This window comes from Janibacter alkaliphilus (assembly GCF_013408565.1).
Lineage (GTDB): Bacteria > Actinomycetota > Actinomycetes > Actinomycetales > Dermatophilaceae > Janibacter > Janibacter alkaliphilus.
The window spans coordinates 2867956-3097547 of sequence record NZ_JACBZX010000001.1; the positions used below are offsets into that span (position 1 = coordinate 2867956).

Here is a 229592-nt window from a genome sequence, read left to right on the forward strand (position 1 = left end):
TCGGTGAGGATGCTCGGCCGACCGGTGTAGGTGCGGTGCAGCCGGGCGAGCTCGTCGGTGAAGTCGGGGTCGAGCTGGGCCTTCTGCCGGGCCTCGTCGAGCTCCTCCAGGGCCGGCACGAGGGCCTCGGGCACGTACCGGCCGCCGTAGGCGCCGAAGCGTCCCGGGACCGGCGGGGCGGGGACGGGCTGCTCGGGAGTCGGCTGCTCGGAGGTGGGCCGCTCGGCGGTCATCGGGCCACCCCCGCGCTGCGCATCGCGTCCACCGCGGCGCTCGGGTCGCCGCCGGTGACCAGGGCCTCGCCGACGAGCACGGCATCGGCACCCGCCCGGGCCAGCATGGCGGCGTCCTCGTGGTCGCGGATGCCGGACTCGGCCACCCGCACGCAGGTCTCCGGGACCAGCGGTGCCAGCCGGGAGAAGGTCTCCGGGTCGACGTCCAGGGTCTTGAGGTTGCGGTTGTTCACGCCGATGACCGAGGCGCCCAGGTCGACCGCCCGGGTGGTCTCGACCTCGTCGTGCACCTCGACGAGCGCGGTCATGCCGAGCTGGCGGGTCAGCGCCATGAGCTCGCGGAGCGCGACGTCGTCGAGCGCGGCGACGATGAGCAGGATGATGTCGGCGCCGTGCGCCCGGGCCTCCCACACCTGGTAGGGGGTGACGACGAAGTCCTTGCGCAGCACCGGCAGGTCGATGGCGGCCCGGACCGCGTCGAGGTCGGCCAGGCTGCCGCCGAAGCGCCGGGCCTCGGTGAGCACCGAGACGGCGCTGGCGCCGCCGGCGGCGTAGCGGGTGGCCAGCTCGGCCGGGTCGGGGATGTCGGCGAGCGCGCCCTTGCTCGGGCTGGAGCGCTTCACCTCGGCGATGACGGACAGGCCGGGGGCACGCAGCGCCCCTTCGCCGTCACGGGCCGCGGGCTGGGCCTCGGCGAGCCGCTGCAGCTGCTCGAGGGGGGTGTCCTGCTGCCGCGTGGACAGGTCGTCCCGGACACCGTCGATGATCTGGTCGAGGACGCTCGGCATGCGCCCCAGGTTACTCGTCGCGGACGGGTGCCCCGCCCTCGCCCGCCGGCTCCTCGCCCCGCCCGACCCGGTCCCAGTCGGAGTCCACCCGCTCGCCCCGGGCGCCGCCGACCTGGTCCGGGTCGGCGCCGGCCTCGTACCGGCCGCCGAGGCGCTGCCAGCGCCGTCCGCCGACGGCCCCGGCCGCCGCGGCGAGCAGCTGCAGCGCGCCGCCGGCGACCGCTACCCACGGCCAGGGCGAGAGCTCTGCGGTGGCCTCGAAGGCGCCGGTGCCACCGGAGCCGCGGGCGGCCACCTGGCCGAGGACGAGGTCGGGCTCGAGGATGACCCGCAGGCTCACCCCGATGGTGCTGATCGCGCCGATCGCCATGACGGCCAGGGCGATCCACCGGGCGATCCGGCCGGCGGTGACCGCGGCCACCGCCGCCGCCGGGCCGACCAGCGCGATCGCCGCCAGCCCGGTCACCGCCTCGGTGCCGGGGGCCTCGGCGGCCACCGGGCCGGCCACCCCGTTCGCACTGCCGGTCAGCCAGGTCGCCCGGGTGGCCAGCAGCACGACCACGAGTGCGGCGGCGCTGAGCAGCACCACCCCGACCTTGCTGGTGAGGATCCGCAGCCGGCTCATCCGACGGTCCGCATCGCCCGCGCGGTGGCGACGGCGCCGAGGGCGGCGCCGGCCTTGCTCACGCACTCCTGCTGCTCGCTGGCCGGGACGGAGTCGGCGACGATCCCCGCACCGGCCTGGACGTGCGCCTGGCCGTCCTTGAGCAGCGCGGTGCGGATCGCGATGGCCATGTCCAGGTCGCCGTGGAAGTCGAGGTAGCCGACGACCCCGCCGTAGATGCCGCGCCGGCTGCGCTCGTAGCGCTCGATGAGCGCCAGCGCCCGCGGCTTGGGGGCGCCGGAGAGGGTGCCGGCCGGGAAGGTCGCGACGAGCACGTCGAAGGCGCTGCGGCCGGGGTCCATCTCGCCGATCACCGTGGACTCGAGGTGGATGACGTGGCTGTAGCGGCGGGTCTCCATGAACTCGACGCAGTCCACGGTGCCGGCCAGGCACACCCGCTGCAGGTCGTTGCGGCCGAGGTCGACGAGCATGAGGTGCTCGGCCCGCTCCTTGGGGTCGGCGAGCAGGTCCTCCTCGAGCAGCATGTCCTTCTCCGGGGAGTCCCCGCGCGGCCTCGTGCCGGCGATCGGGTGGGTGATGGCCTGCCGCCCGGTCACCTTCACCAGCGCCTCCGGGGAGGAGCCGACCACCTCGTAGCTGCTGCCGTCCGGGTGCGGCAGCCGGACGAGGTACATGTAGGGGCTGGGGTTGCTGGCGCGCAGCGCCCGGTAGACCTCGAGGGCGTCGACGTCGCAGGTCGTGCTGAAGCGCTGGGAGAGGACCACCTGGAAGACCGCGCCGGAACGGATGTCCTCCTTCGCCTCCTCGACGATCTCCTCGTAGCGCTCGGCGGTGACGTCGCTGCGCACCTCGCCGCGGGCCGCCGCCAGCGCGTCGGTGTCGATGGTCGCCACCGTGCTGGCGGCGGGCGCCGCCAGCCGCTCGACCATGGCGTCGAGCCGGTCGACCGCGTCCTGCCATGCCTGCTCGACCCGCTCGTCGGTGCCGTCGTGGTTGATCGCGTTGGCGATGAGCAGCAGCGAGCCGTCGCTGTGGTCGACGACGGCGAGGTCGGTGGCCAGCACCAGCCCCATCTCGGGGACGTCGAGGACATCCGGCAGCTCGCTCGGCACCCGCTCCCAGCGCCGCACCGCGTCGTAGCTGATGGCGCCGACCATCCCGCTGGTCAGCGGCGGCAGGCCGGCGATCGGCTCCGTGCGCAGCGTGTCCAGGGTGGCCCGCAGCACCTCGCCGGGGTCGCCCTCGGTGGGGATACCGGCCGGCGGCTCACCGATCCAGCGGGCCCGGCCGTCCTGCTCGGTGAGGGTGGCGGCGCTGTCCGCGCCGATGATCGACCAGCGCGACCACACCCCGCCGTGCTCGGCCGACTCCAGCAGGAAGGTGCTCGGCCGGTCGCCGGCCAGCTTGCGGTAGACCCCCACCGGGGTCTCGCCGTCGGCCAGCACCCGGCGCACCACCGGGACGACCCGGCGGTCGGCAGCCAGCACCCCGAAGGTGTCCAGGTCGGGCCAGGTCCGCCCGGGTGAGAGATCGGGAAGGAAGATCTGCGGCGTCGGATCCGTCGGCTCGCCCGCATGCGGCGCGGCGGCGCTCACCGGGCGCCCTCGCCGACGACGGCACCGAGGTCGCGGCCGTCGAAGCAGGTCCTCGTGCCGGTGTGGCAGGCGGCCCCCACCTGGTCCACCCGGACGAGCAGCGCGTCACCGTCGCAGTCCATGGCCACCGAGCGCACGTGCTGCAGGTGCCCGGAGGTGTCGCCCTTGCGCCAGTACTCCGCCCGGCTGCGGGACCAGTAGGTGACCCGGCCCTCGGTCAGGGTGCGGCGCAGCGCCTCGTCGTCCATCCAGCCCAGCATGAGCACCTCGCCGGTGTCGTGCTGCTGGACGATCGCAGCGACGAGGCCGTCGGCGGTGCGCCGCAGCCGATCGGCGATCTCGGCGGGCAGGGTCGCCTCCTGCGCGGGCGCGCTCTCGGAGGGGATGTCGGAAGCCACCCGCTCATTGTGCCGTGGCGGTGGGTGGCGCCCGACGGGCGGGGCGCGACGCCCGACGGGCGGGGCGCACGGCAAGACGGGCAGGGCCCGACGCCCGACGGGCGGGCGGCCGGCCGTGGGTCCGGGCGAGCCGGCCGGGGCCGCTGCTGCTCGTCGTCACCCTGCCCCGGGGACCACGGTGCTTCGCCCCTGGGCCGGGCCCGCCCTACCCTGGAGGCGATGTCACGTCCGGACCGTCCCCCTTCGTCCTCCGGCACCGGCCCGACCTCGGAGCCCGGGACGGCCGCCTCCACCACCGGACCGGCGCGGACGATCAGCCACCGGTGGCGCTGGCGGCCGCGCTGGATGTGGATGCTCACCCTCGCTGTCGCGGTGATCCAGCTGGCGAACGCGGCGCTGCGTCTCGCTGCCGGCGAGATCGGGTGGGGCGTCGCCACGCTGCTGCTGGCCGGGCTCTTCGGCTGGATCAGCTGGGAGCACTGGTCGAGCGGCGTGGTCGCCGATGCCCGTGGGGTGCACGACCGGGGCAGCCCGCCCTACAAGCCGAAGGGCCGGCTGCCGGCGATCGACGTGCCGTGGGACGAGGTCGCCCAGATCCACGTCCCGGAAGGTCGCCGCGACGTGCGCCTGGTCACCCACGACGGCACCGAGCACCACCTGCAGGGGCTGCGCGGCCCGGACCTGACCCGCCTGCGGGCGATCTGGCGCGCATACGCGGACTGAGCACGTCGACCCCTTCGCGCGTAGGACCGCGTGTGTCCGCCAGGACCGCATGCGCGGGCGGGCGAGCCCGACAGTCCTAGGACTGTCGGGTTCCTCGGTACGGTGATCGCATGACCTCGGACGCGCGGGTGTGGCCTCGCCAGCACGCCTGGGTCGGGCCCTGCGCGCTGGTCGCCGGGATCCTGATGCTGGTCGTCGGTCTTCTGGTGGTCGTGCAGGGGGGTGAGCTATGGATCGTGGTCTACCTTCTGGGCGGGCTGGCGAACATTGCCAACGGAATGATCCTCACCGGCGTCCGGACCGTGGCCACCGAGCGCGGCATCCACTGGCAGAACCTGGCCACCGAGACCCGCTGGCTCCCCATGAGGCGTCCCCTGGATCTGGGCTGGGACGAGGTGACCGATATCCGCGTGCGTGGCCAGCGCTTCGGCGGCCGGCTCAGCCTGGTCACCGCCGACGATCCCGACGTCGAGGTACCCCTGGTCCCCGCGGAGGACCTGGACGAGCTGCGCAGTCTCTGGCTGGACGCCTGTGGCAGTGACACCGCCCCGGGCAGCGCAGGCTCGGCACCTCCCATGTCGCCGGCTCATCCCGACGCCGCGCGGCCGCCCCGGGGAGTCGACCTAGGAGCGCTGCTGCGCCGCCCACGAGGCGTGCAGCCGGGCGTAGCGCCCGCCCGCGCCGACGAGCTCGCGGTGCGGCCCGCGCTCGACGATCCGGCCGGCGTCGACCACGACGACCTCGTCCGCCGCCTCGGCCGTGGAGAGCCGGTGGGCGATGGCGATCGAGGTCCGGCCGGCCATGAGCCGCTCCAGCGCGTCCTGGATCGCCACCTCGCTGGCCGGGTCCACCGCGGAGGTCGCCTCGTCCAGGACGAGCAGGTCCGGGTCGGCCAGGTAGGCGCGCACGATGGCGACCAGCTGGCGCTCCCCCGCGGAGAGGTTCTCCCCGCCGGGTCCGACCCCGGTGGCCAGCCCGGCCGGCAGCCCGTCCAGCCACCAGCCCAGCCCGAGGTCGCGCACCGCCGCGGCGATGACATCGTCGTCGGCGTCGGGCGCTCCGACCCGGACGTTCTCGGCGAGCGAGGCGTCGAAGAGGAAGCCCTCCTGCGGCACGAGCACCACCCGATCCCGGAGCGAGGAGAAGCGCACCGTGCGCAGGTCGTGCCCGTCCAGCAGCACGACGCCGTCGTCCGGGTCCATCAGCCGGGTGAGCAGCTTGACCAGGGTGGACTTGCCCGACCCGGTCTCCCCGACGACCGCGACCCGGCTGCCCGGCGCCACCCGCCACGAGATGTCCCGCAGCACCGGCTCCGCCCCCGGGTAGGCGTAGGTCACCTCGCGCATCTCCACCTCGACCGGCCCCCGGGGCAGCTCCACCCCGGACTCCCCCGGGTCGGCGACGTCCGCCGGGGTGTCGACGACGGCGATCACCCGACGCCAGCCGGCCACCGCGTTCTGCAGCTCGTTGAGGGTCTCGGTGGCCTGCTGCACCGGCTGGGTGAAGAGGTTGACGAGGAAGAGGAAGGCGAGCAGCCCGCCGAGGGTGACGTCGCCGCGGACGGCCAGCCAGGTGCCCACGGCCAGCACCACGGCGACGGTGAAGCCGGAGAGGAACTGGCCCGAGCTGAAGGCCATCGTGGAGCGGATGTGCGCGCCGACCCCGGCCCGCCGGTGCGCCTCGACGGCCGCGTCGATGCGCTCCCCGGTGCGCTGCTGCAGGTGGTGAGCCCGGATGGTGGCCGCCCCGCCGATCGACTCGCTCACCGCGGCGAGGACGTCGCCGACCCGCTCGCGCACCCGCAGGTAGGCCCGCCCGAGCACCGGCTGGAAGCGCGCGATGACGAGCATCAGCGGCACGAAGCAGCACCACACGACGAGGGTGAGCACCGGGCTGTAGGTCAGCATGAGCACGGTCGAGACGACGATCTGCCCGAGGCTGATGACCAGCATCACCCCGCCGAACTGGACGAACTGGCTGATCGTGTCCACGTCCGAGGTCACCCGGGAGGTCATCGACCCCCGCCGTTCCGTGCTCTGGGTGAGCACCGAGAGGTCGTGCACCTGCCGGAAGGCGGTGCGCCGCAGCGTGGCCAGACCCCCTTCGGCGGCCCGGTAGAGCCGGGAGATGACGAGGTAGCCGGCGGCCGCGGTGATCGCCACCACCAGCGCCGACCACGCCACGGTCTGCCAGACCACCGCGGTGTCCACGCCGCCGGGGGCGAGCAACCCGTCGTCGGTGGTGCGCTGCACGGCGATCGGGACGACCACCCGGCCCCCGGTCATCACCGCGGCCAGCAGCAGCGTGACGGCGAGCCCGCGGGTCAGCTCCGGCGAGATCTGCAGCCCGCGCCGCAGCATGTGACCGGTGGAGCCGGTGGCGCTGGCCACCGTGGAGCTGCGCGACGACGGGTGCTGCTCGGGCGGGGTCCGGGTGCTCGTGCTGCTCATGGCGTCCCCTGCGTCGAGCGCTGGGCCGCCTGCTCGGAGTAGGCGGTGACCAGACGGCGGTACCCCGGGTCCCGCGCCAGCAGCTCCTCGTGGCTCCCGACGTCGACCACCCGGCCCTGCTCGAGGTGGACCACCTCGTCGGCCAGGGCGATGGTGGAGAGGCGGTAGGCGACGAGCAGCACCGTGGTCCCGGCGCTCTCGTGCCTGGCGCCCGCACCCGGGGACGGGCGCTCCCCCAGCCCGCGGAGGATGGCCAGCTCGACCTCGGGGTCGACCGCCGAGGTGGCGTCGTCCAGGACGAGCAGCCGCGGGTCGCGGACCAGCGCACGGGCCAGCGCGACCCGCTGCCGCTGCCCGCCGGACAGCGTCGTGCCACGCTCGCCCACCGGGGTGTCCAGGCCGCTCGGCAGGGCGTCGACGAAGCCGTCGGCGCGGGCCACCCGCAGCGCCTCGCGGACCGCGGCCTCGTCGATCGGCTCGCCCAGGGTGATGTTGCCCCGGACGGTGTCGTCGAAGAGGAAGGTCTGCTGCGGCACCAGGGCCACCGCACCAGGCACCTGGCCGTCGGCGAGCTCGCGGGCGTCGACGCCGTCCAGGCGCACCGTGCCGGCGGTGGGGTCGACGAGCCGGGCGACCAGCTCGACGAGGGTCGACTTGCCGGAGCCGGTGGCGCCGACCACCGCGACCGTGCGACCGGGAGCGATCCGCAGGCTGACGTCGCGCAACGCGTCGCGACGTCGCCGGTCGACAGGGTGGTCCGGACCGGCGTCCATGTCGCCGACCTGGCCGGACCCGCCCTCCGCGGGACGGGCGTCACCCGTGCTCCCGTCCGCCAGGTCGGCCCGCGGCGAGCTCTCGTAGCGGTAGCTCACCCGGTCCAGCTCGACCGCCAGGCCGCCACCGTCCGGCAGCCGCCGCTCCCCGAAGGTCATCTCGCCCTCGGCGGCCAGCACGGCAGCCACCCGGTCCCAGGCCACCACCGAGCGCGGCACCTCCCCCAGCACCCACCCGATCGAGCGCACCGGGAAGGCCAGCAGGGCGATGAGGAAGGCCACCTGGACCACCTCACCGGCGGTCATCGCGCCGCTGCCGACGCGCTGGGTGCCGACGGCGAGCACCAGCAGGGTGCCGATCTGCGGGATCGCCTCGACCACCGGCTCGAAGACGCCGCGCACCCGACCGACGTCGACGTTGGCGCCGCGCAGCCGGTCGACGACGGCGCCGAAGCGGGCGCTCTCCCGCCCTTCGGCACCCATCGCCTTGACCACGAGCGCCGCGTCGAAGGACTCGTGGGCCACCTCGCTCACCTCGGCCCGCAGGCGCTGGCTGCGGGCGGCGAGCGGGGCCATGTAGCGCTGGTAGACGGCGTTCACCACCAGCAGCAGCGGGAAGACCAGGCCACCGACCAGGGCCATCACCGGGTCGACGAGCAGCATCTGGACGATGCCGAAGGCGAGCATGGTGAGCACCCCGAGCGCCATCGGCAGCGGCATGAAGATGAACCAGGTGGACTCCACGTCGGTGTGCGCGTTGGAGAGCAGCTGGCCCGACGGGTGCCGGTGGTGCCAGGAGAGCGGCAGCCGCAGGTACTGCCGGGTCACCCGGCGGCGGTCGTGCGCGGCCGCGGCGAACATCGTCATCGCTCCACCGATCCGACGCATCACCACGCCCACCGTCGCCGCCAGCACCACCCCGCCGACGATGCCGAGGATGGCCAGCAGGGTGCTCGGGTCAGCCTCCCCCGCGGTCACCGCGGGGGTGACCTGGTGCTCGGTGACGTGGCCGACCGCCCAGGCGATGAGCGAGGTCGCGGCACCGTAGAGGGCGCTGCCGACGACGGCCACCGCGAAGGGGGCCGGCGCCTGACGCACACCACGGGCGATGATGCCGCCGGCCCGTCGCAGCGACACCTGACGGCGCAGCGACGCGTCCCGACCCTGCGACGCCCGACCCTGGCCACCGCCCTCCGCCACGTGGCCTCCTCCTGGTTCGCCGTGCTGCCGTCGCCGTGCTGCGGGCCCGGATCACCTGCAGGTCCGGGATGCAGCGGCTACCCTGCCATGTCAGACCGACAGCCCCGGTCCCGATGGAGGCATGCCGTGGCGCACCTCGCCCGTACCGAGCGCGACGCGCTCTGCGACACCCTCGTGCAGGCCGGCCCTGAGGCCCCCACCCTCAGCGGTCGCTGGCTGGCGGCCGACCTCGCCGCGCACCTCATCGTGCGGGAGGGACGCCCGGACCTGGCCGCCGGGGTGGCGCTGCCGCCGCTGTCCGGTCGTACCGATCGGGCCATGGAGCGGCTGGTGCGCGAGACCCCCTTCGCCGACCTCGTGGAGCGGGTCCGCTCCGGTCCTCCGGCCTGGCACCCCACCCGGCTGACGCCGGTCGACGAGATGGTCAACCTCGTCGAGATGTTCGTCCACCACGAGGACGTCCGCCGTGGCGGTGACGACGCCTCCCCGCGTCGATTGGCTCCGGCGATGACGCACGCGCTGGGGGCCCGGCTGCGGCTCATGGGTCCGCTGCTGGCCCGGGGTGTCACCGGCGTCTCGATCCACCTCGTCACGCCGACCCGGCGCACCCGGCTGGGTCGCGGCCAGGACCCCGTCGTGGAGATCCACGGGCAGCCCGGCGAGCTGCTGCTCTTCCTCTTCGGGCGGCGCGAGGTCGCCGAGGTGGAGCTGGTCGGCGACCCGGTCTCCGTGCAGACGCTGTGGGATGCCCCGCTGGGGATGTGAGCGACCGCTGCGGCGCGGGTGGGGTCAGTCGGCGCGGCCGTGGCGCACCGGGTACCCCGCCTCGCCGAGGGCGTCCTTGACCTCGCCGATGCCGACCTCGCCGAAGTGGAAGATGCTGGCCGCGAGCACCGCGTCGGCCCCCGCGGCCACCGCGGGCGGGAAGTGCTCCGCCGCACCGGCGCCGCCGCTGGCGATCACCGGGACGGCGACCTGCGGGCGCACCTGGGCGATGAGGTCGAGGTCGAAGCCCGCCTTGGTGCCGTCGGCGTCCATCGAGTTGAGCAGGATCTCGCCGGCCCCGAGCTCGGCCGCGCGGGCGCACCACTCCAGGGCGTCGATACCCGTCCCGCGCCGACCGCCGTGGGTGGTGACCTCGAAGTCGGCGGTGGGCCGCCCGTCGTCGCCGCGCCGCCGCCGCACGTCGGCGGAGAGCACGAGCACCTGGGCACCGAAGCGGTCGGCGACCTCGGCCACCAGCTCGGGCCGGGCGATGGCAGCGGTGTTGACCCCGACCTTGTCGGCGCCGCAGCGCAGCAGCCGGTCGACGTCGTCGACGGTGCGCACCCCACCACCGACGGTGAGCGGGATGAAGACCTGCTCGGCGGTGCGGCCGACGACGTCGTAGGTGGTCGCCCGGTCGCCGCTGCTGGCGGTCACGTCGAGGAAGGTCAGCTCGTCGGCACCGGCCGCGCCGTAGGCCCGGGCCAGCTCGACCGGATCACCGGCGTCACGGAGGTTCTCGAAGTTGACGCCCTTGACGACACGCCCGGCGTCGACGTCGAGACAGGGGATGACACGGACGGCGAGCGGCACCCGGCCAATCTACCCGGCACCCTCCGAGCCGCTCTCGTCCTCCCCAGCCCCGCCGCGGTCACCGCGTCGCCGCATCCGGGGGCGGCCCTACCCCCGCCTCGGTGTCGGCACCCGCCGCTAGCCTCACCCCCTGTGGGAGCCGAGACCGAGCAGGCCGCCGACCCGGCGCACGTGGACGCCGTCCTGGCCCGGGCGCGCACGTCGGTCCCGGCGTGCGGTCCGGTGACCGTCGTCGCGCTCGACGGACGCAGCGGGTCGGGCAAGACCACGCTCGGGTCGGCCGTGGCCGATGCGTGGGGCGCTCCCCTGCTGCACATGGACGAGATCTATCCCGGCTGGGACGGGCTGGCGGCCTCGGTCGGGGTGCTCGAGGAGCAGGTGCTGGCGCCCCTGGCACGGGGCGAACGGCCCGAGTACCGGCGCTGGGACTGGACGCACGACCGCTGGGGACCGCTGCGCCGGCTCCCGGCCGAGGACCGGCTGGTCGTCGAGGGCTGCGGCGTCGCCGTCCGACCGGCCGGAGACCGGGCGGCCGTGCGGGTGTGGCTGGAGGCGCCCCGCGTCCTTCGTCAGCGGCGGGGTCTCTCCCGGGACGGCGAGGCCTACCGGCCGCACTGGCAGCGCTGGGCCGCCCAGGAGGACGCCCTCTTCGCCGCGGACGGGACCCGCGAGCGTGCCCACCTCGTGCTGCGCACCGGGGCCGACGCCCCAGGTGGCACCCAGCCGGAGCAGGGATGATGGACCGGTGAGCATCCGCGCCGAGGTGAGAGCCCTGACCCCCCGGTCGAGCTGGCGCACCCGGGTGGCCCGGGTGCGGGACCGCTCGGCCCGGCTGGCCACCTCCGCGGTGGGGGCGGCCCTGGCCTGGTGGTTCGCCCGGGACGTGCTGGACCACCCGCAGCCCTTCTTCGCGCCGGTGACCGTGCTGGTCACGCTCGGCCTGAGCTACGGGCAGCGGCTGCGCCGGGTCCTCGAGCTGGTCGTCGGGGTGGCCGTCGGGGTCGGCATCGGGGACCTCTTCGTGGCCATCTTCGGCACCGGCGTGTGGCAGATCAGCCTGGTCGCCTTCGTCGCCATGTCGATCACCACCTTCCTCGGGGCCGGTCCGCTGCTCTCGGTGCAGGCCGGCGTGCAGGGGGTGATCGTGACGACCCTGGTCGCCGCGCCGGACCAGGCCTTCAGCCGGTGGGTCGACGCGCTCGTCGGTGGGGTCATCGCCATCGTGCTGGCCACGCTCGCGCCGGCCGCGCCGGTGCGCCGGCCGCGGCGGGCGGCCGCGGAGTTCGTCGACGAGATCGGCGAGATCATGCGGGAGATCGGCGAGGCGCTGCGCTCGCGCGACGAGGTCGCGGCGACCCGGGCGCTGCGCCGGGCCCGGGACACCGAGGAGCGGCTGAGCACCCTGCGCACCACCGCCGACGAAGGGCTGGAGGTAGCCGCGATCTCGCCGCTGCACCACCGCCGCCGCCAGGAGGTGCGGGCGATCGCCGACCTCATCACCCCGCTGGACCGCTGCGTGCGCAACCTGAGGGTGGTCGCGCGGCGGGCCGGGGTCGCCATCCGGGCGGACGAGACCGTGCCGGACTCCTACATCGACCTGCTCAGTCGGCTGGCGGACGTGGTCACCGCGATGAGCGAACGGATCGACGAGCAGCAGGTCCCCGACTTCGCCCGGGAGGGGCTGACCGAGATCGCCGACGACAGCCGCGCGGGCGAACCGGGGGCCAGCCTGTCCGCCGAGCTCATGCGGGCCCAGATCCGGTCGATGTGCGTGGACCTGCTCATGCTCACCGGGCGCACCCACGACGAGGCCAGCACCGACCTCATCCCGAAGGTGGATCCGGCTCCCCGCAGCCCGGACCAGCCGTAGCCCCACCCCCGTAATAGCCCGGGCAGCTGCGCACCCACCCCGCAATTACCCGGGCAGTTGCGCAGAGGGCGGAATCTGCCCGGGCAGTTGCGCAGCTTCCCCCACAAAAGCCCGGGCAGCTGCGCACCCACCCCCGCAAAAGCCCGGGCAGTTGCGCACCCACCCCCGCAAGTACCCGGGCAGTTGCGCACGGGGGTCGTCAACTGCCCGGGCAGTTGCGCACCCACCTCGCAATTTGCCCGGGCAGTTGCGAAGGGGACGCGGGGTCAGGGTCGTCAGGCGGGGGGCTGGGCGATGAGGTCGGCGAGCCGCTCGGCCTCCAGGACGGCGTCGGTTCCGTCGGCCCGCTGGATCGCCATCACGGCCAGGTCGTCGCCGTCGGCGAGGTCGAGCCGGGGCCAGGGCATCCCCCCGGAGAAGCGCACCGCCTCGATCTCGGGCCACGGCACGAGCCGACCCGGCCCGATGTTGCGCACCCACAGGCCCTCGCCGCGGGGTTCGGCGCGGATCGTGGCGTAGCGGGACATCAGGCCGGCGATCGCGGCGCCCATCGCGGTGATCATCACCCGGTCGACGAGCTGGTACTTCTCCGGCAGCAGCACCGCCAGCACGATCGCCGCGACCAGCACGACGACGCCGACGATCACCGGCACCACCCGGCCCCGGCGCGGGCGGAAGACGTGCGTGGGCACGTCCGCGGCGGTCACAGCCGGCACGCGGTGATCTCGGTGACGAGGATCGCCCGGGCGCCCAGGTCGTAGAGCTCGTCCATGATCTGGTTGGTCCGCCCGCGCGGCACCATCGCCCGCACCGCGGTCCACTCGGTGTCGTGCAGCGCGGCCACGGTCGGCGACTCCAGGCCGGGGGTGAGCTCGACCGCCTGGTCCACCAGCGTGACCGGGCAGTCGTAGTCGAGCATGACGTACTCGCGGGCGCGCACCACCCCGGTCAGCCGGCGGTGCAGCACGTCCAGTCCCCGGGCATCGGCGTCCGGGGCGCTGATGAGCACCGCCTCGCTGCGCAGGATCGGGTCGCCGAAGACGGTCAGCCCCTGGTTGCGCAGCGTCGTGCCGGTCTCGACGACGTCGGCGATGGCGTCGGCGACTCCGAGCATGATCGCGGTCTCGACGGCCCCGTCGAGCCGGACCACCTCGGCGTCGACCCCGGCACCCCTCAGGTGGTCGGCGACCAGCGTCGCGTAGGAGGTGGCCACCCGGCGGCCCTGCAGGTCGCCGACCTGCGAGACCTCGCCGGCGCGGGCCGCGAAGCGGAAGGTGGAGCCGCCGAAGCCCAGCCCCATCACCTCGCCGGCGGTCGAGCCGGAGTCCAGCAGCAGGTCACGGCCGGTGACCCCGGCGTCGACCTGACCGCGGCCGACGTAGAGCGCCACGTCGCGGGGGCGCAGGTAGAAGAACTCGACCCCGTTGTCGGGGTCGGCCACGACCAGCTCCTTGCTGTCGCGGCGCACGCGGTAGCCCGACTCGCGGAGCATCTCCACGGTGGGCTCGGACAGGGACCCCTTGTTGGGGACGGCGATGCGCATGGTCGACCTCAGAGGTGGGCGTAGACGTCGTCGAGGCTCAGGTCGGCGTCGAGCATGAGCACCTGCAGGTGGTAGAGCAGCTGGCTGATCTCCTCGGCCAGCTCCTCCCGGCTCTGGTACTCCGCGGCCATCCACACCTCGGCGGCCTCCTCGACCACCTTCTTGCCGATGGCGTGCGTCCCGGCGTCCAGCGCGGCGACCGTGCCGGAGCCCTCAGGGCGGCTCGCCGCCTTCTCCCGGAGCTCCTCGAAGAGGGCGTCGAAGGTCTTCACGGCCCCAGGGTACGGGGCGCGGCTCACGCCTTCGCCATCCGGTCGCCTCCCCCGGATCCCGGCGCATCCGGGTCCTCGCCGCGCTCGGCGGCGCCACGGGTGGCGGCCACCCAGCGGGTGAAGCCGTAGAGGACGAAGGCGCCGTAGAAGATGTACATCACCGCGGTCGGCACGTAGCCGGTGGCGAAGCCCAGCGGCACCCCGACGAGGTCGACGGCGATCCAGGCGAGCCAGAACTCGTTCCACCCGCGGGCCATCATGTACGTCGCCAGCATCGAGCCCACGAAGATCCAGGCGTCGCACCAGAAGTACCACCACTCCGGCTGCCAGTACGGGTTCGGCGAGGCCTCCCAGAGGCGGACGAAGACCTCGTGGGCGAGCACAGTGCCCCCGGCCCAGACGGCGATCACCGCCACCCGCTCGCCGGGGCGGGCCCAGCGGGGCACGATCGCCGCGCCGTCGTCGCCGGTGCCGGCCTGCTGGCGGGCCCGGCGGTGCTGGGTCCAGCGCCACCAGCCGTAGATGCTCGTGATGATGAAGAAGACCTGCCGCCCGGCCTGGCCGAAGAGCGGGATGCGCTCGTCGGCGCCGAAGAGCGCCCCGAGGTAGACCGCGAAGAGGATGATGTTGGCGCTGATCCCGACCGGCCAGGCCCACACCCACCGCTTCATCCCGAGGTAGGCGCTGGCGATGCCGATGAGGATGCCGAGGGTCTCCAGGTAGGAGACGTCGTAGCCGCCGACCGTGGCGTGCGCGGCGATGAGCTGCTGGAAGAGGTTCTGCTCGGGGTCGGCCGCGAGCACGAGCGAGGGCATGGCAGGTCCTTGTCCGCACGCCCTCTCCCGTCCGGACTGTCACCGTCGGCCCTGGTGTCGCACCAGAGTTCACCGGCTGCGTCGGGCAGCCGGGTCGCGGGCTCATCACCGCCGGTTCGGAATCTCACCGAGTCACGAGGTCGTGCCGGGCCATCCTCCCCGGCGGCCGCGTCCCTCGGCAAACCGGTGGCGCGCCGGTGGCCCGCTGGCCAAGGATGGGGCGATGGAGCTGACCGAGCGCACCTTCCGGGGCCTGGCGAGATCGTCGCCGTGGCGCTGGCAGAGCGTGCACCTCGTCCGGCACGCCCACGGCGGCGCTCCCGAGGAGGCGGTCATCGGGGCGCGTGTCGAGGCGTGGATCCGGCGCCCCGGCCTCATGCGGGTCGTCGCCGACGGCCGGACCGAGGTGTTCCGGGAGCGGGCTCGAGCGGCGGCGCGGTACTCGACCCGGACGTGGGGCAGGGGCGGACGCCGCAGGACGCTCGCCCGTCCGGGGACGGTGATCCCGGCCGTCGACGCCGACGGACTGGTCACCGTGCGCCCGCCGGACACCGTCGTCGATCTCGACGACCCGATGTGGCAGTCCTACGCCTGGATCGCCATGCTCGACCCGGCCGAGCTCGCCGACGGCGACCCTGACCGGGACCCCGCGCTGCCGGCCGGCGCCGAGCCGCCGCCGCTCGATCCCGATCCCTACCCGTGGGCCGGGTGGCCGTCCTACGCGGCGCCCGTCGGGGTCGAGGTGTCCGACCTTCGCGAGACGGAGCGGGCCGGGCGGCGGACCTGGTGGGCCCGCGCTGTCCCGACCTCGGCCTACCAGCCGCGGTGCAGCTGCTGTCCGCTGCTGCCCAGCGAGGTGGCCGACCGGATCGAGGCCGAGGACGGCGGTCCCCCGCTGGATCCTGGGGTGAGCTATCCCGCGTCCTTCGAGGTCGCGCTCGACGTCGGTACCGGCATCTGCGTGGCCGTGCACCCGCAGCTGCCCTCGACCCGGAGCCTGGACGCCGAGGACAGCGGGTTCGACGTGGAGATCCGCGCCGTCGACCTCGACCTGCCCAAGGGGTTCTTCCGCTGAACGGTCGCGGACCGTGCACTGCGACCAGTCAGTGAGCGTGCCGCCCGGCCAGCTCGCGCAGCTCGCCGATCGCGGCCGCCGCGTCCTCGGCCCCGTAGACCGCCGAGCCGGCGACGAAGACGTCGGCGCCGGCCTCGGCGCACTGCTCGATGGTGCGGGCCGAGACGCCGCCGTCGACCTGGATCCACACCTCGCCGCCGTGCCGGCGGACCGCCTCGCGGACCTGGGCCACCTTCGGCATCTGGTCGGCCATGAAGGCCTGTCCGCCGAAGCCCGGCTCGACGGTCATCACCAGCACCATGTCCAGCTCGGGGAGCAGCTCCTCGTAGGGGGCGAAGGGGGTGCCCGGCTTGAGCGCCATGCTCGCTCGGGCCCCCTGGGCCCGGATCTCGCGGGCGAGACGGGCCGGGTCCGCCGCGGCCTCGACGTGGAAGGTGACGCTCTGCGCGCCGGCCTCGGCATAGGGCGGCGCCCACCGGTCCGGGTCCTCGATCATCAGGTGGCAGTCGATCGGCACCGGGCTGACCCGCAGCAGCGACTCGACCACGGGCAGGCCCAGGGTGAGGTTGGGCACGAAGTGGGCGTCCATGACGTCGACGTGGGCCCAGTCGGCGGTGGCGATGGTGTCCAGCTCGGTCTGCAGGTTGGCGAAGTCGGCGGAGAGGATGCTCGGGGAGATCTGCACGGGTGCTCCGGTTCAGGGTCGGGTCGGCGGGTGGATCGTCCGGTCGGTGGTTCGGCGGGGTCGGTCGGCGGGGTCAGTCGGTGTGGATGGACAGGATGTTGCCGACCCCGTCCTCGACCTGGAAGTGCAGGCCGATCTCGGAGCGGGTCAGCTCCTCGCGGAAGGTGAGCCCGGCCCGCTTGAGCCGCCAGTACTCCAGCTCGGCGTCGGCGACGGCGAGCATGAGCACCGGCAGACCCTCGCGCAGGCAGTGCTCCTGGTAGCGGCGCACCGCCTCGTCGCGGATCGGCTCAAGGTTGATCTGGCAGCCACGCTCCCACCCGGTCCCGGGGCCGAGGATGTAGAGGTCGTGCTGGGGGACGACGAGCACGTCCCGGAAGCCGAGCACCTCGGTGTAGAAGCTGTAGGCGGCGGCCGGGTCGGTGACGTGGATGCCGGCGACCATGACCCGCATCAGGACTGCTCCGTCTTGCGCAGCAGGGCGAGATACATCCCGTCGGTGCCGTGGGTGTGCGGCCACAGCTGGGCGGCCGGGCCCTGCCCGAGCGAGTCGACGGCGAGGCTGCCGGGCCGCGCCACGCCGACGAGCGCCTCACGGGCGTCGACCTGCTCGACGTCGCCGCGGCGGCGCACCAGGTCACCGACGACGAAGGTGGTCTCGGACAGGTGCGGCGAGCAGGTCGCGTAGCCGATGACCCCGCCGGGCCGGGTGGCGTCGATGGCGCTGCCGAGCAGCTCGCGCTGCAGGGGGCCCAGCTGGGCCAGGTCGTCGGTGCTGCGCCGCCAGCGGGCGTCCGGGCGGCGGCGCAGCGCCCCCAGGCCGGTGCACGGCGCGTCGACGAGCACCCGGTCGTAGCCGCCGGGCTCCTCCTGGCCGACGAGGCGCCCGTCGCCGGTGCGCACCTGGACCGGCGGGCCTGGTGGTCCGCCGTCACCCGCGCCGCCGCCACCCGCGCCGCCGTCACCCAGCAGCGGACGGAGGGTCTGGCGGACCAGGTCCGCGCGGTGCTCGCTGATCTCGTTGGCGACCAGGGTGGCTCCCTGCTGGCCGGCCAGCGCAGCGAGCAGCCCGGCCTTGCCCCCGGGGCCGGCGCACAGGTCGAGCCACCGCTCGGGCCCGCCGTCGGGGCGCGGGGCGATCTCGGCGGCGGCCAGCGCCAGGGCGAGCAGCTGGCTCCCTTCGTCCTGCACGGCGGCCCGCCCCTCGCGCACGGCGACCAGGTCGCCGGGGTCGCCGGAACCCAGCAGCGCCGCCACCGGTGACAGCCGTCCCGGTTCGGTCCCGGCGAGCTCGTCCGGCGTGGACAGGCCGGGCCGGGCCGCGAGCGCGACCGGGGCGGGGGTGTTGTGCGCCTCGAGCAGCTCGTCCAGCACGCCGTCGATGTCGCCGGCGTCCGCCGCGCCGTGGCCGACGAGGGCCTGGCGCAGCGCCTTGACGATCCACACCGGGTGCGAGCGGCGCACGGCGAGCCGCTCGGCCGGTGGCTCGGCGGGCACCACCGCGGTCAGCCAGTCCTCGCGGCTGCGCTCGCTGATCCGGCGCATCACGGCGTTGACCAGGCCGGCGGCCCCCTGGCCGGCGACGTCCCGGGTCAGGGCGACGGACTGGTCGGCGGCCGCGTGCTCCGGCACCCGCATGCCGAGCAGCTGGTGGGCGCCGAGCCGGAGCACGGCGAGCACGTCGGGGTGCAGGCGCTCCACCGGACGATCGGCGGCCTGGGCGATCACCGGGTCGTAGAGACCACGCATCCGCAGCGTCCCGTAGGTGAGCTCGGTGGCGAAGGCAGCGTCCCGGCCGGACAGCCGGGCGCGGCGCAGCGCCTGCGGCAGCTCGAGGTTGGCGTAGGCGCCGCCGTCGACCGCGCGCAGCACCTGGTGCGCCGCGGTGCGGGACGGGTCGGCCCGACGGTGACGCTGAGAGGGGGCGGTGCGCGACCGCTGACCGCCCGGGGCTCCCCCACCGCGTCCGCTAGGCCGGTCTCCGCCGCGTTCGCGCTGTCCGCCGGTCCGGTCTCCACCGCGTCCGCGCTGCCCGCCGGGGGCTCCCCCGCCGCGCCCACTAGACCGGTCCCCGCCACGTCCGCCGGACGATCCCCGGCCACGCCCGCCCGAGGCTCCCCCGCCGCGCCCGGGGCGCGTGCCGCTCTCGTCACTCATCGCCGAGCACCTCGTCGTCTCCGATCCGCGCGCCGCGGGCCCAGTCGGCGGCGGGCATGGGCTTCTTGCCGAGCGGGGTGACCTCGCCGAGACGGACCGGTCCGTCGGCGGCACCGACGAGCACCTCGTGCTTGCGGACGGCCACCTGCCCGGGCGCGAGGTCGACCTGCTCCTCGGCGCGGGTCACCGGGCCCAGCCGCAGCCGGTCGCCGCGGACGGTGGTCCAGGCGCCCGGCGCCGGGGTGCAGCCGCGGACGATCCGGTCGATCGCCAGGCGCGGCAGCGTCCAGTCGACGCGGGCGTCGGCGGGGGTGAGCTTCGCGGCGTGGCTGATCCCGTCGGTCGGTTGCGGCTGCGGGACGAGCCGACCAGCCGCGATCCCGTCGAGGGTCGCGACCATGAGTCCCGCGCCCCCCTCGGCGAGCCGCCCGAGCAGCTCACCGCTGGTGTCGTCGGGCCGGATCCGTTCGGTCATGGTCCCGTAGACGGGGCCGGTGTCCAGCCCCTCCTCGATGGCGAAGGTGCTGGCCCCGGTGATCTCGTCGCCGGCGATGATCGCCCGCTGCACCGGCGCGGCCCCGCGCCAGGCCGGCAGCAGGGAGAGGTGCAGGTTGACCCAGCCGTGCGCGGGGATGCCGAGCACCGCACCGGGCAGGATCTCGCCGTAGGCCACCACCGGGCAGCACTCCACCGCGAGGTCACGCAGCCGCTCGGCGACGCCGGGGTCTCGCGGGCGCTCGGTGATCACCTCGACCCCGTGCTCCTGCGCCAGCGCCCGGACCGGCGAGGGCTGCAGGGTGCGGCCGCGACCGACGAGGGCGTCCGGGCGGGTGAGCACCGCGACCACCTCGTGGTCGGAGTCGAGCAGGGCGCGCAGGGTGGGCAGGGCCACCTCTGGGGTTCCGGCGAAGAGCAGTCGCACGCCGGCGAGTCTAGGTGGCGAGGTCGCTGGTCCGACCACGGCCGTGCTCAGCCGAGCGCGTCCCGGGCCCCGACCCGGACCGCGGTCAGGTCACGTTCCTTGCGGGCGCTCTCGCCGGCCCGCAGGTCGTGCAGCGCCCGCGCCAGGGCGGGGCCGCGGTCGAAGGCCGCTCGCACCACGAGGATCGCGTGCTCGTCGTCCCCGGGGACCGGCAGCGGACCGAGCGCCTCTCCCCCGGCGCGGTCCACGATCTCGACGATCTGGCGGCAGCGGCCTCGGGTGGTGCGCACCTGCGCCGACCAGGAGGTCGGCGGCAGCCCGAGCTCGGCCCGCTCGGCCAGCTCGCGGCCGACGAACCACTGCGGGTCCCAGCGCACCAGCGCCTCCACCGGGGGCAGGGTCACGTGACCGGGCGCGCCGGCCAGCACGACCACCCCGCCGTCGGTCCACGAGCGCGCCAGCGCGGCAGCGGCGAACCACCGCCGGACGGCTTCCTCGGCCGCCCGCAGGTCGGGTCGGTCCAGCAGCGCCCAGGCGTCCAGCAGCAGCACCGCCCGGTACCCCCCGTCGGCCACCGGCTCGGCGCCCGGGGTGGCCACGACGATCGCCGGGTCGGACCCCACCTGCTCGCGCACCCGGTCTCCCCCGGAGGTCAGCACCGGTACCCCGGGGAAGGCCCGCCCGATCTCCTCGGCGGTGCGCCGGGCGCCGACGACCCCGGCGCGCAGCCGGGTGCCCTCGCAGTGCGGGCAGACGAAGCCGGAGGGTGAGCGGGCGCACCAGCGGCACTCGGGTGCCCGGTCCGGGCCGGGCAGAGCCAGCGGGCCGTGGCAGTGCTGGCAGCGGGCCGGAGCCCGGCAGGAGGCGCAGGACATCGCCGGCAGGTAGCCGCGGCGCGGCACCTGCAGCAGCACCGGTCCGTGCTGCAGCGCCTCCCGCGCGGCGCGCCAGGCGCTGGAGGGGATGTGCGCCCGGGCCCCCGGGCCGTCGCGCTCCTCGTCGATCCCCTCCCCGGCCACGACCACTCGGGGCGCCTCGCGCCGGGGGGGCGTGCCGCCGATCACCGGCAGCCGGCCGGCGCCGACGAGGGCCGCGGTGTCGGTGGACATCGTCAGACCGCCGACGAGCAGGGCAGCTCCGGCCAGGTCGGCGCGGGCGGTGAGGACCTGACGCACGTGCGGGTAGGGCGAGCGAGGTTCCTGGTGCAGGTCGTCGCCGTCGTCCCACCACGCCACCAGCCCGAGGTCAGGGACGGGGGCGTAGGCGGCGGCCCGGGTCCCGACGACCACCCGGACGTGGCCGCGCAGCGCCTTGAGCCAGGCGGTGTAGCGGGCCTGGGGCCCCTGGTCCGCGGTGAGCCGCACGTGCCGGTCCGCGCCGAGCACCTCGGTGAGCGCGGCGTCCACCCGGGAGACGTCCCGCAGATCGGGGACGACGATGACCGCCCCGCGGCCGGACTCCTCGGCGGCCCGGGCGGCCTCGGCCAGCGCCCGAGGCCAGTCGCGCTCCGGCGGGCGGGAGGGCGCGGCCAGCCAGGCGGCGCGCGGCGACTCGCCCGCCCGGACCCTCCGCCACCAGGCGGCGCCCGCCCGGTAGTCCTGCCACACCGGCGGCACCGGGTCGTCACCGACCGTCGCCGATCGCTCCGCCGCCTCGGACTCCTTGGCCTGCGCGGCCGCAGCGGACTCCTCGGCCCCCCGGACCTCCGCCGTCTCGGCCTCCGTGGCCACAACGGACTCCTCGGTCTCTCCGACCTCGGTGGCCGGCTCCCGCGGCAGGGCCCGCTCGGCGCGGGCGTGCCGCGGGGGGATCGCCAGCCGCAGCACGTCCTGCACGGTCCCGGCCTGCTCGGCGGCGACCCGTCGGGCGGTCTGCAGCACGTGCGGGGTGAGCACCGGCTCGTCCGAGACGACCGTGCGCAGCGGCGCCAGCCGGCCCTCGTGCACGGCCTCGACGCGGCGCTCCACGAGGTAGCCCGGGCGGTCCTGCCCGGCGAAGCGCACCTTCACCCGCACCCCGGGCCGGGCCGCCTCGTCCAGGTCGTCCGGCACCGCGTACTCGAACTCGTGGTCCAGGTGCGCCAGCCCGCTGTCCACGAGCACCGCGGCCACCGGCCGGGTCTGCCGCGCCTCTCCCCGCCCTTCGGACGGCGCCGCGGCCTGCCCGCTGCCGTCGGCACGCCCAGCGCCGCCGGCGGGCGCGGGCACGTCGAGCAGCGCCTCGGGCTGGTCGGTGCGGGACATGCGGACAAACGTAGCCGGGCGGGGCGACAGCCCCGCCCGGCGACGTCAGGTGTCGGCCGTGGTGCGCCGGATCAGCCGGCCACCGCGCGCTGCAGGTCCTCGACCCGGTTGCGCTGCTCCCACGGGAAGGCGCCCTCGACGCCCGGCGCCGAGGTGCGGCCGAAGTGGCCGTAGGCCGCCGCGGGGGCGTAGATCGGACGGAGCAGGTCGAGCTCCTCGACGATGGCCAGCGGCCGCAGGTCGAAGACCTGCTCGACGGCCTTCTGGATCTTCTCCACCGGGGCGGTCTCGGTGCCGAAGGTCTCGATGTAGAGGCCGACCGGCTGCGCCTTGCCGATGGCGTAGGCGACCTGCACCTCGCAGCGCCGGGCCAGACCGGCGGCCACGACGTTCTTGGCGACCCAGCGGGTGGCGTAGGCGGCCGAGCGGTCCACCTTCGAGGGGTCCTTGCCGGAGAAGGCGCCGCCACCGTGCCGGGCCATGCCGCCGTAGGTGTCGACGATGATCTTGCGGCCGGTCAGGCCGGCGTCGCCCATCGGGCCGCCGATGACGAACTTGCCGGTCGGGTTGATGAGGTTGCGGTAGCCCTCGGTGTCCAGGCCGCCGGGGACCGCGTCCGCGATCCCGGCCACGACCGGCTTGATGACGTGGGTGTCGATGTCGACGCCCAGCTGCTCCTGGGTGATCTCCTCGGCGTGCTGCGTGGAGAGCACCACGGTGTCCAGCCGGACCGCGCGGTCGCCGTCGTAGTCGATGGTCACCTGGGTCTTGCCGTCCGGACGCAGGTAGTCCAGGGTCCCGTCCTTGCGGACCGTGGACAGCCGCTCGGAGAGGCGGTGCGCCAGGAAGATCGGCAGCGGCATCAGCTCGGGGGTGTCGTCGCAGGCGTAGCCGAACATCAGGCCCTGGTCACCGGCGCCCTGCTTGTCCTTGGGGTCGATGCCGCCGGTGCGGTTCTCGAAGGCGGTGTCCACGCCCTGGGCGATGTCCGGGCTCTGCTTGCCGATGGAGACCGAGACGCCGCAGGAACGGCCGTCGAAGCCCTTCACCGAGCTGTCGTAGCCGATCTTGTCGGCGACCAGGTCGCGGATCAGCGTCGGGATCTCGACGTAGGTCTGCGTGGTGACCTCCCCGGAGACGTGCACCAGCCCCGTGGTCACCATGCTCTCCACGGCGACCCGGCTGTAGGGGTCGTCGCGCAGCATGGCGTCGAGGATGGTGTCGGAGATCTGGTCGCAGATCTTGTCGGGGTGACCCTCGGTCACCGACTCGGAGGTGAAGAGTCGTCCGGACACGCAGTGCTCCTGTCGTCGTGCGTCTGTGTCGTGCGAGGTGAATGTCTCGTGCGGTCTCGGTGCTCGCCCCGGCGGTCACGCGCGCCAGCGGTGCCGCGCAGCCCGGACCGGACGCGGTCCGCGCGTCAGTCTAGGCAGAGACCAGCCGCGGACCCACGACGTCCCAGATCGTGTCGGCGATCTCCCGCTTCGAGGCGGGACCGGCCGGGACCGGTGCGGCACCGTCGCGGGAGAGCACGTGCACCATGTTCGTGTCCTGGCCGAAGGTCTTGCCGACGCCGACCTCGTTGACGACGAGCAGGTCGCAGCCCTTGCGCTCCAGCTTGGCGCGGCCGTGCTCGAGCACCGACCCGGACGCGTCACCGGTCTCGGCGGCGAAGCCGACGATCAACGGTGCCGTCGCCGCACCCCGACCGGCCACCAGGCCGGCGAGGATGTCCGGGTTGCGGACCAGGCGGATCGTCGGGGCGGCGTCGGGGTCGGCCGGGTCGTGGGTCTTCTTGATCTTGGCGTCCGCGTACTCCGCGGGACGGAAGTCGGCGACGGCGGCGGCCATCACCACGACGTCCGCCTGCGGCGCGCGCGCGGTCATCTCGGCCTGCAGCTCCAGGGCGGTCTCGACCCGCACCACCTCCACCCCGACGGGAGCGGGCACGTCGGTGCTGGCGGCCACCAGGGTGACCTCGGCGCCGCGGTCGGCGGCTGCGGCGGCCAGGGCGACGCCCTGCTTGCCGGAGCTGCGGTTGCCGAGGTAGCGCACCGGGTCCAGCGGCTCGCGGGTGCCGCCGGCCGAGACGAGCACGCGACGACCGGCGAGGTCAGCGGCGCGGCCCGCCGGCCCGTCCGCGGCACCGGCCGGGCTGGCCGAGGTGCCGCGTGCGGCCTCCGGGGTGCCTGCTGGCTCCCCGCCAGCGTCGGCCACCGCGGCCAGCGCCGCGTCTCTGATGACCTCCGGCTCGGGCAGCCGCCCGGGACCGGTGTCGGCGCCGGTGAGGCGACCGGCCGCGGGCTCGACGACGTGCACGCCGCGCTCGCGCAGCAGCGCCACGTTGGCGCGGGTGGCCGGGTGCTCCCACATCTCGGTGTGCATGGCCGGGGCCAGCACGACCGGGCAGCGGGCGGTGAGCAGCACGTTGGTCAGCAGGTCGCCGGCCAGCCCGTGGGCCGCCTTCGCCAGCAGGTCGGCGGTGGCCGGGGCGACGACGACCAGGTCGGCCTGCTGGCCGAGCCGGACGTGCGGCACCTCGGTGATGCCGGTCCACACGTCGGTCTGCACCGGGCGCGAGGACAGGGCCTCCCAGGTGGGTGCCCCGACGAAGCGCAGCGCGGCCTCGGTGGGCACCACGGTGACCTCGTGCCCGGCCTCGCTCAGCAGCCGCAGCAGCAGCGCCGCCTTGTAGGCGGCGATGCCGCCGGTGACACCGAGGACGATCCGCACGCTGCGTCGGCTCCGGGTCCGGCGCTCAGGCGGAGGCGTCGTCGCCGGCGGCGTCGACGTCCGGCTCGGCGGCCGGGACGGCCTCCGGCGCCGACGCGGCGACCGGAGCCGCCGCCGGGACGCCCTCGGGGCGCTCCTCCCGGGTGAGCAGGCCCTCGTTGATCTCGCGCAGCGAGATCGACAGCGGCTTCTCGTGGACCTGGGCGTCGACCAGCGGGCCGACGTGCTCGAGCAGGCCCTCCTGCAGCTGGGCGTAGTAGGCGTTGATCTGGCGGGCGCGCTTGGCGCTGTAGAGCACCAGGGCGTACTTGCTGTCCGCCTTGGTCAGGAGGTCGTCGATCGGCGGGTTGGTGATGCCGATGGGGTTGGCCTGGGTGCCGGACACAGAGGCGTCCTTCGCGTCGGGGTCAGTGGGAACCCATCAATGATACGAGCTCCTCGGCCGCACGGCGAATGTCGTCGTTGACGACCACCGCGTCGAACTCCTCCTGGGCCGCCATCTCGACCTTCGCGGTCTCCAGACGGACCGCTCTCTCCTCCGCGCTCTCGGTGCCCCGGCCCTCCAGCCGGTGCACCAGCTCGTCCCAGGACGGCGGCGCGAGGAAGACGAAGTAGGCCTCGGGCATGCTGGCCCGCACCTGCCGGGCGCCCTGCAGGTCGATCTCCAGCAGCGGCATCAGCCCCTGGTCCAGGGCCTGCTCGACCGCCGCCCGCGGGGTGCCGTAGCTGGCCCGCCCGTGCACCACGGCCCACTCCAGCATCTCGCCGCGGCGGACCATGTCGGCGAACTGGTCACCGCTGACGAAGTGGTAGTGCACCCCGTCCTGCTCCCCCGGCCGCGGCGGCCGGGTGGTCGCCGAGACGCTGAGCCAGACCTCGGGATGGTGCTCGCGCACCCAGGCAGCGACGGTCCCCTTGCCGACCGCGGTGGGTCCGGCGAGGACGGTCAGGCGCCGCGTCACGCCCGGTCGAACTTCGCGACCAGCGCCGCGATCTGGTGCTGGCCCAGCCCGCGCACCCGGCGCGAGCGGGCGATGCCGAGGTCGTCCATGACCTGGGCGGCCTTGACCCGGCCGATGCCGGGCATCGACTCGACCAGGGCGAGCACCTTCATCTTGGCGATCGCCTCGTTGGTCTCGCGGTCGGCGATCACCTCGGCGATCGAGCCCTGCGAGTGCTTCAGCCGCTGCTTGATCGCGGCCCGCTCGCGGCGGGCGGCGGCCGCCCTGAGCAGCGCGTCGGCGCGCTGGTCCGCTGTGAGTGGAGGTAGTGCCACGGTTCTCTCGCCTCCGGGGTCCCGGCCTGCCGGACGGCCTTCGCCCGGTATCTGATCAGTGTCCCAGCACCCTAGTCCAGCGCGCCAGGGGCGATCATCCGGTCCACCTCGGCGGCCACCTGCTCGGCCCGTGCGCCCAGCGCGGCCCGGTCCGGGCCGGCCCGCAGCACGTCCCGGCTGCTGGCGGCGAGCACCTGGCCCAGCGCATCACCGAAGACCCGCCGCACGTCGTCCGCGGTGGCCCCCTGGGCGCCCAGCCCCGGGGCCAGCAGCGGTCCGCCGGAGGCGGCCAGGTCGATCCCGAGCCGCTGCACGGCGTCGCCGACCGTGGCGCCGACGACCAGCCCGATGCTGCCCAGCTCCCCGCGGGCCCGCGCCGGCGCGTTGTCCTCCCCGGCCGCGTCGGCGACCGCCCCGGCCACGCTGCGGCCGTCCGGGAGCCGGGCGTGCTGCACCTGCGCGCCCTCCGGGTTGGAGGTGAGGGCGAGCACGAAGACCCCGCGCCCGGTCTCCTGGGCCAGGTCGATCGCCGGTCGCAGCGCCCCGTAGCCGAGGTAGGGGGACATCGTCACCGCGTCCGCGGCCCCGGGGGCGTCCGGGGCGAGCGAGGCGTGCGCGTAGGCCTCGACGGTGGTGCCGATGTCGCCGCGCTTGACGTCCAGGATGCTCAGCGTCCCGGCCGCCCGCAGCGCCGCCAGGGCCTCCTCGAGGACGGCGACGCCGGCCGCCCCGTGGACCTCGTAGAAGGCGGACTGCGGCTTGACCGCGGCCACCCGTCCGGCGAAGGCGGTGACGCAGGTCTCGGTGAAGGCCCGCAGCCCGTCCAGGCCGGGCGTCAGGCCCCAGCTCTGCAGCAGCGCGCGGTGCGGGTCGATGCCGACGCAGAGCGGGCCGTGGGCATCCATGGCGGCGCGCAGCCGACGGCCGAAGGGGACCGGTCCGGGGCCTGCGGCCGGGTCCGGGGCGGGGTCGGGTGCCGTCACGGTCAGCCTCTCGGGTAGCGGTCGTGGGCGATGCCGACGACGTCGGCGAGGCGCTCGAAGCCGTGCCCGGCGATCAGCCCGGCGAGCTCCTCACCCACCCGCTGCGGCGCGGTCGGGTCGTGGAAGGCGGCCGTGCCCACCTGGACCGCGCTGGCCCCGGCGGCGACGAGCTCGAGCGCGTCCCGCCCGGTGCGTACGCCGCCGACGCCGACGATCGGTGCGGTGCGCAGCCGGCCGGCCCGCATCGCCGCGGACACCTGCCAGATGGCGCGCACCGCGGTGGGCCGGATCGCCGGCCCGGACAGCCCGCCGGTGGCCGCGTAGAGGTGCGGTCGCAGCCGCTCGGTGTCGATGGCCACGCCGAGGGTGGTGTTGATCATGGTCAGCCCGTGCGCGCCCGCGGAGAGCACGACGTCGGCGATCTCGACGATGTCGGTGACGTCCGGGCTGAGCTTGGCCAGCATCGGGGTCCCCCGGGGCACCTCCTCGCGGACCAGGGTGATCACCTTGTGCGCACCGTCCGGGTCGCAGGCGAAGACGAGGCCGCGGTTGGCGACGTTGGGGCAGGAGATGTTCACCTCGATCGCGGCCACGCACGGGGCGTACCGGCTGCGCATCACCGCCCGGGCCACCGCCGCGAACTCGGAGGCGGTCGAGCCGGCGACCGAGACGACGACCCGGGCGCCGATCGAGTGCAGCCAGGCCAGGTCCTCCGCGACGAAGGCCTCCACCCCGGGGCCCTGCAGCCCGATGGCGTTGAGCATCCCGGACGGGGTCTCGGCCATCCGCGGGGTGCCCCGGCCCGAGGCGGGCTGCGCCTTGACCGACTTCGTCACGAAGGCGCCGAGCCCGGACACGTCGATGAGCCGGTGCATCTCCCGACCGTTGGCGGCGCAGCCGCTGGCGGTCATCATCGGGTTGCGCAGCCGCACCCCGGCCAGGTCGACCGACATGTCCACCGGCCGGTCCGTCACGGCCTGCGCGGGCCCGCTCATCGCCGGGCCGCCGCGGGAGCGCCGAGGGTGCCCTCGGGGACGTCGCAGTAGCCGTCGGCGAAGGCGTCCCAGCGCACCCGGTCGCCGCGGAAGACCGGCCCCTCCAGGCAGCTGCGGGTCATCCGGGTGACCCCGTCCCGGCCGATCACCGGCATGACGCAGGTCATGCAGATCCCGACGCCGCAGGCCATCGCCTCCTCGACGGCGACCTGGGCGACGATGCCGTGCGCGTCGGCGATCTCGGCCAGCGACCGCAGCATGCCCATCGGGCCGCAGCCGTAGAGCACCCCGGCCCCGGTGCGGGCGATGACCTCCGGCAGCACGTCGGAGACCCAGCCGCGGGTGCCGGCCGAGCCGTCGTCGGTGGTCACCGTCACCGCGTCCGCCACGCGACGGGCGCCGACCACCCCGAAGAGCCGGTCGGCGTCGGCGGCGCCGAGGACGATCTCCACCGGGCAGCCGCGCTCGCGCAGCCGCTCGGCGAGCCAGGCCAGCGGCGCGGCGCCGTAGCCGCCGCCGACGAGCACGCAGGGCACCGGCTCGGTGGGCATCGGGAAGCCGCGGCCGAGCGGACCGAGCACGTCCAGGGTGCTGCCCGGGCCGAGCGCGGTGATCGCCTGCGTCCCGGGTCCGTGGGCGGCGACGACCACCTCGGTGGTCGCCCCGTAGCTCCCGGCCGGGCTGACCCGGTGGATGGAGAAGCTGCGGCGCAGCAGCATCGAGCCGGTGGCCCCGTCCCCGACCGCGACGGCGACGAACTGCCCGGGCCGGGCGAGCTCGGCCAGCCCGGGGGTGGCCAGGGTCAGGTGCCGGTAGGCCCCGGCCGGCTCGTTGGCCACGACCTCGGCGACCACCTGCACCAGCCCGGCGCCCTCGCGGGCGGCCACGATGCGGGCGCCCCGCTCGCCAGCACCGTGCGCGCCGGCGAGAGGGCCGCCCGGTGCTCCGGGGTGGGGCTGGGTCATCGGCCCGTCCCGTAGAGGTCGAGGTCGGCGGCGTGCTCCTGCAGCGGCTTGACCGACAGCTCGCCGCGCAGCCGGGCCTCGACGGCCTGCACCGCGGCGCCGAGCTGCTGGACGGTGGTGACGATCGGCTTGTCCATGGCGGTGGTGGCCGCCCGGATGGCGTAGCCGTCGGCGCGGGCGTACTGCCCCGAGGGGGTGTTGAAGACCATGGCGATGTCGCCGGCGAGGATCCGGTCGACGATGGTCGTCTCGCCCTCGGCGTGCTCGTGCTGCTTGGCCACGAGCTCGCACTCGATCCCGTTGCGGCGCAGCACGTCGGCGGTGCCCTGGGTCGCGGCGATGTCGAAGCCGAGGTCGGCCAGCCGCTTGATCGGGAAGATCATCGCGCGCTTGTCCCGGTTGGCGACCGAGACGAAGACGGTGCCCGAGGACGGCAGCCCGCTGCTGAGGGTGCCCAGCTGGCTCTTGGCGAAGGCGGAGCCGAAGTCGGCGTCGATGCCCATCACCTCGCCGGTGCTGCGCATCTCCGGCCCGAGCAGGCTGTCGACGATCTCGCCCTCGGCGGTGCGGAAGCGGCGGAAGGGCAGCACCGCCTCCTTGACGGACATCGGCGCGTGCGCCGGCAGCATCGAGCCGTCGCCGTCGGCCGGCAGCAGGCCCTCGGCGCGCAGCTCGCCCACGCTCGCCCCGAGCATCACCCGGGCGGCCGCCTTCGCCAGCGGCACCCCGGTGGCCTTGGCCACGAAGGGCACGGTGCGGCTGGCCCGCGGGTTGGCCTCGAGGACGTAGAGGACGTCCTGGGCGAGCGCGTACTGGACGTTCATCAGGCCGCGCACCCCGATGCCCTCGGCCAGCGCCAGGGTGGCCTCGCGGACCCGGCGCAGCTCGGTCTCGCCGAGGGTGGCCGGGGGCAGGGTGCACGAGGAGTCGCCGGAGTGGATGCCGGCCTCCTCGATGTGCTCCATGATCCCGCCGAGGTACATCTCCCGCCCGTCGTAGAGCGCGTCGACGTCGATCTCGATGGCGTCGTCGAGGAAGCGGTCGATGAGGATCGGGTGCTCCGGGCTGGCGATCGCCGCCCGGGTGACGTAGTCGGAGAGGGTCTCGTCCTCGTAGACGATCTCCATGCCGCGGCCGCCGAGGACGTAGCTGGGGCGCACCAGGACCGGGTAGCCGATCTCGCCGGCGATGGCCACCGCCTCGTCGGCGCTGTAGGCGGTGCCGTGCTTGGGCGCGTTGAGCCCGGCCTGCTCCAGCACCCGGCCGAAGTGGCCGCGGTCCTCGGCGAGGTCGATCGCCTCCGGGGAGGTGCCGACGACCGGCACCCCTTCGTCCTTGAGCGCCTGGGCCAGGCCGAGCGGGGTCTGCCCGCCGAGCTGGACGATCACCCCGGCCACCGGGCCGGCCGCGGTCTCGGCGTGGATGACCTCGAGGACGTCCTCGAGGGTCAGCGGCTCGAAGTACAGCCGGCTGGAGGTGTCGTAGTCGGTGGAGACGGTCTCCGGGTTGCAGTTGACCATCACCGTGTCGTAGCCGGCGGCGCGCAGCGCGAAGCTGGCGTGCACGCAGGAGTAGTCGAACTCCACGCCCTGGCCGATCCGGTTCGGCCCGGAGCCGAGGATGATGACGGCCTCCCGCTCGCGCGGCTCGACCTCGCTCTCCTCGTCGTAGGCCGAGTAGTAGTAGGGCGTGCGGGCGGCGAACTCGGCGGCGCAGGTGTCCACGGTCTTGTAGACCGGGCGCACCCCGAGGGCGTGCCGCACCCCACGGACCACCGACTCCGGCATCCGGCGCAGCCGGGCCACCTGGGCGTCGGAGAAGCCGTGCCGCTTGGCCAGGGCGAGCAGGTCCGGGGAGAGCCGCTCGGCGTCGTGGATCTGCTGGGCGAGGTCGTTGATCAGCGCCATCTGGTCGAGGAACCAGGGGTCGATCTTCGTCGCCTCGTGCACCTCCTCGACGCTGCAGCCGCCGCGCATCGCCTGCTGCACCAGCACCAGGCGGCCGTCGGTGGGGGTGACCGCCCGCTGCAGCAGGCTGCGGGCGGTCTCCAGGGTGGGCTGGTCGCCGTCCCAGTGGAAGGGGGCGTCCGGCCGCTCCGCGGAGCGCAGCGCCTTCTGCAGGGCCTCGGTGAAGCTGCGGCCGATGGCCATCGCCTCGCCGACCGACTTCATCGTCGTGGTCAGCGTCGGATCGGCCGCCGGGAACTTCTCGAAGGCGAACCGGGGCACCTTGACGACGACGTAGTCCAGGGTCGGCTCGAAGGAGGCGGGGGTCTCGGCGGTGATGTCGTTGGGCACCTCGTCGAGGGTGTAGCCGATGGCCATCTTGGCGGCGATCTTGGCGATCGGGAAGCCGGTCGCCTTGCTGGCCAGCGCCGAGGAGCGGGAGACCCGCGGGTTCATCTCGATGACGATGATCCGGCCGTCCTCGGGGTTGACCGCGAACTGGATGTTGCAGCCGCCGGTGTCGACGCCGACCTCGCGGATGACCGCGATGCCGATGTCGCGCATCCGCTGGTACTCGCGGTCGGTGAGGGTCAGCGCCGGGGCGACGGTGATCGAGTCGCCGGTGTGCACCCCCATCGGGTCGAGGTTCTCGATGGAGCAGACCACGACGACGTTGTCGGCGTTGTCGCGCATCACCTCCAGCTCGTACTCCTTCCAGCCGAGGATGGACTCCTCGAGGAGCACCTCGGTGGTCGGGCTGTACTGCAGCCCGGCGCCGGCGATCCGGCGCAGGTCGGTCTCGTCGAAGGCGAAGCCGGAGCCGAGGCCGCCCATGGTGAAGGAGGGGCGCACGACCACCGGGTAGCCGAGGTCGTCGGCGGCGGAGAGCACCTCGTCCATGGAGTTGCAGATCCGGCTGCGCGCGGACTCGCCGCCAACCCGCTCGACGACCCCCTTGAAGCGCTCCCGGTCCTCGCCGAGCTCGATCGCCTCGACGTTGGCGCCGATGAGCGGGCAGTCGTACTTCTCCAGCACGCCGGCCTCGTGCAGGCTGATCGCGGTGTTCAGCGCGGTCTGCCCGCCGAGGGTGGCCAGCACCGCGTCGGGGCGCTCCCGCTCGATGATCTTCTCGACGACCTCGGGGGTGATCGGCTCGACGTAGGTGGCGTCGGCGAACTCGGGGTCGGTCATGATCGTCGCCGGGTTGGAGTTGACCAGGACGACGCGGATGCCCTCCTCGCGCAGCACCCGGCAGGCCTGGGTGCCGGAGTAGTCGAACTCGCAGGCCTGGCCGATGACGATCGGGCCGGAGCCGATGACGAGGACGCTGCTGATGTCGTCGCGCTTGGGCATGTCAGGCGTGGGCCTTCCGGTCGGAGGAGGAGAGGAGCTCGACGAAGCGATCGAAGAGGTAGGCGGCGTCGTGCGGGCCGGCCGCGGCCTCGGGGTGGTACTGCACGGAGAAGGCGCGCAGCGCCCCCGGCTGCCCGTCGGTCCCGCCGGCGGCGCGCAGCTCGAGACCCTCGACGACGTCGTCGTTGAGGCAGACGTGGCTGACCGTGGCGCTGCCGAAGGGGGTCTCGCTCGCCCGGTCCAGCGGGGCGTCCACGGCGAAGCCGTGGTTGTGCGCGGTGACCTCGACGGTGCCGGTGGAGCGGTCCATCACCGGCTGGTTGATCCCGCGGTGGCCGTAGCGCAGCTTGTACGTGCCGAAGCCCAGCGCTCGGCCCAGCAGCTGGTTGCCGAAGCAGATCCCGAAGTAGGGGATGCCGGCCTCGAGGGCGCCGCGCAGCAGCGCCACCGGCCCCTCGGCGGTCTCCGGGTCGCCGGGGCCGTTGGAGAAGAAGAGCCCGTCCGGGCCGTGCTCGCGGGTGCTGCCGGGGACGGCGAGCACGTCCTGCAGGGTGGCGGTGGCCGGGAGCACGTGCACCTCGATGCCGCGCTCGGCCATCATCACCGGGGTCATCGTCTTGATCCCGAGGTCGACCGCGGCGACGGTGAAGCGCTTCTCCCCCACCGCGGGCACCACGTAGCCCTCGTCGGTGCTGACCTCGGCGGCCAGCTCGGCGCCGACCATCGGCGGGGCGGCCCGCACGGTCTGCAGCAGGCGGGCGTGGTCGACCTCCGGGCCGTCGCCGAGGACGTCCCCGGAGAAGATGCCGACCCGCATCGCCCCGCGCTCGCGCAGGTGCCGGGTCAGCGCCCGGGTGTCGATGCCGCTGATCCCGACGACGCCCTGCTCGGTGAGGGCGTCCTCCAGCGAGCGGGTGGCCCGCCAGCTGCTGGGCCGCACCGCGGGGTCACGCACGACGTACCCGCTGACCCAGATGCGACCGGACTCGTCGTCCTCGTCGTTCCAGCCGGTGTTGCCGACGTGCGGGGCGGTCATGACGACCACCTGGCGGTGGTAGCTGGGGTCGGTGAGCGTCTCCTGGTAGCCGGTCATGCCGGTGGAGAAGACGGCCTCGCCGACGGTCTCGCCGACCGCGCCGTAGGCCTGCCCGCGGAAGCTGCGCCCGTCCTCGAGGACGAGGACGGCGGGCGGACGCTGGTTCAGCATGGGTGCACCTCGGGGGTCTCGCTGGTCTCGGGGGTGGTCGCGGTGAGCCGTCCGCGCAGCACGGTGCTGCGCACGGCCCCGGTGAGGGTACGGCCGTGGAAGGGGGTGTTCCGCGCCAGGCTGTGGCTGCGCTCGCGGTCCACCGTCGTACTCGCGGCCGGGTCGAGCAGCACGAGGTTGGCCGGTGCGCCGACCTCGACCCGGCCGTGGTCGGCCAGCCCGGCGATCGCCGCCGGGGTGGTGGACATGACCCGGGCGACGCCGGCCCAGTCGAGCAGGCCGGTGGTGACCATGGTCTCGGCGACCACCGCGAGGGCGGTCTCCAGCCCGGTCATGCCGAAGGCGGCGTCGACGAAGGCGTGCTCCTTGTCGTGCCGGGCGTGCGGGGCGTGGTCGGTGGCGACCGCGTCGATGGTCCCGTCGGCCAGCGCCTCGCGCAGCGCCCGCGCGTCGGCCTCGGGCCGCAGCGGCGGGTTGACCTTGTAGACCGGGTCGTAGCCGGTGAGCAGGTCGGTGGTGAGCATGAGGTGGTGCGGGGTGACCTCGCAGGTGAGGTCGGTGCCGCGGGCCTTGGCGGCGCGCACCGCGGCCAGCCCCTCGGCGGTGGTGACGTGGGCGACGTGCACCCGGCTGCCGGTGAGCCGGGCCAGCTCGGCGTCCCGGGCGATGATGCTCGCCTCGGCGGCGGCCGGCCAGCCGGGCAGCCCGAGCCGGCCGGAGAGCTCCCCCTCGTGGCAGCAGGCGCCGGGCCCGGCCAGGTCGGGGTCCTGGGCGTGCTGGCTGACCACCCCGCCGAAGGCGCGCACGTACTCCAGCGCCCGGCGCATCACCCGGCCGTCGGCGACGCAGCGCCCGTCGTCGGAGAAGACCCGCACCGCGGCCCGGGAGCGGCGCATCAGCCCGAGCTCGGCGAGCTCGGCGCCGTCCAGGCCCTTGGTGACCGCACCGATCGGCTGGACGTCGACCAGGCCGGCGGCGCGGCCGAGGTCGAGCACCCGCTCGGCCGCCTCGGCGGTGTCGGTGACCGGCGCTGTGTTGGCCATGGCGAGCACGGCGGTGTAGCCGCCGGCGGCGGCCGCGGCCGAGCCGGTGGCGATGGTCTCGGCGTCCTCGCGGCCGGGCTCGCGCAGGTGGGTGTGCAGGTCGACCAGGCCGGGCAGCAGCACCTGGCCCGCGGCGTCCAGGACGGTTGCCCCGGCGGGCGCGCTCAGGGTGCCGGCGTCCTGGAGGCGGGCGACGCGGCCGTCCTCGACGAGCAGGTCCACGGTGCGCTCGCCCAGCAGCGAGGCGCCGGTGACGAGCAGCGCCGGCGCCGGCCCGGCGGCACCGGCCTGTCCGGTGGTCGCGGCGGTGGCGCGCGGTGCGGTCGCGGGGGCGCCCTCCCAGGGGCTCGTCGGGGTCATGCCGCGCTCCCTTCGCCGGCCAGCAGGTGGTAGAGGACGGACATCCGCACCGCCACCCCCGCGCTCACCTGGTCCAGCACCAGGCTGCTGGCGGCGTCGGCCGCGTCGGCGGCGATCTCCAGGCCACGGTTCATCGGGCCGGGGTGGCAGATCACGCCGTCCGGGGCGGCAGCGGTGTAGGCGGCCAGCCGGTCCCGGGTCAGCCCGTAGCCGACGGTGTACTCGCGGGGCGTCGGGAAGTAGCCGCCGGACATCCGCTCGCGCTGCACCCGCAGCATCATCAGCGCGTCCGGGGTGCCGCCGACCTCGCCGGCGATGACCGCGTCCAGGTCGTGGCTGAGCGTGAAGCCGTCCGCCTCGGCCCAGGAGGTGGCCCCGCTGGGCATGAGGGTCGGCGGGGCGACCACGGTCACCCGGGCGCCCAGCCGCGGCAGGCTGAGCAGGTTGGAGCGGAAGACCCGGCTGTGCGTGACGTCGCCGACGATGGCCACGTGCCGCCCCTGCAGGCTGCCCAGCCGCTGCTCCAGCGTCCAGGCGTCCAGCAGCGCCTGGGTGGGGTGCTCGTGGGTGCCGTCCCCGGCGTTGACGACCACCGTCGGCGTCCCGGTCTCGTCGAACCAGCGGGCCACCTGGTGGGCCGCCCCGGACGCCTGGTGGCGCATGACGATCGCGTCCACCGACATCGCCGCGATGGTGCGGGCGGTGTCCCGCAGCGACTCGCCCTTGGAGGTGGAGGAGCCCTTGCCGGTGATGTTGATCGTGTCCGCGCTCATCCACTTGCCGGCGATCTCGAAGGAGGACCGAGTCCGGGTGGAGTCCTCGAAGAAGAGGTTGATGACGGTGCGGCCGCGCAGGGTGGGGATCTTCTTGACCTCGCGGCGCTGCACCTCGTGCATCTCGCCGGCGGTGTCCAGCACGCTGCGCAGGGTGGCGTCGTCGAGGTCGGCGACCGAGAGCAGGTGGCGGGTCATCGCGCTCCCCCGCTGATCGTCACCGAGTCGGTGGTCCGGTCGAAGCCGCTGAGCCGCACCCGCACCCGCTCGCTGTGCGCGGTGGGCAGGTTCTTGCCGACGTGGTCGGCGCGCACCGGCAGCTCGCGGTGCCCGCGGTCGACGAGGACGGCCAGGCGCACCGCCCGCGGGCGGCCGTAGTCGGCGAGCGCGTCCAGCGCCGCCCGCACGGTCCGGCCGGAGTAGAGCACGTCGTCGACGAGCACGACGACCCGGCCGTCGACGCCGGGCGCGGGGATCTGCGTCTGGGCCGGCGCCCGGGTGGGCTGGGCGCGCAGGTCGTCGCGGTACATGGTGACGTCGAGGGAGCCGGCGCGGACCTCGCGCTGCTCGATCTGCGAGACCAGCTCGGCGAGCCGACGGGCGAGCTCGACGCCGCGGCTGGGGATGCCCAGCAGCACGACGTCGGCGGCGCCCTTGTTGCGCTCGACGATCTCGTGGGCGATCCGGCGCAGGGCCCGGGCGATGTCGTCCTCGGTGAGCACCTCGCGACCGCTCTCGGGGTCGGGGGCGCCCGTCGCAGCGGGCGCGGGCTCGGGCGTGGGGGTGTCGGGGCACACGGTGCCGCAGACCTCCTTCTCTGCCTCACGGGACAGCGGTTAAAGGATGCCGGTCGGGGCTCACTCTAGGGGGTACCGGGCCCCCGTCGCTCACCGGTCCCGCTGGTGGCGCTCCCAGGTGTCCCGGGCGGCGCGCAGCGACGCCCCGACCCGGGTGGACAGGGAGGGATCCTCCTGCGCCCGGTGGTCCTCCTGCTCCTGGGCGTGGGTGGTCGCGTGGTGCCGGGCGGAGTAGCCGGCGCCGGCGAGCAGCCCCTGCTGGGCGGAGATCTCGCCCTCCTTCGTGGCCACCGCGACGTCCTCGGGCCGCAGGTCGCCGGTGCGCAGGTCGACCTGCTCGCTGAGGTAGCGCAGCACGACCGCGGCCACCGCGGCGAAGGGCACCGCGAGGAAGGCGCCGACCACCCCGAAGAGGGTGCTGCCGGCCGCCACCGAGAGCAGGATCACCCCGGCGTGCAGCTGCATCGAGCGTCCCTGCAGGAAGGGCTGCAGCAGGTTCCCCTCGACCTGCTGGACGACGATGATGATCGCCAGCACGATGAGCGCGCTGGTGACCCCCTGGGAGACCAGCGCCACGAGCACCGCCAGGGCACCGACGGCGAAGGCGCCGACGATCGGGATGAAGCCGCCGAAGAAGGTCAGCACGGCCAGCGCGAAGGCCAGCGGGATCTGCATGATGACCAGGCCGGAGCCGATGAGCACGGCGTCGACGGCGGAGACCACCGCCTGGGTCCGGATGAAGCCGCCGAGGGTGTTCCAGGCGCGCACCGAGACCTCGGTGAGGTGCCGCCCGGCGGTGCGGCCGGCCATCTTGCGGACGAAGGGCAGGAAGCGCGGCCCGTCCTTGAGGAAGAAGAAGGTGAGCACGAGCACCAGGGCGATGGTCACCAGCGCGTTGCTGAGGATGTTGACCCCGCTGAAGACGCCGGTGGCGATGTCGCCGCCGCGCTGGCCGATGAAGTCCTCGATCGAGGTCACCGCGTCGTCGATGGTCCGGCTGTCGATGTTGAAGGGGGGCCGGGCCAGCCGGTTCTGCAGGTCGTTCAGCCCGGAGGTGGCCGCCCGGGCCAGCGAGGTGGACTGCTCGACCAGCGACGGGGTGATCGCGCCGATGACCCCGAAGAAGACGGCGAAGGCGCCCAGGATGACCAGCAGCGAGGCCAGCCCGGCCGGGACCCCCTTCGAGCGCAGCCACCGGGTCGGCGGCCACAGCACGGTGGAGACGATCAGCGCGAGGATGATCGGCAGCACGCCGATCCACACCTGGCCCAGGAGCCAGAGCAGACCGGCGAGCGCGACCGCGATGATGATGCCGCGCAGCGACCACCGGGAGAGCGCCTCGACCCCGTCGCCGATGACCACGCTGCGATCCACCCCGCGGTTGGTGAGGTCCTCGTGACCGGCCAGCGGCGGCACCTGGGCCCCGGCCTCGTCGAGCTCGGCCTCATCCTCGGCGGAGGCACCGGGCGCTGCCGGCCCGTCGCGCAGCTCCGCCGGGTAGAGCTCCGCCGAGGCGTCTTCGTCGGCAGCCGCGTCGTGGGTCCCCGGCGAGGGGGGCCGCTGCGACCCGCCCTCCCCCGGGTCCGACCGGGGCCCACGCTCCGCGTCCGTGCCGTCCCCGGGACGGCGGGTCGACCCCGCCCCCGTGGCCTCACCGCGCCGCGGCGACCGCGGCGGCACGTCGACGTCCCCCGTCACGCGCGCCCCCGTCCGGGGGTCGGCCGGCTGCCCGGCTCCGGGCTGGTCCGGGGCCGGCGGGCCGTCCGGCGACCGCTCCTGGCTCATGCGTCCTCCCTGCTCATCCCTGGTGCTGGGGACATCATGACCGAGGTCCCGCGCCGGTGCGCGACCGGTTCCCGGATCGGTGCCGGTGTGCCAGCCTGGAGGGCATGAGCACGCTGAGCACCCAGGAGATCCTGCAGGCCGGGCTGGACGACTGGCGGCCGCTGGCCGGCACGCTGCGGGCCCGCTTCGCCACCGGCAGCTTCGTGGCCGGGCTGCGCCTCGTCGAGGCGGTCACGGAGGCGGCAGAGGCGGCCAACCATCACCCGGACGTGACCCTGACCTATCCGCACGTCGACCTGAGCCTGGTCTCGCACGACGTGGGTGCGCTCACCGAGCGCGACGTCGACCTGGCCCGCACGATCAGCGGCATCGCCGCCGACCAGGGGGTGAGCGCCGACCCGGCCGCTCCCACCGTGCTGGAGCTGGCCCTGGACACCGCGGACCGGGAGGCCGTGGCCCCCTTCTGGGCGGCCGTGCTCACCGGTGACGCGGGCAACGTCGACGGCGACGACGTCGTCGACCCCAGCGGTCGGGTGCCGCTGCTGTGGCTGCAGGGCACGCAGGCGCACGAGGAGCCGCGCCAGCGCTTCCACCTCGACGTGTGGGTGGCCCCGGACGTGGCCCCCGCCCGGATCACCGCGGCGACGAAGGCCGGTGGACAGGTGGTCGACGACAGCCACGCCCCCTCCTTCACGGTGCTCGCGGACGCCGAGGGCAACAAGGCGTGCGTCTGCACGGTGCTGGACCGCGCCTGAGCCAGGACACCGACCAGGACGGCAGCCTCTGCGTGTGCACCGGGCTGGACCGCGCCTGACGGCGGCTCGACGGCGAGGTCAGCGCCGGGCGCGCACCTCGCCGGGGGCACGCCGCTCGTCGGCGATGACCGGCCGGTGGGCCAGCACCGCGTCGACCGAGCCCAGGGCGGCCAGCTCGGTGAGGATGACCCGGGTCGGGGTCATCAGCCGCACCTGGCCGGACCCCGCGGACGAGAGCAGCCCGGCGACGCTCTCCCAGCCGGCGTGCGAGGCCTCGGTGGTGACGTTCTGCGGGGCCAGGCCGGCCGCCGGCAGCACGAAGAAGTACGTGTCGAAGCGCTTCGGCGAGCCCACCGGCGTCACCCACCAGTCCCACGGGACGAGGGCGCCGGGATCCACCTCGAGACCGGTCTCCTCGGCGAGCTCGCGGACACCGGCGGCTCGCAGCACCGCCTCCTCGACGGCCGGGTCCGAGGTCGCCGGCAGCGAGGTCAGCGCCCAGGCCGGGTCGGGCACCGCGGGGTCTGCTCCCAGCCCGTCCGCACCAGGCCGCCGCGCGTCGGCCACCGCCGCCCGGTCCTGCGGATCCACCCGTCCGCCGGGGAAGACCACCCGCCCCGCCGCGAAGTCCATCTGGGCGACCCGGTGCTGGACGTAGGCCTGCAGCTGCCCACCCTCGTCGCGCAGCGGGATGACGCTGACCGCCAGCCGCGGGGTGACCGCGCCGACGAGCGAGCGGACCATGGCCACCCGGCGCCCGCTGGCGGCGACGCCGGCGGCCTCCTCGTCCCGGACCACCGCGTGCATGAAGGAGGGCGGCGGCTCGACGGTCGTGTATCCCAGCCGGGCGTACCAGGGCGCGTTGAAGGGGACGTCGGCGAAGGTCATGAGGGTCATCGCGCCGACCCCGCCGGCGAGCACCGCCGCCTCGGCGGCGCGCAGCAGCTCGGTGCCGATCCCCTGGCGCTGCCGCTCCGGCCGCACGGCCAGCGCGTCGAGGTGCCAGGCCCCCTCGTCGAGGTCGACGAGGTGGGCGAAGCCGACGACCGTGCCCTCGTCCTCGGCGACGAGCAGCGCGCCGCCGTCACGGCCCAGCCGCTCCTCCCCCGCGGTCGGTGGGGCCCAGCCGGAGGTGTCCAGATGAGCGGCGAGCAGGGTGTCCGCGGCGGCCTCGATCTCGGCCAGCAGCGGGGCATCGGCGTGCGTGGCGGGGCGCACCCGCACCGTGCTCGTCATCCGTCCCGTCCCTCTGCGTCGCCGGTCAGACCAGGGTCGGCTTGACCTCGGCGATGCGGGCGAGCAGCCCGTTGACGAAGCGCGGGCTCTCGTCGGTGGACAGCTCGGTGGCCAGCGCCACCGCCTCGCTGATCGCCACCGAGTCCGGCACGTCCTCGGCGTGCAGGATCTCCCAGGCGCCGAGGCGCAGGATCGCCCGGTCGACGTCCGGCATCCGCTCCAGCGACCACCCCTGGCTGTAGGTGGTCAGCAGCTCGTCGATCTCGCCGGCGTGCGCCACCACGCCGGTGACCGCGGTGACCGTCCAGGGGTTGAGCGGGGCCGGGGTGACCGGGGTGGCCGCCCGCTCGCGGGCGAGGTCCCCGGCGTCGCTCCCCTTCTGCTCGGCCTCGAAGAGCAGGTCGACGGCCCGCTTGCGGGCCTTGGAGCGTGCCGCCACCTCAGCTCACGCGGCCGAGGTAGGAGCCGTCGCGGGTGTCCACCTTGATCTTCGTGCCCTGCTCGACGAAGAGCGGCACCGAGATCTCGGCGCCGGTCTCGACGGTGGCCGGCTTGGTGCCGCCGGTGGAGCGGTCACCCTGCAGACCCGGCTCGGTGTAGGTGATCTCCAGGACGACCGACGGCGGCAGCTCGACGAAGAGCACCTCGCCGTCGTGGCGGGCGACGACCGCGTCCTGGTTCTCCAGCAGGTACTTGCTGCCGTCGCCGAGCACCTCGGGGGTGACCATGATCTGGTCGTAGGTGTCCGGCTCCATGAAGACGTAGTCGGTGCCGTCGTTGTAGAGGTACTGCATGGTGCGGCGGTCGACGTTGGCGGTCTCCACCTTCGTCCCGGCGTTGAAGGTCTTGTCGATGGTCTTGCCGGTGTTGATCGACTTCAGCTTGGTCCGCACGAAGGCCGGCCCCTTGCCGGGCTTGACGTGCTGGAACTCGACGACCGACCAGAGCTGGTTGTCGAGGTTGAGGACCATGCCGTTCTTGAGGTCGTTCGTCGTTGCCACGTGCGTGCGCGCCTTACGTCTCGGGAGGGAAGGGATCGGCCCGGATCTTACCGTCCGGACCTGCCGGCAGCCGCATCCGCCGGCGCCACCTGCCGGACGACCGGGCCCGGCGGCGGATCGTCGGGCAGCGGGTCAGGGCAGCTCGGGCAGGGTCTCCTGCGCCCACTCGGTGGTGGGCTGCGCGGCCTCCAGGAGCACGCTGCCGTGGTCGGCGCCCTCGACGAGCTCGTAGGTGACGTCGACGTCCTCGTCCTCGTAGATCTCGACGAGCGAGTCGGTCAGCTCCGTCGGCACGGTGGTGTCCTGGTCGCCCTGGACGACGAGCACCGGCACCGACGGGACGATGCTGGCCGTGTCGTTCTCCTGCACCACCTCGGCGACGTCCTCGTAGGAGTCGCCCTCGCGGACCACCTCGGAGACCGACAGCCCGCCGAAGGAGTCCTCCTCGGAGAGCCCGTCCAGGCAGCGCTGCTCGAGCTGGGGCAGCAGCTCGACCGCCTCCGGGGTGAGCACCTCCTCCGGCTCGACCCCGGCGACCCGCGCGGCGCTGCTGACCAGCGGCCCGGCGAAGACCCCGGCGTCCATCTCGGCCGCCTGGCCGCTGTCGAAGGCCTCGGTCAGCTGGGAGGGCGGGGCGATCCCCACGACCCCCTGCAGATCGAGGTCCGGGGCGTGCTCCGGCCCGACGGCCCCGGCGAAGAGGGCCGCCTGGCCGCCCTGCGAGTGCCCGGCGGCGAGCCAGCGCTGCGAGACGCCGTCGTCGAGCTCGCCCGCGGCGGTGACGATGTCGGTCATCGCCCGCCCCGCGCTGGCCCCCATGAGGTAGGGGTGCGGTCCGGGGGTGCCCAGGCCCTCGTAGTCGGTGGCGACGACGACGTACCCGCGGCGCACGTACTCGCCGGTGACCTGGCTCATCAGCCGCGAGTAGAAGCTGCCGGTGCCCTGCATCGCGCCGCGCGAGGGGGCGCAGTCGTCGGCGGTGCCGGTGGTGCCGTGGCCCCAGGACAGCACCGGCCAGCCGCCCTGGGGGGGCTCGCCGTCGGGGATGGTCACCAGGCCGGAGACGGCCACCGGCTCCTCGTCGGCGCCCACCGAGCGGTAGAGCACCTGGTGGGTGGTCGCCCCCTCGGTCCCGGTGGCGCCGCTGGCCTCCCGGGACCACACCAGGCTGCCGGGCTCGCCGTCGGCGATCTGCGCGTCGCTGGCCTCGTAGAAGTCCAGCCCGAGCGGCGCCCGGGTGGTGCTGCTGGACGAGGCCGTGTCCCCGCCGCCGTCGTCGTCCCGGGTCACCTGGTAGCCCACGACGGCCGCGACCACCGCGAGCACCACCAGCGCCGCCACCACGATCACCCGTCGGCGCGGGATCGGGCTCTCATCGCTCACGTGCTGCTCCTCGTCGGTGACGCTCCGGCCCTGCATCCTCGCACGCGGCCATCGCTCGGGGCAGACTGCGCCCCATGACGAGGACGTCCTGGTGGGCAGGGGCCGCCGGAGCCGGTGCGCTGGCGGCGGTGGCCGTCCGCGACCTGGTGCAGCGCGAGCACACGCTCAAGCACAACTTCCCGGTGCTCGGCAACGCCCGGTACCTGCTGGAGCGGATCGGGCCCGAGCTGCGGCAGTACATCGTCACGAGCAACGACGAGGAGCGTCCCTTCAGCCGGGACCAGCGCGGCTGGGTCTCCGCCAGCAGCAAGCTGGAGAACAACTACACCGGCTTCGGCACCGACAACGACACCGAGCACGACGAGGGCTACGTCATCGTCAAGCACGTCACCTTCCCGACGGACCCGCCGTCGTCGTCCGCCGCGCACGGCATCAAGGACGGCGTGGACGACCACGTGCGCCTGCCCGCGGCCAAGGTCATGGGCGCCGCCCGCGAGCGCCGGCACGCCTTCCGCCCGGCCTCGGTGGTCAACGTCTCGGGGATGAGCTTCGGCTCGCTGTCCGGCCCGGCGGTGGAGGCCCTGAACCAGGGGGTCGCGCTGGCCGGCGCCTACCAGAACACCGGCGAGGGCGGGATCTCCCCGCACCACCGGCACGGCGGCGACCTCGTCTTCCAGATCGGCACCGGCTAGTTCGGCTGCCGCGACGAGCAGGGGGCGCTTCGACCTCGACCGGCTCGTGGACCTCGTCGCCTCGGCGCCGGTGCGGGCCGTCGAGATCAAGCTCTCCCAGGGCGCCAAGCCGGGCCTGGGCGGGATGCTGCCGGCCGCGAAGATCAGCGACGAGATCGCCGAGATCCGCGGGATCCCCCGGGACCGGGACTGCGCCAGCCCGTCCCGGCACACCGCCTTCCGCGACGTCGACTCGATGCTCGACCTCGTCGAGGAGATCGCCGCGGCGACCGGCCTGCCGGTCGGCATCAAGTCCGCGGTGGGGCACGACATGATCTGGCGCGACCTCGTGGCGGCGATGACCGCCGACCGTGGCCGCGGGGTGGACTTCATCACGATCGACGGGGGCGAAGGGGGCACCGGCGCCGCTCCCCTGGTCTTCACCGACTCGGTGGCCTTCCCCTTCCGGGTCGGCTTCTCCCGGGTGTATGCCCGCTTCGCCGAGGCCGGGCTGACCGACGACGTCGTCTTCGTCGGCTCCGGCAAACTGGGGCTGCCGGACAACGCGCTCGTGGCGCTGGCCCTGGGCGCCGACGTGCTGCACGTCGGTCGCGAGGCGATGCTGGCGATCGGCTGCATCCAGGCGCAGAAGTGCCACACCGACCGCTGCCCGACCGGGGTAGCCACCCAGAACCGGTGGCTCACCTCGGGGCTGGACCCGCAGCGCAAGGCGGTCCGGGTGGCCAACTACCTGGACACGCTGCGCCGGGACCTGGTCAAGGTCTCCGAGGCGGTCGGGGTGCGCCACCCCGGCCTCATCGGCGGGGACGACATCGAGCTGGTCGACGCCGACCGGCACGGCACCCCGCTGCGCGAGGTCTTCGGCTACCAGCCGGGGTGGGGCACCCCGGGGCCGCAGCTGCGCGGCGAGATCGACGCGCTGATGGCGCGGCTCGGCACCGACGAGGCGCCCCGGCCCTTATGGCGCTCAGCGTCCGGACGGACGCCGCTCAGGGCCGCCGGGCCGGGCGCCACTCCAGCCGACCCTTGGGGCCCGGCCGGACCACGAGTCCGTGCTCGCGCAGGTCCGGGTCCAGGGCCGCCTCGGTCTCCGGGTTCTCCGCCTCGGCACGGCGACGCAGCAGGGCGTGCTGCTCCGCGGAGAGCTCGGGGCTTCCGTCGAGCCAGCTGCGGTACTCCGCGGCGAAGGGGTCGCCGCCCTCGCGCCACGGGTAGCCCGCCGCGGTGAGCGCGGCGCTGAGGTCGTCGCCGGGCAGATCCTCGACCGAGACCCGGGCGAGCATCTCGCCGTGCCGACCGAGCAGCACGAGGTGCGTGCCGTCGCGGAAGGCGGCGCCGACGGCTCGCCGGGCCACCCACCGCTGCGGCTCGCCCTGCCCCACCTCGAGATGGTCGTCGTGGACGACGACCACACCGGCGTTCTTCGTCACGTCGTCGACCATGAGCAGCCCGACGACGAGCCCGGCGCCGCCGAGGACGAGGTAGCGCCACACCTTCGGCATCCGCTCCACGAGGCCGAACGGCCCGGAGATCCCGATCTGGTCGTCGAGCCACTCGTGGGCGAACGGGGAGACCGCCGCGAGGACGAGACCAAGGACCAGCGGCACGAGGGCCAGGCCGGTCTTGAAGGTCCTCGTCAGCTCGACCGTCACCGGGAGGCGCGGGGTGGGCACGGCCGGGGTCACGAGATCTCCCGGCGCAGCACCCGCCAGGTGCCCACCGCCAGCGGCAGCGCCACCCACAGGCCGGTGCTGGTCACGAGGTGGCCCCAGGCCTCGCCGTCGAGGGTGCCCTCGAGGAGCGGCACGGTGGCGGTGCTGAGGTCGAGCCAGGGCGCGACGTCGCTGAACCAGGAGAACAGGCCGCTGAGGATGCTCCACACGGTCGGCAGGACGAGGGTCGCGACGATGGCCAGCGGGGTGTTCAGCAGCGCCAGACCGAAGCCGACACCCTGGAGGGTGAAGAGGACGACGACCAGGACCACGCCGGCGACGGACAGCCCGTCGAGGGTCCAGGTCGCGCCGGCGAGGGCGGTGGCCACGGCGGCCCCGGCGAAGGCCGCGGCGAGCACGGCCAGACCGAGCGCGGCACCGGCGACCATCTTGGCGGCGACCACCCGTCCGCGCCGAGGTTCGAGGGCGAAGGTGGTCAGCCCGGTGCGCTGGCTCCACTCCTGGGTGGCGGACATGATGCCCAGCACCGGGACGAGGATCGTCAGCGGCAGGAAGGCCGCCTGCAGGAACGAGACGAAGGTCTGGTCGGCCTCGGGTCCCCAGATCGCCAGCGCCAGGCTGACCAGCGCGACGATCCCGGCGAGGGTGATGAGCAGCCAGCTTCCGGCGCGGGTGTCGACCGACTTGCGCAGCTCGATCCGGACGAGCCGCAGGAAGGGGAGACCGCGCTCGCCGTCGAGGTCCGGTGCCACGCCTCCCCCGGCGGTCTGCCCGGTGCTGCGCCTGCTGCTGGTGCTCGGCGTGCCGGGGCTCCGCGTGCTGCGGCTCCGCGTGCTGCTGGGGCTCGGCGTGGTGCTGCTGGAGGTCTCGCTCGTCATGGTGGCGCTCCCGGTCGGGTCGGTGCTGAGGCTGGTGTCGGTGGTGGTGCTGGAGGTGGTGCCGGCGCCGGAGGTGGCGCCGGTGCCGACGCTGGTTTCGGTGCTGCGGGTCGGCTCGGTGCTGCGGGTGGTGGGCTCGCCGGCCGGTCTCATGCCGCGTCCCGGGCGTCGGCGGCGGTCAGCTGCAGGAAGAGCTCCTCGAGACCGCCCTCGGCACCGGTCCGCAGCTCGAGCAGGACGACGCCCTGCTCCAGGGCGGCCCGGCCGACGTCCTCGGCGGAGGCCGACACGGTGAGTCCGCCGGCGGCCGGGGTGACGTCGACCCCCTTCGCCTGCAGCCCGCGGGCCAGCGCTCCGTCGTCCATGGACCGGACCGTGACGCCACCGGCCTGGATCAGCTCGTCGACCCGACCCTGCGCGACGATCCGACCGCGCCCGATCATGACGACCTCGTCGGCGACGGCCTGGACCTCGTGCAGCAGGTGGGAGGACAGCAGCACGGTGCCGCCGGCGGAGGCGAAGCCCCGCAGCAGGGTGCGCATCCAGTGGATGCCCTGCGGGTCGAGGCCGTTGGCCGGCTCGTCGAGGACCAGCACCTGCGGCTGGCCGATGAGGGCGACGGCGAGGCCGAGGCGCTGGCGCATGCCGAGGGAGTAGCCGCCGACCCGGCGGCCCGCCTCCTTGTCGGTGAGGCCGACCCGGTTCAGCGCGTGCGCCACGTCGTCGGCGCCCAGGCCGAGGTGCATCGCGGCCAGGGTGAGCACCTCGCGGCCGCTGCGGCCGGGGTGCTGGGCGGAGGCGTCGAGCATGACGCCGACGTGACGTCCGGGCATCGGCAGGTCCCGGTAGGGCCGGCCGAGCACGAGGGCGCGGCCGCTGGTCGGCGGGTTGAGCCCGGTCATCATCCGCATGGCGGTGGACTTGCCGGCCCCGTTCGGGCCGAGGAAGCCGACGACCGAGCCGGGACGCACCTCGAAGGAGATGTCGTCGACGGCGGTGAAGGCGCCGTAGCGCTTGGTGAGGTTCTCGACGGTGATCATGGGTCAACCCTCGCCCGCCGGGAGGCCCCGGCGCATCGGTCGTTCGGCCGATCTGGTCCCGACCTGGGTCTACCGCTGGAGCGACGACCCCCGACCCAGGTCGGTGTCCCGCGCACTACGCCCTGCCTAGAGTTGCCGGGTGCCCAGCCCGAACCCACCGACCCTGCCCCCGCCGCCGCTGCGGCTGGTCGACCACGCCTGGCGGATCGGGCTGATCCTCTTCATCTCGTTCTGGGTCTTCGTCGTCCAGATGGCCGACCTCGCCACGGAGCTGCCCGACGGCAGCATCACCTTCAGCGAGGAGGCCGGCACCCGGCTGCTCGTCGACCTCGCCGTCGGCGCGGTCACCTATCCCCTGGTCCTGCTCCGCCGGCGCTGGCCGGTGGTGATCGCGGTCCTCTTCGCCCTGGCCGGCGCGGTGTCCACCGTCGCCGCCGGCCCGGCGATGCTGGCCACCGTCTCGATGGCCACCCGTCGACGGTGGCGCGAGGTGGTGATCGTCGCCGTGCCGAACATCGCCGCGGCGCTGTTCTTCGACCGCTGGGCCTCGTCCGAGCCGCTGCCCTGGGCGTTCACCCTCGGCTTCGGGATCGTGCTCTACGCCGCTCTCGTCGGCATCGGCTTCTACATCGGGGCCCGCCGAGACCTCATCGCCTCGCTGCGGGCCCGGGCGGAGACCGCCGAGCGCGAGCAGACCGCCCGGGTGGAGCAGGCGCGCGCCGCCGAGCGGAACCGGATCGCCCGGGAGATGCACGACGTGCTGGCCCACCGGATGTCCGTCGTCGCGCTGTACGCGGGAGCGCTGCGGACCCGCGAGGACCTCACCAGCACCCAGGCGCGCGAGGCGGCGACGGTCGTCGAGGACGGCGCCCGGGAGGCGCTCACCGAGCTGCGCCAGGTGCTCGGGGTGCTGCGCGAGGGCGAGCCGGGACGCCCGGGCGAGCACGAGCCGCCGCAGCCGACGCTGGTCGCGCTCGACGCGCTCGTCTCCGAACGAGCCGACCTGGGCGCCGGCCAGGTGGTGCTGCGGCTGCCCGAGGGCGGTCTCGCCGCCGACGACACGGTGCTCGCCCAGGTGCCCGAGACCGTCTCGCGCACCGGCTACCGGGTCGTGCAGGAGGGACTGACCAACGTCCGCAAGCACGCCCGGGGCGCCGACGTCGAGGTCCGGGTCACCGTCCGTCCCGGCGCCGAGGTCCGGATCGACGTCGACAACGAGCCGCCACCGACGCACGAGCTCGGCCGGACCTTGCCAGGCTCGGGCCTGGGGCTCGTCGGCCTGCGCGAGCGGGCGAGCCTGGTGGGCGGACGGGTCGAGGCCGGGCCGCGTGGCGACGGCGGCTTCGTCCTGTCGGTGTGGCTACCGTGGCGCCCGTGAGCTCGCCTGGCCCCACCCCGCCCGGGTCGTCCGAACCCGCTGTCCGGGTGCTCGTCGTCGACGACGACCCGCTGGTGCGCACCGGTCTGGTCCTCATCCTCGGCGGCGGTCGGGGCATCGAGGTCGTCGGCGAGGCGGTCGACGGTCTCGACGGCGTCGCGGCGGCCGAGCGGCTCTCCCCCGACGTCGTCCTCATGGATGTGCGGATGCCCCGTCTCGACGGGATCGCCGCCACCGAGCGGCTCACCGAGCGGCCGGGGGGTCCGTCGGTGGTCGTGCTCACCACTTTCGACGCCGACGACATGGTGCTGCGGGCGCTGCGGGCCGGCGCCGCCGGCTTCCTGCTCAAGGACACCGCACCGGACCGGCTCGTCGACGCCGTCCGGGCGGTGGCCGCCGGCGACCCGATGCTCTCGCCGAGCGTCACCGCCCAGCTCATCGCTGCGGTGACCGGCGGCGGGGTGACCGGCGGCGCCGCGGAGAAGGAGCGCACGGACCGGCGGCAGGCGGCCCGGTCACGGCTCGACCGGCTCACCGAGCGTGAGCGCGAGGTGGCCGAGGCGATCGCCCAGGGCCTGGACAACACCGAGATCACCGAGCGGCTCTACATGTCGATCGGGACGGTCAAGGCGCACGTGGGACGCCTCTTCACCAAGCTCGAGGTGGACAACCGGGTGCAGGTGGCGATCCTCGTCCGCGACGCCGAGGACTAGCCGAGGGCTGGAGGACCAGCCGCGCCCACCGTGCGCTCAGCGGCTGATCGCGGCGTACGCCTCGCGCAGCACCTGCTCGTCCGGGCCCTCCAGCCGGACCGGGGAGGCGAGCCCGTCGAGGACGACGAAGCGCAGCGTGGAGCCCCGCGACTTCTTGTCCCGGCGCATCGCCGCGGACAGCTCGTCGAAGCTCGCGCCGCGGTAACCGGTCGGCAGCCCGAGCATGCCGAGCACCTGGCGGTGCCGGCGCACCAGGGCCTCGTCGATCTTCCCGGCACGCTGCGCCAGCTCGGCCACGAAGACCATGCCCAGCGCGACGGCCTCGCCGTGCCGCATCCGGTAGTGCTCGTGGTGCTCGACGGCGTGCCCCAGGGTGTGGCCGTAGTTGAGGATCTCCCGCAGGTGCGACTCGCGCAGGTCGGCGGCCACCACCCGGGCCTTGACCGCGATCTTGCGCTCGATCACCTCGCGCAGCGCGTCCGAGGACGGGTCCTGCACCGCGTTCGGGTCGGCCTCGATCACCTCGAGGATCCTCGGGTCGGCGATGAACCCGCCCTTGACCACCTCGGCCAGCCCCGCCGACAGGTCCGCCGGGGGCAACGACGCGAGCACGTCGAGGTCGCACAGCACCCCGACCGGCTCGTGGAAGGAGCCGACGAGGTTCTTGCCCTCGGCGGTGTTGATCCCGGTCTTGCCGCCGACCGCGGCGTCGACCATGCCGAGCACCGTGGTCGGCACGTGCAGCACGGGCACCCCGCGCAGCCAGGTGGCCGCGACCCAGCCGGCCATGTCGGTGACGCTGCCGCCGCCGACGGCGACCACGGCGTCGGTGCGGGTGAAGCCGGCCTGGCCCATGAGGGCCCACAGCCCCGCCGCGACGTCCACCGTCTTGGCCGCCTCGGCGTCGGGCACCGGTGCGACGTGCACCTCGAGCCCAGCCTCGCGAAGGGCGGTGACGACCGGCGCCGCCTGGCCGACGAGCGGCTCGCCGTGGACCACGAGGACCCGGGCGACGCTCTCCGGGAGCAGGTCGACGACCCGGTCCCGCACCCCGTGGCCGACGAGGACGTCGCAGACGTCGCCGACCGGGATGGTCGTGGCCCCGCTCATCGGCTGCCGTCCTGGTCGCCGGGCGCGTCCGGCCGGTCCGCGTCCGGCACGTCCGGTCGGCTCCCGCCGGGCTCGCCGTGCGGCTGCGTGCCGTCCTCGCCGAGCACGGCCAGCACCTCCGCGACGACCTCGTCCACGCCGCGCCCGGCGGTGTCCACCTGCCAGCGAGCCAGCCGCTCGTAGGTGGGTCGCCGCTCCTCCATCGTCGCCACCCAGGTCGCCCGCGGGTTGACCGCGAGCAGCGGGCGGGAGCGGTTGAGCCCGATCCGCTTCGCCGCGTCGGCGATCCCCACGTCGAGGAAGAGCACGTCGTGCCCCTGCAGCGCCTCGGCGACGGCGGCGGTCATCGGCGCGCCCCCGCCGAGCGCGACGACGCTGCCGGTGGTGGTCAGCGCCGCCCGCACCGCGTCCTGCTCCAGCTCGCGGAAGGCGGCCTCCCCGTCCTCGAGGAAGATGTCGCCGATGCTCCGCCCGGCCCGCTCCTCGACGATGGTGTCGCTGTCGTGCAGGGCCAGGTCCAGCCGCCGGGCGACCTCGCGGGCCACGGTCGACTTGCCCACCCCGGGCGGGCCGATGACCACGAGGCGGGGGCGACCTGGACCGTCCGGCGCGGTGGCCGAGACGTCCTCGGCGCGGCTCACGACTCCCACGTCCGCATCAGCTCGGGGATGCTGTCCAGGTAACCACGGCAGTTGCGGGCGGTCTCGGCGACGCTGTCCCCGCCGAACTTCTCCACGCAGGCCTCGGCGAGCACGAGCGCGACCATCGCCTCGGCGACCACCCCGGCGGCCGGGACCGCGCAGACGTCGGAGCGCTGGTGGATGGCCGTGGCCGCGTCCGGCGAGGTGATGTCGACGGTGTCCAGGGCGCGCGGGACCGTGCTGATCGGCTTCATCGCCGCGCGGACCCGCAGCGGGTCACCGGTGCTCATGCCCCCTTCGGTCCCGCCGGCCCGGCCGGAGCGTCGCCGGATGACGCCGTCCGCGCCCCGGTCCATCTCGTCGTGGGCCGCCGAGCCGCGGCGGCGGGCGGTGGCGAAGCCGTCGCCGACCTCGACCCCCTTGATCGCCTGCACCCCCATGAGCGCGCCGGCCAGCCGGGCGTCCAGCCGCCGGTCCCAGTGCACGTGGCTGCCCAGCCCCGGCGGCAGCCCGTAGGCGAGCACCTCGACGACCCCGCCGAGGGTGTCGCCGGCCTTCTTGGCCGCGTCGATCTGCTCGACCATGGCGTCGCTGCCGGCGCGGTCGAGGGTGCGGACCGGGTTGGCGTCGAGGGCCTCGACGTCGCCCGGGCCCGGGAGCACCGCATCGTCGGCCACCTCCCCCTCGCCGATCGCCACGGTGTGCGAGAGCACGCTGATCCCGTAGGCCTGGTGCAGCAGGCGAGCGGCGATCTCGCCGAGCGCCACCCGGGCGGCGGTCTCGCGGGCGCTGGCCCGCTCCAGCACCGGGCGGGCCTCGTCGAAGCCGTACTTCTGCATCCCGACGAGGTCGGCGTGGCCGGGCCGGGGGCGGGTCAGCGGCCGGTTGCGGGCCAGCTCCTTCTCCGCGCCGACGTCGTCGCTGGCGGCCATGGCGGCGTCGCTGACCGGGTCGGCGCTCATCACCGTCTGCCACTTGGGCCACTCGGTGTTGTCGATCATCACCGCCACCGGCGAGCCGAGGGTGATCCCGTGACGGACCCCGCCGAGGAAGGTGACCTGGTCCTGCTCGAACTTCATCCGGGCGCCGCGGCCGTAGCCGAGCCGGCGACGGGCCAGTGCGCCCGCGACGTCCGAGGTGGAGACCTCGACCCCTGCGGGCAGGCCCTCGAGGGTGGCGACCAGGGCCTGGCCGTGCGACTCTCCGGCGGTCAACCAACGCAGCATGGGGGCATCCTCGCACCCCGGCAGCACCCCGCCGACATCCGGCTCAGGAGGCGGTCGCTCCCCGCGCACGCCGGCCCGGGCCGCCAGAGCCGCGACCGAGCGGAGGCGCAGCCGCCCTCAGATCGCCCTCAGAGCGCCGGCAGCGCGGCCGCCATCGCGGCGACCACGTCCGGCCCGACGCTGCGACCGGTCATCAGCTGGACCTGACGGACCGCCTGGTGCAGCAGCATGGCGGTCCCGGGGACCACCGTCGCGCCGGCCCGCAGCGCGGCCGAGGCGAAGGGCGTGGGCCAGCCGGCATAGACGACGTCCAGCACGGTCACCTCGGACAGCGGCTGGTCCGCCGCGTCCACCGGCGCGTCCGGCCCGGGCAGCGGCGCCGCCGCCGCCAGGTTGCCGCCGCCGGCAGGAAGGGTGCTGATCACCACCGAGCCGGACGGGAAGGGGCGGTGCGGCCACCCCGGCAGATGCTCGACGGTCAGGTGCAGCCCGAGGCCGGTCATCTCGTCGGCCAGGGCGGCGCCCTTCTCCTCGTCCCGGGCGGCGACGACCACCTCGCCACGGACCCCGAGCTGCGCCAGCGCGACGAGCGCGGACCGGGCGGTGGCCCCGGCACCGATCACGGTCGCCGTGCTCGGTTCGCCGACCCCGGCGGCGTGCAGGGCCGCGACGATGCCGTGCACGTCGGTGTTGTCGCCGACCCAGCCGGCTGGCGTCGGCACGAGGGTGTTGATCGCCCGGCACCGCCGGGCGGTCTCGCTGACCTCGTCGGCGACCTCGAAGGCCGCCTCCTTCAGCGGCATGGTCAGGCTCAGCCCGCGCCAGCTGTCGTCCAGATCCTCGACGAAGGGGGCCAGCCCGACCGCGTCGACCTCGTGCCGCCCGTACTCCCAGCCGTCGAGGCCGAGCGCGTCGTAGGCGGCCCGGTGCAGCGCCGGGGAGAGCGAGTGCGCGACCGGAGAGCCGAGCACCGCTGCGCGCTGGGTGCCCGGCTGCCGGTCGCTCCGGTCGTCGCTCAGCAGTTGCCGTCCTCGTCCCGGTTGGCGTCGCACCACTCGGTGAACTCCTGGACGTTCTGGTCGTGCTCGGCCTGGGTAGTGGCGAACTTCGTCTCCCCGGTGTCCGGGTTGACGGTGACGAAGAAGAGCCAGTCGCCCTCGGCCGGCGAGGCCGCGGCCTCGATGGCGGCGGCACCGGGGTTGTTGATCGGCCCGGGCGGCAGCCCGGTGTGCTGGTAGGTGTTGTACGGGTCGTCCGAGGCGCGCATCTCGTCCGTGGTCCCGGCCCGGCCGCGCTCCTGGAAGATGTAGTGGACGGTGCTGTCCATGTTGAGCATGCCCACCGTGGGGCCGTCGGTGTCCTCGAGCCGGTTCTCGACGACCCGGGCCACCTTCTCCCGGTCGGCGGCGCCGGCCTCGCCCTCGACGATCGAGGCCACGGTCAGGGTGCGCTCCCACTCGGACCGCGGCACGTTCGCGCTCTCCAGCTCGGCGACGGTCTTCTCGATCATCGCGTTGAGCTGCTGCACCGGGGTGGCGCCCTCGTCGAACTCGTAGGTCGCCGGGAAGAGCCAGCCCTCGATGTCGCCCTCGGCCTCCTCGGGCAGCTGCAGGTCCGAGGACCGCTCTGCGGCCTCGTACTGCTCGACGGTGCGCCCGTTCGCCTCGGCGAGGATGACGTAGATCTCGCTGCGCCACAGACCTTCGCGGATGGTGATGCCCTGGGCCACCCGGTTGGCCGGGTCGGCGAGCCACTGCAGGGCGTCCTCGGCGGCCATCTCCTCCTTCATCTGGTACGTCCCCGGCTGGATCGCCGAGGCCAGGTCTGGCTGCGCGGTGGCCGCGTTGGAGAAGGCGCCGACCGAGGCGACGACGTTCTGCTCGTGCAGGGTGGTGCCGATGTCGGCACCCGACTCGCCCTCGGCGACGACGACCTCGACCTGGCCGCTGCCCGGACCGTCGTAGTCCTCGGTGTCGCTGCCGCCGCCGGGGATCAGGTCACCGAGGCTGGAGAAGGAGACGACGACCGCGCCGACGACGAGGACCGCGGCGAGCACCATGGCCAGGACGGCGCAGCCGCCGCGGCGGCGGCGCACCCGCTCCCGCTCGTCGTCGTGGCGCTCGTCGTGACGGTCGTCGTCGCGGCGACGGCCCGCGGGGTCCTCTGCGGACGGCTCCTGGGCGAAGATGTCGTCCTCGAAGCTCATGCGCCTCCCTTGGTCCGCGGCTTGCGCGCCTTGCGCCGGCCGATCTGCTCACCGGGAGGAGCCCCGGCGCTGCGCTCGGTGTCGAGCGCGGCCTGCAGGATGAGCACAGCGGCCGCCTGGTCGACGACAGCCCGCTGACGCCGTCCGGCGACCCCGCTCTCCCGCAGACCTCTGTGAGCATCCACGGTCGAGAGGCGTTCGTCCACGAGGCGGACCGGCGTGTCAGGCATCCGTCCGGCGAGCTCGCGCGCCCAGGCCCTCACCTTGGCCGCCGCCGGACCTTCGCCACCGTCCAGCGACAGCGGCAGACCGACGACGACCTCCAGCGCACGGTGCTCCTGGGCGAGGACCGCGACCTCGTCGAGGTCGCCGCCGTGCTCGACGTCGCGGGCGACCGTGCGGACCGGGGTGGCGAGCACGCCGTCCGGGTCGCAGGAGGCCAGGCCGACCCGGACGTCGCCGACGTCCACGCCGAGCCGCACCCCGCGGCGCAGGCCGCTCAGGAGCCGCTCCCGGTCGCACCGGTCACGGTGGAGGCGAGCTCGCGCTCGACGGCGCTGAGGGCCGCCTGCACCTGACCGGCGTCGCTGCCGCCGCCCTGGGCCAGGTCGTCCTTGCCGCCACCACCGCCACCGAGGGTCTGGGCGGCCACCCGGACCAGCGACCCGGCCTTGACGCCACGGGCACGGGCGCTCTCGTTGGTGGCCACGACGATCACCGGCTTGCCGCCGCCGTCACCGGTCAGGGCGACGACCACCGGCCGCTCCTCGCCGAGCCGGCCGCGGGTGTCGAGCACCATCTGCCGGACGTCGCCGCCAGCGCCGCCGGCGACGTGCTGGCCGACGAAGGTCACCCCGGAGACATCCGTCGCCTGGTCGGTGAGGCTGCCCGCGGAGGCGGCCACCTGCTCGCGGCGCAGCTTCTCCAGCTCCCGCTCGGCGTCGCGCAGCCGGGCGACCATCTCGCCGACCTTCTCCGGCAGCTCCGGGGCGGGCGCCTTGACGATCGAGCTCAGCTCGGCGACCAGGGCCCGCTCGGTAGCGAGGTAGCCCAGGGCGTTCATGCCGACGTAGGCCTCCAGGCGGCGGACCCCGGAGCCCACCGAGGACTCGCCGGTGAGGGTGAGCGCGCCGATCTGGCTGGAGTGGCGCACGTGGGTGCCGCCGCACAGCTCGCGGGACCACGGGCCACCGATCTCGACGACCCGGACCTCCTCGCCGTAGGTCTCGCCGAAGAGCGCCAGCGCGCCCTGCTCCCGGGCCTCGGGCAGGCTCATCCACGCGGCCGAGACCGGCAGGTCGTCGCGCACCGCGAGGTTGGCCACATGCTCGATCTCGGCGCGGGCGTCCGCGGACAGGCCCTGGTTCCAGGCGAAGTCGAGGCGCAGGTAGCCGGGCTTGTTGTACGAGCCGGACTGCAGCGCGGACGGGCCGAGCACCTGGCGCAGCGCCGCGTGCACGACGTGCGTGCCGGAGTGGGCCTGGCAGGCGTCCACCCGCCACTGCGGGTCGACCTCGGCGCTGGCCTCGGCGCCGAGACGGATCGGCCCTTCGGCGACGTCGACGGTGTGCACGACCAGGCCCTTGACCGGGCGCTGGACGTCGCGCACGTCGAGGCGGCTGCCGTCGGCGACGATGACGCCGCTGTCGGCGATCTGACCGCCGGACTCGGCGTAGAAGCTGGTCCGATCGAGGACCAGCTGGCCGGACTGGCCGGGCTCGAGCTCCTCGACCAGCTCACCGTCGCGGACCAGGCCGACGACCCGGCCGCTGGTGCTCAGCTCGGTGTACGCGCGCCAGTCGGTCTCGCCGAGGGCGCGCAGCTCCTTCCACACCTCGGAGCCGACGTGACCGCCCTTCTTGGCCCTGGCGTCCGCCTTCGCCCGCTGCCGCTGCTCGTCCATGAGGCGGACGAAGCCCTCGCGGTCCACGCTCAGCCCCTGCTCGGCGGCCATCTCCAGGGTGAGGTCGATGGGGAAGCCGTAGGTGTCGTGCAGCGCGAAGGCCTGGTCCCCGGCGAGAGTGTCCCCGCCCTGGCTCTTGGTGCGCTCCACCGCGGAGTCGAGGATGGTCGTGCCCTGGGCCAGGGTGCGCCGGAAGGCCTCCTCCTCGGCGTAGGCGATCTGGGCGATCCGCTCGAAGCCGGTGCCGAGCTCGGGGTAGGACTGGCGCATCCGCTCGACGGAGACCGGCAGCAGGTGCGGCAGGGCGGGCTCGTCGTAGCCGAGCAGGCGCATCGCCCGCACGGCCCGGCGCAGCATCCGGCGCAGCACGTAGCCGCGCCCCTCGTTGCCGGGCGTGACACCGTCGCCGATGAGCATCAGCGAGGAGCGGACGTGGTCGGCGACGACCCGCAGGTGCACGTCGTCGGGGTCGGAGTCCTCGGCGGTGTGCCCGGAGGTCGCACCGTAGCTCTTGCCGGTCATCTCGGCGGCCTTCTCCAGGACCGGGTAGACCTCGTCGATCTCGTACATGTTGTCGACGCCCTGCAGGATCGAGGCCAGGCGCTCCAGGCCGAGACCGGTGTCGACGCTCTGCGCCGGCAGCGGCCCGGCCACGTCGAAGTCGTCCTTGGCCCGGACCGCGGCGAGGTCGAACTGCATGAAGACGAGGTTCCACACCTCCATGTAGCGGTCCTCGTCGACTTCGGGCCCGCCCTCGCGGCCGTACTCCGGCCCTCGGTCGTAGAAGATCTCGCTGCACGGTCCGCCCGGGCCCGGCACCCCCATGTGCCAGTAGTTGTCCTTCTCGCCGCGGCGCACGATCCGCTCGGCGGGGATGTCGGTCAGCTCGAGCCACAACCGCTCGGCCTCGTCGTCGTCGCGGTAGACGGTCGCCCACAGCCGCTCCGGATCGAGGCCGTAGCCGCCGTGGTCCTGGGAGGTGGTGAGCAGCTCCCAGGCGAAGCGGATGGCGTCGGCCTTGAAGTAGTCGCCGAAGGAGAAGTTGCCGCACATCTGGAAGAAGGTGCCGTGCCGCGAGGTCTTGCCGACCTCGTCGATGTCCCCGGTGCGCACGCACTTCTGGACGCTGGTGGCCCGGTCCCAGGGGGCGCTCTCCTGCCCGGTGAAGTAGGGCTTGAAGGGGACCATCCCGGCGTTGACGAAGAGCAGGGTGGGGTCGTCGTGGATCAGCGGGGCGGAGGGGACGACGGTGTGGCCCTTGGCCTCGAAGAACGTCAGCCAGCGGCGCCGGATCTCGGCAGTTTCCATGATTCGTGTCAGTCCTTGTCAGGGGGCGAGGCGGCGGGCGCCTCGTGCGGGTGCGGGGTCGGGCGGACGTCGGGGACGGACGGCGCTCAGGCGCCGACCGACCCCTCGATAGCTCGCGCGGCGGCTGCCGCACCGGGGTGCACGGTCATCGGGGGTCAGCGTACTCGGGAGGTCCGGGGTGCTCCCACCGTGCTGACGAGGACCGGCCAGGCCAGCCACGCCGATCAGGCGAGCCCTACCCGAGACCACACCGACCAGACCCACCCCCACCCCACCCCACCCCAGTCTCGCCACCTGGCCCCAGGCACCCGGCGGCGTCCGTGAAGCCCTCCCCTACCTCGGCTGCGGCCAGGTGAGGCGGCGCTGACCGATCGGCGAACCCCACACCGCGGTCGCGTCCGGCGCCAGCGCGTACTGCCACCGGTGCTGCTGCTTGAGCCGGTGGTGGCGACGGCACAGGGCGGCGAGGTTCTCGGCGGACGTCGGGCCGGCCGGCCAGGGCACGGCGTGGTCCAGGTCGCAGGACGCGGCGGGCCGGGTGCAGCCCCACATCCGGCAGGTGCCGTCCCGGTCCCGCACCGCGCGTCGCAGCGCGGGTCGCGGGACGTAGCCGGACTGGGCCAGGTCGGCGCCACCGCTCGACCCCGCGGCGGCGCTCTCCTCCACCTCGACGCGACCGGAGTCCCCGGGGCCACCGTGGCCTGCCCGCGAGCACAGCCACTCCAGCCCCTCTCTGGGCATCCACCCGCTGCCGGGGAGCTCCACCCCGATGACAGGCCCTACGGATGCCGGCCGGTGGGCCGATCCGCCCTGACCAGCGCCCTTCGATCCGCTGGCGACGATCGACGCCTCGCCCCCAGCCACGGGGGCGAGCGCGTCGACACACGCCGCCGGCTCTCGCGGCGGGTGACGCACCGCACCCCGAGCCACGGGGACAGGCACCTCACGTTCGGCCGGCGGAACGGGCGGGTCCGACATCACGCCAGCGGCCGGTGAGCCCACCTGTGTGACGCCGCTGATCGTGGCAGCCGCCTCGCCCCCAGCCACGGGGGCGAGCGCCGGAGCACCGACCGGCGCGGGAACCGTCGCTGCCTCCCCCACCGGTGCCACCGCCCCGACACGACCGGCGACCGCCGCCTCCTGGAACGCCACGCCGGCGACCTGGCTCCCGCACTCGCCAGTCCGGCCGCTCCCGGTCTCGTCCACCCGGCCGCTCCCGGTCTCGTCAGTCCGGCCGCTCCCGCCGTCGCCGGCCCGTGTCACCGCCCGGCTCGTCGAGACACCCGACGTAGCGTGGATCGGCGGCTCCACGTCGACGTCACCCCCTTCGCACCAGCTCGCCGGGACAGCCACCTGCACCTGGACCGAGACCTCGACCCCGCGCAGGACGAGGTCGGCGAACGCCTGCGCCCGCGCGGCGCCCACCCGGGTCCCGGGAGCACCCCGGACGATCTGACGGGCCTGCTCCTCGACAGCAGCGTGCACGGTCATCCCCACCTCGCTGGGCAGCACCGCGGTCACCGTGCTCGTGCCGAGCGGCCCGGGGTCGAGATGGACGTCGATCACCTCCCGACGGTTCCGCTGCGCACGAGCGGCCAGGGCCTCGGCGTCGACGCGCGCCAGCACGCGACGGCACGATCGCGCCAGCTCGCGGTGCTCGAGCACCTCCAGCCGCTGCTCCTCGGTGCCGCGCTTGCACGACGTCACGTGCTCCACCACCGCCGCGACTCCTTCCGGAGTCGCGTCCCGGGTCTCGGTGGCCACGAGCTGGATGCTGCGCTCGGGGACGGCTCCGCTCACCATCCGGGGAAGCAGCGAGCCCAGGTCGTCGCCGAGCCGGGCCGCCAACCGGCACCGCCGGTCGGCCACCGTCAGCGAGCAGCCCATGAGGAAGGCCGCGGTGTCCCCCACGAAGGGGTCGCACTCCCCTGCCGGCAGGCGCACCTCGCGCACCCCGTCCGGGCCGGCCCGCTCGCTGCGGCGTCCCAGCTCGCCCAGCAGCACCAGCTGGGCCGCGTCGGCCGCGCGCCGCACGCGCTCCACCTCCTGCAGGACGCCACCGAGCTCGCCGGTGGACACCGACGGCCCCACGAGCTCGGCCGTCGCTGCGGTCGCGCCGAGCCCCAACCTGGCCTGCTCCAGGAACGTCATCACATCATCGAACATGCGTACGACTCTAGGGGTGGGCGCCGACAACGGGCCTGCGGACGGACCGGGCGGTGGACGGCGGTGGCGGCGCGATCGGGCCTGTGGACACCGAGCACGACGTGCGCCTCGCGGAGCGTCCCCTCGCCCCACCAGCCGGGACCAGCCGACCACCAGGCAGCCATCTCGCCCCCACCCACGGGGACCAGCCGACCACCAGGCCCGCGCCTCGCCCCCACCCACGGGGACCCGCCGACCACCAGGCCCGCACCTCGCCCCCACCCACGGGGGCGAGGAGTCTCCCCGGGGCCATGTCCGCGCCTCAGCGCTCCCGCAACCGCCCCCGCAGCCACGCCCACCGCTCCTGCAGCCGCGCCTCGAAGCCCCGGTCGCTGGGCCGGTAGTAGCTGCGCTCGGCGAGCTCGGCGTCCAGGTCGTCGGGCAGGTACTGCTGGGCCGCCACCGCCTCCGGCTGGTCATGGGCGTAGACGTAGCCCTCGACCTTCGCCCCGCCGGAGGCGCCGGCCGCCCGGTCCGAGGCCTGGGTGTAGCCGCTGCCGCGCAGGTGCGGCGGCACCGCCTGGACCTTGCCTGCGCGCACGTCGGCGACCGCCTCGTTGATCCCGGTGTAGGCGGCGTTCGACTTCGGCGCCAGGGTGTTGTGCACCACGGCCTGGGCGAGCACGATCCGCGCCTCGGGCATCCCGATCTGGGCCACCGCGTGCATCGCCGCGACCGCGGTCTGCAGCGCGGTCGGGTCCCCGAGACCCACGTCCTCGCTGGCCGAGATGACCACCCGGCGGGCGATGAAGCGCGGGTCCTCCCCCGCCTCCAGCTGCCGGGCGAGGTAGTGCAGCGCCGCATCGACGTCCGAGCCACGCATCGACTTGATGAAGGCCGAGGCGACGTCGTAGTGCTGGTCGCCGGTCCGGTCGTAGCGCACCGCGGCCCGGGCCACCGCCTGCTCGACGTGGTCCAGGGTGATGTCCACCGCACCCTCGCCGCCTGCCGCCGACGGCACCTGCCCGGACTCGGCCACCCCGGCCGCGGCCTCCAGCGAGGTCAGCGCCCGCCGGGCATCGCCGCCGGCGATCGCCACGAGGTGCTCGCGGGCCTCCTGGCTGAGGGTGTAGCCGCCGTCCAGGCCGCGCTCGTCGGCCACGGCGCCGTCGATGACGCCGCCGACCTCCTCGCGGGTCAGCGACTCCAGCGTGACGAGGATCGAGCGGGAGAGCAGCGGCGCGATCACCGAGAAGGACGGGTTCTCGGTGGTCGCCGCGACGAGCACCACCTCCCGGTTCTCCACGCCGGGCAGCAGGGCGTCCTGCTGCGCCTTGGTGAAGCGGTGGATCTCGTCGAGGAAGAGCACCGTCTGCCGGCCGTACATCGACCGGCTGCGGGCAGCCTGCTCCATCACCGCGCGCACGTCCTTGACCCCCGCGGTCACCGCGGACAGCTCGACGAAGTCGCGGTCCGCGGCCGCCGCCACGAGGTGCGCCAGGGTCGTCTTGCCGGTGCCCGGCGGGCCCCAGATGATCGCCGACAGCGGCCCGGCGGCTCCGGTACGGCCCTCGATGAGCCGCCGCAGCGGCGACCCGGGGCGCAGCACGTCGGCCTGCCCGGCCACCTCCTCGACCGTCCGTGGCCGCATCCGGACCGCCAGCGGGGGCAGCGCCGCACCGCTCGAGGTCGGCCCGTCGGCTGCCGAAAAGAGGTCGTCGTCACTCACGAACGCAGGGTATCGACCGCCACCGACTGGCACGCTCGGCGAGGTGACCACCCGACCGCGCCACGCCGCCTCGATGCTCGAGGGCTGGGGGCGCACCGTGGGCCGGCACCCCTGGCGGGTGGCGCTGACCTGGTTGGTGCTGGTGGTCGCCGCCTTCGCCACGACCCTCGGGGCGGTCGGCAACCAGGGCCTCTTCGACCGGCTCACCAGCGGCGAGATCTCGGCCCCCGGCCAGGCGAAGGAGGCCGCCGACCTGGCGACGGCGGCCGGCGGCGAGGGGTCCGAGGAGACCGACACCCTGATCGTCACCGGCACCGACGCCACCGACCCCTTCGTCCGCCGCAACGTCGGGGAGGCGGTGCGCCGGATCTCCGAGACCGAGGGCGTCAGCACCGTCCTCAACCCGCTCGTCGTCGAGGGCGGGGTGACCAACCCCGAGGTCGCCGACCTGGTGCGGGAGGAGCCGGGCCAGCGGTACGGCTTCGTCACCGTGGTCACCTACGAGGAGGACCTGGACGAGGCGACGCTGCAGGAGGCGAAGCGGGACGTCAACGACCAGCTGAGCTACATCGTCAGCGGCTCCGGCGCGGTGGACAGCAGCCGGGGCAGCGTCGCCGACCTCGTCGACGCGATCGTCGTGCAGGTCGGCGACGACCTCAAGACCGGCGAAGGGATCGCCCTGCCGATCTCCTTCGTCGTCATGGTCGTCGTCTTCGGCGGCTTCCTCGCGGCCGGGCTGCCGATCGCCGGGGCGATCGCCTCGATCGCCGGGGCCTTCGCCAGCCTGCTCGGCTTCTCCTACCTGCTCGACCTCGACGCCACCGTGGTCAACATCGTCACCGTCCTCGGGCTGGGCCTGTGCATCGACTACGGGCTGCTCGTCGTGAGCCGCTTCCGCGAGGAGCTGCGCGGCCTGCTCGACGGGGCACCGGTGGGATCGATGGACCAGGCCATGGTCGTCCAGGCCACCGGGCGCACCCTGGACCGGGCCGGGCGGACGGTGATCTTCTCGGCGATCACCGTCACCATCGCCCTCGTCGGGCTGATGTTCCTGCCGATCACCTTCCTGCGGGCCACCGGGGCCGCCGGGATGTCGGTGGTGCTCATGGCCCTGCTCGTGGCGACCTCGCTCATCCCGGCGCTGTGCGCACTGTCGGCGCGACGGCTGCTCGCGCGCGGCACCGAGACCTCCCCGGACGACGGTGTCTTCTCCCGGCTGGCGGCCGGGGTGCAGCGGGCCCCGTGGCTGGTCATCGCCATGGTGGTGGCGCTGCTCGTGGCGCTGGCGCTGCCGGCGACCCGGCTGCTGCCCACGTCCTCGGGTGCCGAGATGCTGCCGGTGGGCACCCCGGAGCGCGAGCACGTCGAGACCCTCGAGGAGGACTACCCGCAGCTCGGCGCCCCGGACGTCACCTTCGTCAGCGACGCCCCCGCGGAGCAGGTGCGCTCCTGGGCCCGCGGCGAGGCCCGCGACCTGCCGGGGCTGAGCACCGACCCGACGGTCACCGAGCTCGGCGAGGTGGACGGCCGCACGGTCACCAGCGTCGAGCTGCGGACCGACGACGACGCCGACGGTCCGGCCAGCCGGGCGCTGGTGGAGGAGCTGACGCAGCGACCACCACCGGTCGAGGGCTCCGTCGGCGGCATCGCCTCCGGCCTCGCCGACGTCTCTGCGGTGATCGCCGAGCGCGCGCCGTGGGCGGTGCTCACGGTCATCCTGGCCACCTTCGTGCTGCTCTTCCTCATGACCGGGTCGTTGGTGGTGCCGGTCAAGGCGCTGGTGATGAACGTGGTCTCCCTCGGCGCCTCGCTGGGGGCGCTGGTGTGGATCTTCCAGGACGGGAACCTCGAGCTGCTGCTCGGCTTCACCTCCACCGGCGGCGTCGACGTCACCGTGCCGATGCTCGTCATCGCCTTCGGCTTCGGCCTGTCCATGGACTACGAGGTCTTCCTGCTCGCCCGGATCGTCGAGCTGCACGAGCAGGGGCTGCCGACCGACCAGGCGGTGCGGCTGGGGCTGCAGCGCTCCGGGCGGATCATCACCAGCGCGGCGCTGCTCATGGTCATCGTCTTCTCGGGCTTCGTCATGGCCGACGTCCTCGTCATCCAGCAGACCGGGGTGGCGCTGGTGCTGACCATCGCCATCGACGCCACCCTGGTGCGGATGCTGCTGGTCCCGGCGACGATGTCCGTGCTCGGCGAGGCCAACTGGTGGGCGCCGCGCCGGCTGCGCCGGCTGCACGAGCGCTTCGGCATCTCCGAGTGACCGGACCCGCTCAGGCGGCATGAGCGGACCGCTCAGGCCGTCCCGGTGCGACGCGAGCGGGCGTAGCGCAGCGGCTCCCGGGGCGGCCGGCGCCCGAGGTCGCGCAGGAAGAGCGCCCGGGAGAGCATGATGAGCAGCGCCGCGACGACGAAGCAGCCGGCGGCCACCGCCCAGGTCACCGGGAAGCCGACCGCACCGCTGAGGCCTCCGAGGACCAGCGGGCCCAGCGCTCCCCCGGCGAAGGCCCCGGACTGCACCACCCCGGAGGCCCGCGCCGGGGCGTCCCGCCCTACCCGCGCCACCGCGAAGAGCAGCAGCCCCGGCCAGGCCCAGCCGATGCTCAGCGCGAGCAGGCCGAAGGCCACCACCGACCACGGCGCGGCGACCATGAGCCCCAGGCAGCCGAGGGCTCCGGCCAGCATCTGCGCGGCGACCACCGGCAGGTTGGCACCGTGCCGGTGGTCGGCCCGCCACCCTGAGAAGACCCGCACGAGGATCGAGCCCCCGGAGCCGGCGGCCATGAGCAGACCGGTCTGGGTCGGGGTCAGGCCGACCTCGAACCCCCAGGAGGCGACGAAGGAGCCGAGGAAGTTGGCGGCGGCGCTGGCGAAGGTGATGCCGAGACCGGCGAGCAGCAGCGCCGTCCCGGGAGGACGGTCCACGCCCTCGGCGCGGCGCCCGGCGTCCCGGGTGAGCGCGGTGAGGCGCCCGCCGCGCAGCAGCGCGTCACCAGCCACCAGCAGCCCGCACCCACCGAGGATGACGAAGGTGGTGCGCCATCCCCACGCGGCGCCGACCGTGGGCACGGCCAGGCCGCCGAGCATGATCGCCAGCGGCACCGCGGACTGCTTCACCCCGAAGCCGAGCCCCCGCCGGTCCGGCGGCAGCGCCCGGGACATGAGCAGGTTGGCGTTCGCCTGGCAGGCGGCGTTGCCCAGGCCGAGCAGCACCACCGCGACGAGCAGGCTCGGCCAGCCGCGGGCCAGGCCGGCCGTCGCCAGGGCACCGGCGGCCACCAGCAGACCCGCCGTGGCGAGGGTGGTCCGCCGGCTGAGACCGCCGAAGGCGTCGGCCAGCAGCACCGTGGCCAGGGCGGCGGTGGCGAAGAACAGGCTGATCGCCACGCCGAAGGCGCCGAGGCCCAGACCGAGCTCGTCGCGCACCGCGACCGCCTGGGCGCCGAGCAGGAAGGGGGTCAGCGCCCCCATGGTCGTCAGCCCGGAGGCGGTGGCCATGAGCCTCGCGGGGTGCGCCGTCACAACGCGATGCCCAGCGCCACCGGCCCGAGGATCACGGTGAAGAGGGTGATCAGCACGACCCCGACGACGTTGAGGACGGCGCCGCCGCGGGCCATCTCCTGGATGGTGACCGCTCCGGTACCGAAGACGATGGCGTTCGGCGGGGTGCCGACCGGCAGCATGAAGGCGCAGGTGGCCGCGAGCGCCGCCGGGAAGAGCAGGGTGACCGGCTCGACCCCGATGCCGACCGCGACGCCGCCGAGCACCGGGATGAAGGTGGCCGCGGTCGCGGTGTTGCTGGTGACCTCGGTGAGCAGCAGCACCAGCGCGCAGACGCACGCCAGGATGAGCACCGTCGGCAGCACCTCGAGCCCGGAGACCTGCTCGCCGAACCACTCGTCGAGCCCGGTGCCGGCCACCGCGGCGGCCAGGCTGAGGCCGCCGCCGAAGAGCAGCAGGACGCCCCAGGGCAGCCCCTTCTCGGCGTCCTCCCAGGTCAGCGCCATCCGGTGGTCGGCGTCGGCGGGCAGCAGGAAGAGCACCAGTCCGGCAGCGATGGCGACGACGGTGTCGTCGACCGCGTCCAGCCAGGGCGCCGTCTCGCCGAGCGTGCCGATGTTCGCCAGCAGACCGGGCACGATCCAGAAGAAGGCGGCGCCGACGAAGACCGCCAGCACCACCTTCTCGCCGCGGCTCATCGGGCCGAGGTCGGCGATCTGCCCGTCGATGAGCTCACGGCCGCCGGGGATCTCCTCGAGGCCGGAGCGGAAGAGCACCCGGGTGATGAGCAGCCAGGCGACGAGGATGAAGACGACGACCAGCGGCAGACCGAGGATCAGCCAGTCGACGAAGGCGATGTCCTGGCCGACCTCGTCGCTGAGGTAGCCGGCGACGATCGCGTTGGGCGGGCTGCCCAGCAGCGTCCCCAGCCCGCCGATCGAGGCGGACCAAGCGATCGCCAGCATGAGCGAGACCCCGAAGACGCGGACGTCGTCGTCGGCGACGATGTCGCTGACGCTGCGGCCCTGGGCCATCTGCTCCTGCAGCTCGTCCTCGGTGGCCCGGGCCCCGTCGCCGGTCTCGGCGACCGGCTCCCGCCCGGTGGTCGCGCTCTCGACGACCAGCGCGAGGACGGAGATGCCGATCGGCAGCATCATCAGGGTGGTCGCCGTGTTCGAGACCCACATCGACAGGAAGGCGGTGGCGATCATCATGCCGAGGACGATCCGCCGCGGGTGGGTGCCGACCTGGCGCAGGGTGAGCAGCGCGATCCGGCGGTGCAGGTTCCACTTCTGCATGGCGATGGCGATGAGGAAGCCGCCGAGGAAGAGGAAGACGATCGGGTCGGCGTAGGGCACCGCCGCCTCGTCGATGCTCAGCCCGGTCAGCGGCGGGACGAGCACCAGGGGCAGCAGCGCGGTGGCGGCCAGCGGGATCGCCTCGGTCATCCACCAGACGGCCATGAGCGTGACGATCGCGGCGACCACCCGGGCGTCCCCGCCGAGGGTGGAAGCGCCCAGCGCCAGGTAGACCACGCCCGCCAGGAGCAGGCCGCCGAGCCGCAGCGCCCAGGTGCGCCCGGCCGGACGGGTCGGCGGCGGGCCGGCGCCCTGGTCGGGTGAGGTCGCCTGATCGGCCGCCGCACGTCGGTCGGAGCTGCTGCCGGCCATGCCGTCTCCCTTCGCCGGGGTGCGTCACGCTACCGGCCAGGGCATCCGCGCAGGGGCCTGCGGGCGTCCCGGTCAGCGCTCCCGGGTGGCCCGGGTGAGCCGCTCCTCGGCCTCCGGGCCGGGTGCGATCCGCGGCACCGTGCGGACGAAGACCAGCCCGAGCAGCGCCCAGGCCCCGATGATCACCCACTCGTAGGGCCAGATCAGCGCGGCCGGCATCGCCGGGAGGAAGAGCACCGCCAGCCCGGCGGCCAGCACCGCGGCGACCACCCCGAGCGCCTGGCCGCCGGGGGCGCGGAAGGGGCGCGGCATCTCCGGCTCGCGGCGGCGCAGCACGAGGAAGCTCAGCGAGACCATGAGGAAGGCGACGACGATGGCCAGCCCGCCGGCGTCGACCAGCCAGACCAGCGTCTGCTCGCCGAAGAGCGGGGCCAGCACCGACAGGCCGCCGATGAAGAGGATGGCGTTGGTGGGGGTGCGGTAGCGCGGGTGCAGCCGGGCGAACCAGCGCGGCAGCATCCCGGAGCGGGCCATCGCGTAGACCAGCCGGGAGGCGCCGAGCAGGAAGCCGTTCCACGAGGTGAGGATGCCGGCGATGCCGCCGAGGACGAGGACCACGCCCATCGTCTCGCTCCCCCACAGCGCGCTCATCCCGTCGGCCGCGGCCAGGTCGCTGTCGGCGAGCTCGGCGGCCGGCATCGCCGAGCCGACGGTGAGCATGATCATGACGTACCAGCCGATCGCCAGCCAGACCGAGAGCAGCAGCACCTGGCCGATCCGGCGGAAGTCGAGGTCGATCTCCTCCGCCGACTGCGGGATGACGTCGAAGCCGACGAAGAGGAAGGGGGTGGCCACGAGCACAGCGATGATCCCGGCGGCACCACCGGTGAAGAGAGGCCGCATGTTCGTCGTGTCGCCGCCGACGAAGGCGCCGGTCACCAGGACCACCCCGACGACGAGCAGGAAGAGCACGGCCGCCGTCTGGAAGACCGCGGCCGGGCGCACCCCGACGTAGTTGATGACGGTCATCAGCACCGCGGCGCCGACCCCGACCGCCACCCAGGAGAGGTAGACGTCGTAGCCGGCCACGCTCCACAGCCGGCCGGCGAGCATGTCCGGGAAGAGGTAGAGCATCGTCTGCGGCAGCGCCACCGCCTCGAAGGCGACGACGCTGGTGTAGCCGAGCACGAGGGTCCACGAGGTGACGAAGGCGGGCCGCGAGCCCATCGCCCGCAGCACGTAGTTGTGCTCGCCGCCGACGTGCGGCATCGCCGCGACGAGCTCGGCGTAGGTCAGGGCCACCAGCAGCACCACGGCGCCGCCGATGACGAAGGCGAGCGCGGCCCCCAGGGTGCCGGCCTCCTCGAGGAAGCCGCCGGTGAGCACGATCCAGCCGAAGCCGATCATCGCGCCGAAGGCGACGGCGACGACGTTCAGGCGGCCCAGCACCCGGGTCATCTCGGACGTGTGGTCGTGCCGGCGTCCCTGCGTCTGCCCGGTCTGCTCGGTGCTGCTCATGCCCGCTCCTCCTGCTGCCTGTCCACGGTGACCGCCGTGGCGGCTCGGTCCCGGGCGCGATCACCCTCCGGGTGGCGCGAGGCTAGTGCGTGCGGGGTGCGGGCGCGCGCCGAGCGCACCTGCCCCGATCCTGCGTATCGCAGGCGCCTGCCGGACCCCGACCACCTCGTCCGGATCCTGGGACCACGACTGCTGCCCTGGCCCGGCGCGCGCGTCATGATGAGTCGATGACGACCTCTCCGCCGCCACCTCCGGACGACCCGGGTCACGACCCCGACACGCCCGACCCCGTCACGCCCGACCCCGACACGCCTGACCCGAGCACGCCTGACGTGAGCACGCCTGACCCCGGGCGGATCTTCGCCGACGCACCACCGGGGTCGGTGCGCGAGGCAGGCACCGTGACGGTGCGCCACGGTCGGCTGAGCGTCGCCGACCCGAACCTCCTGGAGGCGGCCGCACCGCTGACCCGGGCGGTGCCCGACGGTGAGCACCGGGTGCAGGTCCGGCTGCACGACGGGCTCGTCGCCGGAGTCCGGGTGGTCCTCGCCGACGGTGCGGTGGACCGCTGGGTCGAGGCGCTGACCTCTGCCGGACGCGGCCAGGTGGGGGTGGACGGTGGGGCGGTCCTGCTCATCGACCCGCAGACCCACGCCGACGCGACCACGCAGCAGGCCGAGGACCTGCTGGACCGGATCGCCCGCAGCCACGACGACACGCTGCCCGCCGACCTGGGCGGCCCGGTGGTCGGGGTCGTGGTGAGCTCCGGCGCAGGTGACGGTGCCTACCCGATGACCTGGGGGCTGGACGCGGACGACGGTGTCGTGGCGCTGGTGGTGGACTTCCTCGTGCTCGACGACCCGGCCCTCGCGGCACCGGACGACGGTCGGCTGCACGGCGAGATCACCGCGACGCTCCCCTGCACCCCGGGGGCGAGCGGCCACGACGTGCTGCGCGACCACGGCGTCCTCGTGCAGGTCACCGACGAGAGCCGCTGGCTGGGCCTGAGCCGGCGCCGTCAGGTGATCGTCGGCGACCGGCACGGCCGCGTCGCCGTGGTGTCGGTCGTCGACGACCAGGGTCGGGAGCTCACCCGCGCCGACCGCGCCGACCCGCTGGACGAGCTGCCGGTCGCCTACCAGCTCGACGGCCCGGCCCAGGAGGGCCTGCAGCTGCAGATCGTGCTGCGCCCCTGACCCACGCAGGTCGTGGCCGACCCGCCGTAGGCTGCCCGGCATGGACCTCGTGCAGGCCGTGACCACGAAGGCCGAGCTGCTCCGGGTCACCCGGGACCACCCGGCCGTCGAGTTCGACCAGGCCGCGCAGGTCCGGGCCCTCGTCCTCGACGACGGCCCGAGCTGGGCGGCCGTGGCGGTCAAGCTCACCCGCACCCACGGCTCGACCCTCGACGTCGTCGGCAGCGACACCGCGACTGCCGCCCGGCTGGTCAGCGACCCCGCGCTCGCGCGCCTCCTGGCCGAGGTGCGGCCGGACGGGGTGACCGTCGACCGTGCCCTGGCACCGGACCTGCTGCCCCGGCTCGGGCTCGAGGAGGGCCGAGCCGCGAGATGGGAGTGGATGATCACCCGCACCCCGCCGCCGCCGACCCGCCAGGATCACCGCGTCGTCGTCCTCGACGAGGACCGCGCCGACGAGCTCACCACCTTCATCGACGCGGTGAGCCCCCGCGCGGACGCGCGCCCCTTCGCCTGGCCCGGCCAGGAGTGGGTCGGGGTGCGCGCCGACGACGGGACCCTCGCCGCCGTCGGCTGCCGGATGCCGTCGGTCGGCGACTACCCGCTGCTCGCCGGGATCGCCACCCACCCGGCAAACCGGGGCCAGGGCCTGGGCGCGGCGGTCACCGCCGAGCTCACCCGGCGCGGCCTCGCCGAGGCCGGCGTCTGCACGCTGGAGATGTACTCGACGAACGCCACCGCGCGTCGGATCTACCGCCGTCTCGGGTACGGCGAGACGCGGGAGTGGACCAGCACGGCGTTCGCCTGAGCAGCGGCTCGAGGAGGTGGCGCCGCGGCGAGCGGACGTCCGCCCCGCTCAGCCCTGCCCGTCGCCCGCCGCGCCGGTGGCCCCGGAGCCACCCTGCTCGCCGTCCTCGCCCTTCGCCGCCGGCCGGGCGTCGATGCCGGCCTCCGTGCGCTGCTGCGGGGTGATCGGCGCCGGCGCGTCGGTGAGCGGGTCGTAGCCGCCGCCGGACTTGGGGAAGGCGATGACGTCGCGGATCGAGTCGGCGCCCAGCAGCAGCATGACGATCCGGTCCCAGCCGAAGGCGATGCCGCCGTGCGGCGGCGCACCGTACTTGAAGGCCTCGAGGAGGAAGCCGAACTTCTCCTGCGCCTCCTCGGGGGTCAGGCCCATCACCTGGAAGACCCGCTCCTGGACGTCCCGGCGGTGGATACGGATCGACCCGCCGCCGATCTCGTTGCCGTTGCAGACGAGGTCGTAGGCGTAGGCGAGCGCCTCGCCGGGCTCGCTGTCGAAGGTGTCGAGGTACTCCGGCTTGGGGCTGGTGAAGGCGTGGTGCACCGCGGTCCAGGCCCCGTCACCGACGGCCACGTCCCCGGCGGCCTCGGCGTCGCCGGCCGGCTCGAAGAGCGGGGCGTCGACCACCCACAGGAACGACCAGGTGGACTCGTCGATGAGCTCGCAACGGCGGCCGATCTCCAGCCGGGCCGCGCCGAGCAGCGCCCGGCTGCTCTTCGGGGCGCCGGCCCCGAAGAAGATGCAGTCGCCCGGGGCGGCACCGACGTGGGCCGCCAGGCCCGCCTTCTCCTCCTCGGAGATGTTCTTGGCCACCGGGCCGCCGAGCTCGCCGTCCTCGCCGACGGTGACGTAGGCCAGCCCCTTCGCCCCGCGCTGCTTGGCCCACTCCTGCCAGGCGTCGAAGGTGCGGCGCGGCTGGCTCGCCCCGCCGGGCATGACGACCGCGCCGACGTACTCGGCCTGGAAGACCCGGAAGGGGGTGCCGGCGAAGTAGTCGGTGCAGTCGGTCAGCTCGACGCCGAAGCGCAGGTCCGGCTTGTCCGTGCCGAAGCGCTCCATCGCCTCGGCGTAGGTCATCCGGGGGAAGGGGGTCGGCAGCTCGGCGCCGATGGTGGACCACACCGCCCGCGCCACCGCCTCGCCGAGCTCGATGACGTCGTCCTGCTCGACGAAGGACATCTCGATGTCGAGCTGGGTGAACTCCGGCTGCCGGTCGGCGCGGAAGTCCTCGTCCCGGTAGCAGCGGGCGATCTGGTAGTAGCGCTCCATCCCGGCGACCATGAGCAGCTGCTTGAAGAGCTGCGGGCTCTGCGGCAGGGCGTACCACTCGCCCGGGGCGAGCCGGGCCGGGACGAGGAAGTCGCGGGCGCCCTCGGGGGTGGAGCGGGTCAGCGTCGGGGTCTCGATCTCGACGAAGTCGCGCTCGGCGAGCACGCCGCGCGCCGCGGCGTTGACCTTGCTGCGCAGCCGCAGGCCGGCGCCGGCGCTGGTCGCGCCGGGGCGCCGCAGGTCGAGGTAGCGGTGCCGCAGCCGGGCCTCCTCGCCGACCGAGACCCGCTCGTCGATCTGGAAGGGCAGCGGGTCGCTGGGGCTGAGCACCTCGATCTCGCTGGCGACGACGTCGATCTCGCCGGTCGGCAGGGCCGGGTTGACGTCCTTCTCCTCGCGGGCGGTGACGGTGCCGGTGACCCGCACGACGTACTCGTTGCGCAGGTCGTGGGCGGCGCCGGTGAGCACCTCGTCGCGGGCCACCACCTGGGCGTGGCCGCTGGCGTCCCGGACGTCGAGGAAGGCCACCCCACCGTGATCCCGGCGCCGGGCCACCCATCCGGTGAGGGTGACGGTCTGTCCGGTGTGCTCGGCCCGCAGGGTGCCGGCCTCGTGGGTGCGCAGCATGACGTCCTGTTCGCTCGTGTCGTGGCTGGTGCCAGGTCTGCCCGGCGGGTGCGCCGGGCCGGGCCCATCCTACGAAGCGGGAACCGCCGGGGGCGAACGCGATCAGCCGGGCGAACCTGTGCCTCGCCTGGGCGTGGCGTCGTCGCGGCAGGTCAGCACGCTCCTACGCTGGCTCGTGATGAGCGAGAAGGGGACTCCGGAGGGCCACGAGACGCCCGACCGGGCACGACAGGAGACGCCAGAGACCGCGGACCGCGCGGGCCAGGAGGGCGCGGACCGGGAAGGCACCGACCGCTCCCGGCTCGGTCGACGGGCGGTGCTCGGCGCCGGCGGGCTGCTGGTCGTCGGCGGGGTGCTCTACGCCTGCACCCGCGACGACGGCGACGGCACCCCTCAGGTGGCCGACCTCGACGACGTCGCCGGCGACCAGGGCGAGGGCGACGACGGGTCCGGTGACGGCGGCACCGCCGAGGCCGGCTCCGGCCCGCTCTTCGCGCCGGGCGACCCGGCCGCCAGCGCCACCACCCTGGCCGGGCTGCTCTTCACCGCCTCCCCTGCGGCCGTGATCCTCGCGCCCGGGGTGACCGGCGACCAGGCCGAGCCGGCGGTGACCGCGGCCGTCGAGGCCGGGGTGCCCTGCCTCGTCGACGGCGACGGCATCGCCGAGGAGCTGGACCGGCTGGGCGTCGAGCGGGTGCGCCTCGTCGGCGGGTCCGGCGGCACGTCTGGCTCCGGCAGCGAGGGCAGCTCCGACCCGTCCGGCAGCGAGACGGGGTCCGACACCCAGACCAGCTCCGGCAGCGAGAGCAGCACCAACAGCGAGACCGGCTCCGGCAGCGAGACCAGCGCCGGCGGTGACGCGAGCGCGTCGGCCTCGCCGGCCTCCGACGGGGCCGAGCACCGCTGGAGCCAGGCGGTCCGCGACCGGGAGCAGGTGGAGAGCCTGCCGGCGGTGCAGCGCGACGACCCGCCACGGCTCATCGTCACCTGCGCGGACCCGGAGCAGCACGTCGCCGCGCTGGCCACCCTGCGGGCCGCGCTCGGCGAGCACGAGGACACCGAGGTGATCACCGCCGACGACCCGCGCGCCCAGCCGGTCGTGGAGGCGCTGCGCTCCGACGACCCGCCTCGCCTGGTCGTGGTCGGCGACAGCCGGGTCCCGGCCGAGCAGCTCGAGGGCGCGGTGACGATGGCGCGGGAGGCGCCGACCGTCCCGGGCGGCGGGGTGCTCCCCCTCGGCGGCGACCGCCGGATGATCGCCCTCTACGGCCACCCCGGCGTGGCCGGGCTGGGCCTGCTCGGCGAGCAGGACATCGAGCCGGCGATCGAGCGGGTCGAGGGCTACCTCGAGGAGTACCGCGAGGTCTCCGACCACACCTTCCTGCCGGCCTTCGAGATCATCGCGACGATCGCCGACTCCGGCCCCGGACCGGACGGCGACTACTCCAGCGAGTCCGACCTGCCCTTCCTCCGGCCGTGGATCGACGCGGCCGCCGAGGCGGGCGTCTACGTGCTGCTCGACCTGCAGCCGGGCCGCGCCGACTTCCTCTCCCAGGCCGAGCGCTACGCCGAGCTGCTCAAGGAGCCGCACGTCGGGCTGGCGCTCGACCCGGAGTGGCGCCTGGAGCCGGGGCAGCGCCCGCTGCAGCAGATCGGGCACGTCGAGGTCGACGAGGTCAACGAGGTGGCCACCTGGCTGGCCGAGCTGACCCGCGAGGCCGGGCTGCCGCAGAAGATCTTCATGCTGCACCAGTTCCAGCTCCAGATGCTGCGCGACCGCGACCAGCTGCGCACCGACCTGCCGGAGATCGTCACCGTGATCCACGCCGACGGGCACGGCACCCCGGACCTCAAGCAGGGCACCTGGGACGCGGTCAAGACCGACCTGCCCGAGGGCGTGCTGCTGGGCTGGAAGAACTTCATCGACGAGGACACCCCGACCTTCACCCCGGAGCAGACGATGACCGACGTGCAGCCGGCCCCCCGCTTCGTCTCCTACCAGTAGCCGCCGGGCACCGGCTCAGTCCGCGCGGCCCTCGAGGTAGACCCAGCGCCCCCCGCGGCGGACGAAGTCGGCCGTCTCGGCGAGCTCGCCGTGCTGCCGGGTCGCTCCCTCGCCGATCTCCCAGGCGGCGACGAAGCGCACCTGACCGGTGGCGTCGTCGTCGCCTCCGCTGCTGCCGCGCACCGTCAGGCCGGTCCACCGCAGCCCCGGGCTGGGCTCGACGGTGGCCGGGCGGGTCCGGGGGTGCCAGGTGCGCCACAGGTGGGCGGCCGCCCGCGAGTCACCCTGCTGCAGCAGGGCGTAGGCGGTGTAGCGCGAGCGCATGAGCGCCTCGGCGGTCGCCGCGGGCTCCCCGTCGAGCAGCGGCTCGCAGTGCGCGGCGAAGGGGGCGTCCGCCCCGCAGCGGCAGCCCTGCTCCGCGGTCATGGCGCCTCGGCCCGGCGACCGGGGTGCACCGGCCACGGGCTGTCCCCGGGGCGCAGGTCGCGCCATCCCTCGGCGCGCATCCGCTCGGCGGTCAGCACCGCGATGATCAGCGTGGCGTTGTGCACGTGGCCGGCGAGTACGGCGTCGCGGGCCTCGTCCAGCGGCACCCGCCGCTGCAGCAGGTGCGCCTCCTCCCCCTCGCGCTGGAAGCGCTCGGCGGCGGGCACCTCGCTCAGCCCGCGGGCCAGGTAGACGCGCAGGGCCTCGTCCATCCCGCCGGGCGAGGACCAGTAGTCGACGAGCACCGACCACTCCTCGGCCTGCAGGTCGGTCTCCTCGGCGAGCTCGCGCCGGGCGGCCACCAGCGGGTCCTCGCCGGGGATGTCGAGCAGCCCGGCGGGGATCTCCCACTCGTGCGCGGCGATCGGGTGGCGGTACTGGCGGATGAGCACCGCCCGGTCCTGGGCGTCCAGAGCCAGCACGGCGACCGCGCCGGGGTGGTCGACGACCTCCCGGGTGAGCCGCTGGCCGGCCAGGTCGAAGGTGTCCCGGCGCACGTCCCAGATCGCTCCGTGGAAGGCGACCTCGCTGGTGAGCACGTGCTGCTCGCCCAGCTCGTCGCGCAGCGGTGTGGTCTCGGCGTCGGTCGCCGCCGCGGTGCCCTCGGCCGCCACCGGGTCTGCGGAGATGTCGCCGGAGCCCGGGCTCATGCCTCGAGGCTCGCCCGGTCGGCGGCTCCGGACGTGCCCGGGTCGCCCTCGGCGGCGTCCTCCCGGGGGCGCTCCACCTCGACCAGCCGGGTGTCCCGCTGCGCCTGGACGGCGGCGCCGACGAGACCGGCGAAGAGCGGGTGCGCCCGGTCCGGGCGGCTCTTGAACTCCGGGTGCGCCTGGGTGGCCACGTAGTAGGGGTGCACCTCGCGGGGCAGCTCGACGAACTCGACGAGCCCCAGCTCGGGATGGGTGCCGCTGATCACCAGCCCGGTCTCCTCGAGCCGGGCCCGGTAGTCCTCGTTGACCTCGTAGCGGTGCCGGTGCCGCTCGGTGACCTCGGTGGTGCCGTAGGCCTCGGCGGTCACCGAGCCCTCTCGCAGCCGCGCCGGGTAGGAGCCCAGCCGCATGGTGCCGCCCAGGTCGCCGGCCCCGTCGACGACCGAGCGCTGCTCGGCCATGGTGGCCACCACCGGGGCGGGGGTGCCGGGGTCGAACTCGCTGGAGCTGGCACCCTCGATGCCGGCGACGTTGCGGGCGTGCTCGATGACCATGCACTGCAGCCCGAGGCAGATCCCCAGGGTGGGCACGCCGTGCTCGCGGGACCAGCGCAGCGCGCCGAGCTTGCCCTCGATGCCGCGGACCCCGAAGCCGCCGGGCACGAGCACGGCGTCCACCCCGCCGAGGGCGCGCTGGGCGCCGGCCGGGGTCTGGCACTCGTCGGAGGCCACCCAGCGGATCCGCACCTTCGCGTCGTGGTGGAAGCCGCCGGAACGCAGCGCCTCGGTCACCGACAGGTAGGCGTCGGGCAGGTCGATGTACTTGCCGACGAGCGCGATCTCGACCTCGTGCTCGGGCTGGTGGACCCGGCGCAGCAGGGTGTCCCAGGAGGTCCAGTTGACGTCGGTGAAGCTCACCCCGAGGCGGCGGATCACGTAGGTGTCCAGCCGCTCGCGGTGCAGCACCTTGGGGATGTCGTAGATGCTCGGCGCGTCGACGCAGGCGGCCACCGCCTCCTCGTCGACGTCGCAGCTGTGCGAGATCTTGCGCTTGATGTCCTCGGGGATCTCCCGGTCGGCGCGCAGCACGAGGGCGTCCGGCTGGATGCCGACCTGGCGCAGCGCGGCCACGGAGTGCTGGGTGGGCTTGGTCTTCAGCTCCCCGCTGGGGGCGAGGTAGGGCACCAGCGAGACGTGCAGGAAGAAGCAGCTGTCCCGCCCGACGTCGTGGCGCACCTGACGGGCGGCCTCGAGGAAGGGCAGGCTCTCGATGTCGCCGACGGTGCCGCCGATCTCGGTGATGATGAGGTCCGGGGCGTCGGCGTCGTCGATGCCGGGGCTGCCGGCGGCCGGCGCGCGCATCCGGTCCTTGATCTCGTTGGTGATGTGCGGGATGACCTGCACGGTGTCACCGAGGTACTCCCCGCGTCGCTCCCGGGCGATCACCCGGCTGTAGACCTGACCCGTGGTCACGTTGGCCGAGCCGTCGAGGTCGACGTCGAGGAAGCGCTCGTAGTGCCCGATGTCCAGGTCCGTCTCGGCGCCGTCCTCGGTGACGAAGACCTCGCCGTGCTGGAAGGGGTTCATCGTCCCGGGGTCGACGTTGAGGTAGGGGTCGAGCTTCTGCATCGTCACCCGCAGGCCCCTGGCCCGCAGCAGATGCCCCAGGCTCGAGGCCGTCAGACCCTTGCCGAGAGAGGAGGCGACGCCTCCGGTCACGAAGATGTGTTTCGTCGAAGCCACCACGGGCTTTCACTCTACGTCACGCGCGCAGCTGCGCGTAGCGGGCCAGCCACCGACGCGCCGTGGCGATCCCGTCGGCCCATCCGGCAGCCCGCTCGCGGCCTGCCGTGGCGCGGCGCCCGGCCTCCTCCGGGTCGTCCAGCACCCGGGCGACCTCGGCCGCCACCGCCGCCGGGTCCCCGGGCGGGACGAGGGCGCCGATCCCGGTCAGCAGGTCCGGCAGTCCCCCGACCTCAGTCGCGACGACCGGTGTCCCGGCCGCGAGCGCCTCCTGCACCACCAGGGCCCGGGCCTCCCACTCGCTGGTCAGCACGAGCACCGAGGCGGCGCGCAGCCAGGCCGAGACGTCCTCCTGGGCGCCGACCAGGTGCACCGGGGCGCGCAGCGCCTCCGCCCGGGTGCGCAGCTCCTCGCGCAGCTGCGGGTCTCCGGCGCCGACGACGACCCAGGACGCCGGCGCCTGTCCCGCCGGGGTGCGGTCGCGGGCCCGCGCGGCGGCGTCGACCAGGGTGGCGAGGTCCTTCTGCGGGGCGACCCGGGCGATGGTCAGCACCAGGGCCGGCGTCGGGAGGCCATCGCTCCCGGGGTCGGTGCTCTGCAGAGGCTCTGCTCCGCCCTTCTCGGCGTCGTCGCTCCCGACGACCCCTTCGCGCGCGAGCAGCCGGAGCGCTTGCCCCGCTCGCTCCCGGTGGCCGGGGACGGGAGCCGTGAGCAGGTCTGGCACCCGGGCCGAGGGCACCTCGGCGAGCTCGGCCCGCCGGGCACCCAGATCGCGGGCCAGCTCGACCAGGTCGGTGCTGGCACCGGTGACCAGCGCGGCCCGCCGCAGCACGACCCGGGCGACCAGCGCCCCGACCCGGTGGCGCGGACCGCGGCCGCGCATCTCGTTGTGCAGGCTGATGACGACCGGCACGCGTCTCGGGGTGAGCGCGGCGGCCAGCAGCCCGGCCCGGAACCCGTGGGCGTGCACCACGTCCGCGCCGGCCAGGGCTCGGCGCGCCGACGAGGGCCACCAGCGCGGGGCGCGCCTCGGCCGGGCGCCGGTCGGCGGTTCCCTCCGGCCCACCAGCACGGTGCTCCCTTCGGACCGCTCCTGGTCGCGAGCCCACCCCGGCTCCAGGCTGGTCCGGGTCACCGCGTCGGTCACGGTGATCACCGTCGCCCCGAGGGTGGCCAGGTCGGCGCGCAGCTGGCCGACGTGCGCGGCGATCCCCCCGGTGGCGGACAGCGCGACCAGCGCCACCCGCACCGGGATCTGCTCGTCGGCTGTCGGCTCCTGGGTCTGGCCGGCCTGGGGGTCGATCGTCGGCTCCCGGCTCATCGTGGCCCCCGGGTCCGGACCGGAACGACCCGGGTCAGGGCGGCCCGCACGGCCGGGTCGATGGCCGCGGCGACGAGGGCCACCGCGGCGGCGACCAGCACGGCCACCGCAGCACCGGCGACCAGCGCGGCTCCGGTGGTCTCCGGCCAGCGGTCGATCAGCGCGACGCGCAGCGCCTGGGCCAGCGCCACCGCGACCACGGCCAGCGCGGCCGCCGGGACGAGCCCGGCGAGCACGCCGGGGCCGCGGTGCTCGCGCGGTCCGTCGGCGGAGGCGGTCTCGGCGGTCGCGGGTGCACCCTGGCCCCGGCCCGGCCCCCAGCCGCGGCGGACCAGGACCGTGAGCAGGACCGCGGTGAGGGTCATCCCGAGCGTCGCCGACCAGCCGATGACCTGCAGGGTCGATCCGGGACCGTCCTGCGGGCCGAGCAGCAGCACCGGGCCGGTGGCCGCGACCAGCCACCCCAGGGCCACCGCGGCTCCGCCGGCGAGGGCGCTCCCCCGGGCGTAGAGGGTGCGTGTCGCCACGGCGGCCAGGGCGAAGCCGACGAGGCCGGGCGCCGTGGCGGCCAGCCCGGCGGGCATCGCCCGCAGCGCCACGTCCCCGTCTCCGCGGTCGATCGCCGCGAAGACCGTGCCGACCGGATCCGCCACGACGATCAGCGCGGCGGCCGCCGCCGCGCTGAGCAGCACCACGGTGCGCAACGACCCGGCCACCGCCCGCACCGCCGGCTCGGGGCGCTCGCGCACCCGGGCGATCACCGGGTAGGCGGCGGTCGCGACCGGGACCGCCAGCACGGCGTAGGGCAGCAGGTACAGGGCCTGGACGTACTGGTGCACGACGACGGTGCCGTCGCCGCCGGACCGGTTGGCCACCTTGAGGGTGACCAGCACGGCGATCTGCTGCCCGAGCAGGCCGACAATGCCGGCTCCGGCCAGCCGGGCGGCTCGGCTGGTCAGCTCGGCCGGCAGCCGCCAGCGGGGGCGCAGCCGGATCCCGGCGCGCCCGGCCGCGATCAGCAGCGGCAGGCTGAGGGCGACGACGCCCAGGGTGGTCCCGCCGCCGAGGATCATCCAGCCGCTGGTGCTCAGGTCGGCCGGCGGGGTGCTCGGCGGCACCAGCAGCCCGTAGAGCAGGTAGGTGGCGATGACGACCAGGCTGGACAGCAGCGGGGCGGCCGCGGCCGCGACGAACCGCTCGTGCGCCTGGAGCACACCGGTGACGACGATGCCGAGGCCGTAGAGCGGCACCTGGGGGCTGAAGAGGACCAGCAGCCGGGTGCCCAGCTCGACGGCCGGCGAGCCGAGGTCGCCGAGCAGCGCCTGGCTGATCCACGGCGCGGTCAGCGCCAGCAGCACGGCGAGCGGGAGCAGCAGCGTCAGGGTCCGGGTGAGCAGGGCGCCGGCCACGTCGTCGGCGTCCTCGCTGCCAGCGGCGGCGACGCCGCGCACGCGCCCGGCCAGCAGCGGGACGACGACCGCGGCGAGGACGCCCCCGGCGGCGATCTCGTAGACGACGTTGGGGACGGTGTTGACGCTCTGGTAGACCGTGCCCACCCCGGCGGCGCCGACCGTCGCGGCGAAGACGAGCCACCGGGCGAAGCCGACGATGCGGCCCAGCGCGGTGAGCACCGCCACCTGACCAGCCGCCCGGGCGATCCGCCCCCCGCCTCCGGGCCGCTGATCCCCCTGGGTCACCCGCGTCCCCACTCGTCCAGCCGCCGCAGCCAGGGTGTCTGCTCGATCACCCGGGTGAAGCTCACCCGCTCCGACACCAGGGTGAGCGCGACCAGCGCCGCCGCGGTCGCGGTCCGGGCCCGCGGTCCGCCGGCGCGCAGCAGGGCCAGCCCGACGAGGGCGCCCAGCGGGTTGGCGCCGCTGTCACCGAGCATGGACCGTCCGGCCAGGTCGTCGGGCAGCGCGCCGAGCGACGCGCCCAGGGCCACCTCGGCCGCCGCGCCCGCGCCTGCGGGACGGACCTCGCGGCCCGCACGGCCCGACGATGACGGCGCGAGCAGGGCGAGCGTCGCCAGGGCTCCGGCGACCTTGAGGGCGCGCCCGGGCCGCAGGTCGAAGAGGTTGACGAGGTTCGCGCTGCCGGCGACGACCAGCGCGTCCCGCAGCACCCCGATGCTCGCGACCGGCCCCCGCCTCAGCGCACCGGCGCCCGTACCCGCCTGGTGCTCCCGCGCGGCCACCACCAGGGCGACTCCGGCCAGGCCGGCCACCTTCGTGGCGCCGGTGCTGACCGTGCCGCGCCGCAGCGCACCCAGGTGGCCGCGCAACCCCTTCGTCGTGGTGTCGCCGGCCAGGTCGTCGAGCAGGCCCAGCGCCCCGGGGACGAGCACGACGAGCAGGTCACGGCCCGGTCCCCCGGCCGTGACGGTGCCGACGGACGCCCCGAGCACCCAGGCGGGACCCTCCAGCAGGGTGACCGGGTCACCGGCGTGGTTGCGTCGGACGAAGGGGTCGCCGGGCCCCGACGCGGAGCGTCCCGGACCGGCCCGGTCCGACCGCAGCGCCAGTCGCGTGGTCGCGGCCCGGGTGGCGGCGGCGGTGACCGACGCCGCGGCGACCGCGGCGAGCATCCGGCGGGCCGGTGCGGTCGCGGCCATCACAGGTCGGGCACGGAGGCGGTGGCGTCCGCCCCCAGGCCGTAGTGGCCCGACTCCCCCTCGAGCTGCTCCTGCAGCGCCAGCACCACGTCGGCGCGGCCCATCGGGATCTCGGGCACGTCGACGGTGGACAACCCGCGGGAGATGAGCGTGCTGTCCCGCGCCGTGGTCACGACGGAGACCTCCTCCTCGGAGTCCACGTCGCGCTGGCTGCCGGCGAGCACCGCTCCCGAGGTGCCCTCGTCCAGGGTGCGGCTGAGCCGCACCCACGACTCGGCGGCGGTGCTCGCCTCGGCGGCGGGGTCCTCGGCAGCGGACTCGGCGCTGACCGGGGCACCGACGACGACCACGAGCTCGCTGGTCGAGGGCAGGTCGGAGGGGCCGCCGACGAGGTCGGCGTCGGTGAGCCGGCTCCAGGCGCGGCTCCGGGCGTCCTCGTCGACCTCGGACCCGTCGGCACGGCCGGAGAGGATGGCGGTCAGCGCGTCGTCGACCGCCGGGGTGCCCTCCCGGGCGTCCAGGCCCATCTCCTGGAGCGCGCTGCCGCCGCTCTCGGCGCGGCTGGAGGCGGCGTCCGCGGAGACCCAGGACGGGTCGAGCTCGACCGGCTCGGTCACCGTCGCCCCGGACTGCTCGAGGGTCTCGGCGATGTCGGTGGCGACGTCGTCCTCGGCCTGGGGCAGCACCACCAGCGCGACGCTGCGACCGGACAGGCGCCCGTCGACCACCTGCGCCAGGGTCGCCTGGTCGAAGTCGTCCCGGCCCTCGGCGCCGCGCTCGGCGTCGCCGAGCTCGGCGCGCAGGTCGTCCTTCTCCTGCCGCAGCTCGGTCACCTCGCTGTTGAGGGTCTGACCGATCCCGTCGTTGAGCGGACCGGCGCCCAGCACGATGCCGACCGAGAGCGCGATGAGCACCGCCGCCAGGGAGACCAGGTGGTAGCGGAAGTCGATCACGTGACCATCCCCTCGACGAGCGCCCACAGATCGTCCCAGCGGGCGCCGACGAGCTGCAGCAGCGCCTGCCCGGTGGGGGTCGCCCACAGGGCCACCAGCAGCGCGCCGAGGCAGACCAGCAGCAGGCCGATGATCTCCAGGGGGGAGATACGGCTGCGGTAGAGGCGGCTGACCCCCTTCGCGTCGATGAGCTTGCTGCCGACTCGGAGCCGGGTGAGGAAGGTGCTCGACATGCCCGCCCGGCCCTTGTCGAGGAACTCCACCAACGTCGCGTGGGTGCCCACCGCGACGATGAGCGTCGCGCCCAGGTCGTCGGCGAGCAGCATGGCGATGTCCTCGCTGGTCCCGGCCGCCGAGAAGACCACCGGCTCGACGCCCAGCGCCTCGACCCTGGGCACCCCGGGAGCCCGCCCGTCGCGGTAGGCGTGCACGACCACCTCGGCCCCGCTGGTCAGGGCGGCGTCGCTGACCGAGTCCATGTCGCCGACGATCATGTCCGGCGACAGCCCGGCCTCCATGAGCGCGTCGGCCCCGCCGTCCACCCCGATGAGCACCGGCTTGTACTCGCGGATGTAGTGCCGCAGGGCGGCCAGGTCGTCCTTGTAGTGGTAGCCGCGCACGACCACCAGGGCGTGCCGGTCGGCCAGCTCGGTGCGCACGTCGGGGATGCCCACCCCGTCGAAGAGGAGCTCACGCTCCTTGGTCATGTACTCCATAGTGTTGGCCGCGAAGGCCTCGAGCTGCTCGCCCAGCCCCTCTCGGGCCGTGGACATGTCGGCGGCCAGCGACTCCTCGGTGTGCCGCACCCCGGTGATCTCGAGGTCACCCACGACGAAGGTGTCCTCGTCCAGCCGGCCGCGCACGCCGTCCTTGAGGGTGGCCACCAGCCCGTCGTGCTGCACGTCGAGCAGCGGGATGCCGGCCTCGACGATGGCCGTCGGTCCGGCGTTCGGGTAGCGGCGGCTGGTGGACTCGGCCGCGTTGACGACCGCGGCCGGGCCGCAGGCGACGAGCGCCTCGCCGCTGACCCGGTCGATGTCCTGGTGGTCGATGACGGCGATGTCGCCGGGCTGCAGCCGCTTGGTCAGGTCCTTGGTGCGGCGGTCGGCTCGCACCGGCCCGTGGATCCCGGGCAGGTCCGGGTCACGCGTCGGTTCGCGGGTCAGTCGCAGCGCCATCCGTGGCATCGTCCCACGAGGGCGGCGCCGGGACGGCAGGCTGCGGCCGGATCAGCCCGTGCGTGTCGTCCGGCCGGCACGCTCCTGGCTGGCCTCCAGCAGCTCCTGGGCGTGGTCCAGGGCGGCGCCCTGGTCGTCGCCGCCCATCATCCGGGCGAGCTCGCGCAGCCGCTCCTCCCCCTCGACGGGTGCGATGTCGCTGGAGGTGACGTGCCCGTCGTCGGTCTTGCGCACGACGAGGTGGCGGTCGGCGTGCGCGGCCACCTGCGCGAGGTGGGTGACCACGATCACCTGGCTGCTGCGGGCCAGCCGGGCCAGCCGGGCGCCCACGTCCAGGCCGGCGCGGCCGCCGACCCCGGCGTCGACCTCGTCGAAGACGAAGGTGGGTCGGGCCCCGGGTCCCGCTGCGCGGGCTGCTGCTGCGCGGGCGTCACCGGTGCTGGCGTCGTCTGTGCCGGCCGCCCCGGCCCCGGCGGCGGCCACCTCGATGGCCAGCATGATCCGACTGAGCTCCCCCCCGCTCGCGGCGCGGGCGACGGTGCGCGGCGTGCTGCCGGGGTTGGCGGCGATGCGGATCTCGACGTGGTCGGCGCCCTCGGCGCCCACCCGCAGGTGACGGCCGTCCGGGGTGGCCAGGGCGAGCGGGTCGCCGTCGTCCGCGGTGTCCGGGGTCACCTCGATCTCGACACGGGCCTTGGGCATCGCCAGGGCAGCCAGCTCGGTGCAGATGGCGTCGGCCAGGGCCGTGGCGACCTGGGCGCGTCCGGCGCTGAGCCGGTCGACCGCCGTCGTGAGCCGGGCGGTCAGGACCTCGACCTCCTCGCGCAGGGCGTCGATCCGGGCGTCCGCCCCGGTGAGCCGGGTCAGCTGCTCACGGGCCTGGTCACGGTGGGCGAGGACCGCGTCGACGTCGGGGCCGTAGCGACGCACCAGGTCGGTGATCGCGGCCCGTCGGGCCTGCACCTCGCCCAGCCGCGCCGGGTCGACGTCGACGTCCGCGGCGTAGCTGCTGAGATCCGCGGCGACGTCGGCCGCCAGCACCCCGATCTCGGCGAGACGGTCGTGCAGCTCCTGCAGCCGGGGGTCGGGCGCGCTCACCGCAGCCAGCTCGGCGGTGGCGGCGGCCAGCTGACCGACCACGTCGGCGCCGTCGAGGGCGTCCGGGTCGGAGAGTCGTCGGTGCGCGGTCCCGGTCGCGGCCTGCAGCTGCTCGGCGTGGGCAAGCCGGTCCTCGCTGGCGGCCAGCTCCTCGTCCTCGCCCGGGACGGGCTCGACGGCGTCGATCTGGGTCAGCTGGTGCTCCAGCCGGTCGATCTCCTGCATCCGGGAGCGCTCGTCGGCGACCAGTCCGGCGAGCTCGTCGGTGCTGGCTCGCCACCGCGCCACCAGGTCGGCCACCTTCGCCCGGGGCTCGTCGAGGTCGGCTGCGCCCACGGCGTCCACCACCGCGCGGTGCTGGGCGGGGCGGGTGAGCCGCCACTGGTCCGCCTGCCCGTGCACCGCGACCAGGTCCTGCCCGAGCTCGGCCAGCAGACCGGCCGGCACCCGTCGGCCACCGACGTGCGCGCGGCTGCGCGCCCCGGCGGCCAGGGTGCGGGCCAGCAGCAGCTCGCCGGCCTCGACGTCGGCGCCGGCCTCCTGCGCCCGGACCAGCGCGGGGTGCCCCTCGGGCAGGTCGAGGTCGGCCTCGACGAGGGCGCTCTCGCTGCCGGCGCGCACCAGCTCGGCGTCGGCCTTGCCGCCGAGGACCAGGCTGAGCCCGGAGACGACCATGGTCTTGCCCGCGCCCGTCTCGCCGGTGACGACCGTCAGCCCGGGGTGCGGTTCGATCCGCGCCTCGTCGATCACCCCGAGGTCACGGATGTGCAGCTCGCGCAGCACGCTAGCCCTCCCGCTCCCCGGACCGGCGACCTCGCCAGCCGTCCACCGGCAGGTCGAACTTGGCCACCAGCCGGTCCGCGAAGGGTGAGCGGGTGAGCCGGGCCAGGCGCACCGGCTCGGCGGCACGGTGCACCTCGATGCGGGCGCCCGGGGGGAGGTCGACCGCTCGGCGCCCGTCGCACCACAGCACGCCGTGCCCCTCCGTGCCGGGCACGAGCTCGGCCGCGACCGCAGAGCGCGGACCGAGCACGAGCGGGCGGGCGAAGAGGGAGTGGGCGCTGATCGGCACCACGAGCACCGCCTCGACGTCGGGCCAGATCACCGGGCCGCCGGCGGAGAAGGCGTAGGCGGTGGAGCCCGTCGGCGTGGCCATGACCACACCGTCGCAGCCCCACGTGGACAGCGGCCGACCGTCGATCTCGAGGGTCAGCATGAGCATCCGCTCGCGCGAGGCCTTCTCGACGGTGACCTCGTTCAGGGCCCACGACCGGGCGACCTCGCGGCCGTCGATGGTGCCCACCACCTCCAGCGCCATCCGCTCCTCGACGTGGTAGGCGCGGTCCCGGATGTGCTCGACGGTCGCGTCCAGGTGCTCGCGCTCGGCCTCGGCGAGGAAGCCGACGTGCCCCAGGTTCACCCCGAGGACCGGCACGCCGCTGCCACGGGCGAGCTCGGCGCCGCGAAGGATGGTGCCGTCGCCACCGAGCACGACGACGAGCTCGGCGCCGCGGGTGGCCTGCGCGTCGGTGGTGACGGCCGGGTGCTCGCCGAGGGCGGTGCCCTCGAGCTCGCCCGGCGGGATGACCACCTCGAGGCCGGCGCCGGAGAGCCGCTCGGCGACGTCGACGGCCACGTCGACGGCCTCCGGGCGACCAGGGTGCGCGACCAGCACGACGCGCCGTTGTCCCTCGGTCACTGCTCCTCCTCCAGGATGAGGTCGTCGACGGTCCTGACCAGAGCCTGCCACGAGAGGCCGACAGCCGATGCGCGGGTGGCGTGCACGAGGTACTCGCGGTTGCCCTCGCCACCGGTGACCCGGCTGGGCAGCACGGCCAGCACCGCCAGGCCGCGGTCGGTGATCTCCTGCAGCACGCCGATCAGCGCCCCGCGGCGGTGCGCGGCGGAGCGCACCACGCCGCGTCGCCCGAGACCGTGCCGGCCGACCTCGAACTGCGGCTTCACGAGCAGCACCGCCTCGCCACCGTCGCGGACGAGGTCGTGGATCTCGTCGAGCACCAGGCGCAACGAGATGAAGCTGAGGTCGGCGACCACGAGGTCGAAGGGCCCCCCGACCGCCTCGGGCCGCAGCCCGCGCAGGGTGGTCCCGCTGCGCTCCACGACCCTGGGGTCGTCTCGCAGGGCGGGCACCAGCTGGTCGTGGCCGACATCCAGGGCCACCACCTCGCGCGCGCCCCGCTGCAGCAGCACCTGGGTGAAGCCTCCGGTCGAGGCACCCAGATCGATGCAGCGCCGGTCGGTGACGTGCGGGCCGTTCGTCCCGAGCTCGGTGAGCGCCGCGTCGAGCTTCCCGGCGGCCCGGCCGACCCATCCGGGCCCGTCTGCGGTGACCGTCAGGCGCTCGTGCGGGGCGACCGGAGTGGCGGGCTTGCGCAGCACGGCGCCGTCCAGGGTGACCTGGCCGGCGCGGAGCAGCTCACCAGCGTGCCCCCGGCTGCGGGCCAGCCCGCGACGGACCAGGGCGCGGTCGACCCGCTCCGGCTCGCCTCCCTCCGGCTCGCTCCCCTCGGCCACGGGCTCGCCGGGCTGAGCCTCAGGCTCGCCCACCTCAGCTGCCGAGATCGTCCAGGCGTGCCTGGAGGGTGCGGTGCAGCTGTTCTCCGCTGCCGGCGACGCTCTCCAGGTCGTCGGCCTGAGCCAGCTCCCGGGTGGCGGCGTCGATAACCAGGTCTCCGGTCGCCGGTGCGGGCGGACGGTCCGCCGCGGCATCGTCGTGCTGAGCGGCCTGGTCATGGCTGGCGATCTGGTCGCGTTCGGGCTTCGACGGCGCGTCCGGGGCGACGTGACCTTCCGTGGCGCTGCCCGAGGGACGCGGAGTCTGGCTCATGCCTCGTTGCCCGACGGCGGCTCGACCGAGGTCATCTGCTCGGGTCCGCGCGTGCTCGCACCGGCCGGAGCGGTGGCAGCGCCGGCCGTGCGGGACCGGCCCGTCGTGGCGGTGGCCGTGCCGGTCGTCGCCGCGCCGGTCTGCTTCGCGGCACCGGCCTTCGTGGCGGTGCCCGTCTTCTTCGCCGTGCCCGTCTTCTTCGCCGTGCTCGCCTTCTTGGCAGTGCTCGCCTTCTTGGCGGTGCCCGTCTTCTTCGCGGTGCTCGCCTTCTTAGCCGTGCCCGTCTTCTTCGCGGTGCCCGTCTTCTTCGCGGTGCTCGCCTTCTTCGCCGTGCCCGTCTTCTTCGCGGTGCCGGCGTTCTTGGCGGTGCCGGCGTTCTTGGCGGTGCTCGCCTTCTTAGCCGTGCCGGCCTTCGTGGCGGTGCTCGCCTTCTTCGCCGTGCCGGCCTTCTTCGCCGTAGCCACCTTCTTCGTAGCGGCATGCGACGTCTTCGCCGCGGCCGTCGTCGCGGGGCTCGTCGGCGCTCCTGCCGGGGTCGCCCTCGCTGCCGACGACTCCCCGGTGGGCGCCGCCTCGTGGGCGCGCAGCGCCGCGCTCCCGGCGCCCAGGTCTCCCACCTCTTCGTCCGGCCACGCCCGACGGCCCTCGGGGCTCTCGGTATCCGCGCCGGCGACCACGAGGGTGTCGACGAGCTGGACGACCTCGAGCGTCCGGGTCAGGGTGGCCTGGGTCAGCGAGAGACCCAGGTGAAGCATGGTGCGCAGGGGGTCCACGATCGGTTCACCTTTCGTCGGTCGCGCCACGGTATCGCGCTCAGCGCGCGTCGCCGGGAGCCACCAGCCGTCCCGCCTGCTCCGGATCGATCGATCCGTCGTCGACGGCGCTCCAGACCGCGTCGAGGGCGGCACGCGCGCGGTCGATCCCCGACCCCTCGGACACCAGCTGCGGGCCGTCGATGATCCGTGCCCGGGCCTCGCCCCGGACGAACCAGTCCCCGTCCCGGCCGGCCTCGGGGTAGGGCTCCAGCAGACCGCGAAGGTCTCGCAGGACATGGCCCGGCCGCATCGCGGGATCGGCCGAGGCTGCGTCGGTGACCCCGTGGACGCCGGTGAGGACCAGCGCCGACGGAGTGCCCGCGGCGCTGCCCCCGGCGATGTCGGTCTCCAGCCGGTCCCCGATCGCGAGCACGTCGCCCGGATCAGCACCCAGCCGGTCGGCAGCCAGCAGGTACATCGGCGCGTGCGGCTTCCCGATGACCTCGGGCAGCACGTCGACGGCCGCCCCCACAGCCCGGACCAACGAGCCGTTGCCGGGCGTCTGGCCGCGGTCTGTCGGCAGGGTGAGGTCGTCGTTGGTGGCGACCCAGCGAGCCCCGCCCTGGATAGCGATGGCCGCCTCGGCCAGGTCACGGGCGGTGACATCCGGCCCGTAGCCCTGGACGACCGCCGCGCACCCGGGATCACCCGGCTCGCAGACGCGCACGCCGTGCTCCCGCAGCGCGGCAGCGACCCCGGGACCACCGACCGGCAGGACGGCGTCCTCCGGCGACAACCGCTCGGCGAGCCAGGCCGCAGCAGCGACCGAGGAGGTGACCACGTCCTCGTCACGCAGGCTCAGGCCGAGACGACGCAGGTGCTGCGCCACCTCCTGCGGAGGTCGAGAGGCGTTGTTCGTGGCGTAGACGACCGGCACACCCGCGGCCGACAGCGACTCCACGGCGTGCTCGACCGCCGGCTCGCCGGCGTAGACCACGCCGTCGAGGTCGCAGATGAGCCCGCGATAGCGTGCGACCAGGGCCTGGGTCACGCCGGCTCGTCCCGCCCGCCGACCGGCTCGTCGTCCCGACCGGGCATCGGCTCGTCGTCCCGACCGGGCATCGGCTCGCTCTCCTCGGACGGCGCCACGACGACGCCGTCGAGCTCGTCCAGGCGCTCCGCCGCATCGGTCTCGCCGTCGGCGTCCGCCGCGGCCGCCCGGCCGAACCACTCCCGGGCCTCGTCACGTCGGCCGGCGTCGAGCAGCGCGTCGGCGTAGGCGTACCAGAGCCGCCCTGCCCAGGGCTTGCCCGACGCCTTGCCCACACGTCCCTGCAGCGCCAGCGCGGCTGCCTCGGCCTGGCCCATGTCTCGTCGGATCCCGGAGCCGACGATGAGCAGCTCCATCTGCTCCTCGGCGCCGAGGTCCTGCGCCTCGCGTGAGCCGAGCAGCTCCAGGGCCCGCTCGGGACGCCCGAGCCCGCGCTCGCAGTCGACCATCAGCGGCAGCAGGTGGGAGGACCCGGTGAGCCGTCGCACCGTGCGGAACTCCGTGAGGGCCCGCGCGTAGTCCCCTGCCCGATAGGCCACGAAGCCGAGCGCCTCCCTGGCGGCAGGGACCCGCCCCGCCCGCCGGGCCGCCGTCTCGGCGTGCGCCATCGCTCCGTCGAGGTCGTCGACCTCGAGCAGCGCAGCGACCATCACCAGGTGCTTGGCCACGCCGTCAGCGTTCTCCTTGCTCAGCGTGCGCAGCTGCTGCCGCACCGACCGGTCGAGCTCGTCACCGGTGACGTCGTCGGCGATCGCCGGCTCGGGGCGACGGCCCTGCTTCGGCACCAGCCGGGGACCGCTGTCCTCGGCACGCTCACGGCCACCCCGCGACGGACGATCGCCCGAGCCCGCCGACCCTGGGCGCCGGTCCGACCCGTCGCGCCCACGCTCCGCGCCGCGACGGTCCTGCCCTGACCGGTGTCCCCCGGGGCGCCCCTGGCGATCACCACCGCGCCCCCCAGCACGTCCATCCGCGCGTCGATCACCCGCGGGTCGACCGCCACCCGGCCCAGAGCCCGGACCCCGGCCTCCGCGCGACGGTCCGCCACCGTCGCCACGACGACCGGGCGAACCCTCTCCGTCACCGCGGCGTCCCGTCTCGCCTGCATCGTTCACCGTCTGCTCCTCACGCATCGCACAGGTGGCCACCGCCGTCGCCAGCCTCCCACGAGAGGGCTCACGGTCCGGCTCTGGACCGCACCACTGCTCCCTGGGCGGCCGGCACGAACGACCCCAGAAACCAAGAAACGCCCTGCTCGATAACTCGAGAGGGCGAATCTTGAAAGTATGTCCGGCTGCGTCCTACTCTCCCACACCGTCACCAGTGCAGTACCATCGGCGCTGAAGGGCTTAGCTTCCGGGTTCGGAATGGAGCCGGGCGTTTCCCCTTCGCTATGACAGCCGAAACTCTATGGAGATATCAGTGCTCCCGACCGTATCTCGGGAACTGCACAGTGGACGCGAACATCAGAATCGAAAAGATTATGTGTGTATCAAGTTATCGGCTTATTAGTACCAGTCAGCTACATGCATTGCTGCACTTCCACATCTGGCCTATCAACCCAGTAGTCTACTGGGAGCCTCTCGGAGCAAGCTCCATGGAAACCTCATCTTGAGACGTGCTTCCCGCTTAGATGCTTTCAGCGGTTATCACTTCCGAACGTAGCTAATGAGCGGTGCCCTTGGCAGAACAACTCACACACCAGAGGTTCGTCCAACCCGGTCCTCTCGTACTAGGGTCAGCCTCTCTCAAGTTTCCTACGCGCACAGAGGATAGGGACCGAACTGTCTCACGACGTTCTAAACCCAGCTCGCGTGCCGCTTTAATGGGCGAACAGCCCAACCCTTGGGAGAGACTCCACCCCCAGGATGCGACGAGCCGACATCGAGGTGCCAAACCATCCCGTCGATATGGACTCTTGGGGAAGATCAGCCTGTTATCCCCGGGGTACCTTTTATCCGTTGAGCGACGGCGCTTCCACAAGCCACCGTCGGGTCACTAGTTCCGACTTTCGTCCCTGCTCGACATGTCTGTCTCGCAGTCAAGCTCCCTTGTGTACTTACACTCGCCACCTGATTGCCAACCAGGCTGAGGGAACCTTTGAGCGCCTCCGTTACATTTTAGGAGGCAACCGCCCCAGTTAAACTACCCACCAGTCACTGTCCCTGATCCGGATCACGGACCGAGGTTAGATGACCAAAACGACCAGAGTGGTATTTCAACGATGACTCCACGAACACTGGCGTGTCCGCTTCAACGTCTCCCACCTATCCTACACAAGCCGTCCCGATCACCAATAACAAGCTATAGTGAAGGTCCCGGGGTCTTTCCGTCCTTCTGCGCGTAACGAGCATCTTTACTCGTAGTGCAATTTCGCCGAGTTCGCGGTTGAGACAGTGGAGAAGTCGTTACGCCATTCGTGCAGGTCGGAACTTACCCGACAAGGAATTTCGCTACCTTAGGATGGTTATAGTTACCACCGCCGTTTACTGGGGCTTAAATTCTGAGCTTCGGCCCGAAGACCTAACCCTTCCTCTTAACCTTCCAGCACCGGGCAGGCGTCAGTCCGTATACATCGTCTTGCGACTTCGCACGGACCTGTGTTTTTAGTAAACAGTCGCTTCTCCCTGGTCTCTGCGGCCCATCATCCTAGTCCGTAAAAGACTTCAGAATCCGGGCCCCCCTTCTCCCGAAGTTACGGGGGCATTTTGCCGAATTCCTTAACCACGATTCACTCGATCGCCTTGGTATTCTCTACCTAACCACCTGAGTCGGTTTGGGGTACGGGCGGCTAGAACCTCGCTAGAGGATTTTCTCGGCAGCATAGGATCACCCTGCTTCCCGCTTGTGCGGTCACTATCAGGTCTCAGGAACATGTCAGGCGGATTTGCCTACCTGACTCCCTACACCTTTAGACGTGGACAACCATCGCCACGCGGAGGCTACCTTCCTGCGTCTCCCCATTGCTTGGCTACTACTAGATCGGGTCGCGCGTTCCACGCTCAATGGGACCGAAGTCCCTTGAGAGCGCTTCAGGCGCTTAGCATCACTAGATTCGCCATGGGCGGTTCTTCGCCGGTTCCGGAATATCAACCGGATGTCCATCGACTACGCCTGTCGGCCTCGCCTTAGGTCCCGACTTACCCAGGGCAGATTAGCTTGACCCTGGAACCCTTGGTTATTCGGCGGACGGGTTTCTCACCCGTCATTCGCTACTCATGCCTGCATTCTCACTCGTGTGGCATCCACGACTGGTTCACACCGTCGCTTCGCTCGCCACACGACGCTCCCCTACCCATCAACACGCTTGGACATAAATGCCAGGCAGTGTGTCAATGCCACAGCTTCGGTGGTGTGCTTGAGCCCCGCTACATTGTCGGCGCGGAATCACTTGACCAGTGGGCTATTACGCACTCTTTAAAGGGTGGCTGCTTCTAAGCCAACCTCCTGGTTGTCACTGCAACTCCACATCCTTTTCCACTTAGCACACGCTTAGGGACCTTAGCTGGTGATCTGGGCTGTTTCCCTCTCGACAATGGAGCTTATCCCCCATAGTCTCACTGCCACGTTCTCACTTACCGGCATTCGGAGTTTGGCTAACGTCAGTAACCTGGTGAGGCCCATCGGCTATCCAGTAGCTCTACCTCCGGTAAGAAACACGTGACGCTGCACCTAAATGCATTTCGGGGAGAACCAGCTATCACGGAGTTTGATTGGCCTTTCACCCCTACCCACAGCTCATCCCCTCAGTTTTCAACCTAAGTGGGTTCGGTCCTCCACGACGTCTTACCGTCGCTTCAACCTGGCCATGGGTAGATCACTCCGCTTCGGGTCTAGACCCAGCGACTCATTCGCCCTGTTCGGACTCGCTTTCGCTACGGCTTCCCCACACGGGTTAACCTTGCCACTGAGCACTAACTCGCAGGCTCATTCTTCAAAAGGCACGCCGTCACCCCACAAGGAGGCTCCGACGGATTGTAGGCACACGGTTTCAGGATCTATTTCACTCCCCTCCCGGGGTACTTTTCACCTTTCCCTCACGGTACTTGTCCGCTATCGGTCACCAGGGAATATTTAGGCTTAGCGGGTGGTCCCGCCAGATTCGCACAGGATTTCTCGGGCCCCGTGCTACTTGGGATGACCCTCAGGAGTGCGCGTCATTTCGTCTACGGGGGTGGCACCCTCTGTGCCGGACCATTCAATGTCCTTCGACTATGACGCGCGTTTCTGACTCCTTGCCGGCCTGTCAGAGCCGACCGAGAGGTCCCACAACACCGACCATGCAACGCCTGACAGCTATCACACATGATCGGTTTGGCCTCTTCCGCTTTCGCTCGCCACTACTCACGGAATCGCGGTTGCTTTCTCTTCCTGTGGGTACTGAGATGTTTCACTTCCCCACGTTCCCTCTACCCAGCCTATGTGTTCAGCTGGGAGTGACTGGACTTGCCTCCAGCCGGGTTTCCCCATTCGGAAATCCTCGGATCAAAGTCTGGTTATCGACTCCCCGAGGCTTATCGCAGATTCCTACGTCCTTCTTCGGTTCCTGGTGCCAAGGCATCCACCGTGTGCCCTTATAAACTTGAGCCACAAAGATGCTCGCGTCCACTGTGTAGTTCTCAACATACGGTCGGTACCTCGTCGTGCGTTGGCGCCTGCCGCGCGATGCGCGGTGGTTCGTCCAGCGACGAGGTCCTGCCGGTCAGCCGGCCATGAGGTTCAAGCTGTACGCCCGAGCCCTCAGGACCCAACAACGTGTCAGGCACGAGTGCGGCGTCCATGGCGTTCCGTGGTAGCGAGCTACCTGTACTTGCCGATGAGCGTCACGCTCGTGCCAAATAATCGATGTTCCACCCTTGAGCACCTGGTGCCGGACGTACGCCGGCACGATCAGGCTCTGGACCGCTTCCGCGGCCAGTGCTCCTTAGAAAGGAGGTGATCCAGCCGCACCTTCCGGTACGGCTACCTTGTTACGACTTAGTCCCAATCGCCAGTCCCACCTTCGACGGCTCCCCCCACAAGGGTTGGGCCACCGGCTTCGGGTGTTACCGACTTTCGTGACTTGACGGGCGGTGTGTACAAGGCCCGGGAACGTATTCACCGCAGCGTTGCTGATCTGCGATTACTAGCGACTCCGACTTCATGGGGTCGAGTTGCAGACCCCAATCCGAACTGAGACCGGTTTTTTGGGATTCGCTCTACCTTGCGGTTTCGCTGCCCTTTGTACCGGCCATTGTAGCATGCGTGAAGCCCAAGACATAAGGGGCATGATGATTTGACGTCATCCCCACCTTCCTCCGAGTTGACCCCGGCAGTCTTCCATGAGTCCCCACCATTACGTGCTGGCAACATAGAACGAGGGTTGCGCTCGTTGCGGGACTTAACCCAACATCTCACGACACGAGCTGACGACAACCATGCACCACCTGTATACCGACCAAAAGGGGCATCTATCTCTAGATGTTTCCGGTATATGTCAAGCCTTGGTAAGGTTCTTCGCGTTGCATCGAATTAATCCGCATGCTCCGCCGCTTGTGCGGGCCCCCGTCAATTCCTTTGAGTTTTAGCCTTGCGGCCGTACTCCCCAGGCGGGGCGCTTAATGCGTTAGCTGCGGCACGGAACTCGTGGAATGAGTCCCACACCTAGCGCCCAACGTTTACGGCATGGACTACCAGGGTATCTAATCCTGTTCGCTCCCCATGCTTTCGCTTCTCAGCGTCAGTAGTGGCCCAGAGACCTGCCTTCGCCATCGGTGTTCCTCCTGATATCTGCGCATTTCACCGCTACACCAGGAATTCCAGTCTCCCCTACCACACTCTAGTCTGCCCGTACCCACTGCAAGTCCGGGGTTGAGCCCCGGATTTTCACAGCAGACGCGACAGACCGCCTACAAGCTCTTTACGCCCAATAATTCCGGACAACGCTCGCACCCTACGTATTACCGCGGCTGCTGGCACGTAGTTAGCCGGTGCTTCTTCTGCAGGTACCGTCACTTTCGCTTCTTCCCTGCTGAAAGAGGTTTACAACCCGAAGGCCGTCATCCCTCACGCGGCGTCGCTGCATCAGGCTTTCGCCCATTGTGCAATATTCCCCACTGCTGCCTCCCGTAGGAGTCTGGGCCGTGTCTCAGTCCCAGTGTGGCCGGTCGCCCTCTCAGGCCGGCTACCCGTCGTTGCCTTGGTGAGCCATTACCTCACCAACAAGCTGATAGGCCGCGAGTCCATCCCAGACCGAAAAACTTTCCAGACGGTAGAGATGCCTCTCCGTCTCGTATCCGGTATTAGACGCCGTTTCCAGCGCTTATTCCAGAGTCTGGGGCAGGTTACTCACGTGTTACTCACCCGTTCGCCACTGATCCAGACAGAGCAAGCTCCGTCCTTCACCGTTCGACTTGCATGTGTTAAGCACGCCGCCAGCGTTCGTCCTGAGCCAGGATCAAACTCTCCGTTGATGTTCAGCTCCCACCAGCCGAGGCCAGCAGGAAACTTGTCACCCATAAGAGGGTTGATTCACTGGCTGAGCAAGAACAACTAGCTTTTGCTAGATGATCGTTGTCAACCAAAGGATTTTCGTGCGATGTCGACGTCGATCCCGGTCAGGTGACCGAGATGTCGTGCCGACCTCGCGACGAGGTTATTGGCATCGATTTTTGACACGCTGTTGAGTTCTCAAGGTTCGGACGCGCACCTCTGCTCAACCCTGCGGGCTGTGCTTCGGGGCAACTTCTCCAAGGTACCTTCACCATGCTTGGGCGTCAACTCCGTGATCCGCTTTCAGAGCGGCCGGACGATGATCGCGCTTGGATCGGTGTCGGTGTGGTTCCCACGGTAGCAGCGGGGCTGCTCCGGCTCCAAACCGTGTCTCGGTGGCTCGTGGCCGCCTCGACAGTGCCGCGATCCTGGGATCGTGGCGCACCATCCGGGCTGCTGCCCTTCGGTGCTCGGCCAACCGTAGCAGCAGCTGCGCTGTGCTCCGGACCGACCGGTCTGGGTGGGAGTCAGCTCGCGGGACCGGCCTACTTGGTGCAACCCGACAAGGGCTGCCACTTGGTGTCCGTTCCTCCCTCTCGGGCTGACGTCGTAGACATTAGATCACCGTCCCGCCCCGTGCCAAATCGGCTCCTGGGCAGGGGCCTCGAGCCCCCGCCCCTCGGCCGTGAAGGGCGAGGTCAGGCTCGTCCCGGGCGACGGGCGGCCGCCTGGTTCTTGCGCCCCCGCCGCAGGACGACGACCGCGTCGTGGAGGTAGTCCGCCGGCTCCAGCGCCCGGGTGTCGTCGTCCACCTTCACGCCGTTGATGGCGACCGAGCCCTCACCGATCGCGCGACGCGCGGCCTTCTTGGAGTCCACCAGGCCGACGGCCACGAGTGCGTCCACGATGCCCGTCCCGGCGTCGACCTCTCCCCCGGGCAGCTCGTCGGTGGCCTGCGCCAGGGTCTGCGGGGTGAGCTCGGACAGGTCGCCGCCGGCGAAGAGGGCGGCAGCGGCGGCACGGGCCTGCGCGGTCGCCTCCGCCCCGTGCACCAGCGTGGTGACGTCGTCGGCGAGGGCGCGTTGCGCGGCACGGGCCTGGGGCTCCTGCGCGAGCGAGCGCTCGAGCTCCTCGATCTGCGACGGCCCCCGGTCGGTGAAGATCCGCAGCAGCGTGATGACCGAGGCGTCCTCGACGCCGAGCCAGTACTGGTGGAAGGCGTAGGGCGAGGTCATCTCCGGGTCGAGCCAGACCGCGTTGCCCTCGGACTTGCCGAACTTGCGTCCCTGCGAGTCGGTGATCAAGGGGGTGGTCAGGGCGTGCACGCTGGCGCCCTCGACCCGGTGCACCAGGTCGGTGCCGGCGGTGATGTTGCCCCACTGGTCCTGGGCGCCGGTCTGCAGGGTGCACCCGTGCTCCCGGTAGAGGTGCAGGTAGTCGTAGGCCTGCAGGATCTGGTAGCTGAACTCGGTGTAGCTGATCCCCTGGTCGGACTCCAGACGGGCGGCGACGGCGTCCTTCTTGATCATCTGGTTCACCCGGAAGTGCTTGCCCAGGTCCCGCAGGAAGTCCAGCGCGCTCAGCGGCGCCGTCCAGTCGAGGTTGTTGACGAAGATGGGCGCCGGCCCCTCCTCGTCCGAGAGGATGCGCCGCACCTGCGCCGCGATGCGCTCGACGTCCTCGGCGGTCTGCTCCCGGGTCTTCAGCACCCGCTCGCTGGTCGGTCGCGGGTCGCCGATGAGACCGGTCGATCCCCCGACGAGCCCGATCACCTGGTGCCCGGCGCGCTGCAGGTGGCGCAGCAGGATGAGCTGGACGAGGTTGCCGAAGTGGAGCGAGGGCGCCGTCGGGTCGAAGCCGCAGTAGACGGTGACCGGACCGTCGGCGAGCTGGGCGCGCAGGTCCTCCTCGTCGGTGGTCTGGGCCACCAGGCCCCGCCAGCGCAGCTCGTCCAGGATGTCGGCCACGGTCTCCCTCTCGCTCGTGGCCGGGCGGTGGCCCGGCCGGTGGCTGCCCAGCCTGCCACCGCCGCCCGGACGCGCGTCGGCCGGCCCGAGGATCGGACCGGCCGACGTGCTGGAGCGGGTGCGTGCCCGCTCAGGGCTCGATGGTCACCTTGATGGCCTCGCCCCGGGCGACGATGTCGAAGGCGTCCAGCGCCTGCTCCAGCGGCAGCCGCCGGGTGATGAGGTCCTTGACCGGCACCTGACCGGTGGAGATGTACTCCAGCGCCCGCTTGTTGTGGTCCGGCGAGGAGCCGTTCGCGCCGTGCACGTGCAGCTGCCGGTAGTGGATGAGGTTGGAGTCGGCGGTGATCGTCGGGTCGGTCTTGGGCAGCCCCCCGAAGAAGGAGATCCGGCCCTGCCGGGCGGCCATCGAGATCGCCTGCTCCTGGGTCACGTTGGCCGGCGTCGCGGTGATGATGACGTCGGCGCCACGGCCGTCCGTGAGCTCCATGATCTTCTCGACGACGTCCACCTCGGCGGCGTTGACGACGTGGTCGGGCTGGACCGCGTCCGCGGACATCTGCAGCCGCTCGTCGTTGATGTCCACCAGGACCACGGTGCCCACCTTGTGCACCCCGCGGGCGATCCGGATGTGCATGCAGCCGATCGGTCCGGCGCCGAAGACGACGGTGAAGTCGCCCTCCTCGATACCGAGCTGCTCCTGGGCGTTGATGGCGCAGGCGAAGGGCTCGGCGGCCGAGGCCTCGTCGAAGTCGACGTTGTCCGGGATGCGGTTGAGGCCGTCGACCTTGAGCACCTGCTCCGGGACGGTCATGTACTCGGCGAAGCCGTCGTACTGGTAGCCGACCGAGGTCTGGTTCTGGCAGACCTCCATCCAGCCCTTGCGACTTCCCGTACGTGCTGGCCAAGCCGCGGCTCATCCTGGCGCTGATCCTCGGCGGCATGACCGGCGTCTTCACCAACGTCCTCTTCGACTCCGGGCTGCGTGCCCCGGCGGCGCCCGGCTCGATCATCGCGGTGCTGCTGCAGACGCCCGCGGACACCTTCGTCGGGGTCATCCTCTCGGTGATCCTCTCCTGCACCGTCACCTTCCTCGTGGCCGCCTTCCTGCTCAAGCTCGACCGCAGCGAGGACGAGGGCGACCTCTCCCAGGCGACCGCCAGCATGGAGGCGATGAAGGGGAAGAAGTCGGTGGCCAGCGGAGCGCTCGGCGGCGGTGCCGGCGCGGACCGGGAGCGCCCGATCCACAGCATCGTCTTCGCCTGCGACGCCGGCATGGGGTCGTCCGCGATGGGTGCCTCGGTGCTGCGCCGGAAGATCACCGAGGCCGGATTCGACGACGTCACCGTGGTCAACAAGGCCATCTCCAGCCTGGGCGACGACTACGACCTCGTGGTCACCCACCAGGACCTCACCGCCCGCGCCCAGCAGCGCACCGCCTCGGCCACGCACGTGTCGGTGGAGAACTTCATGGGCAGCCCGCGCTACGACGAGATCGTCGAGCTGCTGCACCGGACGAACGCCGGCGCGACCGTCGGTGCGGGCGCTGCTGGCGCAGGCGCTGCCGGTGCCGGCGCTGCCGGTGCCGGGGCGGGCGCCGCGCCCGCGAGCTCGCCCGACGACGACCGCGACGGTGGCGAGGGCACGGACGGCACCGACGGCACGAAGGGGACCAGCGACCCGGTGCTGTCCACCGGGTCCATCGTCCTCGGCGGCGGCGCCTCGTCGATGACCGAGGCCATCGAGGAGGCCGGTCAGCTGCTCGTGCGGACCGGGGCGGTCGAGCCCGCCTACGTCGAGGCGATGCACGAGCGGGAGACCTCGGTGTCCACCTTCATGGGCAACGGCCTGGCGATCCCGCACGGCACCAACGAGGCGAAGGGGGCCATCCGCCGCACCGCCGTCTCCTTCGTCCGCTACGACGAGCCGGTGGACTGGAAGGGCAAGCCGGCCACCTTCGTCGTCGGGGTCGCCGGCGCCGGTGACGAGCACCTGGCGATCCTCGCGAAGCTGGCCAAGATCTTCTCGGACAAGGCGCAGGTGGCCCGGCTCGAGGCGGCCACCTCGGCCGAGGAGGTGCAGGAGATCCTCTCCAGCGTGGCCTGACCCGGCCACCGCGAACCACCTCGGCCGCGCGCACCGGACCCCTGAACCGGTGCCCGCGGCCGAGGCACGTCCGGGGCAAGTCCGGCAGGCGGCCGCTCCGGGCGGTCGCTCAGGTGCGTCGTGGCCGACCGGGGCGATAGGGCGAGACGGTCGGCTCGTCGGCCAGCCAGTAGCGCCACGGGTGCCGCTGCCCGTCGCCGCCGGGCCCGGAGACGCCCACGCGGGGGCCGGTGCGCACCGCGCCCGGGTCGACCGCCACCTCGGGGTGCCGCAGCACCGGGTCGGCCCGATCGCCGACGAGGACGGCACCGTCGTGGCCGCCGTCCAGCCCCAGGGACCGGGTCAGCCGGCCGGGTCCGCGGGCGTGGTCCCGGGGGCGGATCCCCGCCCGCCGGGCAGCCACCTCCTCGTGCCCGGCGACCACCTCGCCGGCCCGCAGCAGCACGGCCGCGCAGGTGCCGTCCTCGCCGCAGACGACGTTGGCGCACCAGTGCACCCCGTAGGAGAGGTAGACGTAGAGGTGCCCGGCCGGCCCGAACATCACCGCGGTGCGCGGCGTCGGGCCGCGGTAGCCGTGGCTGCCCGGGTCGTCGGCGCCCCGGTAGGCCTCCACCTCGGTGAGCCGGAGCGTCACCGAGCCGTGGGTCAGCGTGCTGCCCAGCAGGGCAGGAGCCACCACCAGCGGGTCGGTGGCCAGCTCGGCACGGGTCCAGGCCCGTCCCGCCCCGGCGGTCGCGGGCACGCTCAGCGCGCCACGATCCGGGTGGCGGTCCACTCCCCCAGCTCGGCGGCGCGGGCCGCAGCCGCGTCCAGCTGCTCGGCGACCCGGGCCGGGGCGGTGCCGCCCTTGGCGTCGCGCGAGGCGAGCGAGCCCGCAACGGAGAGCACCTCGCGCACCCCCGGGTGCAGGTGCTCGGAGATCTCGGCCAGCTGGGCGTCGGTGAGGTCCCACAGCTCGATCCCGCGGGACTCGCAGGCCTGCACGCAGGCCCCGGCCACCTCGTGGGCGACCCGGAAGGGCACCCCCTCGCGGACCAGCCACTCGGCGACGTCGGTGGCCAGCGAGAAGCCCTGCGGGGCGAGCTCGGCCATCCGCTCGCCGTGGAAGGTCAGCGTGCCGACCATCCCGGCTACCGCGGGCAGCAGCAGCTCGAGGGTGTCGACGGCGTCGAAGACCGGCTCCTTGTCCTCCTGCAGGTCCCGGTTGTAGGCCAGCGGCAGCGCCTTGAGCGTGGTCAGCAGGCCGGCCAGGTCGCCGACCAGCCGGCCGGCCTTGCCGCGGGCCAGCTCGGCGACGTCCGGATTCTTCTTCTGCGGCATGATGCTCGAGCCGGTGGAGAAGGCGTCGTCGAGGGTGACGAAGCCGAACTCCTTCGTCGCCCACAGGATGACCTCCTCGGACAGCCGGGAGACGTCCACCGCGGTCATCGCGGCGACGAAGGCGAGCTCGGCGACGAAGTCGCGGGAGGCGGTGCCGTCGATGGAGTTCTGCACCGCACCGTCGAAGCCGAGGTCGGCGGCCACGGCCTCCGGGTCCAGGCCGAGCGAGCTGCCCGCCAGCGCCCCGGAGCCGTACGGGCTCAGGGCGGTTCGCCGGTCCCAGTCGAGCAGCCGCTCGACGTCGCGCAGCAGCGCCCAGGCGTGCGCGAGCAGGTGGTGGCTCAGCAGCACCGGCTGGGCGTGCTGCAGGTGGGTACGGCCCGGCATGGCCACGTCCAGGTGCTCCCGGGCCTGCTGCAGCAGCGCCGCGACGACGTCGAGCACGTGCCCGCCGACCACCCGGGCGTGGTCGCGCAGGTACATCCGGAAGAGGGTGGCCACCTGGTCGTTGCGGGAGCGCCCGGCGCGCAGCCGGCCACCCACCTCGGGCCCGGCGCGCTCGATCAGCCCGCGCTCCAGCGCGGTGTGCACGTCCTCGTCGTCCGGGTCCGGGGCGAAGACGCCGCTCGCGACGTCCGCGCGCAGCTGCTCCAGGGCCTGCAGCATGGCCGCCAGGGCAGTCTCGTCGAGCAGGCCAGCGGTGTGCAGCACCCGGGCGTGCGCGCGGGAGCCGGCGATGTCGTAGGGGGCCAGCCGCCAGTCGAAGTGGGTGGAGCGGGACAGCTCGGCGAGCGCCTCGCTCGGCCCGCCGGCGAAGCGGCCGCCCCAGAGGCTGACGCGCTCGGCGGGCTGGTCGGTCTGCGGCGTGCTCACGGGCTCTCCTGGGTGCTGTCGGTGCGGGTGCTGTCGGTGCGGGTGCGCTCGGTGGTGGTGCGCTCGGGCTTCAGGCTCTCGGTGCTGGCGCCGTCGGTCCCGGCGCTGCCGAGCGCCAGCAGCCGGTCGGCCAGCGGCCGCCCGGCGCTGGGGTTGGTGGTGATGATCATCAGGGTGTCATCCCCGGCGATGGTGCCGAGCACGTCCTGCAGCCGGGCGTGGTCGATCGCCGAGCCGAGATAGCTGGCCGCACCGGGAGGGGTGCGCACGACCACCAGCTGGGCGCTGACCTCGGCGGTGACCAGCAGCTCCTCGCACAGCCGACGGAGCCGGGCGTCGGTCTCGGCCGGGTCGACCGCGGCCCGCGGGGTGCGGTCGCCCCCTTCGCCGGGGACGGCGTAGACCAGGTCCCGGCCGACCCGGACCTTCTCCGCGCGCAGGTCCAGCAGGTCGCGGGAGAGCGTCGCCTGCGTGACGTCGATGCCGTCGGCGGCCAGCAGCGCCAGCAGCTCGGCCTGGCTGCGCACCGCGTGGTCGTGCAGCAGCTGGCTGATGCGGGCCTGGCGGCCGGGACGGGTGGCCACCGTCACCGCGACCCCTCGTCGCCCGCCTCGAGGAGGAAGGTCAGCAGCGCCTTCTGGGCGTGCAGCCGGTTCTCGGCCTCCTGCCAGACCACCGAACGCGGCCCGTCGATGACCTCGGCCTCGATCTCCGCCCCGCGGTAGGCCGGCAGGCAGTGCAGCACCACCGCGTCCGACGCGGCGTGCGCGAGCAGGTCCCGGGTGAGGGCGAAACGGGCGAAGGGGGTGCTCGCGCCGGTGCGTCCCTCCTGCTGCTCCTCCATGCCCATCGACACCCAGGTGTCGGTGGCCACCGCGTGCGCCCCGGCGACGGCCGTCACCGGGTCGTCGGTGACCGCCACCGAGCCGCCCTGGGCCGTGGCGTGCGCCGCGGCACGCTCCAGGATGTCCGGGCGCGGCTGGTGCGAGCCCGGCGTGCCGATCCGCACGTGCATCCCGGCCAGGGCCCCGGCCAGCAGGTAGGAGTGGGCCATGTTGTTGGCGCCGTCGCCGACGTAGGTCAGGGTGCGCCCGGCCAGCTCGCCGTGGTGCTCCCGGACCGTCATGAGGTCGGCGAGCAGCTGGCACGGGTGGTAGTCGTCGGTCAGGCCGTTGACCACCGGGACGCCGGCGTGCTCGGCCATCAGCGCGAGCCGGTCCTGGCCGAAGGTTCGCCACACGACGGCGCTCACCTGGCGCCCGATCACCCTGGCGACGTCCTCGACCGGCTCGCGGGTGCCGACCTGGGCCAGCCCGCCGTCGAGGATCATCGGGTGACCGCCGAGCTCGGCGATCCCGGTGCTGAAGGACAGCTGGGTGCGCAGCGTCGGCTTGTCGAAGATGATCGCCACCGCCTGCGGGCCCTCCAGGGGCCGGCGGGCGTAGCGGTCGGCCTTGAGCTCCAGCGCCAGGTCGAGCACCTGACGCTGCTCGGCCGCGGACAGGTCGTCGTCGGCGAGCAGGTGCCGGACGGTCATGGCGCAGCCTCCTGGTGGGCGGCCTGGGCGGCGTCGAGGATCGCCGGCAGCGCGTCGACGAAGGTGTCCAGCTGGTCGTCGGTGACCACCAGCGGCGGGGCCAGCCGGATGACGTCGGGCGCGACCGGGTTGATGATGAAGCCGCGCTCGCGAGCAGCGGCGACCGCGGCCGCGGCCAGCGGCTCGGTGAGCACGATGCCGCGCAGCAGGCCGGCGCCGCGCACCTGGGCCACCCGCGGGTCGCCCAGCGCCTCGACCCGCTCGGCCAGGCGCTGCCCGGCGGCGCGGGCGTGCTCGACCAGCCTCTTCTCATGGACGGTGCGCAGCACGGCGAGCACCGCGCTGCAGGCCAGCGGGTTGCCGCCGAAGGTGGTGCCGTGCTGACCGGCGGTGAGCATCCCGGTGACCTCGGGGCCGAAGGTGACCATGGCGCCGACGGGCACGCCGCCGCCCAACCCCTTCGCCAGGGTCATCGCGTCCGGCCTCACGCCCTCGTGCTGGTGGGCGAACCAGGCCCCGGTCCGACCGACCCCGGTCTGGATCTCGTCGACGACGAGCAGGGCGCCGGCCTCGGTGGTGATCCGGCGGGCGGCGGCCAGGTAGCCCTCGGGCAGCGGCACGACCCCGGCCTCGCCCTGCAGCGGCTCGAGGATGACCATGCCGGTGTCCGGGCCGACCGCCGCCTCCAGCGCGGCGACGTCGCCGGCCGGGACATGGGTCACCCCGGGCAGCAGCGGCTCGAAGGGCGCCCGGTGCGACTCCTTGTGGGTCAGCGCCAGCGCGCCGGTGGTGCGCCCGTGGAAGGCGCCGGAGACCGACACGATGCCGGGCCGGCCGGTCTTGCGGGCCAGCTTGATCGCCGCCTCGTTGGCCTCGGCGCCGCTGTTGGCGAAGAAGACCCCGCTGCCCTCGGGCGCCCCGGCCACCTCCAGCAGCGTCTCGGCCGCCTCGATCTGCGCGGTGGTGGTGAAGAAGTTGGAGACGTGCACGGCCTCACCGGCCTGCTTCGAGACCGCCGCGACGAGCTCGGGGTGGCCGTGGCCGAGGAGGTTGACCGCGATCCCGCCGAGCAGGTCGAGGTAGCGGTGGCCGTCGACGTCCCAGACCCAGGCGCCGTCGCCGTGGGTCAGCACCAGCCCGGGCTGGCCGAAGACCCCGACGTGGCTGCCGCGGTAGCGCTCCAGCAGCGCCTGCTGCTCCTGGGAGGGGTGGCGCAGCTCGGTCATGACGGGCTCCCTTCGCCGGTCTCGTCCTCGGTCTCGTCGTCGTCCGGGCGGATCATCGTGCCCACGCCCTCCTTGGTGAAGAGCTCGAGCAGCATGGAGTGCGGCTCGCGCCCGTCGACGACGTGCGCCTGCGGCACGCCGCGGGAGACCGCGTGGATGCAGGCCTCGAGCTTGGGGATCATCCCGGTGTCGACCCGCTCCAGCAGGTCGCGGGCCCCGGAGACGGTGAGCCCGCGCAGCAGCGAGCCCCGGTCGGGCCAGTCGGCGTAGATGCCCTCGACGTCGGTGAGCACGACGAGCTTCTTCGCCCGCAGCGCGGCGGCCAGGGCGGCCGCGGCGGTGTCGGCGTTGACGTTGAGCACCTGGCCGTCGTGGTCGAGGTCGGGGGCGATCGTCGAGACCACCGGGATCCGGCCGGCGTCGAGGATGTCCTGGACCGCCGAGGGGTCGACGGTCTCGACGTCGCCGACGAGCCCGAGGTCGACCTCCTCGCCGTCGACGACGGTGCCGCGTCGGCGGGCCCCGAAGAGCGCGGCGTCCTCGCCGGAGAGACCGACGGCCACCGGGCCGTGCTGGTTGAGCAGGCCGACGAGCTCGCGGCCGACCTGGCCGGTGAGCACCATCCGGACGACCTCCATGACCTCCGGGGTGGTCACCCGCAGCCCGCCGCGGAACTCGCTCTCCAGCCCGAGCCGGTCGAGCATCGCCTGGATCTGCGGACCGCCGCCGTGCACCACCACCGGGCGCAGCCCGGCGTAGCGCAGGAAGACGACGTCCTGGGCGAAGGCGGCCTTCAGCTCGGGGTTGGTCATGGCGTTGCCGCCGTACTTGATGACGACCAGCGCGTCGCGGAACTGCTCCAGCCACGGCAGCGCCTCGACGAGGGTGGTCGCCTTGGTGCGCGCCACCCGCAGCGCGGCCGCGTCGATGGCGCCGCGCAGGGTGGCGTCGGTGGGCGCCGGGGCGGGGCTGGTCGGGGCCGGCGCGGTCGCGCCGAGGCCGGTGCTGGGGGTGTCGTCGCTCATGGGCTGCTCGCTCAGGTGGATCGGTCGCTCAGGTGGTCGGTCGCTCGAGTGAGGTACGCGCTCAGGTGGAGTACGCGGAGTTCTCGTGGACGTAGTCGTGGGTGAGGTCGTTGGTCCACACCGTGACCTCCTCCTCGCCGGACTTCAGGTCGATGTCGATGCGGACCTCGCGCTCGGCGAGGCTGACCAGGTCGCGGTCCTCGCCGACGCCGCTCTCCCGGCAGACCATGACGTCGTTGATCGAGACGTCGAGGTCGCGGGGGTCGAAGGTGGCCGCGGTGGTGCCGACCGCGGAGAGCACCCGGCCCCAGTTGGGGTCCTGGCCGAAGATCGCGCACTTGAGCAGGTTGCTGCGGGTGACCGCGCGGGCCACCTCGAGCCCGTCCTCCTCGGTGGCCGCCCGGCGGACGGTCACGGCGATGTCGTGGGCGGCGCCCTCGGCGTCGCCGATGAGCGCCCGGGCCAGCTCGCCGCAGACCTCGCGCAGCGCCTCGGTCAGCTCGTCGGGGGCCGGCGTCACCCCGGAGGCCCCGGAGGAGAGCGCGACGACGGCGTCGTTGGTGGACATGCAGCCGTCGGAGTCGATCCGGTCGAAGGTGGTCCGGGTCGCCTCGCGCAGCGCGGCGTCCAGCTGCTCGGGGGTGGTGACCGCGTCGGTGGTCACCACGACGAGCATGGTGGCCAGCGCGGGGGCGAGCATGCCGGCCCCCTTCGCCATCCCGCCGACGCTCCAGCCGTCCCGCTGGGCGACGGCGGTCTTGGGGACCGAGTCGGTGGTCATGATCGCCCGGGCCGCGTCCGGGCCGCCGTCGCCGGTGAGCGCCGCGGCGGCGGCGTCGACGCCCGGGAGCAGCTTGTCCATCGGCAGCAGCTCACCGATGAGCCCGGTGCTGCAGACGACGACGTCACCGGCGGAGACCTCGAGGACCCCGGCGACGTGCTCGGCGGTGCGGTGGGTGTCGGTGAAGCCCTGGGCGCCGGTGCAGGCGTTGGCGCCGCCGGAGTTGAGCACGACCGCGTCGGCCCGGCCGTCGGCGACGACCTGACGGGACCAGGTGACCGGGGCGGCCTCGACACGGTTGCCGGTGAAGACCGCGGCCGCGTGGTGGTCCGGGCCGTCGTTGACCAGCAGCGCGACGTCGGAGGCGCCGGAGGCCTTCAGCCCGGCGGTGACGCCGCTGGCACGGAAGCCGGCGGGGTGGGTGGTGCTCATCGGCGGTGTCCTTCCGGAGGGTGGGTGCGGCTCGGTCCGGGACGGCTCACGGGGCGAGCCCGGCCAGCGGGAGGCCGGTGGTCTCGTCCTGCCCCAGGGCGATGTTCATGCACTGCACGGCGGCGCCGCCGGTCCCCTTCGTGAGGTTGTCGACGGCAGCCACGGCGATCACCCGGCCGACCCGCTCGTCCACGGTGACCTGGACCTCGACGACGTTGCTGCCGAGGACGTCGCTGGTCCGCGGCCAGCTGCCCTCGGGGAGCAGGCGCACGCAGGGCTCGGCCGCGTAGGTGTCCTCCCAGGCGGCGCGGACCGTGGCCGGATCGGCGCCGTCGGCCAGCCGCCCGGTCGCGGTGGCCAGGATGCCGCGGGGCATCGGGGCGAGCGTCGGGGTGAAGGAGACGGTGGTGGCGGAGCCGGCGGCGCGGCCGAGGTTCTGCTCGATCTCCGGGGTGTGCCGGTGCGCGCCACCGACCCCGTAGGGCGACATCGAGCCCATGACCTCGCTGCCGAGCAGGTGCGGCTTGACCGAGCGGCCGGCCCCGGAGGTGCCGGATGCGGCGACGATGACGAGGTCCTCGGGGGCGACCACGCCGACGGCCAGGCCGGGCGCCATGGCCAGGCTGACCGCGGTCGGGTAGCAGCCGGGGACGGCGATCCGGCGGGCGCCGCGCAGGGCGTCCCGGGCACGGCTGCCGTCGGAGCGGACGAGCTCGGGCATGCCGTAGGGCCACGCCCCGGCGTAGGGGGTGTCGTAGAAGGTGGTCCAGGCGCTCTCGTCCTCGAGCCGGTAGTCCGCGCCGCAGTCGACGACGAGGGTCTCCTCCGGCAGCTGCGCGGCGATCTCGGCGGAGTGCCCGTGCGGCAGCGCGAGGAAGACGACGTCGTGGCCGGAGAGCTCCTCGACGGTGGTCGGGGCGAGCACCCGGTCGGCCAGCGGCACGAGGTTCGGGGCGACCTCACGGACCGGGGACCCGGCGTTGCCGGAGGCGGTCAGCGCCCCGATCTCCACCTCGGGGTGACGCAGGAGCAGACGGGCGATCTCGGCGCCGGCGTAGCCGCTGGCTCCGGCGATGGCTGCGGTGAACACCTGCATGACTATACGCACCTAGCCAGAAGTATTCACACCGGCCACCCTCCACCCGCAACTGCCCGGGCAGTTGCGCAGGAGGCTGCGAATTGCCCGGGCAGTTGCCGGGGTGACTGTGAATTGCCCGGGCAGTTGCGCGGGTGACTGTGAATTGCCCGGGCAGTTGCGCAGGTGGCTGTGAATTGCCCGGGCAGTTGTGGATCAGGGGACGAGGGGATCGTCGTCGGCGTAGGGGACCACGGTGATCGTGCGCTCTCGCTCCCCCAGCCGGTCCGCGGCGGCGACGAGGGTGGCGACGTCGTCGACCCCGGCGCGCACCATCCGCCCCGAGTAGGCGTCCAGCCGGCCGTCGACCAGGGCCCGGACGAGCTCGAGCACCTGCTCCGGCGTGGTCCAGTCGGTGCGGTCGGCGTGCGCCCGCATCGCCGCGGTCATGTCCGTGCGCACCACGCCCGGCGCCAGGTCGAAGGCGCGGACCCCGACCTCGCGTCCGGCCAGGTCGGTGCTCCCGGTGATCCGGGCCAGCGCGGTCTTGCTGACGTTGTAGGCCGACGCCTGCAGACCCGGTCGCACCCCGGCGCCGCTGTTGAGGTTGATGACCCGCCCCCCGGCGGCCACGAGCAGCGGCCAGGCGGCTCGGGTGACGAGGTAGGGCCCGCGGACGTTGACCTCGACGGTGCGCCACCACTCGTCCGGGTCGGACTCCGGCAGCGTCACCTCCTGCTCCATCACCCCGGCGTTGTTCACGAGCAGGTCTAGCCGCCCGTGGCGCTCCCCGACCTCCCCGACCCAGGCCTCGACCGCGGCCCGGTCGGTGGTGTCGGCGACCGCCGACGAGCCCCGCTCGACGACCCAGCCATCGGCCTCCAGGGCGTCCGCGACGAAGGCGCCGATCCCCCGGTTCGCGCCGGTGACCAGGGCCACCCGAGGGCCGGTCACCGCTGCACCGCCCCGGTGGCGGCGGCCGCCTCGGCGACCGCCTGGTCGCGCAGGGCGCTGACCTCGTCGGTGGTCAGCGTGCGATCCTCCGCGCGGAAGCCCAGCCGGTAGGCCAGCGACCTGCTGCCCTGACCGGTCTGGTCGCCGCGGTAGACGTCGAAGAGCTCCAGCGACTCCAGCGAGCCCCCCGCCCCGCGGCGCAGGGCCGCGGTGACGTCGGCGGCCGGGACCCCGTCGTCGACCACGAGGGCCACGTCGCTGCGGGCCACCGGGTAGGTCGACAGGGTCTGCGCCTGCACCGGCTCGCCGGAGGCGACGACCAGCACGTCGAGATCGAGCTCGGCGGCGACGGTGCGCTCCGGCAGACCGAGCCGGGAGACGGCCTTCGGGTGCAGCTCGCCGACGTGCCCGACGAGGGTGCCGTCGGTCAGGCTCACCCGGGCGCACCGGCCGGGGTGGAAGGGAGGCTCCGCGTCGGCGGCCAGGACGAGCTCGACGGCGAGGCTCTCCCCCACCGCCCGGACGATCTCGATCGCGTCGCCGAGGTCGGCCGGTCGACCGGTGCCCCACCAGCCGGCCCGGTCCCGGTCGCCGGCCAGGACGAGACCGAGGTGGCGCGGCTGGTCCGGCACCGCGGCCCGGATCCGCTCCATCGTGCTGTCGTCCGGCTGGATGCCGACGTCCACCGTCGGTGCGCTGCGCTGCTCGCCCTCCCGCGCGACGACCAGCCCGATCTCGAAGAGCCCGAGATCGCGGCCGCCGCGGGAGACGTTGCGGCGCAGCGTCTCCACCAGGCTGGTCAGCAGCCGGGTGCGCAGCAGCGGCTGCTCCTCGGACAGCGGGTTGGCCACGGTGACGGTGCGGGACCGCTCGGCCGCGACGTCCAGCCCGAGGGCGGCGTGCTGCTCGTCCCCGACGAAGGGGGCGGCCCACACCTCGTGCAGCCCCTGGGCGGCGACCACCTCGGCGACGAGGCGACGGACCCGCTGCGCGTGGGTCAGCCCGCTGCCGCCGGTGGGCACCGGCAGCACCGACGGGATCTGGTCGTAGCCCACGAGCCGGGCGACCTCCTCGACGAGGTCCTCGCCGGTGCGCAGGTCGCCGCGCCAGGTCGGCGGGGTGACGGTCATCGGGTCGCTCCCGGAGACCTCGCAGCCGACCCGGACCAGCGCGTCGGTGACCTGCTCCGGGGTGTAGTCGACGCCGACGATCCGGCCGGGCATCCCGGCGGGCAGGGTGACCGGCTGCGGCAGCAGCGGCTCCCCGACATCGGTCACGCCTGCGTCGACGTGGCCACCACCGTGCTCGACGAGCAGGTCGACGGCCAGCTGGGCGGCGGCCGGCGCCAGTGCCGGGTCGACGCCGCGCTCGAAGCGGCGGGAGGCCTCCGACGGCAGCTTGTGCCGTCGCGCCGAGCGGGCCACGGTGACCGGGTCGAAGTGCGCCGCCTCGATGAGCACGTCGGTGGTGCTCTCGCCGACCTCGCTGTCCTCGCCGCCCATCACCCCGGCGATGGCCAGCGGCCGCTCGCCGTCCTCGGTGATGAGCAGGTCCTCCTCGGACAGCGCCCGGTCGACGTCGTCGAGGGTGGTCAGCCGCTCGCCGGGTCGTGCCCGGCGGACGACGATCGGGCCCTGCAGGGTGGCCGCGTCGAAGGCGTGCAGCGGCTGCCCGAGGTCGAGCATGACGTAGTTCGTGATGTCCACCGGCAGCGAGATCGGGCGCATCCCGGCCTCGGTGAGGCGGGTGGCCATCCAGCCCGGGGTGGGCGCGGCGACGTCGACGCCGCGCACGACCCGCGCCACGTAGCGGTCGCAGCCCTGGCGGCCACGGATCGGCGCGGCGTCCTCCAGGCGGACCGGGTGACCGCTCTCGTCCCCCTTCGGTGCCCGCTGGCCGAGCCCGGTGGCCGGGTCGGTGAAGGCGGCACCGGTGGAGGCGGCGTACTCACGGGCGACGCCACGGATCGCGAAGCAGTAGCCGCGGTCCGGGGTGACGTTGATCTCGACGGTCTCCCGGTCGAGGCCGAGGAGACCGATGGCGTCCTGGCCGGGCACCAGGCCGTCCGCGTCGGGGCGGTCGGTGATGACGAGGATGCCGTCGTGGTCCTCGCCGATACCGAGCTCGGCGACCGAGCAGATCATCCCGGCGCTGACGTGCCCGTAGGTCTTGCGGGCGGTGATCTCGAAGCCGCCCGGGAGCACGCCGCCGGGGAGGATGACGACGACGAGGTCGCCGGGCGCGAAGTTGTGCGCGCCGCAGACGATGCCCTGGGGCTCGCCGGTGCCGTTCGCGTCACCGACGTCGACGGTGCACCAGTTGATCGTCTTGCCGTTCTTCTGCTCCTCGGGCTGCATGGTGAGCACCCGGCCGACGACGAGCGGGCCGGTGACGTCGCCGGTGTGCAGCCCCTCCTCCTCGAGGCCGACCCGGACGAGGTCGGCGGCGACCTGGGCGCCGGTGACCCCGTCGGGGAGGCTGACGTGCTCGCCGAGCCAGTCGAGCGGTACCCGCATCAGATCTCCATCCCGAACTGCGCGTCGAAGCGCACGTCTCCCTCGATCATGTCGCGCATGTCGGACACCCCGGTCCGGAACATCAGCGCCCGGTCGATGCCCATCCCGAAGGCGAAGCCGGTGTAGCGCTCCGGGTCGACCCCGCAGGCGGTGAGCACGTTGCGGTTGACCATCCCGCAGCCGCCCCACTCGATCCAGCCGGTGCCCTTGCAGGTGCGGCAGTCAGGGTCCTGGCCGAGGCAGACGAAGCAGCGCAGGTCCATCTCGGCGCTGGGCTCGGTGAAGGGGAAGTAGGAGGGGCGCAGCCGGGTGGTGATGCCGTCGCCGAAGAGCTCGCCGGCGAGCCGGTCGAGGGTGCCCTTGAGGTGGGCCATGGTGATGCCCTCGTCGACGGCGATCCCCTCGACCTGGTGGAAGGCGGGCATGTGCGTGGCGTCGAGCTCGTCGGTGCGGAAGACCCGGCCGATGGCCGCGACGTAGAGCGGCACGCCGCGCTCGAGCAGCGCCCGGGCCTGCACCGGGGAGGTGTGGGTGCGCAGCACGAGGCCCCCCTCGGGCGGCTCGACGTAGAAGGTGTCCTGCATCTGCCGGGCGGGGTGGTCGGCGTCGAAGTTCAGCGCGTCGAAGTTGAACCACTCGGCCTCGACCTCGGGCCCCTCGGCGACCTCCCAGCCCATGCCGACGAAGAGGTCGGCGATCCGGTCGGACATCAGCGGGATCGGGTGCCGCCGGCCCATCGGTCGCCGGCCGGTGGGCTGGGTGACGTCGATGGTCTCCTCGCGCAGGATCTGCTCGTCCCGCTCCGCCTCCAGCGCGGCCTCACGCTCGGCGAAGGCCTGCTTGACCCGACCTCGGGCGGCGCCGACCCGCTTGCCGGCCTCGGCCTTCGCGCTCGGGGGCAGGGCGCCGATCTCGCGGTTGGCCAGGGCCAGCGGGCTCTTGTCGCCCTGGTGGGCCGGCCGGGCGGCCTTGAGCTCGGCGAGCGAGCCGGCCGCGGCAGCCGCGGCGAGCGCGGCCTCGACGGCGGCCTCGACCGCCTCCGGGTCCAGCGCCGCCACCTCGACGGGGTCGTAGTTCGTGTTCGGTCCAGACATCGCAGGTGAGTCTATGGCGCGCGGCCCTCACCGGTCGCACCGGTTTCGTCAGCGCCGGAGGTCGTGGACCGTCACCCGGTCCCGCGGGTCCAGCTCACCCGCGAACTCCTCGACGATGCCGTCCGGCCCTGTGTAGTCGTCGTACTTGTCTGCCCCCGACTCGTACAGCTGGTAGAGCTGCCCGTCGATGATGACGTTGCCCTCCGCCATGTTCGGGATGGTCTGGCTGGTGCCCGCGCCCTCGTGCCATCCACCATCCTGCAGCTCGGAGGGGCTGAGCTGGGTCAGGGTGGAGGTGTTGCCTCGGCCATAGCTCTGGGCGAAGTAGGCGTTGCCGGCCTCGTCGAAGCTGACGCCCTGGGTCTGCGGGGGCACCGCGTACTCGCCGACGGGGTCGCCGACCGGGGACCCGTCCGCGCCGATCTCGTACCGGTACATCGTCCCTGGGGTGTTCTCGTCCTCGGTGAACTGCGTGACGTACAGCTCGTCGTTGTGCACCGTGACCGTCGAGTGCGCCGCGGTGTCGACGGTGTCGATGGGCTCGGCAGGCACCGTCACCGGATAGCTGCCCAGACCAGGCAGCTCCACCGACGTCTGCTCCGGGTCGCGCAGGTCCTCCGTCCGGTAGACCTGCACGTCTCCCCCGCCCGAGACGTACGTGTACTCGCCGTGCACCGCGACGCCACCGTAGTGGTCCTGGCCCCGCAGCGGCACCCGTGAGGTCACCTCACCGGTCTCGCGGTCGACGAAGACGATCTCGCCGTCGGTGTCGTCGTCCTCGTCGTAGAAGGTGTAGACGAGCTCGTCGTTGACCGGGTCATAGCTCATCCCCTGGGGGACCTGCCCCTTGTCGCTGAACGGGATCTCCGGGCCGTCCTCGTAGTCCTCGGGGAGGCCGAAGTCCTCCGGGTCGGCTCCCAGAACACCACCGGTCGCCCCGGCGAGCGCACCGGTCGCTGCAGTTACGGCGCGTGCCCCGCCCCGCGGTGCTCCCGCACCTCCGGTGGCGGCGCCCTCGCTGGCCGAACGCTGATCGGCCGCCTGGGTCCGGGCGATCCTCCCCGTCTCCCGCAGCACCTGCGCCGCCGAGGCGAGCGCGCTCTCCGCGCCGCTCCACTCCCCCGCGAAGCGCTCCGCGTCCGGACCGCCCCACGCGTCGGCGAGCACCACCACACCGGCCCGACCGGTCTGACTCACCCCGTCCACCCGCTCCGCGAGCACACCAAGCGCCTCACCGACCGCATCGACCCGCTCCGGGTCCTGCCCATGACTGACCGTCGTCATCCTCGACCTCCCCTGCCTGGCCGGTCAGCGTAGGCGGCCCGGGCCTCGTTGGCCAGGATCGAGACGACGCTCACCTGCAACGACACCCCCTGCCCCCGAGCTCGGCGAGGGACCTCCCGGGAGGGTCAGCCGCGCTGCGCCCGGGCCGAGGCGTAGACGCACAGCGTCGTGGCCATGGCGAGGTTGAGCGACTCGGCCTGCCCGTGGATCGGCACACGGAGCACGTCGTCGCAGGCGTGCGCGACCTCCGGCGGCAGGCCGCGAGCCTCGTTGCCCATCACCCAGGCGTGCGCCGGGCCGAGGTCGGCCTCGTCGACCGTCCGCTCACCGGCGCCGTCGGCGGCGTGGCAGACGATCCCGGACGCCTGCAGGCGGGCGATCGTCTCGGTCACGTCGAGGCCGGTGACCACCGGCAGGTGGAAGAGCGAGCCCGCGGTGGAGCGGACCACCTTCGGGGAGGTGACGTCGACGGACGCGGCGCTGACCAGCACCGCGGCAGCGCCGGCGGCGTCGGCGCCACGGATCACCGTGCCCAGGTTGCCCGGGTCGCGCACCTCGGCGAGCAGCACCAGGCAGGCGGGGTCGCTGGCCAGCACGTCCGCCAGCTCGCCCGGCGACCACTCGCAGACCGCGACCATGCCCTGGGGGCTGTCGGCGTCGCACATCGCGGCGAGCACGTCCTCGCTGACCTCGTGCACCCAGCGGCCGGCCGCCCGAGCGGCGTCGGCGATCTCCGGGTAGCGCGCGGCCGTCTCCGCCGTGAGGTAGAGGTCGACGACCTGGTCGGGGGCGTGCCGCACCGCCTCGCGGACGCCCTGCGGGCCCTCGAGGAGGATCCGGCCGCTGCGCGCACGCACCGAGCGCCGGGAGAGCGCGCGCACCGACCGGACCCGATCAGACCTCGGGTTGGTCAGCACGCGGCTCTCCCGGCGCTCGGGGTGGGGCTGCTGGCTCAGGCCTTGGCCGGCTGGGCCGGCACGTTCGCCCGAGCGATCTCGACCAGGGCGGCGAAGGCGGCCTCGTCGTTGACCGCGAGCTCGGCGAGCATCCGACGGTCGACCTCGACGTCGGCGGCGCGAAGGCCCTGGATGAACCGGTTGTAGGTCATACCGTTGGCGCGGGCGCCGGCGTTGATCCGCTGGATCCACAGGCGACGGAAGTCGCCCTTCTTCTGCCGGCGGTCGCGGTAGCTGTAGCCGAGGCTGTGGGTGACCTGCTCCTTGGCCTTCCGGTACAGCCGCGAGCGCTGCCCGCGGTAGCCGGAGGCGCGCTCGAGGACGACCCGGCGCTTCTTCTGGGCGTTGACCGCCCGCTTCACGCGTGCCACGTGAGTACTCCTTCTTCTGGTGCGTCAGGGGGCGTCGGTCAGCGACCGAGCAGCTTCTTGATCTTCTTCTCGTCGGCCTTGGCGACGACGACGTCGTTCGCCAGGCGACGGGCGTGCTGCGGGGTCTTCTCGTGGAACTTGTGCACGTGGTTGGCCCGCTCGCGCATGATCTTCCCCGACCCGGTCACCCGGAAGCGCTTCTTGGCGCCGCTGTGCGTCTTGTTCTTCGGCATGGTGCCGATCTCCTTCGTCGTGCTGCGGTGGTCTTCTCCCGCCGGGCGAGCTCGCCCGGCGGCGCGGGGTCAGGCCTGGACGCCCTCGTCGGCGACGTCCTCGGTGGTGACGTCCTCACTCGGCTCCTGCCGGGCGGCCGCCTTGGCCTCGTCCCGCTTCCGGCGCTGCTGCGCCTTGGCCTCGGACTTCTTCTTGGTCGGCGCCAGGACCATGACCATGTTGCGGCCGTCCTGCTTCGGCGCCGACTCGACGGTGCCGAGCTCGACGACGTCCTCGGCGAGGCGCTGCAGCAGCCGGAAGCCCAGCTCGGGGCGGGACTGCTCGCGGCCGCGGAACATGATGGTCACCTTGACCTTGTCACCGCCGCCCAGGAAGCGCTCGACGTGGCCCTTCTTCGTGCCGTAGTCGTGGCCGTCGATCTTCGGTCGGAGCTTGATCTCCTTGATGACCGTGTTGACCTGGTTCTTGCGGGCCTCCCGGGCCTTCATGGCGGCTTCGTACTTGTACTTGCCGAAGTCCATGAGCTTGGCGACGGGCGGCTTGGCCTGAGGGGCGACCTCCACGAGGTCGAGGTCCGCCTCCGCGGCCAGGCGCAGGGCATCCTCCACGCGGACGATGCCGACCTGCTCGCCGTTCGGGCCGACCAACCGCACCTCGGGGACGCGGATCCGGTCGTTGATACGGGGCTCGCTGATGTGGTGCTCCTTCTATCGGGTCGTGCTGGTAGGCCGTGAGAACGACGAAGAGGCCCCTCGTCGTCCACGAGAAGCCTCACCTGAAGAGCACGTCACGCCGGTGCACCACGGCCGGGACGGCCGGGCGACGTCGTGTCGCAACCTGGGACCCGGCCGCGGTGGCGACCCGGGTGGAAGCGGTGGAGCCTCTCTTGCGCTGCCCCCGTGATCGTCGTCAGCCCGTGCCTGGAGGGCACCGGGACGACCTGGAGGTAGCCGGTCGGCCTCAAGGGTAGCAGCGCTGGTCGGCCCGCGGAAATTCCCGCAGACCGCCCGCCTCGGCGCCCCCGCACAGGTGCCCGCAGCGGCGCGCCTGCCTCAGCGCACCCGGAAGGCGAGGCCGTCCACCCGGGCCCGCAGCTCGCCGTCGGCGGCCAGCCGCTCCCCCAGCGCGGTGACCAGCTGCTGCACCTGCGGCCCGCTGAGCCCAGGTACCAGGGTGAGCTCGACCTGCAGCACGCCGGTGCCCGCGGGCTCGCCCTCGGCGAGCTCGTGGTCGCGGATCTCGGGCACCTCCGCGACCGCTCGCTCCAGCGACCCGGCGACGAAGGGGTCGGCGTGCGCCGGCAGCCAGCCTCGGCGCTGCGCCAGCGCCCAGACCATGCTCGCCCGGACCTCCCGGGCCTGCGCGTCGGCGCAGTCCAGCACGATGAGGTCGGCCCGCTCGCTGATCGCCGCCTCTGCCGCCCGCTCGGCGACGACCGGCACCGGCCGGGCCTGCGGGTCGAAGGCGGCCAGCGCCGCCTGGGAGGTGAAGGCCGGCAGCGCGGTCCGGCCGTCCGGGTGCTCCAGCAGCATGACCGCCATGTCGCTCTGCGCGTCGGCGGTCTGCCCGTGCGCACCCGTGGTGGTCTCGGCCGCCACCGCGGTCACCGGGACGAGCAGGCGGACCCCGGGCAGCCGGGCCATCACCGCGGCGTCGTCCCCGCTGGTCAGCGCGTCCAGCAGGGCCGGGTCGGCGTTGCCGTCGTCCCCGGCGAAGCCGGCGTCGGGGAGGTTGCGTCCCTTCCACGGGACCCCGCCGGAGTCCGCCCCGCCGATCGAGCCGGGGTAGCCGCCGTCGCCGGCGGAGGTCACGGCCGCCCCGCGGCGTCGAGCGCCTCGCCCAGGGTGACAGTGCCCTTGTAGAGCGCGGAGCCGATGATCGCGCCCTCGACCCCTTCGGGCACGAGGCCGCGCAGCGCGGTGACGTCGTCGACGGTGGTCACCCCGCCGGAGGCGACGACCGGTGCCGCGGTCGCCGCGCACACCTGGCTGAGCAGCTCGAGGTTGGGCCCGGCGAGCATGCCGTCCTTGGCGACGTCGGTGACGACGTAGCGGGCGCAGCCCTCGCGGTCGAGGCGGGCGAGGGTCTCCCAGAGGTCGCCCCCTTCGCTGGTCCAGCCGCGGGCGGCGAGGGTGGTGCCGCGCACGTCGAGGCCGATGGCCACCCGGTCGCCGTGCTCGGCGATGGCCCGGGCGGTCCACTCCGGGTCCTCCAGCGCGGCGGTGCCGATGTTCACCCGGCGGCAGCCGGTGGCCAGCGCCCGCTCCAGACTCTCCTGGTCGCGGATGCCGCCGCTCATCTCGACCTTCAGGTCGAGGCGTCCGACGATCTCGGCGAGCAGCTCGGCGTTCGAGCCGCGCCCGAAGGCGGCGTCCAGGTCCACCAGGTGCAACCACTCGGCGCCCTGGTCCTGCCACTCCTGGGCCGCCCGCAGCGGGTCGCCGAACTGGCCGCCGCTGCCGGCGACGCCCTGGACCAGCTGGACGGCCTGGCCCTCGGTGACGTCGACGGCGGGCAGCAGCTCCAGCCGCGGCGCGGCCGGCTCGGTCGTGGTCGGACGGGTCACAGCGACATCACCCAGTTCTTCAGCAGGTGCAGCCCGGCGTCCCCGGACTTCTCCGGGTGGAACTGCGTGGCGGACAACGGGCCGTCCTCGACGGCCGCGACGAAGGGGGAGCCGTGCTGGCCCCACGAGGGCCGGGCGCTGCCGCCCGCGGCGGCGTCGTCCGGCCAGGAGGCGGCGGCGTAGGAGTGCACGAAGTAGAACCGCTCCCCCGCCAGGCCGGCGAAGAGCGTGCTGCCCTCGGCCGGGGTGACCGGTGACCAGCCCATGTGCGGGACGACCTCGGCCTCCAGCCGGACCACCTGGCCGGGCCACCGGGCCAGGCCAGGCTGCGGGTCGCCGCTGGGCTCGGTGGAGCCCTCGAAGAGCACCTGCATGCCGACGCAGACGCCGAGCACGGGACGCTCGTCGGCCAGGCGCTGATCGATGATCTCGCCACCGCCGACGCCGCGCAGCCCGGCGATGCAGGCGTGGAAGTTGCCGACGCCGGGGACGAGCAGACCGTCGGCGGCCAGTGCCGCCTCCCGGTCGGCGGTGAGCGTCACCGCGGCCCCCACGTGCTCCAGCGCCCGGACCGCGGAGCGGACGTTGCCACTGCCGTGGTCGAGGACGACGACCTGCTGCTGACTCATGGCTGCACATCCTTCACCACGGTCTCGAAGGCCCCGACGGCGCGGGGGTCCGGGTCGATCCGCGGGCCTGGTGCGGGGTCCTGGCCGGAGAGCACCCGGGCCCCGGGCAGACCGAGCACCTGGGCGGCCTCGACCAGCCACTCGCGCTGGGTGAGGTCGGTGCGTCGCCACAGGTCGGTGATCTCGGCCAGCCGGATCCGGCGCTGCGGCGCCGCCGAGGCGAGCACCCGGTGCAGGTCCTGCGGGCGCAGCGCCGGCAGCTCGGGCCCGGGCCGGACCTCGCGCTCGACGCCGCGCAGCGCCCAGCGCCGGACGGTCCGCCAGCCGGCGGCCTGCGCGGTGATCACCGCGGCATCGTCGATGACGAAGAGCCCGATCGTCGGCGACTGCCGCGGGCCGACGTGCCGGGACGCCAGCAGGGTGAGCGCGTCGTCGTAGGGCGCCGCGGCGGCGGTGACCGCGCTCGCCGGGGTGACCATCGTCCAGGCCGGGTGCTCCCCGACGTGGCAGGGGACGACCCCGCGGCGGACCCACTCCGCCGCGCGGGCGGCCCCGCCGGAGAGCAGCACGAGACCGACTCCGCGGGCGGCGGGGTCGGCCACGCTCAGAGCGCGCCCTTGGCGCTGGGGATGCCGCTGACCCGGGGGTCGAGCGCGACCGCGGTGCGCAGCGCCCGGGCCAGCGCCTTGAACTGGGCCTCGACGATGTGGTGCGGGTCGCGGCCGCCGAGGACCCGGACGTGCAGCGCGATCTGCGCGTTCATCGCGAAGGACTCCAGCACGTGCCGGGTCAGCGAGCCGACGTAGTGCCCGCCGATGAGCACGTACTGCTGCCCCTCGGGCTCGCCGGTGTGCACCACGTAGGGGCGCCCGGCGACGTCCACGACCGCCTGGACCAGGGCCTCGTCCAGCGGCACGGTGGCGTCGCCGAAGCGGGCGATGCCGCGCTTGTCGCCGAGGGCCTCGCGCACAGCCTGCCCGAGCACGATCGCCACGTCCTCGACGGTGTGGTGGGCGTCCACCTCGATGTCGCCGTCGGCGACGACGGTGAGGTCGATGAGGCTGTGCTTGGCCAGCGAGAGGAGCATGTGGTCGTAGAAGGGGACGCCGGTGCGCACCTCGCCACGGCCGGAGCCGTCGAGGTCGACGCTCACCTCGACCCGGCTCTCCGAGGTGCCTCGGCTGACGGTGGCGGTGCGGGCGGCGCTGCTCACGGCTGCTCCTGGGTGGTCGGTGCGTGCGGGCTCGGGGGTGCGGCGGCCGCGGGCACGGCCTCCGGCGAGGCGGGCGGGTCCGCGACCTCGCGGTGGGTCGGCGCCAGTGCGGCGACCGCCTCGAGGAAGCGGTCGGTCTCCTCGGGGGTGCCGGCGGTGACCCGCAGGTGGTGCGGGATGCCGACGTCGCGGACCAGCACCCCGTCGTCCAGCAGCGCCTGCCAGGTCGCCGGGGCGTCGGCCAGCCCGCCGAAGAGGACGAAGTTGGCGTCGCTGGGCACGGGCGGCAGCCCGAGGGCCGCCAGCTCGGCGACCAGCCGGTCGCGCTGCTCCTTGATCGCCTCGACCGTGCCGAGCAGCGCCGGGGCGTGCTCGAGCGCGACCCGGGCGATCGTCTGGGTGGGCGTGGACAGGTGGTAGGGCAGCCGCACCAGCCGCAGCGCGTCGACGAGGTCGGGGTGGCCGACCAGGTAGCCGAGCCGGCCACCGGCGAGGGTGAAGGCCTTGCTCATCGTGCGGGTGACGACGAGCCGCTCGTGCTCCTCGACGAGCTCGAGGGCGCTGCGGGTGCCCGGCCGGGCGAACTCGGCGTAGGCCTCGTCGACGATGACCACCGCCCGGGGGGCGGCCTGCAGCATCGCCTCGATGACCTCGAAGGGCAGCGCGCTGCCGGTGGGGTTGTTCGGCGAGCAGAGGAAGACCAGGTCCGGGTCGACCTCGGCCGCCTGGGCCACCGCCGACTCCGGGGTCAGGTCGAAGCTGCCCGGCTCGCGGCGCCCGTCCACCCAGGTCGTGCCGAGGGTCTCGGTGATGATCGGGTGCATCGAGTAGGCGGGGGTGAAGCCGAGCGCGGTGCGACCGGGCCCGCCGAAGGCCAGGACGAGGTGCTGCAGCACCTCGTTGCTGCCGTTGCCGGCCCACAGCCGCTCGGGCGTCAGGCGCACCCCGGCCTGCAGCTGCAGGTAGTCGATGAGCGCGGCGCGCAGCGCGGTGAACTCCCGGTCGGGGTAGCGGTTCAGCCCGCGCAGCTCGCCCTCCAGCGCGGCCAGCACGGCGGCGACGACCGGCTCCGGCACCGGGTAGGAGCTCTCGTTGGTGTTCAGCTGCACCGGCACGTCGAGCTGGGGGGCGCCGTAGGCGGTGCGCCCGCGCAGCTCCTCGCGCAGCAGCCCGGTGATCGCGCTCATCGGCCCGACCCCGGGTCGGTGCGGGCGGTGACGGCCTCGCCGTGCGCCGGCAGGTCCTCGGCCTGGGCCAGGGTGACCACCGCGGGCCCGACCTCGGTCAGAGCCGCCTCGTCGTAGGTGACGACGTGGATCCCGCGCAGGAAGGACTGCACCGACAGGCCGCTGGAGTGGCAGGCGCAGCCGCCGGTGGGCAGCACGTGGTTGGACCCGGCGGCGTAGTCGCCGAGGCTGACCGGGCTGTACGGGCCGACGAAGACAGCCCCGGCGTTGCGGACCCGTGCGGCGACCGCGGGCGCGTCCTCGGTGAGGATCTCCAGGTGCTCGGCGCCGTAGGCGTTGACCACGTCCAGGCCGGCGTCGAGGTCGTCGACGAGGACGACCGCGGACTGGCGGCCGGTGAGGGCGGTGCTCACCCGCTCGCTGTGCTTGGTGGCCGCGGCGCGCCGGGCCACCGCGGCGTCGACCGCCTCGGCCAGGGCCGGGTCGTCGGTCACCAGGACCGACGCGGCCAGCGGGTCGTGCTCGGCCTGGCTGACCAGGTCGGCGGCCACCAGCTCGGGGTCGGCCGAGGCGTCGGCGAGCACGGCGATCTCGGTGGGACCGGCCTCCGAGTCGATGCCGATGAGCCCCTTGAGCAGCCGCTTGGCCGCGGCGACGTAGATGTTGCCCGGGCCGGTGACCAGGCTGACCGGCTCGCAGGTGGCCCCGTCGGTGCCGACGACGCCGTGGGCGAAGGCGGCGACCGCCTGGGCGCCACCCATCGTCCAGACCTCCTCGACCCCGAGCAGCGCGCAGGCGGCGAGGATCGTCGGGTGCGGGTAGCCGGCCAGCTCGCCGACGTTGTCCCGCTGCGGCGGGCTGGCCACGGCGAGCGAACCGACCTCGGCGATCTGCGCGGGCACGACGTTCATGACGACCGAGGAGGGGTAGACCGCCCGGCCGCCGGGCACGTAGAGCCCGACCCGGTCGACCGGCACCCAGCGCTCGGTGACGGTGCCGCCCGGGGCGACCTCGGTGGTGGTGTCGGTGCGCACCTGGTCGGCGTGCACGCGCCGGGCCCGCTCGATGGAGACCTCGAGGGCGGCCCGCACGTCCGGGTCCAGCCGCTCCAGGGCGAGGGCCAGGATCTCGGCGGGCACCCGCAGGTGGGTCGGGCGCACCCCGTCGAACCGCTCGGCGAGGTCGTAGAGGGCCTCGGCGCCGCGGTCCCGGACGTCGTCGCAGATCGGCCGCACGGTCTCCAGCGCGGCCTCGACGTCGTACTCGGCCCGGGGCATGACCTCGCGCAGCCGGCGGGGTCCGAGCGTGGCGGACCGCAGGTCGATCGTTGCGAGCATGGGCACAGTCTAGGTCGCCCGCGCCGACGCCCTTCCGGTCACCTCGCCGCGGTCACTGCTCACCGTAGAAGAGCCGGTCGGTGACGCTGCGCGCCTGCCGCGCGGTGCGCCGGTAGGCGTCGGCCAGGTCGGAGCCGGAGAGCGGGGCCAGGCCGACGATCCGGCCCATCCCGTCGGCGTCGCGCAGGTCGGAGGGCACCGAGTCGACCGGTCGTCCGCGGAAGAGCATGCCGGCGTTGCGCAGCCGGCTGGCCGTGGACCAGGCGGCGCGCAGCACGGCCGCGTCCTCGGTGCTCATCAGCCCCTCCTCGGCGGCCGCGGCGATCGCCGGCAGGGTCTGCGTGGTCCGCAGGCTCGGCAGGGCGTGCGCGTGCTGCAGCTGCAGCAGCTGCACGCTCCACTCGACGTCGCTGATCCCGCCCATGCCGAGCTTGAAGTGGGTGCGCCGGTCAGCCCCCCGCGGCAGCCGCTCCCCCTCCATCCGGGCCTTGAGCCGGCGCACCTGGCGGACCTGCTCGCCGGTGAGCCCGTCGGCGGGCCACCGGATCGGGTCGACCAGCTCGAGGTAGCGCCGGGCCAGGTCGTCGTCGCCGGCGACCGGGCGGGCGCGCAGCAGCGCCTGCGCCTCCCAGGTCTCCGACCAGCGCTCGTAGTAGGTGGCGTAGGAGGCGAGGCTGCGGATCATCGGCCCGGCCTTGCCCTCCGGGCGCAGGTCCGCGTCCAGCCCGAGCGGCGGGTCCGAGCCGGGCGCGCCCATCAGCTGGCGCAGCTCGGTGACCACCTCGGCGGCCATCTCCTGGGCGAGCTGCTCGTCGGCGCCCTCGTGCGGGTCGTGCACGTAGAGCACGTCGGCGTCCGAGGAGTAGCCCATCTCGCGGCCGCCGAGACGGCCCATCCCGACGATGAGCAGGTCGGTGGGCAGCGGCTGGCCGCGGCGCCGCTCCACCGCCCGGGTGACCGCCTCGAGGCTGGCGACGATGGTGGCGTCGGCCAGGTCGGCGAGCGCCTCGCCGACCTGCTCCAGGTCGAGCTCGTCCGCCAGGTCGGCGACCGCGATCCGGAAGATCTCCGCCCGCCGGATGGCCCGGATCGAGGCCACGGCCGCCTCGGGGTCCTCGCGACGCCCGGCCGCGGCGCGCATCCGGCGCCGCAGGTCCTCCTGGCCGCGCGGACGTCGTCCGTCGGCGTCGCCGAGCATCTGCACCGCCTCCGGGCTGACCAGCAGCAGCTGGCCGGCGAAGCGGCTGGCGCCGAGGGTGTGCGCCAGGGTCTCCGCGGCGCTGCCCTCGTCGCGCAGCAGCCGCAGGTACCACTGCGAGTCGCTCAGCTCCTCGCTGACCTTGCGGAAGGCGAGCAGCCCGCTGTCCGGGTCGGCCTCCTCGGCGAACCAGGAGAGCATCACCGGCAGCAGCTGCTTCTGGATCGAGGCGCTGCGGCTCACCCCGCCGGTGAGCGCCTCGATGTGCCGCAGCGCGCCGGAGGGGTCGCGGTAGCCGAGCGCGGCCAGCCGCTCGCGGGCCGCCTCGGGGGTCAGCCGGGCCTCGTCCGGGCTGAGCCGGGCCACCGCGCTCAGCAGCGGCCGGTAGAAGATCCGTTCGTGCAGCCGGCGCACCTCGCGGGAGCGCTCGGCGCGCAGCGCGACCACCTCCTCGGCGGGGCGCTCCCACAGGTGCAGCGCCCGGCCCAGCCGCCGCAGGTCGCTCTCGCCGGTGGGCATGAGGTGGGTGCGCCGCATCCGGTAGAGCTGCACCCGGTGCTCCAGGGTGCGCAGCACCCGGTAGGACTCGCCGAGCACCTGCTGGTCGCCGCGGCCGATGTAGCCGCCGTCGCCGAGCGCGGCCAGCGCCCGCAGGGTGTTGCGCGAGCGCAGGGTCTCGTCGGTGCGCCCGTGCACCAGCTGCAGCAGCTGCACCGAGAACTCGACGTCGCGCAGCCCGCCCGGTCCGAGCTTGAGCTGGCGATCCACCTCGGCGTTGGGGATGTGCTGCTCGACCCGGCGGCGCATCGACTGGACGTCGTCGACGAAGTCGTCCCGGGAGGCGGCCTCCCAGACCATCGGCTGCACCACGTCGAGGTAGGCCTGGCCGACCTCGCGGTCCCCGGCCATGGTGCGGGCCTTGAGCAGCGCCTGGAACTCCCACGTCTTGGCCCACCGCTGGTAGTAGCTGCGGTGGCTGGCCACGGTGCGCACCAGCTGTCCGTTCTTGCCCTCCGGCCGCAGCGCCGCGTCCACCTGCCACAGCGAGCCGTGCGCGGTGGAGGCGCTGCAGGCGCTCATCAGCCGGGTCGCCATGCGGGTGGCCACGTCCACCGCGGCCGCCTCGTCGGCGCCGTCAGCGGGCTCGGCGACGAAGATGACGTCGACGTCGGAGATGTAGTTCAGCTCGCGGCCACCGGCCTTGCCCATGCCGATCACCGACAGCCGGCACCGCGCCGCGTCCTCGCCCTGCTCGTCGGCGGCGATCACCAGCGCCGCCTCCAGCGCGGCGGAGGCCAGGTCGGCCAGCGCGGCCGACACCTCGGGCAGCACCTCGGTGGGGTCGTCGGCGACGACGTCCAGAGCGGCGATGCCCAGCAGCTGGCGGCGGTAGCCGACCCGCAGCGCGTCCTGCGGCTCCAGCTCGCCGGGGTCGCGCACCTCGGCGACGAGCGCCGCGACCCGCTCGTCGAGCTCCAGCCAGCGGGCGTCGATCACCTCGTCCCAGTGCTCGGGGTGGGCGACCAGGTGGTCGACGAGGGCCGCCGAGGAGCCGAGCACGCCGAGCACCCGCCGGCGCGACGCGTCCTGCGTGAGGGTGCCGCGCAGCCGCTCGGCGTCCCCGCCGGCCGACTCCAGCACCCGGACGAGGCCGAGCAGCGCGGCGTCCGGGTCGGGCACCCGGCCCAGCGTGGCGAGCAGCTCGTCGAGATGCTCCCCCAGCGGCGCCAGGGTGGCGTCCTGCAGCAGCCCCTCGGCCTTGGTGGGCTCGGCGAAGCCGCGCCGGGCGAGGGTCCGCGCCGGCCGGCCGGTCTCCGCGCTGCCCGGGTTCACAACCGCGGCAGCAGGCGCTCGAGCTCGAAGGGGGTGACCTGGTGCCGGTAGTCCACCCACTCCTGCTGCTTGTTGCGCAGGAAGAAGTCGAAGACGTGCTCGCCGAGGGTCTCGGCGACGAGCTCGCTGCTCTCCATCGCGTCGATCGCCTCGGACAGCGACGCCGGCAGCGGGCGGATGCCCATCGCCCGGCGCTCCCGGTCGGTCAGGCCCCAGACGTCGTCCTCGGTCTCGACGGGCAGCTCGTAGCCCTCCTCGATCCCCTTCAGCCCCGCCGCCAGCATCACCGCGAAGGCGAGGTAGGGGTTGCAGGCTGCGTCCACGCTGCGCAGCTCGACCCGCGAGGAGTTGCTCTTGTTGGGCTTGTACATCGGCACCCGGACCATGGCCGAGCGGTTGTTGTGCCCCCAGGTGAGGTGGGCCGGGGCCTCGCCGCCTCCCCAGAGCCGCTTGTAGCTGTTGACCCACTGGTTGGTCACCGCGGTGAACTCGCCGCCGTGGCGCAGCAGCCCGGCGATGAACTGCCGCCCGACGGTGGAGAGCCGGTAGGGCGCGCCCGCCTCGTAGAAGGCGTTGGTGTCACCCTCGAAGAGCGACATGTGGGTGTGCATCCCGCTGCCGGGGTGCTCGGCGAAGACCTTCGGCATGAAGGTCGCGTAGATGCCCTGCTCCATGGCGACCTCCTTCACCACGGTGCGGAAGGTCATGATGTTGTCCGCGGTGGTCAGCGCGTCGGCGTAGCGCAGGTCGATCTCGTTCTGCCCCGGGGCCCCCTCGTGGTGGCTGAACTCCACCGAGATGCCCACCGACTCGAGCATGGTGATGGCCGCCCGGCGGAAGTCGTGGGCGGTCCCCTTCGGCACATGGTCGAAGTAGCCGCCGGAGTCCACCGGGACCGGGGTCTGGCCCGGCGGGGTGCCGGTCTCCAGCAGGAAGAACTCGATCTCCGGGTGGGTGTAGAAGGAGAAGCCCATGTCCGCGGCCTTGTCCAGAGTGCGGCGCAGCACGTAGCGGGCGTCGGCCCGGGCCGGCGAGCCGTCCGGGAGGGAGATGTCGCAGAACATCCGGGCGGTGCCCGGGTTCTCCCCGCGCCAGGGCAGCACCTGGAAGGTGGCCGGGTCGGGGTGGGCCAGCATGTCGGCCTCGTACACCCGGGTGAAGCCCTCGATGGCCGAGCCGTCGAAGCCGATGCCCTCGGCGAAGGCCCCCTCGAGCTCGGCAGGAGCGATGGCCACCGACTTCAGCGTGCCCAGCACGTCGGTGAACCACAGCCGGACGAAGCGGATGTCCCGCTCCTCGATGGTGCGGAGGACGAACTCCTGCTGGCGATCCATGCGCCCATCCTGCCTCAGCCGCCGGCACCACGGACGGACGGGCACGCGCACGGGTGCGCGTGCCCGTCCGGGCGTGGGCTGTCGGCTACCGCTTGTCGATGTCCACGACCATCGCGTCCTCGACGGTGGCGACCACCTTGATCCGGGTGCCGGTGCCGGCCACCTTCGTCGAGCCCCACGGGTTGTCGGCGTCCCAGTAGCCGTTGACGTCCTTGTCGTCGAACATCGGGATGCCGCGCGAGGAGCGCACCCGCTCGGGCTGGCCGTTGCGGTGGAAGGTCACCGCGTCGGTGCGCTGCCGGCCGAAGGTGGCGTCGAAGGGCTGGCGCCGGTTGCCCAGCAGGCTGCCGTCACGGAAGGTGATCGGCTCCGGTCGCGCGTCCACCGGCAGCGCCAGGCCGTGCCCGGGGTGCTGCGAGGTGTTGTTGTTGTCCCACTGGTTGTCGACGTACCAGACGAGCATCCCCTCCTGGTAGGGGAAGCGCTCGACCCAGTCCGGCCGGGTGCTGGACCAGCCGAAGTTGTACGGGCCGGTCTCCAGGTAGCGGTCGTAGCCGTCGTAGGTCCGGTTCTCGGCGAGGTAGTAGTGCGTCTTGACCTCGGTGGTGGTCCCGCTGGTGCGGGTGAAGCCGTCCGCGCTCCAGCCGTTGTCGCCGCTCTCGACGTCGTCGGACAGGACGGTGGACCCGTCGACCGTGACGGCGATGTCGTCGATGAAGGCGCCGTTCTCGGTGACCGCCCCGTCGGTCTGGTAGCGGAAGCGCACCTGCACCTCGCCGCCGACGTGCTCGGAGAGGTCGAAGCTGTGCTCGCGCCAGCTCATGTCGCCGCCGTCGACGAGCTCGCCGACCTGCTCCCAGGTCTGCCCGTCGGTGCTGACCTCGGCGACGAGGAAGTCGTAGCCCGCCTCGATCTCGTGGCTGATCCAGGCCGAGAGCTCGGCGTCCTGCGCGCCGGTGAGGTCCACCGTGCGGGTCAGGGTCGTGCTGAGGTTGTCCCCGGACCCGCTCCACCACTCGCTCTCCCCGGAGTGCGGGGTGTTGTAGTCGGTGGTGATCGTCTTGTCCGGCAGGGTCACCGCGACCGCCTGCGGCAGATCCCGGTGGTCCTTGGCCGCCGGGCCGAGGTCGACCCGCTGCTTGCGGCGCTGCGCCTGGACGGTCTCGAAGTCCAGCCAGCCGAGCTGCAGCTTGCTCCAGGCGCCCATGTAGCCGGGGCTGGAGCCGATGTCGACGGTGCCCCGGTTGAGCCAGCTGCCGCCGGACATCAGCGCCCAGAAGCCGGTGCCGTTGTCGCCGCCCTGGGTGTCGTAGAGGTCCGGCAGGCCGAGGTCGTGACCGAACTCGTGGGCGAAGACGCCGAGGCCGCCGTTCTCCGGCTCGGTGGTGTAGTCGCCGACCCAGATGCCGGAGCGGCCGATCTGCACGCCGCCGTTGAGGTTGCCCTGCGGCCCGGTGCGGCCGATGTCGTTGTCGAAGGCGTAGTAGCGGTGCGACCAGATGGCGTCCTCGCCCTGGGCGCCGCCACCGGCCTCCTCGCCCTCGCCGGCGTGGATCGCCTGGAAGTGGTCGATGTAGCCGTCCGGCTCGTCGAAGTCGCCGTCGTCGTCGTGGTCGTAGCGGTCCCACACGTCGAACTGCGCGAGGTACTGCTTGATCTGCCGGTTGGTCCTGCCCTGGGCGCGCTGGTCGGCGTACCAGGCCTCGACCGTGTCCTGGACGTAGGCCCAGTAGCCCTCGGCCTCGCTGGTGCCGTCGCCCTCCACCGGGTTGTGACCGTAGCGGGCCTCGTTGTACGGCACGGTGACCCAGTCGGAGACGTCGCCGGTGGCCTCGAAGCGGCCGTTGGACTGCTTGTCGTAGAAGTGCTTCAGCGACTGCTTGTCGTCGGCGAACATCAGGTCCAGGTAGTGCTGCCGGTCGAAGGTGCGCCGCCAGATCGTCGAGTTGTCGTCGGTCTCGCCGCCGTCCCAGATCCGGTCCGGCTTCTCGATCTGGTCGTGCACCGGGCCGGCCTCGCCGCCCTGGGGCTGCATCGTCCGGTCGCCGAAGTCGGTGAGGATCGTGAAGATGTTCGCCGTGCGCTCGACGTCGTACTGCACGTAGCGCGGTCCGCGCTGGCGGGCGGCGGCGCCGCGTACGTCGTCGGGCGCGTCCGCCGCCTCGACCTCGATGACCTTCTTGCCCGCCTTCGTCTCGACCTCGGCCTCGCCGGTGACCAGCTGCTCCACCGCGGCCTCGCGCAGCGCCCGCTGACGCTCGCCGAGCGGGTGCGGGATGTCGTCGACCTGCTCGGGCTCGGTGCTCGGGTCCGGCGGCGAGGGGGTGGGAGCGGTGACGCGCTGGTCGGCGGCCTGGGCGGTGGTGGCCGCCATGGACAGGGGTGCCGCGCTCAGGGCGAGCGCCGCGACGGCGCCCGTCAGCAGGGTGCTGCGTGATCTCTTCACGGGGGACTCTCTCTCGTGCGTGTGGCGTGGCCCACAAGGGGTAAGCGCATGCAACCAAGAGTCACCGGCGTGATGGGCCGTCGGCCGGACGTCTTTAAGAAGTTCTGACGATTCGCAGGAAGAATCCTGACGCCTAGGCTGGGGCCATGAGCGAGCAGACGCCCCCGCAGACCTCCGCCGAGACGGCCGCTCCGTACGGCAGCGGCGCCACCCCGGCCGCCGCGCCCAACGCCCTGCGCCGGGTCCGCATCCCGCACCTGCACGAGATGAAGCAGCGCGGCGAGCGCTGGGCCATGCTCACCGCCTACGACATGTACTCCGCCCAGGTCTTCGACGAGGCCGGGATCCCGGCGCTGCTCGTCGGTGACTCCGCCGGCAACAACGTCCTGGGATACGCCACCACGCTCCCGGTGACCGTCGAGGAGATGCTGCCGCTGACCCGTGCGGTGGCCACCGCGGCCCGGCGGGCGCTGGTCGTCGCCGACCTCCCCTTCGGCAGCTATCAGGGCTCCCCCGAGCAGGCCTACGCCACCGGGGTGCGCTTCATGAAGGAGGGCCTGGCGCACGCGGTCAAGCTCGAGGGCGGCGCCGAGATGGCCCCGCAGATCGAGCGGCTGGTCACCGGCGGGGTGCCCGTCTGCGCGCACATCGGTTTCACCCCGCAGAGCGAGCACGCCCTCGGCGGCTACAAGGTCCAGGGACGCGGCGAGCAGGCCGACGCGCTCGTCGCCGACGCCCTCGCGGTGCAGCAGGCCGGGGCCTTCGCCGTGGTCATGGAGATGGTCCCGGCGCCGATCGCGGCCCGGATCACCCAGGAGCTGAGCATCCCGACGATCGGCATCGGCGCCGGACCGGACTGCGACGCGCAGGTGCTGGTGTGGCAGGACATGGCCGGGCTGCGCGGCGGCAAGGGTGCCCGCTTCGTCAAGCAGTACGCCGACCTGCGCTCCACCCTCGCCCAGGCGGCCCGGACCTACGCCGAGGACGTCTCGGCCGGCACCTTCCCCGGGCCCGAGCACTCCTTCGACTCCTGAGGACGGCCCCACCGTGCCCGAGCAGCCCAGCGGCGACGACCTGCCCGAGATCCGCACCCGCTGGTCGGAGGTCAGCGGCGGCATCGAGGCCGCCTACGCCTACCGGCAGCGCTTCGACGACCTCGTCGAGCAGGGCGTCGACGTGCACGGCGAGGCCCGCCTGGTCACCGCCCTGCGCCCACCGCCGTCACGGGTGCTGGACGCCGGCTGCGGCGAGGGGCGGATCGCCTCCCGGCTGACCTGGCTGGGTCACGACGTCGTCGGTGTCGACGCCGACCGGCACCTGCTCGAGCTCGCCGAGGAGCGGGACACCCAGACCCGCTTCGTCGTCGCCGACCTGGCGACGCTGTCGCTGCGCTCGCAGTCCTTCGACCTCATCCTGCTGGCCGGCAACGTCGTGCCCTACCTCGCCGACGGCACCCTGGTGGACGTGCTGCGTCGGCTGCGCCAGCACCTCGACGCCGGCGGTCTGCTGGTCACCGGATACTCGCTGCCGGGATCGCAGCCGCGCGGCGCCGCCGAGGTGAGCGTGCGCGACTTCGAGCGGGCCGCCTTCGCCGCCGGGCTGGCCCTGGTGCAGCAGTACGCCTCGTGGGACCGGGCGCCCTGGCCCGGCGACGGGACCTACCGGCTGAGCCTGCACCGCCCGGCCTGAGCCGGTCGCGCGGGGTGGCCCGGGGCGGCCGAGCGGGGGTGGCCCCGGGGGGACCAGCGCTCAGGCCTCGCCCTCCTCCCAGCGGCGGTCCTCCTCGTCCCAGGCCTCGGTGCGCGCGGCGGCCGTCTCCAGGGCGCGGCCGGCCTCCTCGCGGGTGGCGTAGGGGCCCATGACCTCGGCGCCGGGCGACTTCTCGTCGTCGCTCTCCACCTGGCGGGTCTGGATGTTGAACCAGTACTGCACGGGCTGCTCCTCGCTCGTCGGCTGCGATGACGGTACCCGCGCCGCGGCGCACCGTCGTTGCCTAGACTCCACCTCATGTCCGCCTCGCTCGCAAGCGTCCACCCCGGCACCGTGTCCGGGCGTCGGCCGGTGCCCGCCGGCATCGTCCGACCCGAGTACGTCGACAAGCCCGCGCCGGCCCCCTTCACCGGCAGCGAGGTCAAGGACGAGGAGACCATCGCCAGGATGCGCGTGGCCGGACGGGTCGCCGCCCAGGCGATGGCCACCGCCGCCGAGGCGATCGCGCCGGGGGTGACCACCGACGAGATCGACGCGATCGCCCACGAGTTCCTCCTCGACCACCACGCCTACCCCTCGACGCTGGGCTACCGGGGCTTCCCGAAGTCGGTGTGCACCTCGGTCAACGAGGTGGTCTGCCACGGCATCCCGGACGACCGCCGGCTCGAGGACGGCGACATCGTCAACATCGACATCACCGCCTACCTCGACGGGGTGCACGGAGACACCGACGCCACCTACCTCTGCGGCGACGTCGACGAGGAGTCCCGGCTGCTCGTCGAGCGCACCCACGAGGCGATGATGCGCGGGATCAAGGCGGCCGTCCCGGGCCGCCAGCTGAACATCGTCGGCCGGGTCATCGAGAAGTACGCCGCCCGCTTCGGCTACGGCGTGGTCCGCGACTTCACCGGCCACGGGATCGGCAGCGCCTTCCACTCCGGCCTGATCGTGCCGCACTACGACGCCGCTCCCGGCTACGACACCGTCATCGAGCCGGGCATGACCTTCACCGTCGAGCCGATGCTCAACCTGGGCACGCACGAGTGGACGATGTGGGACGACGGGTGGACCGTGGTCACCAAGGACCTGCGCCGCTCGGCGCAGTTCGAGCACACCATCCTCATCACCGACAGCGGCAACGAGATCCTCACCCTCGGGTGAGCCGGGCAGGAGCGATCATGGCCAAGAAGGCGCACGCGCTGGGTATCGACATCGGCGGCTCGGGGATCAAGGGTGCCCCCGTCGACCTGGACAAGGGGGCCTTCGCCGACGACCGGCTGCGGATCGCCACCCCGGACGGCGCCGGGCCGGACGACGTCGCCGACGTCGTCGCCCAGATCGTCGAGCACTTCGACCTCGGCACGGTGCCGGTCGGGATCACCGTGCCGGCCGTGGTCACCCACGGGGTGGTGCGCAGCGCCGCCAACATCGACCGGTCCTGGATCGACCTCGATGCCGAGAAGCTCTTCAGCAAGCGCCTGGGGCTGGAGGTGCACGTGGTCAACGACGCCGACGCCGCCGGTGTCGCGGAGCGCCACTTCGGGGCGGCCCAGGGGCACGACGGGCTGGTCGTGCTCACCACCCTCGGCACCGGGATCGGCACCGCGGTCATCAACGACGGCGACCTCGTGCCCAACGCCGAGCTCGGGCACCTGGAGATCGACGGTCACGACGCCGAGACCCGGGCCGCGGAGAGCGTGCGCGACCGGGAGGACCTCAGCATGCCGGAGTGGGCCGAGCGGCTGCAGCGCTACTACCGCCACCTCGAGGACCTCATCTGGCCCGACCTCTTCGTCGTCGGTGGCGGGATCAGCAAGAAGGCCGACGAGTTCCTGCCGCTGCTGGACATCCGCACCGAGATCGTGCCGGCCCAGCTGAAGAACAAGGCCGGCATCATCGGCGCCGCCCGGCTGGCGAAGAAGGCCGCCAAGCACTCCTGACGCTGCGGCTCCCGGCAGGGGGTCAGCGGGTGAAGGACACCGGCCCGGCGTCGCGCAGGTCCCGCACGTCGGTCTCCGGGTGACCCAGGTCTCGGGCCTGGCCGAGGTAGAGGGCCCGCCCGGTCTCGTTGAGCAGGCCGTCGTGCACCGGCACGGCGACCGGTGCCGCGATCCGCCGCAGGAAGGCGGTCATCTCCCGGCTGCGCTGCCACGGTGCGTTCAGCGGGAAGGCGAGCACGTCCACCTCGCCCGGCTCGCCGTCCAGGGCGTCACCGGGATGGAAGACCGTCGGCTCGCCTTCGGCGCTGATCCGCACCCCGCGGTTGCCGATCCGGGGCAGGTCGTCGTGGATCAGCGCGTGCTGCCGACCCACCGCCTCCAGCCGGGCCCCGGCCACGTCGGTGGTCCCGTCGAGGTCGGCGCAGCTCAGGCCGAGCCCGCGGGCGATCTCGGCGGCCTGCGGCTCGGCCAGCAGCCGGGCCTGCGGGTTGGCCGCCATCAGGCCGGGGACGTGCTCGCAGTCGAGATGGTCCGGGTGCTGGTGGGTGACCACCACCGCGGAGAGGTCCCGCAGCCCGTGCCAGCCGTCGCTGAAGGCGCCGGGGTCGATGAGCACCCGCGCCTCGGCGGTCTCGACGAGGAGGCAGGCGTGTCCGAGGTGGGTCAGGCGCATGCTCCCACCGTAGGGGTCGGTCCGCCGGGACGGGTTCTCACCACCTGTCCCACCCGCACCGCGCCATGCGGCATGGTGGAGTCATGCACGCCACCGACGACCCCGTGGGGAGCGCTCTGCCGCGCCGCCTCGGGCTCGGTGGTGCCACCGTCGTCGGGCTGGCCGCGATGCTCGGCGCCGGGGTCTTCGTCGCCTTCGCGCCGGCGGCCGCGGTGGCCGGCGAGCTGCTCCTGCTGAGCCTGCTCGTGGCAGCCCTCCTGGCCGCGGCGAACGCTCACTCCTCGGCGCGGCTGGCGGTGCGCTACCCGACCTCCGGCGGCACCTACGTCTACGCCCGGGAGCGGCTCGGCCTGCCGTGGGGGCACCTGGCGGGCTGGGCCTTCATGGTCGGCAAGACCGCCTCCTGCGCCGTGATGGCGCTGACCGTCGGCGCCTACCTGTGGCCGGAGAACGAGACCATCCTGGGGCTGCTCGTGGTCCTCGGGGCGCTCGTGCTCAACCTGCAGGGGATCACCCGGTCGGCGCAGGCCGCCGCCGTCATCGTCGGCCTGGTGCTGCTCGTGCTCGGCTGCTTCGTCGTGGCGATGTTCCTGGCTCCCCCGGACGTGGTCGCCGAGGCCGAGCCGGAGACCGCGCGGTCGAGCGTGTGGGGCGTGCTGCAGGGCGCCGGCTTCCTCTTCTTCGCCTTCGCCGGCTTCGCCCGGGTCGCCACGCTCGGTGAGGAGGTGCGCTCCCCCGGCCGGACCATCCCCCGGGCGATCGGCCTGTCGCTGGCCGTCGTGCTGGCCGTCTACGCCACGGTGGCGCTGGCCTTCACCACCAGCGTCGGGGTGGGCTGGCTGGCGGCGCGGGTGGCCCCGCTGGCCGAGGCCGCCGAGATCTCCGGCTGGAGCTGGCTGGGATCGGTGCTGCGCTTCACGGCCGGGGTCGCGGCGGCCGGCGCGCTGCTGGCCCTGACGCTCGGGGTGACCCGGACGGTCGTCGCGATGGCCCGGGACCACCACCTGCCCCGGCAGCTGGCCCGGGTCGAGGGCACCCACGCCGTCCCCCGTGCGGCGGTGCTCGCGGTGTGCATCGCGGTGGCGGTGCTGGTGCTGCTGGCCGACGTGCGGGCCTCGATCGGGGTCTCCTCCTTCTGCGTGCTCGTCTACTACGCCCTCGCCAACGCCAGCGCCTGGACGCTGGCGCCCGGTGCCACGCGCGTGGTGCCCGCCGTGGGGCTTCTCGGCTGCCTGGCCGTCGCCGTCGTGCTGCCCTGGGAGTCGGTGCTCTTCGGGGTGCTCGTGCTCGGGATCGGCGCCTTCGTCGGCTGGTTCCGGCACACCACCCGGGACGCCTCCCCGGCCGAGCTGGGCGATCCCGCCACGGACGACGGGGAGCTGAGCAGCACCCCGGCCAGCACCCCGCCGCCGCTGGCCCCGGCGGACGCCGACGAGGTCGACCCCGACCTGCTCGACGCCAGCGGGACCACCCCGCTGCGCGAGACCGGCGCGGGTGGTGTCCGGGGAGACGACGTGAGCGGTGCCCACGGAGACGACGCGGGCGGCGCCCCCGGAGACGACGCGGGCGGCACCGGGGGCGACGGCACCGGCCCGGAGGCCCTCGACCGCTGAGCCGGTGGGTGGGCGGCCGTCGGCACCGGTAGGGTGATCCGTGGATGAGTCGGTCGGACGGTCGCGTCGGTGCTCCGGCACCGCCGAGGAAAGTCCGGGCTCCGCAGGGCAGGGTGGTGGCTAACAGCCACCCGGGGTGACCCGCGGGACAGTGCCACAGAGAACAGACCGCCACGACCCCACGGTGTGGGGCGCGGCAAGGGTGAAACGGTGGTGCAAGAGACCACCAGCGGCCCGGGTGACCGGGCCGGCTCGGTAAACCCCACCCGGAGCAAGTCCAGACAGTGCGTGATCGAGGGCGGCCCGCCCGAGCGCACGGGTAGGACGCTGGAGGCCGTCGGCGACGGCGGCCCGAGATGGATGACCGTCACCCGGTCGCCGGCGACGGCGGCCGGGGACAGGACCCGGCTTACAGACCGACTCATCCCCACCCCCTTCGGCGGGGCGCGGTGCGGTCTTCGCGCGCGGCGCCCGGTCGCCCGCGGTGCGGTCGTCGCTCGCGGCGCCCGGTCGCGGTCAGAGCACCCGCAGCTCGAGCTCGCCCGCGGCGACGTCGGCGCGCTCGACACGCACCCGCACCCGCTGCCCGAGCTCCCCGCTCCCCTCGGCGCGGGCGATCACCGGCTTGTCGGTCAGGGCCACCTCGAGCCGGCCGCGGCCACCTTCGGGCACGTCGACGACCACCGCGTCGTGCTCGCTGCCGACCTCGTCGGCCAGGGCCGCGCACTCCACCGCCTCGGTGCAGCCGCGCTCGACGGCGCCGGCCCGGCGGTCGCTGGCCGACATCGCCTCGGCCAGCCGCGGCAGCGCCTCCCGCACCCAGGCGGGGATCTCCTCGCCGGCGGAGACGGCCGCGCACAGCGCCAGGCCGTAGCGGTCCACCAGCCGGCGCAGCGGCGCCGTGACGTGGGCGTAGGGCGCCGCGATCGCGGACTGCTCGACGAGCTCGGGCAGCTCCCCGTCGAAGGCGGTGTACCCGGCTCCGCGGAAGAGCCCGGTGGCCTCGTGGATGATCGCCAGGTGCACCGGGTCCTCGCGGTCCAGGCCGCGCAGGAAGTCGCCGTAGGTCTGCTCGGCGGGCCAGTCCACGTCGAGGCCGCGCACCACCCGGCGCAGCCGCCGCAGCACCTCCTCCTCGGGCTCCGGCATCGTCCGCAGCACCCCGACCCGGGCGTGCAGCATGAGCTCGGCGGCGGCCATCCCGGTCATCAGGGAGATCTGCGCGTTCCAGTCCTCGGCGGCCAGCAGCGGGCGCAGCCGCAGCTCGTAGTGGCCGTCCTCGCGGACGATCACCTCCTGCTCCGGCATCGGCAGGGTGGCTCCGCCCCGGGCCAGCTCGAGCCGGATCCGGGCCTCACCGATCTCGCGCAGCAGCGTCAGCCGCTCGTCGGCGGTGGCCTCGTCGATCGCCCGCTGCACCTGCGCGTAGTCCAGCCGGTCCTGGCTGCGCACCATCGCCGGGGCAAGGGCGATGTCGACGACCTCGCCCTCGGCGTCCAGGCGCAGGTCCCAGACGTAGGCGGGGGTGGGCTGCCCCGGCAGCAGGCTGGCCGGTCCCTCGCTGACCTGCGGCGGGTGCAGCGGCGTCCGCTGGTCGGGAGCGTAGATGGTCTGCCCGCGCTCCCAGGACTCGGTGTCGATCGCCCCGCCCGGGGCCACGAAGGCCGGCAGGTAGGCGATGGCATAGCGCACCCGGAAGCCGGTGCCGTCACGCTCCAGCAGCATGGCCTGGTCCAGGTCCATCGCGCCGGGCGGGTCGATGGTGAGGAAGGGGAGGTCGGTCAGGTCGGTCTCCGGCAGATGCCGCGGGTCGGCGGCGACCGCCTCCGCCTCGGCGAGGACCGCGTCCGAGAAACGCTTCGGCACATCCTGCTCGGCGCGGACGGCGTCGAAGCGCTCGGCGAGACCGGTGGCGCGCACGATCTCGCCGTCGGCGGACTCGGGTGGGCTGAAGCGGGTCGCTCGCTGGGCGGACATGCGGCTCACCCTAGCCACGCGGCAGGCCCGTCCGGTCCCCGACAGCGAGGCCGTGCGTGGTGCTCGCCCGCCCGGTGGCTACCCTGAGCCGGTGCTCGTGCTGCTACCCCCGTCGGAGTCCAAGGCGGAGCGGCGGCGTGGACGTCCGCTCGACCTCGACCGGCTCTCCTTCGCCGACCTGACCCCCACCCGACGACGGGTCGCCGAGGCGCTGGCGGAGGTGTCGGCGCGGCCGGACGCCGCCGAGGTGCTCGGGGTCTCCCCCACGCTGGACGAGGAGATCGCCCGCAACACCCGGCTGGGCAGCGCACCGTCGCTGCCGGCTGGCGAATGCTACACCGGGGTGCTCTACGACGCGCTCGACCTGGCCAGCCTGGATACCGCCTCCCGGCGCCGGGCGCAGCGTCGGCTGGTCGTCGTCTCGGCGCTGTACGGCGCGGTGCGGCTGGGCGACCGGATCGCCCCCTACCGCCTGTCGATGGCGGTCTCCCTGCCCGGCGTGGGTCCGGTGGCCGGGGCCTGGCGGGAGGTGCTCGACCCCGAGCTGAGCGCCGCCGCCGGGCGCGGTCTGGTGCTCGACTGCCGGTCCTCGACCTATGTCGCCGCGTGGCGTCCGAGCGGTGAGCTGGCCCGGCGGTGGGTGGCCGTGCGGGTGCCCGGGGCGACCCACATGGCCAAGCACACCCGGGGGCTCGTGGCCCGCGCGGTGAGCCAGAGCTCGGCCGACCCGCGCTCCCCCGAGGCGCTGGCGGCGCTGCTGCGCGAGGACCACGGCTTCACGGTGGCGCTGCACCCGCCGAGCAGCGCCCGGGCCCCGCACGTCCTGGACGTCACCGCCCCGACGGGCTGAACCACCGGCCCCACGGGCTGAACCACCGGCCGCGACCCTCACCCGGCCGACCTCCCCTTCCGCGCGCTGGGTCTCCCGTCCCCCATCCGCAACTGCCCGGGCAATTCGCATCTAGACCGTGAACTGCCCGGGCAGTTGCGTGGGAGGCGTGATTTGCCCGGGCAGTTGCGCATAAGGGTTGTGAATTGCCCGGGCAGTTGCGCACCAGGGATGTGATTTGCCCGGGCAGTTGCGCATGAGGGTTGTGATTTACCCGGGCAGTTGCGAGAAGGGGGGTCGGGTCAGCCCAGGGCCTGGCGGATGTCGGCGACGAGGTCGTCGGGCGACTCCAGGCCGACGGAGATCCGCACGGTGGCGTCGGTGATCCCGATCGCCGCACGAGCCTCCTCCCCCATCCGACGGTGCGTGGTCGTCGCCGGGTGGGTCACCAGCGACTTGCTGTCGCCGAGGTTGTTGGAGATGTCCACCAGGCGCAGCCGGTTCATCAGCGCGAAGGCCTCGGCCTTGCCACCGACGATGTCGAAGGTGACCACGGTGCCTCCCCCGGTCATCTGCCTCCGCGCCAGCTCGTGCTGCGGGTGCTCGGGCAGCCACGGGTGGATCACCCGACCGACCCGGTCGTCGGCCTGCAGCGCCCGCGCCACCGCGAGCGTGGACTCGTGCATCCGCTCCACCCGCAGCTGCATCGTCTCCAGCCCCTTGACCAGCACCCAGGCGTTGAAGGGCGACAGGCTCGGGCCGGTGTGCCGCATGAGGTTGCGCACCGGTCCCTGGACGAACTCCTCGGGCCCGAGGATGGCCCCACCGAGCACCCGCCCCTGGCCGTCGATGTGCTTGGTCGCCGAGTACACGACGATGTCCGCGCCGTGCTCCAGCGGCCGGGAGAAGACCGGGGTGCCGAAGACGTTGTCGACGACGACCTGCGCCCCGGCCGCATGGGCCAGCTCGCTGACCGCGGCGATGTCGACGAGCTCCTGCATGGGGTTGCTCGGGGTCTCGAAGAAGACCGCCGTCGTCGGCTGGGACAGCGCCTCGCGCCACTGGTCCAGGTCGGGACCGTCGACGAAGACCGTCTCGACGCCCCACCGGGGCAGGATCTCGTCGAGGATGACGAAGCAGGAGCCGAAGAGCCCCCGCGCCGCGACCACCCGGTCCCCGGCGCCGAGCAGCGCGCCCAGGGCGGTGAAGACCGCGCCCATCCCGGAGGCGGTCGCGTAGGCGGCCTCGGCGCCCTCGAGCAGCCGCATCCGCTCCTCGAGCATGGCCACGGTCGGGTTGCCGTAGCGGGAGTAGACGAACTTCGTGATGTCCTCGGTGAAGGCCGCCTCGGCCTCCTCGGCGCTGCCGTAGACGAAGCCGGAGGTCAGGTACATCGCCTCGGCGGTCTCGTCGAAGGCCGAGCGGGCCTGGCCGCCGCGGATCGCCAGGGTGGCCGGGTCGAGACCGGTCGGATCGAGGTAGGGGCGCGGGTTGCCCGGCCCGAAGGGGGACCCGTCGCCGGTGCCGGCCGCCATCAGCCCTGCACCCACGGCAGACCGGCGACCTGCCAGCCGTTGACGTCGCGGTGACCACCCTCGCCGAGGTCGCCCTCGAAGCCCTCGGCGACGTTGTGCGCGGCCGACCAGCCCGCCTCGGTGGCCGCGCTCGCCGCCGCGGCCGAGCGGGCCCCGGAGCGGCACAGGAAGTACGCGGGCGTACCGGCGTCGACCCCGGCCGCGACGAGCTCGTCCAGGAAGTTCGGGTTGAGCGCCCCGTCGGGGTAGCCGAGCCACTCGACGGAGACCGGGCGCGCCCCGAGACCGGAGAGGTCGGGCACGCCGACGTAGGTGCGCTCGGCGTGGGTGCGCACGTCGACGAGCACGGCGTCGGGGTCGCCGCTCAGGGCGTCCCAGGCCTGCTGCGGGGAGACATCTCCGGCATGACTCATGGCGTCAGGGTAGACACCGGCACGGGCGCTCCCGGCGGCGGACCACGATGAGGACCGGACGCTCCGGCTGCCTGCCGCCACGCCCGTGCCCGAGGCGTGCGGTCAGCCGATGCCGTAGGCGACGACGAGACCGGTGACGAGGAAGCGGCCCAGGCAGCCGACCGTCGTGATGACGACGAAGGCGACCAGCGAGACCCGCTTCACCCCGGCCGCCACGGTGACCACGGCCAGCGGCGGGAAGCCGATCGCCGAGCTGGCGAACATCACCAGCGGACCCAGCCGCGGCCGGTCGAGGACGTCGATCATCGCCTTCGACCACCGGGCCAGGGTGGCCCCCACCCGGCCCCACGAGCGGCGCGGTCTCTCCACGTCGTCGAGTTGCTTCTCGGCCCGTCGGCGAGAGACCGCGTCGGCCCCCTTCGCCGCGGCCACGAAGTGGGTGATCTTGCCGACCACCAGCCCGAAGGTCATGAGGGCGATGTGCAGCGCCCACTGCTCCGGGAAGATGACCGGCGCGGCCAGGGCGTAGACCTCGGCGTTCAGCGGCGGGAAGAAGGCCGAGAGCAGCCCGAAGGCGAGCGCACCGATGAGCCCGGACGCGGTGAGCCAGGAGGGGACGTCGGTCACGCGCCGACCTCAGGTCCGGTTGGTGAAGGCGACGACGGCGGCCTCGCCCGGCCAGGACTGCACCGCGCTCACCGATCCGGCGGCCAGCGCCAGCCGGTCGCGGCGGGCGGCCGGGACGTCGAGGACGTCCGCGAGCACGGCGCGCACGGCCTCGGCGCCGGCCACGACGACGACCAGCCCGCCGGTGCCCTGCAGGTCGTGCCAGCGGTCGAGCACCGGGCCGTCCTGGGGATCGGCCACGAGGTCGAGCGCGTCGGCCAGCGGCTGGGTGTCGTCAGCGGTGGGCCCGCCCCAGGTCAGCAGCTGCGGCCGCTCGTCGGCGAGCAGCCCGCGCAGCTGCCGCACGGTGGCGGTCGGGTCGCCGCCGGGGACCACGAGCAGCAGCCGGGTGGCCTCGGCGGTGCCATCTGCAGCCTCGGTCTCGACAGCATCGGCGCTGGGTCCCTCGTCGCGGGTCTGCTCGTCGTCGGTGTGCCAGCGGGCCACGCTGGTGCCGTCCATGCCGTCGTTGGACAGCGCGTCGGCGTCGCCGTTCTCGCCGCGCGGGATCCAGGTGAAGGACACGGTGCCGCCGGCCTCGCGGATCTCGCCGACGAGGTCGCGCCCCTGCAGGGCGAGCCGGCGCATGTCCTCGTGCTTGATCTTCCACCGGCCGGACATCTGCTCGACGACGAGCTTGGAGTCCATGGCGACCTCGACCTCGGCCGCGGGGTCGATCGCGACCACCGCGGTCAGCCCGGCGAGCATGCCGCGGTACTCGGCGACGTTGTTCGAGGCCGTGCCCAGCGGCTCGGCGAGCTCGACGAGCAGGTCCCCCGTGGCCACGTCGCGCACCAGGGCGCCGTAGCCGGCCACACCGGGATTGCCGCGAGAGCCGCCGTCGGCCTCGACGCGCAGGCGGCGGGCCATCAGGCGGCGGGCAGACCGGACTCGTCGGTGCGCACGAGGATGCGGTTGCACTCCTCGCAGCGCACCACCTCGTCGGCGGGCGCCTTGGCGATCGCCCCGAGGTCGACCGGGTTGAGCTCGAGCTGGCAGCCGCCGCAGCGGCGCTGCACCAGCGGTGCCGCGCCCAGGCCGCCGGAGGCGTCCCGGACCCGGTCGTAGAGGGCCACCAGGGCGGGGTCGATCGTCGAGACGAGGTCGGCCCGCGGGGCGGCCACCTCGGCCCGCTCACGGTCCAGCTCGGCCAGCGCAGCGTCGCGCTCCCGGGTGAGCTCCTCGACCTGGGCGGTGGCCCGGTCGCGGTCGGCGGTCAGGGTGCTGACCCGCTCCTCGCCCGCCTCGGCGCGCTCCATCACCTCGATCTCGACGTCCTCGAGGTCGGACTGGCGCCGGGCCAGGCTCTCCAGCTCGTGCTGCAGGGCGGTGAGGTCCTTGGCGCTGCCCTGGCCGGAGTCCAGGCGCTGCTGGTCGCGGGCCGCCCGGTCGCGGACCTGGGCGACGTCGCTCTCGGCGCGGTCCAGCTCGCGGCGCACGTCGCTGAGCGAGGTCTCGGCGCGCACCAGGTCGTCGGCGACGGCGGCGCGGGCGGTGGTCGCCTCCTGCAGCTGCGCCAGCTGGGGCAGCCGGGCGCGGGCGTGGTCGATCTGCTGCAGCCGGGTGTCGATCTGCTGCAGGTGCAGCAGACGCTGCTGGTGCTCGGGGTCGGCCTTCACGCCGTGCCTCCTTCGGCGGTGCGCGCCCCGACGGTGAAGGTCCACGGGTCGGTGCGGATGGTGCTCACGTGGGTCTCCAACGTAGCGGTGTCGTGGCCGGCGGCCGCGAGCGCCCCGACCAGGTCGTCGAGCGCGCCGCGCAGCCACAGCGACTCGGTGGCCCAGTGCCCGGCGTCGACGAGGTAGGGGGTGCCGTCGGCGACCACGGCCTCCTCACGCGCCTCCAGCACCGGGTGGTGGCGCAGGTCGGCGGTGACGTAGACGTCGGCTCCGGCGGCCCGGGCGGCGTCGAAGAGCCCGTCGCCGGCGCCACCGAGCAGCGCCACCCGGCGCACCCGTCCCTCCGGCGGGCCGGCCACCCGGATACCACCGGGAGCGGCCGGCAGCGCCTCAGCGAGACGACCGGCGAAGGTGGCCAGGTCGGTCTCGGCGGGCAGCTCGCCGACGAGCCCGAGCCCGTGCTCCTCCTCGACGCTCAGCGGGTGCGCCGAGGCCGGGTCGAGGCCGCAGGCCGCCGCCAGGGCGGTGTTGACGCCGGGGTCGGCGACGTCGGCGTTGGTGTGCGCCACGTAGAGGGCGACGTCGCCGACGACGAGGGCGGTGACGCTGGCCCCCTTCGCGCTCGTGGTGGCCACGGAGTGGATCCCGCGCAGCAGCAACGGGTGGTGGGTGAGCAGCAGGTCGGCGCCGGAGTCCCGGGCCTCGGCGATGACGGCCAGGGTCGGGTCCACCGCGGCGTGGATGCGCCGCACCGGCTGCTCGTGGTCGCCGCTGACCAGGCCGACCTGGTCCCAGGACTGGGCGCTGGCCGGCGGGTAGGTGGCGTCGAGGACGGCGACGACGTCGCCGAGGGTGAGGCTCATGTGGGCCCGGCCGGGCTCGAACCGACGACCTACGCGGTGTAAACGCGGCGCTCTACCAGCTGAGCTACAGGCCCCTGGCGCCGGTCGGTCCCCGACGTCCGGCGCCATTGTGCCAGGGCGGTACCGGGCCGCCGCGGACCCGCTCAGCCCGGGCGCGGGGCGTACATGATGAGGGCCACCCCGGCCAGGCAGACCAGGGCGCCGAGCACGTCGTAGCGGTCCGGGCGGAAGCCGTCGACGACGACGCCCCACAGCAGCGAGCCGGCGACGAAGACGCCGCCGTAGGCGGCCAGGACCCGGCCGAAGTGCGCCTCCGGCTGCCACGTGGCGACGAAGCCGTAGGCGCCCAGCGCCATGACGCCCAGGCCGGCCCACCACCAGGCGCGCCCCTCGCGCACCGCCTGCCAGACCAGCCAGGCGCCGCCGATCTCGGCGAGCGCGGCCAGCGCGAAGAGCAGGACCGAGCGCAGCACGTCAGGCGGTCAGCACGTCGGCGGCGGCCTGGATCAGTCCAGGGCCGCGAGGGCCTCGTGGTACCCGGCGAAGTCGCGGGCCTCCCCCGGTCCGTTGACCAGGCTCCACGCGACCTTCCCGGTGGTGTCGACGAGGAAGGTGCCGCGGATCGCGAAACCGCCCTCGTCGTTGAAGACGCCGTAGCGCGAGGCGACGTCGCCGTGCGGCCAGAAGTCGGCCAGCAGCGGGAAGAAGTACCCCTGCTGGTCGGCCCACGCCCGCAGGCTGAACATCGGGTCGCAGGAGACCGCCAGGACCTGCACCTTCTCCGACTCGAAGCCGGAGAGGTTGTCCCGGATCTCGCACAGCTCGCCGGTGCAGATCCCGGAGAAGGCGAAGGGGTAGAAGACGATGACGACCGCCTTCTTCCCAGCGAAGTCGGACAGGGAGACGTCCTGCCCGTTCTGGTCCTTGAGGGTGAAGTCGGGGGCGACGTCGCCGACGCTGATCTCGCTCATGCGAGGCAGTCTGCCACTGATCGGCGCGCTCAGCGGCCGGTCTTGCGGGCCGCCAGCCGGGTGCCGACCCACGCGTCGGAGCACATCGCCGACCCGGAGGTGTGCAGGCCGGCCGTGCGGGCGGCCTCGTCGACCTCGCTGGGGTCGACCTCCTCGGGCTGCCCGGGGCGGGGGGTGACCAGGACGATGTCGCCGCCGTCCTCGAGGGTGCCGAGGGTGTCGACGAGCGCGTCGGTCAGGTCGCCGTCGCCGTCGCGCCACCACAGCAGGGCCACGTCGACGACCCCGGTGTAGTCCTCGTCCTCGAGCTCGCTGCCGACCAGCGCCTCGACCGAGCGACGGAAGTCCTCGTCGACGTCCTCGTCCCAGCCGTACTCCTGGACGATCTGCTCGGCGGCCAGCCCGAGCTTGCTCGCGGCCTCCTCGGTGGCCACGTTCTCGGTGGCCGAGTCCCCGGTCACGACGTGCGTCCTTCCGCTCGATGTACCTCCATGCCCGACAAGTGAAGGCCAGCAGCGCCGGATTCGCAACCGCCGTCCGGGCCGCGGGCCCCGCGGGCCGCGCTGGCGGCGGCCCCCTGCTGCGCGTACAGCCGCTCGGCGTCGGCCACCCGCAGGTGCGGCGTGACGGGCAGCACAGCGCCCGGCGTCGAGACCAGGTGCACCTGGGCCAGTCCGAGCCGGCGCTGCACGGGCCCCTGGTGCAGGCCCATCGACTGGATCCGGCCGTGCGGCACGATCTGCACGATGCGACCCGGCCAGCCGCGACGCAGCAGGGCCACCTCGGGGTCGACCACGGCGCCGTTGCGCCGCCAGGTCACCGGGTCCAGCAGCCGGGCCGCCGGCGGGCTGGCGTAGCGGTGCGCCGGCAGCGTGCCGTGCATCGCCCCGTCCAGGCCCTCCACCTCGATCCCGGGGGTCAGCGCGTCCAGCGTGGCCCGCACCTCGGCGTCGGTGCCGACCGGGACCAGCACCCCGGCGTCGGTGATCTCGTCGCCGCCGAGCTCCACCCCGGCCACGTTCACGCTGAGCCGCCACCAGCCGGACCAGCGCCACAGCCACGGCTGGGTGAGCTGGATCGCCTGCACCCGCTCGACCGGGATGGTCGAGGTGGAGATGTCGGTGAGCCCGTGCGCCACCCGCAACGTCTCGCCCTGCCGGACGAGGGTGAGGTTGGACCAGGTGAGCACGTGCTTGATCCGGTTGAAGGCGGCGAAGAGGATCGGCACGAAGAAGCCGCCGACCACGCCGAGCACGCCGAGCCCGGCGAAGAGCGCGGCCAGGGGCACGGCCACGACGACGATCAGCGTCGCCGGGGAGAGGAAGGTCGAGGCGAGCAGCCGCCCGAAGGGCATCTCCACCAGCGGCGGCCCGCTGGTCGGCGGCGGCAGTCCCGGGGTGCCCGAGGGCCGCTCCGGGGTGCCGCCGGGCGTGCCGGTCGCGCCAGCCGTACCCGTGCTCGGTGGCCGCGAGCGCTGCTCGGCGTCGGCGGCCAGCCCGAGCAGCCGGTCCTGCAGGGCCAGCGCGTCGGAGTGGGTGAGGAAGGCGAGGCGGACGTTGGAGTCGGCGCCGCCGGCCGACTCCACCTTCACCTCGGCCAGGCCGGAGAGGCGGGCGAGGATCGGCCGGCTGATCGAGACCGCCTGGATCCGGTCGTAGCGGATCTGCCGGTGCTGGCGGAAGATCGCCCCCCGGCGCAGCTCGATCGTGCTGGCCCCCAGGCGGTAGCGGGTGAACCACCAGGCCGCGACGCCCAGCGCGGCGACCAGCAGGATCGCCAGGACCAGCCCAAGGACGAGCAGCGCCGGGTGGTCCAGCGCCCATGCCTCGACGTCCGGCCCGCTGCCGTCGTGCTCCTGGTCCGGGCCTCCCGGCCGGTCCGAGGTGCCGGTGGCGGCCGAGAGGATGTCGTCCATCACCTGGCTGAGCAGGTAGCCCAGCACCGCGACCATGAAGAGCCCGCCGCGCAGCAGCGGCGAGAGCGGATGGAAGCGGCGCCAGTCCTCGCCGCGCGGACCGGGGGCCGGCACCTCGTCCGTGCCCTGCTCCGCGGCTGGTTGGTCCGCCGGTCGCTCGTCGGCCGGCGGCGGCGGTCCGGCTCCCGGGTGTGCCGAGCTCACAGCCCGGCCCGTCGGCTCTCGCCGAGCTCGGTGAGCCGCTCGCGCAGCTCCTCCGCGGTCTCGGACGGCAGCCCCGGCAGGTCGCCCGAGCTGGCCGGGCTGGCGGTGTGCACCTCGATGCCGGCCAGGCCGTAGCGCCGCATCAGCGGCCCGGCGGCGACGTCGACGTACTGGATCCGGCCGTAGGGGATGGTCACCATGCGGCGGAACATCCGCCCCTTGCGGATCGCCAGCTCGTCCTCGAGCTCGGCGTAGCTGATCGCCGGCACCTGCCGCACGATCAGCCACTGGCACCACAGCCAGCCGACGACCAGCACGCCGGCGAGCACCCAGAGCCACGGCCACAGCAGCACGGCGGCGACGACCGCGCCGACGAGCAGCGGGGCGAGGCAGAGCGCGGCGGTGATGCTGCGCACCGCGACGAGCGAGGTGGAGACCGGCCGCCAGGGCGCGCCGTCCTGCGCGCGCAGGCCGAGCTGCAGGGTGGCCCGCGGTCCGGTCTGCGGCGGGTCTGGCTGCTGCGACATGTCGCTCACGCTCTCATCCAAGCAGCCGTCCTTTCTCGAGGCAGGCCCGAGTGGGCACGACCGGGGGTCCGGGTGGAAGGATGGGTGTGCTGCACACCACACCGGGCAGCAGGGCCGACCCCCGAAAGGACGTTGGACGTGACCGTCAACGACGACCGCCCGAACGATGGACCGATCCTCAACGGCATCCCGACCCATCTGCCGGACATCGACGCCGAGGAGACCCAGGAGTGGCTGGACAGCCTGGACGGGCTGATCGACGAGTCCGGGCGGTCCCGGGCCCGCTACGTCATGCTGCGCCTGCTCGAGCGCGCCCGGGCCATGAACGTCGGCGTCCCGTCGCTGACCACCACCGACTACGTCAACACCATCCCGCCGGAGCACGAGCCCTGGTACCCCGGTGACGAGGAGATCGAGCGGCGCTACCGCGCCTGGATCCGGTGGAACGCGGCGGTCCAGGTGCACCGCGCCCAGCGGCCCGACGTGGCCGTCGGCGGGCACATCTCCACCTACGCCTCCGCGGCCACCCTCTACGAGGTCGGCTTCAACCACTTCTGGCGAGGCAAGGACCACAAGGGCGGCGGCGACCAGATCTTCTTCCAGGGGCACGCCTCCCCCGGCATGTACGCCCGGGCCTTCCTCGAGGGACGCCTGACCGAGGAGCAGATGGACGGCTTCCGGCAGGAGAAGAGCCACGTCGTCGACGGCGAGGTCGAGGGGCTGCCCAGCTACCCGCACCCGCGACTGATGAGCACCTTCTGGGAGTTCCCGACGGTCTCGATGGGGATCGGCCCGATGAACGCGATCTACCAGGCGCAGTTCAACAAGTACCTGCACAACCGGGGCATCAAGGACACCAGCGAGCAGCACGTCTGGGCCTTCCTCGGCGACGGCGAGATGGACGAGCCGGAGAGCCGGGGGCTGCTGCAGACGGCCGCCTTCGAGGAGCTGGACAACCTCACCTTCGTCATCAACTGCAACCTGCAGCGGCTGGACGGCCCGGTGCGCGGCAACGGCAAGATCGTCCAGGAGCTCGAGGCCTTCTTCCGCGGCGCCGGGTGGAACGTCATCAAGGTCGTCTGGGGCCGCGGCTGGGACCCGCTGCTGGCCGCCGACCGCGACGGCGCGCTGGTCAACCTCATGAACCAGACGCCGGACGGCGACTACCAGACCTTCCGGGCCAACGACGGCGCCTACGTCCGGGAGAACTTCTTCGACCGCGACCCGCGCACCCGCAAGCTCGTCGAGGACTGGAGCGACGCGGACATCTGGTGGCGGCTCAAGCGCGGCGGGCACGACTACAACAAGGTCTACGCCGCCTACAAGGCCGCGATGGAGCACAGCGGGCAGCCGACGGTCATCCTCGTCAAGACGATCAAGGGCTACGGCCTGGGCACCCACTTCGCCGGCCGCAACGCCACCCACCAGATGAAGAAGCTCACCCTGGAGGACCTCAAGGGGCTGCGCGACGGGCTGAAGATCCCGATCAGCGACGAGGAGCTGGAGAAGGACCCCTACCTGCCGCCCTACTACCACCCGGGCGAGGAGGACGAGGCGATCCGCTACATGCTCGAGCGTCGCCGCAAGCTCGGTGGCGGGCTGCCGGAGCGGCGGGTGGACTACCCGCAGCTGTCGCTGCCGCCGAGCAAGGCCTACGAGATCGTCAAGAAGGGCTCCGGCAAGCAGGAGGTCGCCACGACCATGGCGTGGGTGCGCCTGCTCAAGGACCTCATGCGGGACAAGGAGTTCGGCAAGCGGATCGTGCCGATCATCCCGGACGAGGCGCGCACCTTCGGGATGGACAGCTTCTTCCCCACCGCGAAGATCTACAACCCGCACGGGCAGACCTACACCTCGGTGGACGCCGAGCTCATGCTCGCCTACAAGGAGTCCACCGCCGGGCAGCTGATCCACACCGGGATCAACGAAGGGGGCTCCGTCGCCGCCTTCACCGCGGCCGGCACCTCCTACGCCACCCACGGCGAGCCGATGATCCCGGTCTACATCTTCTACTCGATGTTCGGCTTCCAGCGCACCGGCGACGGGATCTGGGCGGCCGCCGACCAGATGAGCCGCGGCTTCCTGCTCGGCGCCACCGCCGGGCGGACCACGCTGACCGGCGAGGGGCTGCAGCACGCCGACGGGCACAGCCTGCTGCTCGCGGCGACCAACCCCGCGGTGGAGGCCTGGGACCCCGCCTTCGGCTTCGAGATCGGGCACATCATGCGCCACGGTCTGGAGACGATGTACGGCGGCGACGCCCCGGCCAACGACCCCTCGCGCAACGTCATCTACTACCTCACGCTCTACAACGAGCCGATGGTCATGCCGCCTGAGCCGGACGGTCTGGACGTCGAGGCGCTGCTGAAGGGCATGTACCTCTACGCCGAGGGCGAGGGCGACGACGCGCCGCGGGCGCAGGTGCTGGCCAGCGGCGTCGGCATGCCGTGGGCGCTGGAGGCCCAGCAGCTGCTGCGCGACGACTGGGGCGTGGCCGCCGACGTGTGGTCGGTGACCAGCTGGTCGCGGCTGCGCCGGGAGGCGATGGACTGCGACGAGCAGGCCTTCCTGCACCCCGAGGACGGGCGGCGCACGCCGTGGGTCACCGAGGCGCTGGCCGACCGGAAGGGCCCGGTCGTCGCGGTCTCGGACTACATGAAGCAGGTGCAGGACCAGATCGGTCCGTGGGTGCCGGGCGACTACGCGGCGCTGGGCACCGACGGATTCGGCTTCTCCGACACCCGGGCCGCGGCCCGCCGCTTCTTCCACGTCGACGGCCCGTCGGTCGCGGTGCGCACCCTGCAGATGCTCGCCGAGCGTGGCGAGGTGGCGCAGGACGTCCCGGCGAAGGCGGCCGAGAAGTACCGGCTGCTCGACGTCACCGCCGGCGAGTCCGGCAACGCCGGCGGCGACGCCTGACGGGCCGCGGACGCTGACGGGGCGATGACACCGACGCGTCGTTGACGCAGATGACCGGGACCAGGTGGCGGGCGGCGCTCGCTGCCGTGGTCCCGGTCGTCACCGCGTCGTGCCTCGTCGGGCCGGCCGCCCCGTGGGGATCGCCGCACGTCGAGGTCTCGCTCGCCGGGTGGAGCCAGGGAAGTGTCTACACCGAGGCCGATCGCCTCTTCACAGTCGTGTCGTTCGACGGCTTCTGCGCGCGCGCCGACGACGTCGTCACCCTCGATGGAGTCGAGTTCATCACGTCCTCCGGGATGGAGGTCGTTCGGGCTGGCTACACCGACCGGCGTCCCACCTCCGGTCTCCAGGAGGGTGGGTGGGCCGAGCACGACATCAGCACCACCGATCGGATGCGGAGGTGCTCCGACACGGAGCAGACCCTCGTCATGGAGGTGCGACGCACCGGGACGGGCAACGTCTGGAGCTCCGGCCTACGAGTGCATACCGTCGAGGCCGGCACCTATGAGGGACAAGCCCGCTCGATGTTCTGCCCGCGCACCGACGGCTGCACCCAGCAGGAGTTCGAGTCGGTCCCGGAGGTCGACGTCGACTGAGGCCGAGCAGCGCCTGTCCATCACAGCCTGATCACGGTGCCCCGAGGGTGACAACCCTCGGGGCACCGGTGGCGTCGGAGGGGGTGCAGGTGCGGCACGGAGGCCGCACCCTCGCCCACATCGACCAGGAGGAACCACCCATGTCCGTCCGACGTCTCGCCGCCACCGCCCCGCTCGGTGTCGCCCTAGCCGCGCTGCTCGTGCCGCAGACCGCGACCGCCGAGCCGGGCCCCCCGAACGAGCCCGAGCTGACCCCTTCGTACCTGACCTCCACGGTCGTCGAGGGCTCGCTGGAGGGCACCCCGGGCAACCGGCACCAGATCGTCGTCGACCGCAGCCAGCGCGACACCGTCGACGGCTGGGTCCGCTCCTGGAGCTGCCCCGAGGGCGCCACCGTCACGATGACCTGGGCCTCGTCGAGCTGCACGTACCGGCTGACCCAGGACCTGCGCAGCCAGTACGGCACCAGCGCGGACGAGTGGCTCAGCTCCACCGGCCGCTCGGCCACCGTCTCCGCGCCGAACCTCGTCGGGGTCAACCGCGACACCGGCTACGTGCGCCGGCTGCCGCTGGAGCTGACCTTCGTCGCCGGCCAGGACGCCACCCTCACCCAGGAGGTCAGCTCGTACACCTACTCGCCGGCGCGGGTCCGGGGCGAGATCGGCGGCGCCCGCTACGCCGACAGCGACGGCTACGTCGGCTACCGCGTCGTCTCCGGCTGACCCGGTCGACGGCTGCGCTCCGCCCAGAAGTCCTCCCGGGCGGTGACGCAGACGTCCGGCTGGTCGCAGAAGAGCCCGTCGACCCCGGCGTCGAGGAAGGCCCGGGCCTCGTCGATGGCCCGGCCGAAGCGGGCCGGGTCCTCCCCGACCCGGTGGTCGGCGGGCAGGAACTCGTTCTCCGCGCGGAAGGTCCACGGGGTGACCTGCAGGTCCGCGCGGTGCGCGTTGGCGACCAGAGAGGTCGGCTCGCCGAGGCTGCCGTCCGCGGTGCGCGGGATGACCTGCGCCTTCTCCGGGCCGATCCCGTCCAGCCACCGGGAGAGCCGACGCAGCGAGCCGGCGGTGGTCAGCTCGGCGTAGGTGGTCCCTTCGTCCGCGAGGTCGAAGGGGCCACCTGCGGCCGTGGTGAGGAAGGCGAGGTTGGCGCGGTAGCCGTGCTTCTCGCGCAGGTCCTTGAGGTTGGACAGCTCGAAGGACTGGGTCCACATCGGCGCCGAACGGTGGTTGAGCCGATAGCGCTTGACCAGCCGGGCGAGCTCGGCCTCGGGGTCGAGGCCCAGCTCGTGCAGGTAGGTGGAGTGCTTGATCTCAGGGATGATCCCGATGGTCCGACCGCTCTCCTTCGACAGGCGCTCGCGCAGCCGCAGCCCCTCCTCGAAGGTGAGGATCTCCTCCCTGCCGTCGTACATCGCCGACTCGTCGCGCAGCTCCGGCAGCCGCTCCGTCGCGCGCAGGGTCTTGAGCTCGGCCAGCGTGAAGTCCTCGACGAACCAGCCGGTCACCGGCTGCCCGTCGAGCTGCTTGGTCGTCTCCCGGTCGGCGAACTCGGGGTGGTCGGCGACATCGGTGGTGCCGCCGATCTCCGGCTCGTGCCGGTCGACGAGCACCCCGTCCTTGGTCATCACCAGGTCCGGCTCGATGTAGTCGGCGCCCTGCTGCACCGCGAGCCGGTAGGCGGCCTCGGTGTGCTCGGGGCGGTAGCCGGAGGCACCGCGGTGGCTGATCACCAGCGGGTCGGGCATCCGCGAGCGTCGCTGCTCGGCCTCGGTCACGGTGGTCCCTCCTGGCTGGGTCCCGCCGCCCTGGGCGCTGCTGACGGGGGCCGTGGTCGCGGCCACCGTGACGGCGAGCGCGCCGGCGGCGACGAGCGCGGTGACGGTGCGTGCGGTGACGGTGCGTGCGGGTCTCATGCTGCCGGACGCTAGGCACCGGAGGCCACCGGCAGCCGTCGCGTCGTGGACCGTCCGGTGAACGCCGCCCCAGGCTTCTGCCAAGACCCACGTGCCACGACCCATGTGCCACGACCCGCGCCCCCACTGCGTCCCACCGCCTCGTCCCACGACCCCCGGCTACGACCTCGATGCGGGCGCTCCCCCGGCCAGCCCCTAGGGTGTCCCTCGTGTCCAAGGTTCTGACGTCCCTGCCTGTCGGTGAACGAGTCGGGATCGCCTTCTCCGGCGGTCTCGACACCTCTGTCGCGGTCGCGTGGATGCGCGAGAAGGGTGCCGTGCCGTGCACCTACACCGCTGACCTCGGTCAGTACGACGAGGACGACATCGCCTCGATCCCCGGCCGCGCCGGGCAGTACGGCTCCGAGGTGAGCCGGCTCGTGGACTGCCGCCGCCCGCTGGTCGAGGAGGGCTTCGCGGCGATCGCCACCGGCGCCTTCCACATCCGCTCCGGCGGCCGCACCTACTTCAACACCACCCCCCTGGGCCGCGCCGTCACCGGCACCCTGCTGGTCCGGGCGATGGCCGAGGACGAGGTGTCCATCTGGGGCGACGGGTCGACCTTCAAGGGCAACGACATCGAGCGCTTCTACCGCTACGGGCTCATGGCCAACCCGGCGCTGCGGATCTACAAGCCGTGGCTGGACGCCGACTTCGTCTCCGAGCTCGGCGGCCGCCAGGAGATGAGCGAGTGGCTCACCGAGCGCGGCCTGCCCTACCGGGACAGCGCCGAGAAGGCCTACTCCACCGACGCGAACATCTGGGGCGCCACCCACGAGGCCAAGACCCTGGAGCACCTCGACGAGGGCATCGAGGTCGTCGACCCGATCATGGGCGTCGCCTTCTGGGACCCCGCCGTGGAGATCCCCACCGAGGACGTCACGATCCGCTTCGAGCGGGGCCGTCCGGTGGCCATCGACGGTGACGACTTCGGCGGCGACCCGGTCGCCCTGGTGCACGCGGCCAACGCCATCGGCGGCCGGCACGGGCTAGGGATGTCCGACCAGATCGAGAACCGGGTCATCGAGGCCAAGTCCCGCGGCATCTACGAGGCCCCGGCGATGGGCCTGCTGCACGTCGCGTACGAGCGGCTGCTCAACGCGATCCACAACGAGGACACCATCGCCAGCTACCACTCCGAGGGGCGGCGGCTGGGCCGGCTGATGTACGAGGGCCGCTGGTTCGACCCGCAGGCGCTCATGCTGCGCGAGTCGCTGCAGCGCTGGGTCGCCGCCGTCGTCACCGGCGAGGTCACCCTGCGGCTGCGTCGCGGCGAGGACTACAGCATCCTCGACACCCGCGGCGAGCACTTCAGCTACCACCCGGACAAGCTGTCCATGGAGCGCACCGAGAACGCCGCCTTCGGGCCGGTGGACCGGATCGGCCAGCTGACCATGCGCAACCTGGACATCGCCGACAGCCGCGGCAAGCTCGAGGTCTACGCCGAGCAGGACCAGCTCTCCGGCGGCTTCCTCGAGATCATGGGCGAGCTCAGCCCGGGCGGGGCCGACGCCATCGCCGCCAACCCGGCGACCAGGGGCCTGGACGACGAGGACGACGCGCTGGACCGGGCCGCCATGGAGGCCGGCACCGACTGACGCGGGTCCGGCACCGACCGACACCCGCCCGGACCACTTGTCCGGTCCGGACAAATAGACTGCGGCGCATGGCTCCTCGCTCCCGCCACGGCTCGTCGCTCTCGGCGACCACCCGGCTGCAGGTGCGGCGGGCCGGCGGCGAGCTGGCCACCACCGCCACCCGGCGGATCGAGGAGCGCTACGGGTGGTACGCCGACCTCACCGCGCGGCAGCGCTCCTGGGTCGCCCAGGTCGCCCAGGCGGGCATCTCCGGCTTCATCGAGTGGGTCGACGGGCACGGCCGCCAGGACCCCCGGACCACCTTCGCCGCCGCCCCGCGCGAGCTGACCCGGGCGATCACCCTGGCCCAGACCCTCGAGCTCTCCCGGACCGTCATCGAAGTGGTCGACGCGGCCGTCGAGGACCTCGCCACCGCCGGCGACGTCCCCGCGCTGCGCGAGGCGGTGCTGCGCTACTCCACCGAGGTCGCCTTCGGCGCCGCCCAGGTCTACGCCACCGCCGCCGAGCAGCGCGGCGCCTGGGACGCCCGCCTGGAGTCGCTGGTCATCGACGCGGTGATGCGCGGCGAGATGGACGACTCGCTGCTCACCCGCGCCGCCGCGCTCGGCTGGGACGACGTGCACGACGTCGTCGTCATCGTCGGCGAGTCGCCGCACGTCGGGGACCCCACCACCGAGCCGGCCGAGGCCGCGGCCGCGCTGCACCGGGCCGCGGCCCGTCTCGACCACCCGGCCCTGGCCGGGGTGCAGGGCGGGCGGCTGGTAGCGGTGCTCGGCGGGGTCGCCGACCCGGCCCGGCGCACCGCCACCCTGGCCGGCCTCTTCGGTCCCGGCCCGCTGGTCCACGGCACCCTGGTCGAGGATCTCGTCGAGGGGGCGATCTCGGCGGCCGCGGCGGTGGCCGGGCACGATGCGGCGCACGGCTGGGCCGGCTGCCCGCGCCCGGTGGCCGCCGACGACCTGCTGGCCGAGCGCACCCTCGTCGGCGACGAGCTGGCCCGGGCCAGCCTGGTCGCCCGCATCCACCAGCCGCTGCTGGCGCACCCGGCGCTGCTGCAGACCGCGCGCACCTACCTCGACAGCAGCGCCGGCCTGGAGGGCACCGCACGCGAGCTCATCGTGCACGTCAACACCGTGCGCTACCGGCTGCGCCGGATCGCCGAGATCACCGGCTACGAGATCACCGACCCGCACGACGCCTTCACCGTGCGGGTCGCGCTGACCCTCGGCACCATCTTGGAGGGTTCCTCCAAAGACCCGGCGTGATTGTCTGTCGGCGCCGCCGTCGCCGTGACCTCCCCGAGACCGGGACGCTGGATACGTGCTTGCGATCACGTGCCCCGGACAGGGCTCCCAGACCCCCGGCTTCCTCGCTCCCTGGCTGGAGCTCCCCGGAACCGGCGAACGCCTCGACTGGCTGGGCACCGTGGCCGGCATCGACCTGCGCACCCACGGCACCACCAGCGACGAGGCCACGATCAAGGACACCGCGGTCGCCCAGCCGCTGATCGTCGGCGCCGGGCTGGTCACCCTGCTCTCCCTCTTCTCCCACCCGGCCGACGGCTTCCGCGTGGTCGGCGTCGGCGCCGGCCACAGCGTCGGCGAGATCACCGCGGCCAGCGCCGCCGGGGTCATCTCCGCCGAGCAGGCGATGGTCCTGGTCCGCGAGCGCGGCAACGCGATGGCGACCGCGAGCGCGGTCACCCCGACCGGCATGAGCGCCGTCGTCGGCGGCGACGAGGACGAGGTGATCGCGGCCATCGAGCGCCACGGACTGACCCCGGCCAACCGCAACGGCTCCGGCCAGGTGGTCGCCGCCGGCACGATGGAGGACCTCGCCGCGCTCGCCGAGGACCCGCCGGCCAAGGCCCGGGTGATGCCGCTGAAGGTGGCTGGCGCCTTCCACACCGAGCACATGGCCCCGGCCGTGGACGTCCTCGCCCGGCACGCCCGGGCGATCTCCACCCATGACGCCCGGGTGCCGATCCTCTCCAACGCCGACGGCAGCGTCGTGCACTCCGGCACCGAGGTGCTGCGCCGGATCGTCTCCCAGGTCAGCCGCCCGGTCCGCTGGGACCTGACCATGGAGGCGATGAAGAGCCTGGGCGTTACCGGCCTCATCGAGATCCCGCCGTCGGGCACCCTCACCGGTCTCGCCAAGCGCGGCCTGAAGGGGGTCGAGACCCTGGCGCTGAAGACCCCCGACGACCTCGAGGCCGCCCACCGGATGGTCCGCGAGCACGGCGAGTCGCGCACCGCCTCGGCCCCCGCCTGGCGGATCGTCGTCGCCCCGGTCAAGGGCACGGTCTCGATCCCCGAGCACGCCGTCTCCGGGAGCCTGCCGAGCAACACCGTCGTCGCCCAGGTCTCCTCGCTGCGCGACACGCACGACGTGCTCGCCCCGCACGGCGGTCAGGTCGTCGAGTGGCTCGTCGAGGACGGCGACCCGGTCAGCCCCGGCCAGCCGCTGGTGCGGCTGCACCCCGAGGGCGAGGTCTCGGCGTGAGCGCCCGCACCCTCGGCGCGCCGACCGAGCTGCGGCACGCCCGGATCAGCGGGATCGGCGGCTACCGGCCCGAGCGGGTCGTGCCCAACGCCGAGATCGTCGACGCCATCGACTCCTCCGATGAGTGGATCCGGGAGCGCTCGGGCATCCGCACCCGGCACCGCGCCGCGCCCGACGAGACCGTCGTCGACATGTCCGTGGCCGCTTCGACCGGCGCCATCGCCCAGGCCGGGATCACCCCCGAGCAGATCGACGCGGTGCTCGTCGCCACCGTCACCCACCCGTACCAGACGCCGGCCGCCGCCCCCGAGGTCGCCGCCCGCTTCGGGATCGCCGCGCCCGCGATGGACCTCTCCGCCGCCTGCGCCGGCTACTGCCACGCGGTGTCCGTCGCCAACGACATGGTCCGGGCCGGCACCGCCGACCACGTCCTCGTCGTCGGCGTCGAGAAGCTCTCCGACTTCACCGACCCGCACGACCGCGGCTCCGCCTTCATCTTCGGCGACGGCGCCGGAGCCGCCGTGGTCTCGGTCTCCGACCGGCCCGGCATCGGCCCGACCATCTGGGGCAGCGACGGCGACCGCAAGGGGCTGATCACCCAGCGTGACAGCTGGATGGAGCTGCACGCCCCCGAGGGCACCGTCGGCGGCCGGCAGTGGCCGGCGATCGTCATGGAGGGCCCGAGCGTCTTCCGCTGGGCGGTGTGGTCGATGACCGAGCACGCCCAGGCCGCGATGGACGCCGCCGGGGTCGCCCCCGAGGAGCTGTCCGCCTTCATCCCGCACCAGGCGAACGTGCGGATCATCGACAACCTCGCCAAGACCCTGCACCTGCCGGCCGACCTGCCGATCGCCCGGGACATCGAGACCACCGCGAACACCTCGGCCGCCTCGGTCCCGCTGGCGATGGAGCGGATGCTGCGCGAAGGGGAGATCGCCCCCGGCGGCCTCGCCCTGCAGATCGGCTTCGGCGCCGGCCTCGTCTGGGCCGCCCAGGTCGTCGAGATCCCCACCCCGGCTCCCGGCACCCAGGCGGCCAGCGCGGAGGCCGCCACCAGCCCGCAGAGCACGCCCGCACCGGGCGAGCCCACGCCCGCCGGCACCTAGTCCCCCGACGGCCCGGCGGGTACCCCGGGCCACGACAGTCACGACACGCACCACCGAAGGAGCAGCACATGGCGCACAGCGACCAGGAGATCCTCGAGGGCCTCGCCGAGATCGTCTCGGAGGAGACCGGCATCGACACCGCCGAGGTCACCGCGGAGAAGAGCTTCACCGACGACCTCGACGTCGACTCGCTCTCGATGATGACGATCGCCGTCACCGCCGAGGAGAAGTTCGGGGCCAAGATCCCGGACGAGGAGGTCAAGAACCTCAAGACCGTCGGCGACGCCGTCGCCTACATCAAGGCCAACCAGCCCGCGTGACCTCCTCGCCGCCCATGACCTCAGACCAGCCCACCATCGTCGTCACCGGCGTCGGCGCCACCACCCCGCTCGGCGGTACCGCCGAGGAGACCTGGAGCGCCATCCTCGCCGGCCAGTCGGGAGCCGCGACCCTCGAGGAGGACTGGGTCGCCGAGCACGAGCTGCCGGTGACCTTCGCCGCCCCGCTCAAGGTGCCCGCCCGGGACGTGCTGGCGCGGGTGGAGACCAAGCGTCTCGACCCCTTCGCCCAGTACGCGCTGGTCGCGGCGCGCGAGGCATGGGCGGCGGCGGGGGCCCCCGACGTCGAGCCCGAGCGGCTCGCCGTGAGCATCGGCAGCGGCATCGGCGGGGTGCAGACCCTGCTGACCGCCTGGGACACCCTCAACGAGAAGGGCCCACGGCGGGTCTACCCGCTGTCCATCCCGATGCTCATGCCGAACTCCGCCTCCGGCACCGTCTCCCTCGACCTGGGTGCACGGGCCGGGGCGCACACCCTCGTCTCGGCCTGCTCCTCCGGCGCGGAGTCCATCGGTCACGCGCTGCGCCTGATCCACGACGGCGTCGCCGACGTCGTCGTGGCCGGCGGCAGCGAGGGAGCGATCCACCCGCTGCCGATCGCCGGCTTCGCCGCGATGCAGGCGCTGTCCACCCGCAACGACGACCCGCAGGCGGCCTCGCGCCCCTACGACACCGGTCGTGACGGCTTCGTCCTCGGAGAGGGCGCGGCGATCATGGTGCTGGAGACGGAGGAGCACGCGAAGGCCCGCGGCGCGACCATCATCTGCACCCTCGCCGGTCAGGGGATCAGCGCCGACGCCCACCACATGGCCGCCCCCGAGCCCGAGGGCGCCGGGGCCAGCCGGGCGATGGTCGCCGCCGTGCAGGACGCCGGGGCCCAGCCCACCGACGTCGTGCACATCAACGCGCACGCCACCTCGACCCCGGTCGGGGACGTCGCCGAGATCGCCGCGATGCGGCGGGCCTTCGGCGCCGACGTCGACCAGATGCCGGTCAGCGCCACGAAGTCGATGACCGGTCACCTGCTCGGCGCGGCCGGGTCGCTGGAGGCCGTGCTCACCGCCTTCGCCGTCCGTGACCGGGTGGCACCGCCGTCGATCAACATCGACGAGCTGGACCCGGTGGTGGACATCGACGTCGTCCGTGACGAGCCGCGGCGGCTGCCGGACGGGCAGATCCTCGCGCTGAACAACTCCTTCGGCTTCGGCGGGCACAACGTCGCCCTGGCCTTCGGGAGCATCTGATGGCCCGCCAGCCGAGCGCCGCGTCCACCGCGGCCGGGGCCGCCGGCAAGCCGAAGAAGGACCGGGAGAACGACCCGCGGAACCCGCGCAAGCGGCTCGAGGCGTTCTTCGACGAGGGCAGCCTGGAGCTGATCAGCCCGGAGGACGACTCCGGCTTCCTCGCGGCGACCGGTCGCGTGGACGGGGTGCGGGCGGTCGCCTTCGCCTCGGACGCGACGATCATGGGCGGCGCGATGGGTGTCGCCGGGTGCCGCGTCGTCGTCGACGCCTACGAGCGGGCGCTCATCGACGGGATGCCGATCGTCGGCCTCTGGCACAGCGGCGGCGCCCGCCTGCCCGAGGGCGTCGTCTCGCTGCACGCCGTCGGCGAGATCTTCGCGATCATGACCCGGGCCTCGGGCAAGATCCCGCAGATCTCGGTGGTCATCGGGGCCGCTGCCGGTGGCGCCGCCTACGGGCCGGCGCTGACCGACATCGTCATCCTCGCCCCCGAGGGGCGGATCTTCGTCACCGGGCCCGACGTGGTCCGCTCGGTCACCGGCGAGGACGTCGACGCGCTGCGCCTCGGCGGCCCCGAGCCGCACGGTCGGCGCTCCGGCGTGGTGCACGTGCTCGCCGAGTCCATCGACGACGCCTTCGCCCGGGCTGGCACGCTGTGCCAGCTCTTCGAGGACCAGGGCTCCTTCGACGTCGACGGGGTGGTCGACCGTGACCTGGCGGCGCAGCTGCCGGAGTCGGCCAGCCGCGCCTACGACGTGCACCCGCTGGTGGAGGACCTGCTCGACGACGGCCCGGTGCAGGAGCTGCACGGGCGCTGGGCGCCGAACATCACCACGACCCTCGGTCGGCTCGGCGGGCGCACCGTCGGGGTCATCGCCAACAACCCGATGCGCCTGGGCGGCTGCCTGGACTCCGCGTCGGCGGAGAAGGCGGCCCGGTTCGTGCGGATGTGCGACGCCTTCGGGGTGCCGCTGGTCGTGCTCGTCGACGTGCCCGGCTACCTGCCCGGTGTCGGCCAGGAGTGGGACGGCGTGGTGCGCCGCGGCGCGAAGCTGCTGCACGCCTTCGCCGAGGCGGTCGTCCCCCGGGTCACCGTGGTCACCCGCAAGACCTACGGCGGGGCCTACATCGCGATGAACTCGCGCTCGCTCGGTGCGACGAAGGTCTTCGCCTGGCCGGACGCGCACGTCGCCGTCATGGGCTCGGTCGCGGCCATCCGGATCCTGCACCGGCGTCGGCTGGCCGAGGTCGACGACAGCGAGCGGGCCGCCGTCGAGCAGGAGCTCGCCGACGAGCACGACCGGCTCTCCGGTGGCCTGCAGCGGGCCGAGGAGATCGGCGTCGTCGACGAGATCGTCTCGCCGACGGTCACCCGCTCGGCAGTGGTCGGGGCGCTCGCCGCGGCCCCGCAGTCGCGCGGGCGGCACGGCAACATCCCGCTCTGACGAGCCCGCTCGGCCGCGGTCCACGACCGGAGCACGCGCGGGTGGACGCACCGAGCACGGGGGCGCCGAGACACCGAGACGCCCCGGACCACGCACTCAGTGGTCCGGGGCGTCTCGTCGTGCGCTCGTCGCGGAGGCAGGACCGGGACAGGGGCGATCCGGGCCGGGCTGGCCGGGTCACCGGGGACATCGGAACTGCTGCTGGCAGCAGTTCCGGGAGTCAGCAGCAGCTCGTAGTGGTGCTGGCTCGCCAAACTGCTGCCAGCAGCAGTTTCGGGTCCTCGCGCTGTCGTCAGCCGACCTGCTCGTGTGCCGGCTTCCTCGGCGCTCCGGGCCTCGCTCGTTCCTCGCTCGGGTCCTCGCGCTGTCGTCAGCCGACCTTGTGCAGCCAGCGGACGGGGGCTCCCTCGCCGGCGTGGCGGAAGGGCTCGAGCTCGGTGTCCCAGTCGGCGCCGAGCAGCTCGCCGACCATGTCCTCGACGGCTTCGCCCGCGCCCTGGGCGAGGGTGAGCACCTCGCGCAGGCGGTTCTCGGTGACGACGACGTCGCCCGAGGCGGAGATCGTCGCGTGGTGGATGCCGAGGTCCGGGGTGTGGCTCCAGCGCGAGCCGTCGAGACCGGCGCTGGGCTCCTCGGTCACCTCGTAGCGCACGCCGTCCCAGCCGCGCAGGGCGGAGGCGAGACGGGCGCCGGTGCCGGGCTCCCCCGTCCAGGAGAACTCGGCACGCTTGAGCGACCGGCCGAGCGGCTGCTCGGTCCAGTCGAGTGAGACACCCTGGTCGAGGACGCTCTCCAGCGCCCACGTGATGTGGGGGCAGAGCGCCGTCGGGGTGCTGTGGATGAACACCACCCCGCGGGTCGTGGTGCGCGTCTGGGCCGACATCCTGATCCTCCTCGAGTGCGATGGACGTCTTCCCCAACGCCATCTCCTCGCGGACCCGGGCCGGCGGTGCGCTGTGAACGACCGCGGTCTGGTGCTTCGTCGCTGTGGTCACTCGGGTGCGCAGGCGCACCACGAGGTCATGTGCGACTCATTCTGCCCCATCAGCCACAGCAGCACCAGCCCTCGCCGGGTCGGCGAGACAGTTGCGCCGCACACTGTGCCCGCGACCCGGTGCCGCGCACGAGGCGACGCGCCGACGGGCGGCATACTCCCCTGGGTGAGCACCGACGACCCCCGGCCCGCAGGCTGGGCGCGCACCGCCTTCGCCGTCGACGCCGTGGTGGCCTGGACCGGGGTGGTGCTGGTGCTCGTCGTCTCGGGGCTGGGGTGGTTCGCCGAGGGGCCCAGCGAGCCCGGCCTCTACGGGAGCACGACGAAGGGGGCGGCCGGTCGGGTGGTCGACAGCCTCAGCTACTTCACCATCTGGTCCAACATCGTCGTGGCGCTCTCGGTGACCCTGCTGGCGCTCGCCCCGGCCCGTGACTCGGTGCTGCGACGGGTGCTGCGCCTGGACGGGCTGCTCATGATCACCGTCACCGCGGTCGTCTACCAGCTGCTGCTGGCGCCGAGCATGGACATCGTCGGCTGGTCACGGCTGACCGACCCGATCGTGCACGTGATCACCCCGGTACTCACCCTGCTCGTCTGGCTGGCCGTCGGGCCGCGGGGCTGGATCACGTGGCGGCTGCTGCCGCTGGCGCTGCTGATCCCCCTCGCCTGGATCGTCTGGATGCTCGGCAGGGGTGCGGTGATCGACGCCTATCCCTACGGCTTCACCAACGTCACCGAGCTCGGGTACGGGTCGGTGCTCGTCACGCTCGCGCTGGTGCTGGTCTTCGCCCTCGTGGTGACGGTGCTGCTGTGGGGGCTGGACCTGGCGCTGCGGCGGCGCGGCCGGGCTCAGTAGTACGGGACGGACTGGATCGCCCAGCCCACGCAGCACAGCAGCGCGACGAGACCCACCACCCCGACGGCGATCCACAGGTAGGTCGGCGAGCTGCCGCCGTAGTAGCCGGACGGTCCGGGGACCTCGTGCCCCTGGGAGTCCACCCACAGCGCCCAGCCGCGCGGCGGCTCCGGGAGCTCCGGTCCGGGTTGCCAGCCTCGGGGCGGACGCCACCCGGGCGGTGGCTCCGGCCAGTTCGGTGGCGGGTTGAAGTCGGGCACCCTCGGCTCCCCCTGTCGCGCGGCGTCGTCGTGCCGGTGCCGCCCCCGCGGACGGCACCGACCCTCGACCGTAGGCGGCTTCCCGGTGCGACGCACCGTGAGCGCACGAACGTTCAGCACGTGAGATCCGTTGCCGCGCAGATCAGGTCGCGCGGAGAGGACGTCACGCTGGTCGTGGGGCGGCTGGGGCTTGAACCCAGGACCGACGGATTATGAGTCCGCTGCTCTGACCGACTGAGCTACCGCCCCTCGACCGGCGAGGGTACCTGTGCCGCCAGGCACCAGCGAGGGGCGATCGCCCGGTAGGCGACCGCCCCTCACCCCGGCGCTGCTCAGAACCGACGCAGGTAGGGGATCACCCAGCCGCCACCCGCGTGGGCCGTCGCGGACGAGGTCGTCGTGTAGCGCTGGGTGGTGGTGCGGTCCCAGCGACCCCAGCGCCAGACCGCGCCACGGTCGAGCACCTCGTAGCTCTCTCCCCCGTCGTCGCTGAGGGCCTGGTGCGCGACGAGCTTCACCGTGCCGGCCGGGGTGACCGTGCGCACGTACCGCATATCGTGGTTGCAACGCCCGTTCACGTAAGCTTGGTTGCATGGTCGAACTGGTAGCGCTGAGGAAGACGAACGAGGTGGCGGCGTACGTCCGCGCCTCGATGGATCGCAAGGGTGATCGGTGGACCGTCGAGACCCAGTTGCGCAAGATCAGGGCGCTCGCTGAGGCCAAGGACTGGGAGGTCGTCGAGGTCTACGACGATAACGCCGTGTCGGCGACCAAGAAGCGCCGCGCTGGCACACGGTGGGCCGAGATGCTGGACGATGCCCGCGCGGGCCGGTTCTCGATGGTGGTCGCCGTGGACATGGACCGGCTCCTGCGCAGCACGAAAGACCTCAACACGCTGATCGACCTCGGTCTGCGCGTCGTCACCGTGGACGGCGAGATCGACCTCTCGACGGCGGACGGCGAGTTCCGCGCGACGATGCTCGCGGCTCTCGCCCGCTTCGAGGCCCGACGCAAGGCTGAGCGTCAGATCAGGTCGAACGAGCGCCGTCGTGCCGAGGGCATACCCACGTCCGCCTGGAAGGCGTTCGGCTGGACGCGTGAGGGCGAGCTGATCGAGGAGGAGGCAGAGGCCGTCCGGCGAGCCTTCGATGCGTTCCTCGGCGAGCCATCGCTGTCGATCCGGCGCATCCGCGAGGACCTGAACAGCGCTGGTCACCTCACCGCCCGCGGCTCGGAATTCTCCGTCGATGCCGTGCGCTACCTGCTCGCGAACCCGCTTTACTGTGGCTACATCAAGCACTACGCATCCGGCGAGCTGTACCCGGTGCAGGGCGAGGCGTTCCCGCCCATCGTCAGCGAGCAGACGTGGCGGACCGCGGTGGCGAAGCTGGAGGACAACGTGCGGAGGTCGGCCAGGCAGGGCAACCAGCCGAAATACCTCCTGTCGACGATCGGGCTGTGCGGGAAGTGCGGTGCGACGCTCGTCTCGGGGACGAACAGCCGCAAGCAGCCGACGTATCGCTGCGGCGAGCAGTTCCACCTCACCCGCCAACGCGAGCCCGTCGATGCGATGGTCACCGAGGCAGTGCTCACCCGCCTGTCGTCGGTGGACGTGCACGACCTCGTGATGCCGCAGGAGGACGACGGGCCGGACCGCGAGGAGCTGCTGACCGAGCGGAACGCCCTGGTCGAGCGCGTCAAGGAGCTGAGCCCGCTGCTGCGCGACATCCATCAGCCGGTCCTGGAGATCACCGCGGCGATCAACGACGTGAAGGTCCGCATCGACGAGATCGACGCGGAGCTGCTCGACCGCTCGGTATCCGTGGCGGCGAAGCTGCTGGCAGACGTGGAGGAGGCGGTCGGCACCGCGGAGCGTCGCGAGGTTGTCGAGTCGAAGTGGAAGGCGTTGGACATAGACCGCCGCCGGATGCTCGTGGACGAGCTGGTGACTGTGACCATCGAGCCCATCGCGCCCGGTCACGTGAAGTTCGACCCCGACCTCATTCGCATAGAGCCGCGTCGCGACTGACTCATGAGTCAACTCGTCATTGCAATGGTGAGTCGACTCGTGGGAGAGTGGTTGCAGACAAGAAGATCCCACCGGGGCCGCGACTTAGAAGCGCGGGGTTCTGCTCCCGGATGAGTAGCCGGTCAAACAGCCCAACTACCGTGGCGGGGAACCGGAAGATACTCATATCTGAGGACTTCCGATGTCTGTCGTTATCGACGTTCCCCGCGCATCCGCGCTTGACTGCCCTGCTCTCGATCAGGACTCGTCTCCCGTTCCGCATGCTGATGGGCTCGATCCCGTCATCGCCGCCGCCCGCGCCGCCGGTCGCCGAGCCGGTGAGCGCCTGGCACTCACTCCGCTGACGCCGCGACAGCGCGCCGCCGTCGCCGCCGTGATGGGCGGTGGTCGCTGATGAGCGCGAACTCCGCCGCCTTCGATCACCTGACCAGCTTCCGCTGGCGACAGGGCGACCCGTCCCTCGCCGATGGCGAGGCCCAGCTCTACGACCTCGGCGTGCTCCGCTCCGTGCTGGAGGAGGCCGTCGAGATCGCCGTCGCCGACGCCCGCGCCGACGGGGTGACCTGGGCCAGGATCGGCGACGCCCTCGGCGTCACGCATCAGGCTGTCATCAAGCGCTACGGCCGGGGCGGTGGTCGCTGATGCACGCCGACGCACGCAACCTCAGCACCGCACCCGCCGACCTGACCCCGCCCGGAGGGCCTGGCCTGGCACCCGCCGAAGGCGGGCTGCCCATCGCCGTGATGACGGTCCGCAGCCGTGCTTCGCACTCCAAGAGTTTCGGGGGCCTCATTCGTTCCTACGGGCGCGGCAAGGGCTTGTCGATTGCCGCGCCTTGCAACAACGCGCCTGGTCAGAAGCCGATTCCGTCTTCGCTGCGTCGCGTCGCCTCGCGGGTTCATTTGAGGTCTCATTTGGGGGTCAATACGGGGTCATTTAGGCGCCGCACCCCCTCTGCGGCCCTCCACGCCGCCTGCGACGGGGGTGGTCGCCGTGGCTAAGCAGGAGAACAACCCGACGAGCATCGGGCTCACGCAGTACCTCGATCCGTCGTACTGGACCTGGGCTGCCGAGGACCCGAACGGGGCCGCGCTGCTCGAGCAGGGAGCCGGGGCGATCCTCGCCTACGTCGCGCAGCGGCTCGAGGCCATCGGCTGCGAGGTCATCGAGGCCTACGGAATCGTGCACGACAAGGATGAGCGCGAGGTCTGGAGCGACACGGAGAAGGCTCTGGTGGTCGAGCCGAAGCCCGATCACCTGCACGCGGTCATCAAGTTCGCCAGCCGTGCGAAGAGCGCGCCGCTGGCTCGGCTCGCGTTCGGCATCGGCGTCGAGCCCCAGTACGTCGAGAAGCCGGGCCGCGGTCGGTACGCCTTCGACAACATGCTGTCGTACCTGACTCACGTGAAGTATGCGGACAAGCATCAGTACGCGCCGTCGGAGGTCGCCACGGTGCGCGGGCCGGACTACCTCGGGATCGACGCCCAGCGCCGGGAGACCTGGCTCAAGGGGCGCGCCCACGTGAAGAAGAAGGTCGTCGCGGAGAACTTCGAGGACATGCGGGAGCGGGTGCTGCAGGGCGAAATCACGCGGGATCAGATCATGCTCACGGACGAACTGTTCGACATCTACTCGCGGCATCAGCGGGAGATCGACGACGCGCTGTCGGCCTACGGCCAGCGCCGCGCGTACCGGGCGGCCGCGAAGCTGCGCGCCGGTGCCTTCTCGACGCACGTGGTGTTCGTCCACGGGGATGCCGGGATCGGCAAGACTCGGTTCGCAACGGATTTCTTCACCGAGGCGATTAGCGCGGCCAATGCACATGGCGAGCGGTGGCAGGTCTACCGTGCCGCGACGGGGAACCCATTGGATGACTGGCGGGGCGAGGAGGTGCTGCTGCTGGACGATCTGCGGGCCTCGGCGATGGACGCGAACGATTGGCTGCTGCTGCTCGATCCGTATAACGCCTCGCCTGCGAAGGCTCGGTACAAGAACAAGGGCGAGGTGGCTCCGCGCCTCATCGTGATTACGGCGACGATCGAGCCGGTCGAGTTCTTCTACTACGCCCGCCAGAAGGGCAACGTGGACGAGGCGCTGGACCAGTTCATCCGCCGCCTGGCGTCGGTCGTGAAGGTCTACCGCGCCGACGACATCAACCGCTACCTCGTGCAGCACATCGGGAAGATCGAGCCCTACGAGTGGCACCAGTGCAGCATCCCGACCGCCGCGCACACGCCCGGCATGTACGGCAACGCGTACCACCAGAACGCCGGGTCGCGGGAACTGACGTACGGTCCGGAGACCTCGGCGGAACACGACGCGGACGGTGCGGTCGCGGAGCTGCTCAGCGGGCTCGCGGTGCGAAGTCCGGACGTGCCGCTGGCGCTGATCGAAGGTGCCGCATGAGCACCGATCAGCATTCGCTCTTCCAGGGGGTCGAGGGGGCCGGAGGCCCCTCGCAAGCAGGGCTGGAGGACACGAGCGTCAGCGATGTGTCCGACAGGCCTACTGCTTGCCACTCTGGCGTACAGGTGGAGCAGCAGACCGACTCCCAGGTGAACACCGGTCGGGCTGATGCGGAGGCTGTGCGTCAGAGTCACGGCGGCGCGAAGCGTCGTCGTGGGGGCCGCGCGAAGCTCGATACCGACTTCGGGGAGGAGACGCTCGCGGCGCTTCGCACTCGTGCGAAGCGGCTCGGGCTGGCTCCGAGCACGTGGGTACGGACCGTCGTACGCGATGCCCTCCACGCCTCCCGCTCGGAGGAGTTGGACGCCGCCGTGGCGGCGCACCTGCTCGGGGTCGAGGCGCGTGTGCAGGCGTCGGCGGACGCTCGTGAGCTGGCTGCCCAGGTGCGCCCGCTGGCGATCAACGTCAACGACTTGGATCGCCGCGCGCGCGCCGGTGAGGCGGTGGCGCTGTCGTCGGAGGTGCCCGAGCTGATCGAGCTGCTGCGCGAGGTCCGCGCCTTGCTCGGGGATCGGACGGCCGCATGAGCACCACCCACTACAGCCGAGCACCAGCGCCGCCGACACCGAGCGCTATATCCGCGGGAAGGAGGACGAGCGGGGCGTCGCGATCACGTGCGAAGTGCCGGGAGGCCCTGGCGCATTCTCGGCGCGCGCACGGGCGCTCACGCAGAACACCACGCGCGAGGTCGAGGCGCTGCATTACCGGCAGTCTTTCAGCGACGAGGAGTTCGACCCGAAGAACCCGGAGCACGTGCAGCGGGTGAACGATCTCGGCTATCAGCTCGCGAAGAAGATGCATCCGGATTCCGACTGCCTCGTGGTCAGTCATGTGGATGGGCGGGGAAAGAAGCCGCACAATCATATTTTGGTTCTCAATCACAACAACCGTACGGGTAAGGCGCTCTCGGACTATCGCACGTTCCACGACCGCAAGGCCGGGAATCAGAAAGGCGTGCAGTCGGCGAACGACGAGCTGATGCGCGAGCACGGGCTCTCGGTCGTGAAGCGGCTGGAGCGCGTGCCGAAGGACTGGGAGCTGCGCCGCGAGGACTTCGCCGAGGGGTCGCTCGACCGCGAGATGGGCGACCGGATGAGCGCGGCGCTGGCAGATCCCCGCGCGGTGGACAAGGCCGGTCTCGAAGCGGTGATCGAGGAGCAGAACCAGCAGCTCGTCGATGACGGGGAGCGGGTGCCGCGGATGCGGCTGCACAGCCCCGTCAGCAAGAAGGGCAAGCGCGCCGGTCAGGAGACCTGGACGCTCTAGATCGAGGACCGCCGCGGCGAGTCCGGGCGTGCCGAGCGCCGCAAACGCACGAGCGCACTCTCGGCGGACTTCACCCCGGAGGGCGCGCAGGCGTTCTTCGACTACCACCAGCAGCAGAAGGAGCAGGAACATGAGCGCAGCACTCGACAGGCTGAAGCAGCAGAACGGGCCCGTGCAGTCGCCGCAGCCGCTCGGCAGTCCGGAGACGATGGAGGCGTTGACCTCGATCCTCACCGCCGTCGAGGCGCAGAACGCGAGGCTCGACCGGCTGGCCGAGCAGCAGAAGAAGCTCGCGGGGTTCGTGAAGGTCATGGACGAGGAGACGACGAGGCGGCTGGAGCGGATCACGACCCCGGCGTCGACCTCCTCGCCCTCCAGCGACGTGTCCGCGAGGATCGCGAGTATCGAGAGCAGGCAGAACGAGATCGCGAGCACGCTCGGCGAGTTCGCGCAGAGTCTCAACGGCGAGAGCTTGAACGCCGCGTCGCGAACCTTGGTCGCGGAGGCGCAGAAGAATCGCGCGGCTACGGCCTCGGCGATTGAGGGTCTGAAGGTGCAGGCCACAACGAACCAGAAGCTTGTGAGCCAGGTCGGCGGCGCGGTGCAGCGGATCGAGAAGCGGACTGAGGAACGGGTCGAGAAGGCCGTCGAGCAGGTCGCCGGGGAGGCCTCGGCCACGATGACCGCGAACCTCGACGCCTCGAACGAGCGCGCCGAGCGGATGATGGCGGCGACGGCGAAGCTCGAAGCGCGTCAGCTCTGGTCGGCCGCCGCTGCGATGTGCCTCGCCCTGCTGCCGGTGGTCGTGGTCGTCGCCGGGCTCTGGATGGGCATCGCCGGTCTCATCACGGGCGCTCAGTGGGCGCTCGACGTGGACGGGCGCATCTGGCTCGGCATCGGGCGCTGGCTCGTGGTCTCCGTGGGTCTCGCCGGGGCCGGATACGGGCTCTTCGCGTCCGTCCGCTCGGCAGCCGGTCTCGTGGAGACGTGGAAGGGTCGCGGGGTGCCGAAGTGGCCGAGGTGGCGATGATGGCTGGATCCGCTCGAGCTACCGGTTCCGATCAGCGGTCGAAGGATTCTCGCAGCAGCCGGTCCTGCGGCCTCGGTGCCGCCGCCCTAACCTGACGAGCATCCCCGCCGTGACGGCCATCACGACGGCGATCCCGGCACCGATGATCCAGGGGTTACCGAGGAGCCCACCGACGCCCGCGAGTGCTCCGCCCGCCGCGATGAGCGGCAGGCCGCAACAGAGCAGCAACGGAAGCGCGCAGCATGCCAGCAAGAGCAGTCCGGTCCCTGCAGCGACGACGGGACCGGCGCGCCGTTCGTCGCGGTCCTGATCGGCGCTCGTCGTCTGCACCTCTTCAGGATGAGATCTCCCCGATTGCCTGCGCTGCCGGTCATGCGCAGCACGACAGCAGCGACGGGTCGGTGGTGAAGGCCTTCGCGGCGATCCGGATGCCCTCGGCCATCGTCAGGTAGGGAGCCCAGGCGTCGGCGATCTCGGCGACGGTCTTGCCGAGCACGTGGACACCGGCGGCGGCGAGCTCTCCGGCGTCCTTGGCGACGGCGGTCAGGCCGAGGATCTCGTTCGTGTCGGCGTTCACGACGATCTTGATGAACCCGCGGGTGTCGCGGTTGACCAGCGCGCGGGGCACGTGGTGCAGCGGCAGGACGCGGCAATCGCAGCGGATCCCCGCAGCAAGCACTTCCTTCTCGGTCATCCCGACCGCTCCGATCGCGGGCCCGGTGAACGTCACCCGCGGCAGGCGGGAATAGTCGACGGCACGATCGGCGTCGGCGAACGCGTTCTCGGCGACGAGGGTGCCGTGGTGGGCGGCGACGTAGACGAACTCGGGGTGCCCGGTCACGTCGCCCGCGGCCCAGATCCGCGGGTTCGAGGACCGCAGCCGGTCGGAGACGACCACCTCGCCGGAGTCCCCGGTCTTCACCCCGACCGCATCGAGGTTCAGGCCATCGGTGACGGGACGGCGTCCGAGGGCGACGAGCACCTGCTCGGCGCGGAACTCCTGCGAGTCGCCGGACACGTCGGCGGTCACGACGGCCTCGCCTCCCGTGCCGCGGGAGACCCGGGTGGGCACCACGCGGCGGACGACGCGGATGCCTTCGTCGGCGAACGCCTCCTGAAGCGCCTTGGACACCTCCGGCTCCTCCTTCGAGGCGAGCCGGGACCGCACCAGCAGCGTGACCTGCGAGCCGAGGCGAGCGAACAGCTGCGCCTGCTCCAGGGCGACGTAGCCGCCGCCGAGCACCAGCAACGACTCAGGAACCTCAGCGAGTTCCATTGCCGTGGTCGAGGTCAGGTACCCGGTCTCCTCCAGGCCGTCGATCGGCGGAGCCCACGGGCGAGAACCAGTCGCGACCAGGAAGTGGTCGGCCTCGATGGTCTCGACCGTCCCGTCGCCGGCGATGATCTCCAGTACCGGGGCGTCTGGGCCGCCGGCGAACGATGCATCGCCGCGGCGGACCTGCCAGCCGTAGGAGTCGGCGACGTCGGCGTACTTCTCGCCGCGCAGCGACTCGACCAGCGCCTGCTTCCCGGCGATCAGCGCAGGCATGTCCACTGTCTCAGCCGTCGCCGCGATCCCCGGGAACCGGCCTGAAGCGTCGGCGGCGACGTGACGGGTGTCGGCAGCGGCGATGAGGGCCTTCGACGGCACGCAGCCGGTGTTCACGCAGGTGCCGCCGAGCGTCCCGCGCTCGATCATCACCACCGACTTGCCGAGCGTGGTCGCACGGATGGCGGCGGCGAATGCTCCGCCTCCGGATCCGATGATGGCGAGGTCGTACTTGGTAGGCATCGCTGCTCCTGTCAGTCCTTGGCTTTCTGCTCTGTCTCAGCCATACTGGACCTTCCAGTGCAGGGGAAGGTCAAGCCTGCTCCTGCCGAACGATCGGAGGCCGCGATGCGCATCGGAGAACTCGCCGAACGCGCGGGCACCACGGCGAAGACGCTCCGCTTCTACGAGGGGCAGGGGCTGCTTCCGCCGGCCGAGCGCACGCAGTCCGGCTATCGCGACTACGCACCCGAGACGGTCGCCCGGATCGACTTCGTCCACCGCGGCCAGGCCGCGGGCCTCACCCTCGCCCAGATCCGCCAGATCCTCGACATCCGCGACGGCGGCCATGCGCCCTGCGAGCACGTGCGCGACCTGCTTGACGTGCGCCTCGCTGAGATCGAGCAGCAGATCGCGCAGCTCTCCGTGCTGCGCGACACTATCGCGGACCTCAGACAGGACGCCGCGCACCCGGACCCTGAAACGTGCAGCACCGATCAAGTGTGTAGGTACTTGTAGACGACGGTAGCCAATGACTCCAACGCTACAACCCCGATATGCGCTAGCCGTACCCGCTCCACACCGAGCTGTCGGTCACCCAGCGGTACCGGTTCACCGGGTCCTTCAGGGTCGTCAGCTCGCCGCCGCGCACGGTGATCACCCGGTGCTCGAAGGTGTGCGCCCCGGCGCTGGTCATGAGCACCAGCTCGTAGCCGGCGACCCCGTCGATCCGGGCCGCCCCGTAGAAGGGGTTCTCCGTCGCGATGTGCGCCGAGATCGGCGTGCGGGTGGACATGACCTCGCCGGTGGCGGTGACCACCCGCAGACCCACCGAGCTGGACCAGCGGCCGTGCACGGCGACGGAGTCGCGCTGGCCGTCGCCGTCGACGTCGGCGCGGGAGACGATCTCGCAGCCGCTGATCCCGCTGCACGCGTCGTCGCTGGTCGTGGTGCTCGCCTGGGCGCTCGGCATCCCGGCGAGCAGGGTGGCGGCCGCCCCGATGGTGGCCAGTGCGGTGGTGCGGCGTGCTGCGGACATCTCGATCCCCTGTCTCCTCGCGACTCCCCTGCGGCGTCGCACACCCGAGGACGCCGTACCCCAGGACCTGGTTCGGACACGGTTCGGTCTCGCCCCTTCGTGCCGGTCCGTGCGCCGGCTTCTTCGCAGGTCACGACCACGCCACACCCGCCGGAACCCGCCCCTCCCACCAGGCCGGGATGCGAGGATGACCCGGACGAAGGGGGTGTTGCCGTGCACCGTGCACGGACGGCGGGCATGGTGCTCGCCCTGACCGCGACCCTCGTCGCCGCATGCTCGCGCGACGTCGCGGTGGAGCCGACGACACCGACCGGCAGCACCGCCGGGGCGACCTCGACGGCCACGCCGACCGGCTCGGGCAGCAACGCCGGGAGCGGATCCAGCACCGCCGACGGAACCTCGAGCACCGTCGGCCCCGCGGACGTCCCGGACACCCTCCGGGTCGGCATCTCCTTCTCATCCCCCGGCATCGGCGAGCGCAGCAACGGCCGCACCACCGGCCTCGACGCCGATGTGGCCCGCTACGTCGCCCAGGCCATCGGCGCCGACCAGGTCTCCTTCGTCAACGCGCTGCCGAACCAACGCGAGACGCTGCTGGAGACCGACCAGGTCGACATGGTCGTCTCGTCCTACTCGATGACGCCGGAGCGGGCGCAGCGGGTGACCTTCGCCGGGCCCTACCTCAACACCGGGCAGGACCTGCTGGTCTCCGAGCGCAGCGCCGTCCGCGGCCCCGAGGACCTGCTCGGCTTCACCATCTGCGCCGCCGAGGGCTCGACCTCCACCAGCGAGCTCGTCGACGACTACCCAGGGCTGCACGTCGTGCTGCGCCCCACCGTCGACGCGTGCGTGGACATGCTCATCCGGGGAGAGGTCAAGGCGGTGACCTCTGACGCCGCGATCCTCGCCGGGTACGCCCGCATCTCTCGCGAGCCGAACCAGCTGCTGCTGGCCGGGCAGCCCTTCACCACCGAGCGGTGGGGCATCGCCCTGCCGAAGGGGGACGTCGCGCTCTGCCAGGAGGTGACGACCGCGCTGCGCCGGATGATCAGCAGCGGCGCCTGGGAGGAGGCGGTCGAGGACCACCTCGGCGAGAGCACCCGGATCAGCGGGACGACGCTGCAGCCACCGATGCTCGGTTCGTGCGCGGCCCGCGAGGCGAGCGCCAGCTCCAGCTCGAGCTCCAGCAGCGCCTCCGCCAGCAGCGCCAGCTCGAGCGCGGCGAGCTCCAGCGCCTCCAGCAGCGTCTCGGCCAGCCGGTCGAGCGCCAGCGCGAGCCGCGCCGCCGAGAGCGCGAGCAGCAGCGACGGCTCCGGGAGCGACTGAGAGACCTCAGGGACCGGCGGAGCGGCCGAGAGACCGTCCGCGACATCCTGGTGACCCGGGAGAACGACGACGGCCCCGGAGATGCCGGAGACATCTGCGGGGCCGTGCGGGTGGCTCCCCCGGTTGGACTCGAACCAACAACCCTCCGGTTAACAGCCGAATGCTCTGCCAATTGAGCTACAGGGGATCGCGCCGTGACGCGACGGACACCATAGCAAGAGAAGCCGGACAGCCCGTAATCAGTTCGCGCCCATGTCGAGGCGTCCGGCAGCCGCTCCGCTCAGCGGTGGTCAGGGGTCCAGGCCCACCTGCTCGGCCAGCGACAGCGCCACCCGCTCGGTCTCGGCGACGAGCTCGGGATCGTCCGGGTCGCACCCCTTCCCGACGATGGTCTGCGCGAGGAAGGCGCCGCTGGAGAGATCCTTGCGCAGCACCACCCGGGCCCGACGCGACCGGTCGAGGGAGACCTCCTCGCTGAGGACGACCGAGCTCTGCACCCGGTCGTGGAAGGCCCCGGGCACCCGACCGGGGCTGTCCAGACGCCAGGTGGCGGCCGGGTGCGGATCCACCCAGGAGACCCGCAGGTGTCCCTGGCCGTCCCAGCCGCCGGTGTCGACCAGGTGCCAGGGGCGCCCACCCTCCGGCAGGCCGGGGGCGAGCAGGCGTCGGGTGGTCACGACGAGCACGCCGTCGTCGGTGGTGGCGGTGGCGAGCACGCGCTCGCCGTCGGCGAGGTCCAGCCCGGCCGGCGGGTCGGGCTCGGCGGTCCGGCGCAGCCGATCGCGCAGTCCCATCAGCCGACCTCCTCGCGCAGCGCTGCGCGCTCGCGCTCCCACTCCTGCAGCTGGCGGGAGAGGGTGCGCAGCTGCTCCTGGTCCGCCTCCGGGTCGACCGCCAGGCGGCGCATCGTCGCCATGGCGTCGTTGATCCGGCGGCTCACCGCGACCTCCCGGACCCGCCGCAGCAGCGACTCGGTGTAGCTCGCCGGCGGCAGCCCGGTGGCGGTGTCATGACGCACCGGCAGCGGGTCGACGCTCAGCTCGGCCACCAACGGGTGCACGGTCAGCGGAGCGGCGTCGTTGACCCGGCCGTGCCAGCCGGCCAGGGTCTCGCCCTGCGCCAGCGGCCCCACGCCGCGGACCGCCTCGAGGACCACCCGGTGCGCCGGCGCGGCCATCCCGGCCGGGTCGACGAGATCGAGGTCCGCCCCGGAGAAGAGCGAGGGGTGCTGCAGGATCGACTGCAGCAGCTGCCGCTCGGCCCGCACCACCGGGTCGGACAGGTCGGGCGCCGGCACCCCGGTCGCCGCCTCGCCGGCGCTGGGCTCGGGCACGTCCGCATCCGACGGGTGGGGCCGGGCAGGCTCGGCATCCTGCGCGGACAGGCGCCCGGCGCGCTGGGTGGCGTCGCGCATCTGCTCGACGGTCACCCCGATCCAGCCGGCGACGGTGCGGATGTACTCCGGCCGCAGCGAGGAGTCGCGGATGCTGTTGATGATCGGCGCGACCGCCCCCATCCCCTGCACCCGGCCCTCGGCGGTGGCCAGGTCGAAGCGGTCCAGGGTGGTGCGCACCGCGAACTCGAACATCGGCACCGCCGACCCGACGAGGTCGCGGACCGCGGCGTCGCCCTCGCGCAGCCGCAGGTCGCAGGGGTCCATCCCGTCGGCGGCCACCGCCACGAAGCTCTGGCTGGCCCACTTGTCGTCGTCGGCGTAGGTCTTCATCGCCGCCTTCTGGCCGGCGGCGTCACCGTCGAAGGTGAAGATCACCCTCGCCGGGCTCAGCCCGGCCTCGTCGCGCATCATCCGGCGCAGCACCTTGATGTGCTCGGCTCCGAAGGCGGTACCGCAGGTGGCCACGGCGCCCTCGATGCCGGACAGGTGCGCGGCCATGACGTCGGTGTAGCCCTCGACGACCACCGCCCGGCGCTCGGCGCTGATCGCCTTCTTCGCCAGGTCGAGGCCGTAGAGCACCTGGCTCTTCTTGTAGATCGGGGTCTCGCTGGTGTTGAGGTACTTCGCGGCGATCCGGTCGTCGTCGAAGAGCCGGCGGGCGCCGAAGCCGACGGTGTCGCCGGTGGTGTCCCGGATCGGCCAGACCAGCCGCCCGCGGAAGCGGTCGTAGATGCCGCGCGACCCCCGGCCGCACAGCCCGCCGGTGGTGAGCTCGTCGTCGGTGAACCCCTTCTCCCGCAGGTGCCGGGCCAGCTCCTCGCCGCCGCGGGGCGCGAAGCCGATCCCGAAGTGCTCCGCCTCGGGCCGGGCGAACCCGCGCTCGCGCAGGAAGTCCCGGCCGGCGCGGGCGTCCGGGCCGTCGACGAGGCGGTGGTGGTAGTACTCGGCGGCGGCACGGTGCGCCTCGATGAGCCGCGAGCGCCGACCGATCCCCTCCCCCTGGCGGGGACCGCCGCCCTCCTCGTAGCGCAGCTCCATCCCGAGCTTGGCGGCCAGGCGCTCCACCGACTCGGTGAAGGTGAGGTGATCGACGGCCTGGACGAAGGCGAGCACGTCGCCCCCTTCGCCGCAGCCAAAGCAGTGGTAGCGCCCGACGCTCTCCCGGACGGTGAAGGAGGGGGTCTTCTCGTCGTGGAAGGGGCACAGCCCCTTCATCGAGCCCACCCCGGCGGGGCGGAGGGTGACGTGCTCGCGCACGACGTCGGTGATCGAGGTGCGCTCCTTGACGGTCTGCACGTCCTCCGCGCGGATCCGGCCGGCCACGTCTCACCTCGCCCTCGTCGGTCCCTGGTCCGGTGCCGAGTCTAGGCGGCGCGGCAGACGGCGGAGCGGCGAGTCGTCCTCAGCGCACCCGCGCGTGCAGCGCCAGCGCCCGCACGTCGGTCAGCGACGCGACCTGGTCGACCACCACCCGGCGCCGGGCTGCGGTGGTCGTCGCAGCAGCGAGGTCGGCCCGCAGCGCCGGGTCCAGCCGGGCCTCGGGGTCCGCGCCGAACCACTCCAGCAGGTCGTCGATCACGGCCCGCTGGTGCACGTAGACCTCGACCCGCTCCTCGGCCTGCATGACGAAGTGGGCGGCGACCCCCTTCAGCACCGCCACCTCGGCCCGGCTCTCCGGCGGCACCACGAGGGAGGCCGCGTAGCGGGTCAGCGGGCCGGAGCCGTACCGCTCCCGGGTGGCAACCTCGGCGGCGTGCACGAAGCGCCCGATGAGCCGGGAGGTCATGTCCTTCAGCCCGGCCAGCGACGCCCGGGTGGCGTCGAACTCGCGCGGCACCAGCTGCTGCCCGGCCAGCCGGGCCAGCGCCGCCTCCACCTCCGGCTCGCTCAGGTCGGGCGCGTACTCCTGCCGGGCCACCCGCAGCACCTCGCCGGCCCGCCGGTCGTCGCGCAGCAGCGCCGGGTCCAGGTGACCGGAGGCGATGGCGTCCTCGACGTCGTGCACCGAGTAGGCGACGTCGTCGGACCAGTCCATGACCTCGGCCTCGAGGCAGCGCACCCCCGCCGGCGCGCCCTCGCGCAGCCAGTCGAAGACCGGACGGTCGTCGCCGTAGGCCCCGTGCTTGGGGCCCGGACGGGGGCCTTCCCCCTTCGTCCAGGGGTACTTGGTGGCCGCGTCCAGGCTGGCCCGGGTGAGGTTCAGCCCGGCCGGGCGCCCGTCGGGGTGCACCCGCTTGGGCTCCAGCCGGGTCAGCAGCCGCAGGGTCTGGGCGTTCCCCTCGAAGCCGCCGATGTCGGCCGCCGCCCGGTCCAGCGCCGCCTCACCGTTGTGCCCGAAGGGGGGATGGCCCAGGTCGTGCGCGAGGCAGGCGACCTCGACGACGTCGCCGTCGCAGCCCAGCGCGCCACCGAACTCGCGCCCGATCTGGGCCACCTCGAGGGTGTGGGTGAGCCGGTTGCGCACGAAGTCGTCGCTGGCCGGCTGCACCACCTGGGTCTTGGCGGCCAGGCGGCGCAGCGCCGCCGAGTGGATCAGCCGGCCCCGGTCACGGGCGAAGTCGTCGCGGTCCGCCCGCTTGTGGACCGGGTCTTCTCCCGCCCAGCGCGCCCGGTCGGCCTCGGTGTAGGTCACGGTCCCCGAGACTACGGCCCGGGCTCAGAGCCCGTCCTGCGCGGCCCGTGCCCGGGAGACCCAGGCAGGGGCTGCGTCCTCACGACCCGCCCCCGCCATCCGCCCCTCCTGGCAGGCGGCCAGCAGCTCGGTCATCCGCCGCTCGCGGGTGACCTCCCGCTTGGCCTGCATCACCCAGGCCGCGCTGGAGCGGCGGTAGCCGGGGGTGGCCGCCCGCCAGAAGGCGCTCGCCCGCGGATCCCGCGCGAGCCGGTCCAGGTACTCGGGCGCCAGCTCGGTGACCCGCTCGTAGCTGTAGGTGCCGGTCCGGTCGTCACGGCGGCGGGCGAAGGCCGCCTCGCCCGCGGGGTGCATCAGCCCCTCTTCGCGCAGCCGCTCGGCGTGGTCGAGGTTGACCTGGCTCCACGTGCTGCCCGGGCGTCGCCGGGTCCAGCGCTGCCGCCGCCGGTCCTCGTCCACCGGCTGAGAGAGGGAGTCGATCCAGCCGAAGCACAGGGCCACCGGCACGGCCTCGGCCCAGGTCAGCCCCCGCTCGGCGACATGCTTCTGACGCAGCTCCATCCACAGCTCGTCGGCGCTGTCGTGGTGCTCCTCGAGCCAGGTCCAGAACTCGTCGGCGTCGGCGAAGAAGACGGCCGGGCGCTCTTCGGAACCGCCGGGTGACCCCGACCGCCGCGCCCCGCCCCTGCTCATCTCAGCCGCCCGATACCGACAGCTCTGCCTGGGCGACGTCCGCCCGCTGGGTCTCGTCGAGGTCGCGGCTCTGCAGCCACCGCTCGGGCAGCGCGACCGTCCGAGGAGAACCGGCCCGACCTCGCGGCCCCTCGGCGGGGTCACCGGGCCAGGGGGTGTCCGGGTCGAGGGTGGCGATGAGGTCGTCGAGCGCGGCCAGGGAGTCCACCAGGGCCAGCCGGTTGCGGACCTGCGAGCCGGCCGGGAAGCCCTTGAGGTACCAGGCGATGTGCTTGCGGATCTCGCGGCAGGCGCGCAGCTCCTCGCCGAAGAAGTCGGTGAGGTACTCGGCGTGCCGACGCAGGGTCTCGGCGACCTCGCCGAGGGTGGGCCGCACCCGCACCTGCTGCCCGGCGAAGGCGGCCGCGAGGTCGGCGAAGAGCCACGGCCGGCCCAGGCAGCCGCGCCCGACGACCACGCCGTCGCAGCCGGTCTGCTCGACCATGGCGAGCGCGTCCTCGGCCGACCAGATGTCCCCGTTGCCGAGCACCGGGACGGTGGTGATGGTCTGCTTGAGCAGCCGGATCGCTGCCCAGTCGGCCTGGCCGGAGTAGGCCTGCGAGGCGGTGCGGCCGTGCAGGGCGACCGCGACGACCCCTTCGTCGACGGCGGCCTGGGCGGCCTCGAGGTAGGTGAGGTGCTCGTCGTCGATGCCCTTGCGCATCTTCACGGTGACCGGGACGTCCCCCTTCGCGCCCTCGGTGACGGCGGCGGAGACGATGGCGCGGAAGAGATCCCGCTTCCACGGCAGCGCCGCGCCACCGCCCTTGCGGGTCACCTTGGGGACCGGGCAACCGAAGTTGAGGTCGATGTGGTCGGCGCGGTCCTCGTCGACGAGGATGCGCACCGCGGCCGCCGTCGTCGCCGGGTCCACCGAGTAGAGCTGCACGCTGCGCGGGTGCTCCTCGGGTCCGTGCTCGAGCAGCCGCATCGTCTCGGGGCTGCGCTCGACGAGGGCACGCGAGGTGACCATCTCGTTGACGTAGAGGCTGCTGGCGCCGCTGATCCCGGCCGCGGCCAGACCGGCGGAGCCGGACTCGCGGCACAGGCGACGGAAGGCGCGGTTGGTGATCCCGGCCATCGGGGCCAGCACGACCGGGGAGTCGATCGTGTGTCGTCCCAGACGCAGCGGCGGCAGGACCGGGTGGGTGCTCGACGGGGCGTCGGGCAGGGTGGCGATGCTCATGACCGCTCAATCATCCCACCGTCTGTCCACCCCCGCGACCACCGGTTGCGTCTGCGCAGCAGGCTCGCCCGGCCCGGTCGACGTCCGCGCAGGTCACCGCCTCACGGGACCGGCGACGGTGGCGCTCAGGCCAGCGCGGCGCCGTCCAGCTCGGCGAGGAAGGCCTCGATCTCGGCGGCCACCTCGGCGGGATGGGTCATCGGCGCCAGGTGTGTCCCCGGGACGTGGTGGACCTCGTCGTCCGGACGCACCGCGCGGAAGCCGCTCTCCCCCGCGCGGAACTGGTCCAGCCGGCCGTTGACCGCGCGGACCGGGACCGGCACCTGGGCCAGCCGCTCCGGGTCGACGTCGGCCGCCGCCTGCGACCAGGCGTCCGGGATGGCCGCCACCCCGGTGCCGCGACGCACCACCTCGGCGCCGGAGGGCAGCAGCCGCCGCAGGGTCGCCGCATCGACGGCGATGACCACCCGGTCTAGCCCCGGGGTGGACAGCGCCCGCCGCAGCCCGCCGCCGAGCAGCTGGTAGGGCAGCGCCAGCGCCGGTCGTTGACCAGCGGTGGCGCCCAGCAGCATCAGGCCGCGCAGCTCCTCGGCGCCGGCCTGGGCGGCCCAGTCGATCGCCAGCAGCCCGCCGAGGCTGTGCCCGACGACCAGCGGCGGCTCTGCGCAGCCGGCGACCGCCTCGGCGATCGCCGCCACCCCGGCGGCCACGGTGAAGGGTTCGCCGACGCGGGTGCCGTGGCCCGGCAGGTCCGGGGCGTGCACCCGCAGCCGCTGCGGCAGGTGCTCGCGCAGCGGGTCCCAGGCGGCCGCGTTGAGGCGGCTGCCGTGGACGAGCACGAGCTCGGTCATCACCGACGAGCCTCGGTCAGCTGCCGAGCAGCCGCGGCGCCAGCCAGGACTCGACCTGGTCGATGCCGATGCGCTGCTGCTCCATCGAGTCGCGCTCGCGGATGGTCACCGCCTGGTCCTCGAGGGTGTCGAAGTCGACGGTGATGCAGTACGGGGTGCCGATCTCGTCCTGCCGGCGGTAGCGCTTGCCGATCGCCTGGGCGTCGTCGAAGTCGACGTTCCAGTGCCGGCGCAGCCGCTCGGCGAGGTCGCGGGCCTTGGGGCTGAGGTCGGCGTTGCGCGAGAGCGGCAGCACCGCGGCCTTGACCGGGGAGAGCCGGTGGTCGAGGCGCAGCACGGTGCGCCGGTCCACGCCCCCCTTCGTGTTGGGCGCCTCGTCCTCGGCGTAGGCGTCGACGAGGAAGGTCATCAGCGAGCGGGACAGCCCGGCCGCCGGCTCGATGACGTACGGCGTGTACTTCTCCCCCGTCGTCTGGTCGAAGTAGACGAGGTCGGTGCCGGAGTGGCGGCTGTGCGTGCCGAGGTCGAAGTCGGTGCGGTTGGCGATCCCCTCCAGCTCGCCCCACTCGCTCCCGGTGAAGCCGAAGCGGTACTCGATGTCGACCGTGCGCGTCGAGTAGTGGCTCAGCTTGTCCGCCGGGTGCTCGAGGTGCCGCAGGTTCTCCGGGCGGATGCCAAGGTCGGTGTACCAGCGGGTGCGCTCGTCGATCCAGTACTGGTGCCAGTCGGCGTCCTCGCCCGGCTTGACGAAGAACTCCATCTCCATCTGCTCGAACTCGCGGGTGCGGAAGATGAAGTTGCCCGGGGTGATCTCGTTGCGGAAGGACTTGCCGGTCTGGGCGATGCCGAAGGGGGGCTTCTTCCGCGCCGTCTGCATGACGTTGAGGAAGTTGACGAAGATGCCCTGCGCGGTCTCCGGCCGCAGGTAGTGCAGCCCGGACTCGTCCTCGATGACGCCGAGGTAGGTCTTGAGCATCATCTGGAAGTCGCGGGGCTCGGTCCAGCGGCCCTTCGTCCCGCAGTCCGGGCAGACGATCTCGTCCATCGGCACGTCGTCGGGGTCGATCTCCTGCCCCTTCTTCGCCGCCTTGTCCGCGAAGGCCTCCTGGAGGTGGTCCTGCCGGTGCCGCTTGTGGCACTGCAGGCACTCGATGAGCGGGTCGGTGAAGGTCCCGACGTGACCCGAGGCCACCCAGGTCTCGCGCGGCAGGATGATCGAGGAGTCCAGGCCGACGACGTCGTCGCGCTGGGTGACCATGGAGCGCCACCACTGCCGCTTGATGTTCTCCTTCAGCTCCACGCCGAGCGGGCCGTAGTCCCAGGCGGAGCGGGTCCCGCCGTAGATCTCGCCGCTGGGGAAGACGAAGCCTCGGCGCTTGCAGAGGTTGACGACGGTGTCCACGGTGGAGCTGGGCTTGGCCATGCGGGCCAGGCTATCCGGCGCCCAGGGGTGCGCCGAACCGGTGTCCGGCGGCGCCTACCCTGTCCCGGTGACCCGTGAGAGCGCGCCCGAGACCCGCCCCCCGTCCGCGGTGGAGCGGCTGAGCGCACCCGCGGTGCGATGGATCGACTCGCTGCCCCCGGCGGTCCCGGTGGTGACCGTCCTCGCGATGCTCGTCGTCGGGGTGCTGGTCCGCCCGTGGGGCGCGGTGCTGCTCGGGCTGGCCGGCCTCGGTCTGCTCTGGCTGCTGCTCGTCGTGTGGCGCCGGGTCACCCCGGCGGAGCGGCTCATGCGGGTCACCGTGCTGCTCCTCGTGCTCGCGCTGACCCTGGTCACCGCCCTCCCCCGCTGACGTCGGCACGCACCTCTCCGAAGCCCCGCCCCCTTCCCCCGCTGTCCGAAATTGCCCGGGCAGCTGCGCTCGAAGGCACGCAACTGCCCGGGCAGTTGCAGGTGACGGCGAATTTGCCCGGGCAGTTGCAGCTGAGGGCGGGAAACTGCCCGGGCAGTTGCGGAGGGGTGCACAGAGGGTTCCGCCAAGTTGACAACGATTCTCATTCGTAGCGAGACTCGTTCTCATGAACGCTCGACGCCTCGCCGCAGCCCTCGCCGCCCCAGCCTGCGCCCTCTCCCTCGCCGCCTGCGGGGACGACACCGGCACCGCGAGCGACGGCACCGAGCGGCTGCAGCTGGTCACCTCGCTCTACCCGCTGCAGGAGGCGCTGGAGCAGATCGGTGGCGACCACGTCGAGGTCACCAACCTCACCGCGGCGGGAGCCGAGCCGCACGACCTCGAGCTCACCCCGCAGGACGTCCTCACCGTCCAGGAGGCGGACGCGGTCGTCTACCTCTCCGAGTTCCAGCCGGCCGTCGACGACGCAGCCGCCGAGGCCGACGACGCCTACGACGTGCGGGAGGCGGCCGACCTGGACATCGCCGCGGACGCCGAGCATGACCACGAGGGCGAGAGCGAGGAGGAGCACGCCGAGCACGCGGAGGGTGAGCACGCCGAGGAGGGCCACGACCACGGCAGCCAGGACCCGCACTTCTGGCTCGACCCGCAGCACTACGCCGGCGTGGTCGACGCCCTCGGCGAGCACCTGGCGGAGATCGACCCCGAGCACGCCGAGGAGTACCGGTCCGGCGCAGCCGACTTCCGCGCGAGCCTGGAGGACCTCGACACCGAGATGCGGGAGGGCCTCACCGGCTGCGCGCACGACGAGCTCGTCACCGGGCACACTGCCTTCGCCTACCTCGCCGACGCCTACGGCTTCGAGCAGGAGGGGCTCACCGGCCTGACCCCCGAGTCCGAGCCGAGCGCCCAGGAGATGGCCGAGCTCGTCGAGCACGTGCGCGAGCACGACGTGAGCACCATCTACGCAGAGACGCTCGTCCCGACCGACGTGGCCGACACCATCGCCGCCGAGGCGGGGGTCGAGGTCGCCGTCCTCGACCCGATCGAGGGCCTGACCGACAGCTCGGCCGCCGAGGACTACCTCGGTATCATGCGGGCGAACCTGGCGACCCTCCAGGAAGGGCAGGAGTGCGCGTGACCTCTGGACGGTCCGGCGACGGCGCGGGCACCGACCGCCGGGACGGTGGGCCGGGCGCCGCGACCCGTCGGGGCGGGATCTCCGAAGGGGGCGCCGCGCCGGTGCTCAGCCTGCGCCACGCCGCCTTCGGGTACGGCGACCGCACGGTCGTCTCCGAGGTCACCCTGGACGTGGCCCCCGGAGAGGTCGTGGCCGTGCTCGGCCCGAACGGCGCCGGCAAGTCCACCCTGGTCAAGGGGCTGCTCGGGCTCGCCGAGCACACCTCTGGTCAGATGCGTCTCTTCGGCACCCCGGCGGCCGAGCTCGCGGACCGCACGCGCATCGGCTACGTCCCGCAGCGGCACACCCTCACCGCCTCGGTCACCGCCACCGCGGCCGAGATCGTGGGGATCGGCCGGGTCCCGCACATCCCGTGGTGGGCCCCGTGGCGGGCGCTGCAGCGCGAGAACCGCGACATCATCGACGGCGCGCTGGCCACCGTCGGCCTCGCCGAGCACGCCCGCGACGACGTGGCGACCCTCTCGGGGGGTCAGCAGCGCCGCGTGCTCATCGCCCGCGCCCTGGCCGCGCAGCCCGACCTCTTCGTCCTCGACGAACCCACCGCGGGGGTGGACACCGGGAACCAGCAGATCCTCGCCGCGGTCCTCGGCCGTCTGGCGGAGCAGGGCGCCACGCTGCTCATCGTCACCCACGAGCTGGCGCCGCTGGCCGGACTGGTGACCCGGGCGGTCGTGGTCCGCGGCGGCCGGGTGGTCTACGACGGTCCGCCGGACGACCTGCCGGCGCAGGAGCGTGGGGGCGACCACCACCACGACGAGCCACCGGAAAGTCACGAGCGGGCCAGCACCCCGGTGACCATGCTCCCGGAGGTCCGCCCGTGACCGCGCTGCTCAGCCTGGACTTCATGCGCAACGCCCTGCTGGCGGCGCTCCTCGTCGGCATCGCCGCCCCGCTGGTCGGGGTCTTCCTGGTGCAGCGGCGGATGTCCCTCATCGGCGACGGCATCGGCCACGTCGCCCTCGCCGGGGTCGGGGTCGGGGTGCTCACCGGCACCGCCCCCGTCTGGACCGCGCTGGTGGCGGCGGTGCTCGCCGCGCTGGCCATCGAGCTGCTGCGCCACCTGGGCCGGACCAGCGGCGACCTGGCGCTGGCGGTGATGTTCTACGGCGGCATCGCCGGGGGCGTCGTGCTGCTCTCCTGGGCGCCGGAGGGCTCCTCGACCAACCTCACCGGCTTCCTCTTCGGGGCCATCACGACGGTCACCGGGAGCGACCTCGTCGCCTTCGCGGTGCTCGCCGGTCTCGTCGTCCTCGCCGTGGTGCTGCTGCGAGGGCGGCTCTTCGCGGTGGCCCAGGACGAGGAGTACGCGCGGGCGGTGGGCCTGCCCGTGCTCGCGACGAACGTCCTGCTGGCGATCATGACCGCGGTGACCGTGGTCGTCTCCATGCGGGTCATCGGTCTGCTGCTGATCAGCGCGCTGATGATCCTGCCGAACGCCACCGGCCAGATCCTCGGCCGCTCGTTCCGCTCCAGCCTGGCGTGGGCCACGCTCGTCGGGGTGGCCTGCAGCCTCGGCGGTGTCATCCTCTCGTTCTTCGCCGACACCCCGTCGGGCGGAACCATCGTGCTGCTGACCATCGCCGTCTTCGTCCTGGCGTCCCTGCTGCGCTGGGGCGCGGGCGTGCTGCGCCGTGGCCGGCACGCCCCGGCCGAGGCGCACGAGCACGTCCACTGGGAGGACTGCGGCCACCAGGCGGTGCTGCACGGCGACCACGTCGACTACCTCCACGACGGGCACCGGCACGCCGCGCACGGGGACCACTGGGACGAGCACACAGACGATCCGGACGCGCGCACGCTCGACCGCGCCGCGGAGCACACCGACGAGCTCCCCGACGACCGCCGCGACGGACGTGCCGAGGATCGGGAGGAGAGCCGTGGCTGAGAGCACCCGCCGACCGACCCGCCAGCAGAGCGCCATCGCCCGGGAGATGGCCGGCAGCGAGGAGTTCCGCTCGGCGCAGGAGATCCACGCCGCGCTCGTCGCCGGTGGCGACAAGATCGGGCTGGCGACGGTCTACCGGACCCTGCAGTCGCTGGCCACCGACGGCGACCTGGACGTGGTGCGCACCGACGACGGCGAGAGCGCCTATCGCCGCTGCGAGAGCACCCAGCACCACCATCACCTGGTGTGCCGGGAGTGCGGCCGCGCGGTCGAGGTGCAGGGCCCCACGGTCGAGCGCTGGGCGCAGCGGGTGAGCGCCGAGCACGGCTTCGTCGAGGTGGAGCACACCCTGGAGATCTTCGGGCGCTGCGCCGACTGCGCCGGCTGAGCCCGTCAGGAGGTCGGGGTGTCCACCGCTCCCCCGTACCGCCGGTCGCGACGAGCGTAGGTCTCGATGGCCTCCCACAGGTGCCGCCGGTCGTAGTCCGGCCACAGCGTGTCCTGGAAGACCATCTCGGCGTAGGCGCTCTGCCAGAGCAGGAAGTTGCTCGTGCGCTGCTCGCCGCTGGAGCGCAGGAAGAGGTCGACGTCGGGCATGCCCGGCTCGGTGAGGTAGCGGGCGATCGTCCGCTCGTCGATGCCGCTGCCCTTGAGCCGGCCGCGGCGCACGTCCTCGGCGATGGCCCGGGTGGCGTCGACCAGCTCGGAGCGCCCGCCGTAGTTCACGCAGAAGTAGAGGGTGAGGGCGTCGTTGTCCCGGGTCATCTCCTGGGCCGTCTCGAGCTCCTTGATGACCGAGCTCCACAGCCGGGGGCGGCGCCCGACCCAGCGCATCCGCACCCCCCAGGCGTGCAGCTGGTCACGCCGGCGCCGGATGACGTCGCGGTTGAAGCCCATGAGGAAGCGCACCTCCTCCGGCGAGCGCCGCCAGTTCTCCGTGGAGAAGGCGTAGGTCGACAGGTGCGGCACCCCGATCTCGATCGCCCCGGCGACGACGTCGAGCAGCGCCCCCTCACCGGCCTCGTGCCCCTTGGTGCGGGGCAGCCCGCGCTGGTTGGCCCACCGACCGTTGCCATCCATGACGATGGCGACGTGGCCGGGCACGAGCTCGGCGGGCACCGGCGGCGGAGTGGCGCCGGTGGGGTGGGCGAAGGGGGTCTCGTAGGTCATCCGATGCCTCGCAGCGTGGTCGGGGTGGCCGGTGCAGATCCCTGCTCGGTACTGGGCACGCGCGCCTGCGGGTCGAGCGGGTCGAGCGGTGCCGGGCCGGGGCTGGTCGGCCGCGGCTGCACGGAGCGGTCCACGTGCCGCAGCGAGAGGACGCCGCGCTCCAGGTGCCACTGCAGGAAGGCCGCCACCAGGCCGCTGCCCTCGCGCCGGTGACGGGGATCGGAGGCGTCGGCGACGGCCCAGTCCCCGGCGAGCAGCGCCGCGAGCAGGGACATCGTGGCCGGCGCCGGGGCCGCCGATCCGGGGATCCGGCAGGAGGGGCAGAGCGCTCCGCCGGACGCCACGTGGAAGGCGCGGTGCGGCCCCGGGTCGCCGCACCGGGCGCAGTCGTGGAAGCTCGGCGCCCAGCCGGCCACGGCCAGCGCCCGCAGCAGGTAGGCGTCGAGGATGAGGCCGCCGTCGTGCGCGTCGCCGGCCAGCGAGCGCAGCGCGCCGGCCAGCAGCAGGTAGTGCTGGCGGGCCGGCTCGTGCTCCTCGGTGAGCCGGTCGGCCGTCTCGAGGATGGCGGCGGCGGCGGTCCACCGGGTGTAGTCGCGGGCGGCGACGTCGCCCCAGGCGTCCAGCCCGACCGCCTGGGTGACGGTGTCGAGGTTGCGCCCCTCGTAGCACTGCAGGTCGACGTGCATGCCCGGCTCCAGGCGGGCGCCGAAGCGGGAGGTGGTGCGGCGCACCCCCTTCGCCACGGTGCGGATCTTGCCGCGCTCACGGGTGAGCACGGTGATGATCCGGTCGGCCTCACCCAGCTTGTGGGTGCGCAGCACGATGCCGACGTCGCGGTAGAGGGGCACCCTGCCATTGTCCTACGAGCCCGGTGCTGGTCGACATCCGCCACGCGGCGAGGCACCGACATCTCTAGAACATGTGTTCGATCTGCTGCTACCGTGTCGTGCATGGCCGCGCTGCAGACCTCGCTCTTCGACGACGCGCCAGCGCCGACGCTGACGCCGCTGGCACCGACTCGGCACCCGCTCACCCGCGGGGCCTGGGTGGACCTGCAGCCGGGCTGGCTCTCCGGTGGCGACGAGGTCTTCGACCGGCTGCAGCGGGACGTGCCGTGGCAGGCCGAGCGACGGCAGATGTACGACCGGGTGGTCGACGTGCCCCGGCTCACCCGCTTCTACGCCGAGCACGAGCCGCTACCCCACCCGGTGATCACCTCGGCCCGCGACGCGCTCAGCGCGCACTACGCCGACGAGCTCGGGGAGCCCTTCGCCACCGCAGGGCTCTGCCTCTACCGCGACGGCCGCGACTCGGTGGCCTGGCACGGCGACCGGATCGGGCGCAGCCGGGAGCAGGACACGATGATCGCGATCATCTCGCTGGGCGCCGAGCGGGTGCTCGCCTTGCGACCCCGCGACGGCGGCAGCGCCCGCCGCTTCACCCTCGGCCACGGCGACCTGGTCGTCATGGGCGGCTCGTGCCAGCGCACCTGGGACCACGCGGTCCCGAAGGCGAGCGGGGTGAGCGGACCGCGGATCTCCGTACAGCTGCGGGTGCGCGGCGTGCGCTGAGCGCCACCCGCCGCACGGGTGGCGCTCAGCCGCACCGTCTGCGGCGAGCGATATCGCCGCCGCCGTCAGCGTTCGTGGGCCGACGCTCAGCCGGCGCTGGTCTCCTCGAGGGCCGCGTCGCGCTCGGCGCGGTTGACCGCGGAGAGGATCGCCCGCATCGAGGCCTTGACGATGGACTCGTGCAGCCCCACGCCCCACAGCACCCGGTCGCCGATGGCGCACTCCACGTAGGCGGCGGCGCGGGCGTCGCCACCGGCGGACAGGGCATGCTCGGCGTAGTCGAGCACCCGCACGTCGATGCCGATGTCGGCCAGGGCCGCGGTGAAGGCGTCGATCGGACCGTTGCCGCGGCCGCGGAGGGTGATCTCCTGGCCGCCGTCACGCACCACGGCCTCGATCTCGTCCTGGCCGCCGTTCTCGGTGCCGATCAGGGTCGAGCGCACCGGGGTGATCCGGCCCCACGGCTCGGCCGGGCCCTCGCCGTGCAGGTACTCGTCGCTGAAGACCCGCCACAGCTCGCTCGCGCTGACCTCGCCACCGTCGGTGTCGGTCTTGCGCTGGACCACCTGGGAGAACTCGACCTGCAGCCGACGCGGCAGGTCGAGCCCGATCTCGCTCTTGAGCAGGTAGCTGACGCCGCCCTTGCCGGACTGGCTGTTGACCCGGACCACGGCCTCGTAGCTGCGGCCGATGTCGTGCGGGTCGATGGGCAGGTAGGGCACCCCCCAGTCGATGTCGTCGATGCTGGTGCCGGCCGCCTTGGCGCGGCGCTCCATGTCCTCGAAGCCCTTCTTGATGGCGTCCTGGTGGGAGCCGGAGAAGGCGGTGTAGACGAGGTCGCCGCCCCACGGGTGGCGGGGGTGCACCGGCAGCTGGTTGCAGTGCTCCACGGTGCGCCGGATCTCGTCCATGTCGGTGAGGTCCATCTGCGGGTCGATGCCCTGGCTGAAGAGGTTCATGCCGAGGGTGACCAGGTCGACGTTGCCGGTGCGCTCCCCGTTGCCGAAGAGGCACCCCTCGATCCGGTCGGCACCGGCCAGGTACCCGAGCTCGGCGGCGGCCACCCCTTCGCCGCGGTCGTTGTGCGGGTGCAGCGAGACGACGATCGACTCGCGCCGGTCGAGATGACGGGTCATCCACTCGATGGAGTCGGCGTAGACGTTGGGGGTGGCCATCTCCACCGTCGCCGGCAGGTTGATGATCATCTTGTGGTCCGGCGTCGGGTCGATGACGTCGATGACCTCGTTGCAGATCCGGACGGCGAAGTCGAGCTCGGTCCCGGTGTAGGACTCGGGGCTGTACTCGTAGTAGACGTCGGTCTCGGGGACGGTCTCCTCGAGCTTGCGGCACAGCCGAGCGGCCTGCAGCGCGATGTCGACGATGCCGTCCTGGTCGGAGCCGAAGACGACCCGCCGCTGCAGCACCGAGGTGGAGTTGTAGAAGTGGATGATCGCCTGCTTGGCGCCCCGGATGGCGTCGAAGGTGCGCTCGACCAGGTGGTCGCGGGACTGGGTGAGCACCTGGATGGTGACGTCGTCGGGGATGTGCCCGCCGTCGATGAGCTGGCGGCAGAAGTCGAAGTCGGTCTGGCTGGCGCTCGGGAAGCCGACCTCGATCTCCTTGAAGCCCATCCGGACGAGCAGCTGGAACATCGTCAGCTTGCGCTCGGCGTCCATCGGGTCGATGAGCGCCTGGTTGCCGTCACGCAGGTCGACGGCGCACCAGCGCGGCGCGGCGGTCATGACCTGGTCGGGCCAGGTGCGGTCCGGCAGCTCGACGCTGATCTGGTCCTGGAAGGGGACGTACTTGCCGACCGGCATCGCGCTGGCCTGCTGGGGGTGCATCATGCGGATTCTCTCCTCGTCGCTGGGGGTGTCCGGCCGGACAGCACGATCTCCGCGACGAGGTGGGCCAGATCAGGCCTCGCCGCGGCAGCGAAGGAGCAGCATCTCCGTGTGCACGGTCACCACCCTAGCGCGTACCCGTGGCGTGGTGGCGAGGGCATGGCGCGTGACGGGCGTGGGCCTGGCGCGCGTGGGCGGGTGGCGGGCGCGCTACACGTGCCAGGTCACGCCGGTCGAGGTGACGGTGGCGGTGAGGTCGCGCTGATGGACCCGGGTGTGATGTCGCTGGCACAGGAGCGCGGCGTTGGCGACGTCGGTGGCCCCTCCCCTGGACCACCATCGGACGTGGTGGGCGTCGCACCACTGCGCCGGGATCGTGCACCCCGGGTAGGTGCAGCCCTGGTCGCGAAGCCAGATCGCCCGTCGTTGCCCGACCGAGAAGAGCCGTCTGGCCCTCCCGAGCTCGAGCACCTCGCCGGGGCCGCCGAGCACCACCGGCACGACGTCGGCGTCGCAGGCCAGCCGTCGTACCACCCCCGGCGAGAGCACGTCTCCCGTGGCGGTCGTTCCGGCACCGCACCCCTGCTGGGTGGGGCAGCGGGTCGACCCACCGCCGCCGAAACCTCCGGCCGCACCGGCCTGGTCGATCTCCTCGCGCAGCGTGCTCCACGGGAGCGTCACCATGAGCTGGGTTCGCGGGCCTCCCGGCTCGCTGGTCGATGCACTGACGCCTCGGCCCACCACGTCCAGCAGCGCGTCCGCCCGCCGGTGAGCCGCGGTGCGCTCGTCCGGCGCGCCGTCCGCGTCCGGGACCGGCGCGGACAGGGCCGCGACGGCGGCATCGACGATCGCGGCGCCCTCGGGGTCGAGCACGAGCCGGTAGGTGCTCAGCCCGGCTGGCCCGCTGCTCTTGTAGAGCCCTCGCGCCGCTCTCGCCTGACGCTCCTCGGACTCCAGGTCGCGCTCGGGACGCAGCATCCGGCCGGTCCGGACGATCGCCGCCCGCAGCTGCCGACCCGTGAGCCCGGCTCGCCGCTCGCCGCCGTCGTGCCCGGGCCGGTCGTCCCGCGCCGCCTCCAGCAGGATCCGCAGATCGGCGTCGAGCATCTCCGGGTCGGCCACCGGCGCCACCTCGCCCTCGAACCGGACCAGCTGGTCGGCGCTCGCCAGGGAGAAGTCTCCAGCGGCGAACGCCTCGACCACGGACTCCACCGCCGGGCGCACGCCTCGCCGTCCCGCCCCGGCGACCCGCAGGACCCGGGCCACCTCCCTGGGGTCGGGCTGCGGGGCGCGGACGCCCTCGGACAGCGTCACCCAGTCGTGCGGGCTGCGACCGGCCTCGTCGGGGAGGCCACGGGTCACCCCTTCGCGCACCAGCGCCACCTCGACCGCCTCGAGCAGCTGCCGGGCGGTACCGACCAGACCCAACGCCCCGGTCACGTCCCCGTCGAAGAGCTGCCAGCACCGCGAGGCATCACCGGCGGCCAGGGACTCGACCGCAGCGCTCACGGCGGCGAGCACCCCCGTGCCCGAGCCCGCTCCGGAGCCCGAGCCCGCGGCTGCCCGGGGGCCCACCCCTTCGGTAGCCAGCCGATCGGTCGTCGTCGTCATGCATCGATCGTACGTTCGACCACCGACAGCCCAACGGGCCGCGACGCGCGGGCTCAGCCGCGCTTCGGGGGCGTCAGCGCACCCCAGGTCGCCGACCCCGACGCCGTGTCAGAGAAGCGCTCGCTCACCCGAGAAGCCTTCCCGTGCATCCAAGCCTTTATCGGGTAACCCGATAAAGGGGAGGCAGGTGAGGCGGGTGTGAATGCAGGTGAGGCGGATGGGGCGGGGCGGGATGGGTCAGGAGCGGCGGCGGAGCAGCTCTTCGGCGATCTGCACCGCGTTCAGCGCCGCGCCCTTGCGCAGGTTGTCGCCGACGACGAAGAGCACCAGGCCGCGGCCGTCCGGCACCGACTGGTCCGCGCGGACCCGGCCGACGAAGACCTCGTCGCGGCCGGTGGCCTCCAGCGGGTTGGGGTGGTCGGTGACGACGACGCCCGGCGCGTCGGCCAGCAGCTTCGTGGCCTGCTCCGGGCTGATCGGGCGGTCGAACTCGGCATGCACCGCCAGCGCGTGCCCGGAGAAGACCGGCACCCGCACGCAGGTCCCGGACACCGGGAGCTCCGGGATGTGCAGGATCTTGCGCGACTCGTTGCGCAGCTTCTGCTCCTCGTCGGTCTCCCGCGAGCCGTCGTCGACGATCGAGCCGGCCAGCGGCACGACGTTGAAGGCCACCGGGACGACGTACTTCTCCGGCGGCGGCAGGGTCAGCGCCGACCCGTCCCGGGCGAGCTCCTTGGGGTCGCCGCTGGCGTAGCCGGCCCGCAGCTGGCTGTCCAGCTCGGTCAGCCCGGCTCCGCCGGAACCGGAGACGGCCTGGTAGCTGGCCACGGTGAGCCGGGCCAGCCCGGCCTCGGCATGCAGCGGGCCCAGCACCGGCATCGCGGCCATGGTGGTGCAGTTCGGGTTGGCGACGATCCCCTTCGGGATGTCGTCCAGGTCGTCCGGGTTGACCTCGGAGACGACCAGCGGCACCTCGGGGTCCTTGCGCCAGGCGCTGGAGTTGTCGATGACGGTCGCCCCGGCGGCGGCCACCTTCGGGGCCCACTCCTTCGACGTCGACCCGCCGTTGGAGAAGAGCGCGATGTCCAGGCCGGAGAAGTCCGCGGTCGCGGTGTCCTCGACGGTGATCTGCTGCTCCCCCCACGGCAGGGTGGTCCCCGCCGAGCGGGCGGAGGCGAAGTAGCGGACCGAGGTCACCGGGAAGTCCCGCTCGAGGAGCAGGTCCCGCATCACCTGGCCCACCTGACCGGTGGCGCCGAAAACTCCGATGTGCATGTCCCCCAGCCTACGAGACGACGGACGGCCCGCCGCACCACGCCTCAGGTGGTGGGACGGGCCGTCCGGGCGACCGCTGGGCGTCAGCGACGCTTCTGCGGGTGCCGCACGTCGCTGAGCTCCTCCTTGACCTCGTCGACGATCGACTTGCGGAAGCGCCGCTGCCGGCCGTGCACGAGCAGCTCGTGCTCGGCGAGCAGCTGCTTGCCCGTCGAGACCGCCATGAGGATCATGACGAAGACGAAGGGCACCGCCACGAGGATCGACATCGTCTGCAGCGCAGACAGTCCGGATCCGGAGGCTCCACCGACGATGATCAGCGCGGCCGCGATGCCACCCTCCAGGCTGGCCCACATGACGCGGCTCCAGATCGGCGGGTTCGGGTCACCGCCAGAGGCGATCATGTCGACCACGAAGGAACCGGAGTCCGAGCTGGTCACGAAGAAGACGATGACCAGGATGATCGCCACGACGCTCATGATCTCGGAGGCCGGCAGGCCGTCGAGCATCTGGAAGAGCGCCAGGTCGGTCGAGACCGCGCCCTCGCCGTCGATCAGGCCACCCTCGCCGAACATCTCGCGGTAGATGCCCGAGCCGCCGAAGACGGAGAACCACAGCAGGCCCACCAGGGTCGGCACGAGCAGCACGCCGGTGACGAACTCACGGACGGTGCGACCGCGGGAGATACGGGCGATGAAGACGCCGACGAAGGGCGACCAGCTGATCCACCAGCCCCAGTAGAAGGTCGTCCAGCCGGACAGGAAGGCCTCGCCCTCGTCACCGTTGAAGGCGAACGTGCGGAAGCTCAGGCTGAGGAAGTTCTGCAGGTACGAGCCGATCTGCTGGACGAAGTCGCTCAGCAGGAAGAACGTCGGCCCGGCGAGCAGGACGAAGAGCAGCATCAGCGCGGCCAGGCTCATGTTCGCGTTGGAGAGGAAGCGGATGCCCTTCTCCACGCCGGTGACCACGGACAGCGTGGCGCAGGCGGTGATGACGATGATGAGGACGACCAGCAGCGTGGTCGAGACGCTGCCGCTCTCGGGGTCGACATCGGCGACGCCGAGGTGCCCGAGGCCGGCCCCGACCTGGGAGACGCCCAGGCCGAGCGAGGTGGCCACGCCGAAGATCGTGCCGACGATGGCGAGCACGTCGACGACGTCACCGATCCAGCCCTTGACCCGGTCGCCGAAGATCGGCTCCAGGGCCCAGCGGATCGAGATCGGGCGGTTCTTGCGGTGCACCGCGTAGGCCACGGACAGGCCGACGACGACGTAGATCGCCCAGGCGTGCAGACCCCAGTGCAGGAAGGTGGTGTCCATCGCGGCGCGGGCGCGGTCCGCGGTTGCCTCGCCGGTGCCGGGCGGCGGCGCGGCGAAGTGGTTCAGCGGCTCGGCGACGCCCCAGAAGACGAGGCCGATGCCCATGCCGGCGGCGAAGAGCATCGAGAACCACGACGGCAGCGAGAACTCCGGGTCCTCGTCCGGCGCGCCGAGGACGATGTCGCCGACGCGGGAGAACATCAGCCAGATCGAGAAGAAGACCATCCCCGTGACGGTGATGACGAAGAACCAGCCGAGGTCACCGACGACGGTGTCCATGACGTTGCCGAGGTACTCGTCCATCTGCTCGGGCCAGATGAGCGCCACGGCGACGAAGATGACGAGCAGCGCGGCCGAGGGCCAGAAGACCCGAGGGGCCGCGATGGCCTTGTCGGTCAGGGCGCTGGCCGGCAGCGGAGGAGGTTCGTTCTCGGTGGCAGCCGGGGGGATGTCCCCGACCTCGGGATCTGGGTTCTTCTGCTGAGTCACGGTGTCACACGCCGACCGTCGCCACGGCCGGCCCTCCTTTGCTCTCGTTGCGTCGTGCAGTGCGTGCTGCGGTGGCGCAGCCCTGGCGGACGGCGCGAAGATTGTCGCTTGAACAGGTGTGGCCGGACCATGTTCGCAGCCGGTGGGCGCCTCACCCAAACACCCGTGACCGCTTCGTGACGTAACCATCTGGCCACGTCAACGCCCTACCCGTCGGTAGCCCGCCGGTACCCGGGCGCGCCCAGTACGATCAGCCGGCGGTCAGAAACCCAGCCGCTGCAGCTGCTTCGGGTCGCGCTGCCAGTCCTTGGCGACCTTGACGTGCAGGTCGAGATAGACCCGCTGGCCGAGCACCCGCTCGATCCCGGTACGGGCGGTGGTGCCCACCTCGCGCAGCCGCGAGCCGCCGCGGCCGATGACGATCGCCTTCTGGCTCTCCCGCTCGACGTAGACCGTCACCCGGACGTCGAGCATGGGGTCGTCCTCGGGGCGGTCCTCGCGGGGCACGACCTCCTCGACGGCGACCGCGAGGCTGTGCGGCAGCTCGTCGCGCACCCCTTCGAGCGCGGCCTCGCGGACCAGCTCGGCGATGGTCTTCTCGTCGCTCTCGTCGGTGAGCGCGTCCGGCGGGTAGAGCGGCGACGGCGACGGCGGGAGATATCCCGAGAGCACCCGGCGCACGTCCTCGACCTGCCGGCCCTCGACGGCCGAGCAGGGCACGATGTCGGCCCAGTCGCCCAGCTGGTCGATGGCGATGAGGTGCTCGGCGACCCGCTGCCGGTCGACGGCGTCGATCTTGGTGGCGATCGCCACGACCGGGACCTTCTTGGCGCGCTGCAGCTCGACCAGCTCGGCGGCGATGAAGCTGTCGCCCGGGCCGATCCGCTGGTCGGCGGGCAGGCAGAAGCCGATGACGTCGACCTCGAGCAGGGTCTCGCGGACGAGGTCGTTGAGCCGCTCCCCGAGCAGGGTGCGCGGCTTGTGCAGCCCGGGGGTGTCGACGAGCACGAGCTGCTCGTGGTCCCGGGTGACGATCCCACGGATGGCGTGCCGGGTGGTCTGCGGCTTGCTGGAGGTGATCGCCACCTTCTCCCCCACGAGGGCGTTGGTCAGCGTGGACTTGCCGGCGTTGGGCCGGCCGACGATGCAGGCGAACCCTGCCCGCCACTCCTGCCCCGGGCCCTGGTCCTGCGGCTGCTGGCTCATCCGCGTGCCTCCTCGTCCTGCCTCGCCTCGTCGGCCGTCGGCTCGTCCTCGGGCGCGGCCACCCGCTCGACGAGCACGGTGGCGATCCGGTGGCGCCGCCCGCCCATCCTCTCAGCGACCAGGCGCAGCCCGCCGACCTCGCAGGTGGCGCCGACGATCGGCACCCGGCCGGTGGTCTTGCCGATGAGACCACCGACGGTGTCCACCTCCTCCTCCTCGATGTCCACCTCGAAGGTCTCGGCGAGGTCGTCGACGTGCAGCCCGGCGGGCACCCGGTAGCGCCCTTCACCGAGGTCCTCGATGCCCGGGCCCTCCCGGTCGTACTCGTCGGTGATCTCGCCGACGATCTCCTCGAGGATGTCCTCGATGGTCACCAGCCCGGCGGTGCCGCCGTACTCGTCGACGACGACGGCGGCGTGCTTCTGCTCCTGCTGCATCTCGCGCAGCAGGCCGTCCAGCGGCTTGCTCTCCGGCACGAAGGGGGCCGGCCGCATCAGCCGGGTGACCGGCAGGTCGGCGGCGGTCGGCTCGTCCGTGAGCCGACGCACGACGTCCTTGAGGTAGAGCAGACCGAGGATGTCGTCGGCGTCCTCGCCGACCACCGGCACCCGGCTGAAGCCGGAGCGCATGAAGAGGTTGAGCGCCTTGCGGGCCGGCTTGTCGCTCTCGATGGTGATCATGTCGGTGCGCGGCACCATGACCTCGCGGGCGAGGGTGTCGCCGAGCTCGAAGACGCTGTGCAGCATGTCTCGCTCGTCGGCCTCGATGACGGCGTTCTCGCCGGCGAGGTCGAGCAGGTCGCGCAGCTCGGCCTCGCTGCGGAAGGGGCCGTCCCGGTAGCCGGCGCCCGGGGTGACCGCGTTGCCGAGGGTGACCAGCAGGCGCGCGAGCGGCCCGAGCAGCCGCCGCAGCCAGATGATGCCCGGAGCCGCGGCGAGCGCGACCGCCGTGCTGTGCTGTCGACCGAGGGTGCGCGGGGAGACCCCGACGACGACGAAGCCGACGACGAGCATGATGACGATGCTGATCAGCAGCGGGCGCAGCACGCCGTCGGTCTGCTCGGCGACGGCCAGGGTCACCAGCACCGCGGCCGAGGCCTCGGCCGCGGCACGGACGAAGGCGACGACGGACAGGTGGCCGGGCAGGTCGGCGATCACCCGGCGCAGCGCGGGGGCGCCGCGGCGGCCGTCGTCCTCCGCCTCCTCGGCGGCGACCCGGGAGACCGAGGCGAGCGCGGCGTCGACGAGGGTGAGCACGAAGGTCACCAGCACGGCGAGCAGCGCGCCGACGATGAGGCGGGTGGTCACCCCTTCGCCGCCTCCCGGCCGCGGCCGGCCAGGTAGGTCAGCATCAGCTGGCGCTGCAGCTCGAACATCTCGCGCTCCTCCTCCGGCTCGGCGTGGTCGAAGCCGAGCAGGTGCAGGATGCCGTGGGTGGTGAGCAGCAGCATCTCCTCGATCGGGGCGTGCCCGGCGGTGGCCGCCTGGGCGGTGGCCACGCTGGGGCAGAGCACGATGTCACCGAGGACCCCTTCGACCGGTTCCTGCCCGTCGCGCCCGGGCCGCAGCTCGTCCATCGGGAAGCTCATGACGTCGGTCGGGCCGGGCAGGTCCATCCACTGCTCGTGCAGCACCGCCATCGTCGGCTCGTCGACCAGGCGCAGGCAGAGCTCGGCCTGCGGGTGCACCCGCATCTGCTCCAGGACGTAGCGGGAGATCCCGACGAGCTCGTCGAGCTGGTCCGGGGCGAGGTCGTGGTCGGCCTCGTCGAGCAGCTCGATGCTCATCGGCCCTCCCCGCCCTGGCGTCGGCCGCGATCCTGGCCGGCGTCGTGCCGCTCGTAGGCGTCGACGATCTCGCTGACCAGGCGGTGCCGGACGACGTCCTGGGAGGTCAGCTGGCGGAAGTCGATGTCCTCGACCCCCTCGAGGATGCGCTGGACCACCTTCAGCCCGGACTGGGTGCCGCCGGGCAGGTCCACCTGGCTGGTGTCGCCGGTGACCACCATCGTGCTGCCGAAGCCGAGCCGGGTGAGGAACATCTTCATCTGCTCGGGCGAGGTGTTCTGCGCCTCGTCGAGGATGATGAAGGCGTCGTTGAGGGTGCGGCCGCGCATGTAGGCCAGCGGGGCGACCTCGATCGTCCCGGAGGCCATGAGCCGGGGGATGGTGTCCGGGTCGATCATGTCGTGCAGCGCGTCGTAGAGCGGCCGCAGGTAGGGGTCGATCTTCTCGTTGAGCGAGCCGGGCAGGAAGCCCAGGCGCTCCCCCGCCTCGACCGCCGGTCGGGTGAGGATGATCCGGGTGATCCGCTTGGCCTGGAGGGCGGCGACCGCCTTCGCCATCGCCAGGTAGGTCTTGCCGGTGCCGGCCGGGCCGATGCCGAAGACGATGGTGTGCTCGTCGATGGCGTCGACGTACTGCTTCTGGCCCAGGGTCTTGGGGCGGATGGTGCGGCCGCGGTTGCTGAGGATGTTCTGGGTGAGGACGTCGGCCGGGCGCTCCTTGTTCTGCTGGTCGCGCAGCATGCCGATGGAGCGCTCGACCGCGTCCCGGTTCAGCGGCTGCCCGGCGCGCACGATCTCGGTGAGCTCGGCGAGCAGACGCTCGATGACGTCGAGGTCCTCGCTCGGTCCGACCACCCGGAACTCGTTGCCCCGCACGAGGATCTCGGCGCGCGGGAAGCGTCGCTCCATGGTCCGCAGCAGCTCGTCGCGGGGGCCGAGGAGGCTGACCGGGGAGACGGTGTCCGGCAGGACGATGGTGGTCTCCTGGCGCTCCCCCGCGGGGGTGGCGGCCTGCGGAGGGGTGTCCGGCACGGCATCGAGGGCACGCAGGTCGGGGCGGTCTGATCCAGGCATCGTGCGGCTCAGTCTACGGGCGTCGCTGGTCGGGGACGAGGCCGGCGGCAGGCTGGGCTGCGCGGCTCGTCAGACGTCGGTACCCGCAGTCTGCTCGCGGCCGTCGCGCCACGTCCGCCAGCGGTCGAGGATCGCCTCGGGAGCGGCGCCTCGGTAGGTCACGCCCTCGCCGTCGGTGACGCCGAGGGTGGTCGCGCCGGTCTCGTCGACGCACACGACGAGCGCCTCGACGGCGTCGTCCGGCGGGTGCACCAGCGCCAGCTGCGTCACGTGACGCTGGGTGGTGAGGAAGGACACCACCTCTCCGGGCGGCGGCGCGCCGCCGCCCGGCTGGTGCAGCGCGGTGAGGTCGGAGGCGACGTTGTGGTCCAGGAGCAGCAGGAAGCCCCTGAGGAAGAGCTCCTCGTCGTCGCCCAGCCGGACCAGGTCGTGGGTGTGCAGCCCGGAGGCGGAGACCACCTCGCGCAGCCAGGCGTCGCCGCAGCGACGCAGCAGGTACCAGGTCGGGCCCTCGCGGGTCATCGCCTGCGCGGTCATCAGCGGCGCCGAGGCGCGCAGCCGCAGCAGCGCCGTGAGGCGGTCGCTGATGGAGACGTCGACCTCCTCCCCGCGCATGATGAGCAGCAGCTCCTCGCGCGAGGTGAGGGAGCGCAGCGCCGCCGTCTCGGCGATCCGGCGCGGGGTCTCGCCGAGCGTGTCGTACCAGCGTCCGGTCGGCCGGGCCCCGTCCACCGACCCGGTGCAGACGACGAGCTCCTCGTCGGTGAGGGAGCCCACGTGCCGCGGCTCGCCGGTCGCCAGGTGCTCGTCGACGAGGGCCTGGGCGGCGGACGCGGCCTCGTCGGTCGCGATCACGGCACGCAGGTCGGGCAGGTCGTCGGGCCCCGGCAGCAGGGCGGGGGGCGGGTTGGTCCCGGGGGACGGTGCGGTCATGGTGATGCTCTCTGGTCAGGGGCGGTGGGTGCCGGGCCGGGTAGGTGACAGATCGGGTGGGTGTCAGTGCGGGCGGGTGTCAGTGCGGTGGGTGTCAGCGGGTCCCGACGGGTGCGAGGCCGCCGATGCCGGGGATCGAGGGGAGGCTGGGCATGCCCGGCCAGGGCGACCGCCCGCCGCCACCGTTGGGGGTCGGCATGCCCGGCCCCTTGGGCAGCTCGGGCCCCGGGTAGGGAGCGGGCATCCCTGGTCCCTCAGGCATCTGGGGGCCGGGGTATGGAGCCGGCATCCCTGGCCCCTCAGGCATCTGGGGGCCCGGGTAGGGGGCCGGCTCGGTCGGGATCGGCAGCTCCCTGTCACCGAAGACGTAGGGCTTGATGATCGGCCAGACGTAGGGGGCCAGCCCCTTCACGGCGGCGTCGATCTCGTCGTCGAAGGCCCGGTAGATGCCGATGCCGATCGAGATGGCCCCGAGGACCCCGGCGAGAACTAGGAGTACTGGGGCGGCAGGGAGCCCGATGATCGTGCCACTGGCGAAGAGCGCCGCGATGCCCAGGACCGCGGCGGCTGTCCCGGTGAGCCCCTGGAAGAACTGCAGCACCGAGTCCTTCGTGAAGCCCTCGGTGAAGAACCGGTAGATCGACTGACCGAGATCCCACAGACCGAGCACCAGCCCGAGGATCGGGGTGACGCGCCCCAGGCCCTTGAAGATCAGGCGCACGATCGGCGAGCGGGCCAGGAACTTCAGCGCGTCGTCGATGTCCGAGAGCAGGCCCGCGAACCACGCCCCCGCGCCGAACCACCACGATCGCAGCGTGTCGATGACGCCCCCGACGATCTCCTTGATGGTGTCGAAGATGTCGGGCATCGGCGGCAGGGGCGGGAACGGGGGGAACGGCCCGGTCGGGACGTCCGGCAGCGGCACCGGCTCCCCGTCCTTCGGCATCGGGGGTGGCGTCGGGCCGAACTCGCTGCGCGCGGAGGCGAGGTCCTGCTGCTCGGCCTGACGCAGCAGCTCCCGCCCCATGTCCGTCACGGACTGCGCGGCCCGGTCGATGGCGGGGCGGGCCGCGGACCACTGGGTCGAGAAGTGCTCGCTGTCGGGCCCGCCCCACGCCCCTTCGAGCACCTGCATCATCGCGCTGCCCTGCACCGCGAGAGTGTCCAGGGCGTGCCCCTGGGCCGTGAGACCGTCCGACACCGACCGGGCCCGGTCGGTGTCCATCCCCTGCTCGACGGTCATGTCGGTCCTTCCCCTCGGCGGTCCCTGCGGCTGCGGTGCGTGCGGCCGGGCCCCAACCTAGGCAGGCGGCCTGCCCTCCGGCGATGGGGAGCACTCCCCCACGGGCACGCCTGGCACCCAGGGCGGTTCGGATCGGCGCGCGCACGGTGGGGGCGGGCGCAGCTGAGCCCGACCGGTCAGACCCGGTGCAGCAGCGGCGCCTGCCGCTCCCGCCGGGGGAAGGCCTCGCCACGTCCCGGCGGCATGCCCCTCCCGACGGCGAGCCGGTCGGCGAGGCCGGCCACCGGGTAGCCGTCGGCGAGCAGCGCCCGCTCCAGGTCGCGGACCAGGCCGGCGACGTCGCGCGGGCCCAGGCACCACCAGACGAAGGGGGTCGGCACCCACGGGACGTCGGGAGAGTGGTCGTAGAGCGTCGGCCCGCCGCGCCCGTCCTCGTCCCCGGTCCAGCCGTCGGTGCCGCACAGCAGCAGGACGTCCCCACGGACGACGAGCCGTCGGCGGGATGCGGTGACCACGCGGCCGACGACGTCGGTGCCGTCGGCCCAGTACATCCGGCCCGGGTCCATCGTCGCGAAGGGCACCACCCGGCCGCCGACGAGCAGCCCGTGCTGGTGGACGGTGATGTCCCGGCGCCAGGCCTGGGTGCGGGCGACGAGGGCGACCCCGGCCCCGACGGCGAGGACGAGCAGCACGAGCAGGGCACCGACCACCAGGCCCGTCAGCGGCAGGGCACCAGCGATCGCCGCGACGCTGAGCACCAGCCCGGGGACGAGCAGCAGCAGCCCGACCCCGACGACGAGAGCCGCGATCGCCGGGTGGACGGCCTCCAGCCGGTAGGTCGAGCGCGCCGGGCCGAGGTCGGCCACGGTGGCCGAGCGCCAGCGCTCCAGCTCCGCCTCTCGCTCCGGTGAGCCGTCAAGCTCGAGGAACGCGCGTCTCATGGCCGCAGACTACGGCCGGTCACCAGCGCACGGCGGCACCGATGACGGCCAGGGCGGCGGGGCCGGCGGTCGATGAGCGCAGCACCGACGGGCCAAGGCGCACCAGCGTGGCGCCGGCAGCCTGCAGCGGGCCGGTCTCGTCCTCGCCGATCCCCCCTTCGGGGCCGACGACGAGCAGCAGCTCGGACACGCCGTCGTCCAGATCACCCAGCGCCTCCGGGAGCGTCGGTCGCGCGTCCTCGTGCAGCACGAGCACCCGCGTCCCGGGGACGCTCCCCCGGTCCACCAGCTGGCGGGTGGTGACCACCTCGGCGACGTGCGGGGTGCGCGCCCGGCGGGACTGCTTGGCGGCGGCGGTGACGACGTTGACCCACTTCTGCCGGGCCTTGTCCGCCTTCGGCCCCCGCCACCGCACGATGGAGCGGGCAGCCTCCCAGGGCACCACCTCGTCGACCCCGAGCTCGGTCGAGGCCTCGGCGGCGTCCTCGTCGCGGCCCCCCTTCGCCAGCGCCTGGACCAGGACCAGCCGTGGGCGCGGCTCGGGCTCGTCCCGCCGCCCGGTGACCTGCACCTCGAGCCGGTCCGGTGCCGCCACGACAACCTCGCCGATGACCGCGCCGCCGTCGCCGTCGGCGACGATCACCGCCTCGCCGGCCCGCAGCCGGCGCACCACGGCGGCATGCCGGGCCTCCTCGCCGGTGACGGTCACGAGATCCCCGGCGCCCAGGCCGTCGACCGTCCCGGTCGGGACGTGGAAGAGCGGGGCGGTCACCGCCACGCTCCGCCGCCGCGGTTCACCGCTGCGCCAGCAGCGGGTCGTAGCGCCCGCGCCGCGGGAAGGCCTCGCCGTCGCCGTCGGGCAGGCCGCGGCTGGCCGCGAGGCGACGGGCCAGCCCCTGAGCGGGATAGCCGTCGTCGACGAGCGCCGCCTCGAGGTCGGTGACGAAGGCCCCGACGTCGCGCGGGCCGAGGCACCACCAGACGAAGGGGGTGTCCATCCGGTCCGCCGTCGGCGAGACGTCACGCTCGGCCGGCTTCTCCAGCTCGCGCCAGTCCTCCTCGCCGCTGCTGCCGTCGGTGGCGTTGAGCAGCAGCACGTCGCCGCGCACGGCGACCCGGCGCCGGTTGAGGGTGACCACCCGGCGGACCGCGTCGAGGTCGGTGGCCCAGTACATCCGTCCCGGGTCCATGGTCGCGAAGGGGACCGCCCGGCCGCTGACGAGCAGACCGTGCCGGTGGACCGAGATGTCGCGCCGGGCCGACGAGCGCAGCCCGACCCCGGCGAGGACGAGCACCGGCAGCATGGCCACCGCGCCGATGACGACCACCACGCCGGTGCTGAGCACGCCGAGCGCGGCGAGCATGACCGTCACCAGCAGCAGCACCATGAGACCGACCGCGGCCAGCAGCACGAGCGGTCGGCCGGGTGAGGGCACCCGGTGCAGCGCCCGCTGCTCCCCCAGCTGGCGGTCGTGGAAGTCCACCCAGCGCTCCAGCTCGGCGTCCCCCTCGGGGGAGCCGTCCGGGGCGACGAAGTCCGCCACCTCAGCGCGCCTTGAAGGCGTGCCGCAGCCGGCCCATGATCCCGTTGTCGACGTCGTCGAGGGCGCCGTTCGGCTGCTCCTCGTCGCGGACGGCGGCCAGGTCGCGCAGCATCTGCTCCTGCTGCTCGTCGAGGCGGGTGGGGGTGCGCACGTCGGCGTGGATGACGAGGTCGCCGCGCCCGCCGGCGCGCAGCCGGGTCACGCCCAGCCCTTCCAGCACGATGGTGTCGCCCGGCTGGGTGCCCCGCTTGATGGAGATCTCCTGGTCGCCGTCGAGGGTGCCGAAGCTCATCTGCGTGCCCAGCGCCGCGGCGGTCATCGGCAGCTGCACCGAGGCGTGCAGGTCGTCGCCGTTGCGGGTGAAGGTCTCGTGCGGGCGCACCCGCAGCTCGACGTAGAGGTCGCCGGCCGGGCCGCCGCCGGGGCCGACCTCGCCCTCGCCGGCGAGGTGGATCCGGGTGCCGCTGTCCACGCCCGCGGGGACCTTCACGGTCATCGTGCGGCGCTGGCGCACCCGGCCCTGGCCGGAGCACTCGTGGCACGGGTTCGGGATGACCTGGCCGTAGCCCTGGCACGCGGCGCACGGACGGGTGGTCATCACCTGGCCGAGGAAGGAGCGCTGCACCTGCTGCACCTGGCCGACGCCGCCGCAGATGTCGCAGGTGCGCGGCGAGGTGCCCGGCTGGGCCCCGTCGCCGTGGCAGGTGCCGCAGGTCGCGGCGGTGTCGATGGTCAGCTCCTCCTGCCCGCCGAAGACGGCGGTGGCCAGGTCGAGCTCGAGGCCGACCAGCCCGTCCTGCCCGCGGGACTGCCGCGAGCGGGGGCCACGGCTGCCGGCACCGCCGGCGGCCGCCCCGAAGAACTGCTCCATGATGTCGCTGAAGGTGAAGCCGGCGCCGAAGCCGTCGTGCGCGCCGCCGTAGGGGTCGGCGCCCATGTCGTACTGCTGGCGCTTGCCGTCGTCGGAGAGGACGTCGTAGGCCTGGCTGACCCGCTTGAACTTCTCCTCGGCCTCCGGGCCGGGGTTGACGTCCGGGTGCAGGGTGCGGGCGAGCTTGCGGTAGGCACGCTTGATGTCGTCCTTGCTCGCGTCGCGGCTGACGCCGAGGTCCTCGTAGTAGTCGTTCACCGTGGGTCTCGTCCTGGGGTCGGGGTGGGTCGGGGTGGTCGTGGGCCGGTGCGGCGGCGGACCGGCCGGGAGGTCGTCGGGGTCAGTGCCCCATGATCCGGGAGAGGTAGGTGGCCACGGCCCGCACCTGGGCCATCGCCGCGGGGTAGTCCATCCGGGTGGGGCCGACGATGCCGACGTTGCCGACGTGCTCGTCGCCGGCCGCGTAGCCGGAGGTGATCAGCGAGGTGCTCTGCAGCCCGCTGACCGGGTTCTCGGTGCCGATCCGCACGGCCACGCCCTCGTCCTGGCCGGCCTCGACGCTGAGCAGCTGCAGCAGCACGACGTGCTGCTCCAGGGCGTCCAGCACCGGCCCGAGGGTGAGCGGGAAGTCGCCCTGGGCCCGGGCGAGGTTGGCCGTGCCGGCGAGGGTGACCTTGGCCTGGCGCTCCTCGGCGAGGGCGTCCTCCAGCGCGGCCAGGATGCCGGCGGTGAGGCTGTCCTCGGTGTCGGCGTCCTCGGCGTGCAGGGTGGACAGCGCGCTGAGCGCGTCGGCCAGCCGCCGGTCGGTGGTGGCCGCGTTGATCCTGGCCCGGGCGCGGGCGAGGGCCTCGGCGCCGGTGCCGGTGGTGTAGTCGGTGGCGGTGGGCACCACCCGCTGCTCGACCTGCCCGGCGCCGGTGATGACCACCGCCATGAGCCGGTCGGGCGACATCGGCACGAGCTCGATGTGCCGGACCGTGCTGCGGGTCAGCGAGGGGTACTGGACGACCGCGACCTGGCGGGTCAGCGTGGCCAGCAGCCGCACGGTGCGCTCGAGGACCTCGTCGAGGTCGTCGGCGCCCTCGAGGTAGCGGGTGATGGCGCTGCGCTCCCCCTTCGACATCGGCCGGATGGCCTGCAGCCGGTCGACGAAGAGGCGGTAGCCGGCGTCGGTGGGGATGCGCCCGGCCGAGGTGTGCGGCGCGGCGATGAGCCCCTCGTCCTCCAGGGCGGCCATGTCGTTGCGCACCGTGGCCGCGGAGACGTTGAGCTGGTGGCGCTCCAGCAGCGCCTTGCTGCCGACCGGCTCGGACGTCGAGACGTAGTCCTCGACGATCGCGCTGAGGACGGCCATGCGTCGCTCGTCGGTGCTCATGCCCGCCTCCTTCGCGCTGCTCGACCGGGTTGGCACTCACCTGCCGTGAGTGCCAAGTCTAGGCGCCACCGCGGCATTCCCCCAACACGTCGGTGCGCGCCTCGCCCGGTGCGGCGCCTTGGGCGGCCCCGGCCCGCCGGTTAGCCTCCCCGGCTGTGAGCGACCGCTACGGATCCGACGTGCTCTCCGGCGACTGGAAGCGCCAGGGGCGCCTGGGCCGACCCGCGGCGACCCCGACCGAGGCCGAGACCGGCCTGGTCGTCGAGGACGTCGAGACCGGCTGGGTGGGCGCGGTGGTCGCCGTGGAGAAGGCGGGCGGGGTGCACGTGGTGCACCTCGAGGACCGCCGGGGCAAGGTCAAGGCCTTCCCGCTGGGCGCCGGCTTCCTCCTCGACGGGGCGCCGGTGGCCCTCACCGCGCCGAAGGGGGCGGCCCGGGCCGCCCTCGCCGCGCAGCAGCAGGCCTCGGCCCGCACCGCCAGCGGCTCGGTCGCCGTCCGTGACGCCCAGGCCCGGGTGGCCCGGGGCTCGCGGATCTTCGTCGAGGGGCGGCACGACGCCGAGCTCGTGGAGAAGGTGTGGGGGCACGACCTGCGGGTCGAAGGGGTGGTCGTCGAGATGCTCGACGGCGTCGACGACCTGGCCGGGGCCATCCGCGACTTCGCGCCCGGGCCGCGGCGGCGGATGGGAGTCCTGGTCGACCACCTCGTGCCCGGCAGCAAGGAGTCGCGGATCGTCGCCGAGGCCTCCCGGGTGGCCCCGGAGCACGTGCTGGTGCTCGGGCACCCCTTCGTCGACGTGTGGCAGTCGGTGCGCCCGGAGCGCCTCGGGATGTCGGCCTGGCCGCAGATCCCGCGCTCGGTGGAGTGGAAGCGCGGGATCTGCGCGCACCTCGGCTGGGCGCACGCGGACCAGGCGGACATCGCCCGGGCGTGGAAGCAGATCCTCGGGACCGTCCGCAGCTACGCCGACCTGGAGCCGGCGCTGCTCGGGCGGGTCGAGGAGCTCATCGACTTCGTCACCGCCCCCGGCTCCGACTGACCTCGGCCCGACCCGCGGGTGCGGGTCGGGCCGAGGTGGTCAGGCGTCGGTGGTCAGGCGCCGATGGTCAGTCCTTGGGTCCGCCGGCCACGTAGATGACCTGACCCGACACGAACCCCGCCTCCTCGCTGCACAAGAACGACGCCGTCGCCGCGATGTCCTCCGGCTGCCCCACCCGCTGCACCGGGATCTCCTTGGCCGCATACGCGATGAAGTCCTCGAACCCCACCCCCACACGCTCCGCCGTCGCCGCCGTCATCTCCGTCTGGATGAACCCCGGCGCGATCGCGTTCGCCGTCACCCCGAACCGACCCAGCTCGATCGCCAACGTCTTCGTCAACCCCTGCATCCCCGCCTTCGCCGCCGAGTAGTTCACCTGACCACGATTCCCCAACGCCGACGTGCTCGACAGATTCACGATCCGCCCATACTTCTCCACCGTCTGATACGCCTGCACCGCCTTGCACAGGTTGAACGCCCCCCGCAGATGCACCCCCATCACCGCATCCCAGTCCTCCACACTCATCTTGAACAACAAGTTGTCCCGGATGATCCCCGCATTGTTCACCAGGATCGTCGGCGCCCCCAGCTCCTGGGCCACCCGAGCCACCGCGGCATCCACCTGCTCCGCATCCGAGACATCCGCACCCACCGCCAGCGCCGACCCACCAGCAGCCGTGATCTCATCCACCACCACCTGGCACGCCGACTCATCCAGATCCAGCACCCCCACCCGATGCCCATCCGCCGCGAACCGACGCGCCACCGCCGCCCCGATCCCCCGAGCAGCTCCAGACACGATCGCCGTGCGCTGAACAGACATGTGGTGCTCTCCTTCGTGTGGTGCGGCCACCAGACGCCCTGGCGGCTCGTCGCAGACATGGATAGCACGTCGGCTCCGGGCCGGGTCGACGCACCTGGTGGGACGCCGGACACGCCGGCGGGTCCGGTCGTGGGTGGGCCGCAGGCAGGCCGCGAAGGGGTCAGTCCGGGCGTCGCCACCGACGCCGGGCCGGCCGGGCGGTGGAGCCTCGCGATCGGTTCCGGCGGTTGACCCCCTTCGCGCTCGTCGCGCCGGCCCGGTTGCCGGCGCCGACCGCCCACGTCCGGGGCAGCCGGGGCTCGGTGGGCAGCACCCAGCCCTTGTGCCGGGCCAGCAGGCAGAGCCACATGCCGACCGCCGCGGCGACCGGCGCCGCCCAGACCCCGGCGCCGCCCTCGCGCAGCAGCACCAGCGCCACCCCCGCGACGAAGGCGCAGGTGGCGTAGAGCTCGGAGCGGCGGAAGATCGTCGGCACCTGCCCGAGGATGACGTCCCGCACGGCGCCGCCGCCGACCGCGGTCAGCACGCCGAGGAGGATCGCCGGCAGCGGTGAGACCCCGGCGATGAGCGACTTCTCGGTGCCGGCGACCGCCCAGGTGCCCAGCGCGGCCGCGTCGACCCAGGGGAAGACCTGGCGCCACCGGCGGCCGTCCATCGGCACGAGGAAGGCCACGGCCGCGGCGCCGAGCGCCACGGTGAGGTAGAGCGGGTCGTCCACCGCGGCCGGGCGCTGGTCGAGCAGCACGTCGCGGATGGCGCCACCACCGAGGGCGGAGATCACCGCCAGCACGGCGATGCCGACCGGGTCCATCCCGAAGCGGCGGGCCACCACCCCGCCGAGCAGCCCGTTGGCGAGGACCCCGACGAGGTCGAGGGTGCGCAGCACGTCGCCGACGACGGCCACCGGCTCGTCCATCAGCCCTCCCCCACGAGCAGCTGGTGGACGACGGTGTCGGCCAGCAGCCGCCCCCGTCGGGTGAGCACCACCCGGCCGCCGATCGCCGCGCGTCCCTCTACGAGGTCGTCGCTGATCAAGCCGGCGACCCGGCTGCGTGCCTCGGCGCTCAGCTCGGTGACCGGGAGGCCGTCGACGAGGCGGACCCCGAGCAGCACCCGCTCGTCGTGGCTCTGCTCGCCGGTGAGCAGCTCGCGGGCCGCGGCCGGCGAGCGCTGCTCGGCCAGGCGGGCCGCCCAGGCGGCGGGATGCTTGACGTTCCACCAGCGGGTGCCGGCGACGTGGCTGTGCGCGCCGGGTCCGACGCCCCACCAGTCGTCCCCGCGCCAGTAGGCGAGGTTGTGCCGGCAGCGGTCGGCCGGGGTGCGTGCCCAGTTGCTGATCTCGTACCAGCCGTAGCCCGCGGCGGTGAGCAGCTCGTCGGCGAGCTCGTACTTGTCGGCCTCGTCGTCGCCGGTCGGCAGCGGCAGCTCGCCCCGCCGGACCTGGGCGTGCATCTTCGTGCCCTCCTCGACGGTCAGCCCGTAGGCCGAGACGTGGTCCGGCTCGAGGGCCAGGGCGCTCTCCAGGGAGGTGCGCCAGTCGGCCAGGCTCTCCCCCGGCGTGCCGTAGATGAGGTCGAGGCTCACCGCGAGCCCGGCCTGCCGCGCGGCGGCGACGGCTCGAGCGACGTTCGCCGGGTCGTGGGTGCGCTCCAACGTGGCGAGCACCCCCGGTACCGCCGACTGCATGCCGAGGCTGATCCGGGTGAAGCCGCCCGCGGCCAGGGTGGCGAGCGACTCGGGGGTGACCGAGTCCGGGTTCGCCTCGGTGGTCACCTCGGCGTCCTCGGCGAGGCCGAAGCGGGCGCGGATGCCCTCGACCGCCGCCACGAGGTCTGCGGGGTCGAGCAGGGTCGGGGTGCCGCCGCCGACGAAGACGGTGCTCACCGCCGGGGCGCGCGGACCGAGGACCTCGGTGGCCAGGTCCAGCTCGCGCAGCGCCCCGGTGGCCCAGGTCGCCCGCCCGGCCCCCGGCGGACCGTCCGCCGAGCCGAGCTCGGCGGCGGTGTAGGTGTTGAAGTCGCAGTAGCCGCACCGGGTGGTGCAGAAGGGGACGTGCAGGTAGATCCCCAACGGCGAGCGCCCCACCTGGTCCGCCGACGACGGGGGCAGGGCGCCGTCGTGCGGCGCGGGGTCACCGTCGGGCAGGGAGGGCACCGCGCCATGATGGCACCCACCGTAGGCTGGCCACATGCCCCGGTGGATCGAGCTCGACGGTGTCGTGAACATGCGTGATGTCGGCGGGCTGCCGACCCGGGACGGCCGGGAGACCCTGCCAGGGCGGCTGATCCGCAGCGACAACCTGCAGGACCTCAGCACGCGCGACGTGCGCCGGCTGGTGGACGAGCTCGGGGTCAGCGACATCGTCGACCTGCGCACCCACGGCGAGCTCGAGGCCACCGGTGACGGGCCGCTGCGGGCGACGCCGGCGCGGCACCACCACTTCAGCTTCTTCGACGACCACGGGGTCTCGCTGCAGGACCTGCTGGTGCGCACCCGGGAGGCGCAGGCGGCCCAGGGTGACGGCCGGGTGGTCAAGGACGCCGCCTACTGGAGCGCGCACTACCGCGGCTACCTGGAGCGTCGCCCGGACACCGCATCCGCCGCGCTGCGGACGGTCGCCGAGGCGGACGGCGCGACGATCGTGCACTGCGCCGCGGGCAAGGACCGCACCGGGACCGTCGTCGCGCTGGCGCTGGACGTGGCCGGGGTGCCGCACGAGGAGATCGTCGCGGACTACCTGCTCACCGACGAGCGGATCGTGCGGATCATCGAGCGGCTCGCCACCGCCGAGGTGTACGGCCACCTGGACCCGGGCTCGGTGCAGGAGCAGCGCCCGGCGGCCGAGGCGATGACCGGGCTGCTGGCGTCGGTGGACGAGCTCGGCGGCTCCCGGGAGCTGCTGCGCAGCCAGGGATGGAGCCACGAGCAGGTCGACGCGCTGGCCAGCCGGCTCGTCGGCTGACGGCGCGCGCGGTCAGCGGGGCTTCTTGGCGCTGACGTAGACCGGGATGATCCCCTCGACGGCGACCTCGCCGTCGGTGCGGACCGCCTTCACCCGGATGTCCACGTCGTAGGGGGCCTCACCGGCCCACTGCTCCGGGTCGGTCTCGGCCACGCACAGCAGGTCGGTCGTCGACTTCGTCAGGTAGCGCACCTGCAGACCGCGCGGCAGCCACCGCTGGTCGTCCGGGCAGGTCGCCTCGGCGAGCAGCCCCATGGCCGCCTCCAGCCCGTTGCACACGGCGATGGCGTGCAGGGTGCCGATGTGGTTGTGCACGCCCCACCAGTTGCGGATGCTCAGCTCGGCGTGGTTGGCCCGCACCTCGCGCACCTGCGGCATCACCGTGCGGAAGTAGGGCGCCTTGAGCGCGTAGGCCAGCGAGAAGAGCCGCTTGCCCTGCGGCAGGCGCAGCGCGCGGCGGTAGAGGTCGAAGGTGGGTTGCGGCATGGCGGCAGGCTAGGACCTGGGCGTCGCGATCGCCGTCACGGCGGCGTATGAGACGCGCCATACGCTCGGGACATGTCCTCCGTCGAGCCGCACCCGCGGAGCTCGCAGAACTGGTTGAGCGCCCTGCGCGCCGGGGTGCTGGGCGCCAACGACGGCATCGTCTCGGTGGCCGCGGTCGTCGTCGGGGTCGCAGCGGCCACCAGCGACCGTGGGGAGATCGTCACCGCCGGTGGTGCCGCGCTCCTCGGCGGCGCGGTGTCGATGGCCCTCGGTGAGTACGTCTCGGTCAGCAGCCAGCGGGACTCCGAGCGGGCGATGATCCACCAGGAGCAGGTCGAGCTGGCCACCGAGCCGGCCGCCGAGCTGGACGAGCTGACCGCGATCTACGAGGCCAAGGGCCTCGCACCCGGGACCGCGCGGCAGGTCGCCCACGAGCTGAGCGCGCAGGACCCGCTGGGGGCCCACCTGGACGCCGAGCTGGGCATCGATGCCGACGACCTGGTCAGCCCCTGGCGCGCCGGGGCGGCCTCGGCGCTGGCCTTCCTCGCCGGCGGCATCCTGCCGGTGCTCGCGGTGCTGCTGCCGGAGACCGTCCGGATCCCGGTCACGGCGGCGGTCGTGCTCGTCGCGCTGGCGGCCACCGGGGCGGTCGGCGCGCGGCTGGGCCGCAGCCCGGTCGCCCGTCCCACCGTGCGGGTGGTGATGGGTGGCGCGCTGGCGCTGGCCGCGACGTACGCCCTGGGCACCGTGCTGGGCACGAGCGGGGTCGTCGGCTGAGCCGCACCCGGCACGCACCTGGCCCGCACCTAGACTCGGCGGCGATGACCCGCCCCGCCCCCCACCCGGACCAGCGTCCCCGCACCCACCGTCGCGCGATCCGGGTCGCCGTGCTCGACACCGACGGGCGGATCCTGCTGATGCAGGACTCCGACCCGCTGCTGGAGCCGCCCCGCCGCTGGTGGATCACCCCCGGCGGCGGCGTCGAGGTCGGCGAGAGCGACCCGCAGACCGCGGTCCGTGAGCTGGCCGAGGAGACCGGGCTGCGGGTGAGCGAGGCCGACCTGGTCGGTCCGCTGGTGAGCCTGCAGGTGGTGCACGGCTTCACCGACCGGATCGTCGACCAGGCAGAGGTCTTCTACCTGGTGCGGGTCGCCCCCTTCGTCGTCGACGTCTCCGGGCACACCGCGGACGAGCGGGAGACGATCCACGGGGTGCGCTGGTGGACCCGGGCCGAGATCGCCGCCGAGGCGCCGGAGATCTGGCCGGGCGACCTGCTGGCGATCATCGACCTCGCCGACCGCCCCGAGCGCTGGCGTCAAGGCCCGGTCGACCTCGGCACCCGCGAGGAGTCGTCGGTGCCGGTCTGAGGGGTCGGCGGGCTACTTCTTCGCCTTCTCCGCCACCGAGTCGTCGGAGGACAGGGCGGCGACGAAGGCCTCCTGCGGCACCTCGACGGTGCCGATGTTCTTCATCCGCTTCTTGCCCTCCTTCTGCTTCTCGAGCAGCTTGCGCTTGCGGGAGATGTCGCCGCCGTAGCACTTGGAGAGCACGTCCTTGCGGATCGCGCGGATGTTCTCGCGGGCGATGATCCGGCTGCCGATGGCCGCCTGGATCGGCACCTCGAACTGCTGGCGCGGGATGAGCTCCTTGAGCTTGCCGGCCATCGAGGTGCCGTAGGCGTAGGCCTTGTCCTTGTGCACGACGGCGCTGAAGGCGTCGACGGTCTCGCCCTGCAGCAGGATGTCCACCTTGACCAGGTCGGCGACCTGGTCGCCGGCCTCCTGGTAGTCCAGCGAGGCGTAGCCGCGGGTCTTGGACTTCAGCTGGTCGAAGAAGTCGAAGACGATCTCGGCCAGCGGCAGGGTGTAGCGCATCTCCACCCGGTCCTCGGAGAGGTAGTCCATGCCGCCGAGCTGGCCGCGCTTGGACTGGCACAGCTCCATGATCGCGCCGATGTACTCGCTCGGCGCGAGGATGGTGGCGCGCACGATCGGCTCGCGGATCTCGCCGACCTTGCCGTAGGGGAACTCGCTGGGGTTGGTCACCCGGACGTCGGTGCCGTCCTCCATGGTGACCTCGTAGACGACGTTCGGCTGGGTGGAGATGAGGTCGAGGTCGAACTCGCGCTCCAGCCGTTCGCGGACGATCTCCAGGTGCAGCAGGCCGAGGAAGCCGACCCGGAAGCCGAAGCCGAGCGCGGCCGAGGTCTCCGGCTCGTAGGCCAGGGCGGCGTCGTTGAGCTTGAGCTTGTCGAGGGCGTCGCGCAGCGTCGGGTAGTCGCTGCCGTCGATCGGGTAGAGCCCGGAGAAGACCATCGGCCGCGGGTCCTTGTAGCCGCCGATCGGCGACTCGGCGGGGCGGGCGGAGGTGGTGACGGTGTCACCCACCTTCGACTGGCGCACGTCCTTGACGCCGGTGATGAGGTAGCCCACCTCGCCGACGCCGAGGCCCTTGCTGGGCAGCGGCTCCGGGGAGATGATCCCCAGCTCGAGCAGGTCGTGGGTGGCCTTGGTCGACATCATCTCGATCCGCTCGCGCGGGTTGAGGGTGCCGTCGACGACCCGGACGTAGGTGACCACGCCGCGGTAGGTGTCGTAGACCGAGTCGAAGATCATCGCCCGGGCCGGGGCCTCCGGCCGCCCCTCTGGCGGCGGCAGCTGGGCGACGATCTCGTCGAGGAGGGCCTCGACCCCTTCGCCGGTCTTGCCGCTGACCTTGAGCACGTCGCCGGGGTCGCAGCCGATCAGCCCGGCGAGCTCCTCGGCGTACTTCTCCGGCTGGGCCGCCGGCAGGTCGATCTTGTTGAGCACCGGGATGATCGCCAGGTCGTTCTCCATGGCGAGGTAGAGGTTGGCCAGGGTCTGCGCCTCGATGCCCTGGGCGGCGTCGACGAGCAGGACGGCGCCCTCGCAGGCGGCCAGGCTGCGGGAGACCTCGTAGGTGAAGTCGACGTGCCCGGGGGTGTCGATCATGTTGAGCGCGAAGACGTCCTGGCCGTCGCCGACGTCCGCGGCCCAGGGCATGCGCACCGCCTGGGACTTGATGGTGATCCCGCGCTCGCGCTCGATGTCCATCCGGTCGAGGTACTGCGCACGCATCTGGCGCGGCTCGACCACCCCGGTGATCTGCAGCATCCGGTCGGCCAGGGTCGACTTGCCGTGGTCGATGTGGGCGATGATGCAGAAGTTGCGGATCTGCTCCGGCGGGGTGGCGTTCGGCTCCAGGGCCTGACGGGCCTGCGGTGACACGTGGTCGGACCTCGGGGTCGGGGGCGGGGGTCTCTGCCGGCCATCTTCCCATGCCCGCCAGCCACCCCGTCCCAGGCGTCGGGTGCGCGGTCGACCGCCGCCCGGTCGAGGAACGCTCGATCACCCGAGAAGCCTTCTCGCGTCTCCGAGCCTTTATCGGGTTACCCGATAATCGCTCGGATCAGGGGGAAGGCTTCTCGGGTGATCGGCGCATTATCGGGTTACCCGATAAAGGCGTGGCGGGTCAGAGGCGGGCGCACTGGCCCTCCTTGTCGCCCGAGACCCGGTTGCTCCACCCCTTCGGCGCCGGGCGGTTGCTCTCGCACTGCAGGTTGCCGTGCACCCGGTTGCCGTAGACGTGCTTGGTGCCGCTCGGGTTGCTCTTGAGCTGGATGTCGCCGTCGGTGCGCGAGCGGATGATGTTCAGGGTGCCGCGGTTGCCCTCGACCTGGATGTTGCCGTCGACGAAGGCGTTGCGCAGGTGCACGGTGGCGCCGTCCTCGGGCTGGATGTCGCCGTCGACCCAGCCGTAGGTGAAGCGGACGTAACGGTGACCGTCGGACTGGATGTTGCCCCCGACGCGCGAGTGGTAGCTGCGAAGGGTGGCGCCGCGGCGGACCTCGATGTTGCCGTCCACCCGCACGCTGCTGATCCGGCAGCTGGAGCCGGCCGGGACGACGAGGTCGCCGTCGATGCTGCGGTCGATCATCGTGCCGCGGCAGGTGACCGTGTCGGCCTGGGCCGGGCCGGCGGCGACGACCAGGCCGGATCCGGCCAGGGCCAGGGTGGCGGCGGTGCTGAGCATGCGCTTCATGGTGTCTCTCCCCGAGGGTCAGGTGCCCCGGAGCGTCTGCTCCGGGCGTGGCACCGACGCTAGGCAGCCACGATGAGGGAGCCGTGAGCCGATGATGAGGAGTGCTTCACCCAGGACCGGCGGCTACGGTCGGGCCATGCCGCTGCCACGCCTCGCCCGTCTGCTCCCCCGGCTGACCCGCACCGTCACCGCCGGGTCTGCGCGCTCCGGACGCGCCTCGAGCCGGCAGGAGCCTCGGCCCGGCGCTGACGGCGCTGCCGACGCCCGCGGCACCTACCCCGGCGACCACGAGGGGCCGTTGCGGATCACCTCCGGGACGACCCCCTTCGGCATCGACGTCGGCGAGGTGGTCTGGAGCTGGGTGCCGTACGAGGAGGATCACAGCCAGGGCAAGGACCGGCCGGTGCTCGTCGTCGGGGCCGAGACCACGTGGCTGCTGGCGCTGCCGCTGACCAGCGCCGACCACGACGTCGACGAGGACCAGGAGCGCCGCGCCGGTCGGCACTGGATCGACGTCGGTGCCGGTGGGTGGGACCGGCAGCGGCGCCGCAGCGAAGCCCGCGTCGACCGGGTCGTCCGGGTGGACCCCGAGGGCGTCCGCCGCGCCGGGGGCAACGTCGAGCCGCACGTGCTCGCCGCGGTGGCCGAGGCGGTGCAGGCCGTGGCCGAGGGCCGCGGCTACGACGACGACCCGGTCTGAGGCGCCGGCTCCACGGCGCCACCGCCCTCAGTCCTGCGGGAAGCCGCTCATCTGGTCGGTGTCGAGCCCGGCGACGGCGAAGGTGTAGACGCTCTCCTCGCCGCTCTCGCAGGTGGTGGTCACGGTCATCACCGGCCCCTGCTGGGCGACCTCCCAGAGCGGCTCGACCGGCGAGACGACCGTCATGATCGTGCCTGACCCGTCGTCGGCGTCCATCCCGCTGCTCTGCCCGCCCGGACCGTCAGCCGGCTCGGCGAGCACCTCCTGCACCTCGCCGGGGCACCCCCGGTCGCCGTCCGGGCGGGTGATCACGGCGCGGGAGCCGACGGTGCCGGTCTCGAAGCGCAACGTGGCTCCGCTCGGCTCTTCCGCGGGAAGGGAGGCGGTGGGGCCGTGCTCGGTGCTGCCGTACTCCCAGGAGGTCCCGACCTCCGGGGCGCTGGTGCTCGAGCTGCTGGTGCTCGATCCGCCGCCGCTGGAGGCGCTGCTGCTCGAGCCAGAGCCCTGGTCCTGGTCCTGGTCCTGGTCCTGGGCGGAACCGCAGCCGGCCACGAGGAGCAGCGCCAGCGCTGCCGGGATCGAGACGAGACGAGGTCGACCGGGCATCGGTGCTCCCTGAGATCGGCGGGTGGACGGGCCGATCCTAGGGCGCACGGCGGCACCCACGAGGGAACGACGACGGGGGCCGACCATGTGGTCGGCCCCCGTCGTACGTCGGTCAGCTGCTCAGAGCGCGCCGACCCGCTTCGCCAGGGCCGACTTCTTGTTGGCGGCCTGGTTGGCGTGGATGACACCCTTGCTCGCGGCCTTGTCGAGCTTCTTGCTGGCCTGGGCGAGGGCGGTCTGAGCGGCGGCGGCGTCGCCACGGTCGGCCGCCTCGCGGACCTTGCGGATCCACGTGCGCAGCTCGGACTTGGCGGCGCGGTTGCGCTCGGTGCGCGCGTTGTTGGTCTTGACGCGCTTGATCTGGGACTTGATGTTGGCCACAGGATCTCTTTCTGGGTTGCGGTCGATGTGCCGTTGAGGGCGGCAGGGCATCTCGGGACCGGCGTGGGGATACCGTGGGAGAGACGCCCTGGGTGGTGCTGTCGTGCGCGCACGACCTGAGCGCGCACGCGAGAGACCAAGGTACCAGCGGCCGCCGAAGGGCGCCGAATCGCCCAGCGTGCAGACGGTTCAGCCCCGGTGCTCCCGGGTGATCGTGAGGATCACCCGCTCCAGGGCGTAGACCGGGTCCCGGCCACCCCCCTTCACCTCGGCGTCGGCCGCGGCCACGGCCTGGATGCATCGCCCCAGGGCGGACCCGTCCCAGCCGGCGAGGTGGCGGCGAGCCTTGTCCACCTGCCACGGGGCCATCCCGAGGTCGCGGGCCACGTCGGCGCTACGACCGCGACCGGCGCCGCCCACCTTCGCCAGCTGGCGCAGCTGCTGGGCCAGCACCGCCACGATCGGCACCGGGTCGACACCGACGGCGACCGCGTGCCGGAGCAGCCGGAGCGCCTCGCCGGCCTCGCCGGTGACCGCGGCGTCGGCCACCTTGAAGCCCGTCGCCTCGACCTTGCCCCCGTGGTAGGTCTCGACGACGTCCGCGTCGATCACGCCCGTGGTGTCGTCGACGAGCTGACGGCAGGCGGCGGCCAGCTCGCGCACGTCCTTGCCGACCGCCTCGACGAGCGCCTGGACCGCCTCCGGCGTGGCCCGGCGGCGGGCCGCGCGGAACTCGTTCGCGGTGAACTGGGTCTTGTCCCGGTCGCTCTTGATGGCCGGCGCGTCGACCACCCGGGCGCCGGCCTTCTTCATCGTGTCCAGCACCTTCTTGCCGCGGTTGCCCGAGGCGTGGACGACGACCAGGGTCACCTCGTCGGCGGGGTCCTCGAGGTAGGCGAGCAGGTCCTGCTGCAGGTGGTCCGGGGCCTCGTGCAGCCCTCGGACGACGACCGCCTTGTCCTCGCCGAAGAGGGACGGGCTGGCGTGCAGCGCGAGCTCGCCCTCCTCGTAGGCGGTGGCCTCGAGGGTGATCATCTCGACGTCGGGAGCGGTGACCCGCAGATCGTCCCGGATGGCGGCCAGAGCGCGCTCGGCCAGCAGCTCCTCCGGGCCGCTGATGAGCACCAGCGGAGGCACCCGGGTCGGGACGTCGACGGTACTGGTGTCCTCGCTCACGCAGGTGAGCATGCCACGGGCCACGGACAGCGCCGCACGTCTCATCGCCGACCGACGCGCTCCCCGGTGGAGGTGTCCCGACGCGCTCTGGCGCGTCCCATCACCTCCACTGACGACGCGCGAGCGGCGGTGGAGGTATCCCGACGCGCTCACGCGCGTCCGATCACCTTCACGGACCCAGATCATCTCCGTCGGCTGCGGCGTGGAAGCCTGGAGGATCGATGTCGCCGAGGCGACCGCTCAACCGTCGAGCAACCCCTGGAGCACCTCGGCCTCGTGCCGCAGCTCCTCGGCCCGGTCCGGTCGGCTCGCGGCCAGACCGGACGCCGCGCCCTGACGCTCGACGATCTCCCCGGCGAGGATCGCCCGCACCTCCGGCTCCCCGAGCTCACGCCGAGGTGCCTCCGCGGCGCCGACCCCGACGGCCGAACCTTCGACCGCGCCCGCTGCCGGCGCGACGGTGACCGGCACCGCCTCGGCGTTCTCGATCGCGGCGAGCGCGGTCCGGCAGACCCGGACGACGACCGTGTCGCGCTCCTTCATGGCCTGCACGAGGCGGGCGCGCAGACGTCCGCGGAGGTCGGTGGGTGCCGCCATGGCGCCACCCTGCCACCTGCGCCGACGCCTGTCAGCGAGAGCGGCCCGCCATCACCGACTCGCGCCCAGGCGTCGAGAACCTCTCGGACGCACGACAAGCCTGCTCCGGCGAGCGAGCGATTATCGGGTAACCCGATAAACGCTCGGCGGGCAAGGGAGAGGCGACGTGGGTGGTGGATCGGGCTCGGTCAGGGGCGCAGGCCCAGGCCCGTCAGCCGCGCGGCGACCGCCTCGTCCGGGCGGTCCAGCTGCTCGGCGAGCGCGGGCACGTCGAGACCGAGGGCGACGCCGTCGCGCAGCTCCTCGTCGTCCTGCTCGCTCCAGCCCTCGCCGCCGGTGACCGCGGTGCGAGCCCCCTTCCCGGCCGGCGGCGACCCGGCCACCGGCCGAGGGTGCTCGGCGCCGTCGCTGCCGGTGCTGGCCACCGGCTCGACGGCCCCGGTGAGCCCGCGCCGGGCCGGGTCGCCGACCGGCAGCGGGTCGGGCGCGGTCTCGTCGAGCCGGGCCAGGGCGCCGAGCACGAGGTCCCGGTCCGTGGTCGGCCAGAAGGGCGGCAGCGAGCGCTGCAGGAAGCCGGCGTACCGGGCGGTCATCATCCGGCTGTCCAGGAAGGCCACGACGCCCCGGTCGTCGCTGCGCCGCACCAGCCGCCCGGCGCCCTGGGCCAGGCGCAGCGCGGCATGGGTGGCCGAGACCGCCATGAAGCCGTTGCCGCCCATCGCCTTGATCGCCTCGGTGCGCGCCGAGGCGAGCGGGTCGTCCGGCCGCGGGAAGGGGATCCGGTCGATGAGCACGAGCTGGCAGCTGCTGCCGGGCACGTCCACCCCCTGCCACAGGGTGAGGGTGCCGAAGAGGACCGTGCCGGGCTCGCGGGCGAACTGGCGCACCAGCGTGCCGATCTGGTCGTCCCCCTGGCACAGCACCGGGTGGTCGTCGCCGAGCCGCTCACGCATCTCCTCGGCGGCCTGCTGCGCCGCCCGCCGGGAGGAGAAGAGCCCCAGCGCGCGACCGCCGGCCGCCCGCACCAGCGCCTCGATCTCGTCGAGGGTCTGCGGCGCCAGCCCGTCCCGGCCGGGCGCCGGCAGGTGCTGGGCGACGTAGGCGATGGCCTGCGACGGGTAGTCGAAGGGGGACCCGACGTCCAGCCCGGTCCAGCTCGGGGATCCGTCGCCGCGCAGCCCGAGGGTGCCGGCGACGGCGTCGAAGGTGCCGCCGAGCTCCAGGGTCGCCGAGGTGAGCACCACGGTGCGGTCCCGCGGGGTCGAGTCGTCGCTGCCCTCCCCCGCGGCCGGCGCCCCGAAGACCCGGTCGCGCACGAGCATGGCCACGCTCATCGGCGCCACCCGCAGCACGGCGCCGCGGCGCGGGTCCTGGCTGACCCAGACGACGTCGAGCTCGCGCTGCTCGAGGATCCGCGCGGCGACGTCGAAGAGCTCGGTGACCGCGGCGGTGGCGACCTGCCGGGAGCCGTCGGTCTCGGCCCCCTTCTCCGGCTTGAGCTCGGTGAGCATGCCGCGGGCGACGTCGCGCAGCCGCTCCAGGGCCAGCGCCAGGCTGTCCGGCAGGCCGGAGCGCAGCCGCCCCTCGGGGGCGTCGGTCAGCACCGCCTCCAGGGTCGCGGCGGCGTCCTCCAGCCCGTCCGTGGTCTCGACCATCCGCCCGGCCCGGGTGCCGGCCGCGCGCACCTGGGCGACGGTCAGCTCGTCGGTGATCGTCGAGGTCACCCGGTCGACGAGCTCGTGCGCCTCGTCGACGACGAGCAGGTCGTGCTCGGGCAGCATGGCCCGCGGCTCGAAGGCGTCGATGGCCATGAAGGAGTGGTTGGTGACGACGACGTCGACCTCCTTCGCCGCGGTCCGGGAGCGCTCGACGAAGCACTCCTCGACCAGCGGGCAGCGGCTGCCGAAGCACTCGTCGGCGCTGACCGACACCTGCCGCCAGGCGCGCTCGCTGACGCCGGGGACGAGCTCGTCCCGGTCGCCGGACTCGGTCTCGTCCGCCCACTCGCGCAGCCGCAGCACCTCCTGGCCGATCCGGCCGGCCGCGGCGTCCGCCTCGCCGACCTCGAAGAGCCCCTCGTCCTCGTCGGGGAAGCCGCCCTCGAGCTTGTGCGCGCACAGGTAGTTACGACGCCCCTTGACCAGGCCGTAGGTGGGGCGCCGGCGCAGCAGCGGCTCCAGCGCGTCGGCCACCCGGGGCATGTCCCGGTCGACGATCTGCGACTGCAGCGCCAGGGTGGCGGTGGCCACCACCACCGGACGCCCGGTGCGCTGGGCGTGCGCCACCGCCGGGACGAGGTAGGCCAGCGACTTGCCGGTGCCGGTCCCGGCCTGCACCAGCAGGTGCTCCTCGGCGCGGGCGGCGTGCTCGACCGCCTGCGCCATCTCGACCTGTCCGGGGCGGGTGCTGCCACCGACCCCGGAGACCGCGGCGGTGAGCAGGTCGTCGAGGGAGGGCACCGGCACAGGCTAGTCGCCGGGGACGACACCCGCGTCCGTCAGTGCCAGGCCGCCGGAGAGTCGGCCGGTCGGAAGGCGTACAGAGCGCGCAGCCGGACCTCCGCCAGCGCCGCGTAGCCGTCCGCCGCCTCTCGCAACCGCCGCTCCGGGGCGTAGCCGAGCATCATCGAGGACCGCAGCCGGGCCGCCCTGTCCGCCGAGAGGCTCCCCTGCGCAGCCCGCAGGCAGAGGTGAGCACCGAGGTTGCCCAGGTCGAGCGCGGGATCGCCTCGGGCCAGCAGGTCGGCGTCGAGCACCCCCACCTCGCCGGACGCATCGACGAGGAGCTGCTTGTCGTGCAGGTCGCGGTGCACCAGCCCGAGCCCGGGCGGGCCGGCGGCGTCGATCGCCGTCGCGGCCCGGTCCGTGCGGCGACGGAGGTCGGCGGCCAGCACGGCGGTGATCGCACCGTGCCTCCTGGCCTGCTCCACGACCGCTCGGGTGGCCGCCGTCTCGGCCGCCAGGTCGTGCCGCGGGAGGTCCGTGACCAGCTCCCGCGGCGCCTCGTGCAGCGTCCGGACGGTCGCCCCGACCGCGCCAGCGGATGCCTCGCCGAGATCGGGCAGCAGCTGGTGCACCGGTGTCCCGGGCACGGTCGCGAGCCTCAGCAGGCCCTGGTGCGGGTCGATCGCGGTGACCCGGGGGGCCCGCAGACCCGGCACCTGCGCCACCCGGGAGGTGCGGTCCACCAGGTCTGGCAGACGCCGCCTCCGGACGAGCTTGAGGTAGCCCTCGTCGTCGTGCACGACGGCCCGGCGCTCCGGCCGGTGGGCGACGAGGGTGGCGCCGCCGGCCACCAGCGGCGCCAGCCGGGTCAGTCGTCGGTCGGCACCGGCGTCCTGGACCAGGAGGTGGGGACCGCACCGCGTGACCAGGCCGGGAGCCACCTGCGCGGTCTCCCGGGCGATCGCCTCGGCCTGGTCAGGGTCAGGCACCCACTGGCCACGACGCAGCTGCCCGGAGGTGTCACGCGCCTCGACGTGCAGCACGTCCCCTCGCGGCTGCGCCCGGCACAGCTCCAGCCCGGACGCCGCGAGCTCGCGCCCCACCTCAGCGAGCACGTGAGTCACCCCCGGCGGAGCCGGACCCGGGAGCACCGACGACGACGGCTGCCGTCTCGACGATCGCCGTCATCACGGCCGGCCACCGCGGGTGCGCCTGGCGGAAGGGCTCCGCGGCCCGGGCGAGCAGCGCGAGGGCCAGGTACGGCTGCAGGTCCTGGGGCTGGCTCCCGTACCCGTCGAGGAGCGGCGGGGTCGATCGGCGCAGCACCTCCAGACCGACCTCGGTGAGAGGTGGGGCCGTGCGGGCCTCTGTCGCCGGCGCGGTCGGGTCGGCCGCGGCGAGGGCCTCCACGACCTCGACGGCCAGCACGGACGCCAGGTCCTCGCTCGGGACACCCCAGCGGGACCGGTCCAGGTCGATGACCGTGGGCGGCTCGCCGCCGATCACCTGGTCGCGTGAGAGGTCTCCGTGGATCAGGCACGACGGCGCCGGGGACACGCCCTCCCGAGCGAGCGAGGCGGTGCGGCGAGCCAGCTCGGTGATCTCCGGCAGCAGAGGTCCGGGCAGGGTCGCCGGCTCGGGCGCTCGAGCGGTCCCGGCGACCAGGCGGGAGGGTCCCGGGTCGTGCAGCAGCGAGGCCGCACGGCCGATCAGCGTGAGCTGCCGGTCGCTGGCGTGCGCCGGGATCACCTGACCAGGCAGATGGTCGAGGACCAGCAGCCCGCGACCGAGGTCGGCGTGCCGTACCCGTGGCAGTCTCACCCGGGCTCCGGCCGCACGATGCGCCCGCTGGTGCGCGGCCAGCGCCGGCCGGACCGAGCCCTTGGTGTAGGCGCGCAGCACCAGCGGGTCGTCGCCGACGGTCTCGAGGGACCCCACCCAGCGGCGTCCGGGCTTGTGCGCGAGCGTCCGCGGCAGCCCGAGGGGCCTGGCCTGCGGACCGAGCGCCGCGGTGGCGACCTGCTCCAGCCAGTCCGGTCGTCGCACCCGGCGCAGGGTCGGGAGATGCCGGTCGGCCATGGCATCGACGACGAGCAGGCCGAGAGCCGGGTCGTCGAGCAGCACATCCCCCGGGTGGACCCTCCGGAGGGTCTTCGCCCGCTTCTGCGGGGCGGCGCCGCCCCAGCCGTAGACGATCGTCGCGCGCCCTCCGAGGGCCACGGCGGCGACGACGCTCGTCCCCGGCTTGTAGCGCAGGTAGGTCCGGCGGGCGGGCATCCCGACTCGCTGCGCCAGCGCCGCGTCGTCGAGGACCAGCCTGAGCGACGGCAGCTGCTCGTCGGCGGCGACCATGCGCCGGACCGCCTCGTCCGCCGCAGGACCACGATCAGCGGGTGACATCGAGGGCTCCCTCGATGTCGTCGGCGCGCCGGACCAGCACCTCGTCCGGGGTCCCGGCGTCGGCGACCCGTCCCGCCTCCAGCCACACCAGCCGGTCGGCCGAGCGAGCGGCCGCGAGGTCATGAGTGATGACCAGGGTGGTCCGGCCCGCGGTGAGCCGGTCGAGGGCGCTGGTGACCTCGGCCTCGGTCTCCTCGTCGAGACCGGTGGTGGCCTCGTCGAGGATGACGACCGGCGCGTCCCGGAGGACCGCCCGAGCGATCGCGACGCGCTGACGCTGCCCGCCCGAGAGGGTCTCGCCGCGCTCGCTGACGATCGTGTCGTACCCCTGAGGCAGGTCGCGGATGAACTCGTGGGCGCCGGCCACCTGGGCGGCCGCCACGACCTGCTCCTCGGTGACCTCGTCCGGTCCGCCGACGGCTCCCATGGCGATGTTCTCCCGTACGCTCGTCGCGAAGAGCAGGCTCTCCTGGAGCACCACCGCGACCTGGGCGCGGACGTCCTGGACCGTAAGGTCACGGAGATCCCAGCCGTCGATCCGCACCGCGCCGAGGTCCGGGTCGCGCATCCGCAGCACGAGCCCGGCGACGGTGGACTTGCCGGCGCCGGAGGGGCCCACCAGGGCGACCCGCTCGCCCGGCAGCAGGCGCAGATCGACACCGCGCAGCACCGGATGTCCCGTCTCGTAGCCGAGGTGCACGCCGTCGAGCTCGACGAGCCCCCGCAGCCGTCGGCCGCTCCTGGCACGAGCGGGGTCCAGCACCTCCGGCTCCTCCTCGAGCAGGTCGACCACCCGCTCGGCGGAGGCGGCCGCCTGAGAGATGCGCCCCGTGTACTTGGCCAGGTCCCGGAGCGGTTTGAAGGCAGCCTTGAGATAGGTGATGAAGACGACCAGCTCTCCCGGGGTGAGGGCGCCGGCGAGCACCCGGTGAGCACCGACGAAGAGGACCAGTGCGGTCGCCACGCCGACGAGGACGTCGGTGCTGCGCTCCAGCCCGGCCGCGAGCCGCTTCGCCTTCACCCCGTCCTTGAGGGTCTTGAGGTTGTTGCTCGCGAAGCGGTCCTGCATCTGCCCCTCGAGCGTGTACGCCTGGACGACCTTCATGGACCCGAGCGTCTCGGTGGCCAGCGTCGCCAGGTGTCCTTCGGCCCGGCGCTGGGTCTTGGACACCTCGTGGATGCGGGCGCTGGCGCGGCGCCCGGTCAGCAGGAAGACCGGGAAGACGGCCAGCATGCACAGGGCGAGCCGCCAGTCCAGGACGAGCACGACGACGACCATGGCCACGAGCGTGACGACGTTGCCGGCGAGCGGCAGCGCGGCCGTGACCGTGACCTCCTTGAGCCGGCCGACGTCGGCGGTCAGCCGCTGCACGAGATCTCCGGTGCGCGCCCGGTCGTGGAAGGACAGCGAGAGCCGCTGCAGGTGGGCGAAGGCGTCCGCCCGGACCGCGGTGAGCAGTCTGTTGCCGGCCAGGGCGAAGCAGATCGTCATGAGATAGCTGGCGACGGCGCGCAGCAGGACGACGGCGAGCAGTCCGAGGCAGGAGAGCACCAGCACCTGCTGCAGGTTCGTCGGATCCTCGACGGCGATGTCGGCGCCCAGCCGTCCGACGACCCCGTCGATGACGAACTTCATCGGCCACGGCTCGAGCAGCCGCATGGCGACCTCGATCGCCATGGCGGCTCCGCCACCGGCCACCAGCAGCCGCTGCTGGTGCAGGTGCGGTCTCACGTGCGGCAGCAGCCGGCGCAGGCCGGGCAGCGCCTGTCGCAGGGTGCGCGGCCTGGGACGCCGGGCCGGGGTCGCGGCCGCGCTCATGCGACCTGCCGTCCGCCCAGCGCGTCCCCGACCGACCGGGGCAGGGTCGCCACGATGGTGTCGAGGACGGTGGACCAGTCGTGGCGCTCGCGCGCTACCTGGCGAGCCCGTCGGCCGAGAGCCTGCCGCCGGGCCGGGTCGTCGCGCAGCGCAGCCAGCGCGTCGGCGAGGCCGGCCGGGTCGTCCGGGCGCACGAGCACCCCGGTCGCTCCGTGGTCGAGGAGCTGCGGGACCGGGCCCACCCGGCTGGCCAGCACCGGCAGCCCGGCCGCCAGGTACTCGTAGATCTTCAGGGGGGAGAAGTAGAAGTCGGGGAGGTCCGGGTAGGGCGCGACCGCGAGATCCATCCGGGCCAGCTCGGCGGGCATCCGGGACGGGTCGACCGCGCCGACGAGGTCGACCCGGTCGGAGATGCCGAGCTCGGACGCCAGCCGGGCCAGCGCGTCGGCCTGGGGACCGTCACCGACGATCCGCACCTGCGTGCCGTCCGGCCGGTCGAGCCGGGCCACGGCGTCGAGCAGGGTGGCCACGCCGTGCCAGGGCTTGAGGGTCCCGACGAACCCGATGGTGAGCGGCTGCCCGGCCGGACGGTTCCGGCCGCCGACCGGCGGACGCACCGTGGTGGTGTCCACCCCGTTGGGGACGACGTGCACCCGCGTCGCGGTCGAGCCTGGGTCCGGGAGCCGGTCCCGGACCCAGGCCTCGACCGGCCCGGAGACGCAGACGACGGAGGCGGCGTGCGCGGCAGCCCGCGCGACGACCTCTTCCGCCCGGTCGCGGTCGACGAGCACCCGGTGCTCCGCCTGCTCGTCGATGAGCGGCGCGTTGACCTCCAGCACGGCCGGGACGTGCTCACCGGCTGCCCACGCCAGCGCGTCGGCCGACCACAGCGCGTACCGCTCGTACACGAGATCGAGAGGCGCCTCGGCATGGATCGCGGCGAGCACCTCGCCGGCAGCCTCGGCCGACTCCTGGGCGGACCGCTCGCGCTCCGCCCCCGGAGGACCGGACACCCGAGGCAGCGGGTGCACCTGGACGCCGGCGAGACCCGCTGGCACCGGACCCCCGACCCGGGCGGCGACGAGGTGAACCTCGGCGCCACGGCGACGGAGCTCCCGCACGACCGCCTGCACGTGCACGGAGGCACCCTTGCGTCCGTGCACCGGTACGCCGGGATCCGTGCAGACGTAGGCCACCCTCATGACGCCACGTCCCGGGCCGGCTCATCGACCGCCGCGCGGAAGATCTCGTGGAGCTCGCGGGCGTGCTGCCGGATGTCGAACTCTGCCTCGAGCAGCCGTCGGGCGGCGAAGGCGCGCCTGGCCGCTCCCTCGCGGTCGTCGAGGATCCGGAGGACAGCCGCAGCGAGCTCGGCCGGGGAGGACTCTGGCACGAGCAGCCCGGTCTCGCCGTGCCGGACCAGCTCTGGGATCCCGGTGACCGGGGTGGCGACGGTGGGCGTCCCGAGGGCCAGCCCCTCGAGCAGCACGGTGGGCAACCCGTCCCTGTTGCCGTCTGCCCCGACGATGCACGGGGCGACGAGCACCTCTGCGGCAGCGACGACCTCGTGCACCCGGGACTGTGGCAGCGCGCCGTGCAGGGTCACCTGCGCGGTGAGGCCCAGCTCACCCACGAGCCGGCGCAGCCGGGCCTCCTCGGGTCCCGCACCGACGAGATCCACGTGGACCTCCCGACCGGCCTCGGTGAGCAGGGAGGTCGCCCGGAGCAGGTCGGCGAAGCCCTTCTTCTCGACCAGACGGCCCACGGCCGCCAGCCGTGGGGTCGCGGCGCGCTCCCCCTTCGGCTGGTAGGGGAACCGCTCGAGGTCGACGCTGTTGTAGAGCCGGACCACCCGATCGGCCGCCGTGCCGTGCTCGTCGCGCAGGTGGTCGAGGTTGTAGTCGCTCACGGTGACGACCGCGCTGGCGTCCCGCAGCCTGTCGGACAGCGCCGACCGGTCGACGTCCTCGTGGAAGATGTCCTTGGCGTGGGCGGTGAAGCTGTAGCCGATGCCGGTCAGTCGCGCTGCCAGCCGGGCGACCGCGGTGGCGACCGAGCCGAAGTGGGCATGCAGGTGCTGCAGCCCGTTGCGGCGCACGGCGGCCGCGACCTGGACGGCCGCCAGCGCCTCGTCCGGCGGCGACGCCAGGAGCTCATCGAGGTGCTCGCAGACCTCGGGCACCAGCGCCGCGGCGGTCGCGAGCTCGTCCCAGAACGGGGCCACCTTGTGCTCCCGCGCAAGGTAGGTGACGGGGGCTCGCACATCGGCCAGCGCCTCGTGGAAGCGCCCGTCGACGGGCAGCCGCAGCGAGAAGATCTCCACCTCGGTCCCCAGAGCCTCCTGGTGGAGGATCTCGTGAACGATGAAGGTCTCCGAGAAGCGGGGGTACATCTTCAGCACGTATCCGACCCGCAGGCCTGCGGGCGGCGCGCTGGTGGCGCTCATGGGACTCGCGGTGCTCATCAGCTCGCCATCTCCTCGCGGCGGGGCCGGGTGGGCGCGAGGCGGGTTGACAGCGCCCGCCTGGCGACGCCGGGGACCCGAGCCAGGCCGTCCAGGGCGACCTCGACCCGTGCTCCCTGCGAGCTGCCCGCCGTGACCGCATCAGCGAGCCAGGCGGTCACGGCGGTCGGATCGAGAGCCTGCGGGGCCATCGCGTCGACCAGGCCGAGCCGGCTGAGACGGTCAGCACGGACGAGCTGCTCGACCCTGGGGCGGATCCGCGGGACGACGAGGGTCGGCCGGCGGCTGGCCAGGGCCTCGCACACGCTGTTGTAGCCACCCATCGTCACCACCGCCGCCGTGTCCCGCAGCAGGACGTGCGTGTCGGTGACGAGCTCGCGGACCACGAGGTCCTCGCGCGCCTCGGCCACCCGTGCCAGCGCCGCCCGCTCCCGCTCCGCCATGTAGGGCCCGGTGATGAGGACACCGGTGTGCCCGTCGGGGTAGCTCGACCGGGCGAAGGCATCAGCGGTCGGGTACCCGTCCTGGCCCCCGCCGACGAGGCACAGGACGAAAGGGTGCGGTACCGGCTCTGCGCTGGCTCCGTCGCCCTCGTCGAGCCGGGCTTCGTCACGTCCGTCGGCGAGGTAGCCGGTGTAGCGCATCTTCGCCGCCACCCGCGCGGGCAGCCGGTACTCCGTGGCGACGTCGAGGACCGCCCGGTCGCCGTAGACCCAGATCTCGTCGTAGTACGTGTCGACGGCCTCGGTGCTGCCCTGCTCACGCCACTCCTGGCGGGTGGTGATGGGGTCGTCGAGGATGTCCCGCAGACCGAGCACCACCCTCGGCCGGCGACCCGTGGTGTGACCGGACACGTCCACCAGCGCCTCCAGGGCCGGCACCAGCTCACCGTCGAGGCCTCGGGGCACCTTGTCGACGATGACGAGGTCCGGCCGGTAGGAGATCAGCGCGGAGGCGATGATGCCGCTGCGGAGCTCGAGCAGGCGTGCCAGGGGCATCTCGAAGGTGCCGGCCGCGTAGCCCCCGTCCGCGCCCTTGGTCACGGTCGGCACCGTGACCACCTCCGTGTGGGGCGGGAGCGGCAGCGCGGTGGCCTGGGGCGCCCCGGTGATCAGGAGCACATCGGTGGACGGCTCGTCCGCGACCAGGGCGGCCGCGAGCGCGATGTTGCGTCGGATGTGCCCGAGGCCCTGCGTGTCGTGGGAGTAGAAGGCGATGCGTCGCCGAGATGTCCGCTGCATGTACTCAGCGTGGACGGCCACGATGAGCAGGCGGTGACGCTCGGATGAGCAAACACTCATGGAGGCGACGCGCCCGGTCCAGGTCTGGCCGCAGGTCGCGTGCCGGCTACCCAGCACGAGACCTCCCGACCGCGCAGCGGCCGCCAGGGCGGGGTTCCGGCTCAGCCGGGTGGTTCCACCGGGCGGAAGCGGTAGCCGACCCCGCGGACGGTGAGGATGCGCTCGGCGCCGATCTTGCCGCGCAGCGCCCGGACGAAGACGTCGACGACGTTCGAGCCGGGGTCGAAGTCCATGTCCCAGACCATGCCGAGGATCTGCTCCCGGGAGAGCACCTGGTCGCGGTGGGCGACGAAGGTGTCCAGCAGGGCGAACTCGCGGGCGGTGAGGTCGTGGGTCCGCCCGCCCACGGTGACCACGTGCCGGCGCAGGTCGAGGGTGAGGTCACCGGCGACGACGGTGCCGGCGTCGCCGGTCGGTGCGGCGGCGGCCTCCCCCTCGCGCAGCCGCAGCCGGACCCGGGCGAGCAGCTCGGCGAACTGGAAGGGCTTGGTCATGTAATCGTTGGCGCCGCCGTCCAGCCCGGCCACGGTGTCGTGCACCCCGTCCCGCGCGGTGAGCATGATCACCGGCAGCGCGTGCCCGTCCTCGCGCAGCCGCCGCAGCACCTCGAAGCCGTCCATCCCGGGCAGCCCCACGTCGAGGACGACGAGGTCGAAGGCGCCGGTGGCGGCCAGCGCCCAGGCCTGGCGCCCGTCCTCGGTGATGGTGGTGCGGTAGCCGGCCGAGCGCAGCCCCTTCTCGACGAAGGAGGCGATCTCGACGTGGTCCTCGGCGACGAGGATGCTGCTCATACCCTCTCCTCCTCCAGCAGCGACGCGACCCCGTCGCTGCGTGCGTCCGGCACGTCGTCCGCCCGGTCCGTCCCGCCCGTCCCGTCGGAGGTCCGCTCCCCCAGCGGCAGCACCAGGGCGAAGGTGGCGCCCTCGCCCGGCGCCCCGCCGACCTCCACCCGGCCGCCGTGGGCCTCGGCGATGGCCCGGACGATGGCCAGCCCCAGCCCGGCGCCGGCGTGCCGGCGGCCGTCCGGCGGGTCGCCGTGCGAGAAGCGCTCGAAGATCCGCTCCCGGTCGGCGACCGGCACGCCGGGACCGGTGTCGGCGACCGCGATCCGCGCCACCGGGCCCAGCGCGGGGTCGTGCTCGAGCAGCGACGAGAGCGTGATCGCGTCGCCCTCCCCGGTGTGCTGGACCGCGTTCTGCGCCAGCTGCAGCACCGCCTGGGTGACCCGTTCGGTGTCCAGCCGGGCGCTGCCCTCGGCGACGTGCGCGATGAGCCAGCGGCGCGGCGCCAGGGCGCTCATCTTCGCGTCGATGGCCAGGGTGAGCTCGGCCAGGTCGACGCCGTCGCGGACCCGGAGGAAGTCGGGACGGTCCGCCTTCGCCAGGGACAGCAGGTCGGTGACGATCCGGCTCATCCGGTCCAGCTCCTCGGTGACGATCCGCAGGGTGGCCTCCCGGGAGCGGGGGTCGTCGTCGATGAGCTCGAGGTGGCCGCGGATGATCGTGATCGGGGTGCGCAGCTCGTGCCCGGCGTCGTCGACGAAGCGCTGCTCCGCGGCGAAGGCCTCCTCGAGCCGGTCGAGCATGCGGTTGAAGGTGACCGCCAGCCCGGAGACGTCGTCGTCGCTGCTGACGTCGATCCGTCGGGTCAGGTCCTTCTCGGTGATCTCGGCCGCGGCCAGGTGCACCAGGTGGACCGGGCGCAGGATCCGCCCGGCCGCCAC

General features: G+C 73.3%; 206 protein-coding genes, 3 tRNA genes, 3 rRNA genes, 1 other RNA gene, 3 pseudogenes and 1 riboswitch (2 of these 217 only partly in view). Of the genes and pseudogenes, 52 read left to right on the plus strand and 164 right to left on the minus strand.

Translation table 11 applies throughout. The features are described 5' to 3' along the window. The 5 genes in view from trpB to hisI are tightly spaced (at most 10 nt apart) and all read right to left on the minus strand, a layout consistent with a single transcriptional unit that may run on beyond the window. A protein-coding gene (trpB, locus tag BJY28_RS13625) for a tryptophan synthase subunit beta (protein ID WP_179463485.1) crosses the window boundary here: on the minus strand, positions 1-233 show its 5' end (the start). 1024 nt of this gene lie to the left of the window's left edge; the window shows 233 of its 1257 coding nt (coding positions 1-233); the start codon lies at positions 231-233; its stop codon lies beyond the left edge, outside the window. After that, positions 230-1021, minus strand: a complete 792-nt coding sequence (trpC, locus tag BJY28_RS13630) for an indole-3-glycerol phosphate synthase TrpC (RefSeq protein ID WP_179463486.1) — start codon at positions 1019-1021, stop codon at positions 230-232. The genes trpB and trpC overlap by 4 nt, the downstream gene beginning before the upstream one ends. 10 nt (positions 1022-1031) lie before the next feature. After that, positions 1032-1646: a Trp biosynthesis-associated membrane protein gene (locus BJY28_RS13635; RefSeq protein ID WP_179463487.1), complete on the minus strand. Its 615-nt coding sequence runs from the start codon at positions 1644-1646 to the stop codon at positions 1032-1034. Then, positions 1643-3241, minus strand: a complete 1599-nt coding sequence (locus BJY28_RS13640; RefSeq protein WP_425485715.1) for an anthranilate synthase component I — start codon at positions 3239-3241, stop codon at positions 1643-1645. The genes BJY28_RS13635 and BJY28_RS13640 overlap by 4 nt, the downstream gene beginning before the upstream one ends. Beyond that, on the minus strand, positions 3238-3639 hold the full coding sequence (gene hisI / locus BJY28_RS13645; RefSeq protein WP_343037120.1) for a phosphoribosyl-AMP cyclohydrolase: 402 nt from the start codon (positions 3637-3639) through the stop codon (positions 3238-3240). The genes BJY28_RS13640 and hisI overlap by 4 nt, the downstream gene beginning before the upstream one ends. A gap of 219 nt (positions 3640-3858) precedes the next feature. Between hisI and BJY28_RS13650 the strand changes: the two genes are divergently transcribed. Next, positions 3859-4362 (plus strand): hypothetical protein, encoded by a 504-nt coding sequence (locus BJY28_RS13650; RefSeq protein WP_179463488.1) that lies wholly within the window; start codon positions 3859-3861, stop codon positions 4360-4362. Positions 4363-4985: 623 nt separating this feature from the next. On the opposite strand, the gene BJY28_RS13655 is transcribed toward BJY28_RS13650, so the two are convergent. Both BJY28_RS13655 and BJY28_RS13660 read right to left on the minus strand, forming a co-directional pair. Further along, the gene (locus BJY28_RS13655; RefSeq protein ID WP_179463489.1) at positions 4986-6812 is read right to left on the minus strand and encodes an ABC transporter ATP-binding protein; all 1827 of its coding nucleotides are present in this window, start codon (positions 6810-6812) and stop codon (positions 4986-4988) included. Continuing rightward, the gene (locus tag BJY28_RS13660) at positions 6809-8785 is read right to left on the minus strand and encodes an ABC transporter ATP-binding protein (RefSeq protein WP_343037121.1); all 1977 of its coding nucleotides are present in this window, start codon (positions 8783-8785) and stop codon (positions 6809-6811) included. Before BJY28_RS13660 ends, BJY28_RS13655 begins: the two co-directional genes overlap by 4 nt. Positions 8786-8911: 126 nt before the next feature. Here BJY28_RS13660 and BJY28_RS13665 point away from each other — a divergent pair, with 126 nt between their 5' ends. Further along, positions 8912-9550, plus strand: coding sequence for a TIGR03085 family metal-binding protein (locus BJY28_RS13665; RefSeq protein ID WP_179463490.1), 639 nt, complete (start codon positions 8912-8914; stop codon positions 9548-9550). A gap of 24 nt (positions 9551-9574) precedes the next feature. Here the strand turns inward: BJY28_RS13665 and hisF are convergent, their stop codons facing one another. Beyond that, entirely contained in the window at positions 9575-10363 is a 789-nt protein-coding gene (gene hisF / locus BJY28_RS13670) for an imidazole glycerol phosphate synthase subunit HisF (RefSeq protein ID WP_179463491.1), read from the minus strand. A 132-nt stretch (positions 10364-10495) separates the two neighbouring features. On the opposite strand from hisF, the gene BJY28_RS13675 reads away from it, so the two are divergent. Next, the gene (locus tag BJY28_RS13675) at positions 10496-11101 is read left to right on the plus strand and encodes a nucleoside/nucleotide kinase family protein (protein WP_179463492.1); all 606 of its coding nucleotides are present in this window, start codon (positions 10496-10498) and stop codon (positions 11099-11101) included. Between the two features lie 7 nt (positions 11102-11108). Continuing rightward, the gene (locus BJY28_RS13680; protein ID WP_218875360.1) at positions 11109-12233 is read left to right on the plus strand and encodes an FUSC family protein; all 1125 of its coding nucleotides are present in this window, start codon (positions 11109-11111) and stop codon (positions 12231-12233) included. Between the two features lie 275 nt (positions 12234-12508). On the opposite strand, the gene BJY28_RS16945 is transcribed toward BJY28_RS13680, so the two are convergent. Genes BJY28_RS16945 through BJY28_RS13700 form a run of 4 tightly spaced genes read right to left on the minus strand, consistent with a single transcriptional unit; the run spans position 12509 to position 14863 of the window. After that, a complete protein-coding gene (locus tag BJY28_RS16945) occupies positions 12509-12940 on the minus strand; it encodes a PH domain-containing protein (RefSeq protein ID WP_179463494.1) in 432 nt (143 codons plus the stop codon). Then, positions 12937-13776 (minus strand): ATP phosphoribosyltransferase, encoded by an 840-nt coding sequence (gene hisG / locus BJY28_RS13690; RefSeq protein WP_179463495.1) that lies wholly within the window; start codon positions 13774-13776, stop codon positions 12937-12939. Before hisG ends, BJY28_RS16945 begins: the two co-directional genes overlap by 4 nt. A gap of 8 nt (positions 13777-13784) precedes the next feature. Beyond that, positions 13785-14048 (minus strand): phosphoribosyl-ATP diphosphatase, encoded by a 264-nt coding sequence (locus BJY28_RS13695; protein ID WP_179463496.1) that lies wholly within the window; start codon positions 14046-14048, stop codon positions 13785-13787. 23 nt (positions 14049-14071) lie between these two features. Next, a complete protein-coding gene (locus BJY28_RS13700) occupies positions 14072-14863 on the minus strand; it encodes a nicotinamide mononucleotide transporter family protein (RefSeq protein WP_179463497.1) in 792 nt (263 codons plus the stop codon). A 15-nt stretch (positions 14864-14878) separates the two neighbouring features. Beyond that, positions 14879-15009: riboswitch (FMN riboswitch) on the minus strand. Between the two features lie 77 nt (positions 15010-15086). Between BJY28_RS13700 and BJY28_RS13705 the strand changes: the two genes are divergently transcribed. Then, positions 15087-15938, plus strand: a complete 852-nt coding sequence (locus tag BJY28_RS13705; protein ID WP_179463498.1) for a hypothetical protein — start codon at positions 15087-15089, stop codon at positions 15936-15938. 28 nt (positions 15939-15966) lie between these two features. Here BJY28_RS13705 and rpe read toward each other — a convergent pair whose 3' ends face one another. The 19 genes and pseudogenes from rpe to BJY28_RS13800 all read right to left on the minus strand — a co-directional run bounded on the left by rpe (position 15967) and on the right by BJY28_RS13800 (position 38161). Then, positions 15967-16623, minus strand: a complete 657-nt coding sequence (gene rpe / locus BJY28_RS13710; protein WP_179463499.1) for a ribulose-phosphate 3-epimerase — start codon at positions 16621-16623, stop codon at positions 15967-15969. Between the two features lie 73 nt (positions 16624-16696). After that, a complete protein-coding gene (locus tag BJY28_RS13715; protein ID WP_179463500.1) occupies positions 16697-17077 on the minus strand; it encodes a VOC family protein in 381 nt (126 codons plus the stop codon). Next, positions 17077-18780 (minus strand): RsmB/NOP family class I SAM-dependent RNA methyltransferase, encoded by a 1704-nt coding sequence (locus BJY28_RS13720; protein WP_179463501.1) that lies wholly within the window; start codon positions 18778-18780, stop codon positions 17077-17079. Before BJY28_RS13720 ends, BJY28_RS13715 begins: the two co-directional genes overlap by 1 nt. Further along, positions 18773-19702, minus strand: coding sequence for a formyltransferase family protein (locus tag BJY28_RS13725; RefSeq protein ID WP_179463502.1), 930 nt, complete (start codon positions 19700-19702; stop codon positions 18773-18775). Before BJY28_RS13725 ends, BJY28_RS13720 begins: the two co-directional genes overlap by 8 nt. A gap of 47 nt (positions 19703-19749) precedes the next feature. Beyond that, a complete protein-coding gene (locus BJY28_RS13730; RefSeq protein ID WP_179463503.1) occupies positions 19750-21945 on the minus strand; it encodes a primosomal protein N' family DNA-binding protein in 2196 nt (731 codons plus the stop codon). A gap of 71 nt (positions 21946-22016) precedes the next feature. Then, the gene (gene metK, locus BJY28_RS13735; RefSeq protein ID WP_179463504.1) at positions 22017-23240 is read right to left on the minus strand and encodes a methionine adenosyltransferase; all 1224 of its coding nucleotides are present in this window, start codon (positions 23238-23240) and stop codon (positions 22017-22019) included. Positions 23241-23370: 130 nt separating this feature from the next. Then, positions 23371-24678 (minus strand): phosphopantothenoylcysteine decarboxylase domain-containing protein, encoded by a 1308-nt coding sequence (locus tag BJY28_RS13740; protein ID WP_179463505.1) that lies wholly within the window; start codon positions 24676-24678, stop codon positions 23371-23373. A gap of 136 nt (positions 24679-24814) precedes the next feature. Then, positions 24815-25063 (minus strand): annotated as a pseudogene (rpoZ, locus tag BJY28_RS13745) (DNA-directed RNA polymerase subunit omega); the annotation flags it as partial. Between the two features lie 22 nt (positions 25064-25085). Next, positions 25086-25640 carry a guanylate kinase gene (gene gmk, locus BJY28_RS13750; protein WP_179463506.1) on the minus strand — a complete coding sequence of 185 codons (555 nt, stop codon included), beginning with the start codon at positions 25638-25640 and terminating at the stop codon, positions 25086-25088. Then, positions 25637-25954: an integration host factor, actinobacterial type gene (gene mihF, locus BJY28_RS13755; RefSeq protein WP_179463507.1), complete on the minus strand. Its 318-nt coding sequence runs from the start codon at positions 25952-25954 to the stop codon at positions 25637-25639. Before mihF ends, gmk begins: the two co-directional genes overlap by 4 nt. A gap of 71 nt (positions 25955-26025) precedes the next feature. Beyond that, positions 26026-26859: an orotidine-5'-phosphate decarboxylase gene (gene pyrF / locus BJY28_RS13760; RefSeq protein WP_179464159.1), complete on the minus strand. Its 834-nt coding sequence runs from the start codon at positions 26857-26859 to the stop codon at positions 26026-26028. An 80-nt stretch (positions 26860-26939) separates the two neighbouring features. Further along, positions 26940-27932, minus strand: a complete 993-nt coding sequence (locus BJY28_RS13765) for a dihydroorotate dehydrogenase (protein WP_179463508.1) — start codon at positions 27930-27932, stop codon at positions 26940-26942. Next, on the minus strand, positions 27929-28897 hold the full coding sequence (locus tag BJY28_RS13770; protein WP_179463509.1) for a dihydroorotate dehydrogenase electron transfer subunit: 969 nt from the start codon (positions 28895-28897) through the stop codon (positions 27929-27931). Before BJY28_RS13770 ends, BJY28_RS13765 begins: the two co-directional genes overlap by 4 nt. Continuing rightward, positions 28894-32196, minus strand: coding sequence for a carbamoyl-phosphate synthase large subunit (gene carB, locus BJY28_RS13775; RefSeq protein ID WP_179463510.1), 3303 nt, complete (start codon positions 32194-32196; stop codon positions 28894-28896). Before carB ends, BJY28_RS13770 begins: the two co-directional genes overlap by 4 nt. Position 32197: 1 nt before the next feature. Then, complete coding sequence (gene carA / locus BJY28_RS13780) at positions 32198-33403, minus strand: glutamine-hydrolyzing carbamoyl-phosphate synthase small subunit (RefSeq protein ID WP_179463511.1); 1206 nt, start codon at positions 33401-33403, stop codon at positions 32198-32200. After that, a complete protein-coding gene (locus BJY28_RS13785; RefSeq protein WP_179463512.1) occupies positions 33397-34806 on the minus strand; it encodes a dihydroorotase in 1410 nt (469 codons plus the stop codon). The genes carA and BJY28_RS13785 overlap by 7 nt, the downstream gene beginning before the upstream one ends. Next, positions 34803-35777 (minus strand): aspartate carbamoyltransferase catalytic subunit, encoded by a 975-nt coding sequence (locus BJY28_RS13790; protein WP_179463513.1) that lies wholly within the window; start codon positions 35775-35777, stop codon positions 34803-34805. Before BJY28_RS13790 ends, BJY28_RS13785 begins: the two co-directional genes overlap by 4 nt. Beyond that, entirely contained in the window at positions 35774-36376 is a 603-nt protein-coding gene (gene pyrR / locus BJY28_RS13795) for a bifunctional pyr operon transcriptional regulator/uracil phosphoribosyltransferase PyrR (RefSeq protein WP_179463514.1), read from the minus strand. The genes BJY28_RS13790 and pyrR overlap by 4 nt, the downstream gene beginning before the upstream one ends. A gap of 90 nt (positions 36377-36466) precedes the next feature. Continuing rightward, positions 36467-38161, minus strand: coding sequence for an AI-2E family transporter (locus tag BJY28_RS13800; RefSeq protein WP_179463515.1), 1695 nt, complete (start codon positions 38159-38161; stop codon positions 36467-36469). 104 nt (positions 38162-38265) lie between these two features. Between BJY28_RS13800 and BJY28_RS13805 the strand changes: the two genes are divergently transcribed. Further along, positions 38266-38916: a 4a-hydroxytetrahydrobiopterin dehydratase gene (locus BJY28_RS13805; protein WP_179463516.1), complete on the plus strand. Its 651-nt coding sequence runs from the start codon at positions 38266-38268 to the stop codon at positions 38914-38916. A gap of 78 nt (positions 38917-38994) precedes the next feature. On the opposite strand, the gene BJY28_RS13810 is transcribed toward BJY28_RS13805, so the two are convergent. The 4 genes from BJY28_RS13810 to BJY28_RS16950 form a co-directional block, all read right to left on the minus strand. Next, complete coding sequence (locus BJY28_RS13810) at positions 38995-40152, minus strand: GNAT family N-acetyltransferase (protein WP_179463517.1); 1158 nt, start codon at positions 40150-40152, stop codon at positions 38995-38997. A 25-nt stretch (positions 40153-40177) separates the two neighbouring features. Next, positions 40178-40591: a transcription antitermination factor NusB gene (gene nusB, locus BJY28_RS13815; protein WP_179463518.1), complete on the minus strand. Its 414-nt coding sequence runs from the start codon at positions 40589-40591 to the stop codon at positions 40178-40180. Between the two features lies 1 nt (position 40592). Then, complete coding sequence (efp, locus tag BJY28_RS13820) at positions 40593-41153, minus strand: elongation factor P (RefSeq protein ID WP_179463519.1); 561 nt, start codon at positions 41151-41153, stop codon at positions 40593-40595. A gap of 132 nt (positions 41154-41285) precedes the next feature. Then, positions 41286-42536, minus strand: coding sequence for a lipase family protein (locus BJY28_RS16950; protein WP_179463520.1), 1251 nt, complete (start codon positions 42534-42536; stop codon positions 41286-41288). A 74-nt stretch (positions 42537-42610) separates the two neighbouring features. On the opposite strand from BJY28_RS16950, the gene BJY28_RS16680 reads away from it, so the two are divergent. Beyond that, entirely contained in the window at positions 42611-43228 is a 618-nt protein-coding gene (locus BJY28_RS16680; RefSeq protein ID WP_281366935.1) for a glutamate synthase-related protein, read from the plus strand. 70 nt (positions 43229-43298) lie between these two features. Next, positions 43299-43949 (plus strand): annotated as a pseudogene (locus BJY28_RS17065) (FMN-binding glutamate synthase family protein); the annotation flags it as partial. Positions 43950-44217: 268 nt separating this feature from the next. On the opposite strand, the gene BJY28_RS17070 reads toward BJY28_RS17065, so the two are convergent. From BJY28_RS17070 to BJY28_RS13840, 3 genes are read right to left on the minus strand one after another with little or no spacing between them, the layout of a single operon-like run. Next, a complete protein-coding gene (locus BJY28_RS17070; RefSeq protein ID WP_425485716.1) occupies positions 44218-44913 on the minus strand; it encodes a YqeB family protein in 696 nt (231 codons plus the stop codon). Then, positions 44910-45932 (minus strand): ABC transporter permease, encoded by a 1023-nt coding sequence (locus BJY28_RS13835; RefSeq protein ID WP_218875361.1) that lies wholly within the window; start codon positions 45930-45932, stop codon positions 44910-44912. Before BJY28_RS13835 ends, BJY28_RS17070 begins: the two co-directional genes overlap by 4 nt. After that, on the minus strand, positions 45929-46819 hold the full coding sequence (locus BJY28_RS13840; protein WP_179463521.1) for an ABC transporter ATP-binding protein: 891 nt from the start codon (positions 46817-46819) through the stop codon (positions 45929-45931). The genes BJY28_RS13835 and BJY28_RS13840 overlap by 4 nt, the downstream gene beginning before the upstream one ends. Before the next feature lie 139 nt (positions 46820-46958). On the opposite strand from BJY28_RS13840, the gene BJY28_RS16450 reads away from it, so the two are divergent. Both BJY28_RS16450 and BJY28_RS13850 read left to right on the plus strand, forming a co-directional pair. Continuing rightward, on the plus strand, positions 46959-48197 hold the full coding sequence (locus BJY28_RS16450; RefSeq protein WP_179463522.1) for a histidine kinase: 1239 nt from the start codon (positions 46959-46961) through the stop codon (positions 48195-48197). After that, positions 48194-48910: a response regulator gene (locus BJY28_RS13850; protein ID WP_179463523.1), complete on the plus strand. Its 717-nt coding sequence runs from the start codon at positions 48194-48196 to the stop codon at positions 48908-48910. The genes BJY28_RS16450 and BJY28_RS13850 overlap by 4 nt, the downstream gene beginning before the upstream one ends. A 36-nt stretch (positions 48911-48946) precedes the next feature. Here BJY28_RS13850 and aroB read toward each other — a convergent pair whose 3' ends face one another. The 9 genes from aroB to BJY28_RS13895 all read right to left on the minus strand — a co-directional run bounded on the left by aroB (position 48947) and on the right by BJY28_RS13895 (position 61178). Further along, positions 48947-50020, minus strand: coding sequence for a 3-dehydroquinate synthase (gene aroB, locus BJY28_RS13855; RefSeq protein WP_179463524.1), 1074 nt, complete (start codon positions 50018-50020; stop codon positions 48947-48949). Next, positions 50017-50661 carry a shikimate kinase gene (locus BJY28_RS13860; RefSeq protein ID WP_179463525.1) on the minus strand — a complete coding sequence of 215 codons (645 nt, stop codon included), beginning with the start codon at positions 50659-50661 and terminating at the stop codon, positions 50017-50019. Before BJY28_RS13860 ends, aroB begins: the two co-directional genes overlap by 4 nt. Next, positions 50658-51887, minus strand: a complete 1230-nt coding sequence (gene aroC / locus BJY28_RS13865; RefSeq protein ID WP_179463526.1) for a chorismate synthase — start codon at positions 51885-51887, stop codon at positions 50658-50660. The genes BJY28_RS13860 and aroC overlap by 4 nt, the downstream gene beginning before the upstream one ends. A 128-nt stretch (positions 51888-52015) precedes the next feature. Beyond that, complete coding sequence (locus BJY28_RS13870; RefSeq protein WP_343037125.1) at positions 52016-52942, minus strand: shikimate dehydrogenase; 927 nt, start codon at positions 52940-52942, stop codon at positions 52016-52018. Then, positions 52903-54093, minus strand: a complete 1191-nt coding sequence (gene mltG / locus BJY28_RS13875) for an endolytic transglycosylase MltG (protein WP_179463527.1) — start codon at positions 54091-54093, stop codon at positions 52903-52905. The genes BJY28_RS13870 and mltG overlap by 40 nt, the downstream gene beginning before the upstream one ends. Continuing rightward, entirely contained in the window at positions 54090-54563 is a 474-nt protein-coding gene (ruvX, locus tag BJY28_RS13880) for a Holliday junction resolvase RuvX (protein ID WP_343037126.1), read from the minus strand. The genes mltG and ruvX overlap by 4 nt, the downstream gene beginning before the upstream one ends. 29 nt (positions 54564-54592) lie before the next feature. Further along, positions 54593-57304: an alanine--tRNA ligase gene (alaS, locus tag BJY28_RS13885; RefSeq protein WP_179463528.1), complete on the minus strand. Its 2712-nt coding sequence runs from the start codon at positions 57302-57304 to the stop codon at positions 54593-54595. Between the two features lie 333 nt (positions 57305-57637). Further along, positions 57638-59470, minus strand: a complete 1833-nt coding sequence (locus BJY28_RS13890; RefSeq protein ID WP_179463529.1) for an HNH endonuclease — start codon at positions 59468-59470, stop codon at positions 57638-57640. Between the two features lie 301 nt (positions 59471-59771). Then, entirely contained in the window at positions 59772-61178 is a 1407-nt protein-coding gene (locus tag BJY28_RS13895; RefSeq protein ID WP_343037127.1) for a replication-associated recombination protein A, read from the minus strand. 43 nt (positions 61179-61221) lie between these two features. On the opposite strand from BJY28_RS13895, the gene BJY28_RS13900 reads away from it, so the two are divergent. After that, positions 61222-63444: an MMPL family transporter gene (locus BJY28_RS13900; RefSeq protein WP_343037128.1), complete on the plus strand. Its 2223-nt coding sequence runs from the start codon at positions 61222-61224 to the stop codon at positions 63442-63444. Positions 63445-63476: 32 nt separating this feature from the next. Here BJY28_RS13900 and BJY28_RS13905 read toward each other — a convergent pair whose 3' ends face one another. The 3 genes from BJY28_RS13905 to BJY28_RS13915 all read right to left on the minus strand — a co-directional run bounded on the left by BJY28_RS13905 (position 63477) and on the right by BJY28_RS13915 (position 67870). Beyond that, on the minus strand, positions 63477-64679 hold the full coding sequence (locus BJY28_RS13905) for an MFS transporter (protein ID WP_179463530.1): 1203 nt from the start codon (positions 64677-64679) through the stop codon (positions 63477-63479). Between the two features lie 20 nt (positions 64680-64699). Continuing rightward, positions 64700-66352 carry an SLC13 family permease gene (locus BJY28_RS13910; RefSeq protein ID WP_179463531.1) on the minus strand — a complete coding sequence of 551 codons (1653 nt, stop codon included), beginning with the start codon at positions 66350-66352 and terminating at the stop codon, positions 64700-64702. Positions 66353-66424: 72 nt separating this feature from the next. After that, on the minus strand, positions 66425-67870 hold the full coding sequence (locus BJY28_RS13915; protein WP_246313418.1) for an APC family permease: 1446 nt from the start codon (positions 67868-67870) through the stop codon (positions 66425-66427). A 332-nt stretch (positions 67871-68202) separates the two neighbouring features. Here BJY28_RS13915 and BJY28_RS13920 point away from each other — a divergent pair, with 332 nt between their 5' ends. Both BJY28_RS13920 and BJY28_RS13925 read left to right on the plus strand, forming a co-directional pair. Next, the gene (locus BJY28_RS13920) at positions 68203-69066 is read left to right on the plus strand and encodes a DUF4241 domain-containing protein (RefSeq protein WP_179463532.1); all 864 of its coding nucleotides are present in this window, start codon (positions 68203-68205) and stop codon (positions 69064-69066) included. Between the two features lie 40 nt (positions 69067-69106). After that, on the plus strand, positions 69107-69874 hold the full coding sequence (locus tag BJY28_RS13925) for a GNAT family N-acetyltransferase (protein WP_179463533.1): 768 nt from the start codon (positions 69107-69109) through the stop codon (positions 69872-69874). Positions 69875-70057: 183 nt separating this feature from the next. Here BJY28_RS13925 and aspS read toward each other — a convergent pair. Then, a pseudogene (gene aspS / locus BJY28_RS13930) lies at positions 70058-71764 on the minus strand (aspartate--tRNA ligase); the annotation flags it as partial. Between the two features lie 178 nt (positions 71765-71942). Here aspS and BJY28_RS13935 point away from each other — a divergent pair. Continuing rightward, complete coding sequence (locus BJY28_RS13935) at positions 71943-73769, plus strand: hypothetical protein (protein ID WP_179463535.1); 1827 nt, start codon at positions 71943-71945, stop codon at positions 73767-73769. Positions 73770-73784: 15 nt separating this feature from the next. Here the strand turns inward: BJY28_RS13935 and BJY28_RS13940 are convergent, their stop codons facing one another. The 20 genes from BJY28_RS13940 to BJY28_RS14030 form a co-directional block, all read right to left on the minus strand. Continuing rightward, positions 73785-74195, minus strand: coding sequence for a YchJ family protein (locus BJY28_RS13940; protein WP_179463536.1), 411 nt, complete (start codon positions 74193-74195; stop codon positions 73785-73787). After that, positions 74192-74905 (minus strand): NUDIX domain-containing protein, encoded by a 714-nt coding sequence (locus tag BJY28_RS13945; protein WP_179463537.1) that lies wholly within the window; start codon positions 74903-74905, stop codon positions 74192-74194. The genes BJY28_RS13940 and BJY28_RS13945 overlap by 4 nt, the downstream gene beginning before the upstream one ends. Then, complete coding sequence (gene pyrG, locus BJY28_RS13950) at positions 74902-76650, minus strand: CTP synthase (RefSeq protein WP_179463538.1); 1749 nt, start codon at positions 76648-76650, stop codon at positions 74902-74904. The genes BJY28_RS13945 and pyrG overlap by 4 nt, the downstream gene beginning before the upstream one ends. A gap of 16 nt (positions 76651-76666) precedes the next feature. Beyond that, on the minus strand, positions 76667-77968 hold the full coding sequence (locus BJY28_RS13955) for a glycosyltransferase (RefSeq protein WP_179463539.1): 1302 nt from the start codon (positions 77966-77968) through the stop codon (positions 76667-76669). After that, complete coding sequence (gene murJ / locus BJY28_RS13960; RefSeq protein WP_179463540.1) at positions 77965-79665, minus strand: lipid II flippase MurJ; 1701 nt, start codon at positions 79663-79665, stop codon at positions 77965-77967. The genes BJY28_RS13955 and murJ overlap by 4 nt, the downstream gene beginning before the upstream one ends. Further along, positions 79662-80582: a hypothetical protein gene (locus BJY28_RS13965; RefSeq protein WP_179463541.1), complete on the minus strand. Its 921-nt coding sequence runs from the start codon at positions 80580-80582 to the stop codon at positions 79662-79664. The genes murJ and BJY28_RS13965 overlap by 4 nt, the downstream gene beginning before the upstream one ends. Next, a complete protein-coding gene (locus BJY28_RS13970) occupies positions 80582-81535 on the minus strand; it encodes a copper transporter (protein WP_179463542.1) in 954 nt (317 codons plus the stop codon). Before BJY28_RS13970 ends, BJY28_RS13965 begins: the two co-directional genes overlap by 1 nt. Then, positions 81532-82713 carry a putative cytokinetic ring protein SteA gene (steA, locus tag BJY28_RS13975; RefSeq protein ID WP_179463543.1) on the minus strand — a complete coding sequence of 394 codons (1182 nt, stop codon included), beginning with the start codon at positions 82711-82713 and terminating at the stop codon, positions 81532-81534. The genes BJY28_RS13970 and steA overlap by 4 nt, the downstream gene beginning before the upstream one ends. 51 nt (positions 82714-82764) lie before the next feature. Further along, the gene (locus tag BJY28_RS13980; RefSeq protein ID WP_179463544.1) at positions 82765-84594 is read right to left on the minus strand and encodes an AAA family ATPase; all 1830 of its coding nucleotides are present in this window, start codon (positions 84592-84594) and stop codon (positions 82765-82767) included. Position 84595: 1 nt separating this feature from the next. Beyond that, positions 84596-85510, minus strand: coding sequence for an NAD kinase (locus BJY28_RS13985; RefSeq protein ID WP_179463545.1), 915 nt, complete (start codon positions 85508-85510; stop codon positions 84596-84598). Beyond that, the gene (locus BJY28_RS13990) at positions 85507-86379 is read right to left on the minus strand and encodes a TlyA family RNA methyltransferase (RefSeq protein ID WP_343037129.1); all 873 of its coding nucleotides are present in this window, start codon (positions 86377-86379) and stop codon (positions 85507-85509) included. Before BJY28_RS13990 ends, BJY28_RS13985 begins: the two co-directional genes overlap by 4 nt. Before the next feature lies 1 nt (position 86380). Continuing rightward, positions 86381-86659: a hypothetical protein gene (locus tag BJY28_RS16455; RefSeq protein ID WP_246313420.1), complete on the minus strand. Its 279-nt coding sequence runs from the start codon at positions 86657-86659 to the stop codon at positions 86381-86383. Further along, the gene (locus BJY28_RS13995) at positions 86656-87432 is read right to left on the minus strand and encodes a hypothetical protein (protein ID WP_179463546.1); all 777 of its coding nucleotides are present in this window, start codon (positions 87430-87432) and stop codon (positions 86656-86658) included. Before BJY28_RS13995 ends, BJY28_RS16455 begins: the two co-directional genes overlap by 4 nt. A gap of 40 nt (positions 87433-87472) precedes the next feature. Further along, positions 87473-88465 (minus strand): HAD-IIA family hydrolase, encoded by a 993-nt coding sequence (locus BJY28_RS14000; RefSeq protein ID WP_179463547.1) that lies wholly within the window; start codon positions 88463-88465, stop codon positions 87473-87475. After that, positions 88462-89250, minus strand: a complete 789-nt coding sequence (locus BJY28_RS14005; RefSeq protein ID WP_343037130.1) for a tetratricopeptide repeat protein — start codon at positions 89248-89250, stop codon at positions 88462-88464. Before BJY28_RS14005 ends, BJY28_RS14000 begins: the two co-directional genes overlap by 4 nt. A gap of 503 nt (positions 89251-89753) precedes the next feature. Then, positions 89754-89870: ribosomal RNA gene (gene rrf / locus BJY28_RS14010) — 5S ribosomal RNA — on the minus strand. 83 nt (positions 89871-89953) lie between these two features. Further along, positions 89954-93053 (minus strand): 23S ribosomal RNA (locus BJY28_RS14015). A gap of 340 nt (positions 93054-93393) precedes the next feature. Further along, positions 93394-94917 (minus strand): 16S ribosomal RNA (locus BJY28_RS14020). The 16S, 23S and 5S rRNA genes sit together here, the layout of an rRNA operon. A 717-nt stretch (positions 94918-95634) precedes the next feature. Then, positions 95635-96903: a tyrosine--tRNA ligase gene (tyrS, locus tag BJY28_RS14025; protein WP_179463548.1), complete on the minus strand. Its 1269-nt coding sequence runs from the start codon at positions 96901-96903 to the stop codon at positions 95635-95637. Between the two features lie 130 nt (positions 96904-97033). Then, positions 97034-97777 carry a zinc-binding dehydrogenase gene (locus BJY28_RS14030; protein WP_218875362.1) on the minus strand — a complete coding sequence of 248 codons (744 nt, stop codon included), beginning with the start codon at positions 97775-97777 and terminating at the stop codon, positions 97034-97036. A gap of 23 nt (positions 97778-97800) precedes the next feature. On the opposite strand from BJY28_RS14030, the gene BJY28_RS14035 reads away from it, so the two are divergent. Continuing rightward, on the plus strand, positions 97801-99009 hold the full coding sequence (locus BJY28_RS14035) for a PTS sugar transporter subunit IIA (protein ID WP_343037131.1): 1209 nt from the start codon (positions 97801-97803) through the stop codon (positions 99007-99009). 109 nt (positions 99010-99118) lie between these two features. Here the strand turns inward: BJY28_RS14035 and BJY28_RS14040 are convergent, their stop codons facing one another. The 26 genes from BJY28_RS14040 to BJY28_RS14165 form a co-directional block, all read right to left on the minus strand. Next, positions 99119-99751 carry a DNA-3-methyladenine glycosylase gene (locus tag BJY28_RS14040; protein WP_343037132.1) on the minus strand — a complete coding sequence of 211 codons (633 nt, stop codon included), beginning with the start codon at positions 99749-99751 and terminating at the stop codon, positions 99119-99121. A gap of 2 nt (positions 99752-99753) precedes the next feature. After that, positions 99754-101202 (minus strand): argininosuccinate lyase, encoded by a 1449-nt coding sequence (gene argH / locus BJY28_RS14045; protein WP_179463549.1) that lies wholly within the window; start codon positions 101200-101202, stop codon positions 99754-99756. Further along, positions 101199-101792, minus strand: a complete 594-nt coding sequence (locus tag BJY28_RS14050) for an arginine repressor (RefSeq protein ID WP_179463550.1) — start codon at positions 101790-101792, stop codon at positions 101199-101201. Before BJY28_RS14050 ends, argH begins: the two co-directional genes overlap by 4 nt. Beyond that, positions 101789-102739, minus strand: a complete 951-nt coding sequence (gene argF / locus BJY28_RS14055; RefSeq protein WP_179463551.1) for an ornithine carbamoyltransferase — start codon at positions 102737-102739, stop codon at positions 101789-101791. Before argF ends, BJY28_RS14050 begins: the two co-directional genes overlap by 4 nt. Next, positions 102736-103965 (minus strand): acetylornithine transaminase, encoded by a 1230-nt coding sequence (locus BJY28_RS14060; protein ID WP_179463552.1) that lies wholly within the window; start codon positions 103963-103965, stop codon positions 102736-102738. Before BJY28_RS14060 ends, argF begins: the two co-directional genes overlap by 4 nt. Further along, complete coding sequence (argB, locus tag BJY28_RS14065) at positions 103962-104990, minus strand: acetylglutamate kinase (protein ID WP_179463553.1); 1029 nt, start codon at positions 104988-104990, stop codon at positions 103962-103964. Before argB ends, BJY28_RS14060 begins: the two co-directional genes overlap by 4 nt. A gap of 61 nt (positions 104991-105051) precedes the next feature. Next, complete coding sequence (argJ, locus tag BJY28_RS14070; protein WP_179463554.1) at positions 105052-106203, minus strand: bifunctional glutamate N-acetyltransferase/amino-acid acetyltransferase ArgJ; 1152 nt, start codon at positions 106201-106203, stop codon at positions 105052-105054. A 46-nt stretch (positions 106204-106249) separates the two neighbouring features. Next, positions 106250-107299, minus strand: a complete 1050-nt coding sequence (gene argC, locus BJY28_RS14075; protein ID WP_179463555.1) for an N-acetyl-gamma-glutamyl-phosphate reductase — start codon at positions 107297-107299, stop codon at positions 106250-106252. Positions 107300-107494: 195 nt separating this feature from the next. Further along, on the minus strand, positions 107495-108232 hold the full coding sequence (locus BJY28_RS14080) for an SDR family NAD(P)-dependent oxidoreductase (protein WP_179463556.1): 738 nt from the start codon (positions 108230-108232) through the stop codon (positions 107495-107497). Next, positions 108229-110748, minus strand: coding sequence for a phenylalanine--tRNA ligase subunit beta (gene pheT, locus BJY28_RS14085; RefSeq protein ID WP_179463557.1), 2520 nt, complete (start codon positions 110746-110748; stop codon positions 108229-108231). The genes BJY28_RS14080 and pheT overlap by 4 nt, the downstream gene beginning before the upstream one ends. Continuing rightward, positions 110748-111842 (minus strand): phenylalanine--tRNA ligase subunit alpha, encoded by a 1095-nt coding sequence (pheS, locus tag BJY28_RS14090; protein WP_179463558.1) that lies wholly within the window; start codon positions 111840-111842, stop codon positions 110748-110750. The genes pheT and pheS overlap by 1 nt, the downstream gene beginning before the upstream one ends. A 48-nt stretch (positions 111843-111890) precedes the next feature. Continuing rightward, a complete protein-coding gene (locus BJY28_RS14095) occupies positions 111891-113126 on the minus strand; it encodes a WXG100 family type VII secretion target (RefSeq protein WP_179463559.1) in 1236 nt (411 codons plus the stop codon). A gap of 125 nt (positions 113127-113251) precedes the next feature. After that, a complete protein-coding gene (locus BJY28_RS14100; RefSeq protein WP_343037133.1) occupies positions 113252-114007 on the minus strand; it encodes a TrmH family RNA methyltransferase in 756 nt (251 codons plus the stop codon). A 71-nt stretch (positions 114008-114078) separates the two neighbouring features. Then, the gene (rplT, locus tag BJY28_RS14105) at positions 114079-114453 is read right to left on the minus strand and encodes a 50S ribosomal protein L20 (RefSeq protein WP_179463561.1); all 375 of its coding nucleotides are present in this window, start codon (positions 114451-114453) and stop codon (positions 114079-114081) included. Positions 114454-114491: 38 nt separating this feature from the next. After that, entirely contained in the window at positions 114492-114686 is a 195-nt protein-coding gene (gene rpmI / locus BJY28_RS14110) for a 50S ribosomal protein L35 (protein WP_179463562.1), read from the minus strand. A 69-nt stretch (positions 114687-114755) separates the two neighbouring features. Next, positions 114756-115382 carry a translation initiation factor IF-3 gene (infC, locus tag BJY28_RS14115; RefSeq protein ID WP_179464179.1) on the minus strand — a complete coding sequence of 209 codons (627 nt, stop codon included), beginning with the start codon at positions 115380-115382 and terminating at the stop codon, positions 114756-114758. Between the two features lie 357 nt (positions 115383-115739). Next, on the minus strand, positions 115740-116498 hold the full coding sequence (locus BJY28_RS14120; RefSeq protein ID WP_343037134.1) for an SseB family protein: 759 nt from the start codon (positions 116496-116498) through the stop codon (positions 115740-115742). Beyond that, positions 116495-117253: a bifunctional 1-(5-phosphoribosyl)-5-((5-phosphoribosylamino)methylideneamino)imidazole-4-carboxamide isomerase/phosphoribosylanthranilate isomerase PriA gene (gene priA / locus BJY28_RS14125; RefSeq protein WP_179463563.1), complete on the minus strand. Its 759-nt coding sequence runs from the start codon at positions 117251-117253 to the stop codon at positions 116495-116497. Before priA ends, BJY28_RS14120 begins: the two co-directional genes overlap by 4 nt. After that, positions 117250-117882, minus strand: coding sequence for an imidazole glycerol phosphate synthase subunit HisH (gene hisH, locus BJY28_RS14130; protein ID WP_179463564.1), 633 nt, complete (start codon positions 117880-117882; stop codon positions 117250-117252). The genes priA and hisH overlap by 4 nt, the downstream gene beginning before the upstream one ends. Continuing rightward, entirely contained in the window at positions 117879-118484 is a 606-nt protein-coding gene (locus BJY28_RS14135; RefSeq protein WP_179463565.1) for a hypothetical protein, read from the minus strand. The genes hisH and BJY28_RS14135 overlap by 4 nt, the downstream gene beginning before the upstream one ends. 2 nt (positions 118485-118486) lie before the next feature. After that, on the minus strand, positions 118487-119095 hold the full coding sequence (gene hisB / locus BJY28_RS14140) for an imidazoleglycerol-phosphate dehydratase HisB (protein WP_179463566.1): 609 nt from the start codon (positions 119093-119095) through the stop codon (positions 118487-118489). Next, positions 119092-120282 (minus strand): histidinol-phosphate transaminase, encoded by a 1191-nt coding sequence (locus BJY28_RS14145; RefSeq protein ID WP_179463567.1) that lies wholly within the window; start codon positions 120280-120282, stop codon positions 119092-119094. The genes hisB and BJY28_RS14145 overlap by 4 nt, the downstream gene beginning before the upstream one ends. Next, entirely contained in the window at positions 120279-121619 is a 1341-nt protein-coding gene (gene hisD / locus BJY28_RS14150) for a histidinol dehydrogenase (protein WP_179463568.1), read from the minus strand. The genes BJY28_RS14145 and hisD overlap by 4 nt, the downstream gene beginning before the upstream one ends. 52 nt (positions 121620-121671) lie before the next feature. Next, positions 121672-124650, minus strand: a complete 2979-nt coding sequence (locus tag BJY28_RS14155; protein WP_179463569.1) for a bifunctional [glutamine synthetase] adenylyltransferase/[glutamine synthetase]-adenylyl-L-tyrosine phosphorylase — start codon at positions 124648-124650, stop codon at positions 121672-121674. Continuing rightward, positions 124647-125984: a glutamine synthetase family protein gene (locus tag BJY28_RS14160; RefSeq protein WP_179463570.1), complete on the minus strand. Its 1338-nt coding sequence runs from the start codon at positions 125982-125984 to the stop codon at positions 124647-124649. Before BJY28_RS14160 ends, BJY28_RS14155 begins: the two co-directional genes overlap by 4 nt. An 85-nt stretch (positions 125985-126069) precedes the next feature. Next, the gene (locus BJY28_RS14165) at positions 126070-128430 is read right to left on the minus strand and encodes an immune inhibitor A domain-containing protein (RefSeq protein ID WP_343037135.1); all 2361 of its coding nucleotides are present in this window, start codon (positions 128428-128430) and stop codon (positions 126070-126072) included. Between the two features lie 146 nt (positions 128431-128576). On the opposite strand from BJY28_RS14165, the gene panB reads away from it, so the two are divergent. Both panB and BJY28_RS14175 read left to right on the plus strand, forming a co-directional pair. Then, positions 128577-129464: a 3-methyl-2-oxobutanoate hydroxymethyltransferase gene (gene panB / locus BJY28_RS14170; RefSeq protein ID WP_179463571.1), complete on the plus strand. Its 888-nt coding sequence runs from the start codon at positions 128577-128579 to the stop codon at positions 129462-129464. 13 nt (positions 129465-129477) lie between these two features. Further along, positions 129478-130119 (plus strand): methyltransferase domain-containing protein, encoded by a 642-nt coding sequence (locus BJY28_RS14175; protein WP_179463572.1) that lies wholly within the window; start codon positions 129478-129480, stop codon positions 130117-130119. A 60-nt stretch (positions 130120-130179) separates the two neighbouring features. On the opposite strand, the gene BJY28_RS14180 is transcribed toward BJY28_RS14175, so the two are convergent. After that, positions 130180-130362, minus strand: a complete 183-nt coding sequence (locus BJY28_RS14180) for a methionine aminopeptidase (RefSeq protein ID WP_179463573.1) — start codon at positions 130360-130362, stop codon at positions 130180-130182. A gap of 75 nt (positions 130363-130437) precedes the next feature. Between BJY28_RS14180 and map the strand changes: the two genes are divergently transcribed. Together map and ppgK are read left to right on the plus strand one after the other, a co-directional pair. Further along, positions 130438-131301, plus strand: coding sequence for a type I methionyl aminopeptidase (gene map / locus BJY28_RS14185; RefSeq protein WP_179463574.1), 864 nt, complete (start codon positions 130438-130440; stop codon positions 131299-131301). Positions 131302-131318: 17 nt separating this feature from the next. Then, a complete protein-coding gene (ppgK, locus tag BJY28_RS14190) occupies positions 131319-132080 on the plus strand; it encodes a polyphosphate--glucose phosphotransferase (RefSeq protein ID WP_179464185.1) in 762 nt (253 codons plus the stop codon). A 22-nt stretch (positions 132081-132102) separates the two neighbouring features. Here the strand turns inward: ppgK and BJY28_RS14195 are convergent, their stop codons facing one another. Beyond that, a complete protein-coding gene (locus BJY28_RS14195) occupies positions 132103-132753 on the minus strand; it encodes an MBL fold metallo-hydrolase (protein WP_179463575.1) in 651 nt (216 codons plus the stop codon). Between the two features lie 83 nt (positions 132754-132836). On the opposite strand from BJY28_RS14195, the gene BJY28_RS14200 reads away from it, so the two are divergent. Both BJY28_RS14200 and rnpB read left to right on the plus strand, forming a co-directional pair. Further along, positions 132837-134366: an APC family permease gene (locus tag BJY28_RS14200; protein ID WP_179463576.1), complete on the plus strand. Its 1530-nt coding sequence runs from the start codon at positions 132837-132839 to the stop codon at positions 134364-134366. A gap of 45 nt (positions 134367-134411) precedes the next feature. Continuing rightward, an RNA gene (gene rnpB / locus BJY28_RS14205) (RNase P RNA component class A) lies at positions 134412-134794 on the plus strand. Between the two features lie 88 nt (positions 134795-134882). Here the strand turns inward: rnpB and BJY28_RS14210 are convergent. Further along, on the minus strand, positions 134883-136343 hold the full coding sequence (locus BJY28_RS14210; protein ID WP_179463577.1) for an RNB domain-containing ribonuclease: 1461 nt from the start codon (positions 136341-136343) through the stop codon (positions 134883-134885). A gap of 91 nt (positions 136344-136434) precedes the next feature. Here BJY28_RS14210 and BJY28_RS14215 point away from each other — a divergent pair, with 91 nt between their 5' ends. Beyond that, a complete protein-coding gene (locus BJY28_RS14215) occupies positions 136435-137193 on the plus strand; it encodes a peroxide stress protein YaaA (protein WP_179463578.1) in 759 nt (252 codons plus the stop codon). A gap of 281 nt (positions 137194-137474) precedes the next feature. Here the strand turns inward: BJY28_RS14215 and BJY28_RS14220 are convergent, their stop codons facing one another. From BJY28_RS14220 to BJY28_RS14275, 12 genes are all read right to left on the minus strand, one after another. Further along, on the minus strand, positions 137475-138707 hold the full coding sequence (locus tag BJY28_RS14220; protein WP_179464187.1) for an O-succinylhomoserine sulfhydrylase: 1233 nt from the start codon (positions 138705-138707) through the stop codon (positions 137475-137477). Continuing rightward, a complete protein-coding gene (locus BJY28_RS14225) occupies positions 138707-139120 on the minus strand; it encodes a rhodanese-like domain-containing protein (RefSeq protein WP_179463579.1) in 414 nt (137 codons plus the stop codon). Before BJY28_RS14225 ends, BJY28_RS14220 begins: the two co-directional genes overlap by 1 nt. A 102-nt stretch (positions 139121-139222) precedes the next feature. Continuing rightward, on the minus strand, positions 139223-139747 hold the full coding sequence (locus tag BJY28_RS14230; RefSeq protein WP_179463580.1) for a YqaA family protein: 525 nt from the start codon (positions 139745-139747) through the stop codon (positions 139223-139225). A 9-nt stretch (positions 139748-139756) separates the two neighbouring features. Further along, a complete protein-coding gene (locus BJY28_RS14235) occupies positions 139757-140656 on the minus strand; it encodes a reverse transcriptase-like protein (protein ID WP_179463581.1) in 900 nt (299 codons plus the stop codon). Next, entirely contained in the window at positions 140656-141405 is a 750-nt protein-coding gene (locus tag BJY28_RS14240) for a CT398-like coiled coil hairpin domain-containing protein (RefSeq protein WP_179463582.1), read from the minus strand. Before BJY28_RS14240 ends, BJY28_RS14235 begins: the two co-directional genes overlap by 1 nt. Beyond that, complete coding sequence (locus BJY28_RS14245) at positions 141402-142268, minus strand: Nif3-like dinuclear metal center hexameric protein (RefSeq protein ID WP_179463583.1); 867 nt, start codon at positions 142266-142268, stop codon at positions 141402-141404. Before BJY28_RS14245 ends, BJY28_RS14240 begins: the two co-directional genes overlap by 4 nt. Position 142269: 1 nt before the next feature. Continuing rightward, positions 142270-142342: transfer RNA gene (locus BJY28_RS14250), tRNA-Val, on the minus strand. A gap of 69 nt (positions 142343-142411) precedes the next feature. Continuing rightward, positions 142412-142741, minus strand: a complete 330-nt coding sequence (locus BJY28_RS14255) for a YnfA family protein (RefSeq protein ID WP_179463584.1) — start codon at positions 142739-142741, stop codon at positions 142412-142414. Positions 142742-142774: 33 nt separating this feature from the next. Then, positions 142775-143239, minus strand: coding sequence for a peroxiredoxin (locus tag BJY28_RS14260; RefSeq protein ID WP_179463585.1), 465 nt, complete (start codon positions 143237-143239; stop codon positions 142775-142777). 29 nt (positions 143240-143268) lie between these two features. After that, positions 143269-143700: a DUF3052 family protein gene (locus BJY28_RS14265; RefSeq protein WP_179463586.1), complete on the minus strand. Its 432-nt coding sequence runs from the start codon at positions 143698-143700 to the stop codon at positions 143269-143271. Next, positions 143697-145358 (minus strand): PH domain-containing protein, encoded by a 1662-nt coding sequence (locus tag BJY28_RS14270; RefSeq protein WP_179463587.1) that lies wholly within the window; start codon positions 145356-145358, stop codon positions 143697-143699. The genes BJY28_RS14265 and BJY28_RS14270 overlap by 4 nt, the downstream gene beginning before the upstream one ends. Continuing rightward, a complete protein-coding gene (locus tag BJY28_RS14275; RefSeq protein ID WP_179464189.1) occupies positions 145355-145885 on the minus strand; it encodes a PH domain-containing protein in 531 nt (176 codons plus the stop codon). Before BJY28_RS14275 ends, BJY28_RS14270 begins: the two co-directional genes overlap by 4 nt. Before the next feature lie 138 nt (positions 145886-146023). On the opposite strand from BJY28_RS14275, the gene aceE reads away from it, so the two are divergent. The 3 genes from aceE to BJY28_RS14290 all read left to right on the plus strand — a co-directional run bounded on the left by aceE (position 146024) and on the right by BJY28_RS14290 (position 150122). Next, entirely contained in the window at positions 146024-148804 is a 2781-nt protein-coding gene (gene aceE / locus BJY28_RS14280) for a pyruvate dehydrogenase (acetyl-transferring), homodimeric type (RefSeq protein ID WP_179463588.1), read from the plus strand. A 50-nt stretch (positions 148805-148854) separates the two neighbouring features. Next, on the plus strand, positions 148855-149400 hold the full coding sequence (locus BJY28_RS14285; protein WP_179463589.1) for a hypothetical protein: 546 nt from the start codon (positions 148855-148857) through the stop codon (positions 149398-149400). A 140-nt stretch (positions 149401-149540) separates the two neighbouring features. Beyond that, the gene (locus tag BJY28_RS14290; protein ID WP_179463590.1) at positions 149541-150122 is read left to right on the plus strand and encodes a hypothetical protein; all 582 of its coding nucleotides are present in this window, start codon (positions 149541-149543) and stop codon (positions 150120-150122) included. Here BJY28_RS14290 and BJY28_RS14295 read toward each other — a convergent pair. Then, positions 150101-151312, minus strand: coding sequence for a glycerophosphodiester phosphodiesterase family protein (locus BJY28_RS14295; protein WP_179463591.1), 1212 nt, complete (start codon positions 151310-151312; stop codon positions 150101-150103). The two genes, BJY28_RS14290 and BJY28_RS14295, sit on opposite strands and share 22 nt — an antisense overlap. Positions 151313-151521: 209 nt before the next feature. Here BJY28_RS14295 and argG point away from each other — a divergent pair, with 209 nt between their 5' ends. From argG to BJY28_RS14330, 7 genes are all read left to right on the plus strand, one after another. Further along, the gene (argG, locus tag BJY28_RS14300) at positions 151522-152949 is read left to right on the plus strand and encodes an argininosuccinate synthase (protein WP_179463592.1); all 1428 of its coding nucleotides are present in this window, start codon (positions 151522-151524) and stop codon (positions 152947-152949) included. A 68-nt stretch (positions 152950-153017) separates the two neighbouring features. After that, positions 153018-154214, plus strand: a complete 1197-nt coding sequence (locus tag BJY28_RS14305; RefSeq protein ID WP_179463593.1) for a PucR family transcriptional regulator — start codon at positions 153018-153020, stop codon at positions 154212-154214. Between the two features lie 55 nt (positions 154215-154269). Then, a complete protein-coding gene (locus tag BJY28_RS14310) occupies positions 154270-155454 on the plus strand; it encodes an acyltransferase domain-containing protein (RefSeq protein WP_179463594.1) in 1185 nt (394 codons plus the stop codon). Then, positions 155451-156560, plus strand: coding sequence for a beta-ketoacyl-ACP synthase 3 (locus BJY28_RS14315; RefSeq protein ID WP_179463595.1), 1110 nt, complete (start codon positions 155451-155453; stop codon positions 156558-156560). The genes BJY28_RS14310 and BJY28_RS14315 overlap by 4 nt, the downstream gene beginning before the upstream one ends. A 68-nt stretch (positions 156561-156628) precedes the next feature. Further along, positions 156629-156880, plus strand: a complete 252-nt coding sequence (locus tag BJY28_RS14320) for an acyl carrier protein (RefSeq protein ID WP_179463596.1) — start codon at positions 156629-156631, stop codon at positions 156878-156880. A gap of 14 nt (positions 156881-156894) precedes the next feature. Beyond that, on the plus strand, positions 156895-158142 hold the full coding sequence (gene fabF / locus BJY28_RS14325; protein ID WP_179463597.1) for a beta-ketoacyl-ACP synthase II: 1248 nt from the start codon (positions 156895-156897) through the stop codon (positions 158140-158142). Beyond that, the gene (locus tag BJY28_RS14330) at positions 158142-159587 is read left to right on the plus strand and encodes a carboxyl transferase domain-containing protein (RefSeq protein ID WP_179463598.1); all 1446 of its coding nucleotides are present in this window, start codon (positions 158142-158144) and stop codon (positions 159585-159587) included. Before fabF ends, BJY28_RS14330 begins: the two co-directional genes overlap by 1 nt. A 370-nt stretch (positions 159588-159957) precedes the next feature. On the opposite strand, the gene BJY28_RS14335 is transcribed toward BJY28_RS14330, so the two are convergent. Next, positions 159958-160470, minus strand: coding sequence for a DUF3145 domain-containing protein (locus tag BJY28_RS14335; RefSeq protein ID WP_179463599.1), 513 nt, complete (start codon positions 160468-160470; stop codon positions 159958-159960). Between the two features lie 277 nt (positions 160471-160747). Here BJY28_RS14335 and BJY28_RS14340 point away from each other — a divergent pair, with 277 nt between their 5' ends. Then, the gene (locus BJY28_RS14340) at positions 160748-161437 is read left to right on the plus strand and encodes a Pr6Pr family membrane protein (protein ID WP_179463600.1); all 690 of its coding nucleotides are present in this window, start codon (positions 160748-160750) and stop codon (positions 161435-161437) included. Here the strand turns inward: BJY28_RS14340 and BJY28_RS14345 are convergent. The 3 genes from BJY28_RS14345 to BJY28_RS14355 all read right to left on the minus strand — a co-directional run bounded on the left by BJY28_RS14345 (position 161431) and on the right by BJY28_RS14355 (position 162242). Continuing rightward, the gene (locus BJY28_RS14345; RefSeq protein ID WP_179463601.1) at positions 161431-161697 is read right to left on the minus strand and encodes a hypothetical protein; all 267 of its coding nucleotides are present in this window, start codon (positions 161695-161697) and stop codon (positions 161431-161433) included. The two genes, BJY28_RS14340 and BJY28_RS14345, sit on opposite strands and share 7 nt — an antisense overlap. Positions 161698-161872: 175 nt before the next feature. Further along, positions 161873-161946, minus strand: a tRNA-Ile gene (locus tag BJY28_RS14350). An 83-nt stretch (positions 161947-162029) separates the two neighbouring features. Further along, positions 162030-162242, minus strand: coding sequence for a hypothetical protein (locus BJY28_RS14355; protein WP_179463602.1), 213 nt, complete (start codon positions 162240-162242; stop codon positions 162030-162032). A 47-nt stretch (positions 162243-162289) separates the two neighbouring features. On the opposite strand from BJY28_RS14355, the gene BJY28_RS14360 reads away from it, so the two are divergent. The 6 genes from BJY28_RS14360 (at position 162290) to BJY28_RS16465 (ending at position 168488) form a co-directional block, all read left to right on the plus strand. Beyond that, positions 162290-163726, plus strand: a complete 1437-nt coding sequence (locus tag BJY28_RS14360) for a recombinase family protein (protein ID WP_179463603.1) — start codon at positions 162290-162292, stop codon at positions 163724-163726. 393 nt (positions 163727-164119) lie between these two features. Beyond that, complete coding sequence (locus tag BJY28_RS14365) at positions 164120-164368, plus strand: hypothetical protein (RefSeq protein ID WP_006215448.1); 249 nt, start codon at positions 164120-164122, stop codon at positions 164366-164368. A 342-nt stretch (positions 164369-164710) separates the two neighbouring features. Continuing rightward, positions 164711-166132, plus strand: coding sequence for a Rep family protein (locus BJY28_RS14370; protein ID WP_179463604.1), 1422 nt, complete (start codon positions 164711-164713; stop codon positions 166130-166132). Further along, positions 166129-166719, plus strand: a complete 591-nt coding sequence (locus BJY28_RS14375) for a hypothetical protein (protein WP_006358982.1) — start codon at positions 166129-166131, stop codon at positions 166717-166719. Before BJY28_RS14370 ends, BJY28_RS14375 begins: the two co-directional genes overlap by 4 nt. A gap of 94 nt (positions 166720-166813) precedes the next feature. Then, the gene (locus BJY28_RS16460) at positions 166814-167458 is read left to right on the plus strand and encodes a relaxase/mobilization nuclease domain-containing protein (protein ID WP_343037137.1); all 645 of its coding nucleotides are present in this window, start codon (positions 166814-166816) and stop codon (positions 167456-167458) included. Between the two features lie 130 nt (positions 167459-167588). Further along, on the plus strand, positions 167589-168488 hold the full coding sequence (locus tag BJY28_RS16465; RefSeq protein ID WP_246313422.1) for a hypothetical protein: 900 nt from the start codon (positions 167589-167591) through the stop codon (positions 168486-168488). An 18-nt stretch (positions 168489-168506) separates the two neighbouring features. Here BJY28_RS16465 and BJY28_RS14390 read toward each other — a convergent pair whose 3' ends face one another. Then, positions 168507-168818, minus strand: coding sequence for a hypothetical protein (locus BJY28_RS14390; RefSeq protein WP_006358984.1), 312 nt, complete (start codon positions 168816-168818; stop codon positions 168507-168509). A gap of 40 nt (positions 168819-168858) precedes the next feature. Continuing rightward, positions 168859-170280, minus strand: coding sequence for a mercury(II) reductase (gene merA / locus BJY28_RS14395; RefSeq protein ID WP_006215442.1), 1422 nt, complete (start codon positions 170278-170280; stop codon positions 168859-168861). Positions 170281-170385: 105 nt separating this feature from the next. On the opposite strand from merA, the gene BJY28_RS14400 reads away from it, so the two are divergent. Then, positions 170386-170775: a heavy metal-responsive transcriptional regulator gene (locus BJY28_RS14400; RefSeq protein WP_006215441.1), complete on the plus strand. Its 390-nt coding sequence runs from the start codon at positions 170386-170388 to the stop codon at positions 170773-170775. 43 nt (positions 170776-170818) lie between these two features. On the opposite strand, the gene BJY28_RS14405 is transcribed toward BJY28_RS14400, so the two are convergent. Next, positions 170819-171295, minus strand: coding sequence for a hypothetical protein (locus tag BJY28_RS14405; protein ID WP_179463605.1), 477 nt, complete (start codon positions 171293-171295; stop codon positions 170819-170821). A gap of 213 nt (positions 171296-171508) precedes the next feature. On the opposite strand from BJY28_RS14405, the gene BJY28_RS14410 reads away from it, so the two are divergent. Further along, the gene (locus tag BJY28_RS14410; RefSeq protein WP_179463606.1) at positions 171509-172621 is read left to right on the plus strand and encodes a transporter substrate-binding domain-containing protein; all 1113 of its coding nucleotides are present in this window, start codon (positions 171509-171511) and stop codon (positions 172619-172621) included. Positions 172622-172732: 111 nt separating this feature from the next. Here BJY28_RS14410 and BJY28_RS14415 read toward each other — a convergent pair. The 8 genes from BJY28_RS14415 to BJY28_RS14450 form a co-directional block, all read right to left on the minus strand. Then, positions 172733-172808, minus strand: a tRNA-Asn gene (locus BJY28_RS14415). Between the two features lie 103 nt (positions 172809-172911). Further along, entirely contained in the window at positions 172912-173415 is a 504-nt protein-coding gene (locus BJY28_RS14420) for a hypothetical protein (RefSeq protein ID WP_179463607.1), read from the minus strand. Continuing rightward, a complete protein-coding gene (gene dnaG / locus BJY28_RS14425; RefSeq protein WP_179463608.1) occupies positions 173415-175340 on the minus strand; it encodes a DNA primase in 1926 nt (641 codons plus the stop codon). The genes BJY28_RS14420 and dnaG overlap by 1 nt, the downstream gene beginning before the upstream one ends. Positions 175341-175419: 79 nt before the next feature. Then, positions 175420-176649: a deoxyguanosinetriphosphate triphosphohydrolase gene (locus BJY28_RS14430; protein WP_179463609.1), complete on the minus strand. Its 1230-nt coding sequence runs from the start codon at positions 176647-176649 to the stop codon at positions 175420-175422. Positions 176650-176673: 24 nt separating this feature from the next. Then, positions 176674-177342 carry a YdeI/OmpD-associated family protein gene (locus BJY28_RS16690; RefSeq protein ID WP_179463610.1) on the minus strand — a complete coding sequence of 223 codons (669 nt, stop codon included), beginning with the start codon at positions 177340-177342 and terminating at the stop codon, positions 176674-176676. Between the two features lies 1 nt (position 177343). Further along, positions 177344-178567 carry a tRNA dihydrouridine synthase DusB gene (dusB, locus tag BJY28_RS14440; protein WP_179463611.1) on the minus strand — a complete coding sequence of 408 codons (1224 nt, stop codon included), beginning with the start codon at positions 178565-178567 and terminating at the stop codon, positions 177344-177346. Positions 178568-178692: 125 nt separating this feature from the next. After that, the gene (locus tag BJY28_RS14445) at positions 178693-179418 is read right to left on the minus strand and encodes an alpha/beta fold hydrolase (protein WP_179463612.1); all 726 of its coding nucleotides are present in this window, start codon (positions 179416-179418) and stop codon (positions 178693-178695) included. Between the two features lie 16 nt (positions 179419-179434). Then, the gene (locus BJY28_RS14450; protein ID WP_179463613.1) at positions 179435-180841 is read right to left on the minus strand and encodes a glycine--tRNA ligase; all 1407 of its coding nucleotides are present in this window, start codon (positions 180839-180841) and stop codon (positions 179435-179437) included. Positions 180842-180908: 67 nt separating this feature from the next. Here BJY28_RS14450 and BJY28_RS14455 point away from each other — a divergent pair, with 67 nt between their 5' ends. From BJY28_RS14455 to BJY28_RS14475, 5 genes are all read left to right on the plus strand, one after another. Further along, a complete protein-coding gene (locus tag BJY28_RS14455; protein ID WP_179463614.1) occupies positions 180909-181211 on the plus strand; it encodes a hypothetical protein in 303 nt (100 codons plus the stop codon). Positions 181212-181437: 226 nt separating this feature from the next. Next, positions 181438-182412 (plus strand): metal ABC transporter substrate-binding protein, encoded by a 975-nt coding sequence (locus tag BJY28_RS14460; RefSeq protein WP_179463615.1) that lies wholly within the window; start codon positions 181438-181440, stop codon positions 182410-182412. After that, positions 182409-183293, plus strand: coding sequence for a metal ABC transporter ATP-binding protein (locus tag BJY28_RS14465; protein WP_343037138.1), 885 nt, complete (start codon positions 182409-182411; stop codon positions 183291-183293). The genes BJY28_RS14460 and BJY28_RS14465 overlap by 4 nt, the downstream gene beginning before the upstream one ends. Continuing rightward, entirely contained in the window at positions 183290-184357 is a 1068-nt protein-coding gene (locus BJY28_RS14470; RefSeq protein WP_179463616.1) for a metal ABC transporter permease, read from the plus strand. Before BJY28_RS14465 ends, BJY28_RS14470 begins: the two co-directional genes overlap by 4 nt. Beyond that, a complete protein-coding gene (locus BJY28_RS14475; RefSeq protein ID WP_179463617.1) occupies positions 184350-184745 on the plus strand; it encodes a transcriptional repressor in 396 nt (131 codons plus the stop codon). The genes BJY28_RS14470 and BJY28_RS14475 overlap by 8 nt, the downstream gene beginning before the upstream one ends. Before the next feature lie 5 nt (positions 184746-184750). Here the strand turns inward: BJY28_RS14475 and BJY28_RS14480 are convergent, their stop codons facing one another. Beyond that, on the minus strand, positions 184751-185527 hold the full coding sequence (locus tag BJY28_RS14480) for an isoprenyl transferase (protein ID WP_179463618.1): 777 nt from the start codon (positions 185525-185527) through the stop codon (positions 184751-184753). Next, entirely contained in the window at positions 185524-186375 is an 852-nt protein-coding gene (recO, locus tag BJY28_RS14485; protein WP_179463619.1) for a DNA repair protein RecO, read from the minus strand. Before recO ends, BJY28_RS14480 begins: the two co-directional genes overlap by 4 nt. Positions 186376-186477: 102 nt before the next feature. Between recO and BJY28_RS14490 the strand changes: the two genes are divergently transcribed. Next, the gene (locus tag BJY28_RS14490) at positions 186478-187098 is read left to right on the plus strand and encodes an alpha-ketoglutarate-dependent dioxygenase AlkB (protein WP_179463620.1); all 621 of its coding nucleotides are present in this window, start codon (positions 186478-186480) and stop codon (positions 187096-187098) included. Between the two features lie 86 nt (positions 187099-187184). Here the strand turns inward: BJY28_RS14490 and leuA are convergent, their stop codons facing one another. The 15 genes from leuA to hrcA all read right to left on the minus strand — a co-directional run bounded on the left by leuA (position 187185) and on the right by hrcA (position 204608). Further along, entirely contained in the window at positions 187185-188945 is a 1761-nt protein-coding gene (gene leuA, locus BJY28_RS14495; RefSeq protein ID WP_179463621.1) for a 2-isopropylmalate synthase, read from the minus strand. A gap of 207 nt (positions 188946-189152) precedes the next feature. Then, positions 189153-190553, minus strand: a complete 1401-nt coding sequence (locus BJY28_RS14500; RefSeq protein ID WP_179463622.1) for an HNH endonuclease signature motif containing protein — start codon at positions 190551-190553, stop codon at positions 189153-189155. A 237-nt stretch (positions 190554-190790) separates the two neighbouring features. Next, entirely contained in the window at positions 190791-191828 is a 1038-nt protein-coding gene (locus BJY28_RS14505; RefSeq protein ID WP_179463623.1) for an aspartate-semialdehyde dehydrogenase, read from the minus strand. 83 nt (positions 191829-191911) lie between these two features. Then, positions 191912-193636 (minus strand): BCCT family transporter, encoded by a 1725-nt coding sequence (locus BJY28_RS14510; protein WP_343037139.1) that lies wholly within the window; start codon positions 193634-193636, stop codon positions 191912-191914. Between the two features lie 261 nt (positions 193637-193897). Beyond that, positions 193898-194842 carry a GTPase Era gene (gene era / locus BJY28_RS14515; RefSeq protein ID WP_179463625.1) on the minus strand — a complete coding sequence of 315 codons (945 nt, stop codon included), beginning with the start codon at positions 194840-194842 and terminating at the stop codon, positions 193898-193900. Further along, the gene (locus BJY28_RS14520) at positions 194839-196149 is read right to left on the minus strand and encodes a CNNM domain-containing protein (RefSeq protein WP_179463626.1); all 1311 of its coding nucleotides are present in this window, start codon (positions 196147-196149) and stop codon (positions 194839-194841) included. The genes era and BJY28_RS14520 overlap by 4 nt, the downstream gene beginning before the upstream one ends. Continuing rightward, the gene (gene ybeY / locus BJY28_RS14525; protein WP_179463627.1) at positions 196146-196628 is read right to left on the minus strand and encodes an rRNA maturation RNase YbeY; all 483 of its coding nucleotides are present in this window, start codon (positions 196626-196628) and stop codon (positions 196146-196148) included. Before ybeY ends, BJY28_RS14520 begins: the two co-directional genes overlap by 4 nt. After that, positions 196625-197701: a PhoH family protein gene (locus BJY28_RS14530; RefSeq protein ID WP_179463628.1), complete on the minus strand. Its 1077-nt coding sequence runs from the start codon at positions 197699-197701 to the stop codon at positions 196625-196627. Before BJY28_RS14530 ends, ybeY begins: the two co-directional genes overlap by 4 nt. Positions 197702-197770: 69 nt before the next feature. Beyond that, complete coding sequence (locus tag BJY28_RS14535) at positions 197771-198634, minus strand: hypothetical protein (protein ID WP_179463629.1); 864 nt, start codon at positions 198632-198634, stop codon at positions 197771-197773. Positions 198635-198728: 94 nt separating this feature from the next. Further along, entirely contained in the window at positions 198729-199877 is a 1149-nt protein-coding gene (locus BJY28_RS14540) for a hypothetical protein (protein WP_179463630.1), read from the minus strand. A 176-nt stretch (positions 199878-200053) separates the two neighbouring features. Beyond that, entirely contained in the window at positions 200054-200818 is a 765-nt protein-coding gene (locus BJY28_RS14545) for a hypothetical protein (protein ID WP_179463631.1), read from the minus strand. A 19-nt stretch (positions 200819-200837) separates the two neighbouring features. Next, positions 200838-201590, minus strand: coding sequence for a 16S rRNA (uracil(1498)-N(3))-methyltransferase (locus BJY28_RS14550; protein WP_179463632.1), 753 nt, complete (start codon positions 201588-201590; stop codon positions 200838-200840). A gap of 22 nt (positions 201591-201612) precedes the next feature. Continuing rightward, entirely contained in the window at positions 201613-202362 is a 750-nt protein-coding gene (locus BJY28_RS14555; protein ID WP_179463633.1) for a hypothetical protein, read from the minus strand. Position 202363: 1 nt separating this feature from the next. Continuing rightward, a complete protein-coding gene (gene dnaJ / locus BJY28_RS14560; RefSeq protein WP_179463634.1) occupies positions 202364-203491 on the minus strand; it encodes a molecular chaperone DnaJ in 1128 nt (375 codons plus the stop codon). Between the two features lie 82 nt (positions 203492-203573). Continuing rightward, the gene (gene hrcA / locus BJY28_RS14565; RefSeq protein WP_179463635.1) at positions 203574-204608 is read right to left on the minus strand and encodes a heat-inducible transcriptional repressor HrcA; all 1035 of its coding nucleotides are present in this window, start codon (positions 204606-204608) and stop codon (positions 203574-203576) included. Between the two features lie 155 nt (positions 204609-204763). On the opposite strand from hrcA, the gene BJY28_RS14570 reads away from it, so the two are divergent. Further along, complete coding sequence (locus BJY28_RS14570; protein WP_179463636.1) at positions 204764-205648, plus strand: DUF3097 family protein; 885 nt, start codon at positions 204764-204766, stop codon at positions 205646-205648. A gap of 67 nt (positions 205649-205715) precedes the next feature. Here BJY28_RS14570 and fabG read toward each other — a convergent pair whose 3' ends face one another. The 3 genes from fabG to hemW all read right to left on the minus strand — a co-directional run bounded on the left by fabG (position 205716) and on the right by hemW (position 208661). Next, on the minus strand, positions 205716-206471 hold the full coding sequence (gene fabG / locus BJY28_RS14575) for a 3-oxoacyl-ACP reductase FabG (protein ID WP_179463637.1): 756 nt from the start codon (positions 206469-206471) through the stop codon (positions 205716-205718). A gap of 160 nt (positions 206472-206631) precedes the next feature. Continuing rightward, positions 206632-207387 carry a trimeric intracellular cation channel family protein gene (locus BJY28_RS14580; protein ID WP_179463638.1) on the minus strand — a complete coding sequence of 252 codons (756 nt, stop codon included), beginning with the start codon at positions 207385-207387 and terminating at the stop codon, positions 206632-206634. Further along, entirely contained in the window at positions 207387-208661 is a 1275-nt protein-coding gene (hemW, locus tag BJY28_RS14585) for a radical SAM family heme chaperone HemW (RefSeq protein WP_218875381.1), read from the minus strand. The genes BJY28_RS14580 and hemW overlap by 1 nt, the downstream gene beginning before the upstream one ends. Between hemW and BJY28_RS14590 the strand changes: the two genes are divergently transcribed. Then, the gene (locus BJY28_RS14590) at positions 208660-209433 is read left to right on the plus strand and encodes a tyrosine-protein phosphatase (protein ID WP_179463640.1); all 774 of its coding nucleotides are present in this window, start codon (positions 208660-208662) and stop codon (positions 209431-209433) included. The genes hemW and BJY28_RS14590 overlap by 2 nt on opposite strands. A gap of 12 nt (positions 209434-209445) precedes the next feature. Here BJY28_RS14590 and BJY28_RS14595 read toward each other — a convergent pair whose 3' ends face one another. Beyond that, entirely contained in the window at positions 209446-209919 is a 474-nt protein-coding gene (locus tag BJY28_RS14595; protein ID WP_179463641.1) for a hotdog fold domain-containing protein, read from the minus strand. A 72-nt stretch (positions 209920-209991) separates the two neighbouring features. Here BJY28_RS14595 and BJY28_RS14600 point away from each other — a divergent pair, with 72 nt between their 5' ends. Together BJY28_RS14600 and BJY28_RS14605 are read left to right on the plus strand one after the other, a co-directional pair. Beyond that, positions 209992-210696: a VIT1/CCC1 transporter family protein gene (locus tag BJY28_RS14600; protein ID WP_179463642.1), complete on the plus strand. Its 705-nt coding sequence runs from the start codon at positions 209992-209994 to the stop codon at positions 210694-210696. Between the two features lie 44 nt (positions 210697-210740). Continuing rightward, the gene (locus BJY28_RS14605) at positions 210741-211286 is read left to right on the plus strand and encodes an NUDIX hydrolase (protein WP_218875384.1); all 546 of its coding nucleotides are present in this window, start codon (positions 210741-210743) and stop codon (positions 211284-211286) included. A 12-nt stretch (positions 211287-211298) separates the two neighbouring features. Here BJY28_RS14605 and lepA read toward each other — a convergent pair whose 3' ends face one another. Together lepA and BJY28_RS14615 are read right to left on the minus strand one after the other, a co-directional pair. Next, complete coding sequence (lepA, locus tag BJY28_RS14610) at positions 211299-213167, minus strand: translation elongation factor 4 (RefSeq protein ID WP_179463643.1); 1869 nt, start codon at positions 213165-213167, stop codon at positions 211299-211301. A gap of 244 nt (positions 213168-213411) precedes the next feature. Further along, positions 213412-213972 (minus strand): hypothetical protein, encoded by a 561-nt coding sequence (locus BJY28_RS14615; RefSeq protein WP_246313423.1) that lies wholly within the window; start codon positions 213970-213972, stop codon positions 213412-213414. Positions 213973-214117: 145 nt separating this feature from the next. Between BJY28_RS14615 and BJY28_RS14620 the strand changes: the two genes are divergently transcribed. Beyond that, the gene (locus tag BJY28_RS14620) at positions 214118-214681 is read left to right on the plus strand and encodes a type II toxin-antitoxin system PemK/MazF family toxin (RefSeq protein ID WP_179463645.1); all 564 of its coding nucleotides are present in this window, start codon (positions 214118-214120) and stop codon (positions 214679-214681) included. Positions 214682-214708: 27 nt separating this feature from the next. Here the strand turns inward: BJY28_RS14620 and BJY28_RS14625 are convergent, their stop codons facing one another. The 13 genes from BJY28_RS14625 to BJY28_RS16960 all read right to left on the minus strand — a co-directional run. Next, positions 214709-215287, minus strand: coding sequence for a hypothetical protein (locus BJY28_RS14625; protein WP_179463646.1), 579 nt, complete (start codon positions 215285-215287; stop codon positions 214709-214711). A 120-nt stretch (positions 215288-215407) separates the two neighbouring features. Then, positions 215408-215668 (minus strand): 30S ribosomal protein S20, encoded by a 261-nt coding sequence (gene rpsT / locus BJY28_RS14630; protein WP_179463647.1) that lies wholly within the window; start codon positions 215666-215668, stop codon positions 215408-215410. Positions 215669-215857: 189 nt separating this feature from the next. Beyond that, positions 215858-216856: a DNA polymerase III subunit delta gene (gene holA / locus BJY28_RS14635; RefSeq protein WP_179464195.1), complete on the minus strand. Its 999-nt coding sequence runs from the start codon at positions 216854-216856 to the stop codon at positions 215858-215860. Between the two features lie 228 nt (positions 216857-217084). Then, positions 217085-217441, minus strand: a complete 357-nt coding sequence (locus tag BJY28_RS14640; protein ID WP_179463648.1) for a GatB/YqeY domain-containing protein — start codon at positions 217439-217441, stop codon at positions 217085-217087. Between the two features lie 188 nt (positions 217442-217629). Next, on the minus strand, positions 217630-219900 hold the full coding sequence (locus tag BJY28_RS14645; RefSeq protein ID WP_343037140.1) for an ATP-dependent DNA helicase: 2271 nt from the start codon (positions 219898-219900) through the stop codon (positions 217630-217632). A gap of 38 nt (positions 219901-219938) precedes the next feature. Next, on the minus strand, positions 219939-221000 hold the full coding sequence (locus BJY28_RS14650; protein ID WP_179463649.1) for an aminoglycoside phosphotransferase family protein: 1062 nt from the start codon (positions 220998-221000) through the stop codon (positions 219939-219941). Continuing rightward, on the minus strand, positions 220990-222285 hold the full coding sequence (locus BJY28_RS14655; protein WP_179463650.1) for a phosphotransferase: 1296 nt from the start codon (positions 222283-222285) through the stop codon (positions 220990-220992). The genes BJY28_RS14650 and BJY28_RS14655 overlap by 11 nt, the downstream gene beginning before the upstream one ends. Then, positions 222272-224104 (minus strand): ABC transporter ATP-binding protein, encoded by a 1833-nt coding sequence (locus tag BJY28_RS14660; RefSeq protein WP_179463651.1) that lies wholly within the window; start codon positions 224102-224104, stop codon positions 222272-222274. The genes BJY28_RS14655 and BJY28_RS14660 overlap by 14 nt, the downstream gene beginning before the upstream one ends. Then, positions 224101-225243 (minus strand): glycosyltransferase family 4 protein, encoded by a 1143-nt coding sequence (locus BJY28_RS14665; RefSeq protein WP_218875389.1) that lies wholly within the window; start codon positions 225241-225243, stop codon positions 224101-224103. The genes BJY28_RS14660 and BJY28_RS14665 overlap by 4 nt, the downstream gene beginning before the upstream one ends. A 59-nt stretch (positions 225244-225302) precedes the next feature. After that, the gene (locus BJY28_RS14670) at positions 225303-226550 is read right to left on the minus strand and encodes a glycosyltransferase (protein WP_179463653.1); all 1248 of its coding nucleotides are present in this window, start codon (positions 226548-226550) and stop codon (positions 225303-225305) included. A 17-nt stretch (positions 226551-226567) separates the two neighbouring features. Further along, positions 226568-227809, minus strand: a complete 1242-nt coding sequence (locus tag BJY28_RS14675; RefSeq protein WP_179463654.1) for a glycosyltransferase family protein — start codon at positions 227807-227809, stop codon at positions 226568-226570. A gap of 161 nt (positions 227810-227970) precedes the next feature. Continuing rightward, a complete protein-coding gene (locus BJY28_RS14680; protein WP_179463655.1) occupies positions 227971-228660 on the minus strand; it encodes a response regulator transcription factor in 690 nt (229 codons plus the stop codon). Beyond that, positions 228657-229592 carry the 3' portion of an ATP-binding protein gene (locus BJY28_RS16960; RefSeq protein ID WP_218875391.1) on the minus strand. Its footprint extends 618 nt past the window's final position, so the window shows 936 of its 1554 coding nt (coding positions 619-1554); the start codon falls outside the window, past its right edge; the stop codon is at positions 228657-228659. Before BJY28_RS16960 ends, BJY28_RS14680 begins: the two co-directional genes overlap by 4 nt.

Coding starts and splice junctions, on each gene's coding strand:
- trpC (WP_179463486.1), bottom strand. CDS start 1,021: ATGCCGAGCGTCCTCGACCAGATCATCGACGGTGTCCGGGACGACCTG.
- BJY28_RS13635 (WP_179463487.1), bottom strand. CDS start 1,646: ATGAGCCGGCTGCGGATCCTCACCAGCAAGGTCGGGGTGGTGCTGCTC.
- BJY28_RS13650 (WP_179463488.1), top strand. CDS start 3,859: ATGTCACGTCCGGACCGTCCCCCTTCGTCCTCCGGCACCGGCCCGACC.
- BJY28_RS13655 (WP_179463489.1), bottom strand. CDS start 6,812: ATGAGCAGCACGAGCACCCGGACCCCGCCCGAGCAGCACCCGTCGTCG.
- hisG (WP_179463495.1), bottom strand. CDS start 13,776: ATGCGCATCGCCGTCCCCAACAAGGGGTCCCTGTCCGAGCCCACCGTG.
- BJY28_RS13700 (WP_179463497.1), bottom strand. CDS start 14,863: ATGCCCTCGCTCGTGCTCGCGGCCGACCCCGAGCAGAACCTCTTCCAG.
- BJY28_RS13705 (WP_179463498.1), top strand. CDS start 15,087: ATGGAGCTGACCGAGCGCACCTTCCGGGGCCTGGCGAGATCGTCGCCG.
- BJY28_RS13715 (WP_179463500.1), bottom strand. CDS start 17,077: ATGCGGGTCATGGTCGCCGGCATCCACGTCACCGACCCGGCCGCCGCC.
- BJY28_RS13720 (WP_179463501.1), bottom strand. CDS start 18,780: ATGAGTGACGAGAGCGGCACGCGCCCCGGGCGCGGCGGGGGAGCCTCG.
- BJY28_RS13730 (WP_179463503.1), bottom strand. CDS start 21,945: ATGTCCCGCACCGACCAGCCCGAGGCGCTGCTCGACGTGCCCGCGCCC.
- pyrF (WP_179464159.1), bottom strand. CDS start 26,859: ATGGATGCCCACGGCCCGCTCTGCGTCGGCATCGACCCGCACCGCGCG.
- BJY28_RS13765 (WP_179463508.1), bottom strand. CDS start 27,932: ATGAGCGGGCCCGCGCAGGCCGTGACGGACCGGCCGGTGGACATGTCG.
- BJY28_RS13770 (WP_179463509.1), bottom strand. CDS start 28,897: ATGACCCAGCCCCACCCCGGAGCACCGGGCGGCCCTCTCGCCGGCGCG.
- carB (WP_179463510.1), bottom strand. CDS start 32,196: ATGCCCAAGCGCGACGACATCAGCAGCGTCCTCGTCATCGGCTCCGGC.
- carA (WP_179463511.1), bottom strand. CDS start 33,403: ATGCTGAACCAGCGTCCGCCCGCCGTCCTCGTCCTCGAGGACGGGCGC.
- BJY28_RS13785 (WP_179463512.1), bottom strand. CDS start 34,806: ATGACCCCGACGAGCCCCTGGGAGGGCGCCCCCGCGACCGCACCGCGC.
- BJY28_RS13790 (WP_179463513.1), bottom strand. CDS start 35,777: ATGACCCGCCACCTGCTCTCGGTCGCCGACCTCGACGACGCCACCCTG.
- BJY28_RS13800 (WP_179463515.1), bottom strand. CDS start 38,161: ATGAGCCAGGAGCGGTCGCCGGACGGCCCGCCGGCCCCGGACCAGCCC.
- BJY28_RS13805 (WP_179463516.1), top strand. CDS start 38,266: ATGAGCACGCTGAGCACCCAGGAGATCCTGCAGGCCGGGCTGGACGAC.
- BJY28_RS13810 (WP_179463517.1), bottom strand. CDS start 40,152: ATGACGAGCACGGTGCGGGTGCGCCCCGCCACGCACGCCGATGCCCCG.
- BJY28_RS16680 (WP_281366935.1), top strand. CDS start 42,611: ATGACGAGGACGTCCTGGTGGGCAGGGGCCGCCGGAGCCGGTGCGCTG.
- BJY28_RS13835 (WP_218875361.1), bottom strand. CDS start 45,932: ATGAGACCGGCCGGCGAGCCCACCACCCGCAGCACCGAGCCGACCCGC.
- BJY28_RS13840 (WP_179463521.1), bottom strand. CDS start 46,819: ATGATCACCGTCGAGAACCTCACCAAGCGCTACGGCGCCTTCACCGCC.
- aroB (WP_179463524.1), bottom strand. CDS start 50,020: ATGAGCGGGGCCACGACCATCCCGGTCGGCGACGTCTGCGACGTCCTC.
- aroC (WP_179463526.1), bottom strand. CDS start 51,887: ATGCTGCGTTGGTTGACCGCCGGAGAGTCGCACGGCCAGGCCCTGGTC.
- mltG (WP_179463527.1), bottom strand. CDS start 54,093: ATGAGCTTCGAGGACGACATCTTCGCCCAGGAGCCGTCCGCAGAGGAC.
- alaS (WP_179463528.1), bottom strand. CDS start 57,304: ATGGAAACTGCCGAGATCCGGCGCCGCTGGCTGACGTTCTTCGAGGCC.
- BJY28_RS13890 (WP_179463529.1), bottom strand. CDS start 59,470: ATGTTCGATGATGTGATGACGTTCCTGGAGCAGGCCAGGTTGGGGCTC.
- BJY28_RS13905 (WP_179463530.1), bottom strand. CDS start 64,679: ATGGCCACCGCCTCCGGGCTGACGACCATGGGGGCGCTGACCCCCTTC.
- BJY28_RS13910 (WP_179463531.1), bottom strand. CDS start 66,352: ATGGCCGGCAGCAGCTCCGACCGACGTGCGGCGGCCGATCAGGCGACC.
- BJY28_RS13915 (WP_246313418.1), bottom strand. CDS start 67,870: ATGAGCAGCACCGAGCAGACCGGGCAGACGCAGGGACGCCGGCACGAC.
- BJY28_RS13925 (WP_179463533.1), top strand. CDS start 69,107: ATGGACCTCGTGCAGGCCGTGACCACGAAGGCCGAGCTGCTCCGGGTC.
- BJY28_RS13935 (WP_179463535.1), top strand. CDS start 71,943: ATGAGCGAGAAGGGGACTCCGGAGGGCCACGAGACGCCCGACCGGGCA.
- BJY28_RS13940 (WP_179463536.1), bottom strand. CDS start 74,195: ATGACCGCGGAGCAGGGCTGCCGCTGCGGGGCGGACGCCCCCTTCGCC.
- BJY28_RS13945 (WP_179463537.1), bottom strand. CDS start 74,905: ATGAGCCCGGGCTCCGGCGACATCTCCGCAGACCCGGTGGCGGCCGAG.
- BJY28_RS13955 (WP_179463539.1), bottom strand. CDS start 77,968: ATGAGCCGGGAGCCGACGATCGACCCCCAGGCCGGCCAGACCCAGGAG.
- BJY28_RS13965 (WP_179463541.1), bottom strand. CDS start 80,582: ATGGCCGCGACCGCACCGGCCCGCCGGATGCTCGCCGCGGTCGCCGCG.
- steA (WP_179463543.1), bottom strand. CDS start 82,713: ATGGCGCTGCGACTGACCCGCGAACCGACGCGTGACCCGGACCTGCCC.
- BJY28_RS16455 (WP_246313420.1), bottom strand. CDS start 86,659: ATGAGCCAGACTCCGCGTCCCTCGGGCAGCGCCACGGAAGGTCACGTC.
- BJY28_RS14030 (WP_218875362.1), bottom strand. CDS start 97,777: ATGGAGGTCTGCCAGAACCAGACCTCGGTCGGCTACCAGTACGACGGC.
- argF (WP_179463551.1), bottom strand. CDS start 102,739: ATGACCGTCCGGCACCTGCTCGCCGACGACGACCTGTCCGCGGCCGAG.
- BJY28_RS14060 (WP_179463552.1), bottom strand. CDS start 103,965: ATGACCGAGCTGCGCCACCCCTCCCAGGAGCAGCAGGCGCTGCTGGAG.
- argB (WP_179463553.1), bottom strand. CDS start 104,990: ATGAGCGACGACACCCCCAGCACCGGCCTCGGCGCGACCGCGCCGGCC.
- argJ (WP_179463554.1), bottom strand. CDS start 106,203: ATGAGCACCACCCACCCCGCCGGCTTCCGTGCCAGCGGCGTCACCGCC.
- argC (WP_179463555.1), bottom strand. CDS start 107,299: ATGCAGGTGTTCACCGCAGCCATCGCCGGAGCCAGCGGCTACGCCGGC.
- pheT (WP_179463557.1), bottom strand. CDS start 110,748: ATGCGGGTACCGCTCGACTGGCTCGGCGAGCACGTCAGCCTCCCCGAC.
- pheS (WP_179463558.1), bottom strand. CDS start 111,842: ATGTCTGGACCGAACACGAACTACGACCCCGTCGAGGTGGCGGCGCTG.
- BJY28_RS14095 (WP_179463559.1), bottom strand. CDS start 113,126: ATGACGACGGTCAGTCATGGGCAGGACCCGGAGCGGGTCGATGCGGTC.
- rpmI (WP_179463562.1), bottom strand. CDS start 114,686: ATGCCGAAGAACAAGACGCACAGCGGCGCCAAGAAGCGCTTCCGGGTG.
- hisH (WP_179463564.1), bottom strand. CDS start 117,882: ATGAGTCAGCAGCAGGTCGTCGTCCTCGACCACGGCAGTGGCAACGTC.
- BJY28_RS14145 (WP_179463567.1), bottom strand. CDS start 120,282: ATGAGCGCGATCACCGGGCTGCTGCGCGAGGAGCTGCGCGGGCGCACC.
- hisD (WP_179463568.1), bottom strand. CDS start 121,619: ATGCTCGCAACGATCGACCTGCGGTCCGCCACGCTCGGACCCCGCCGG.
- BJY28_RS14160 (WP_179463570.1), bottom strand. CDS start 125,984: ATGGATCGCCAGCAGGAGTTCGTCCTCCGCACCATCGAGGAGCGGGAC.
- panB (WP_179463571.1), top strand. CDS start 128,577: ATGAGCGAGCAGACGCCCCCGCAGACCTCCGCCGAGACGGCCGCTCCG.
- map (WP_179463574.1), top strand. CDS start 130,438: ATGTCCGCCTCGCTCGCAAGCGTCCACCCCGGCACCGTGTCCGGGCGT.
- ppgK (WP_179464185.1), top strand. CDS start 131,319: ATGGCCAAGAAGGCGCACGCGCTGGGTATCGACATCGGCGGCTCGGGG.
- BJY28_RS14195 (WP_179463575.1), bottom strand. CDS start 132,753: ATGCGCCTGACCCACCTCGGACACGCCTGCCTCCTCGTCGAGACCGCC.
- BJY28_RS14200 (WP_179463576.1), top strand. CDS start 132,837: ATGCACGCCACCGACGACCCCGTGGGGAGCGCTCTGCCGCGCCGCCTC.
- BJY28_RS14210 (WP_179463577.1), bottom strand. CDS start 136,343: ATGTCCGCCCAGCGAGCGACCCGCTTCAGCCCACCCGAGTCCGCCGAC.
- BJY28_RS14220 (WP_179464187.1), bottom strand. CDS start 138,707: ATGGCGGCCGGCACCGGCGACGGGTCCCCCTTCGGGCCGGGCAACCCG.
- BJY28_RS14225 (WP_179463579.1), bottom strand. CDS start 139,120: ATGAGTCATGCCGGAGATGTCTCCCCGCAGCAGGCCTGGGACGCCCTG.
- BJY28_RS14235 (WP_179463581.1), bottom strand. CDS start 140,656: ATGGCCCGCCGCCTGCGCGTCGAGGCCGACGGCGGCTCTCGCGGCAAT.
- BJY28_RS14245 (WP_179463583.1), bottom strand. CDS start 142,268: ATGAGCCTCACCCTCGGCGACGTCGTCGCCGTCCTCGACGCCACCTAC.
- BJY28_RS14260 (WP_179463585.1), bottom strand. CDS start 143,239: ATGAGCGAGATCAGCGTCGGCGACGTCGCCCCCGACTTCACCCTCAAG.
- BJY28_RS14275 (WP_179464189.1), bottom strand. CDS start 145,885: ATGTCGCAGCAGCCAGACCCGCCGCAGACCGGACCGCGGGCCACCCTG.
- BJY28_RS14285 (WP_179463589.1), top strand. CDS start 148,855: ATGACCGGGACCAGGTGGCGGGCGGCGCTCGCTGCCGTGGTCCCGGTC.
- BJY28_RS14290 (WP_179463590.1), top strand. CDS start 149,541: ATGTCCGTCCGACGTCTCGCCGCCACCGCCCCGCTCGGTGTCGCCCTA.
- BJY28_RS14295 (WP_179463591.1), bottom strand. CDS start 151,312: ATGAGACCCGCACGCACCGTCACCGCACGCACCGTCACCGCGCTCGTC.
- BJY28_RS14305 (WP_179463593.1), top strand. CDS start 153,018: ATGGCTCCTCGCTCCCGCCACGGCTCGTCGCTCTCGGCGACCACCCGG.
- BJY28_RS14320 (WP_179463596.1), top strand. CDS start 156,629: ATGGCGCACAGCGACCAGGAGATCCTCGAGGGCCTCGCCGAGATCGTC.
- fabF (WP_179463597.1), top strand. CDS start 156,895: ATGACCTCAGACCAGCCCACCATCGTCGTCACCGGCGTCGGCGCCACC.
- BJY28_RS14330 (WP_179463598.1), top strand. CDS start 158,142: ATGGCCCGCCAGCCGAGCGCCGCGTCCACCGCGGCCGGGGCCGCCGGC.
- BJY28_RS14335 (WP_179463599.1), bottom strand. CDS start 160,470: ATGTCGGCCCAGACGCGCACCACGACCCGCGGGGTGGTGTTCATCCAC.
- BJY28_RS14360 (WP_179463603.1), top strand. CDS start 162,290: ATGGTCGAACTGGTAGCGCTGAGGAAGACGAACGAGGTGGCGGCGTAC.
- BJY28_RS14365 (WP_006215448.1), top strand. CDS start 164,120: ATGAGCGCGAACTCCGCCGCCTTCGATCACCTGACCAGCTTCCGCTGG.
- BJY28_RS14375 (WP_006358982.1), top strand. CDS start 166,129: ATGAGCACCGATCAGCATTCGCTCTTCCAGGGGGTCGAGGGGGCCGGA.
- BJY28_RS16465 (WP_246313422.1), top strand. CDS start 167,589: ATGAGCGCAGCACTCGACAGGCTGAAGCAGCAGAACGGGCCCGTGCAG.
- merA (WP_006215442.1), bottom strand. CDS start 170,280: ATGCCTACCAAGTACGACCTCGCCATCATCGGATCCGGAGGCGGAGCA.
- BJY28_RS14400 (WP_006215441.1), top strand. CDS start 170,386: ATGCGCATCGGAGAACTCGCCGAACGCGCGGGCACCACGGCGAAGACG.
- BJY28_RS14405 (WP_179463605.1), bottom strand. CDS start 171,295: ATGTCCGCAGCACGCCGCACCACCGCACTGGCCACCATCGGGGCGGCC.
- BJY28_RS14420 (WP_179463607.1), bottom strand. CDS start 173,415: ATGGGACTGCGCGATCGGCTGCGCCGGACCGCCGAGCCCGACCCGCCG.
- BJY28_RS16690 (WP_179463610.1), bottom strand. CDS start 177,342: ATGAGCAGGGGCGGGGCGCGGCGGTCGGGGTCACCCGGCGGTTCCGAA.
- dusB (WP_179463611.1), bottom strand. CDS start 178,567: ATGAGCATCGCCACCCTGCCCGACGCCCCGTCGAGCACCCACCCGGTC.
- BJY28_RS14445 (WP_179463612.1), bottom strand. CDS start 179,418: ATGACCGAGCTCGTGCTCGTCCACGGCAGCCGCCTCAACGCGGCCGCC.
- BJY28_RS14450 (WP_179463613.1), bottom strand. CDS start 180,841: ATGGCCAAGCCCAGCTCCACCGTGGACACCGTCGTCAACCTCTGCAAG.
- BJY28_RS14460 (WP_179463615.1), top strand. CDS start 181,438: ATGAACGCTCGACGCCTCGCCGCAGCCCTCGCCGCCCCAGCCTGCGCC.
- BJY28_RS14480 (WP_179463618.1), bottom strand. CDS start 185,527: ATGACCTACGAGACCCCCTTCGCCCACCCCACCGGCGCCACTCCGCCG.
- BJY28_RS14490 (WP_179463620.1), top strand. CDS start 186,478: ATGGCCGCGCTGCAGACCTCGCTCTTCGACGACGCGCCAGCGCCGACG.
- leuA (WP_179463621.1), bottom strand. CDS start 188,945: ATGATGCACCCCCAGCAGGCCAGCGCGATGCCGGTCGGCAAGTACGTC.
- BJY28_RS14500 (WP_179463622.1), bottom strand. CDS start 190,553: ATGACGACGACGACCGATCGGCTGGCTACCGAAGGGGTGGGCCCCCGG.
- BJY28_RS14505 (WP_179463623.1), bottom strand. CDS start 191,828: ATGCACATCGGAGTTTTCGGCGCCACCGGTCAGGTGGGCCAGGTGATG.
- era (WP_179463625.1), bottom strand. CDS start 194,842: ATGAGCCAGCAGCCGCAGGACCAGGGCCCGGGGCAGGAGTGGCGGGCA.
- ybeY (WP_179463627.1), bottom strand. CDS start 196,628: ATGAGCATCGAGCTGCTCGACGAGGCCGACCACGACCTCGCCCCGGAC.
- BJY28_RS14530 (WP_179463628.1), bottom strand. CDS start 197,701: ATGCCTGGATCAGACCGCCCCGACCTGCGTGCCCTCGATGCCGTGCCG.
- BJY28_RS14535 (WP_179463629.1), bottom strand. CDS start 198,634: ATGACCGCACCGTCCCCCGGGACCAACCCGCCCCCCGCCCTGCTGCCG.
- BJY28_RS14540 (WP_179463630.1), bottom strand. CDS start 199,877: ATGACCGTCGAGCAGGGGATGGACACCGACCGGGCCCGGTCGGTGTCG.
- BJY28_RS14545 (WP_179463631.1), bottom strand. CDS start 200,818: ATGAGACGCGCGTTCCTCGAGCTTGACGGCTCACCGGAGCGAGAGGCG.
- hrcA (WP_179463635.1), bottom strand. CDS start 204,608: ATGAGCACCGACGAGCGACGCATGGCCGTCCTCAGCGCGATCGTCGAG.
- fabG (WP_179463637.1), bottom strand. CDS start 206,471: ATGTCTGTTCAGCGCACGGCGATCGTGTCTGGAGCTGCTCGGGGGATC.
- BJY28_RS14580 (WP_179463638.1), bottom strand. CDS start 207,387: ATGGACGAGCCGGTGGCCGTCGTCGGCGACGTGCTGCGCACCCTCGAC.
- BJY28_RS14590 (WP_179463640.1), top strand. CDS start 208,660: ATGCCCCGGTGGATCGAGCTCGACGGTGTCGTGAACATGCGTGATGTC.
- hemW (WP_218875381.1), bottom strand. CDS start 208,661: ATGTGGCCAGCCTACGGTGGGTGCCATCATGGCGCGGTGCCCTCCCTG.
- BJY28_RS14595 (WP_179463641.1), bottom strand. CDS start 209,919: ATGCCGCAACCCACCTTCGACCTCTACCGCCGCGCGCTGCGCCTGCCG.
- BJY28_RS14600 (WP_179463642.1), top strand. CDS start 209,992: ATGTCCTCCGTCGAGCCGCACCCGCGGAGCTCGCAGAACTGGTTGAGC.
- BJY28_RS14605 (WP_218875384.1), top strand. CDS start 210,741: ATGACCCGCCCCGCCCCCCACCCGGACCAGCGTCCCCGCACCCACCGT.
- BJY28_RS14615 (WP_246313423.1), bottom strand. CDS start 213,972: ATGCTCAGCACCGCCGCCACCCTGGCCCTGGCCGGATCCGGCCTGGTC.
- BJY28_RS14620 (WP_179463645.1), top strand. CDS start 214,118: ATGCCGCTGCCACGCCTCGCCCGTCTGCTCCCCCGGCTGACCCGCACC.
- BJY28_RS14625 (WP_179463646.1), bottom strand. CDS start 215,287: ATGCCCGGTCGACCTCGTCTCGTCTCGATCCCGGCAGCGCTGGCGCTG.
- holA (WP_179464195.1), bottom strand. CDS start 216,856: ATGCTCACCTGCGTGAGCGAGGACACCAGTACCGTCGACGTCCCGACC.
- BJY28_RS14640 (WP_179463648.1), bottom strand. CDS start 217,441: ATGGCGGCACCCACCGACCTCCGCGGACGTCTGCGCGCCCGCCTCGTG.
- BJY28_RS14655 (WP_179463650.1), bottom strand. CDS start 222,285: ATGTCACCCGCTGATCGTGGTCCTGCGGCGGACGAGGCGGTCCGGCGC.
- BJY28_RS14660 (WP_179463651.1), bottom strand. CDS start 224,104: ATGAGCGCGGCCGCGACCCCGGCCCGGCGTCCCAGGCCGCGCACCCTG.
- BJY28_RS14670 (WP_179463653.1), bottom strand. CDS start 226,550: ATGAGCGCCACCAGCGCGCCGCCCGCAGGCCTGCGGGTCGGATACGTG.
- BJY28_RS14675 (WP_179463654.1), bottom strand. CDS start 227,809: ATGCAGCGGACATCTCGGCGACGCATCGCCTTCTACTCCCACGACACG.
- BJY28_RS14680 (WP_179463655.1), bottom strand. CDS start 228,660: ATGAGCAGCATCCTCGTCGCCGAGGACCACGTCGAGATCGCCTCCTTC.